At 58.4% G+C, this 225,866-nt stretch carries 219 protein-coding genes, 2 tRNA genes, 1 other RNA gene, 4 pseudogenes and 1 riboswitch (2 of these 227 running past the window's edge); of the genes and pseudogenes, 125 read left to right on the forward strand and 101 right to left on the reverse strand.

The genetic code is table 11. The annotated features are described in order from the left end of the window. On the reverse strand, window positions 1–231 hold the 5' portion of the coding sequence (locus AC53L6_RS13595) for a MerR family transcriptional regulator (RefSeq protein WP_299201836.1). Its footprint begins 171 nt before the window's first position; the window shows 231 of its 402 coding nt (coding positions 1–231); it begins with the start codon at window positions 229–231; the stop codon falls past the left edge of the window. Window positions 232–458: 227 nt separating this feature from the next. Here AC53L6_RS13595 and AC53L6_RS13600 point away from each other — a divergent pair, with 227 nt between their 5' ends. Further along, complete coding sequence (locus tag AC53L6_RS13600; protein ID WP_299599268.1) at window positions 459–905, forward strand: universal stress protein; 447 nt, start codon at window positions 459–461, stop codon at window positions 903–905. 48 nt (window positions 906–953) lie between these two features. On the opposite strand, the gene AC53L6_RS13605 is transcribed toward AC53L6_RS13600, so the two are convergent. After that, window positions 954–1,325: a MerR family transcriptional regulator gene (locus tag AC53L6_RS13605; protein WP_299201842.1), complete on the reverse strand. Its 372-nt coding sequence runs from the start codon at window positions 1,323–1,325 to the stop codon at window positions 954–956. A gap of 125 nt (window positions 1,326–1,450) precedes the next feature. Here AC53L6_RS13605 and AC53L6_RS13610 point away from each other — a divergent pair, with 125 nt between their 5' ends. The 3 genes from AC53L6_RS13610 to AC53L6_RS13620 are packed head-to-tail and all read left to right on the forward strand — an operon-like array spanning window position 1,451 to window position 3,708. Beyond that, window positions 1,451–1,879 carry a PaaI family thioesterase gene (locus AC53L6_RS13610; RefSeq protein WP_496908233.1) on the forward strand — a complete coding sequence of 143 codons (429 nt, stop codon included), beginning with the start codon at window positions 1,451–1,453 and terminating at the stop codon, window positions 1,877–1,879. Further along, window positions 1,876–2,376 (forward strand): PaaI family thioesterase, encoded by a 501-nt coding sequence (locus tag AC53L6_RS13615; protein WP_189369240.1) that lies wholly within the window; start codon window positions 1,876–1,878, stop codon window positions 2,374–2,376. Before AC53L6_RS13610 ends, AC53L6_RS13615 begins: the two co-directional genes overlap by 4 nt. Then, window positions 2,377–3,708, forward strand: a complete 1,332-nt coding sequence (locus AC53L6_RS13620) for an MATE family efflux transporter (protein ID WP_496908234.1) — start codon at window positions 2,377–2,379, stop codon at window positions 3,706–3,708. A 50-nt stretch (window positions 3,709–3,758) separates the two neighbouring features. On the opposite strand, the gene AC53L6_RS13625 is transcribed toward AC53L6_RS13620, so the two are convergent. From AC53L6_RS13625 to AC53L6_RS13635, 3 genes are read right to left on the reverse strand one after another with little or no spacing between them, the layout of a single operon-like run. Next, window positions 3,759–4,802 carry a quinone-dependent dihydroorotate dehydrogenase gene (locus tag AC53L6_RS13625; RefSeq protein WP_496908235.1) on the reverse strand — a complete coding sequence of 348 codons (1,044 nt, stop codon included), beginning with the start codon at window positions 4,800–4,802 and terminating at the stop codon, window positions 3,759–3,761. Beyond that, on the reverse strand, window positions 4,799–5,227 hold the full coding sequence (locus AC53L6_RS13630; RefSeq protein ID WP_496908236.1) for a DUF1330 domain-containing protein: 429 nt from the start codon (window positions 5,225–5,227) through the stop codon (window positions 4,799–4,801). The genes AC53L6_RS13625 and AC53L6_RS13630 overlap by 4 nt, the downstream gene beginning before the upstream one ends. Then, window positions 5,224–5,571 (reverse strand): DUF952 domain-containing protein, encoded by a 348-nt coding sequence (locus tag AC53L6_RS13635; protein WP_496908237.1) that lies wholly within the window; start codon window positions 5,569–5,571, stop codon window positions 5,224–5,226. Before AC53L6_RS13635 ends, AC53L6_RS13630 begins: the two co-directional genes overlap by 4 nt. 141 nt (window positions 5,572–5,712) lie before the next feature. Between AC53L6_RS13635 and AC53L6_RS13640 the strand changes: the two genes are divergently transcribed. Together AC53L6_RS13640 and AC53L6_RS13645 are read left to right on the forward strand one after the other, a co-directional pair. Beyond that, window positions 5,713–7,272 (forward strand): bifunctional metallophosphatase/5'-nucleotidase, encoded by a 1,560-nt coding sequence (locus tag AC53L6_RS13640; RefSeq protein WP_496908238.1) that lies wholly within the window; start codon window positions 5,713–5,715, stop codon window positions 7,270–7,272. Window positions 7,273–7,440: 168 nt separating this feature from the next. After that, on the forward strand, window positions 7,441–8,112 hold the full coding sequence (locus AC53L6_RS13645) for an SOS response-associated peptidase (RefSeq protein WP_496908239.1): 672 nt from the start codon (window positions 7,441–7,443) through the stop codon (window positions 8,110–8,112). Here AC53L6_RS13645 and AC53L6_RS13650 read toward each other — a convergent pair. Further along, the gene (locus AC53L6_RS13650; protein WP_299201867.1) at window positions 8,109–8,459 is read right to left on the reverse strand and encodes a cupredoxin domain-containing protein; all 351 of its coding nucleotides are present in this window, start codon (window positions 8,457–8,459) and stop codon (window positions 8,109–8,111) included. The genes AC53L6_RS13645 and AC53L6_RS13650 overlap by 4 nt on opposite strands. Window positions 8,460–8,686: 227 nt before the next feature. Between AC53L6_RS13650 and AC53L6_RS13655 the strand changes: the two genes are divergently transcribed. Continuing rightward, a complete protein-coding gene (locus AC53L6_RS13655) occupies window positions 8,687–9,910 on the forward strand; it encodes an acyl-CoA dehydrogenase (protein WP_496908240.1) in 1,224 nt (407 codons plus the stop codon). Window positions 9,911–9,995: 85 nt separating this feature from the next. Here AC53L6_RS13655 and AC53L6_RS13660 read toward each other — a convergent pair whose 3' ends face one another. After that, complete coding sequence (locus tag AC53L6_RS13660) at window positions 9,996–10,424, reverse strand: hypothetical protein (protein WP_496908241.1); 429 nt, start codon at window positions 10,422–10,424, stop codon at window positions 9,996–9,998. A gap of 156 nt (window positions 10,425–10,580) precedes the next feature. Then, window positions 10,581–10,955, reverse strand: a complete 375-nt coding sequence (locus tag AC53L6_RS13665) for a hypothetical protein (protein WP_496908242.1) — start codon at window positions 10,953–10,955, stop codon at window positions 10,581–10,583. A gap of 162 nt (window positions 10,956–11,117) precedes the next feature. On the opposite strand from AC53L6_RS13665, the gene AC53L6_RS13670 reads away from it, so the two are divergent. The 20 genes and pseudogenes from AC53L6_RS13670 to AC53L6_RS13765 all read left to right on the forward strand — a co-directional run bounded on the left by AC53L6_RS13670 (window position 11,118) and on the right by AC53L6_RS13765 (window position 27,627). Beyond that, window positions 11,118–12,164, forward strand: coding sequence for an ABC transporter ATP-binding protein (locus AC53L6_RS13670; RefSeq protein ID WP_496908243.1), 1,047 nt, complete (start codon window positions 11,118–11,120; stop codon window positions 12,162–12,164). A 94-nt stretch (window positions 12,165–12,258) separates the two neighbouring features. Next, entirely contained in the window at window positions 12,259–13,479 is a 1,221-nt protein-coding gene (locus tag AC53L6_RS13675) for an ABC transporter substrate-binding protein (RefSeq protein ID WP_496908244.1), read from the forward strand. A gap of 56 nt (window positions 13,480–13,535) precedes the next feature. Then, complete coding sequence (locus AC53L6_RS13680; protein ID WP_496908245.1) at window positions 13,536–13,700, forward strand: hypothetical protein; 165 nt, start codon at window positions 13,536–13,538, stop codon at window positions 13,698–13,700. Beyond that, window positions 13,697–14,725: a carbohydrate ABC transporter permease gene (locus AC53L6_RS13685; RefSeq protein ID WP_299599249.1), complete on the forward strand. Its 1,029-nt coding sequence runs from the start codon at window positions 13,697–13,699 to the stop codon at window positions 14,723–14,725. The genes AC53L6_RS13680 and AC53L6_RS13685 overlap by 4 nt, the downstream gene beginning before the upstream one ends. Further along, on the forward strand, window positions 14,722–15,879 hold the full coding sequence (locus AC53L6_RS13690; RefSeq protein WP_496908514.1) for a carbohydrate ABC transporter permease: 1,158 nt from the start codon (window positions 14,722–14,724) through the stop codon (window positions 15,877–15,879). Before AC53L6_RS13685 ends, AC53L6_RS13690 begins: the two co-directional genes overlap by 4 nt. Window positions 15,880–15,957: 78 nt before the next feature. Next, window positions 15,958–16,488: an ester cyclase gene (locus AC53L6_RS13695; protein ID WP_496908246.1), complete on the forward strand. Its 531-nt coding sequence runs from the start codon at window positions 15,958–15,960 to the stop codon at window positions 16,486–16,488. Window positions 16,489–16,497: 9 nt separating this feature from the next. Next, window positions 16,498–17,826 carry a histidinol dehydrogenase gene (gene hisD / locus AC53L6_RS13700; protein WP_496908247.1) on the forward strand — a complete coding sequence of 443 codons (1,329 nt, stop codon included), beginning with the start codon at window positions 16,498–16,500 and terminating at the stop codon, window positions 17,824–17,826. Between the two features lie 35 nt (window positions 17,827–17,861). After that, complete coding sequence (locus AC53L6_RS13705) at window positions 17,862–18,908, forward strand: nuclear transport factor 2 family protein (RefSeq protein WP_496908248.1); 1,047 nt, start codon at window positions 17,862–17,864, stop codon at window positions 18,906–18,908. Next, window positions 18,905–19,540 (forward strand): glutathione S-transferase family protein, encoded by a 636-nt coding sequence (locus AC53L6_RS13710; protein WP_496908249.1) that lies wholly within the window; start codon window positions 18,905–18,907, stop codon window positions 19,538–19,540. The genes AC53L6_RS13705 and AC53L6_RS13710 overlap by 4 nt, the downstream gene beginning before the upstream one ends. Continuing rightward, the gene (locus AC53L6_RS13715; protein ID WP_496908250.1) at window positions 19,537–20,298 is read left to right on the forward strand and encodes an SDR family NAD(P)-dependent oxidoreductase; all 762 of its coding nucleotides are present in this window, start codon (window positions 19,537–19,539) and stop codon (window positions 20,296–20,298) included. The genes AC53L6_RS13710 and AC53L6_RS13715 overlap by 4 nt, the downstream gene beginning before the upstream one ends. 44 nt (window positions 20,299–20,342) lie before the next feature. Next, the gene (locus tag AC53L6_RS13720; protein ID WP_472728715.1) at window positions 20,343–20,573 is read left to right on the forward strand and encodes a hypothetical protein; all 231 of its coding nucleotides are present in this window, start codon (window positions 20,343–20,345) and stop codon (window positions 20,571–20,573) included. Beyond that, complete coding sequence (locus tag AC53L6_RS13725; RefSeq protein ID WP_496908251.1) at window positions 20,573–21,592, forward strand: LacI family DNA-binding transcriptional regulator; 1,020 nt, start codon at window positions 20,573–20,575, stop codon at window positions 21,590–21,592. Before AC53L6_RS13720 ends, AC53L6_RS13725 begins: the two co-directional genes overlap by 1 nt. After that, window positions 21,589–22,557 (forward strand): ester cyclase, encoded by a 969-nt coding sequence (locus AC53L6_RS13730; protein ID WP_496908252.1) that lies wholly within the window; start codon window positions 21,589–21,591, stop codon window positions 22,555–22,557. The genes AC53L6_RS13725 and AC53L6_RS13730 overlap by 4 nt, the downstream gene beginning before the upstream one ends. A 3-nt stretch (window positions 22,558–22,560) precedes the next feature. Continuing rightward, on the forward strand, window positions 22,561–23,175 hold the full coding sequence (locus tag AC53L6_RS13735; RefSeq protein WP_496908253.1) for a pyridoxamine 5'-phosphate oxidase family protein: 615 nt from the start codon (window positions 22,561–22,563) through the stop codon (window positions 23,173–23,175). Then, on the forward strand, window positions 23,172–23,708 hold the full coding sequence (locus AC53L6_RS13740; RefSeq protein WP_496908254.1) for a DUF6653 family protein: 537 nt from the start codon (window positions 23,172–23,174) through the stop codon (window positions 23,706–23,708). The genes AC53L6_RS13735 and AC53L6_RS13740 overlap by 4 nt, the downstream gene beginning before the upstream one ends. After that, a complete protein-coding gene (locus tag AC53L6_RS13745; protein ID WP_496908255.1) occupies window positions 23,705–24,670 on the forward strand; it encodes a cupin domain-containing protein in 966 nt (321 codons plus the stop codon). The genes AC53L6_RS13740 and AC53L6_RS13745 overlap by 4 nt, the downstream gene beginning before the upstream one ends. Continuing rightward, window positions 24,667–25,269 (forward strand): class I SAM-dependent DNA methyltransferase, encoded by a 603-nt coding sequence (locus AC53L6_RS13750; RefSeq protein ID WP_299769829.1) that lies wholly within the window; start codon window positions 24,667–24,669, stop codon window positions 25,267–25,269. The genes AC53L6_RS13745 and AC53L6_RS13750 overlap by 4 nt, the downstream gene beginning before the upstream one ends. An 11-nt stretch (window positions 25,270–25,280) precedes the next feature. Then, entirely contained in the window at window positions 25,281–26,405 is a 1,125-nt protein-coding gene (locus AC53L6_RS13755; RefSeq protein ID WP_496908256.1) for a cobalamin-independent methionine synthase II family protein, read from the forward strand. Between the two features lie 3 nt (window positions 26,406–26,408). Continuing rightward, window positions 26,409–27,100: pseudogene (locus AC53L6_RS13760) on the forward strand (RraA family protein). After that, window positions 27,097–27,627, forward strand: a complete 531-nt coding sequence (locus AC53L6_RS13765) for a CIA30 family protein (RefSeq protein ID WP_496908257.1) — start codon at window positions 27,097–27,099, stop codon at window positions 27,625–27,627. Before AC53L6_RS13760 ends, AC53L6_RS13765 begins: the two are co-directional and overlap by 4 nt. Here AC53L6_RS13765 and AC53L6_RS13770 read toward each other — a convergent pair. The 9 genes from AC53L6_RS13770 to AC53L6_RS13810 all read right to left on the reverse strand — a co-directional run bounded on the left by AC53L6_RS13770 (window position 27,624) and on the right by AC53L6_RS13810 (window position 37,130). Next, entirely contained in the window at window positions 27,624–28,856 is a 1,233-nt protein-coding gene (locus tag AC53L6_RS13770; protein WP_496908258.1) for a mandelate racemase/muconate lactonizing enzyme family protein, read from the reverse strand. The genes AC53L6_RS13765 and AC53L6_RS13770 overlap by 4 nt on opposite strands. Window positions 28,857–28,960: 104 nt before the next feature. After that, entirely contained in the window at window positions 28,961–30,055 is a 1,095-nt protein-coding gene (locus AC53L6_RS13775) for a Zn-dependent alcohol dehydrogenase (protein WP_496908259.1), read from the reverse strand. Window positions 30,056–30,128: 73 nt separating this feature from the next. After that, the gene (locus AC53L6_RS13780; protein WP_299599202.1) at window positions 30,129–31,358 is read right to left on the reverse strand and encodes a TCR/Tet family MFS transporter; all 1,230 of its coding nucleotides are present in this window, start codon (window positions 31,356–31,358) and stop codon (window positions 30,129–30,131) included. Continuing rightward, window positions 31,355–32,677 (reverse strand): lyase family protein, encoded by a 1,323-nt coding sequence (locus AC53L6_RS13785; protein ID WP_496908260.1) that lies wholly within the window; start codon window positions 32,675–32,677, stop codon window positions 31,355–31,357. The genes AC53L6_RS13780 and AC53L6_RS13785 overlap by 4 nt, the downstream gene beginning before the upstream one ends. Window positions 32,678–32,680: 3 nt before the next feature. Continuing rightward, window positions 32,681–33,469, reverse strand: a complete 789-nt coding sequence (pcaD, locus tag AC53L6_RS13790) for a 3-oxoadipate enol-lactonase (protein ID WP_496908261.1) — start codon at window positions 33,467–33,469, stop codon at window positions 32,681–32,683. Between the two features lie 4 nt (window positions 33,470–33,473). Further along, window positions 33,474–34,664 (reverse strand): endonuclease/exonuclease/phosphatase family protein, encoded by a 1,191-nt coding sequence (locus AC53L6_RS13795; protein ID WP_299599192.1) that lies wholly within the window; start codon window positions 34,662–34,664, stop codon window positions 33,474–33,476. Next, window positions 34,661–35,650 carry a threonine ammonia-lyase gene (locus AC53L6_RS13800; RefSeq protein ID WP_496908262.1) on the reverse strand — a complete coding sequence of 330 codons (990 nt, stop codon included), beginning with the start codon at window positions 35,648–35,650 and terminating at the stop codon, window positions 34,661–34,663. The genes AC53L6_RS13795 and AC53L6_RS13800 overlap by 4 nt, the downstream gene beginning before the upstream one ends. Further along, a complete protein-coding gene (locus AC53L6_RS13805) occupies window positions 35,629–36,447 on the reverse strand; it encodes an alpha/beta fold hydrolase (protein WP_496908263.1) in 819 nt (272 codons plus the stop codon). The genes AC53L6_RS13800 and AC53L6_RS13805 overlap by 22 nt, the downstream gene beginning before the upstream one ends. Beyond that, the gene (locus AC53L6_RS13810) at window positions 36,444–37,130 is read right to left on the reverse strand and encodes a haloacid dehalogenase type II (RefSeq protein WP_496908264.1); all 687 of its coding nucleotides are present in this window, start codon (window positions 37,128–37,130) and stop codon (window positions 36,444–36,446) included. The genes AC53L6_RS13805 and AC53L6_RS13810 overlap by 4 nt, the downstream gene beginning before the upstream one ends. A 134-nt stretch (window positions 37,131–37,264) precedes the next feature. On the opposite strand from AC53L6_RS13810, the gene AC53L6_RS13815 reads away from it, so the two are divergent. Then, window positions 37,265–37,699 (forward strand): FKBP-type peptidyl-prolyl cis-trans isomerase, encoded by a 435-nt coding sequence (locus tag AC53L6_RS13815; RefSeq protein WP_496908265.1) that lies wholly within the window; start codon window positions 37,265–37,267, stop codon window positions 37,697–37,699. A 43-nt stretch (window positions 37,700–37,742) separates the two neighbouring features. Here the strand turns inward: AC53L6_RS13815 and AC53L6_RS13820 are convergent, their stop codons facing one another. Next, window positions 37,743–38,000: a hypothetical protein gene (locus tag AC53L6_RS13820; RefSeq protein ID WP_496908266.1), complete on the reverse strand. Its 258-nt coding sequence runs from the start codon at window positions 37,998–38,000 to the stop codon at window positions 37,743–37,745. A 286-nt stretch (window positions 38,001–38,286) separates the two neighbouring features. On the opposite strand from AC53L6_RS13820, the gene AC53L6_RS13825 reads away from it, so the two are divergent. Continuing rightward, a complete protein-coding gene (locus tag AC53L6_RS13825) occupies window positions 38,287–39,090 on the forward strand; it encodes a sulfotransferase family protein (protein ID WP_496908267.1) in 804 nt (267 codons plus the stop codon). Between the two features lie 10 nt (window positions 39,091–39,100). On the opposite strand, the gene AC53L6_RS13830 is transcribed toward AC53L6_RS13825, so the two are convergent. The 4 genes and pseudogenes from AC53L6_RS13830 to fabA form a co-directional block, all read right to left on the reverse strand. Then, the gene (locus tag AC53L6_RS13830) at window positions 39,101–39,892 is read right to left on the reverse strand and encodes an enoyl-ACP reductase FabI (RefSeq protein WP_496908268.1); all 792 of its coding nucleotides are present in this window, start codon (window positions 39,890–39,892) and stop codon (window positions 39,101–39,103) included. A 9-nt stretch (window positions 39,893–39,901) separates the two neighbouring features. After that, a complete protein-coding gene (gene fabB, locus AC53L6_RS13835) occupies window positions 39,902–41,131 on the reverse strand; it encodes a beta-ketoacyl-ACP synthase I (RefSeq protein ID WP_299743463.1) in 1,230 nt (409 codons plus the stop codon). A gap of 76 nt (window positions 41,132–41,207) precedes the next feature. Beyond that, window positions 41,208–41,713 (reverse strand): annotated as a pseudogene (locus tag AC53L6_RS13840) (GNAT family N-acetyltransferase). Between the two features lie 7 nt (window positions 41,714–41,720). Further along, window positions 41,721–42,230: a bifunctional 3-hydroxydecanoyl-ACP dehydratase/trans-2-decenoyl-ACP isomerase gene (fabA, locus tag AC53L6_RS13845; protein WP_299743457.1), complete on the reverse strand. Its 510-nt coding sequence runs from the start codon at window positions 42,228–42,230 to the stop codon at window positions 41,721–41,723. A 123-nt stretch (window positions 42,231–42,353) separates the two neighbouring features. On the opposite strand from fabA, the gene AC53L6_RS13850 reads away from it, so the two are divergent. Together AC53L6_RS13850 and irrA are read left to right on the forward strand one after the other, a co-directional pair. Further along, a complete protein-coding gene (locus AC53L6_RS13850; protein WP_496908269.1) occupies window positions 42,354–43,139 on the forward strand; it encodes a 2OG-Fe(II) oxygenase in 786 nt (261 codons plus the stop codon). Window positions 43,140–43,212: 73 nt separating this feature from the next. Then, a complete protein-coding gene (gene irrA / locus AC53L6_RS13855; RefSeq protein ID WP_496908270.1) occupies window positions 43,213–43,632 on the forward strand; it encodes an iron response transcriptional regulator IrrA in 420 nt (139 codons plus the stop codon). 71 nt (window positions 43,633–43,703) lie between these two features. On the opposite strand, the gene AC53L6_RS13860 is transcribed toward irrA, so the two are convergent. Beyond that, window positions 43,704–44,990, reverse strand: a complete 1,287-nt coding sequence (locus AC53L6_RS13860) for an MFS transporter (RefSeq protein WP_496908271.1) — start codon at window positions 44,988–44,990, stop codon at window positions 43,704–43,706. Window positions 44,991–45,230: 240 nt separating this feature from the next. Then, window positions 45,231–46,097 (reverse strand): hypothetical protein, encoded by an 867-nt coding sequence (locus AC53L6_RS13865; protein WP_299599153.1) that lies wholly within the window; start codon window positions 46,095–46,097, stop codon window positions 45,231–45,233. A 128-nt stretch (window positions 46,098–46,225) separates the two neighbouring features. Here AC53L6_RS13865 and miaB point away from each other — a divergent pair, with 128 nt between their 5' ends. The 9 genes from miaB to AC53L6_RS13910 all read left to right on the forward strand — a co-directional run bounded on the left by miaB (window position 46,226) and on the right by AC53L6_RS13910 (window position 54,768). After that, window positions 46,226–47,548, forward strand: a complete 1,323-nt coding sequence (gene miaB, locus AC53L6_RS13870) for a tRNA (N6-isopentenyl adenosine(37)-C2)-methylthiotransferase MiaB (RefSeq protein ID WP_496908272.1) — start codon at window positions 46,226–46,228, stop codon at window positions 47,546–47,548. A 276-nt stretch (window positions 47,549–47,824) separates the two neighbouring features. Continuing rightward, window positions 47,825–48,343 carry an OmpA family protein gene (locus AC53L6_RS13875; RefSeq protein ID WP_299599679.1) on the forward strand — a complete coding sequence of 173 codons (519 nt, stop codon included), beginning with the start codon at window positions 47,825–47,827 and terminating at the stop codon, window positions 48,341–48,343. Between the two features lie 10 nt (window positions 48,344–48,353). Then, a complete protein-coding gene (locus AC53L6_RS13880) occupies window positions 48,354–48,668 on the forward strand; it encodes a hypothetical protein (RefSeq protein WP_299201990.1) in 315 nt (104 codons plus the stop codon). Window positions 48,669–48,840: 172 nt separating this feature from the next. Further along, a complete protein-coding gene (locus AC53L6_RS13885) occupies window positions 48,841–49,806 on the forward strand; it encodes a PhoH family protein (protein ID WP_496908515.1) in 966 nt (321 codons plus the stop codon). A gap of 86 nt (window positions 49,807–49,892) precedes the next feature. Next, window positions 49,893–50,363, forward strand: coding sequence for an rRNA maturation RNase YbeY (gene ybeY, locus AC53L6_RS13890; protein WP_496908516.1), 471 nt, complete (start codon window positions 49,893–49,895; stop codon window positions 50,361–50,363). Window positions 50,364–50,408: 45 nt separating this feature from the next. Beyond that, entirely contained in the window at window positions 50,409–51,296 is an 888-nt protein-coding gene (locus AC53L6_RS13895) for a hemolysin family protein (protein WP_299769771.1), read from the forward strand. Then, on the forward strand, window positions 51,293–52,807 hold the full coding sequence (gene lnt / locus AC53L6_RS13900; protein WP_496908273.1) for an apolipoprotein N-acyltransferase: 1,515 nt from the start codon (window positions 51,293–51,295) through the stop codon (window positions 52,805–52,807). The genes AC53L6_RS13895 and lnt overlap by 4 nt, the downstream gene beginning before the upstream one ends. Before the next feature lie 9 nt (window positions 52,808–52,816). Then, window positions 52,817–52,866: riboswitch (SAM-SAH riboswitch) on the forward strand. Between the two features lie 3 nt (window positions 52,867–52,869). Next, complete coding sequence (gene metK, locus AC53L6_RS13905; protein ID WP_299743433.1) at window positions 52,870–54,051, forward strand: methionine adenosyltransferase; 1,182 nt, start codon at window positions 52,870–52,872, stop codon at window positions 54,049–54,051. A gap of 162 nt (window positions 54,052–54,213) precedes the next feature. Then, entirely contained in the window at window positions 54,214–54,768 is a 555-nt protein-coding gene (locus AC53L6_RS13910) for a polysaccharide deacetylase family protein (RefSeq protein WP_299202002.1), read from the forward strand. Between the two features lie 12 nt (window positions 54,769–54,780). Here the strand turns inward: AC53L6_RS13910 and AC53L6_RS13915 are convergent, their stop codons facing one another. The 3 genes from AC53L6_RS13915 to AC53L6_RS13925 all read right to left on the reverse strand — a co-directional run bounded on the left by AC53L6_RS13915 (window position 54,781) and on the right by AC53L6_RS13925 (window position 56,486). Continuing rightward, the gene (locus AC53L6_RS13915) at window positions 54,781–55,329 is read right to left on the reverse strand and encodes a hypothetical protein (RefSeq protein WP_496908274.1); all 549 of its coding nucleotides are present in this window, start codon (window positions 55,327–55,329) and stop codon (window positions 54,781–54,783) included. Window positions 55,330–55,410: 81 nt separating this feature from the next. Beyond that, window positions 55,411–55,731 carry a hypothetical protein gene (locus tag AC53L6_RS13920; protein ID WP_299202010.1) on the reverse strand — a complete coding sequence of 107 codons (321 nt, stop codon included), beginning with the start codon at window positions 55,729–55,731 and terminating at the stop codon, window positions 55,411–55,413. Window positions 55,732–55,853: 122 nt separating this feature from the next. Beyond that, window positions 55,854–56,486 (reverse strand): hypothetical protein, encoded by a 633-nt coding sequence (locus AC53L6_RS13925; protein WP_299202013.1) that lies wholly within the window; start codon window positions 56,484–56,486, stop codon window positions 55,854–55,856. Between the two features lie 502 nt (window positions 56,487–56,988). Between AC53L6_RS13925 and rpsA the strand changes: the two genes are divergently transcribed. The 5 genes from rpsA (at window position 56,989) to trpB (ending at window position 61,520) form a co-directional block, all read left to right on the forward strand. Continuing rightward, a complete protein-coding gene (gene rpsA / locus AC53L6_RS13930) occupies window positions 56,989–58,650 on the forward strand; it encodes a 30S ribosomal protein S1 (RefSeq protein ID WP_472729354.1) in 1,662 nt (553 codons plus the stop codon). A 273-nt stretch (window positions 58,651–58,923) separates the two neighbouring features. After that, window positions 58,924–59,208 carry an integration host factor subunit beta gene (ihfB, locus tag AC53L6_RS13935; RefSeq protein WP_076626727.1) on the forward strand — a complete coding sequence of 95 codons (285 nt, stop codon included), beginning with the start codon at window positions 58,924–58,926 and terminating at the stop codon, window positions 59,206–59,208. After that, window positions 59,208–59,558, forward strand: coding sequence for a LapA family protein (locus AC53L6_RS13940; protein ID WP_299202021.1), 351 nt, complete (start codon window positions 59,208–59,210; stop codon window positions 59,556–59,558). The genes ihfB and AC53L6_RS13940 overlap by 1 nt, the downstream gene beginning before the upstream one ends. 9 nt (window positions 59,559–59,567) lie before the next feature. After that, on the forward strand, window positions 59,568–60,215 hold the full coding sequence (locus AC53L6_RS13945) for a phosphoribosylanthranilate isomerase (RefSeq protein ID WP_496908275.1): 648 nt from the start codon (window positions 59,568–59,570) through the stop codon (window positions 60,213–60,215). Window positions 60,216–60,272: 57 nt separating this feature from the next. After that, complete coding sequence (gene trpB / locus AC53L6_RS13950) at window positions 60,273–61,520, forward strand: tryptophan synthase subunit beta (protein WP_496908276.1); 1,248 nt, start codon at window positions 60,273–60,275, stop codon at window positions 61,518–61,520. A gap of 48 nt (window positions 61,521–61,568) precedes the next feature. Here the strand turns inward: trpB and AC53L6_RS13955 are convergent, their stop codons facing one another. The 6 genes from AC53L6_RS13955 to AC53L6_RS13980 all read right to left on the reverse strand — a co-directional run bounded on the left by AC53L6_RS13955 (window position 61,569) and on the right by AC53L6_RS13980 (window position 67,612). Beyond that, window positions 61,569–63,095, reverse strand: coding sequence for a hypothetical protein (locus AC53L6_RS13955; RefSeq protein WP_496908277.1), 1,527 nt, complete (start codon window positions 63,093–63,095; stop codon window positions 61,569–61,571). Between the two features lie 187 nt (window positions 63,096–63,282). Beyond that, the gene (locus AC53L6_RS13960) at window positions 63,283–63,651 is read right to left on the reverse strand and encodes a DUF2237 family protein (protein ID WP_299202032.1); all 369 of its coding nucleotides are present in this window, start codon (window positions 63,649–63,651) and stop codon (window positions 63,283–63,285) included. Window positions 63,652–63,654: 3 nt separating this feature from the next. Next, entirely contained in the window at window positions 63,655–64,821 is a 1,167-nt protein-coding gene (locus AC53L6_RS13965; RefSeq protein ID WP_496908278.1) for a serine hydrolase domain-containing protein, read from the reverse strand. 63 nt (window positions 64,822–64,884) lie between these two features. Next, a complete protein-coding gene (locus tag AC53L6_RS13970) occupies window positions 64,885–65,919 on the reverse strand; it encodes a DUF2332 domain-containing protein (RefSeq protein ID WP_496908279.1) in 1,035 nt (344 codons plus the stop codon). Then, on the reverse strand, window positions 65,916–66,599 hold the full coding sequence (gene pth / locus AC53L6_RS13975) for an aminoacyl-tRNA hydrolase (protein ID WP_496908280.1): 684 nt from the start codon (window positions 66,597–66,599) through the stop codon (window positions 65,916–65,918). Before pth ends, AC53L6_RS13970 begins: the two co-directional genes overlap by 4 nt. Window positions 66,600–66,964: 365 nt before the next feature. Further along, the gene (locus AC53L6_RS13980) at window positions 66,965–67,612 is read right to left on the reverse strand and encodes a 50S ribosomal protein L25/general stress protein Ctc (RefSeq protein WP_299599109.1); all 648 of its coding nucleotides are present in this window, start codon (window positions 67,610–67,612) and stop codon (window positions 66,965–66,967) included. A 148-nt stretch (window positions 67,613–67,760) separates the two neighbouring features. Here AC53L6_RS13980 and AC53L6_RS13985 point away from each other — a divergent pair, with 148 nt between their 5' ends. Beyond that, entirely contained in the window at window positions 67,761–68,933 is a 1,173-nt protein-coding gene (locus tag AC53L6_RS13985) for an MFS transporter (RefSeq protein ID WP_496908281.1), read from the forward strand. Between the two features lie 63 nt (window positions 68,934–68,996). On the opposite strand, the gene AC53L6_RS13990 is transcribed toward AC53L6_RS13985, so the two are convergent. Beyond that, complete coding sequence (locus AC53L6_RS13990; RefSeq protein WP_496908282.1) at window positions 68,997–70,160, reverse strand: alpha-hydroxy acid oxidase; 1,164 nt, start codon at window positions 70,158–70,160, stop codon at window positions 68,997–68,999. A 158-nt stretch (window positions 70,161–70,318) separates the two neighbouring features. Between AC53L6_RS13990 and AC53L6_RS13995 the strand changes: the two genes are divergently transcribed. From AC53L6_RS13995 to AC53L6_RS14015, 5 genes are all read left to right on the forward strand, one after another. Beyond that, window positions 70,319–71,464 (forward strand): Acg family FMN-binding oxidoreductase, encoded by a 1,146-nt coding sequence (locus tag AC53L6_RS13995; RefSeq protein WP_496908283.1) that lies wholly within the window; start codon window positions 70,319–70,321, stop codon window positions 71,462–71,464. Next, entirely contained in the window at window positions 71,457–71,903 is a 447-nt protein-coding gene (locus AC53L6_RS14000) for a MarR family winged helix-turn-helix transcriptional regulator (RefSeq protein WP_299698805.1), read from the forward strand. Before AC53L6_RS13995 ends, AC53L6_RS14000 begins: the two co-directional genes overlap by 8 nt. Before the next feature lie 72 nt (window positions 71,904–71,975). Next, a complete protein-coding gene (trmB, locus tag AC53L6_RS14005) occupies window positions 71,976–72,674 on the forward strand; it encodes a tRNA (guanosine(46)-N7)-methyltransferase TrmB (protein ID WP_496908284.1) in 699 nt (232 codons plus the stop codon). A 146-nt stretch (window positions 72,675–72,820) separates the two neighbouring features. Then, window positions 72,821–74,167: a 3-phosphoshikimate 1-carboxyvinyltransferase gene (gene aroA / locus AC53L6_RS14010; protein ID WP_496908285.1), complete on the forward strand. Its 1,347-nt coding sequence runs from the start codon at window positions 72,821–72,823 to the stop codon at window positions 74,165–74,167. A 3-nt stretch (window positions 74,168–74,170) separates the two neighbouring features. After that, window positions 74,171–74,800, forward strand: coding sequence for a (d)CMP kinase (locus AC53L6_RS14015; RefSeq protein WP_496908286.1), 630 nt, complete (start codon window positions 74,171–74,173; stop codon window positions 74,798–74,800). On the opposite strand, the gene AC53L6_RS14020 is transcribed toward AC53L6_RS14015, so the two are convergent. The 3 genes from AC53L6_RS14020 to AC53L6_RS14030 all read right to left on the reverse strand — a co-directional run bounded on the left by AC53L6_RS14020 (window position 74,797) and on the right by AC53L6_RS14030 (window position 76,678). Further along, a complete protein-coding gene (locus AC53L6_RS14020) occupies window positions 74,797–75,165 on the reverse strand; it encodes a hypothetical protein (protein ID WP_299698809.1) in 369 nt (122 codons plus the stop codon). The two genes, AC53L6_RS14015 and AC53L6_RS14020, sit on opposite strands and share 4 nt — an antisense overlap. A 173-nt stretch (window positions 75,166–75,338) precedes the next feature. After that, the gene (gene trpA, locus AC53L6_RS14025) at window positions 75,339–76,133 is read right to left on the reverse strand and encodes a tryptophan synthase subunit alpha (RefSeq protein WP_299698810.1); all 795 of its coding nucleotides are present in this window, start codon (window positions 76,131–76,133) and stop codon (window positions 75,339–75,341) included. Window positions 76,134–76,192: 59 nt separating this feature from the next. Next, a complete protein-coding gene (locus AC53L6_RS14030) occupies window positions 76,193–76,678 on the reverse strand; it encodes an acyloxyacyl hydrolase (protein WP_299599085.1) in 486 nt (161 codons plus the stop codon). Between the two features lie 189 nt (window positions 76,679–76,867). Here AC53L6_RS14030 and ychF point away from each other — a divergent pair, with 189 nt between their 5' ends. Beyond that, window positions 76,868–77,962 carry a redox-regulated ATPase YchF gene (gene ychF / locus AC53L6_RS14035; protein ID WP_472728669.1) on the forward strand — a complete coding sequence of 365 codons (1,095 nt, stop codon included), beginning with the start codon at window positions 76,868–76,870 and terminating at the stop codon, window positions 77,960–77,962. A 45-nt stretch (window positions 77,963–78,007) separates the two neighbouring features. On the opposite strand, the gene AC53L6_RS14040 is transcribed toward ychF, so the two are convergent. Both AC53L6_RS14040 and AC53L6_RS14045 read right to left on the reverse strand, forming a co-directional pair. Next, window positions 78,008–78,457: a zinc-binding dehydrogenase gene (locus AC53L6_RS14040; protein ID WP_496908287.1), complete on the reverse strand. Its 450-nt coding sequence runs from the start codon at window positions 78,455–78,457 to the stop codon at window positions 78,008–78,010. Between the two features lie 32 nt (window positions 78,458–78,489). Further along, the gene (locus tag AC53L6_RS14045; RefSeq protein ID WP_496908288.1) at window positions 78,490–79,011 is read right to left on the reverse strand and encodes an MDR/zinc-dependent alcohol dehydrogenase-like family protein; all 522 of its coding nucleotides are present in this window, start codon (window positions 79,009–79,011) and stop codon (window positions 78,490–78,492) included. Window positions 79,012–79,798: 787 nt separating this feature from the next. Here AC53L6_RS14045 and AC53L6_RS14050 point away from each other — a divergent pair. From AC53L6_RS14050 to AC53L6_RS14090, 9 genes and pseudogenes are all read left to right on the forward strand, one after another. Further along, window positions 79,799–80,558 (forward strand): annotated as a pseudogene (locus AC53L6_RS14050) (IS5 family transposase). A 708-nt stretch (window positions 80,559–81,266) separates the two neighbouring features. Then, on the forward strand, window positions 81,267–81,902 hold the full coding sequence (locus tag AC53L6_RS14055) for a hypothetical protein (RefSeq protein ID WP_299769713.1): 636 nt from the start codon (window positions 81,267–81,269) through the stop codon (window positions 81,900–81,902). A 328-nt stretch (window positions 81,903–82,230) separates the two neighbouring features. Next, a complete protein-coding gene (locus tag AC53L6_RS14060) occupies window positions 82,231–85,788 on the forward strand; it encodes a hypothetical protein (protein WP_496908289.1) in 3,558 nt (1,185 codons plus the stop codon). Between the two features lie 60 nt (window positions 85,789–85,848). Further along, window positions 85,849–86,628 (forward strand): SapC family protein, encoded by a 780-nt coding sequence (locus AC53L6_RS14065; RefSeq protein WP_496908290.1) that lies wholly within the window; start codon window positions 85,849–85,851, stop codon window positions 86,626–86,628. A gap of 1 nt (window position 86,629) precedes the next feature. Next, on the forward strand, window positions 86,630–88,051 hold the full coding sequence (locus AC53L6_RS14070; RefSeq protein WP_496908291.1) for a TolC family protein: 1,422 nt from the start codon (window positions 86,630–86,632) through the stop codon (window positions 88,049–88,051). 18 nt (window positions 88,052–88,069) lie between these two features. Continuing rightward, entirely contained in the window at window positions 88,070–90,238 is a 2,169-nt protein-coding gene (locus AC53L6_RS14075; protein ID WP_496908292.1) for a type I secretion system permease/ATPase, read from the forward strand. Window positions 90,239–90,302: 64 nt separating this feature from the next. Next, on the forward strand, window positions 90,303–91,535 hold the full coding sequence (locus AC53L6_RS14080; RefSeq protein WP_496908293.1) for an HlyD family type I secretion periplasmic adaptor subunit: 1,233 nt from the start codon (window positions 90,303–90,305) through the stop codon (window positions 91,533–91,535). Window positions 91,536–91,769: 234 nt separating this feature from the next. Continuing rightward, complete coding sequence (locus tag AC53L6_RS14085; protein ID WP_496908294.1) at window positions 91,770–92,732, forward strand: hypothetical protein; 963 nt, start codon at window positions 91,770–91,772, stop codon at window positions 92,730–92,732. A 619-nt stretch (window positions 92,733–93,351) separates the two neighbouring features. Next, window positions 93,352–93,609, forward strand: coding sequence for a MarR family transcriptional regulator (locus tag AC53L6_RS14090; protein ID WP_299671192.1), 258 nt, complete (start codon window positions 93,352–93,354; stop codon window positions 93,607–93,609). A gap of 324 nt (window positions 93,610–93,933) precedes the next feature. On the opposite strand, the gene AC53L6_RS14095 is transcribed toward AC53L6_RS14090, so the two are convergent. Both AC53L6_RS14095 and AC53L6_RS14100 read right to left on the reverse strand, forming a co-directional pair. Beyond that, window positions 93,934–94,623, reverse strand: coding sequence for a cytochrome c (locus tag AC53L6_RS14095; protein WP_299698819.1), 690 nt, complete (start codon window positions 94,621–94,623; stop codon window positions 93,934–93,936). A 484-nt stretch (window positions 94,624–95,107) separates the two neighbouring features. Continuing rightward, window positions 95,108–95,563 carry a nucleoside deaminase gene (locus tag AC53L6_RS14100; protein ID WP_496908295.1) on the reverse strand — a complete coding sequence of 152 codons (456 nt, stop codon included), beginning with the start codon at window positions 95,561–95,563 and terminating at the stop codon, window positions 95,108–95,110. A 704-nt stretch (window positions 95,564–96,267) separates the two neighbouring features. On the opposite strand from AC53L6_RS14100, the gene AC53L6_RS14105 reads away from it, so the two are divergent. The 9 genes from AC53L6_RS14105 to AC53L6_RS14145 all read left to right on the forward strand — a co-directional run bounded on the left by AC53L6_RS14105 (window position 96,268) and on the right by AC53L6_RS14145 (window position 105,507). Next, entirely contained in the window at window positions 96,268–97,296 is a 1,029-nt protein-coding gene (locus AC53L6_RS14105) for a helix-turn-helix domain-containing protein (protein ID WP_496908296.1), read from the forward strand. A 358-nt stretch (window positions 97,297–97,654) separates the two neighbouring features. Beyond that, the gene (locus tag AC53L6_RS14110) at window positions 97,655–98,752 is read left to right on the forward strand and encodes a helix-turn-helix transcriptional regulator (protein WP_496908297.1); all 1,098 of its coding nucleotides are present in this window, start codon (window positions 97,655–97,657) and stop codon (window positions 98,750–98,752) included. A gap of 430 nt (window positions 98,753–99,182) precedes the next feature. Next, window positions 99,183–99,572: a DUF3768 domain-containing protein gene (locus tag AC53L6_RS14115; protein WP_496908298.1), complete on the forward strand. Its 390-nt coding sequence runs from the start codon at window positions 99,183–99,185 to the stop codon at window positions 99,570–99,572. A gap of 669 nt (window positions 99,573–100,241) precedes the next feature. Then, window positions 100,242–100,331: transfer RNA gene (locus tag AC53L6_RS14120), tRNA-Ser, on the forward strand. Between the two features lie 145 nt (window positions 100,332–100,476). Further along, a complete protein-coding gene (locus tag AC53L6_RS14125) occupies window positions 100,477–100,764 on the forward strand; it encodes an Arm DNA-binding domain-containing protein (protein ID WP_299599036.1) in 288 nt (95 codons plus the stop codon). 1,758 nt (window positions 100,765–102,522) lie between these two features. Next, window positions 102,523–103,479: a hypothetical protein gene (locus tag AC53L6_RS14130; RefSeq protein WP_496908299.1), complete on the forward strand. Its 957-nt coding sequence runs from the start codon at window positions 102,523–102,525 to the stop codon at window positions 103,477–103,479. After that, entirely contained in the window at window positions 103,473–103,928 is a 456-nt protein-coding gene (locus AC53L6_RS14135; RefSeq protein WP_299599030.1) for a toxin-activating lysine-acyltransferase, read from the forward strand. Before AC53L6_RS14130 ends, AC53L6_RS14135 begins: the two co-directional genes overlap by 7 nt. 107 nt (window positions 103,929–104,035) lie before the next feature. Then, window positions 104,036–105,046, forward strand: a complete 1,011-nt coding sequence (locus AC53L6_RS14140; RefSeq protein ID WP_496908300.1) for a cupin-like domain-containing protein — start codon at window positions 104,036–104,038, stop codon at window positions 105,044–105,046. Window positions 105,047–105,222: 176 nt separating this feature from the next. Then, window positions 105,223–105,507: a hypothetical protein gene (locus AC53L6_RS14145; protein WP_299202182.1), complete on the forward strand. Its 285-nt coding sequence runs from the start codon at window positions 105,223–105,225 to the stop codon at window positions 105,505–105,507. Window positions 105,508–105,544: 37 nt separating this feature from the next. Here AC53L6_RS14145 and AC53L6_RS14150 read toward each other — a convergent pair whose 3' ends face one another. From AC53L6_RS14150 to AC53L6_RS14195, 10 genes are all read right to left on the reverse strand, one after another. After that, window positions 105,545–106,444: a hypothetical protein gene (locus tag AC53L6_RS14150; RefSeq protein ID WP_496908301.1), complete on the reverse strand. Its 900-nt coding sequence runs from the start codon at window positions 106,442–106,444 to the stop codon at window positions 105,545–105,547. Then, on the reverse strand, window positions 106,431–106,664 hold the full coding sequence (locus tag AC53L6_RS14155) for a hypothetical protein (protein ID WP_299599021.1): 234 nt from the start codon (window positions 106,662–106,664) through the stop codon (window positions 106,431–106,433). Before AC53L6_RS14155 ends, AC53L6_RS14150 begins: the two co-directional genes overlap by 14 nt. A gap of 11 nt (window positions 106,665–106,675) precedes the next feature. Continuing rightward, on the reverse strand, window positions 106,676–108,001 hold the full coding sequence (locus AC53L6_RS14160; protein ID WP_496908302.1) for an HlyD family type I secretion periplasmic adaptor subunit: 1,326 nt from the start codon (window positions 107,999–108,001) through the stop codon (window positions 106,676–106,678). Further along, window positions 107,998–109,659, reverse strand: coding sequence for a peptidase domain-containing ABC transporter (locus tag AC53L6_RS14165; RefSeq protein WP_496908303.1), 1,662 nt, complete (start codon window positions 109,657–109,659; stop codon window positions 107,998–108,000). The genes AC53L6_RS14160 and AC53L6_RS14165 overlap by 4 nt, the downstream gene beginning before the upstream one ends. Window positions 109,660–110,480: 821 nt before the next feature. Beyond that, window positions 110,481–110,789, reverse strand: coding sequence for a hypothetical protein (locus AC53L6_RS14170; RefSeq protein WP_496908304.1), 309 nt, complete (start codon window positions 110,787–110,789; stop codon window positions 110,481–110,483). Between the two features lie 531 nt (window positions 110,790–111,320). Beyond that, a complete protein-coding gene (locus AC53L6_RS14175; protein WP_496908305.1) occupies window positions 111,321–112,193 on the reverse strand; it encodes an isocitrate lyase/PEP mutase family protein in 873 nt (290 codons plus the stop codon). A gap of 8 nt (window positions 112,194–112,201) precedes the next feature. Next, entirely contained in the window at window positions 112,202–113,476 is a 1,275-nt protein-coding gene (locus tag AC53L6_RS14180; protein ID WP_496908306.1) for a TRAP transporter large permease, read from the reverse strand. After that, window positions 113,473–113,970, reverse strand: a complete 498-nt coding sequence (locus tag AC53L6_RS14185; protein WP_496908307.1) for a TRAP transporter small permease — start codon at window positions 113,968–113,970, stop codon at window positions 113,473–113,475. Before AC53L6_RS14185 ends, AC53L6_RS14180 begins: the two co-directional genes overlap by 4 nt. Before the next feature lie 58 nt (window positions 113,971–114,028). Beyond that, window positions 114,029–115,021, reverse strand: a complete 993-nt coding sequence (locus AC53L6_RS14190; RefSeq protein ID WP_496908308.1) for a TRAP transporter substrate-binding protein — start codon at window positions 115,019–115,021, stop codon at window positions 114,029–114,031. A 458-nt stretch (window positions 115,022–115,479) separates the two neighbouring features. After that, complete coding sequence (locus AC53L6_RS14195) at window positions 115,480–116,334, reverse strand: NmrA family NAD(P)-binding protein (RefSeq protein ID WP_496908309.1); 855 nt, start codon at window positions 116,332–116,334, stop codon at window positions 115,480–115,482. Window positions 116,335–116,554: 220 nt separating this feature from the next. Here AC53L6_RS14195 and AC53L6_RS14200 point away from each other — a divergent pair. After that, window positions 116,555–116,761, forward strand: a pseudogene (locus tag AC53L6_RS14200) (IS5/IS1182 family transposase); the annotation flags it as partial. Window positions 116,762–116,819: 58 nt separating this feature from the next. Here the strand turns inward: AC53L6_RS14200 and AC53L6_RS14205 are convergent. From AC53L6_RS14205 to AC53L6_RS14235, 7 genes are read right to left on the reverse strand one after another with little or no spacing between them, the layout of a single operon-like run. Beyond that, window positions 116,820–117,965 carry an iron-containing alcohol dehydrogenase gene (locus tag AC53L6_RS14205; RefSeq protein ID WP_496908310.1) on the reverse strand — a complete coding sequence of 382 codons (1,146 nt, stop codon included), beginning with the start codon at window positions 117,963–117,965 and terminating at the stop codon, window positions 116,820–116,822. A 4-nt stretch (window positions 117,966–117,969) separates the two neighbouring features. Beyond that, on the reverse strand, window positions 117,970–119,337 hold the full coding sequence (locus AC53L6_RS14210; RefSeq protein ID WP_496908311.1) for an aldehyde dehydrogenase family protein: 1,368 nt from the start codon (window positions 119,335–119,337) through the stop codon (window positions 117,970–117,972). Window positions 119,338–119,340: 3 nt separating this feature from the next. Beyond that, window positions 119,341–120,705 carry a glutamine synthetase family protein gene (locus tag AC53L6_RS14215; RefSeq protein ID WP_496908517.1) on the reverse strand — a complete coding sequence of 455 codons (1,365 nt, stop codon included), beginning with the start codon at window positions 120,703–120,705 and terminating at the stop codon, window positions 119,341–119,343. A 57-nt stretch (window positions 120,706–120,762) separates the two neighbouring features. Beyond that, window positions 120,763–121,797 (reverse strand): TRAP transporter substrate-binding protein, encoded by a 1,035-nt coding sequence (locus AC53L6_RS14220; RefSeq protein WP_299598982.1) that lies wholly within the window; start codon window positions 121,795–121,797, stop codon window positions 120,763–120,765. 46 nt (window positions 121,798–121,843) lie between these two features. Further along, window positions 121,844–123,169, reverse strand: coding sequence for a TRAP transporter large permease (locus tag AC53L6_RS14225; protein WP_496908312.1), 1,326 nt, complete (start codon window positions 123,167–123,169; stop codon window positions 121,844–121,846). Then, window positions 123,169–123,738, reverse strand: a complete 570-nt coding sequence (locus AC53L6_RS14230) for a TRAP transporter small permease subunit (protein ID WP_496908313.1) — start codon at window positions 123,736–123,738, stop codon at window positions 123,169–123,171. Before AC53L6_RS14230 ends, AC53L6_RS14225 begins: the two co-directional genes overlap by 1 nt. After that, the gene (locus AC53L6_RS14235) at window positions 123,726–124,502 is read right to left on the reverse strand and encodes an N-formylglutamate amidohydrolase (protein WP_496908314.1); all 777 of its coding nucleotides are present in this window, start codon (window positions 124,500–124,502) and stop codon (window positions 123,726–123,728) included. Before AC53L6_RS14235 ends, AC53L6_RS14230 begins: the two co-directional genes overlap by 13 nt. 112 nt (window positions 124,503–124,614) lie before the next feature. On the opposite strand from AC53L6_RS14235, the gene AC53L6_RS14240 reads away from it, so the two are divergent. From AC53L6_RS14240 to AC53L6_RS14315, 16 genes are all read left to right on the forward strand, one after another. Beyond that, window positions 124,615–125,487, forward strand: coding sequence for a MurR/RpiR family transcriptional regulator (locus tag AC53L6_RS14240; protein WP_299698871.1), 873 nt, complete (start codon window positions 124,615–124,617; stop codon window positions 125,485–125,487). Window positions 125,488–125,891: 404 nt separating this feature from the next. Continuing rightward, on the forward strand, window positions 125,892–127,202 hold the full coding sequence (locus tag AC53L6_RS14245; RefSeq protein ID WP_496908518.1) for an ABC transporter substrate-binding protein: 1,311 nt from the start codon (window positions 125,892–125,894) through the stop codon (window positions 127,200–127,202). Window positions 127,203–127,305: 103 nt separating this feature from the next. Continuing rightward, the gene (locus tag AC53L6_RS14250; protein WP_299202234.1) at window positions 127,306–128,253 is read left to right on the forward strand and encodes a carbohydrate ABC transporter permease; all 948 of its coding nucleotides are present in this window, start codon (window positions 127,306–127,308) and stop codon (window positions 128,251–128,253) included. A gap of 115 nt (window positions 128,254–128,368) precedes the next feature. Further along, window positions 128,369–129,307, forward strand: a complete 939-nt coding sequence (locus AC53L6_RS14255; RefSeq protein ID WP_299202237.1) for a carbohydrate ABC transporter permease — start codon at window positions 128,369–128,371, stop codon at window positions 129,305–129,307. A 121-nt stretch (window positions 129,308–129,428) separates the two neighbouring features. Beyond that, the gene (locus tag AC53L6_RS14260) at window positions 129,429–129,623 is read left to right on the forward strand and encodes a hypothetical protein (protein ID WP_299202240.1); all 195 of its coding nucleotides are present in this window, start codon (window positions 129,429–129,431) and stop codon (window positions 129,621–129,623) included. A 1-nt stretch (window position 129,624) separates the two neighbouring features. Next, entirely contained in the window at window positions 129,625–129,993 is a 369-nt protein-coding gene (locus tag AC53L6_RS14265; RefSeq protein WP_496908315.1) for a bleomycin resistance protein, read from the forward strand. After that, a complete protein-coding gene (locus AC53L6_RS14270; protein WP_496908316.1) occupies window positions 129,986–131,083 on the forward strand; it encodes an ABC transporter ATP-binding protein in 1,098 nt (365 codons plus the stop codon). Before AC53L6_RS14265 ends, AC53L6_RS14270 begins: the two co-directional genes overlap by 8 nt. After that, a complete protein-coding gene (locus AC53L6_RS14275) occupies window positions 131,076–132,074 on the forward strand; it encodes an ABC transporter ATP-binding protein (protein WP_299202249.1) in 999 nt (332 codons plus the stop codon). The genes AC53L6_RS14270 and AC53L6_RS14275 overlap by 8 nt, the downstream gene beginning before the upstream one ends. Before the next feature lie 14 nt (window positions 132,075–132,088). Continuing rightward, window positions 132,089–133,711: a dihydroxyacetone kinase subunit DhaK gene (locus AC53L6_RS14280; protein WP_496908317.1), complete on the forward strand. Its 1,623-nt coding sequence runs from the start codon at window positions 132,089–132,091 to the stop codon at window positions 133,709–133,711. Between the two features lie 6 nt (window positions 133,712–133,717). Next, the gene (locus tag AC53L6_RS14285) at window positions 133,718–134,770 is read left to right on the forward strand and encodes a LacI family DNA-binding transcriptional regulator (RefSeq protein ID WP_496908318.1); all 1,053 of its coding nucleotides are present in this window, start codon (window positions 133,718–133,720) and stop codon (window positions 134,768–134,770) included. Window positions 134,771–134,793: 23 nt separating this feature from the next. Continuing rightward, window positions 134,794–135,849, forward strand: coding sequence for a sugar phosphate isomerase/epimerase family protein (locus AC53L6_RS14290; RefSeq protein ID WP_496908319.1), 1,056 nt, complete (start codon window positions 134,794–134,796; stop codon window positions 135,847–135,849). Then, a complete protein-coding gene (locus tag AC53L6_RS14295) occupies window positions 135,849–136,982 on the forward strand; it encodes a Gfo/Idh/MocA family protein (protein ID WP_496908320.1) in 1,134 nt (377 codons plus the stop codon). The genes AC53L6_RS14290 and AC53L6_RS14295 overlap by 1 nt, the downstream gene beginning before the upstream one ends. Window positions 136,983–137,045: 63 nt before the next feature. Next, window positions 137,046–137,119: transfer RNA gene (locus tag AC53L6_RS14300), tRNA-Gly, on the forward strand. 85 nt (window positions 137,120–137,204) lie between these two features. After that, window positions 137,205–139,016, forward strand: a complete 1,812-nt coding sequence (locus AC53L6_RS14305) for an ABC transporter transmembrane domain-containing protein (RefSeq protein ID WP_496908321.1) — start codon at window positions 137,205–137,207, stop codon at window positions 139,014–139,016. Window positions 139,017–139,176: 160 nt separating this feature from the next. Further along, on the forward strand, window positions 139,177–141,075 hold the full coding sequence (locus AC53L6_RS14310) for an acyl-CoA synthetase (RefSeq protein WP_496908322.1): 1,899 nt from the start codon (window positions 139,177–139,179) through the stop codon (window positions 141,073–141,075). Between the two features lie 322 nt (window positions 141,076–141,397). Further along, a complete protein-coding gene (locus tag AC53L6_RS14315) occupies window positions 141,398–141,865 on the forward strand; it encodes a hypothetical protein (protein ID WP_496908323.1) in 468 nt (155 codons plus the stop codon). Window positions 141,866–142,047: 182 nt separating this feature from the next. Here the strand turns inward: AC53L6_RS14315 and AC53L6_RS14320 are convergent, their stop codons facing one another. The 7 genes from AC53L6_RS14320 to AC53L6_RS14350 all read right to left on the reverse strand — a co-directional run bounded on the left by AC53L6_RS14320 (window position 142,048) and on the right by AC53L6_RS14350 (window position 151,814). Beyond that, window positions 142,048–142,884, reverse strand: a complete 837-nt coding sequence (locus AC53L6_RS14320) for an alkaline phosphatase family protein (RefSeq protein ID WP_496908324.1) — start codon at window positions 142,882–142,884, stop codon at window positions 142,048–142,050. A 158-nt stretch (window positions 142,885–143,042) separates the two neighbouring features. After that, window positions 143,043–144,677 carry an ABC transporter ATP-binding protein gene (locus AC53L6_RS14325; RefSeq protein WP_299202278.1) on the reverse strand — a complete coding sequence of 545 codons (1,635 nt, stop codon included), beginning with the start codon at window positions 144,675–144,677 and terminating at the stop codon, window positions 143,043–143,045. Between the two features lie 70 nt (window positions 144,678–144,747). Then, on the reverse strand, window positions 144,748–145,566 hold the full coding sequence (locus tag AC53L6_RS14330) for an ABC transporter permease (protein WP_496908325.1): 819 nt from the start codon (window positions 145,564–145,566) through the stop codon (window positions 144,748–144,750). A 93-nt stretch (window positions 145,567–145,659) separates the two neighbouring features. Beyond that, a complete protein-coding gene (locus tag AC53L6_RS14335; protein WP_299598925.1) occupies window positions 145,660–146,616 on the reverse strand; it encodes an ABC transporter permease in 957 nt (318 codons plus the stop codon). A gap of 105 nt (window positions 146,617–146,721) precedes the next feature. Continuing rightward, on the reverse strand, window positions 146,722–148,314 hold the full coding sequence (locus AC53L6_RS14340; RefSeq protein ID WP_496908326.1) for an ABC transporter substrate-binding protein: 1,593 nt from the start codon (window positions 148,312–148,314) through the stop codon (window positions 146,722–146,724). A 137-nt stretch (window positions 148,315–148,451) separates the two neighbouring features. Then, complete coding sequence (locus tag AC53L6_RS14345; protein ID WP_496908327.1) at window positions 148,452–150,404, reverse strand: CocE/NonD family hydrolase; 1,953 nt, start codon at window positions 150,402–150,404, stop codon at window positions 148,452–148,454. A gap of 309 nt (window positions 150,405–150,713) precedes the next feature. Beyond that, a complete protein-coding gene (locus tag AC53L6_RS14350) occupies window positions 150,714–151,814 on the reverse strand; it encodes a glycerate kinase type-2 family protein (RefSeq protein WP_496908328.1) in 1,101 nt (366 codons plus the stop codon). A gap of 221 nt (window positions 151,815–152,035) precedes the next feature. On the opposite strand from AC53L6_RS14350, the gene AC53L6_RS14355 reads away from it, so the two are divergent. The 5 genes from AC53L6_RS14355 to AC53L6_RS14375 all read left to right on the forward strand — a co-directional run bounded on the left by AC53L6_RS14355 (window position 152,036) and on the right by AC53L6_RS14375 (window position 160,672). Next, the gene (locus tag AC53L6_RS14355) at window positions 152,036–155,206 is read left to right on the forward strand and encodes an Ig-like domain-containing protein (protein ID WP_496908329.1); all 3,171 of its coding nucleotides are present in this window, start codon (window positions 152,036–152,038) and stop codon (window positions 155,204–155,206) included. Window positions 155,207–155,350: 144 nt separating this feature from the next. Then, a complete protein-coding gene (locus tag AC53L6_RS14360) occupies window positions 155,351–156,688 on the forward strand; it encodes a TolC family protein (protein WP_496908330.1) in 1,338 nt (445 codons plus the stop codon). Further along, window positions 156,685–158,919, forward strand: a complete 2,235-nt coding sequence (locus AC53L6_RS14365) for an ATP-binding cassette domain-containing protein (protein ID WP_496908331.1) — start codon at window positions 156,685–156,687, stop codon at window positions 158,917–158,919. The genes AC53L6_RS14360 and AC53L6_RS14365 overlap by 4 nt, the downstream gene beginning before the upstream one ends. After that, window positions 158,916–160,097 carry an HlyD family type I secretion periplasmic adaptor subunit gene (locus AC53L6_RS14370; protein ID WP_496908332.1) on the forward strand — a complete coding sequence of 394 codons (1,182 nt, stop codon included), beginning with the start codon at window positions 158,916–158,918 and terminating at the stop codon, window positions 160,095–160,097. Before AC53L6_RS14365 ends, AC53L6_RS14370 begins: the two co-directional genes overlap by 4 nt. A gap of 92 nt (window positions 160,098–160,189) precedes the next feature. Continuing rightward, window positions 160,190–160,672, forward strand: a complete 483-nt coding sequence (locus AC53L6_RS14375; RefSeq protein WP_496908333.1) for a P-loop NTPase family protein — start codon at window positions 160,190–160,192, stop codon at window positions 160,670–160,672. Window positions 160,673–160,843: 171 nt separating this feature from the next. On the opposite strand, the gene AC53L6_RS14380 is transcribed toward AC53L6_RS14375, so the two are convergent. After that, window positions 160,844–161,470, reverse strand: a complete 627-nt coding sequence (locus AC53L6_RS14380; RefSeq protein WP_496908334.1) for a LytTR family DNA-binding domain-containing protein — start codon at window positions 161,468–161,470, stop codon at window positions 160,844–160,846. A 298-nt stretch (window positions 161,471–161,768) separates the two neighbouring features. Then, on the reverse strand, window positions 161,769–162,173 hold the full coding sequence (locus AC53L6_RS14385; protein ID WP_299202314.1) for a YbaK/EbsC family protein: 405 nt from the start codon (window positions 162,171–162,173) through the stop codon (window positions 161,769–161,771). A 161-nt stretch (window positions 162,174–162,334) separates the two neighbouring features. Between AC53L6_RS14385 and AC53L6_RS14390 the strand changes: the two genes are divergently transcribed. From AC53L6_RS14390 to AC53L6_RS14410, 5 genes are all read left to right on the forward strand, one after another. After that, window positions 162,335–163,024, forward strand: a complete 690-nt coding sequence (locus AC53L6_RS14390; protein WP_299202317.1) for a GntR family transcriptional regulator — start codon at window positions 162,335–162,337, stop codon at window positions 163,022–163,024. Window positions 163,025–163,271: 247 nt separating this feature from the next. Further along, on the forward strand, window positions 163,272–164,291 hold the full coding sequence (locus AC53L6_RS14395) for a polysaccharide deacetylase family protein (protein ID WP_496908335.1): 1,020 nt from the start codon (window positions 163,272–163,274) through the stop codon (window positions 164,289–164,291). Between the two features lie 187 nt (window positions 164,292–164,478). Further along, window positions 164,479–165,006 (forward strand): DUF4440 domain-containing protein, encoded by a 528-nt coding sequence (locus AC53L6_RS14400; RefSeq protein ID WP_472728610.1) that lies wholly within the window; start codon window positions 164,479–164,481, stop codon window positions 165,004–165,006. A gap of 81 nt (window positions 165,007–165,087) precedes the next feature. Further along, complete coding sequence (blaOXA, locus tag AC53L6_RS14405) at window positions 165,088–165,903, forward strand: class D beta-lactamase (RefSeq protein WP_496908336.1); 816 nt, start codon at window positions 165,088–165,090, stop codon at window positions 165,901–165,903. Between the two features lie 75 nt (window positions 165,904–165,978). Next, complete coding sequence (locus AC53L6_RS14410; protein ID WP_496908337.1) at window positions 165,979–166,179, forward strand: hypothetical protein; 201 nt, start codon at window positions 165,979–165,981, stop codon at window positions 166,177–166,179. Between the two features lie 197 nt (window positions 166,180–166,376). On the opposite strand, the gene AC53L6_RS14415 is transcribed toward AC53L6_RS14410, so the two are convergent. Both AC53L6_RS14415 and AC53L6_RS14420 read right to left on the reverse strand, forming a co-directional pair. Next, window positions 166,377–166,922: a dihydrofolate reductase family protein gene (locus tag AC53L6_RS14415; protein WP_496908338.1), complete on the reverse strand. Its 546-nt coding sequence runs from the start codon at window positions 166,920–166,922 to the stop codon at window positions 166,377–166,379. An 85-nt stretch (window positions 166,923–167,007) separates the two neighbouring features. Next, entirely contained in the window at window positions 167,008–167,979 is a 972-nt protein-coding gene (locus tag AC53L6_RS14420; RefSeq protein WP_496908339.1) for a zinc-dependent alcohol dehydrogenase family protein, read from the reverse strand. Window positions 167,980–168,183: 204 nt separating this feature from the next. Here AC53L6_RS14420 and AC53L6_RS14425 point away from each other — a divergent pair, with 204 nt between their 5' ends. Continuing rightward, window positions 168,184–169,080, forward strand: a complete 897-nt coding sequence (locus AC53L6_RS14425; protein ID WP_496908340.1) for a LysR family transcriptional regulator — start codon at window positions 168,184–168,186, stop codon at window positions 169,078–169,080. A 106-nt stretch (window positions 169,081–169,186) separates the two neighbouring features. Here the strand turns inward: AC53L6_RS14425 and AC53L6_RS14430 are convergent, their stop codons facing one another. Continuing rightward, window positions 169,187–170,035, reverse strand: coding sequence for a LytTR family DNA-binding domain-containing protein (locus tag AC53L6_RS14430; protein WP_496908341.1), 849 nt, complete (start codon window positions 170,033–170,035; stop codon window positions 169,187–169,189). 246 nt (window positions 170,036–170,281) lie between these two features. Here AC53L6_RS14430 and AC53L6_RS14435 point away from each other — a divergent pair, with 246 nt between their 5' ends. Both AC53L6_RS14435 and AC53L6_RS14440 read left to right on the forward strand, forming a co-directional pair. After that, complete coding sequence (locus tag AC53L6_RS14435; protein WP_299743176.1) at window positions 170,282–171,073, forward strand: MipA/OmpV family protein; 792 nt, start codon at window positions 170,282–170,284, stop codon at window positions 171,071–171,073. Window positions 171,074–171,149: 76 nt separating this feature from the next. Further along, a complete protein-coding gene (locus tag AC53L6_RS14440; protein WP_496908342.1) occupies window positions 171,150–172,427 on the forward strand; it encodes a fumarylacetoacetate hydrolase family protein in 1,278 nt (425 codons plus the stop codon). A gap of 67 nt (window positions 172,428–172,494) precedes the next feature. On the opposite strand, the gene AC53L6_RS14445 is transcribed toward AC53L6_RS14440, so the two are convergent. Next, a complete protein-coding gene (locus AC53L6_RS14445; protein WP_299743172.1) occupies window positions 172,495–172,695 on the reverse strand; it encodes a hypothetical protein in 201 nt (66 codons plus the stop codon). Window positions 172,696–173,040: 345 nt separating this feature from the next. Here AC53L6_RS14445 and AC53L6_RS14450 point away from each other — a divergent pair, with 345 nt between their 5' ends. The 3 genes from AC53L6_RS14450 (at window position 173,041) to AC53L6_RS14460 (ending at window position 177,159) form a co-directional block, all read left to right on the forward strand. Continuing rightward, window positions 173,041–173,394: a hypothetical protein gene (locus AC53L6_RS14450; protein ID WP_496908343.1), complete on the forward strand. Its 354-nt coding sequence runs from the start codon at window positions 173,041–173,043 to the stop codon at window positions 173,392–173,394. Between the two features lie 162 nt (window positions 173,395–173,556). Then, window positions 173,557–174,945 carry a hypothetical protein gene (locus AC53L6_RS14455; RefSeq protein WP_496908344.1) on the forward strand — a complete coding sequence of 463 codons (1,389 nt, stop codon included), beginning with the start codon at window positions 173,557–173,559 and terminating at the stop codon, window positions 174,943–174,945. Between the two features lie 213 nt (window positions 174,946–175,158). Then, window positions 175,159–177,159, forward strand: coding sequence for a DEAD/DEAH box helicase (locus tag AC53L6_RS14460; RefSeq protein WP_496908345.1), 2,001 nt, complete (start codon window positions 175,159–175,161; stop codon window positions 177,157–177,159). A gap of 1,009 nt (window positions 177,160–178,168) precedes the next feature. Here the strand turns inward: AC53L6_RS14460 and dtd are convergent. The 11 genes from dtd to AC53L6_RS14515 form a co-directional block, all read right to left on the reverse strand. After that, window positions 178,169–178,615, reverse strand: coding sequence for a D-aminoacyl-tRNA deacylase (gene dtd, locus AC53L6_RS14465; protein ID WP_496908346.1), 447 nt, complete (start codon window positions 178,613–178,615; stop codon window positions 178,169–178,171). Next, window positions 178,612–179,283, reverse strand: coding sequence for a nitroreductase (locus AC53L6_RS14470; RefSeq protein ID WP_496908347.1), 672 nt, complete (start codon window positions 179,281–179,283; stop codon window positions 178,612–178,614). The genes dtd and AC53L6_RS14470 overlap by 4 nt, the downstream gene beginning before the upstream one ends. Next, window positions 179,280–180,401: a TFIIB-type zinc ribbon-containing protein gene (locus AC53L6_RS14475; RefSeq protein ID WP_496908348.1), complete on the reverse strand. Its 1,122-nt coding sequence runs from the start codon at window positions 180,399–180,401 to the stop codon at window positions 179,280–179,282. Before AC53L6_RS14475 ends, AC53L6_RS14470 begins: the two co-directional genes overlap by 4 nt. Further along, window positions 180,398–180,817, reverse strand: coding sequence for a hypothetical protein (locus AC53L6_RS14480; RefSeq protein ID WP_299598850.1), 420 nt, complete (start codon window positions 180,815–180,817; stop codon window positions 180,398–180,400). The genes AC53L6_RS14475 and AC53L6_RS14480 overlap by 4 nt, the downstream gene beginning before the upstream one ends. Before the next feature lie 160 nt (window positions 180,818–180,977). Then, entirely contained in the window at window positions 180,978–182,354 is a 1,377-nt protein-coding gene (locus tag AC53L6_RS14485) for an FGGY-family carbohydrate kinase (RefSeq protein WP_496908349.1), read from the reverse strand. Continuing rightward, a complete protein-coding gene (gene rhaM / locus AC53L6_RS14490) occupies window positions 182,351–182,665 on the reverse strand; it encodes an L-rhamnose mutarotase (RefSeq protein ID WP_496908350.1) in 315 nt (104 codons plus the stop codon). The genes AC53L6_RS14485 and rhaM overlap by 4 nt, the downstream gene beginning before the upstream one ends. Beyond that, window positions 182,666–183,649 carry an ABC transporter permease gene (locus tag AC53L6_RS14495; RefSeq protein ID WP_496908351.1) on the reverse strand — a complete coding sequence of 328 codons (984 nt, stop codon included), beginning with the start codon at window positions 183,647–183,649 and terminating at the stop codon, window positions 182,666–182,668. After that, window positions 183,646–184,629, reverse strand: coding sequence for an ABC transporter permease (locus tag AC53L6_RS14500; RefSeq protein ID WP_496908352.1), 984 nt, complete (start codon window positions 184,627–184,629; stop codon window positions 183,646–183,648). Before AC53L6_RS14500 ends, AC53L6_RS14495 begins: the two co-directional genes overlap by 4 nt. Further along, window positions 184,623–186,173, reverse strand: a complete 1,551-nt coding sequence (locus AC53L6_RS14505; RefSeq protein ID WP_496908353.1) for a sugar ABC transporter ATP-binding protein — start codon at window positions 186,171–186,173, stop codon at window positions 184,623–184,625. Before AC53L6_RS14505 ends, AC53L6_RS14500 begins: the two co-directional genes overlap by 7 nt. 70 nt (window positions 186,174–186,243) lie before the next feature. Next, entirely contained in the window at window positions 186,244–187,245 is a 1,002-nt protein-coding gene (gene rhaS, locus AC53L6_RS14510; protein ID WP_472728593.1) for a rhamnose ABC transporter substrate-binding protein, read from the reverse strand. Between the two features lie 36 nt (window positions 187,246–187,281). Continuing rightward, a complete protein-coding gene (locus AC53L6_RS14515) occupies window positions 187,282–188,079 on the reverse strand; it encodes a DeoR/GlpR family DNA-binding transcription regulator (RefSeq protein ID WP_496908354.1) in 798 nt (265 codons plus the stop codon). A 185-nt stretch (window positions 188,080–188,264) separates the two neighbouring features. Here AC53L6_RS14515 and AC53L6_RS14520 point away from each other — a divergent pair, with 185 nt between their 5' ends. Beyond that, window positions 188,265–190,367, forward strand: a complete 2,103-nt coding sequence (locus AC53L6_RS14520; protein WP_496908355.1) for a bifunctional rhamnulose-1-phosphate aldolase/short-chain dehydrogenase — start codon at window positions 188,265–188,267, stop codon at window positions 190,365–190,367. Between the two features lie 9 nt (window positions 190,368–190,376). After that, window positions 190,377–191,609: an L-rhamnose isomerase gene (locus AC53L6_RS14525; protein WP_496908356.1), complete on the forward strand. Its 1,233-nt coding sequence runs from the start codon at window positions 190,377–190,379 to the stop codon at window positions 191,607–191,609. A 9-nt stretch (window positions 191,610–191,618) separates the two neighbouring features. Here the strand turns inward: AC53L6_RS14525 and AC53L6_RS14530 are convergent, their stop codons facing one another. The 6 genes from AC53L6_RS14530 to AC53L6_RS14555 all read right to left on the reverse strand — a co-directional run bounded on the left by AC53L6_RS14530 (window position 191,619) and on the right by AC53L6_RS14555 (window position 197,577). After that, window positions 191,619–192,722, reverse strand: a complete 1,104-nt coding sequence (locus AC53L6_RS14530) for an SPFH domain-containing protein (protein WP_496908357.1) — start codon at window positions 192,720–192,722, stop codon at window positions 191,619–191,621. A 72-nt stretch (window positions 192,723–192,794) separates the two neighbouring features. Further along, a complete protein-coding gene (locus AC53L6_RS14535; protein WP_299598816.1) occupies window positions 192,795–193,439 on the reverse strand; it encodes a DUF4241 domain-containing protein in 645 nt (214 codons plus the stop codon). Beyond that, the gene (locus AC53L6_RS14540) at window positions 193,436–194,443 is read right to left on the reverse strand and encodes a DUF2927 domain-containing protein (RefSeq protein WP_496908358.1); all 1,008 of its coding nucleotides are present in this window, start codon (window positions 194,441–194,443) and stop codon (window positions 193,436–193,438) included. Before AC53L6_RS14540 ends, AC53L6_RS14535 begins: the two co-directional genes overlap by 4 nt. Continuing rightward, window positions 194,409–195,605, reverse strand: coding sequence for a toxic anion resistance protein (locus AC53L6_RS14545; protein ID WP_299698921.1), 1,197 nt, complete (start codon window positions 195,603–195,605; stop codon window positions 194,409–194,411). Before AC53L6_RS14545 ends, AC53L6_RS14540 begins: the two co-directional genes overlap by 35 nt. 17 nt (window positions 195,606–195,622) lie before the next feature. Then, entirely contained in the window at window positions 195,623–196,522 is a 900-nt protein-coding gene (locus AC53L6_RS14550) for a 5-bromo-4-chloroindolyl phosphate hydrolysis family protein (RefSeq protein WP_496908359.1), read from the reverse strand. A gap of 260 nt (window positions 196,523–196,782) precedes the next feature. Continuing rightward, window positions 196,783–197,577, reverse strand: a complete 795-nt coding sequence (locus tag AC53L6_RS14555) for a pseudouridine synthase (RefSeq protein ID WP_496908360.1) — start codon at window positions 197,575–197,577, stop codon at window positions 196,783–196,785. 55 nt (window positions 197,578–197,632) lie between these two features. Between AC53L6_RS14555 and AC53L6_RS14560 the strand changes: the two genes are divergently transcribed. Next, window positions 197,633–198,082: a nucleoside deaminase gene (locus tag AC53L6_RS14560; RefSeq protein ID WP_299598808.1), complete on the forward strand. Its 450-nt coding sequence runs from the start codon at window positions 197,633–197,635 to the stop codon at window positions 198,080–198,082. 12 nt (window positions 198,083–198,094) lie between these two features. Here the strand turns inward: AC53L6_RS14560 and AC53L6_RS14565 are convergent, their stop codons facing one another. Next, on the reverse strand, window positions 198,095–198,787 hold the full coding sequence (locus tag AC53L6_RS14565) for a metal-dependent hydrolase (RefSeq protein WP_496908361.1): 693 nt from the start codon (window positions 198,785–198,787) through the stop codon (window positions 198,095–198,097). Between the two features lie 341 nt (window positions 198,788–199,128). Here AC53L6_RS14565 and AC53L6_RS14570 point away from each other — a divergent pair, with 341 nt between their 5' ends. Next, complete coding sequence (locus AC53L6_RS14570) at window positions 199,129–199,800, forward strand: ceramidase domain-containing protein (RefSeq protein WP_496908362.1); 672 nt, start codon at window positions 199,129–199,131, stop codon at window positions 199,798–199,800. Here the strand turns inward: AC53L6_RS14570 and AC53L6_RS14575 are convergent. Next, entirely contained in the window at window positions 199,779–200,192 is a 414-nt protein-coding gene (locus AC53L6_RS14575; protein WP_496908363.1) for a VOC family protein, read from the reverse strand. The two genes, AC53L6_RS14570 and AC53L6_RS14575, sit on opposite strands and share 22 nt — an antisense overlap. Window positions 200,193–200,307: 115 nt before the next feature. On the opposite strand from AC53L6_RS14575, the gene gatC reads away from it, so the two are divergent. The 5 genes from gatC to rnpB all read left to right on the forward strand — a co-directional run bounded on the left by gatC (window position 200,308) and on the right by rnpB (window position 204,094). Beyond that, a complete protein-coding gene (gene gatC, locus AC53L6_RS14580) occupies window positions 200,308–200,595 on the forward strand; it encodes an Asp-tRNA(Asn)/Glu-tRNA(Gln) amidotransferase subunit GatC (protein WP_472728581.1) in 288 nt (95 codons plus the stop codon). After that, a complete protein-coding gene (gene gatA, locus AC53L6_RS14585) occupies window positions 200,595–202,079 on the forward strand; it encodes an Asp-tRNA(Asn)/Glu-tRNA(Gln) amidotransferase subunit GatA (protein WP_496908364.1) in 1,485 nt (494 codons plus the stop codon). Before gatC ends, gatA begins: the two co-directional genes overlap by 1 nt. A gap of 34 nt (window positions 202,080–202,113) precedes the next feature. Further along, the gene (locus tag AC53L6_RS14590; RefSeq protein WP_496908365.1) at window positions 202,114–202,944 is read left to right on the forward strand and encodes a hypothetical protein; all 831 of its coding nucleotides are present in this window, start codon (window positions 202,114–202,116) and stop codon (window positions 202,942–202,944) included. After that, window positions 202,905–203,606 carry an N-acetylmuramoyl-L-alanine amidase gene (locus AC53L6_RS14595; RefSeq protein WP_496908366.1) on the forward strand — a complete coding sequence of 234 codons (702 nt, stop codon included), beginning with the start codon at window positions 202,905–202,907 and terminating at the stop codon, window positions 203,604–203,606. Before AC53L6_RS14590 ends, AC53L6_RS14595 begins: the two co-directional genes overlap by 40 nt. 111 nt (window positions 203,607–203,717) lie before the next feature. Next, an RNA gene (gene rnpB / locus AC53L6_RS14600) (RNase P RNA component class A) lies at window positions 203,718–204,094 on the forward strand. Window positions 204,095–204,193: 99 nt separating this feature from the next. Here the strand turns inward: rnpB and AC53L6_RS14605 are convergent. The 3 genes from AC53L6_RS14605 to AC53L6_RS14615 all read right to left on the reverse strand — a co-directional run bounded on the left by AC53L6_RS14605 (window position 204,194) and on the right by AC53L6_RS14615 (window position 206,256). Next, window positions 204,194–204,682, reverse strand: a complete 489-nt coding sequence (locus tag AC53L6_RS14605; protein WP_299202440.1) for a YHS domain-containing (seleno)protein — start codon at window positions 204,680–204,682, stop codon at window positions 204,194–204,196. Between the two features lie 114 nt (window positions 204,683–204,796). Next, window positions 204,797–205,168, reverse strand: a complete 372-nt coding sequence (locus AC53L6_RS14610; RefSeq protein WP_496908367.1) for an SPW repeat domain-containing protein — start codon at window positions 205,166–205,168, stop codon at window positions 204,797–204,799. A gap of 125 nt (window positions 205,169–205,293) precedes the next feature. Next, on the reverse strand, window positions 205,294–206,256 hold the full coding sequence (locus AC53L6_RS14615; RefSeq protein WP_496908368.1) for an AraC family transcriptional regulator: 963 nt from the start codon (window positions 206,254–206,256) through the stop codon (window positions 205,294–205,296). Window positions 206,257–206,521: 265 nt separating this feature from the next. Between AC53L6_RS14615 and rpmG the strand changes: the two genes are divergently transcribed. Then, a complete protein-coding gene (rpmG, locus tag AC53L6_RS14620; RefSeq protein ID WP_039682682.1) occupies window positions 206,522–206,689 on the forward strand; it encodes a 50S ribosomal protein L33 in 168 nt (55 codons plus the stop codon). Window positions 206,690–206,790: 101 nt separating this feature from the next. Then, a complete protein-coding gene (locus tag AC53L6_RS14625) occupies window positions 206,791–207,237 on the forward strand; it encodes a GNAT family N-acetyltransferase (RefSeq protein ID WP_496908369.1) in 447 nt (148 codons plus the stop codon). 4 nt (window positions 207,238–207,241) lie between these two features. Here the strand turns inward: AC53L6_RS14625 and AC53L6_RS14630 are convergent, their stop codons facing one another. The 3 genes from AC53L6_RS14630 to AC53L6_RS14640 all read right to left on the reverse strand — a co-directional run bounded on the left by AC53L6_RS14630 (window position 207,242) and on the right by AC53L6_RS14640 (window position 208,961). Beyond that, window positions 207,242–207,703 (reverse strand): cupin domain-containing protein, encoded by a 462-nt coding sequence (locus tag AC53L6_RS14630; protein ID WP_496908370.1) that lies wholly within the window; start codon window positions 207,701–207,703, stop codon window positions 207,242–207,244. A gap of 69 nt (window positions 207,704–207,772) precedes the next feature. Further along, window positions 207,773–208,552 (reverse strand): Bax inhibitor-1/YccA family protein, encoded by a 780-nt coding sequence (locus AC53L6_RS14635; RefSeq protein ID WP_299598772.1) that lies wholly within the window; start codon window positions 208,550–208,552, stop codon window positions 207,773–207,775. 193 nt (window positions 208,553–208,745) lie between these two features. Next, window positions 208,746–208,961 carry a DUF1127 domain-containing protein gene (locus AC53L6_RS14640; protein WP_299202458.1) on the reverse strand — a complete coding sequence of 72 codons (216 nt, stop codon included), beginning with the start codon at window positions 208,959–208,961 and terminating at the stop codon, window positions 208,746–208,748. Between the two features lie 124 nt (window positions 208,962–209,085). Here AC53L6_RS14640 and AC53L6_RS14645 point away from each other — a divergent pair, with 124 nt between their 5' ends. The 5 genes from AC53L6_RS14645 to AC53L6_RS14665 all read left to right on the forward strand — a co-directional run bounded on the left by AC53L6_RS14645 (window position 209,086) and on the right by AC53L6_RS14665 (window position 213,383). Beyond that, on the forward strand, window positions 209,086–209,970 hold the full coding sequence (locus tag AC53L6_RS14645; RefSeq protein ID WP_299202461.1) for a LysR family transcriptional regulator: 885 nt from the start codon (window positions 209,086–209,088) through the stop codon (window positions 209,968–209,970). A 434-nt stretch (window positions 209,971–210,404) separates the two neighbouring features. Then, a complete protein-coding gene (locus tag AC53L6_RS14650) occupies window positions 210,405–210,776 on the forward strand; it encodes a helix-turn-helix domain-containing protein (RefSeq protein ID WP_299202464.1) in 372 nt (123 codons plus the stop codon). A gap of 56 nt (window positions 210,777–210,832) precedes the next feature. Beyond that, complete coding sequence (gene hisN, locus AC53L6_RS14655) at window positions 210,833–211,627, forward strand: histidinol-phosphatase (protein WP_496908371.1); 795 nt, start codon at window positions 210,833–210,835, stop codon at window positions 211,625–211,627. After that, window positions 211,624–212,964 carry an 8-oxoguanine deaminase gene (locus AC53L6_RS14660; protein ID WP_496908372.1) on the forward strand — a complete coding sequence of 447 codons (1,341 nt, stop codon included), beginning with the start codon at window positions 211,624–211,626 and terminating at the stop codon, window positions 212,962–212,964. Before hisN ends, AC53L6_RS14660 begins: the two co-directional genes overlap by 4 nt. Further along, window positions 212,961–213,383, forward strand: coding sequence for a CAP domain-containing protein (locus tag AC53L6_RS14665; protein WP_496908373.1), 423 nt, complete (start codon window positions 212,961–212,963; stop codon window positions 213,381–213,383). The genes AC53L6_RS14660 and AC53L6_RS14665 overlap by 4 nt, the downstream gene beginning before the upstream one ends. Here AC53L6_RS14665 and guaD read toward each other — a convergent pair. Next, window positions 213,380–214,666 carry a guanine deaminase gene (gene guaD, locus AC53L6_RS14670; protein ID WP_496908374.1) on the reverse strand — a complete coding sequence of 429 codons (1,287 nt, stop codon included), beginning with the start codon at window positions 214,664–214,666 and terminating at the stop codon, window positions 213,380–213,382. The two genes, AC53L6_RS14665 and guaD, sit on opposite strands and share 4 nt — an antisense overlap. Window positions 214,667–214,780: 114 nt before the next feature. On the opposite strand from guaD, the gene mgtE reads away from it, so the two are divergent. The 6 genes from mgtE (at window position 214,781) to AC53L6_RS14700 (ending at window position 221,003) form a co-directional block, all read left to right on the forward strand. Beyond that, window positions 214,781–216,175, forward strand: a complete 1,395-nt coding sequence (gene mgtE / locus AC53L6_RS14675; RefSeq protein WP_496908375.1) for a magnesium transporter — start codon at window positions 214,781–214,783, stop codon at window positions 216,173–216,175. A gap of 64 nt (window positions 216,176–216,239) precedes the next feature. Then, entirely contained in the window at window positions 216,240–216,818 is a 579-nt protein-coding gene (locus tag AC53L6_RS14680) for a 5-formyltetrahydrofolate cyclo-ligase (RefSeq protein ID WP_496908376.1), read from the forward strand. A gap of 93 nt (window positions 216,819–216,911) precedes the next feature. Beyond that, window positions 216,912–217,721, forward strand: coding sequence for a TIGR00282 family metallophosphoesterase (locus tag AC53L6_RS14685; protein WP_472728571.1), 810 nt, complete (start codon window positions 216,912–216,914; stop codon window positions 217,719–217,721). Then, window positions 217,718–218,644 carry a DMT family transporter gene (locus tag AC53L6_RS14690; RefSeq protein ID WP_299202488.1) on the forward strand — a complete coding sequence of 309 codons (927 nt, stop codon included), beginning with the start codon at window positions 217,718–217,720 and terminating at the stop codon, window positions 218,642–218,644. Before AC53L6_RS14685 ends, AC53L6_RS14690 begins: the two co-directional genes overlap by 4 nt. A gap of 26 nt (window positions 218,645–218,670) precedes the next feature. Then, window positions 218,671–220,449, forward strand: coding sequence for an SLC13 family permease (locus tag AC53L6_RS14695; protein WP_299743072.1), 1,779 nt, complete (start codon window positions 218,671–218,673; stop codon window positions 220,447–220,449). A 62-nt stretch (window positions 220,450–220,511) separates the two neighbouring features. Further along, a complete protein-coding gene (locus AC53L6_RS14700) occupies window positions 220,512–221,003 on the forward strand; it encodes a hypothetical protein (RefSeq protein WP_299202493.1) in 492 nt (163 codons plus the stop codon). On the opposite strand, the gene AC53L6_RS14705 is transcribed toward AC53L6_RS14700, so the two are convergent. The 4 genes from AC53L6_RS14705 to AC53L6_RS14720 form a co-directional block, all read right to left on the reverse strand. Beyond that, on the reverse strand, window positions 220,992–222,650 hold the full coding sequence (locus tag AC53L6_RS14705; RefSeq protein WP_496908377.1) for an FAD-binding dehydrogenase: 1,659 nt from the start codon (window positions 222,648–222,650) through the stop codon (window positions 220,992–220,994). The genes AC53L6_RS14700 and AC53L6_RS14705 overlap by 12 nt on opposite strands. Before the next feature lie 11 nt (window positions 222,651–222,661). Continuing rightward, a complete protein-coding gene (locus AC53L6_RS14710) occupies window positions 222,662–223,519 on the reverse strand; it encodes a bile acid:sodium symporter family protein (RefSeq protein WP_299598730.1) in 858 nt (285 codons plus the stop codon). Window positions 223,520–223,604: 85 nt separating this feature from the next. After that, complete coding sequence (locus tag AC53L6_RS14715) at window positions 223,605–225,377, reverse strand: SLC13 family permease (RefSeq protein WP_496908378.1); 1,773 nt, start codon at window positions 225,375–225,377, stop codon at window positions 223,605–223,607. Between the two features lie 294 nt (window positions 225,378–225,671). After that, on the reverse strand, window positions 225,672–225,866 hold the 3' end of the coding sequence (locus AC53L6_RS14720) for a glutathione S-transferase family protein (protein WP_496908379.1). It continues 762 nt past the right edge of the window; 195 of the gene's 957 nt are visible here — the last part of the coding sequence; its start codon lies beyond the right edge, outside the window — the gene reads right to left on this strand; it ends in the stop codon at window positions 225,672–225,674.

Here is a 225,866-nt window from a genome sequence, read left to right on the forward strand (position 1 = left end):
GTCACCCATGTCGTAGAGGTCCAGAAGCTGGCGGATTTCCTCAAGGCTGAAACCAAAGCGCTTGCCGCGCAGGATCAGCTTCAGACGGGCCCGGTCGCGTTTGGTGAACAGGCGCTTTTGGCCCTCGCGGATCGGGAACAGCAGTTCCTTGGCTTCGTAGAAGCGCAGGGTCCGCGGTGTGACGGCAAACGCGTCGCACATTTCGCGGATGGTCATGGTTTTCTCACTCATCGGATCACTCGCATATCCTGTTGCGCCCATCACATGGTGGAGACATGGATTCGATGCAACCGGCAGATGACGTTGACGTAAGCTGTACGTTGCGTCACGAAGGAGGTTGACGTGATTTTTTGCCACGTCAACTGGCGGCACGACGGATTTTTCCACGTTGATGCATATCAAGGTGGCGTACTCATCGCCTCGCTAGGCTGCGCATGCAGTCAAAGGGAGTGCATGACATGTTCAAGAGAATTGTAGTTGGGGTTGATGGATCAAGCACATCGGACAATGCGGTGCGCATTGCCTGCGATTTAGCCGGCAAGTATGACAGTGCGCTCTATCTGGTGCACACCCCACAGCCACAAACGGTTGCTTTTGCGCTGGGGGCCGTAGCGGGATACCACGCCGTCACCACGATGCCGAGCCTCGAAGAGGTGGAGGAAGCGGCAAGCAAGATTGTGGAGGGCGCCACCGCAATCGCGAACGAATGCGGCAACGAGATCGTCGAAGCACGTACGGATCAGGGCGATCCAGCCCAGAAAATCACGGCATGCGCACAGGATGTGGGTGCCGATCTGATCGTCACGGGACGGCGTGGTTTGGGCAGCATTGGGTCGCTGGTCCAGGGAAGCACCAGCCAGCAGGTCAATCATCTGGCGAAATGCGCGACCCTGTCCGTCATCTAGGGTGCTTTGAAATGATGACCGGGTGCGGCGATGTGCGCTGCGGTCGGTTTAACCCTTGAGTTCCCCGGCAACGCTGTCGCGCAGGCCCTGTAATTCGTCCCGCGCTTCGTCCAGTTGTTTACGCTGCTCGTCCAGTTCTTTGAGCTGCCCGTCGGCAAGTTCGATCCAGGCACGCATTTGGGCCTCGGTGCCTTCATGTTCGTAGATGAGTAGCCACTGCCGAATGTCTTCCAGTTGGAAGCCAAACTTGCGTCCGCGCAGGATTAGTTTCATGCGCGCGCTTTCCCGGGGGCCGTAAAAGCGCGATCTGCCTTCGCGGTCCGGTTGCAGCAATTCGATGTATTCGTAGTAGCGCAGCGTGCGCGGCGTCACATCAAATTCCGCGCACATCTCTTTAAAGCTCAAGCGGTCGTCTGCCATGACTTCCTTTGTCTCCATCCCTGGACTTCAAGCCTAAGGCGCGTGCGCGCGGCACGCAACAGGTGCCTTGCCCAATCTGCGCACAAGACCCATAACTTGCATCCACGACCGTGTGACGAGGCCATATGTCCGATCCAGACAAACTCAAGCTTGCCCGACAATTCATTGAAGCCATTCCACATTCCCGAGATTTGGGGATGAAGCTGACTGAGATGGAGAATGGTGTTGCGGTAATCACCATGCCCTATGATGACCGGTTGATCGGCGATCCTGAGACGGGCGTGATCAGCGGCGGCGCTGTATCCGCATTAATGGACACCTGTTGCGGGGCCGCGGTGATGAGTCACCCGGAAAACCTTGGCGGGACGGCCACGCTTGATCTGCGCATCGACTATATGCGGGCGGCCACGCCCGGCCAGGCCATCACCGCCCGCGCAACCTGTTACCATGTCACGCGATCGGTGGCTTTCGTGCGGGCCACCGCCTGTGATGATGACAGCGACAATCCTGTGGCCACGGCCGCAGGCGCTTTCACGGTGGAGGGCAAGCGATGAAGCGGCCCGAGCCCGTGCAGGTTGTCAAGCAGCGCCGCGATGCTGCGCTATCGGCGCTGGTCAGCGGTGTGCCCTATATTCAGTATCTTGGACTGACCTTTGATCGGCGCGGGGACGAGTTGACCGGCGTGCTGCCCTTTGATGAAAAGCTGATCGGCAACCCGCTGTTGCCCGCGCTGCATGGCGGGGTGACGGCTGCGTTCCTTGAAGCGACGGCGGTGATCACCTTGTCCTGGTCCTACTTATGGGAAGACATCGAAAGCGGTGCGCTGGACTTTGATCCGAGTACCGCACCCAAGTTGCCCCGTTTGCCCAAGACGGTCGATTTTTCGGTCGACTATCTGCGCTCAGGCTTGCCGCGTGACGCCTACGCCCGTGCGCGCATCAACCGGTCGGGGCGGCGCTATGCCTCGGTCCATGTGGAAGGCTGGCAGGACAATCGAGACCGGCTGTTTGCGCAGGCCACCGGGCATTTTGTCATGCCGCAACGGCGCTAGATGGAGGCGGCAGCCACCACCGAACCACCAGCGCCGCTGACCCACAAGCGGGTGCTCAGGATTGCGCTGCCCATTGTGTTGTCCAACGCCACCGTACCGATCCTGGGGGCTGTGGATGTCGGTGTCGTGGGGCAAATGGGAGAGGCCGCGCCTATTGGCGCCGTGGCTATGGGTGCCATTATCCTCAGCACCGTCTACTGGATTTTCGGGTTCCTGCGCATGGGCACCGTCAGCCTTGCCGGGCAAGCGGCAGGCGCAGGGGATGATGATGAGGTATCAGCCTGGTTGACCCGTGCCTTGCTGGTAGCTGCCATGGGCGGCGCGGGTCTGATCCTGCTGCAATTCCCGATCGTCTGGCTGGCTTTCCAGCTGTCGCCTGCCAGCGCCGAGGTCGAGAGCCTGGCCCGCGATTACCTGTTCATCCGCATCTGGACCGCCCCGGCGGCCATCGCTGTCTACGCGCTGACCGGCTGGCTGGTGGCGATGGAGCGGACGGGCGGCGTGTTCTGGGTGCAGTTGGTGATGAACGGGGTGAACATCATCCTGAACTTCGTCTTTGTGCTGGGCTTTGGCTGGGGGGTGAGCGGCGTGGCCATTGCCACCGTCGTCGCCGAGGTGCTTGGCGCGGGCTTGGGGCTGTGGTTCTGTCGGGCAGCGTTTGATCGCCCCGCGTGGCGTGACTGGCCGCGCGTGCTGCGGCGGGCGCAACTGATCAAGATGGCGCTTCTGAACACGGATATTCTGCTGCGCTCGCTGATGCTGATGATCATCTTTTCCAGCTTCGTGTTTCTGGGCGCGCGGTTCGGTGATGTGACGCTGGCCGCGAACGAGGTGTTGATCCAGTTCATGTACATCACCGCCTATGCCATGGACGGCTTTGCCTTTGCCGCTGAAACCCTGATCGCACGCGCCTACGGCCGTCGCGATCCTATGCGCGTGCGCCGGTCCGCGCTGATGACATCTATGTGGGGCATGGCGATTTGCTGCGTCACCGCAGGCGCGTTTCTGTTTGTCGGTCCGTGGCTCATTGACGTGATGGCCAAGGACGTTGAGGTGCAGGTGGTGGCGCGGGAGTACCTGTGGTGGATGGTTGCCGCCCCGTTGGTCGGCTGTGCCGCGTGGATGTTCGATGGCATATTCATTGGCGCCGGCCGGGGGAGGGACATGCGCAACATGATGGCGATCTCTTTTGTTCTGTATTGGTTGGCTGTGCTGATCCTGCTGCCGCTTATGGGCAATCACGGGCTGTGGGCTGCGATTCTTATTTCATTTGTCGCGCGGGGAGTGACGCTGGGATTGCGCTATCCGGCGTTGGAGCGGGCGGCCGGGTGAAGGACTGGGGCGCTGCCCCAGACCCCGTAGTATTTTCAGTCAGAAGAAGCTTAGAGCCAGTTCTTTGTTTCCGTGCCGACCGCTTCCGCCACGGATTGGAAGCTGTCTTGTTGCAGTTGGGCGTCCACCCCTTCCGCGATGCGAGCTGCGAGGCTGAGACCGCCATAAACGAGGCCTGTGTAGAGCTGCACCGCTGACGCACCGGCCTTGATCTTGGCGTAGGCTTGTTCGGCGGAGGCCACGCCACCGACCCCTATCAGAGGAACCTTGGTCAGGTTGTGCAGTTGGGCGAGGACGCGAGTGGATTTTTCGAACAGTGGAGCGCCGGACAGGCCACCCTTTTCCTGAGCATGCGCGCTGCGCAGGCCGGTGCGGTCCAGTGTGGTATTCGTTGCAATGATCGCGGCCACCCGGGCGTCCTCTGCCACTTTGGCGATGTCGGCGAGGTCTTGATCGGTCAGATCTGGTGCAATTTTCAGGAAAACGGGGATGTCACCGCGCACCTGCATGACGCCGTCAAGCAGTGCAGCCAATGCCATTGGTCCTTGCAGGTCCCGCAGTTTTTCCGTGTTGGGGCTGGAGACATTGACCGTGGCGAAGTCGATGTGCGATGCGCAGTGTTGCAGCACCTTGGCAAAGTCTTCGGCCCGGTTGGCGCTGTCCTTGTTGGCGCCAAGGTTCAGGCCCACGGGCACACCTTTGGGGCGTTTCGCCAGGCGGGCGGCAATCGCCTCCATCCCGTCATTGTTAAATCCGAAACGGTTGATGGCCGCTGCATCTTCGGTCAGCCGGAAAAGCCGCGGTTTGGGGTTGCCGGGTTGGGGCAGTGGGGTGGCGGCGCCGACCTCGATCCAGCCGAAACCGGCCCGGCTGAGGGGGGCGATGGCCGTGGCGTTCTTGTCGAAGCCCGCAGCAAGGCCCACGGGGTTGGGCAGATCCATACCGGCCAGCGATGTGCGCAGACGGTCGCTTGTGATCGGGCCTGGGAGCGGCGCAAGCGGTGTGTGCAGCGCCTTGAGGGCCAATCCGTGCGCCGTTTCCGGATCCAGCCGGCGCAGGGCTTGGGTTCCGATGCGTTCCAGTGCTTGTTTCATCCGAACGACGCGCCCTTGTCTGCTGGTTTGCACCGGATCAGGCGCGAGGTTTTGACGGCTGCCTGTCGGTGCACCACAGCGCGCCTGTATTCAGGATCTGTGACCATGGCGAGGAAGGCACCTGCAGTCGGGTAGCGGGCGATGAACACGGCGTCCCACGCCTCGTCTGCCGGACCGATCAACGTGGTTTCGAATCCCCCGCGCCATGCAATCCGGCCACCGACCTTGCCCAGAACCGGGGCCGAGTGCTTGCCATAAAGTGCATAGGCCTGCGCGCCCGTTAGCCCGTCGCGCGCCAATTCGTGGTCGCCGGGGTAGTTGGCGAGATCGTTGAAACGGACGAGGTTGAGCATCTCGATCGGTGTGTCGCGCGGCAGGTCCTTGAAGGCCTGAAACTGTTCTGCTGTGGGATCGATATGGGTCATGTGTCGAACCCTGCGCCCGGCGGGAACTGGTGAATTCCGTTTTCCAGTGGCAAGGGTTGGGCCCAGTGGACATCTGCCAGCCGCATCTCGCGATACAGGTGCGGGAACTCGGCCCCGCCGCGGGACACTTCCCATTTCAGGTCGTCACCCAGAGCGTCCGTATCGACCGCGATCAGGAACAGGTTGTCTTCGCCTGCGAAATGCTTGGCGGCGGTTTCGGCGGCCTGTGTGGCGGTCGAGAAATGGACATAGCCGTCCTGCACATCAATCGGCGCGCCGGGAGTGCTGCCGTTTTCGCGCAGATGCGCCCATTCGGGGGCGCGGAAAATCTTGTAAATCAGCATGGGTGCGTGATGCAGCTTGCTTACGCAGTGGTCAAGTGCGCGCTGTCATGGATTTGTTGCGCGCTTTCCCTAAGGAACCGCTTTGACTCGTGGTGCAGATTGTTGTCACGATATGGACATAACCAATGAGGGAGACACCAGATGACCCGATTTCTGATGGGCACTGCTGCGCTGGCGCTGAGCGCGGGCATGGCATCCGCCGAATATACGCTGCATATTTTGCACACCAATGACATGCACAGCCGCATTGAATCGATCAACCGTTTCGATTCGACCTGCAATGCCGAGGGCGAAGCCGAAGGCGAATGCTTTGGGGGTGTGGCGCGGGTCAAGACGGCCATCGACGCCAAGAAGGCATCGCTCGACAACCAGAACGTCGTCGTACTGGACGCAGGCGATCCGTTTCAGGGCTCGCTCTTCTACACCACCTACAAGGGCGCGGCCGAGGCCGAGTTCATGGAGCAGATGGGCTATGATGCCATGGCCGTGGGCAACCACGAGTTCGACGATGGCCCGCAGGGCCTAGCCGATTTCATCGAGAAGGTCAGCTTCCCCGTCATCTCCGGCAACCTTGATCTGTCTGCCGAAGAAACGCTGAGCGGCAAGGTCGAAAATCATGTGGTGCTCGAAGTCGGCGGCAAGAAGATCGGCGTGATCTCCGCGCTGGCCACTGACACGGTCGAGACATCCTCGCCCGGCCCCAACGTCGTTTTCCAGGACGAAATCGAGGCGCTGCAAGCAGACGTCGCCACCCTGCAAGGCGAAGGGGTCGACATTATCATCGCACTCAATCACGTGGGCCTGAACAAAGACCTCGCGATTGCCGAGGCGGTCGATGGCATCGACGTGGTGATCGGCGGTCACAGCCATACGCTGATGTCCAATGACGATGCAGAAACACCGGCCTATCCCACCATGGTGGACGATGCAGCAGTGGCGCAGGCCTATGCCTACACCAAGTACCTGGGTCATCTGACGGTGACTTTTGATGACGACGGCAACGTGACTGCAGCCTCGGGTGATCCGATGCTGCTGGACGCTTCCGTTGAGCCCAACACTGATTTCCTTGCACGGATCGCAGAGATGGGCGCGCCCATCGAAGAGATGAAAACGCGGGTCGTGGCCGAAGCCGCTGAAGCCATCGAAGGCGGTCGCGACACGTGCCGCGCGATGGAATGCCCCATGGGCTCGCTCATTGCAGATGCGATGCTGGATCGGGTGAAGGATCAGGGGATCGAGATTGCGATCCAGAACGGTGGAGGCATTCGCGCATCCATTGACGCGGGCGAAGTGACCATGGGTGAGGTGCTGACCGTGCTGCCGTTCCAGAACACGCTGTCGACCTTCCAGGTGTCTGGTGCTGCTATCGTGGCTGCTCTTGAGAACGGAGTAGGCCAGATTGAGGATGGCGCCGGACGTTTCCCGCAGGTTGCGGGAATGAGCTATGCCTTTGACGTGGCAAAGCCCGCTGGTGAGCGGGTTAGTGATGTCATGGTCGGCGACGCGCCCATCGACATGGACAAACTCTATGGCGTGGTCAGCAACAACTACGTGCGCAATGGCGGCGACGGATATGCGATGTTCGTGGATGCGGAAAATGCCTATGATTTCGGCCCGGATCTCGCAGACGTGACAGCTGAGTATCTGGCCGCGCAAGGGCCGTTCACGCCCTACACCGATGGTCGGATCACGGCCAAGTAATCTGAAAGGGCGCAGGACACCTGCGCCTTACAGGATCAAGAGTAAGGCGGAGTTGATGCTCCGCCTTATTTTTTTTGTACCCAATCGTAAGGCGCAGGTGTCCTCCGCCGCGCTGGCGGATCAAGATCCGCCTTACGGTTTTGGGATATACGAGATAGCGTCATCTGCATGTGTGGACGTTTTTCTATATCGCTGGCCCCTGAAGACATGTCCGAGATGTTTGCTGCGGTTGCTGCGAATGACATGCCCGACATACCCAACTTCAATGTCTGCCCGACCGACGCCGTACACACCGTTACCCACCAGCGTGGGCAGCGATGGCTGACCCCAATGCGGTGGGGGTTCATCCCGCATTGGTACAAGACACCCACCGAAGGTCCGCTGCTGATCAATGCGCGGGCCGAAACCATTGCCGAAAAACCCGCTTTCCGGGCCGCTTGTCGGGAACGGCGCGCCGTGATCCCGGCCTCTGGCTTCTATGAATGGACCCGGGAGGGTGATACGCGCTTGCCTTGGTACATCACCCGCAGCGATGGTGCGCCGCTCGTATTTGCAGCAGTTTGGCAGGAGTGGGCGCCAAAGGATCCCAACGGTGATCGAATTCGTACGGCAGCCATTGTGACTACTGCTGCCAACGCACCCATGTCGACCATCCACCACCGTATGCCCGTGGTTCTGGAGCCTGAGGATGTCGCACTTTGGTTAGGCGAAAAGGGCAAAGGGGCCGCCACGCTGATGCGTGCCACCCCTCATGATGCTCTGAAGTGGCATCGGGTTGATGCAGCGGTCAATTCGAACCGAGCGTCTGGTCCGGACCTCATCAACCCAATTGGCACTTAGTCGAGTGGTGCGTCTGCAAAACTCAGATTGCCCTCGACGAGGAAGGATCCATCCTCCTCTGAAATGGCATTGGCGTCGTAGAACGTGGTTTGTACGCCCTGTTCAACGACCATGGTCATGGATCCCTGATCCGCGATCGGACCAAGTGCCCAGCTCTCATGTTTCGAGATGATGTTGTGTTCCGAGCCGGTGAGGTTGGTGAATTTCACCGTGTCGCCCTCGTCAAGATACACAACCGACGGGAAATAAGCGTCCGGTAGGATCAGAACCTCGTGTTCAGCTGCAGAGACCGCGGTCGCAGCCGTCAGCGTGGCCAGAACGGCCCCAATTTGCATCGCGCGCTTCATGCCAGCACTCCTTTTGCTTCGGCCCCACCCGGAAGACAGAATCGTATCTGTTGTCTATGAGTGGAGAATGAGGCCGAATTGGGGCAGGCTTGCGTCCAGCCTGGGGCATGTCACCCGAATTGGTCTGGCCCCAAGTGCCAATGACGCATGGCGTTGCCAGTCTTGCCGCACTACATACCGATTGAAAGACATGCCGATCCGGCACACGCAGATGGATGGAGGACCCTATGAACGTCGAGACAAAGATCCTGAAGGCCAAGGATGCGCCGGACCTCGGGTCCTTTGACTGGTCCGATCCGCTGCGCCTGTCCGATCAGTTGAGCGAAGACGAACGCATGATCCAGGCCTCTGCCCACGCCTACGCCCAGGAAAAACTGGCGCCCCGTGTGGTCAGTGCTTTTGCCGATGAGACGACGGATGCGGGTATCTTCCGCGAGATGGGGGACATGGGTCTTTTGGGGGTGACACTGCCCGAAGAGTATGGCGGGCTTGGCGGCTCGTATGTCTCGTACGGTCTGGTCGCGCGCGAGGTCGAGCGGGTCGACAGCGGGTATCGGTCCATGATGTCGGTACAATCCTCGCTCGTCATCTATCCGATCTATGCGTACGGATCAGAAGAACAGCGCAAGAAATACCTGCCTAAACTGGCGTCGGGCGAGTGGATTGGGTGTTTTGGCCTGACGGAACCTGACGCAGGCAGTGACCCGGCCGGTATGAAGACCACGGCCAAGAAAACCGAAGGCGGCTATGTGTTGAACGGGTCCAAGATGTGGATTTCGAATGCGCCGATTGCCGATGTGTTTGTGGTTTGGGCCAAGTCCGAAGAACACGACGGCAAGATCCGTGGCTTTGTCCTTGAGAAAGGCATGGCGGGCCTGTCCGCCCCCAAAATCGAAAACAAGCTTTCCTTGCGCGCCTCAATCACCGGTGAGATCGTGATGGAGAATGTGGAGGTGGGTGAGGACGCGCTGCTTCCCGATGTTCAGGGGCTCAAAGGGCCGTTTGGTTGTTTGAACCGCGCGCGCTATGGCATCTCGTGGGGTGCAATGGGCGCGGCCGAGTTCTGCTGGCACGCCGCGCGTCAATATGGGCTGGATCGCAAACAGTTCGGTAAGCCGTTGGCGCAAACGCAACTGTTCCAGAAAAAGCTGGCTGATATGCAGACCGAGATCACGTTGGGTTTGCAGGCCTCGTTGCAGGTGGGGCGTTTGATGGATGCGGCGCAGGCTGCGCCCGAGATGATCTCGATCGTGAAACGCAACAACTGCGGCAAGGCGCTGGAAATTGCGCGCGCGGCCCGAGACATGCATGGCGGGAACGGGATTTCCGGGGAGTTCCAGGTGATGCGCCACATGGTGAACCTTGAGACAGTGAACACCTATGAGGGCACCCATGACGTCCACGCCCTGATCCTTGGGCGCGCGCAGACAGGTTTGCAGGCATTTTTCTGACGACGCCCGGAAGACGCTTCCAAACAGGACCAGGGTCCGGGTTGCTGCCCGGTCCTGTGCCTTGCTGTAATCTGATTTCGCTTGCCTAGAGTGTCCGCAGATAGAAGCCAAAGATTGCAACGCCCGCATAAAACGGGACAGCAATGCCGAAGACAATGAATATGAATACACCGGCAGCTTTCATCAGCCGCATATCCTTGGCGTTTGGCGGAACATTGTGGAAGTTCAGGATGTCCATAATTGTGCTGCCTGCATTCCAAAAGCACAGCCCAAGTCCGGTCAAAAACGTCAAAAGCCCAACGCCCCAAATCATGATGCCTTCGGACAAGCCAACCAAGCGGCCCAAATCGATTGCTGACAGGGGGGCTGCATCTTTGACGGCGGCGCGCATCATTTGCGCACCGATCGCCGCCAGAGAGCCGAAAATCGCGTAGTTCCGGAGATACGTCCCAATGTAGTTCACTGTGTACGGGTTGGGGGTTTTGCCGTTGGTCTGCATACGGACGGTTTCCATTTTTGACTGGGGTGGCGCTTGACGCCGGACAAGTTGAGGCCAGGGTGCACGCCCAACTGTGCATAAGAGCATGATGCGTGCATTGACCCCGTGGACGCAGCGTGTCGTGCTGCTGAGGTCAGGTGTTCTCATTACTGGCTGAAACGCGACCGAGCGTCACGATGGTCCGCTGTTGTGAGTGAAGTCACGCTGATCGCCGCGCATTTCGTAAGGATTGCGTGGAATCCAACAGCCCGTTTGCAGATAATCCCACGATATTCCGTCACTCATTGAAACCTTGTTCGATTCGCCGAATTGAGGCGTGAACTCGGCATGGTGAAGCTCCATAAATGTCGGTACGCGGTGGGTGTACAGCGCGTGATCTGAGGCCGATGGTGAAAGTTTCATCGCATCCCTCGTATCCGCTGCGGTGCAGCAGGGATCGGGCGTGAGTACCCTCCCGTGCCCCGGCAAAGCTGCTGTCAAAAACTCTGAAAAAGAAGACTTTTTGCTTTGCAAAGCATCTCCGTTGGGTGCGCTGCATTGCAGCATTTCCGCTTGCCTATAAGTCAAGCGGTTAGCTAATCGAAGTGCCCAATGGAACAGTCATATGTTTGGATCTCAGACGGTTTTGCACACGTGTGCAAAAAACTGTTGCCAAGTCCCCAGCCCGGTGTCTAGCCTAAAACAACAACCTTTTGCCCGGGGGGTCTTATGGCAGAAATCCAGCTGCGTAACATCAATAAGCGGTGGGGCACTTTCGTGGGGGTCGATAACTTTGACCTGACCATCGCAGATGAGGAATTTCTGGTTCTGCTCGGACCATCAGGCTGCGGCAAGACGACGACGATGCGGATGATTGCAGGGCTTGAAGATGCCACCGAAGGCGACATCATGATCGATGGCAAGCGTGTCAACGATCTGGACCCGAAGGATCGGGACGTGGCGATGGTGTTCCAATCCTATGGTCTTTATCCGCACCTCAACGTCTATGAAAACATCCGCTTCCCACTGAAGGTGCGCAAGGTCGATCCGGCCTCGCACGACGAAAAGGTGCGCCGCGCCTCTGCCATGGTTGAGCTGGACGAATTTCTGCACCGCAAGCCCGCCGAGTTGTCGGGCGGTCAGCGTCAGCGTGTGGCACTTGCCCGCGCCATCGTGCGCGAGCCCAACGTGTTCCTCATGGACGAACCGCTGTCGAACCTCGATGCCAAGCTGCGCGTGTCGACCCGTGCCCAGATCAAGAACCTGAGCCACGAACTGAAGGTCACAACCGTCTACGTGACCCACGACCAGATCGAGGCGATGACGCTGGCCGACCGTGTCGTCGTGATGAAGCAGGGCAAGGTCCAACAGGTTGGCACGCCGACCGAGATTTACGATCGGCCCGCAAACACCTTTGTGGCCAGCTTCATCGGGTCGCCCGCCATGAACCTGATGGACGGTACGATCAGTGGGGGCACGTTTACGGGTGACAATGTCACGATCAGCGGTCTGACCGCGCCCGATGGTCCGACCACACTTGGCTTTCGGGCCGAGGACGCGGCGCTGGCCGAAAGTGACGGTCAGATCACCGCGCCCATCTACACGATCGAATTGCTTGGCGATGCCACCATGCTGACCGTCCGCGCGGGCGGACAGCTTGTGTCGATCAAGGCGCACAAAGAGTTCCGAGCCGAGATTGGCAACGCGGTGTCCTTCTCGGTTCCTGCGGGCATCTGCCACGCATTTGATACTTCTTCCGGCGAACGTCTTGCCTGAGGAACTTGTTTGTCCGGGGGCACCCGGGCGGACCAATCCGGCCAGTGCAGCCTTGCAAGATGCACTGGCGTCAAACACAACAGGGAGTCTGTAAATGTATTTGAAGAAACTGGCACTGGCGGGCGCTGTCTCGCTTCTGGGCACCACGGCCTTCGCCGCGTGTTCCTATGAAAACGAGGTGCCGCTCAAGTCGCTGACCGCCGGGTTCGAAGCGTGGAAGGCCGTGACCGATGCCATGGCCGAGTGCGGCAACTTCCAGGCCGAGCTGGATCAGGAATTCCGCACCAAGCAGCCCGCCGCATTTGAAGCGAACCCGTCGCTGTATCAAATCGGCGGTGTGTCAAACGGCACGATCACGCCGCTCTTGAACGCGGGCACCATTCGGCCGCTGGACGATCTGGTGGCGAAGTATGGTCAGAACCTGTCCCCCAATCAGTTGATCCGCGTGGATGGCAAGATCATGGCCGTGGCGATGATGGTGAACACGCAGCACCTGATGTATCGCAGCGACATTCTGGCGGATCTGGGCATCGACACCCCTACCACGTGGGACGAAGTGTTCGCTGCCGCCGATAAGATCAAGGAAGCGGGCGTTGTCGATCACGCCATTGGCGCGACCATGAAGTCCGGCTGGAACCTCGCCCAGGAATTCGTGAACATGTATCCGGGCTTTGGCGGGGCGTTCTTTAACGACGACAACACAGCTGCGGTGGATTCGGACGCTGGGATGAAGGCGCTGGAAGCCATGAAGAAGACACTGGACTACACCGATCCAGAGGTTCTGGTCAGTGACTCCACTTACGTTCAGCAGCAGTTCCAGCAGGGCAAGATCGCCATGGCGAACCTGTGGGCATCGCGGGCCGGTGCGATGGATGACGAGAATGAAAGTCAGGTTGTCGGCAAAGTATCAATGGCTGCGGCACCCATGGCGATGGGCGGCGGCGCGCCTGCCACGACCCTGTGGTGGGACGGTATTGTGATCGCCGCCAACATCACGGACGAGGAGGCGGACGCGGCCTTCCGTCTGGCGATGGAAGGGCTGGACACCGAGATGGTGCAGGGCGCAAACGAGGCCGCCATCTGGCTTGTGAACGGATACCAGCCCGGTCCATTGGCCGAGGGTGCTATTGCTACGGCAACGGCCAATCCCGCGCCGCCGGCCTATCCGTCGACCACTCAAATGGGTCTGCTGCACACGGCACTGGGCAACGAGTTGCCCGCGTTCCTGACGGGTGACCGTGATGCGGCGGCGACGCTTGCCGCTGTGGAAGAAGCCTACACCACCTCGGCCAAAGAGGCTGGCGTGTTGCAGTAAGCAGTTTTGGCTGGCCGAGGTGCATCCTCGGCCAGCCACTTCTTTGATGGGAACAGATGGCCATTGAGTTCAACCATATCGATGTGAGCGGCGGCTCTGCTGGATGCGCGGGTATCGCGCGTCTTGCCGAACGACCGGATACAAACTCGAGTGCGGTGAACGTGGTGATCGAATGCCAGGGCGATGTTGCCTTGCGCATGGTGGAAAGGACAGCAGCATGAAGTTCAAAACCTTCTTCTGGTTCGTGGCACCATCGGTGTTCATGATGCTGCTTTTCATCGCGGCGCCTCTGGTTTCGGTCTTCATCCAGTCATTCCAGATCACCCAACCTGTCATGCAGCAGATTGAGGTTGAAACCTGTACCCCTGGCTTTTTGACCCAGACCTGCACGACGGAAATCAAGACGGTTCCCGTGATCGATGGGGAAACGGGCAGGACGCAGACGACAACGGCATGGGTGGGTTTGCAGAGCTACAAAAACGTCTTGCAGATGGACAAATTCTGGGCCGCCATCGGCTCCGGGAACTGGGGTGACATCCTTCAGATCGACTTCTGGAAGGCGCTGCGCTTCACGTTGATGTACACGCTGGTCACACTGCCGCTAGTGGTGGGGGTTGGTTTGATGATCGCGTTGGCGGTCAACAACGCGGCCAAGGTGCTGCGCGGGCCGGTGATCTTTGTGTCGCTTCTGCCGTTCATTATCACGCCGGTGATCGGCGCGCTGTCGATCTATTGGCTGTTTGTCGGGGATGGCATTCTGACAGCAATGCTCGAGCGTTGGCTGGACCGCGACATCGCCATGTTTGCCCAGGCATGGACCATTGAGTTGCTCATATATTTCTACAGGGTCTGGCACGTGGCCCCGTTTGCCTTCGTGATTTTCTATGCGGGCCTGCAGACAGTGAACATGGATACGCTGGAAAGTGCGATCATTGACGGGGCCAACAGGTTCGAGCGGCTGCGCTACGTGATCGTGCCGCACCTGATGCCGCTTATTATCTTCATCGCGCTGATCCACCTGATGGATTGCTACCGTGCGTTCGATGAAATCATCGGCTTCCGTAGCGAGGCCTACGTGACGTCGCTGCAATGGCTGACCTTCGATTTCCTCACACCTGACGATGCGGGCAACCGGGCGATCAGCCGTGCGGCAGCCAGCGCCATGCTCACGATGATCGGGATCGTGTTCCTGCTGATCCTGCCGCTGCGCCGCACATGGCGCGACCACAAGGGAGGGGCGCACTGATGGCCTCGAAAGCTACTGCACAGCCGCTTTCGCTCAAGATTGGGTCTGGTGCGTTCCTCGCTTTCTGGTGCGTGCTGGCTGCTTTCCCAATCGCGTGGATCGCCGTCATGAGCGTGAAGTCCCCGCGCGACGCCTTTGCTGCGAGTGCGTGGGATGTGATTACCGGACCGGTTACACGGGACAGCGGCAATGGGTTGAGTTTCATTGATATCGCGCTTGGCCTTACCTTCCTGTTCTTCGTGGTGCGCTGGGCCTTTACGCGCCTGCCCAAGATGGTCACGCAATTCTCGCCCCCCGGTTTCATCGTGCTTGGTTGGCTTGTCGGTTCGGCTGTCTACGGCATCCTGTTCGTTCTGATCTTCTTTGGTGTGTTGCCTGCCGTCTTCGGTGCGCTCAACAGCATTGCCGGGCCGCTGGGCACACCGATCTTGGGCCTTACGACCGAACACTATGTGGCGGTTTGGGCTGAAAACCAGTTCTACCGCAACTTCATGAACTCCATGATTGTGACGGCCGGTGTTGTCACAATCTCGCTGACCGTGGGCACCCTTGCAGGGTACGGGCTGGCACGATCGGGATCGAACCTTGCTTTCTGGCTGCTGATCCTCGCGCTTGTCTTCCGTGCGCTGCCCCACTCGGTGCTGGTGGCGGGTTACTTGCCCTGGTTTATCAACTCGGCTGAGATACTGAGACCGATTTTCGGAGATCTGAGCCCAACGCTGTATGGCCAGCCTTGGGCGGTCATCGCGGTGCTGGTGTCCATCAATCAGCCCTTCACCATCTGGATGCTTCGGTCGTTCTTCCAGAACATCCCGAGTGAGCTGGACGAAGCAGCGCGAGTGGACGGCTGCTCTCACTTCCAGGCGTTTCGTCGAGTGATTATGCCGGTCATGTGGCCAGGAGTTATCACCACGGGGCTGTTCAGCTTCCTGTTGGGCTATAACGATTTCCTGGTGACGGCGCTGCTGCTTGATGCGCAGAACCAAACCATGGTTCCGGCCATCGCGGGCTACTTCAACCGTGAGACGACCACGACCGACCAGGTCGAAGCGGTCGCCGCCGCCGTGTCCATCACAGCGCCCTTGTTCCTGCTGGTCATGGTGTTCCAGCGCCAGATCGTGTCGGGCCTGACTGCGGGCGCGGTGAAGGGGTGATGATTTCTTCTGACTGAAAATACGACGGGGTTCGGGGCAGAGCCCCGGTTCGGCCCTATCACAAAGGAAACAACACTGATGAAAGGTTCCCGACCGGAACAAGCGGTACTGACCCGCGATACAGACATGACCAAGACCGACGAAACGCGCGCGGTCATTGAGGGTATGGTAGATGGTCTGAACGACCACCGCATTGACGATATTGGCCAGTTCTTTGCCCAGTCCTTCCGCTGGATGGGCAATACTGGCTGCGGCGCCAAGACCGGCCTGCAAGAGTTCCAGGACAATTGGCAACGCCCCTTTCAAGCGGCCTTTGCCGATAAGGTCTGTGTGGATGAGGCGCGGCTGTACATGGGGGAGTGGGCTGCGGCCTTTGGCCGACAGGAAGCCACCCATGCCGGAGAATTCATGGGGATTGCGCCCACCGGCAAGCGGATCGAGATCCGGTACATGGATTTCTGGAAGGTCGAAGAGGGTCGCATTACCGACAACTACGTGATGGTCGATTTTCCCCACGTCCTCGCCCAACTGGGGTGGGATGTATTTGATGGTGAAGGCTGGGAAGCCTTCGATCGCGGCGACAAGATCCCGCCGCGCCCGGATGTATGAGGTGACGAGATGACAATCGAATATTTGAGACGCGGCAAGCCCGAGGCGGAGCGGGCTGAAGACGACGCCAAGACACGGGCCATCGTGGAGGCGACGCTGGCCGATATCGAGGCGCGCGGGGATGCGGCGGTGCGGGATCTGTCGGAGAAGTTTGACAGCTACAGCCCCGGCAGTTTTCGCCTGACGCAATCCGAGATCGACGCGCTGATGGCAGAACTGACCCCGCGCGAGATGGAGGACATCAAGTTCGCGCAGCAACAGGTCCGCGACTTTGCGCAAGCACAGCGGGATTCGATGCTGGATATCGAGGTCGAGACGATGCCGGGCGTGATCTTGGGCCACAAGAACATCCCTGTTCAATCAGTGGGCTGCTATGTGCCAGGGGGCAAGTTCCCCATGGTGGCGTCCGCTCATATGTCAGTGGCTACGGCGTCCGTCGCCGGTGTGCCGCGCATCATCGCTTGTACCCCACCGTGGCAGGGCAAACCAAACCCCGCCGTGATTGCCGCGATGCACTTGGGCGGAGCCCACGAAATCTATGTGATGGGCGGTATTCAGGCCGTTGGTGCCATGGCCATCGGGACCGAGACCCTTGACCCGGTGCATATGCTGGTTGGCCCGGGCAACGCCTTTGTCGCCGAGGCTAAGCGGCAGCTTTTTGGCCGGGTGGGTATCGACCTGTTCGCGGGTCCGACCGAGACGATGGTGATAGCCGACGAGACTGTGGATGCAGAGATGTGTGCCACGGACCTGCTGGGGCAGGCGGAACACGGTTACAACTCGCCTGCTGTTCTGCTCACCAATTCGCGCAAGTTGGCGGATGAAACGGCTGCTGAAATCGAGCGTATCCTCGGTATCTTGCCCACAGCCGATACGGCACGCAAAAGCTGGGAGGACTACGGTGAGATCATCCTGTGCGATACCTATGATGAGATGTTGGAAGTGGCCGACGACGCAGCATCCGAGCACGTGCAAGTGATGACAGATCGCGACGACTGGTTCCTCGAACACATGACCTGCTATGGCGCGCTGTTCCTTGGCCCTCGCACCAATGTGGCTAATGGCGACAAGGTGATTGGCACCAATCACACGTTGCCAACGAAAAAGGCTGGTCGTTACACCGGTGGTCTGTGGGTTGGAAAGTATCTCAAGACGCACAGCTACCAGAAGGTCACCACGGACGAGGCCGCGGCAGAGATCGGGGCTTACGGTTCACGGCTTTGCATGCTCGAAGGGTTCGTGGGACATGCCGAACAGTGCAATCTGCGGGTTCGTCGCTATGGCGGCATCAACGTACCGTACGGCGAGGGCGCACCGACACGTGATGCGGCAGAGTAGGCACAGGCCTAGCAACAATTCTGGACAGGGATAAGATGGATCCTCACTCGCGGCACAAGGCCCTGATCGCACCTCTCCGACAGGCTTTGTACGACTTTGACCTGGGCGCTGTGCGGGCGCAGTTGCATACCCTATGCGCGCCTGAAGCTGTGTTCCGCATCGCTTTTCCGTTCGAAAGTGTGACGGGTGTGGATGCGCATGTGGACCGGGCTTGTGGTGCGTTGGCCACGGCATGGCCTGACCTTGAGCGGCGGGACACCATCGTGATTGCCGGGCCAACACCGGACGGTGCGGATTGGGTCGGCTGCGGTGGTTACTACACCGGCACATTCGCGGCCCCGTGGCTCGATATCCCGCCGACGGGCCATATCGTCCACATGCGGTTTCACGAATTCTACCGTTTCGAGAATGACAAGATCGTCGAGATGCAGGCCCTTTGGGACATTCCAGAGGTGATGATGCAGGCGAACGCCTGGCCGATGGTGCCATCGTTGGGTCGTGAATGGCATGTGCCGGGGCCCGCCTCTTGCGACGGTCTTGTTCAAGGACCACGTGATGATGTGACCAGTGACGCATCCTGCCAGCACATCATCGACATGTTGGATCATCTCAAGAAACACCCAAGCCAGGGTGGGCCTGAAGTGATGGAGATGGAGCGGTTCTGGCACCCCAAGATGATGTGGTATGGGCCAAGCGGTATCGGGTCGGGGCGCGGCATCTCGGGGTTCCGCGACTGGCATCAGATTCCTTTCCTGAATGGCATGCCGGATCGCGGGAAATACGTTGACGAGATCGCCTACCACTTCTTCGGTGATGGGCCTTTTGCGGCGGTAACGGGCTGGCCGGACATGTATCAAACCATCACCCATGATGGATGGTTGGGCATCCCGCCCGTGAACAAGCGGATCGAAATGCGCAGTCTGGACTTCTGGCGCCTCGAAAAGGGATTGATCCGAGAGAACTGGGTCATGGTCGATCTGTTGCACATGTATGATCAGATCGGTGTCGATGTTCTGGCCCGGATGCGCGAATTCAACAAAGCGCGCGTGGGCTTCGATCCTGAAACAGGGCGGGCGACATGACCCTGATCGTTCATGGGCGCGCGACGTCATCCAATGTGCAGGCGGTGATGTGGGGTGCGGCTGAATTGGGCCTTGTCGTTGAGCGCAAGGACGTAGGGGGGCGGTTTGGTGGAACCGACACGCCTGCCTTTCGACGGATGAATCCGATGGGGCTGGTACCAGTGCTGGAAGATGGCGACACCGTGATGTTCGAGAGCGCCGCAATCCTGCGGTATCTTGTTTCCAAAGATGGTGCAACTGGCCTAAAGACCTCGCCGCGCGACGATATGTGGGCGGAATGGGCGAAGAACACGCTTTGTCGGTCGTTCACTGTTCCGCTGTTCTGGACGTTCTACCGGACGCCCGAGGCGAAGCGGGACATGGTGGCCGTTGAAGCGGCCCTGCGCCAATTCGAAACTTATCTTTCCATGGCGATGGCGGAACGACGTATGCGCGATTGGATTTCCGGGTCCGCTCACGGTCTTGCTGATATCTGGGCTGGCCATGTTCTCTATCGTTACTTCACGCTGGATCTTGACCGGCAGGTGCCTGCGGGCGCGCAAGACTACTACGACGCCTTGACCGCGCGGCCTGCGTATCGGACGCATGTGATGGTGGATTATTCTGAATTGAAAGGGAGGCTGTCGTTTTGACCGAACTGCCCCGTACCCCATCCTTTGATCTGTCCGGCAAGCGCGCGCTTGTGACAGGCGCGTCGTCCGGCATTGGCCTTGGCTGCGCTGTGGCACTGGCCGAGGCGGGCGCACACGTGGTCTGTGCTGCGCGCCGCGCGGCTGCTTTGGCCGATGTGGTGTCTGCCATGACCGATCAGGGTTGGAGTGCTGAAGCCATGCCACTTGATCAGTCTGATATCGATGCGGTCAACGCAGCTTTTGACGAACCATATGATATCGTTCTGAACTCTGCGGGGCTGGCGCGCCATGGCCCGTCCATGGAGACGAACCCGGATGACTTCGACGCAGTGGTTGGTATCAACTTCAAGGGGGCCTATTTTTTGTCCACGGCGGCTGCGCGGGCGCTCACAAAGGCAGGCAAGCCCGGATCGATCATCCACATCTCCTCCCAAATGGGCCATGTGGGGGGGATCGATCGTGCTGTGTACTGCGCTACGAAACATGGGGTCGAGGGGATGGTCAAAGCCATGTCCATCGAATGGGGCAAAGCGGGCATCCGCATCAACACTGTCTGCCCGACCTTCGTGCGCACAGCATTCACCGAGAAGTCGTTCCAAGACCCCGAGCGCTATGCGTGGATCATGGACAAGATCAAGCTGCCCCGCGTGGCAGAGGTCGAGGATATCATGGGGGCCGTGCTATTTCTGGCCTCGGATGCGTCGGCCATGGTCACCGGCACCTCGATGCTGATCGACGGCGGGTGGACGGCGGACTGATGCGGGACCCAATGAAGCAGCCCGCAAATGATCTTGAAAAGCGTATGCAAAAACGCGCTGAAGAGGCTTGGGCGACCATGTCATCCGACGTGGTATTTGCCCTTCGAAAGCGGCTATTTCAGATGAATCCGATCAATGCAATCAAGGAAGTTGGGACACATTACCGCGATGGCGCATGGTCAATCACGCCATTTCCCGGCGCGTCGGGATTTGGCGAGCTTGGCTTGAGCGGATGCAAGTACATTCATGACAAACTCTGTGAGCGGGGAGACTGATGCCAGACAAGGTGACAGCACTTGATGTCGCCGAACGGGCGGGCGTGTCCCGCTCGGCTGTTAGTCGTGTCTTCACCCCCGGTGCCTCAGTGTCCAAGCGCACTGCCGACAAGGTGCGGCAAGTGGCGGATGATCTGGGCTATCGGCCCAATGTGCTGGCCCGCAGCCTGATCACCGGGCGCAGCCGCATCATTGGTCTCGTCGTTGCCTATCTGGAAAACCATTTCTATCCCGAAGCCATCGAACGGCTCAGCCGCAAACTGCAGGAGCAGGGCTATCACGTTCTTGTTTTCCTCTCCTCCAACAGTGGGGAGGAGGCGGACGAGGTTATGGCTGAATTGCTCGACTATCAGGTGGACGGCATCATTGCCGCCAGCGTGGGCATGTCCAACGATCTCACGCAGCGGTGCGAGGCGGCAGGCATTCCCATCGTTCTGTTTAATCGGGCGCAGGATGATGATCGGCTATCTGCCGTGACCTCTGACAACTACCATGGTGGGCGCAAGCTGGCCGAGTTGTTGGTGGCGGGTGGGCACACGCGTATCGCCCATGTTGCGGGGTGGGAGGGCGCTTCGACCCAGCGCGACCGCGAGGCTGGGTTTGTCGCGGGGCTTCAAGCCGCCGGTCAGACGCTCTTTGCCCGTGGGGTGAGTGACTTCAATTTCGAACAGGCAAAGGATGTTGCACGCGAGATGTTTGCAGAGCCGGACCGTCCCGATGCTGTCTTTTGCGCCAATGATCACATGGCCTTTGCGGTCATGGATGTTTTGCGGTTCGAATTGGGGCTGAGCGTTCCGCGGGATGTTTCCGTCGTGGGCTATGACGACGTCACCCTTGCGGCGTGGCCGAGCTATGACCTGACCACCGTGCGCCAACCTGCCGGGCAGATGGCCGAAGCCACGGTCGATATTCTGATGGACCGGCTTGCCGATCCCGACACCAAACCCCGCCGCGTCGCGCTGGACGGACCGCTGGTCTTGCGCGGGTCGGCTTGTATACCCAAAGGATGGACCTCATGAAGGGTTTTTCGGACCGGTGGAAGGATTTCCCCGACTACATCATCGGCATCACCAAGGAGATCTGGGAAGATCGCGGCATTGCGACCCTGCATCACTACTACAGCCCTGACATCGTTGTGCGGTCGCCCGGGTCCGTTGTGATCGGCAATGAGAAGGTGATTGGGGCCACCATGGCGACCCTGGCCGAGTTTCCCGACCGGACGCTGCTGGGTGAGGACGTGATTTGGAGCGGAACGCCGGAGGAGGGCATGCTGTCCTCGCACCGCATCTTCTCGACCGCGACCCACATGGCGGATGGTGTCTATGGTAAAGCGTCGGGAAAGACCCTGCAGTATCGCATCATCGCCGATTGCCATGCCATCAACGACCAGATCAACGACGAATGGTTGATCCGCGACCAGACCGCTATTGTGAACCAGATAGGGTGGGAGGCCAAAGCCTATACCGCAGATCTGATCGAGCGCGAGGGCGGGATGGAGAATGCGGTGCGTCCGTTGACACCTGTGACGGACCGGTCCGGACCCTACAAGGGGCGGGGCAATGACAACGAGTGGGGTGCGAAATACGCCGACATCCTGACACGGATCATGGGTGCGGATATGGCGGCAATTCCCTCTGAGTATGATCGTGCCGTACAATCCGAGTATCCCGGCGGAGTGACAGGTCATGGCACCGGTCCGGTGGATCGGTTCTGGATGGGCCTGCGTGCGTCCTTTCCCGACGCCACATTCACCATCGACCATCAGATTGGGCGAGATGACGATATGATGCCGCCGCGCGCTGCCATCCGCTGGGCGTTGCATGGCAAGCATGACGGTTGGGGCTATTTCGGTACGCCCACAGGGGCTGAAGTCTATGTGCTGGGCATTTCTCATGCCGAGTTCGGGCCATGGGGTTTGCGCCGCGAATATGCGTTGTTTGATGAAACGGCGATCTGGAAACAGATCCTGCTGCAGACGGGGTGACCCATGGATCGCTACGATCATCTGATGTTCACTGATGCCGTGAAGGCGCTGCAAGAGGCAGATGGCTCGGCCGAAATGTATGCGCGCAGCTACGGCGCGCGCACGCATGGCCTGTCAGCGGATGAGGTTGCGTTCGTTGCCTCGCGCACCTCATTCTACATGGCGACGGTCTCTGAAACCGGATGGCCCTACATCCAGCATCGGGGTGGGCCTGCTGGGTTTCTGAAGGTGCTTGATGATCACACGCTCGCTTTTGCGGACTATCGCGGGAACAAACAGCATATCAGCGAGGGCAATCTGGCTGGCGACGATCGTGTTTCAATGTTCCTGATGGACTACCCTCGCAAGGCGCGGATGAAGCTGCAAGGGCGCGCGACGTTTGCACAAGCACAAGACAATCCCGACCTTGCGGAGCAACTGGCGGTGGACGGGCAGGGTCGTGTTGAGCGTCTGGTGACCATCCGGCTTGAAGCCTTTGACTGGAACTGCCCCCAGTTCATTACACCGCGTTTCGATGCGTCTGAAATTGCGCAACTGGTTGGACCGGAGATGGACAAGTTAACCGCGCGAATTGCTGAGTTGGAAGTCGAGAACGCGAAGCTGAAAGGGCAAGGATGACGGATCTGTACCGTGCCACCGAACGCCTGATGGGAATGCAGGACGCTGATTGGCGGCGTCACGCAAATCCGTTGAGCGTCTGGACACGGTTTTCATGCCTGCCGCTGATTGTTCTGGCCATCTATGCCCGCCAGTGGATCGGCTGGTGGTGCATACCGCTGATCTTGCTCGCGATGGCTTGGACATGGATCAATCCGCGCGCCTTTCCGCCACCTGTCGATTTCGGGTCGTGGGCGTCGCGGGGCACTTTGGGCGAACGCATCTTTCTGGCCCGTGACCAATACGAGGTTCCGGCCCATCACACGCGTATGGCCAATGTGCTGACAATGCTGTCCGCTTTGGGGGTGTTGCCACTCATTTACGGCCTGATCTTTTTGAACCCGTGGGCAACGGCGCTCGGTTTGGTCGCGACCATCTTGCCCAAGGTCTGGTTCGTTGACCGTATGGTCTGGGTTCACGCCGACATCACCAAAACCACACCGGGTGATCCGTTGCCCGATGCAACTCTCCCACATGAAAGGACCCCTACATGACCCCCGCCGAGATGGAGCCGCGCATCGTGCGCTATGGCGACCTGATGCCGTGCAAAACTGCGTTCATTGACGCGCACACGCCGGGTTCGGACCAAAAGGAAAACTTCACCATCATCGGCGGCGGCGTGTCGGAGAGCCCGGATCAGCATGTCCACATCTCAATCCCGCATGGGTTCAACATCGGGGCAGCAGGACAGCCGCCGAAATGCCGCAACTCCCTGCACAGCCACCGCACGGCCGAGGTATTTTTTGTCTTGTCGGGCCGTTGGCGGTTCTTCTGGGGACGCTGGGGAACCGCGGGCGAAGTGGTTTTGGAAGAGGGTGACATAATCAATATTCCCACGGGCATCTTCCGCGGGTTTGAAAACATCGGCACCGACTACGGGATGATAATGGCGATCCTTGGCGGGGATGATGCTGGTGGCGGTGTGATCTGGGCCCCGCAGGTGATTGAGGACGCTGCGGATCACGGACTGGTACTGGGTGAGAATGGCAGCCTCTACGACACAAAGAAGGGCGAGAGCCTGCCCGACGGGGTGAACCCCATGCCTTTGCTGACCGAGGAGGAACTTAAGGAATACCCCGAAATGTCCCCCATGCAGGTCGTAGGAATGGGCGTGCGTCGCTATTGGGACATGGTGTGTCTGGCCAAGGATGCGCCCTGCAAGGTGATTGGTGAGACGGGTATCATCCGCGACAAACCGGGGTTCGAAGTGGACCTGATTACCCGCAGCAGCGCAAGTGACGCCATGCACAGCCATGACAAACCCTCTGTTTTGATGCCGATGCGGGGACATTGGCGCATCACGTGGGAGGGTGGTGCCACCACGTTTGCTCCGGGCGACACGATGAGTGTGCCAGAGAACCTGCCGCACAGCGTGGTGCCATCGATGACGGGGGAAACATCGCTGTATCATATCGTCGGCACGAACGATCCCGCTGGCCCCACGTGGACAGGATGACAGCGGGTCCTGATGATATACGCGGCGTCTATGACCGGCAGGCCGCTGTCTACGATGCCCAACGATCCCGCGCGTTGTTCGAGGCGCGCTGGCTTGCGCGCTTTGCCGCCGGGCTGGCGTCGGGCGCGCGGGTACTCGATCTGGGCTGTGGCACTGGCGAGCCCATAGCACGCTGGTTCAAGGCCGAGGGGTTCCACGTTACAGGCGTCGACTTCTCTGAGCCGATGCTCGACATCGCACGCCGCCGCTGGCCCGACGGGGATTGGCGGCAGGCCGATATGCGCCTCCTTGATCTCGGCGAAACCTTTGACGGCATTATCGGGTGGAACAGTTTCTTCCACCTGACCGCAGATGCGCAGCGCGGTTGCATTGGACGGATCGCTGGCCACCTTGAACCGGGTGGCATTCTGATGCTCACCGTCGGCCCTGACGCGGGCGAGGCGCACGGCGCCGTTGGCGGTGAGCCCGTCTATCACGCGTCACTGTCTCCTGCTGAATATGCCACATGCCTTGAGGCAAATAGTTTGCGTTTGACCGGTTTTTTGGCCGAAGACCCCGAGACCAACCGCCATTCCGTTCTGATGGCCCGCAAGATTTGAAGGAGAGTACCATGCCTGTTACCACCACCCACGTGGGATCACTTCCCCGTACGCAGAAGGTTGTCGACTTCATCTTTGCCCGCGAGCGGGGGGAGGCGTTTGACCAGGCGGCATTCGATGCGGCCATGGCAGAAGCGGTGGATGACACCGTCGCCAAGCAGGTGGCTGCGGGCGTGGATATCGTCAGCGATGGCGAGACGTCCAAAATCAGCTATGCCACCTATGTCAAGGATCGCTACACTGGGTTTTCCGGGGACAGCCCGCGGAATGCACCCGCTGATCTCAAACAGTTTCCCAGTTTTCTCAAGCGCTTGGCGGATGATGGCGGTACGCCGAAATACGCCCGCCCTATGTGCACGGGTGAGGTGAAGAGCAAGGGACAGGGCGAGCTGGAAAAGGATATTTTCAACCTCAAGGCTGCGATGTCCAAACATGGGGTTGAGCGCGGGTTCATGAATGCAGCATCGCCCGGTGTGATCTCGCTTTTTCTACAGAATGATTTCTATCCAACCCGTGACGCTTATCTCGCCGCCCTCGCGGATGCGATGAAGACCGAATACGAAACCATCGTTGGGGCAGGTCTGGATCTGCAACTGGATTGTCCGGACCTCGCTCTGTCAAGGCACATGCTGTTCAACGAGCTGAGCGATGGGGAGTTCCTCAAGATCGCCGATGCGCATGTTGAGGCGCTGAACCATGCGCTAGCCGATGTTCCTGCCGAGAAGGTCCGGGTACATATCTGCTGGGGCAACTACGAGGGGCCGCACACCTGTGACATTGCCATGGACACAGTCTTCTCGACACTGATGGCGACCAAGGCGCGCTATATGCTTTTTGAGACGTCGAACCCCCGCCATGCACACGAATGGACCGTGTTCCGTGATCGCAAATCGGAAATTCCGGACGACAAGGTGCTGGTTCCGGGTGTCGTGGACACCACCACCAACTTTGTTGAGCACCCTGAAGTGGTGCGCCAGCGCATCGAACGGTTCACCGGCATTGTTGGGCTCGACCGGGTTATTGCAGGCAGCGATTGCGGTTTTGGCACGTTTGCGGGCTTCGGATCGGTTGATCCGGAAATTGCCTTTGCCAAACTGACCGCGCTGTCCGAAGGCGCAGCACTTGCGAACGGGTAAGTCATGGATGACGCGTTGCATGAGCTGCTGAAATCGGTCGACACACCTACTGTGTGCAATGCCATCGAGGTGGCGCAAGGCAAGCGTGGTTTCAACGCGTTCACGCGTGGCATAATGCTGGCCTCCGACCCTGACGGCGTCATGGTCGGCTACGCTCGCACCGCGCGCATTCGCGCGCTTACCCCGCCAACCGAAGCGTCCGATGTAATCCAGGCGCGGCGCATAGCATACTACAAGTACATGTCCGAAGGGACCGTCCCTCTGTTTGCGTCGTACAGGACCTCGACGTGCCAAACGCCATTGGCGCCTACTGGGGTGAGGTGAACACGAACATCCACAATTCCTTTGGCTTGTCCGGCACATTGACTGACGGTGTGATGCGGGACCTTGGCGATCTGGCGGATGGCTATCCGGTCGTGGCGGGGTCAGTGGGACCAAGCCACGGATTTGTTCACGTTGTCGACTACGATCAGCCGGTGCAAATCCATGGTCTCGACATCCGACCGGGTGATCTTGTGCATGCCGACAGGCATGGTGCGGTTGTCATACCCGAGGATGTGGCGCCCAAGCTGGCCGAGGCCATCGCCACGCTTGTGCGCTCCGAGACCATCGTTTTCGATGCGGTTAAAGGCAACCGCATCAGCTTTGAGGAGTTTGAAGCCGTCTGGACTGCATTTGAGGCTGCACGCACATGATCCGCTGGGCGGCACCCATTGTCCTGCTATGTTGGGCGATGATGACACAGGCACAAACCCTCGATCTGGACCCGCAATGGGAGTACGTGGCCGACACGGTTATGGGTGGTGTGTCGTCGGGACAGGCGACCCGAGAGGTCGTGCAAGGCCGGGACGCGACACGCCTGACCGGGATCGTCTCGCTGGACAACAATGGCGGCTTCGTTCAGATCGCCTTCGACCTTGCCGGGGACGCGGCGTTAGATACAAGTGCTTTTAAGGGCATCGCTCTGGATGTGCTTGGCAATGGCGAAACCTACGACTTGCGCTTGCGGACCGATGCACTTACGCGGCCGTGGCAATCGTTTCGAACCGAATTCACCGCCCCCGATACTTGGACAACGATCCGTCTCCCATTCACTGCTTTTACAGCGCACCGCACCGACGCCAGTTTTGACCCGGTGCGCCTCCGCCGTATCGGAATCCTCGCCATAGGGCGCGAGATGCAGGCAAACATCGCCGTGTCAGGCGTGCGTCTTTATCGCTAATCGCGCGGCGCGGGCGCACCCCCCTCGAAATTATTGCCTGTTTCATAGTCACAAGGCGCATCCTGCATCTGAAGGTGCAACCCATCGCCAGTATACGGGTGCGCGCGGGCCAGATCCTCGTCAACGTCGATGCCCAGACCGGGGGTTTCAGGGGGGGTGATGACCCCCCCCTCGATGCGGATGGTCCCCTTGATCAATTGGTCATGGAACGGCGTTTCGATTGTCTCGCACATCAGCAGGTTCGGGATTGACGCCGCCAGATGGATATTCGCGGCCCATTCCACTGGCCCAGCATAAAGATGCGGTGCCATTTGTGCGTTGTAGACCTCGGCCATGGCTGCGACTTTCTTCATTTCCCAGATCCCACCGGCGCGGCCCAGGGCCGGTTGCAGGATGGTGGCGGCACCGCTGCGCAGAACAGGTGCAAACTCCGCCTTTGTGGTCAGTCGCTCGCCCGTGGCAACCGGGATACGCACGGCGCGGGCGACCTTGGCCATCTCTTTAACGGCATCCGGCGGGATCGGCTCCTCGAACCACAGCGGGCTGAAAGGCTCGAGCGCCTGTCCAAGCCGAATGGCCCCGGCGGTGGTGAACTGGCCGTGAGTCCCAAACAACAGATCGGCCCGGTCGCCCACGGCCTCGCGAATAGCTTTGCAGAACGCCACGGATTGCGAGATATCCCGCATCCCCGGCATATGCCCACCGCGCATGGTATACGGGCCAGCGGGGTCAAACTTCACCGCTGTGTAGCCACGATCCACGCAAGCCTGCGCCGACTCTGCCGCCATTTCAGGTGACGTCCAAAATGCATCCAACCCATGATGGGGTAGGGGATACAGGTAGGTGTATGCACGGATGCGATCATTCATCCGACCACCCAACAGCGCCCACACAGGCCGCCCGCGCGATTTTCCCAAGATATCCCAGCATGCGATCTCAAGGCCCGAGAATGCCCCAATTACGGTCAGGTCAGGGCGCTGGGTAAAGCCCGAGGAATAGGCGCGGCGAAACATCAGTTCGATGTTCTCGGGGCTTTCCCCGCGCATATGCCTGTCAAATACATCCTCAATGACAGCCCGCATCGCCTCTGGCCCAACGGACGAGGCATAGCATTCACCCCAGCCGACGATCCCGTCATCTGTTGTGACCTTCACGAGGATCCAGTACCTGCCGCCCCAACCGGGGGCTGGGGGCGCCGTAACGATGATATCGAGGTCCTTGAGCTTCATTCTACGGTCCCTCTGCTTTGTTCCAAAAAATCCCGGAGGTGAATGGCATCTTTGTTATGAATGGGCAAAGACCTGGGTGGCCAAAGCCCGAGGGGGCTGGCCCCTTATGACCTGTCAAAAAGGATCACGTTGCGCCGCGCCGTTCCGGACTTGGTATCTGCAATCGCTTCATTGATCTGATCCAGCGACCACCGGCCGGATATCAGGCTGTCGAGCTGTAGTCGGCCCTGTTTATACAGATCCACCATCCAGGGGATGTCGCGTTGGATGACGACATCGCCCATCTTGGACCCAACCATGCCTTGTCCGATCGCGGCCAGAATGACGGGCTCGTACGTGGCGGTGTCGCCCGAGTGCGGCATACCCACCATGACAACCTTGCCACCACGGCCCAGATACTTGGGTGCCTGCTCATAGGCGGGGATAGCGCCCACGGTGACGATCACCGCCTCGGCCCCCTTGCCACCAAGGGCCTTGTAGCTGGCGCGCCATGGCGATTTGCCCGTTGCCAAAATGCCGTGGGTCGCACCAAACGCCCTGGCGTCGTCCAGCTTTTCTTCGGTCATGTCGACCGCGACGATGCGGCGGGCCCCCGCGATGCGGGCACCCTGAATGGCATTCAGACCGACGCCGCCCGCACCAATGACAACCACATCCTGCCCCGCGCGCAGGCCGGCGGCGTTCACAACGGCACCGACACCGGTGATGACCCCGCACGCGATCAGGCTCGCCGCCTCTTTCGATATGTCGGCGGAAATTTTCACGAGCTGCTTCTGATCCACGACGACCTTCTCGGCGAATGCGCCGCAGGCCATTGCCTGATGCAGCTTGCCATCATCGGTGGTGCGAATTGGCCCCTTGTCGCCATCATACGGTGTTTCACACACCGTTGGTTTGCCGCTTGCACAAGACGGACACGTTCCACAAGCTCGGATCAGCGTGACAATCACACTGTCCCCCTCTGACAGGCCCGTCACACCGGGACCAACCGCGCTGACCACACCGGCCGCCTCGTGTCCATAAACGGCAGGCAGACTGCCGCCCCACGCGCCATCGGCATAGGAAATGTCGGAATGGCAGATTGCGACCGCGTCGAGCGTAACCTCGACCTCGCCCATCTCGGGGGCACGTATCAGGATATCTTCGACTACAAGCGGGGCGCCAAACGCGTGGCACACAGCGGCTTTGATTTTTTGCATGTCGTCCCTTTGTCTCCCTTTCCGGAGACGGTGACGCAGCGGCGTTTCGCAGGCAAGTCGGAAAACGACCGATCTAGGGCGCAGTTGAACCACTGACGTTGTGTGAGGCGGTTGTTCCCGCTTTCCGAACAAAAACCATCAGCGCCACCGCCATCAAAACAGCAGCCAATAGGAACGGCGCGCCCGGCAGGTACACGCCCGTCTCCGGCGTTGTGAAAGTATAGAAGACTGAAGTCATCAGCAGTGGTGATACTATCATTGCGAGAGCCGCAATCGAGACAAGCGCGCCTTGCAATTCACCCTGCTCATCGTCGCCCACGGCCTGCGACATGATGCTTTGCAAGGCTGGCGTAATGACTGCAGGCAGGGCGGCCAACGGGGTCAGGATCAGCAGCCATGTCCCGGAGCTGACAAACCCGATAAGCAGGAACACGGCGACATCTGCAATGTGGCCGTAGACGACCGCGCCGCGCTCACCGAAAACGCGCAGCATGGGGCGGATCAATCCGCCCTGCACCACGGCCATCGAGATGCCAAACAGGCTGAGTGATAGGCCGACCATACCAGGCGACCAGTCGAAACGTTCTGCCGTGTAGTAGGCCCAGATCGCCGGATAGACGATGAACGCGATCTGGTAGATGAAGAACACCAGCAAGAGTGGTCCAAGACCGGGTAGTTTACCCAAGTGTTTGAACAGCCCAAAAGGATTTGCGCGCGACCAGGCGAACGGGCGCCGAATACGGTCATCAACGGTTTCTTTCAGAACGATATAGCCGAACACCGCATTTGCAGCGGCGAGGCCCGCCGCCGCGTAGAATGGTGCACGGGTACCATATTCAGCCAGAAATCCACCCATTGCGGGGCCCAGCACAAAGCCAATGCCAAAGGCGGCTCCGATCAATCCGAAATTGGCAGCCTTCTGTTCGGGTTTCGAGATGTCGGCCATATAGGCGTTAGCCGTGGATTGGGTGGCAGCGGTGATGCCTCCGACAATCCGACCTAAAAACAACAACCAAATGGTGCCCGCGACGGCCATGACCAAATAATCGAGCGCCAGCACAACCAGTGACACAAGTAGAATTGGGCGGCGTCCGTAACGGTCAGACAACGCGCCCAGAAGTGGACCAAAGAGGAACTGCATGGCGGCAAAGATGGTCGACAGCACTCCGCCCCACAGGGCTGCGGTGCCCAGCCCCATCCCCTGCACCTCTTGGATGAGGTCCGGCATGACCGGCACGATCAGGCCGATGCCCATCGCGTCGATCATGACCGTCAGCAGGATAAAAATGACGGGCAGTTTCACAGGGTTTTCATCCGATTGGCAAAGGCGCGTGCGTCTGCGGGGGCCGTGCCCAGTTGGGTGGATGGGTCAAAAATGCTGTCGGGTAAATCGGGATATGCGATGCGTGCGACGCTCTCCAATGACTGCTTTGATGCGACGGCGTCGGCAATCAAAGCCTTGGTTGCTGCCTGCGCGTCAGGCCGGGCCATCTGCTGTGCCAAGGTAAAACTCAGCGCTTCGGCATGAACACCGCCAAGGCCGTCAAACTTGGATGCCATGGCTGCTGTATTGGGGTTCCAGTTTTTTACAAGCGCGTGCGCGACGTTAATTGACGCTGCCCAGCACAATGCAATCTGCGGCATCACCATCCATTCTGTGAACCAAGCCGCGCCGTCACGCTGGTGCTGGTGTGCTGCGGCTGCCTGCAACGATGCCCGCAAACCCGTCATCTGATGGCCGAGAGCCACCAGCGTTGATGGCCCAACCGGGTTTTGCTTCTGTGGCATGGTCGAGGATGATCCCGCCGCATCCAGTGCAATCTCCTGAGACTCCGTGGCTGCAAGCGCGACAGCAGTCTGCCCCATGGAGGAAAGGGTTGCCACGATCCGTGCCATCCAATCCGCAATACGCAAGACCGGCCCACGGTCAGTATGCCAACTGCGGCCGGGATCGTGCAGCTTCAGCGTATCGGCCAGCTCTGCCCGTGTCTCATTCGACTTTGGACCCAATGCGGATGCAGTCCCTGCTGCTCCGCTGAGCGACACCCACAAAGAGCCATCCCGCAAGGCCGGCAGTTCCTGCATGGCATCGGTCAAGGGTTGCCCCCATTGCGCCAGCACCGCGCCCCAGCTGGTGGGCGTCGCATGCTGCCCATAGGTTCGGGCGACCATCGGTGTCTCGGCATGCATCTCCGCCTGAAGCGCCATCCCTCTAAGCAGGTCGCCAAATGCATCTTGCTGCGTGCTCAGCGTCTGGCGCAGGCGCAACATCAACGCAGTGTCGATAATATCCTGACTGGTCGCCCCCCAATGAGCGTATTGGGCATGTTCCGGCGCTTCCATGGCCTTGCGGAATTCGGCCACGAGGGCAGGGACGCTGACCCCGTTCTGTCCCGTCGCGTCAGCAAGGCCCGCAGGATCAATTTGGACCTCCAAAGACGAGCGATGGATAAAGGCCGCACTCAACTCCGGGATGACGCCCTGTGCACCCTGAACTTTGGCCAATGCGCCCTCTACCAGCAGCATTGCCCGCACTTCGGCGCTGTCGGACCACAACCGCCCAACCTCACCCGTTGGGAACAATTTCCCATACAGGGCTGACGAAAAGACCGATGCCGCCATGTATCAGATGTGCCCCGTCGCACGCATGAAGTCTGTCAGCACGCGGGCGAATTCTTCGGGTCGCTCGACGCACGGCAAATGGCCTGCCTTGCGGAACAGGTGGAACTGACTGCCGGGGATCAGATCGACGGTTTCGCGCACCAGGTCGGGCGGGGTCGAGCCGTCTTCTGACCCGGCTATGCCCAATGTGGGCAAGCGCAGCGTGGCCGTCGTCGCATAGAAATCCGTGCCCGAGATCGCAGCCGAGCATCCTGCGTACCCTGCATCCTCCTGCCGGACCAGCATGTTGCGCCACAGCTCCAGGTCCGTGTCCCGATGAAATTCCTTTGAAAACCAGCGATCCATGACCGCATCGGCGAGCGCCTCGATCCCGCCGGTCATCACATCCTGAATGCGGTCCGCCCACATCTCTTTGGTGCCGATCTTGGCCCCGGTGTTCGACAGAACCATGGCGCGCATCAGGTCCAGCCGTTTCACGGCCAGCCCTTGGGCAATCATGCCCCCGATAGAGAGGCCCACGAACATTACGTCCTTGAAGCCATGCAAATCCATCAACCGTTCGCAGTCACCGACAAGCTGACCCATGGCGTAGGGCGCAGGCGGGCAGGTCGACAGGCCATGTCCCCGCTTGTCGAACCGCAGGACGCGCAGGCCATCGGGCAACAAAGGCAAAATGGGGTCCCACAACCGCATGTCTGTTCCCAGCGAGTTCACGAAAACAATCGGCGCGCCATCGTCCGGTCCGTCGATGCGGTAATGCAGGCGTACGTCGCCCAAATCCGCCATGTGCATGGTATTAATCCTTCAACCGCATATGCGCGATGATCTGCCCGTGATCCGAGGCCAGCTTGTTGTACGGCGCCTCGGCATGGCTGCCATCGGTCAGATGATCGTTCAACACGCTGAAATAGTCCATCTGCCCGATGCTTCCCTTTGCGTCAGGTAGAAAATGGCGGGACATGTAGATCTGGTCGATGCTCTCGTATACGCCGCCAAACGCTGCCGTATACACCATGTCGCGGGACGACTTGCGGATGAACTGTTTTTCCGCCGAATGCAGGCGCACCGTCTCAATATCCTCGCGTATTTGCGCGTCTTCTTCCTCTGAATACCGGTCGCGCGGGGTTTCGGCATCGTGCCGCAGCATCCATGCGTAGTTCTTGAAAGGATGCTCGCCGCTGATGATTTCCGAACTGACGGCATGCTCACCATCGTTGAAATCGCCCATGGCCATCACCGGGTGTCCGGCCCGTAATTCTTCGACAATGGCACGGCGCAGCACCCACGCCTCTGCCATCCGGCGCAGGGATGCGCGCAGCCCCCCCAAGGCGCGACCCACCGGATCATAACTGGTCAAATCCACTTCGGGGGGAAAGTCGGAACCTTCGGGCGGAACAAACTCACCCAGTTTCGACTTCAGATGGCAGTTGAAAACGGTGATGATATGATTGCCGACAGGGATGCGCACCTTAAGGATCGGGCGGCTCAGCCGGGTCAGGCGAAAGCTGCCGCCGCCATCCGGTCCCATCGGGCCAAAGTCGATGTCCAAGGGTTCAGGCAGATCCTGAATGATCTCTGGTTGACCTTCAAAACCGAACCGCGACAGGATCGCGACACCTGGACGGCGCTGCCCCGGTCCGCCGTCGTTCACATTCGGGGCCACAGCCAGCGCTGCGTTGGTATAAGGGCGATAGGCCAGCTTGCGAAAGATTGCCTTGCGCCGATAGCGTTTGTTGGGGCCGGGGATATGCTGGGCATTGTCGGCCATGCCTTCAATGTCCGCGGCATCAATTACCTCACGCAGCGCGCGCTCCTCAAAAATCTCTTGAAATCCCACGATGTCGGCATCCATCGTCTGCACCTGCTCGGACAACCAATCGACTTTCCAAGCGTATTCTTCGGGCGTGTATTGCTGAAACTGGTAGTATTCCTGATCCGGTCCGATCAGGTTCTTGACGTTGAAACTGGCGATGGTGAATTCGGTCATGCAAGCGTGTCCAATGCGCGTTTGAAAATGTCAGGGTCCACGTTCCCGCCAGAGATTGTGACGATCACGTCGTCCCCGTCTATCTGGTCCTGCCGACACAAGGCGGCAGCAAGGGCCACGGCCCCGCCGGGTTCAGCGACGACTTTCAACCGCAAAAAAGCCTGCGCGACAGCGTGCAAAGCCTCGTCCTCGCCGACGACAAGGCCGGGGCCGCACAAACGCTTCATGATCGGAAAAGTCAGGTCGCCGGGCTGTGGGGTGATGATGGCGTCACATATGTTGCCCGATACCGCGTTGTTCCGCTCGATCCCGCCTGAGCGCAGCGAACGAGCCACATCGTCGAACCCTTCAGGTTCCGCTGGGCGCACACGCAAGCCCGGCGCCTCAGCCTCAAGCGCAAGGGCAATGCCGCTGGTTAAACCACCACCGCCACAGCAGACAATCACGTCAGCAGTCGTCACCCCGACAGCCGCCGCCTGTTCCGCGATCTCTAGCCCGGTCGTGCCCTGGCCCGCAATTACCTGCGGTTCATCGAAAGGTTTGATCAGGGTCAGGCCGCGCTCCTGGGCTAGTTGTGAACCGATCGTGTCGCGATCGCCTGACCCACGCTCATATAACACCACCTCAGCGCCAAGCGCCTTGGTATTCGCGATCTTAAGAGCAGGCGCATCGCTAGGCATGACGAAGACAGACGGCACGCCATGCATCTGCGCCGCAAGCGCCACGCCTTGCGCATGATTGCCACTGGAAAAGGCGATGACACCTGCGGCCCGCGTGGCCTCGTCCAAGGCTGACAGGGCCGACCACGCCCCACGGAACTTGAAGCTGCCGGTATGTTGCAGGCACTCTGGCTTGATCCAGACACGGCGGTCCGCGATCTCGTCAATAAATGGGGAACTCAGGAGAGGGGTCTTGCGCGCGTGCCCTTCCAGCCGCGCTGCCGCCGCGCGGATCATTTCAATATTCAAAGCAGCTTCTCCATCCATGTCCGTATTGCCGCCAAGGCTTCGGGCTCATCCAGAAACGGGACATGACCGCGCCCCGGGACCTCGGCAAGGATTATGTCGGGGCGACGATCCTGCATTTTCTGCGCTGTCTGCGCGCTCAACAAGTCAGATCCTGCACCGCGGATCAGGGCCAGCGGCTTGCCCGCCAATGCATCAAAGAAGGGCCACAGGTCCGGCATCTCGCCACCTGCCTCGACCGCATCACGCAGACGCGGATCGTAGGTGATGTCGAGGCCGTCTTTCGTTTCGACAAAATGCGTGTTTGCTTCCTGCACCCAACGCTCTGCCGATACGCCTTCGAAGCCCTTCAGGACATGGGGCAAAGCTGTCGCCGCCTCGGTCAAAGTGCGGGCGGCCGGGCGGCGCCCCAGATACGCCATGATGCCGGACAGCCCCAATGGGTCGAATTCCGGTCCAACGTCGTTCAAGGCAGCACCCAGCAGGCGATCCGGCGCACTTGCCGCTAATCCCATGGCATTCAATCCGCCGCGTGAGGTGCCAAGGATGGAGACCCCTGACAACGACAGATGATCCATCAATTCCATCACATCTCGCACCTCGACCGGCAAGGTATAGTTCTGCCACTTGTCATCCCACTGCGATTGCCCGCGCCCGCGATAGTCCATCTTGATCAGGCGGCAGGGCGGAAGATGTGGTGCGATGTACTGGAAATCTTGCGTGGTGCGGGTCAAGCCGGGCAGGCACAGCAGCGGCAGCCCTTCGCCATGATCCTCGAAATACAGTGACAGGCCATCCGACGTTTGAAACGTGCTCATGCGCGGGCCAGCTGCGGGATGCCAGTCAGGTCATTCAACATGTGCTGCGGCGCCCACGGTAAACGGTCCACAGGCTCACCTGCGCGGTTCACCCAAACCGTGGTGAACCCATAGCCGGACGCTCCGGCAGCATCCCATCCGTTCGACGATACAAAAAGCACTTCGTTCGCAGCACATCCAAAACGTTGGCCGACAAGGTCATATACTCGACTGTCGGGTTTGAAGATGCCGACGCTTTCCACAGACAGGCAATCATCCAGCACATCGCCAATCCCAGCCGATTGAACAGCCCCGTTCAGCATATCCGGCGATCCGTTGGACAAGATAGCCGTGTTCATCATGGCATCCTTTAACGCATGCAGCATCGCTGGCACTTCAGGATAGGCTTGCAATTCCCAGTACAGCGCCAGCAAACGCTCGCGTAGGGCTGCGTCGCCTGCAAGTCCGTTGCGCTCCAGCGCCCAATCAAGCCCGTCATGCGTGACCTGCCAGAAATCGGTATGCGCATCAGTGATGGCGCGGAGCCATGTGTATTGCAATTGCTTCTGCCGCCAGTGCTCGGCCACCGCAGGCCATGTGTCGGCCAGCTGCGGAAAGGCTGGCTCCGCTGCGGCAATGCGTGCGGCTGCCGCCACATCAAAAAGCGTGCCGTAGGCGTCAAAAATACAAGTCGTGATAGGCATTGGTGGCACTCCTTTGGGCGCAGACTGGCACGGAGGCACGCGAACGAAAAGGGGCGAGGTGGGGTTTACCCTACTGCCATGGGCAGGCAGTGTGTGCCATCTGTAAAATGGACAGACATGTTGGGAGATGGATCATGACCGCGATCAAGGACGGCGACACCGTGCGCATCCACTACACCGGGACTTTGCTGGATGGCACCGTCTTTGACAGCTCGGATGGTCGCGACCCGCTTGAGTTCGTTGTCGGGTCAGGTCAGATCATCCCGGGGCTTGATGTGGCCCTGCCGGGTATGACCGAAGGCGACAAGAAAAAGGTCAACATCCCTTGTGACCAAGCTTATGGTCCGATCAACCCGGCGCTGCGACAGGGCGTGCCGCGTGATGCAATCCCCGATGAAATCCCACTTGAGATCGGCCTCCAACTGCAGATGCAGACGCCCCAAGGCCAACCGATGCCTGTGACAGTGGTCGAAGTGGGTGAAGAGGAGGTTACGCTGGACGCCAACCACCCGCTGGCTGGTAAGGACCTGACCTTTGATTTCGAAGTGGTGTCTATAGGCGCTGGCTAACGTGCGTTGCCCCTTTCGCGCAACGACGCCCCCCACCATCCTGTTAACCGCCCGGGTTTAGACCGCGCAAGGTGTTTGCAATGGCGTCCGCCTGCTGTTGCGTGTCGTCGCTGGCCGTTTTGGTTTGTGGCAATGTGCCCGCGCGGCGCACCGGCACCACGTCCCGTGGCATTTGACGTACGTTTACGGGTTCTGGCGATTCAAAATTTGCGGGTTGCGACCGCTTTGGGACATCGTGGGCCATCGCCACAACCTCTTCTACGATGCCGGGATTTAACCGCAACGCCAAGAGAAGTCCCATTCCAGTCAGCGAAAACAACAATCGCCCCAACCATTTGGATCGCCGGGTGCGTGCTGCCCTGCGGTTCAATATGCGCGCTTGACGCGCGGGGTCGTGACGATCTTTTGCCATGGTGAACAACCTCGCAATTCAAATGGGCGATTTTGCGGCAAATTGTGGGGTAAATCGGTTAAATGAGACCTAATAGGTCCCAGACAGCCTATGTGAATCCTCGGGTAGACCCCATTCAATCTACTCGCCGCGCCCGGTCATTTGCACTAAGCACTGCAATGGCAGAGGAGGCGCCATGCGTGATCACTTGCAGATAGAGCAGGAAATCGAAAGCTGCCGAACTCAGTTGCCGGGACGGACTTTGCCAGCCTTTCTGACGATTGGCGCGATGAAATGCGGCACATCTACTCTGCACGCACATCTCGCTTCGCACCCAGACGTTTTTGCACCACAACGAAAAGAAGTGCACTTCTTCAATCAGAACTTCCTCAAGGGCCTCTCCTGGTACGCAGATCAATTCAGCGATGCCGGTGACAGGATGTGCTTCGAAACAACACCTGCCTACCTGTTCGAGCCTGACACGCAGCACCGCGTAAAGGCCGCGCTGCCAGATGCGAAATTCATTGTCATCCTGCGTGACCCGGTGGAAAGGTGTGTGTCACACTACCATCACATGCTGCGTACAGGACGGGAGAAAGAGAGCTTCGATGTCGCGTTATCATTAGAAATGGAACGCACGCGCGATGCCTACGAGGGGGTCAAATATCGGGAACTGGTGCACAGTCCGCAACTGAATTGGTTCAGCTATGTGCGGCGGGGTTACTACATCGATCAATTGGAAGCATGGGTCCAAGCCTTTCCGGTGGATCGATTTCTGGTGTTGGATTTCCTTGACCTGTGTGAAAACCCGCAATCAGTGGTCGATACCGTGACAAACTTTCTTGGGGTGCCGGGCCTGCTGATTGACCCTGTGCTTAGGGAAAACGCGCATCCAAGGGGCACGTTGCCATCGGCGCAGAAAGGGCGCCTTCGTGAGCTTTATGCCCAGTCCGACGCGCGGCTTCAACAGTTTCTGGGCCGCAAACTATCGTGGATGTAGTTCCAACCGCTCACAGGTGATCCGGCTGTGGCATACCCAGCACATGGAAGCCGCCATCGACACGAATGATTTCGCCCGTTGTGCAGGCCCCGGCGTCTGAACACAAATACACTGCGGTGCCGCCCACGGCCTCAAGCGTGGCGTTCGAACGCATCGGAGCGTTCTGATCCGTGTGTTTGTAGGTCTTACGCGCTCCGGCAATGGCCGAACCTGCCAAGGTCTTCATCGGACCGGGCGAAATGGCGTTCACACGGATGCCCTCGGGGCCCAGATCGTTGGCCAGGTACCGTGTCGCGGATTCAAGCGCGGCCTTGGCCACACCCATCACGTTATAGTTAGGCACGACCCGGTTCGATCCTTGGTAGGTCAAGGTCAGCAACGTGCCGCCATTCTCAATCATCATTGGATGTGCACGGCGCGCAACCTCGATGAAGGAATAGGCCGAGATGTCCATCGAATGCTTAAAATTCGCACGGCTTGTATTCAGGAACCGGCCAGTCAGCTCGGATTTGTCAGAGTAGGCAACCGCATGGACCAGGAAATCGATTGTTGGCCAGCGGGCTCCCAATGCTTCAAATGCAGCATCTAGGGACGTGTCGTTTGTGACATCGACGTCGACCATGAAATCCGACCCGACACTCTCGGCCAATGGGGCAAGCCTTTTACCAAATGCCTCGCCTTGATAGCTGAATGCCAGCTCTGCCCCAGCCTCATGCATCGCCTTGGCAATGCCCCAAGCAATGGACCGGTCGTTTGCGACGCCCATCACAAGGCCGCGTTTTCCGTCAAGCAATCCTGTCATAGTGAATTCTTACCCGTGAAACTTTGAAAGGATCATCGATCCGTTGGTACCGCCGAAGCCAAACGAGTTGGTCATCACCGAATCAAGACCCGCATCCGCGCGCATCTCGGTCGCGATCTCGGACGCGTTCAGCCCGGGATCCAGTGTTTCGACATTGATGGACGGCGTGATGAAATCGTTGTCGAGCATCAACAAGCTGAATATGGCCTCGAGCGCGCCCGCAGCACCCTGCGCGTGGCCGGTCATCGACTTGGTTGAGCTGACGGGCGGCGTGGTGCCCTCGCCAAAGACGCGGCGTACGGCTTCGATCTCACCCACATCACCGACAGGGGTCGAGGTGCCGTGGGCGTTGATGTAGCTGACGGACCGGTCTTGCGGCAGTGTCTCCAACGCAGCGCGCATCGCCCGCTCACCACCTTCGCCCGAGGGGGCCACCATGTCATGGCCGTCAGACGTTGCAGCATACCCTGTCACCTCGGCATAGATTTTCGCACCACGTGCGCGGGCGTGCTCCAGCTCTTCCAGCACAACCATGCCACCACCGCCGGAAATGACGAACCCGTCGCGATCCGCGTCAAAAGCACGGCTCGCCCGTGCAGGGGTGTCGTTGTATTTGGATGACATCGCGCCCATCGCGTCGAACAGACAGGACAGTGTCCAGTCCAGTTCTTCAGCGCCACCGGCAAACATCACGTCCTGCTTTCCCAACATGATTTGTTCGGCCGCATTGCCGATGCAGTGCAGCGAAGTCGAGCATGCGCTGGTGATGGAATAGTTGATCCCCTTGATCCTGAAGCCGGTCGCAAGGTTCGCGCTGATGGTTGAGGACATGCATTTGGGCACGGCAAAGGGGCCGATGCGTTTGGTGGCACCTGTCTTCAGTACGGTTTGATGTGCCGTCAACATGGCCGAGGTGGATGGCCCACCCGAACCTGCCACCAACCCGGTGCGCGGGTTTACAACATCGCTTTCTTGCAAACCGGCATCCGCAATGGCCTGAGTCATCGCGATATGGGCATATGCCGCGCCAGGGCCCATGAACCGCAGGGCGCGCTTGTCTACATGTTCCTTGACTTCCAGCTTGAGCGTACCAGCGATCTGGCTGCGAAAGCCATGTTCCGCCATCTCTGGGCTGGCTTCGATTCCCGAACGGCCCGCCTTGAGCGACGCCAGCACCTCATCGGTGTTGTTTCCGATGGATGAGACAATTCCAAGTCCCGTCACCACGACGCGTCGCATGTGCGCACTCCTTCGTTCTAGTCAGGGGGTATGTAGGACGGGGGGGCAGGTGGGTGCAACCGCCTTGCTTCGCAAGTCAATTGCCGCCCGTGTTCGGATAGTGTGAAAAAACGACTTGATTGGCACCAAATCTGTGCAGTCGCGTGACTTCTTGAAAGCCAAGGCGTCGCAAAAGACGCCGGGCTGGTGCGTTGCGTTCCTGAGTTTCTGCCATGATAGGTCGTAGGCGCTCATCGTCTGCCCAGCGGTTCAGCACGCGTTGACAAGCTTCATATGCTAGCCCTTGCCCCAGTAGCGGGGATCGAACTGGAAGGACAATTCTGGCGCCGCCCCGTCATGATGCGGGGTGACAAAGACCGATCCAACAGCGATGTTTCTGCCGAATTTGGCAAGCCAGACATGTCCGTCACGCCGCAATTCGAGATATTTTCTAACAATGCCGACAAGCTGGTCTGCTGGGACAACACCGCCAAGATAGGCGCGAACACGCGGGTTCTGAACCAATCGCTTCACAAACCCACTGTCATCAAGGGTCAGGGGATCAAGTGCCAGCCGTTCCGTCATCAGTCGGGATGCTGGCATGGCGCGATCAACTTTCGCTCAACGCAACCCTCATGTCTTTGACCTCGTAGATGACGTCGCCGTCGGCTTCCACAATGCCATCCGCGACGCCCATGGTCAGCCGACGGGTCTGTATGGCCTTGGTAAAGTCGATCTTGTAGGTCAGCATCTTGCGGTCAGGGCGCACCATCCCTCTGAGCCTCACTTCGCCCACACCCAACGCATAACCGCGGCCTGTCCAGCCGCGCCAACCCAGATTGAAGCCGGTCAGCTGCCACAAACCATCAAGGCCAAGGCACCCGGGCATGATCGGGTTGCCGGGAAAATGGCAGTCAAAGAACCACAGGTCAGGCGCAATATCGAACTCCGCCACGATATGGCCCTTGCCATGTGCGCCACCATCGGCGGATACATCCGTGATCCGGTCCATCATCAACATGGGCGGCTCTGGCAGTTGCGCATTGCCGGGGCCGAACAGCTCTCCGCGTGCGCATTTCAACAATTCGTCCTTGTCGAAGCTGGTGGGATAGTCTGCCATTCGGGCCTCTTGTTTGTCTCAGGTCTGGTCCCGTTATTGGGTCCAGTTCGTCTAGCACCGGCTGGGCAAAGGGCGCAAGAGCGGCGACTTGTCTGGTCTTGGAATGTGGGGCAGAGTCAAACGATGAAAGACATTATCGATCTCGACCGCTACCCGCTGCATCGCCCGCATTCGCCGGAATGGGACGCACTGGTGGCCCATGCCAAGGATGGTCTTGTGCGCGAGGGCCTGTTCAATCTGCCCGGTTTCATGCAGCCCGCAGCACTCGCTTCGGTCCTCGACCACGTGCACCCGCGAATGCAGGTAGAGAGCTTTCATCACAGCCGCTTGCACAACATCTACTTCCAGGATGCGGTTGACGGGCTTGCCGACGACGATCCGGCGCTGACCAAGGTTGAGACGGCCAACCACACGCTCTGTCACGACCAGATGCGGGGCACAGCGTTGGACGAAATCTACCAATGGCCAGCCTTTGCGGTCTTTCTGGCGGCCGTGATGGACAAGTCGCAACTCTACACGATGGACGATGCGCTGGCAGGACTGAACGTGCTGGAATACCGCTCAGGCGAGGCACTGAACTGGCATTTTGATCGCTCGATCTTCACCACGACACTGCTGTTGCAAGAGGCCACGAAAGGCGGGCTTTTTGAATATGCCAAGGACTTGCGCAGCGATGACGACCCCAATCACGCGGGCATCGCCGCACTTTTGGCTGGGCGGATCACACCGACCCAACTGACCCAGGATGCTGGCACGCTGAACGTGTTTTTGGGTGTCAACACGGCGCATCGCGTCTCTACTGTTGGTTCTGGGACATCCCGAATTGTTGCGGTGCTGTCGCATTATGACACACCGGGCAGATCCTTTTCAAAGCAAGAGCAGATGGGGTTTTTCGGGCGTGTGGCATAATGCCATAAACCCTTTTGCGATTGAATTGCAGAACGATGGCCCTTTATATGTAAGGCAAGGGTAAGAGGACCAGATGACCGAAACACAGCACAAGGTAGGAAGCGGATGGCTTGCAGGGGCCGGGCTACGCCCGACACGGCAACGCGTAACGCTTGCGGCGCTGTTGATCGGCGATGGTCAACACCGCCACGTCACGGCGGAAAGCCTGTTTGAGGCGGCCAAGGACCAAGGCGAGGCTGTATCGCTTGCCACCGTTTACAACACCCTGCGTGCGTTCTGTGATGCTGGACTGATGCAAGAGGTGACGGTTGACGGCTCGAAAAGCTACTTCGACACAAACACGCATGATCACCCCCATTTCTTCTGGGAAGACGATGCGAAACTGACCGATGCACCATCTGATCAGTTGGTGATCGCACAGCTGCCCGATGCGCCTGAAGGGGCCGAGATTGCTTCGGTGGATGTTGTGATCCGCTTGCGCCGCAAGGATTGATTTCCCTACAGCGCCCAAGGGCGCCACAGGCTCCAACGCTGGAAAACGCAATCCTGTCACGTCATTTGCTTTTATAGGCGGTGCTTCAGTCTTGTGGCCAAAAGCCCTGTCAGAAGCACGGCACCAAGAGTAAATAGCGCTCCGACCATCCAGCCAATCGGGGTCGAATATCCTTCGGCAATTGCGCCGACAAGGATCAGACCAAAGGTTGCCCCCAATTGTTGCACCAGCGAACGTAATGACAGCATGGTAGACCGTTGATGGTTCTCCACACTGGAATGCAGAATGCTGCTGGCAGGTGTTTCCCCAACCCCGAGGATCACGAAGTAAATGATCAGGACAATGACAAAGCCCACTACACCACCCTGCAGAGCCAACGCAATCTGCAACACAGCAAGGCATCCCACAGCAGCCGTAAGTGTCATCGCGTTCTGACGTCTGAATACTCGGTTGATATGCGGCGACAGCGATGCACCAATGGCGATCGAGAAAAAACAGGCTGCGGTCAACAGGCCAATCACGGTGTTGGCGTAACCCTCTTCCAGCATTGGTTTTACATGGGTAGGCCAAAGCACTTCGACCGGGTTCGTCGCCATAAGCAAAAGCGCCAAGGCCGCCAGAAGCAGTGAAAGGGTGGGGTGCCTCAAGGCGAGCAGACCGGCGTCCCGGACAACAACCGGAACGTTTGCAAATCCTTGAACAAGCGCCCTTGGATGCAGCGGTCGTGGTTCTTCCGTGATGGCAACAATCGTGTAGATCAGTACCGCCGTCATCATTACAAAACTTGCCGCGTAAGCGACGTCATAGGCGCTGAAGCCAAGCGGCGTCGCTACCTCGCCAAAGGCGTCTGGCAGCCACCCCCCTGCAATCGCGCCAAACGCCAATCCCATCCCGTTGGCCCATTGCGCCTTTGCAAGCGCTGGCTGCACGTCCACGTTTTGTGCCTTGGTCCGGAAGTTTTCGACAAACCAGGCATCCAATGTGCCCGAGCGCAGCGCACGTCCGAAACCGATGAAAGCAAAGGACAGTGCGAGAACGTAGAAGTTGCTTGATGACAGGAACAGCGCAAGGGAAATCAGGCTTGCGCCCACAGCCGCGAGAAAGACTGGCTTGCGTCCAACGCCGTCTGCCAACCCTCCAAACGGCAACTCCATGGTCAACGTTGTGACTGAATAGGCGCCAAACAGCAGCGAAATCTGGAACAGATCCATTCCTCGGTCGATCAATGCCAAGGCGACCACGGATACGGTGAGACCCATTGCGAACCGGTCCAGGAATTGGTGAACCTGAAACACACGAATATGCCGCTGCGCGGCGGGTGTAAGCTTGCGGAATGAAAACTCGATACCGGAATCCATTTGTGCACCTTCGGCTGCATGGGTCCCGGGCACAAGAGCACTCGGGCCGCCTACGCGAAGCTGCGCATAGTAAGGTTTTGGTTTTTTGGTTGTAGTGACAGCACTGCTCACCCTGCGCCGGAGCAACGCCAAAAGCATTAGCCCCCTTCAAAGCAAATCCGAAGAGCGCTAGCCGCACTGGCTGCCTGGTCGCGGTGCTTAACTAAATCGAAGGGTCGATCGCGCGTAACGTTCCAGCCGTTAGAACCATTGCCCCGGTTCCATTAATCCAAGGTCCAGCAACTGCCGCGAATGCCATTCGAACGGGGCAGAGTTGTGCCATTTGAATGTCTCGATGTCATAGGTGCTTCCAGGGTTCAGTTTCAACGCCTTTGCAGTTCGGAACGAACAGATCGCTGCGGTCAGGTTGTGGTGCCATTCGCAGGCATAGGTGTTGTATTCCTCGTCGTTGAACGTGTGATCGTTCCGCAGTTTTAGGCCGGGTTTGGCTTTAAAAAGGGAAATACGATCGATCTTGCGCCGTACTTCGGGTACGTGTTCTTCAAATCTCCAACGCAAACCACCGTAGAAGTTCAGTTGCCGTTCCTTCGGATGCCCTTTTTCATCGGGACGGGCGAGCGCGTAATACCCGGATCGATCCAGATGTGCACGATCTAGTGACACCGCGTTGGGGCAAGACCAAAGGTCATCTGCATACAGATCCACCACATAGGTCAACATCGCATCGCGGCGTTCTTCGGTATGAAAGGTCAGCATTTCCCCGACGGACCTGGTTTCGCAAAACGGGTGGAACAGGAATTCTGCATTATAGCAGTAGTACATCCATGTCCCCGCGGGCACCGCAACAATCACGCCGTTCACGGCCGTCTCAAGCGCATCCGGCGCCGAGGTGTCAAAATCTATCCGTATCAGCGTCTCTGATAGGTCCCGGGCAAGTTTGAACCGTTTCGGCATGAACGCGATGACCTGCTTGAAACCGGCTTGCTGATGGTGGCGCAGGGTCGTGTCCACCTCAATGTCGTCCTCAACCACAACAACCGCTATCGGTCCCTTTTGTGGAACGGCGTCCTTGTCACGAATGAAGTTGCTTAGACTGTCGAATTGCATTGTATGCCCCGGTTGGCTTCTTTTTGGCGCGGTTGAGGTCAAATTTCGGTTAATCCGCGCCGCATTGCAAGATGTCTGACAGGCTGGTAAAGCCCGCATTCCATCCGCATGATCCGGGATCGAAGCCCATGACGACGCCGAAAAAGCTCTTTATCAAGACCTATGGTTGCCAGATGAATGTCTATGACAGCGAACGGATGGCCGAGGCGCTGGGCAGGCAGGGTTACGTCGAGACGCAGACACCCGATGACGCAGACATGATCCTGCTGAACACCTGCCACATCCGCGAGAAGGCAGCGGAAAAGGTCTATTCCGAGCTTGGTCGGTTCAAGGGCTTGAAGGCTGAGAAACCGGACCTCAAGATCGGTGTGGCAGGCTGTGTCGCCCAGGCCGAAGGCCAGGAAATCATGCGCCGCCAACCGCTTGTTGACCTCGTTGTCGGCCCTCAAAGCTATCACCGTCTGCCCGAGATGGAAGCAAAGACCCAAGCCGGGGAAAAAGCGCTTGATACGGATTTCCCTGAAGAGGACAAGTTCGAGAAGCTCAAGAGCCGCCCAAAGGCTCCACGAGGCCCGACCGCGTTCCTGACCGTGCAGGAAGGGTGTGACAAGTTTTGCGCCTTCTGCGTGGTGCCGTATACGCGCGGAGCCGAGGTGAGCCGTCCAGTGGATCGCATCCTGACCGAGGCGCGCAATCTCGTGGAACGCGGTGTACGCGAGATCACGTTGCTGGGTCAGAACGTGAACGCTTACCATGGGGTTGGTCCAGATGGGTCCGACTATACGCTGGCCAAGCTGATCTGGGACCTGGACAGGGTGGACGGGCTTGAGCGTATCCGCTTTACGACCAGCCACCCCAACGACATGACGGATGACCTGATCGAAGCGCATGGCACCTGCGCGAAGCTGATGCCCTACCTACACCTGCCTGTGCAATCGGGCAGCGACCGCATCCTGAAGCGCATGAACCGCAGCCACACCGCCGACAGCTATCTGCGGCTGATCGAACGCATCCGTGCAGCGCGGCCTGACATCTTGATGTCTGGTGATTTCATTGTTGGCTTCCCCGAAGAAACTGAGGCTGATTTTCAAGCGACGCTCGATCTGGTGGAAGCGGTGAACTATGGCTACGCTTATAGCTTCAAATACTCGACCCGCCCCGGCACACCCGCCGCAGAACGATCGCAGGTGGAGCCAGCAGAGGCGGACGACCGGTTGCAAAGGCTGCAAGCCCTGATCACGCGCCAACAGCGATCCATACAGGAGGGTATGGTGGGTCGGACTGTGAATGTGCTGTTTGAAAAGCCTGGTCGCCTGCCGGGACAAATGGGCGGCAAAAGCGATTATCTACATGCTGTCCATGTCGCAAATGCCAACGTGAAAGCGGGCGACATTGCACCCGTGAGAATCGTTGAAGCCGGAGTGAACTCTCTTGCGGGGGTGATCGACTGATCCGGGTTACTGCTAAAAATTTGTGCACAAATTGCTCGGTTCAATTGTAAGCCGGCCCAATTATGGCACAATATGTGGTGAAAAGCGGGTTCACAGATTGTTAATAATTGCCTACGCTTTTGCTCAGAGTAGCGAGGGTCAGCTTGTTTCAAGCATGTTGGGGATCTTTGCGGGGGATCAACATAAAGGGACAGGACTGTGGCGAAAATCTTTTCGAAAACAGTTGATAAGCTTATAACCACAGTGGCTGCCACCGCTGTGGCGCTGACATCACTGATGGCCGCCGATGTGTCTGCACAGGCTTTTGGTCAAACACGGTCGCAGGAAGGGCGTGACAAAGGCCAATACATTCCGGGTATCTGGGTCGATCCCGATGGGTGCGAACACTGGGTCATGGATGACGGAGCGGAAGGCTATATGACGCCCCACGTCACCCGTAAGGGCATACCGGTCTGCCGCCGTGGCAATCTATGTGGCGTCATGAACACCGATCAGTTCTTCAAGACCGACAGCTTCCGCATCCACAAAGCGGGGCGCGAGCGCCTTGCTCAATTCTTCCAGGGTTCCACTGCACAAGCGTTTATCATCACAGGTCACACAGACAGTCGGGCCAGTGATGCGTACAACCTGCGTCTGTCACTCAACCGTGCGAATGCGGTTGCGGCCGTTGCACAGCAGTCGGGCGCGCGCATTGCGGATGTGCGTGGTTACGGTGAACGTCTGCCAGCGCAGCCCAACAACACTGCAAAAGGCATGGCTGCAAACCGCCGCGTCGAAATCATTTGCATTCAATAGGGGACGCATCATGACAAAACTGAAACTCGTCACGCTTTCCATTGTCTGTCTGTCTATTGCAGCTTGCTCCGATGGTTTGGGAGACGGCCTGTCACCAGACAAGACAATCGACCGCGGGACAGATCGAAAGAGCCTAAGCCAACTTCAGGCGGGCATCTGGGTGGACCCGAATGGCTGTGACCACTGGATCATCGATGATGGGATCGAGGGATACCTGTCGGCACGGCTTGATAAATATGGGAAGCCTGTTTGTTCCGGGGTTGCGCCGCCAACTCAAACTGTTGGCGATTTCAAAGGCGGATCGAAAATCAACGACCCCAATTGACCGACAGTGACACACATTTCTAGGCCGGAGCGAACCTAGCGCTCCGGCCTTTTTTGTTTCAAATGTGTGAAAAGGGCCAACATCCCGTTGCGCACCCAAGCTGAACTTGCAACGCTGGGTGAAACACAGACTCAAGGAGTGACATTTGACCCTAGACCAACCGTCCCAGGAAATGGTCCTGGAATTTCCCGAGAACCGTTTGCTGATTGACCTGTGCGGTCCTTATGACAGCCATTTGACGGCCATCGAGTCCGCCCTTGAGGTGCAGATCGTGAGACGGGGAAACGTGTTGGCTGTGCTGGGCGAAGAGGGCGCACAGAAGCGGGCTGCTGATGTTTTGAATGCGCTTTATCTGAGGCTGGAGACAGGCAAGGATGTCGAACCTGCCGATGTGGATCGTGAGTTGCGCATGGGCCAATCCGAAGAAGGCACAGGCACCCGGCAAGGCGATCAATTGGAAATGCCCGTTGGCACCCGCATCGAAATCAAGACGCGAAAGAAACTGGTCGAACCGCGCACCGATGCGCAAAAGGCCTATGTTCAGGCACTGTTCGAGAATGAAATGGCGTTTGGCATTGGTCCTGCCGGCACTGGCAAGACGTATCTGGCTGTCGCGGTCGGCGTGTCGATGTTCATATCGGGCCACGTGGACCGGATCATTTTGTGCCGCCCCGCAGTGGAGGCGGGCGAGAGGCTGGGGTTTCTGCCGGGCACGCAGGAAGAAAAAGTCGACCCCTACATGCAGCCCCTTTATGATGCGCTGAACGACTTTCTGCCCGGCAAGCAGCTTGCCAAGCTGAAAGAGGAAAAGACAATCGAGATTGCGCCGCTTGCCTTTATGCGCGGGCGGACCCTGTCCCGCGCTTTCGTGGTGCTGGACGAGGCACAGAACGCCACGACTATGCAGATGAAGATGTTTCTAACCCGCCTGGGCGAAGGGTCGCGCATGGTTATCACCGGCGACCGCACTCAGATCGACTTGCCGCGCGGCGTTTCCTCCGGCTTGGCCGATGCTGAACGGTTGCTCAGAACCATTCCGAACATCAGCTTCAACTACTTCACGTCAAAGGATGTCGTGCGCCACCCGCTTGTGGCCGCGATCATTGAAGCGTACGAGGCCGATGCAGAAGCGTCTTGATACGCTTTTGTCTTGCTTAACAAACTCCGGGTGGACCGGGGGCTGGCCCCAGGTGCTGACAGTTGCCATACCGTATCGACATCCTGATGGAAGATAGCCGCTGGCGGGATGTCGGTCTTGAGGCGTTAGCTGACACTGCGATTATAGAAACCTTGTCAGCGCTGGGCTTGGCGCGGGCTGAGCTATCGGTGCTGGCCTGCGATGATGCGCGCATTTCCGTTTTGAACGATGATTTTCGTGGCAAGGCGACGCCGACCAATGTTCTGAGCTGGCCGGAAGAGGACTTGTCGCCTGAAGTGGATGGGGCGGTACCTGTACCACCTCAACCCGATCCGAGCGGTTCAATCAGCCTTGGCGATATCGCCATCGCCTATGACACATGCGCGCGGGAGGCCGCCGAGCAAAGCAAGCCCTTGGCCGCTCATGTGACCCATTTACTTGTTCACGGAGTGTTACATTTGCTTGGTTATGACCATATCCGTGACCATGATGCCACGCGGATGGAAGCACTTGAGGTCGAAATACTTGGCAAACTGGGGGTGCCTGACCCATATTAGGTCGCATTCAGGGCCACGTGGCCCAAACGAACTGGATAGGAGCCAATGGGCGACATCGACGGATCGTCTGACGCGGCGCAACGCGCGCAGTCAGATACTGACAAGACTGAACCTTCCCAAGGTGGTGGATTTCTGGCGCGCGTGATTGGCGCGCTCAGCCCATCGGACAACACCCCCAATATGTCCGAGGTCCCAAGCCCCCGGCCACAGTCTCATGGCATGATCAACCTGCGCCGCTTGCGGGTCGAGGATGTTGCCGTGCCCAAGGCTGACATCACCGCTGTGCCGGATACCGTCTCGCTGGACGAACTGGTGCAGGTGTTCAAAGAAAGCGGTTACACCCGGTTGCCGGTGTTCGAGGGGACGCTGGACACGCCCGTCGGTTTTGCCCACCTGAAAGACGTGGCGCTGCAACACGGCTTCAATGGCGGTGCAGCCAACTATGATCTGCGTGCAAGGTTGCGCCCGCTGCTGTTTGTTCCGCCGTCGATGACAATTGGTGTTCTGCTGACAAAGATGCAGACCGAACGGCGACACATGGCGCTTGTCATTGATGAATATGGCGGTGTTGACGGATTGGTCACGATCGAGGACCTGATCGAGCAGGTAGTTGGCGAAATCGAGGACGAACATGACGTCGATGAAGGCGCTTTGTTCACGCGCGAAAAGTCCGGATGCTACCTTGCGCTTGCCAAGACACCACTGAAGGAATTCGAGTCCGAGATTGGGATATCCCTGACGACGCATGACGATGTGGATGAAGAAGATATCGATACGCTTGGCGGCTTGGTCTTCATGTTGGCGGGGCGCGTGCCTGCGCGTGGAGAGGTGGTGTTGCACCCTGACGGTCCGCAGTTTGAGGTGATTGATGCCGATCCGCGTCGCATTAAACGGATGCGTGTGCGCCTGAAGGGCCCGGAGCCTGCCGAATGAACCGATCCCGCGTCCATGTATCGGCATGGCCGATCTGGGCGCAGGTTCTGCTGGCCCTAGCGGCGGGCGGTTTCGGGGCATTGTCCCACGCGCCTCTTGGTTTCGCCCCTGCGATAACCGTTCCGGTTATGGCCATGTTTCTGCTGCTGCAGGTGGCGCGCAGCACGCGCCATTCAGCCCTTTTGGGCCTTGCTGTCGGTGTCGGTTACTTTGCTGCGACGCTCAACTGGATTACTGAACCATTTCAAGTCGACGCAGCCAATACGGGTTGGATGGCGCCTTTTGCCCTTGTTCTGTTATCGATCCTGCTTGGGATTTTCTGGTCTGCGGCACTTGCGCTCGCGAAGTGGTGCCGGGGGCCGCTTTGGATTCTGGTGTTCAGTTGGGCCGCGGCGGAAATCTTGCGGGCTTATCTATTGACGGGATTCCCTTGGGCTACGCCACCGCAGGCTCTTGTGGGAAGCCTCGCCGGACAAGCTCTCGCATTTGGTGGGCCCCATGGGATGATGCTTGCGTTGCTCGCGTCGATGGCATTGATATTCGCGGTTCAGCGTGTCTGGTTGCAAGCGGTTCTGTTGATGACCGTTTTGGTGCCTGTCCTTTTGGCACCCGCGGGAGACCGGGCGCCACTGACAGAGCATACGGTGCGTTTGGTTCAACCTAATGCGCCACAGGACGAAAAGTGGGATCCCAAACGCATTCCTGTCTTCATCAACCGTCAGATCGACTACACCGCTGCTGGGTCGGTTCCTGATCTAATTGTCTGGCCCGAGACGGCCCTTCCTTACCTTGTTGAAAATGCACAACCTGCCTTTGATGTTATCGCCGATGCTGCGCGGGGCGCACCGGTTGTTCTGGGTATTCAACGCCGCAGCGAGGACGCATATTTCAACAGCCTTGTGATGCTGGATGCAGCGGCGCAGGTCACGCAGACGTACGACAAGCACCATCTAGTACCCTTTGGAGAATACATGCCTTTGCCAGGGCTGTTTCGAGGCTTGGGTATTCGTGCACTGGCTGAAAGGGCGGACAGTGGCTACGGGCGTGGGCCGGGACCTCAGATAATGGATATGGGTCCTCTCGGATCGGCCTTGCCGCTTATCTGTTATGAGGCCGTTTTTGCACATGATGTCGGTGGAACGTCTGAACGCCCGACGTTTCTTATGCAACTGACCAATGATGCTTGGTTTGGAATGCGGTCGGGGCCACAGCAGCATCTTGCACAAGCACAGATGCGGGCTATCGAGCAGGGGCTGCCGCTGATCCGAGCGGCCAATACCGGCATCTCTGCAGTGATCGATCCGAAGGGGCGCATCACCGCTTCACTTGCTCTCAACGAGGCGGGCTATCTTGATGCCAAACTACCGGCGCCAGCTGCCCCAACACTGTACAGTATGACGGGTGATTGGCCTTGGATTCTGTTGGTCTTGTTCAGTCTGATTGTATCAGTGTTGCATCGCGCCCGAACGCGTCGCACGCCCCCCATTGACGCGCCAGCACTTCGGGCGTAAATCCGTCCGACCCCGTCACAACGGCTTCCTGACGTGACGCGGATTAACCCAATGGAGCGCTTATGTCCCGTCAGAATTACATTTTTACCTCGGAGTCCGTTTCCGAGGGCCACCCAGATAAGGTTTGCGATCGAATTTCAGATGCAGTGCTGGATGCATTTCTTGCAGAAGAACCCGAAGCCCGTGTCGCGTGCGAGACATTTGCCACAACCAATCGGGTGGTCATTGGCGGTGAGGTTGGCCTGAGCGATCAGGATAAACTTCATGACTACATGGGCAAGATTGATGAAATTGCCCGCGCCTGCATCAAGGACATTGGCTACGAGCAGGACAAGTTTCATCACGCCACTTGTGAGGTTACCAACCTGCTGCATGAACAATCTGCACATATCGCACAAGGTGTAGACGCTGCTGCGGACAAGGACGAAGGTGCAGGCGATCAGGGGATCATGTTCGGTTATGCCACGAATGAAACACCTGATCTGATGCCTGCACCGATCCAGTATGCGCATGCGATCCTGCGCAGATTGGCCGAGGTCCGCAAAAACGGTACGGAGCCCGTGTTGGGGCCAGATGCCAAGTCGCAGCTGTCGGTGATCTACCGCGATGGCAAGCCCGTTGGGATCGGCTCGTTGGTCCTGTCGACACAACACTTGGACGAAACTCTGAGCAGTGAAGATATCCGTGCCACCGTAGCTCCTTACATCGAAGAGGTGCTGCCTGATGGCTGGTTGACGGATGCAACCGAATGGCACGTGAATCCGACTGGTAAGTTTGTCATTGGTGGTCCGGATGGTGATGCCGGTTTGACTGGTCGCAAAATCATTGTGGATACATATGGCGGGGCCGCTCCGCATGGCGGTGGCGCATTCTCGGGCAAGGACCCGACCAAGGTGGACCGCTCGGCCGCATATGCCGCCCGTTATCTGGCTAAAAACGTGGTTGCTGCGGGACTGGCCGACAAATGCACCATTCAGCTGAGTTACGCCATCGGTGTGTCGAAACCGCTGTCGATCTATTGTGACACGTTCGGTACGGGCGAGGTTGCAGATGCCGCAATCGAAGCTGCCGTGGCACAGGCCATGGATCTGACCCCGCGTGGTATTCGCGAACATCTGTCTCTGAACAAGCCTATCTACGAGCGCACCGCAGCGTATGGCCACTTTGGCCGCGCGCCAGATGCTGATGGTGGTTTTAGCTGGGAGCGAACCGACTTGACCGACGCTCTGAAGGCGGCTGTCTAAGACATAGCAGGCGCGGCTTTCAGCTGCGTCTGTTTCAATCTATCACCAAACGGTGGTTGGTATTTGAGCCCGACCTGACCTAGCTTTTACCTGTTCGCAGATAGAAGGCATTGGCTTATGGGACTTTTTCGCACGACTTGCATGGCGGCCATACTAGGTGGAATGGCTATCTTTGGTGCGGTGCACGCGCAAACAACGCCGCAGACCGGATCCGAGGCCGAAGTGCTTCCGGATTCCGATGCACTTCCCAGCGCACCAGTGGAACCGCCAATGACGATGCTGCGCATGGCAGAGATCATTCGCGCCATTGATCCGGAAGCGCAGCCTGCCGGCAACGCCATTCAGTTCACCATCGACGATATACCAGTCATTGTGATTGCAGATCCGGCCGCAGACCGGATGCGCGCCATGGTGCCTATTCGGTCTGCTGACGGACTGAGCGCGGAAGACTTGATGCGTCTGATGCAGGCCAATTTCGACAGTGCGCTTGATGCGCGCTATGCCGTAGCGCAAGGGCGGCTTTGGGGGGTGTTCATCCATCCGCTTAGCCCCCTGGAGAAAGATCAGCTGTTATCGGCATTTGTTCAAACGATCAATGTGGCGCGAACATATGGTCAAACCTATTCCGGAGGCGCCACCGTGTTCGGAGGTGGCGATAGCAACGGAATTTATCAAGAGCTTCTGAAAGAGCTTCAGGAACTTGGTGAAGAGATTTGAAATTTACGTCTTCTAGTGCCGCGCTTTTCGCATGTAGCGGAAGACGCACATGAGCAACGCAAGGATGGCCAACAGCCCAAGCATGTCGCCGATCATGTATTTGAGCATGCTTACGATAAAGTCATCCTGCGGAATGTTCCGGTGCCTAATGACGTGCACCAGGACCGAGATGATAACGGACGAGGCGGCCCCGCCCACAATCATCGTGCGCCATGCCTGCCCGGCTGTTACGTTTCGGCGATCGTTACGAATGGTCCAGTCGAGCATGGCGAATATGGCGGGTGCTGTTCCATAGCTGGCAGCCCATGCCGCGTAAGTGGTGAGTGCGTCAAAAGGCATGTTCACCCAGTACATGTTGCCAATTGCAATGCCGGGCGTCATGTAGATGATTGAGCGCCATCCTTCAAAAAAGGCTGATATGACTTTTATTCCGAAGGGCAGGTAGAACAGCGTTGCCAGAGTGGGCAGCATCGTCATGAAAAGCTTCTGCCCGGGCATGATCAGTTCCCAAGTCACGACATACGCGATCACAAGAGCGCCGCTGTGCAAAGCGGTTTTCACAACGAAATCGTTCGTAAGGCGAATGGGTTGATTTACGGGGTTTGACAAGCACTTTGCTTTGCTGTTTGGGCGGCCAGCCCTCTAAAACTGGCCTGACGCGCGATCAGAGAGCCGATAAAGACCCATTGGAAACCCCTCGCACCGCTCGATCAATCCCCGTTTGATCAACTGTTTGAGAGTTCTGTGAAAAGTTGGCTGCGAAATCTCTTTCACGATCGGGTTGGCTCGAACCACATCCGTCGAACACATCTCGTCGCCAGCTTTATTCTCTTTGATACATGCACAGAACGCTAAGACGATGTCACGCTCATTGCGCGACAACTCATGCATTCCGAAATCCTTCTCCATCTCTTCGAGCAGTGAGCGCAGTTGTGCGATCTGCCCTAGTATTTTTGTATCCACTTTACACCTTTAACGCCACACCATCGCATCCAGACGTTGTAATCAACGCATAGTCATTTCGACAACAACAAATCGGCAGGAAACCGCGTCTCCTGCCGCTATTCAGTAAGTTTTCCAGTTCTCTATGCCCCATCATCGTAGCACGTTCGGAAAAACGCGTTTGTCACTGCAAAATGCAGGGCAACCGACGTCTCATATTTCGAAGCTGGCAGGCGCAGACTTGCATCCGCGATGTAGGAGTGATGCGGGTGCAAATCCGTTTCAACGAAGGAACGTGACATGATCAGAATTGCCAGTGTGCTGTTGGCATGCCGAAGCTTGGCGAGATCGGCGATTGTACCATCGAGGTCCGGGATCATATCCAGATCAACAGCGAGCAGGGTTTCGGATCCGTCACAGCGCGCAGCCAATTGTAGTGCTGATCGAAACTGGTTCAGGATCGTGAGGGACTGCATGCTGTCAGACAACTCAGTCAGCATAGACGTTGCGTTGGAGCCGCTTGGACAAATCAGAAAAACGTCCCGTGCCCACAGATCGTCACCCGTATGCGGGGCGAATGCATCATTTGGTCCGCTGGCGGTATTGTTCTCGGGCTGATCATTTCGCTGGGTAATAAGCGGGAAAGGCACCACGTTACTTCGAGGGCGTACATCCAGTCTTGCAGTAGTCGACCCGTTCTTGGAAACGGCATCGTAGCTGTAATTGCTTGAAAAGTCGTTATTATCCGGTTCAAATCCCGATTCGTAATAGTCCATCTTCTTCCCCAGGATAGTCCAAGTGAGAATTGTTGTTCGGGAGGGGCCGTGAATTTTCCCCTGTTTTTTTGGGGTTAGAGTTGCGTGCTACCCCCAGTGGTAGTCATTATGACTTTGGTCTCGGGTTGTCAATTCGGTCTTGTGTCTTAAGCGCATGCTAATTTCGGTCGCCCCGTGACTTACCGACCCCGCGACTTACCGACAAACCCGCGACTTACCGACAAAGTTGCATCGTGGCGGAGGTTACGGTGCTGAGCGTTCGAGTGGTTTGACCGCGATGCGTCTTGTCACTTTGACCGAGCTGATCTATACCGCGCTCGTTGACGCGGCGTGACGAGTCACGAGGAAATGCAGGGCCCCGGTTCATCGGTGGCCCTTAACTCGTTTGTCCCAACGCGACGTGTTGGCCAATAGCTCAACTTGACAAGACCGGCGGAGACAACCGCGCGGCCCGTAAAACTGAACATAGTTAGGAAAACGACGCCACATGGCTGATAAATTGATGGAGGAATTCGAAGCCCTCCTGCAAGAAAGCTTCGAAATGGACACGCCCGAAGAGGGTTCTGTTGTCAAAGGCAAGGTTCTCGCCATCGAGGCAGGCCAAGCCATCATCGACGTAGGCTACAAGATGGAAGGCCGCGTCGAGCTCAAAGAATTCGCGAATCCCGGTGAAGCGCCCGAAATCGCTGTCGGCGACGAGGTCGAAGTGTACCTGCGCGCCGCCGAGAATGCCCGCGGCGAAGCTGTCATCTCGCGCGAGATGGCCCGCCGCGAAGAAGCCTGGGATCGCCTGGAAAAAGCATATGCCGACGACGCCCGCGTCGAAGGGGCTATCTTTGGCCGCGTCAAGGGTGGCTTCACTGTCGACCTCGGCGGTGCCGTGGCCTTCTTGCCAGGCTCTCAGGTTGACGTCCGCCCCGTGCGTGACGCAGGCCCGCTAATGGGACTGAAGCAGCCGTTCCAGATCCTGAAAATGGACCGTCGTCGTGGCAACATCGTTGTGTCGCGTCGCGCGATCCTCGAAGAATCGCGTGCCGAGCAGCGTGCTGAAGTCATCGGCAACTTGACCGAAGGTCAGAACGTCGATGGTGTGGTCAAGAACATCACTGAATACGGTGCGTTCGTTGATCTGGGCGGTGTTGACGGTCTGCTGCACGTCACAGACATGGCATGGCGCCGGGTGAACCACCCGTCCGAGATCCTCACGATCGGTGAGACGATCAAGGTGCAGGTCATCAAGATCAACAAGGAAACCCACCGTATTTCCTTGGGCATGAAGCAACTGCAAGAAGATCCATGGGATCTGGTCGCCGCCAAATACCCGCTGGAATCGACACACACTGGCCGCGTGACCAACATCACCGACTACGGTGCGTTCGTCGAGCTGGAGCCCGGTGTCGAGGGCCTCGTTCACGTGTCCGAAATGTCCTGGACCAAGAAGAACGTGCACCCCGGCAAGATCGTTTCGACCTCGCAAGAAGTCGAAGTCATGGTTCTGGAAATCGACGGTTCCAAGCGCCGCGTGTCCCTGGGCCTGAAACAGACCATGCGCAACCCATGGGAAGTGTTTGCAGAAACGCACCCCGAGGGCACCGAGGTCGAAGGCGAAGTCAAGAACATCACCGAATTCGGTCTGTTCGTTGGCCTCGAAGGCGACATCGACGGCATGGTTCACCTAAGCGACCTGTCATGGGACCAGCGTGGCGAGGAAGCCATTCAGGATTACCGCAAGGGCGACATGGTCCACGCGGTTGTGTCCGAGGTGGATGTCGAGAAAGAGCGCATCTCGCTTTCGATCAAAGCGGTCGGCGGCGACAAGTTTGCCGAAGCCGTGGGCGGCGTGAAGCGCGGCTCGATCGTGACCGTGGAAGTGACAGCTATCGAAGATGGCGGTGTCGAAGTGGAATACGAAGGCATGAAATCCTTCATCCGCCGCTCCGACCTGTCGCGTGACCGCGCCGAACAGCGCCCCGAGCGGTTCTCGGTCGGTGACAAGGTTGATGTCCGCATCACCAACATCGACAGCAAGACGCGCCGTCTGGGCGTCTCGATCAAGGCACGTGAAATTGCCGAAGAGAAAGAAGCCGTGGAACAGTATGGTTCGTCCGACAGCGGCGCATCGCTGGGTGACATCCTTGGCGCAGCCCTGAAGGGCGACGAATAAGACTTTGTCCAACTGACAAGTTCGCGAGGGGCCCTGCGGGGCCCCTTTTGCTGTCCGGAACATGGTATCGAATCACGTATCGGTTTGGCTGTGCACAATGCTGCATCGCTGGACATGGCAGCGGATCAATGCTGATTTTCGTGCCATGGTCCTGTTCAGACATCAAAAAAACTGACTTCGCCCAAAATGGGGCTATTCCCGAAAGGCCCGTTTGTTCCTATAGTTACCGGACGCATAAAGACAAAAAACCGAGTCCCTCGGGAGGAATTAAAGATGATCCGGTCAGAGTTGATCCAGAAGATCGCAGATGAAAATCCACACCTGTATCAGAGAGACGTGGAGCGGATCGTGAACACCATATTTGACGAAGTGACAAACGCGATGTCGCGCGGGGATCGCGTCGAGTTGCGCGGCTTTGGTGCTTTTTCCGTCAAGAAGCGGGATGCGCGTACTGGTCGGAACCCCCGCACCGGCGAAACCGTGGAAGTCGAAGAAAAGCACGTACCCTTCTTCAAGACGGGCAAGTTACTGCGTGATCGTCTGAACGGGAAAGCTTGATGCGCTACATTCGCTATGCCTGCATTGCCATTTTTGCCGTGGCTTTGATTGCCGTTGCGCTGGCCAATCGCGGTATGGTGACGCTCAAGTTACTTCCGACTGAGATTGCGGGTCTCTTTGCAGTCGCTCCAACTGTTGAACTGCCGTTGTTTGTCGTGATCTTTGGCGGGATAGTTGCGGGCTTGTTGGTTGGTTTCGTGTGGGAGTGGATGCGCGAACACACCGTCCGCGCTGAGAATTCCCGCAACGCACGCGAAGTGCGGCGGCTGGACCGTGAGGTCAAGCGCCTTAAATCCGAGAAGCACGAAGGCAAGGACGAGGTGCTGGCGCTTTTGGACGAAGCCAGCTAAGCACTCAATATGCCCGGCGTGTCTGTCAAAATTTGCGGCCTGAGCCGCCCTGAGCACGTGTCTACAGCGGTGGACGCGGGGGCCAAGTACATTGGCCTTGTCTTCTTCCCGAAGTCTCCCCGCAACGTAACACTGGAAACGGCTCGAACGCTTGCACTGGCTGTCCCGCCAGGCGTTGCGAAGGTTGCACTTGTTGTCGATCCTGATGACACGTTCCTGGACGAGTTGACCGCGACTGTGCCGCTGGACATGCTGCAATTGCATGGCCATGAAACGCCCGAACGTGTGTCAGAGATTAAGAAACGCTACGGTCTGCCTGTCATGAAGGCAGTAGGGGTGGCGGATGCTTCGGATATTGAGGCTCTGGACTTATATGGCCGGGTGGCGGACCAGATACTGGTCGACACCAAAGCCCCCGAGGGAGCTGATCGACCCGGTGGGAATGGGCAGACATTTGACTGGAGCCTGATTGCCGGTCGGCGCTGGCCCGTGCCGTGGATGTTGGCCGGTGGATTGACCCAGGAAAACGTTGCGCAAGCAGTGGCTGCGACGGGTGCGCGGCAGATTGATCTAAGCTCTGCCGTGGAAACGGCGCCCGGTCAGAAGGATGCGGGCCTGATCCGCGACTTTATGGCGGTCGCAAAGGCCGTCAGCTGACCCTTTACCCGGCCCACTAACCCCGCTAGGTCAAAAGCTCTGCAAGTGAGGTGCGCGATGGCCAACGATCTTTTCAACTCCTTCATGACCGGCCCGGATGAAAACGGGCGCTTTGGCGATTTTGGCGGACGGTTCGTGTCTGAGACGCTGATGCCGCTGATCCTGTCCTTGGAAGAGGAATATGAAAAGGCCAAGACTGACGATAGTTTCTGGGCTGAGATGGACCATTTGTGGAAGCACTATGTGGGTCGTCCCAGCCCTCTGTATTTTTCCGAACGCCTGACCGAACATCTAGGCGGTGCCAAGATCTATATGAAACGGGACGAGCTGAACCACACCGGCGCGCACAAAATCAACAACGTGCTGGGCCAGATCATCCTGGCCCGCCGTATGGGCAAGACCCGGATCATCGCCGAAACCGGGGCAGGGCAGCACGGTGTTGCCACGGCCACCGTCTGTGCGAAGTTCGGTCTGAAATGCGTTGTTTACATGGGCGCGCACGACGTTGAACGTCAGGCCCCCAACGTGTTTCGCATGAAGTTGCTGGGCGCGGAAGTGATCCCGGTGACGTCGGGCCGCGGCACGCTCAAGGACGCGATGAATGACGCCCTGCGCGACTGGGTGACCAACGTACGTGATACGTTCTACTGCATCGGCACCGTGGCAGGTCCGCATCCGTATCCGGCCATGGTCCGTGATTTCCAAAGCATCATCGGCAAGGAAGTGCGTGAACAGATGGTTGAGGCCGAGGGGCGCTTCCCTGACACGCTCATCGCAGCCATCGGCGGCGGATCAAACGCAATGGGTCTGTTCTTCCCGTTCCTCGATGAGAAAGAGGTTGGGATCATCGGCGTCGAAGCGGGCGGCAAGGGCGTGAATGCCAAGATGGAGCATTGTGCGTCGCTGACCGGCGGACGCCCCGGCGTCTTGCATGGCAACCGTACCTATCTGCTGCAAGACGACGATGGACAGATCCTCGAAGGCTTCTCGATCTCGGCTGGCCTTGACTATCCCGGTATCGGGCCCGAACACGCTTGGCTACATGACATCGGGCGGGCAGAGTACGTGTCGATCACCGATGTTGAGGCGCTGGAAGCGTTCCAGCTGTGCTGCACGACCGAAGGGATCATTCCTGCACTTGAACCCAGCCATGCCTTGGCGCACGTGATGAAGATCGCGCCTAAGCTACCATCCGATCACATCATCTGCATGAACATGTGTGGGCGCGGGGACAAGGATATCTTCACCGTCGCGCGTCATTTGGGTTTTGACATGTCCGGACCCGAAGGGCGCAACGTCGAGTGAATCCACGCAGGGGTTTGAGGGGCACGGAGCCCCTCAAACCATGATGGTTTAGGCCAAAACAAAGTCGTTTTCGTCCAGGTCGAACCAGAACCGGTTGCTTGCATCATCCACAATCAGCGTTTCGGACCCGAAACGCATTGTCACGTTGTCCCACCCGGTTTGCCGTATGTCGAGTTGACTGAATGAGGTCGCACCCCAATCTGACACATCGATCAGGTCTTGTCCCTGTTCGAACGACTCGATGCGGTCTGTGTCCCCGTCGTAACTGAGTACAAATACGTCCGCGCCCGAGCCACCATTCAACGTATCTTGACCGTCTCCATCTGTAAGAACGTCATTTCCGCGTCCGCCTTCCAGTTTGTCGTTTCCGGTGCCGCCCTGCAAACGGTCGTTGCCACGCCCGCCTTTAAGCCAGTCATCGCCAGCGAACCCTTCCAGCGCATCGTCGCCTTCCTGTCCGCGCAAACGGTCGTCAAAAAGTGAGCCGAGAACATAGGCGTCGCCGCCGTGGTGACCGGTCGAGGTGAAGAACAGGTTGATGTCCTCGACCCAAGTGGTGTCACGGCGTTGGTCCGACAGATCTGCGATCACGATCACGCTGTCACGGTCAAGCTCGTCATAGAACTCGGACCGCAGAATGGTATTGAACGCATTGAGATAGGCGTGATCGAGATGAGCTGTCCACGCCAGAAGGTTAACAGGCGACGCCCCTGCCGAGAAAACCGGCGTATCATAGAGGTCGTTGAACAATACGACGTTGTTCGTGCTGAACGCGTAGTCGTTGGAATTGCCCAAAAGCTGCGGGATGCCGTCGACAATGGCTCCGCCAATCGGGTCGTTTTCGAAGTCGAACGTGAAAACCTCGGCCCCGTTTGATAGGATGGCTGCGCCATTTTCAACCACGTAGTGTGCGGCGGCGCCGATGTAGTTGGCATCGACAAAGAAGCCGTCGAGAAAGCTGTCGCTGGTCTCGGCCAAGTTCACGGCCGCTCCGCCACCAAGCGAATGACCTGTCACCAGGATATCATTCGCATCCAGTCCATTGGTCTGCGCAAGATCATGGATCGCCGTTAGCACGTCTGAGAACGCTTCTTGCGTGTAATTTGGATTAGCGCTTAGAAACTCGAGATAGTCGACTACGTCGCCCGCAGTGTCGCCGATGAGACTGTCAATCGGGCCCGATGTGCCGCGAATGACAAATCCGATTTCCGCCAGATTCCCTGCGGCATCGTATTTTCCGAGCACATCGGCCTGAGCATTCTTGAATTGAGGAGTCACGCCCGAAAAGGTGTGGAACGCATCGGTGCGGCTGTTTGGCAAACTCAAATCTGCCGCCGTCAATACTGTCCATCCAGCGGTTGTCACATTCGAAACGGCAAGGTCATTGCGGGCGCCACTGTCGGCGCCGAACAACACCTCAATGCCGGTGCCAGCGACACTGAACGGATTATACCCATCTTCGATATACCGTTCACGCTCCCCCGCGAACAGACCGTGATACGAGTAGTCGATCAGTGCCATTGCGTCTTGCACAAGTGTGCGGCCATCCTGACCGCGATAGTCAAATAGTCCCATGTTTTCCTCCCTGGGCACGCTACCAATGCGTGTAGTTGCAGCGTGCGAGAGGCAGGTTTTTTACGTCAATCGAAGGGGCAGGCGGACCAAACGTCAACTTGGCGATGACGTTGCGTTCCTTTGGTAAGGTTGCCCGGACTTCCGGAAAGATATTGATTTTATGCAGAAAAGGTAGCGGTCATGCTATTCAGGCTGCGTGTTGCTGCAGAACATCCAATGGCACGATGTCGAGCGCGCGTTGGTGTGTCGCTGCGAGCGACACTTTTGGTGCGCAGCCTTCGTCGTGGGCCTGTAGAAAGCGGGAGGCACACAAGCACCAGCTGTCGCCGGGCTTTAGCCCTGCAAAACGGAATTCAGGGCGCGGTGTGCTCAGGTCATTGCCAACATATTTTGAATACGCGAGGAATTCGGCCGTCATCACCGCACATACTGTGTGACTGCCTTGGTCTGCGGCGCAGGTATTGCAATGCCCATCCCGGAAGAAGCCGGTGACAGGGTCCATGCCGCAGGCTTGCAGTGCAGTGCCCAGCACGTTGACGCTTTCATCCGGTTCCATCTCTCACTCCGTTGCGATCACGATCTCGCGGAACATGTCGATGTTGGCACCATTCACGCCCGCTTCGCGAAATTGGCGATCAGCCGCAGTCGTGACGATTACGACACCCGCCTGCTGATCGATATAGAGGTATTGCCCGTAGATACCACGCCCCATGAACTGACCCTCGGTTGCGCCAGCTGGAATCCACCATTGATACCCGTAACCGATGCGACCCGGTTCTGTCGGCGCGCTGGCGTGGGTCGAGGCAGCTATCCAGTCTGCGGGCACGATCTGTTGGCCTTGCCACATGCCGTTCTGCAGGATCATCTGCCCAAAACGGGCGTAGTCCCGCGTGGTGATATTCAGACCGCCAAGCACAAAGGCGACACCGACGCCGTCTGTCAGGTAGAGGGGGGAGTGTTCAAGCCCGAGCGGCTCAATCAGCTTTTCCGCCATCAGATCGGGGATATCGCGCCCCGTGGCGCCGCGCGCAACCATTCCAACAATATGGGTGTCGATTGACGTGTATTGCCACGTCTCGCCCGGCTGGACGAAGGTTTCGGTCAACCCGGCTGCGAAGTCATCCATCTTGCCGCCTAAGGCGAGAACACGGCCCATCCGGTTGATATCGCTGTCATAATCCAGGTAGTCCTCGTCAAATGTGACGCCGCTCGTCATTTGCAGGACATTACGGATCGTGGCGCCATCATAGGCTCCACCTTTGAGCATGGGCGCGTAGTCTGTGACCGGGGCATCCAGTGATGTAATGGCACCTTCATCAACCAGAATGCCGAACAGGGCTGAGAGATAGCTTTTTGCGACGGACCAGCTGATCCGCCGGTCATCGGGTTTCGTGCCTTGGTAGTACGCCTCGTGCACGATTTGACCGTCTTTAAGCACCAGCGTCGAGGTGACTGTCCTGTCGGTGACCCAGGTTTCGTAGGTGGTGGGCATATCCATGGCTATGCCCAAGGGCAACGGGCTGACTGGTCCCGAGCCGTTGGAGATTTCTCTGTGGAGAAATGCCCCATCCATGTTGGAGAAATTCGACACGATCCGATCTTCGTTGAATAACGAGTTGACTGCGAGCAATCGCATGATCTCCTCTCGCTTCCAAAAACCAACCAACGCAACTGCAATAATCAACGCAATGATTGCACGGACTATCCATTTTAAAACAATTCGCATCTTTATCCTCCACCCCGCGCATTTATTCACAGGGCCGCATCGTCAGGCAATTGTGCCCCGGCGTCAGCCTGTCCAGTTGATCCAGCGACCGTGAAAGTCGGCACGACCGAGGTTCAAGGTGACGTCACCGGGCCAGAGCCGCAAGGTCAGAGCCGCGCCAATCGCGCCAGTGGTGTCACCATCGGTCTCCATTTGCATCCAGGCAAGGGGTGTTTCCGGCGTTGCATTTGCGCCCGCCGCTTCGATCAATGCTATGCCTTGATCCTGTTTTTCTTTGGGAAAATACTGCCAGGCAACCGTGTGTTGGATCATGTGCATATGCCCTTCGGGCGCGGAAGCGAGGCGGGTTTCGAGCCAGTCAATGGCGTCCCCCTTGTCCACCTGTGCTGACAGGACCGACATGGCGCCGCGTGTCAGTTCCACCCGGTGTGGCTGGTCTGCCCAGAGGTAGGACAGCAGACGCAACGTGTCATTTTCATCATTGAGATTCAACGGATTGAGGTCCACGCCTGACCTATCGACGATGTGTGGGTGACTGGTTGGTGGTGTGGGGCCTGACCACTCTGGTTCCAGTGTCAGCACAGCATCTCGCGGGCCGAAGCGGTCACCGTTTGCTTGGAGCGCGAAATGATCCCACATCAGGTTCAAGCCACCGCTTGCGCCCAGCTCGGACAGAACGATTGGTCGATCAAAATAGGACGTCGCTACGCGGGCCATGGCAATCAGCGCAGCGCTGCGCCGGACTTCATTTGTCTGGGGTGCGTTCAGTGTCCAGTCGAGGAAGAAATCCTCGCTTGTTTTCAGGGCATTAACGACGGCTGTCTCAAGGGTTGCATCATCTGCTATATTCGGAGGATAGACGGCCACGAGGGCGGGGTCCTTGGCCTGCAGCACGAGTGCGTGCAGACCGCCTCCGATCCGTAGAGGCAGGGAATGGCCGGCCGGGCCAATATCCCCCTGATATTCCTCCATTTTCTGACCCAATGCGCTGGTTGCGTCCCATCGATTTGCGAGGATTTTCAACACACGTCCCATGAGGGGGGAGCCCATACGGGTGCAGGTTTCGGATTGATCGAGGAAGGCTTGGGTCAACGTCATGAAAAACGGTCCATCAGTTTCTGAAGAGCGGATCGTGTGTCTGCCTCCTTGGTTTGAATATCTTCCGAAGTCTTTGGTTTTTCAGGCTTTTCCCTGCCTGACCCCGACCGTGGTGGGGCGGTGCGCAGGGCAACGGCATTCATGAACTTTGGCCCATCCCCGGTCGCCAGATGCGGCGCGCCGTCTGAACATCCGCGGATCACGTCATCAAGCCATGCCTCATCAGCCTTGGGAAAGTCACGCAGCACATAGCCGGGCACGGCATCCTTATGGCCCGGGTGGCCGACCCCCAGACGGACGCGAGCATAATCGGCACCGATATGTGCATGCAGGGATCGCAGCCCGTTGTGACCGGCGTGACCACCGCCCACTTTCCAGCGTACCTTGCCGGGGGCAAGATCGATTTCGTCATGTAAAACAATGACATCCTCTGCATCTAACTTGTAGAACCGCATCGCGGCCCCCACACTGTGACCCGACTTGTTCATGTAGGTTTCGGGCTTCAGAAGGACCGCGCGGTCGGACCCGAATCGGCCTTCGGACACGACGCCCTGATGCTTGGATTTCCACGCCGGGAAGCCATGATCCGTGGCAATCCGGTCCAGAACCATGAACCCGATATTGTGTCGGTTCCGGGCATATTTCGCGCCTGGGTTTCCCAGTCCGACGATGAGTTTCATTGTGGTCCTCGCTTGATGTTGCAGCGCAGCATAGGGAAGGGGGCATGGGTGGTCCAGCCAAGTCTAAACGCACCGTGCGATGGGGGTTTACGCGGTGTGGCGGATGAAACTGCACAGTTTCAGGCTGAAACCGCGATATTCGGCCGGTCTGAAATCCCCGGGTTTCGGCCGGTTTTCCGCAAACTGCACAGTTTCACCACCAAACTGCGCACATTGCCCGTCCCATGGCCGTTAACGCATTGGTATGCATTAACCTTTGCGCCGAGGGGGGTACGTTTTGTTAAGGATCGGTGGCCTGACCTCAAAACAAAAGGGCCGCCCCGATCAGGAGCGGCCCTCGTACTATTGGTCCGTGGCAGGACGCTTTATTCTTCACCACCCTCTTCGGTGGTGGCCTCTTCGGCTTCGTCCTCAGCACCTTCTTCGTTCTCGGAAGACCGCAGGCCGGACGGCGCGGTGATCGTCGCGATCACAAAGTCACGGTCGATGGTCGGCTTGGCGCCTGCGGGCAGTGTCACCGACGAGATGGTGATGCTGTCGCCGACTTCGGCTTCGCTGACGTCGATGCTGATGCTTTCAGGGATATCGCCGGCTGTCACGACCAGTTCCACCTCGGGGCGGACCAGCGACAGCACGCCGCCTTTTTTCAGGCCGGGCGAGACGTCTTCACCTTCCACATCAACACCGATGAACAGGTTGATCTTGGTGGTGCGGCGCAGGCGCATGAAGTCCACGTGCGTCGGCAGGTCCTTGACCACGTCCCGCTGCACGTCGCGGCAGATGACGCGCACGTCGTCGTGGCCGTCGACCTTCATGTTGAACAGGGTCGACTTGAAGCGACCGGCTTTCAACATTTTCAGCAGCTTGTTGAAGGGCAGATTGATTGGCAGCGGATCGTTGTCACCACCAAAAACAATCCCTGGAACCATGCCGTCGCGGCGGGCCTGACGAGCGGCGCCCTTGCCTGTCCCCGTACGTTCCAGGGCTTCGAGATCAGGAATCTCTCCAGCCATAGTATTTCTCCAAAGTTAGGGCAGGGTGCCTCCAAGGCTGTCACCCCGCGTGAAGGCTGCGTCTTAGACCGGTTCCCGCCGCTTGAAAAGATGCAAAATGCGCAGTCTGGGGCTGGACCATGGCAGCGGCCCGTGTCACCGCTTGGTCATGCGGATATTGAGCGATCTCTTTGCGTCTCGGCGCGCTTTGGCGGGCTTTGTTGTCGTTGGCTTTGGCTGGGCCGCGTTTTCGGCGCAGATGCCTGTGATCAAGGCGCAGGTGGGCGTGGGCGACGGGGCCTGGGGCACGCTGATCCTGATCGGGTCGACCGGTGCACTGATGGCGATGTGGCTGGCGCCGTTGTTCTATCGTCTGTTCGGGCGGTGGGCGATGATCGTGGGGGCGGCCTGCATGGTGGCGGGGTTCGTGTTGGCCGGTGCTGCGCATACGCCCATTGTCATTGGCATCGCGCTTTTCTTTGCGGCCGGGGGCTCCGGCATTGCGGATGTGTTGGCCAATGCCGAGGTCAGTGAGGCCGAGGCGGATACGGGCCGCAGTCTGATGAATCTGAACCACGGCTTGTTCTCGGTTGCCTATGCGGTGGCCGCGATCGGGGTTGGGATTGCGCGTGAGGGCGGGTTTGGTCCCGTCGCGGTTTTTGCTGCGATGGGCTTGGCCGTCGCCGTCCTGTTCCCGTGGATGGTGCTGCCCGTGCGCGCGCAGGCCGAGGAAGACGCACAGGACGCGACGGGCATGCCCCGTGCCCTTGTGTGGGTCGGTGGACTTGTGGTTCTGGCAGCCTTCCTGGGCGAAGCGGCATCCGAAGGCTGGTCCGCGCTGCATGTCGAACGCACGCTGGGCGGTGGCCCGGCAGAGGGCGCGATGGGCCCTGCCTTGCTGGCGATTGGCATGGCTGTTGGCCGCCTTGGCGGGCATGTGTTCGGGGCCGGTTGGCCGCCACTGCGCGTCATGATGCTGGCGTCCTGCATCGCAGGCTTCGGGCTTGCACTGGCGGGCATGGCTCCGGGTTTGAGCACGGCCTACCTTGGCTTCCTGCTGGGGGGCTTGGGGGTTTCGGTTGTCGGCCCACTGGCGCTTGGCCTTGTGGGGCAGGCCGTGCGTCCAAAATATCGTCTGGCGGCGATCAGCCAGGCAGCGGCACTGGGATATGCGGCGTTCTTCCTGGGCCCGGTCATCATGGGCTTCGTGGCCGAAGGGTTTGGCTTGCGCGTATCCTTCTATGTCATCGCGGGCATCATGTTTGCGGTCGCGGCCATCCTGTTGCCTGCATGGAACCGGATGCTGACGACGCGCACCACGTCCATGTCTTCTTCTGGCTGAAAATACCTCGGGGTCTGGGGCAGAGCCCCAGCCGGTCGCCGCTGCGCGCTGCGGCGAAACCCCTTACTGCCAGCGCCCTTCGAAATCTTCGGGCACCAGCAGGTTGTGCCGCCCGAGATTGGCCACGTTCGTCTCGCCACACAGGGCCATTGTCGTGTCCAGCTCGCGATGAATCACGTTCAGTGCTTCCGTCACGCCAGCCTGTCCCATGGCGCCCAGCCCATAGACAAAGGCGCGGCCGATATAGGTGCCTTTTGCACCCATCGCCAACGCCTTGAGCACGTCCTGACCGGAGCGGATCCCGCTGTCGAGATGCACTTCGATCTGATCGCCCACGGCGTCGAGGATCGGGGGCAGGGCGCGGATAGAGGACAGCGCACCATCAAGCTGCCGCCCGCCGTGGTTTGACACGATGATGGCATCGGCACCGACCTTGAGCGCCATTTTCGCGTCATCCGCATCCAGAATGCCCTTGAGGATCACCTTGCCGCCCCATTGCTCTTTCAGCTTGGCGACCTTGTCCCAATCGAGGGTCGGGTCGAACTGCTCTGCCGTCCACGCGCCCAGGGATGAGGCATCGCTGATCCCGTCCACGTGGCCCACGATGTTGCCGAACTCGCGCCGTTTGGCCGACAGCATCTCGATGCCCCAGGCCCATTTGGTGGCGAGGTTCGCGAGTGTCCTGGCCGTCAGCTTGGGCGGGGCGGAGAGGCCGTTTTTCAGATCCTTGTGCCGCTGTCCAAGGATCTGCAGATCGAGCGTGATGACGAGGGCCGAACAGTTTGCATCCTTGGCCCGCTGGATCAGGCGGCTGACATAGTCCTGATCCTTCATCGTATAAAGCTGGAACCAGAAGGGGGCGTTGGTGAAGCCTGCCACATCCTCGATCGAGTTGATGGACATCGTCGACAGGGTGAAGGGAACGCCGAATTTTTCCGCCGCCCGCGCCGCCTTCATCTCTCCGTCGGCGTGCTGCATGCCGGTGAGGCCTACGGGGGCGAGGGCCACGGGCATCGCGACGTCCTGCCCGATCATCTGGGAAGCGGTGCTGCGCCCGGACATGTCGACCGCCACGCGCTGGCGCAGGCGGATGTCATCAAAGTCGGAGGAATTGTCGCGGAATGTTTGCTCGGTCCAGCTGCCAGATTCGCAATAGTCATAGAACATCCGGGGCACGCGGCGTTCGTAGAGGCGCTTGAGATCTTCGATATTGGTGATGACTGGCATGGCGAACCTTCGGTATTGGTTAGGTTTGCTTACCAATTTGGTGAATTCCAGACAAGAGATGATGTGGCCTTCGGGTTATAGTACGAAATGGCACTTGTTTTGTGCGATATCGCATTATATCAGCTATGTAGTTCGAAATCGCACTAATGGAGACTCTGATGTCCTTATCCCGTCGCAAAACGCTTGCCCTGATTGGGGGTGGATCGATCCTCGCCGCCTCTGGTGCCGGGGCGTTTGCTGTGACCCGCACGCCGCAGACCGCCCTGAAACCGTGGTCGCTTGCAGGCACCTATGCCGAGCCCCGGATGCGGGCGTTGTCCTATGCCATCCTCGCCCCGAACCCGCACAACCGGCAGCCGTGGCAGGTTGATCTGCGCACCGAAGGCGAGGTGACGCTGCGTGTCGATACGGATCGCCTGTTGCCCCATACCGACCCGTTCAGCCGTCAGATTGTGGTGGGCCTGGGCTGTTTCCTGGAGCTGATGCTGCTGGCCGCGGCGCAGGATGGGATTGGGGTGGATCTGGATGTGTTTCCGGATGGAGAGGACACGACCGCGCTGGACAATCGCCGGGTGGCCGTGGCGCGGCTCACGCCTGGCGCGGCAGAGCCGTCGCCTTTGTTTGCGCATGTGATGGACCGGCGATCGTTGAAAGAGCCATATGACACGGAGCGGCCCGTGGCGCAGGCGGTGTTGCAGAGCATCATGGCGCCCGTCATCCGGGGGTCGGGCGTTGAGACCAGCAATGATCCGGACCGCGTTGCGGCCCTGCGCCTGCTGACCGCCCGCGCCTTTGACATCGAGTTCGAGACGCCGCGCACTTACAAGGAAAGCGTGGACCTGTTCCGGATCGGGTATCGCGAGGTGAATGCGAACCCCGATGGCATCGACTTTTCCGGGCCGCAATTCGAGGCCCTGCGTCTGGCTGGTCTGTTCAGTCGCGAGGCGGCGATGGACCGGGACGGTTTATCCTACAGGCAGGGGCTTGAGATGGTGAAGGCCACGGCGATGACTGGCATGGCCTATGTCTGGCTGACGACGGCGGGCAACAGCCGCGCCGATCAGATCACGGCCGGGCGCGATTGGCTGCGCCTGAACCTTGCCACCACAGCCGCCGGGTTGGGCATGCAGCCGATGAGCCAGGCGTTGCAGGAATTCCCGGAGATGGCTGCCCTTTACGACGAAGCGCATGGGATGCTGGCGCAGGGGGGCGAAACCGTGCAAATGTTGGGGCGATTGGGCTATGGCGCGGCTGTGCCGCACAGCCCGCGTTGGGATTTGGAAAGCAAGATCGTGCATGCATGACACTGACCCGTCGGTCTTTTTCGAAGTGTTCAACGAGATCGGCATCATTGAACAGTTGAGCCGCGCCATTTTGGAGGCGCGGCTTCCGCATGGGCTGATTGCCCCGCATTTTTCCGTGTTGAACCACCTGACCCGTGTGTCGGATGGGCGCACGCCGATGGAGATGGCGCGCGCCTTTCAAGTGCCCAAGACATCTATGACCCACACTTTGAAGGGGCTGGAGGCGCATGGGTTGGTGGAAACGCGGCCCAATCCCGAGGATGGGCGATCAAAGCGCGTTTGGCTGACGCAGGCGGGCCGCGATCTGCGGGCCGAGGTGATTGCTGCCCTCGGGCCTGACTTTGCGAAGCTCGCCCAAGAGTTTGACGTGGCGCGGTTGGTCGAGATCCGACCGGTCCTGAGCGATCTGCGTGCATATTTGGACGCCGCACGCGATTGATGCCGGGGTGGCGCAGGACACCTGCGCCTTACGCCATTGCCCCGGCGCGGGTGGCGCGATACATGCGCGCCCATGACAGAACGCCCGCACCGCAACTTCTATGGACGTCTTAAGGGCAAGGCCCTGAAGGACAGTCAGAAACGTTATCTGGATGAGGACCTTGCCGCCTTGTCCCCGGGGCCCGTGTCCTGGGAGGACAATCCGGCGCGTGATCCGCTTGATCTGGATGCGCTGTTTGGGGGGAAGCCCGTCTGGCTTGAGGTTGGCTTTGGCGGTGGCGAACATCTTGTGCATCAGGCCGCTCAGAACCCGGATGTGGGCATCATTGGCGCGGAGCCGTACATCAACGGTGTCGCGATGCTGCTGGGCAAGATCCGGCGGGCCGGGGTGGACAATCTGGCGGTGCATCCCGGAGATGCGCGGGACTTGATGGATGTGCTGCCCGAGGCGTCGATTGACCGGGCCTTTCTGCTTTATCCCGATCCGTGGCCCAAGGCGCGCCATCACCGCCGCCGTTTCGTGACGCCGGAGCATCTGGACCCCTTGGCCCGCCTGTTGAAGCCCGGGGCGGTCTTTCGTGTGGCGACCGATATCCCGGACTATGTGCGCCAGACGTTGGAAGAGGTGCCCAAGGCCGGTTTTGAATGGCTGGCCGAGCGTCCTGCCGATTGGCGGGCACCGTGGGACGACTGGATCAGCACGCGCTATGAGCAGAAGGCGCTGCGTGAGGGGCGGGTGCCGCATTATCTGACCTTTCGGCGGGTTTTTTAGGGAGATATTGGGGGCTCTGCCCCCTGCGCGTTCCGCGCTCCCCCGAGGTATTTTCAGCCAGAAGAAGAGACAGGCGCGTGCGCGGTCTGGACGGGCTTGTGCGGGCGGGGTAGGTCTGCGCAGAAAGAATTGATGCGAGCGCAAACATGTCCAGCCACGGTGATCCGATCCCCATGACCTCTTCTGCCTGTGGACCCCTGTCGGGGACTGCTGATGTGCCGGGCGACAAGTCCATTTCGCACCGGTCCCTGATCCTGGGGGCCATGGCCGTGGGGGAGACCACGATCACCGGGTTGCTGGAAGGGCAGGATGTGCTGGACACGGGCCGGGCCATGCAGGCCTTTGGCGCCGAGGTGATCAACCATGGCGGCGGGTCGTGGTCTGTGCATGGTGTTGGTGTGGGGGGCTTTGCCGAGCCTGATCAGGTCATTGATTGCGGCAATTCCGGCACCGGGGTGCGCCTGATCATGGGGGCGATGGCGACATCCCCCATTTGCGTGACGTTTACCGGCGATGCCAGCTTGAACGGTCGCCCGATGGCGCGTGTGACCGATCCGCTTGCGCTGTTTGGCTGTGAGGCTGTTGGCCGGTCGGGGGGGCGTTTGCCCATGACCTTGGTGGGGGCCGCGGACCCGGTGCCTGTGGAGTACACCGTGCCAGTGCCGTCGGCGCAGGTGAAGTCCGCCGTGCTGCTGGCGGGGTTGAATGCGCCCGGGCAGACGGTGGTGATCGAGGCCGAGGCCACCCGCGATCATACCGAGCGGATGCTGGCGGGGTTCGGGGCCGAGATTTCGACCGAGGTGACAGATGCCGGCCGTGTCATCACCTTGAAAGGGCAGCCGGAGCTGAAGCCGCTGCATATTGATGTGCCGCGTGATCCGTCCTCGGCCGCGTTTCCGGTCTGTGCGGCGCTGATTGTGCCCGGATCGGATGTTTTGGTGCCGAATATTGGCTTGAACCCGACCCGGGCCGGGCTGTTCACCACGCTGCGCGAGATGGGTGCGGATCTGGTCTATGAGAATGAGCGGGAAGAGGGCGGGGAGCCTGTCGCCGATCTGCGCGTGCGGTTTTCGCCTGATCTGGTGGGCATTGAGGTGCCTGCGGAGCGTGCGGCCAGCATGATTGATGAATATCCTGTGCTGTCGGTTGTGGCATCCTTTGCCAAAGGTCAAACGCACATGCCCGGGGTGAAGGAACTGCGCGTCAAGGAAAGTGACCGGATCGACGCGATGGCGACCGGTTTGCGTGCCGCAGGTGTGACTGTTGAGGATGGGCCGGATTGGTGGACGGTGACAGGGCTGGGTCATGGTAATGTGCCCGGTGGGGCCACCTGTGCCAGCCATCTGGATCACCGCATCGCCATGTCGTTCCTTGTCATGGGGATGGCCACGCAGAAGCCGATGTCGGTGGATGATGGTGGGCCGATTGCCACGTCCTTTCCGATTTTCGAGCCGCTGATGGGTGGGCTTGGCGCGCAGTTGCGTCGCGATTGATCCATGAGTTCCGCGCCTTTCACCGTTGCGATCGATGGGCCTGCGGCGGCAGGTAAGGGGACAATCAGCCGCGCGATTGCCGCGCATTTCGGATTTGCGCATCTGGACACCGGGTTGTTGTACCGGGCGGTTGGGGCGTTGGCGCTGGACGGGGCGGACCCGATTGAGGCGGCGCGGGCATTGTTGCCTGAGGCGCTTGAGGATGGTCGGTTGCGTACGGCTGAGGTGGCGCAGGCGGCCAGCCGTGTTGCTGTCATACCAGAGGTGCGCGCCGCCCTACTGGACTTTCAACGGGATTTTGCCCGCCGTCCCGGTGGTGCGGTTCTGGATGGGCGGGACATCTGTACGGTGATTTACCCGGATGCAGAAGCGCAGCTGTTCGTCACCGCGAGCGCCGAGGTGCGGGCGGAGCGCCGATGGAAGGAATTGTCCGGAAAGGGCGATGACCGCACCCTGGAGCAGGTGCTGGAAGATGTGCGTATTCGGGATGCGCGGGACAGCGAGCGAGATGCGGCCCCGATGAAGCCTGCAGTGGGTGCGCGCGTCATTGATACCTCTGATATGTCGATTGAAGAGGCAGTCGCAGCGGCCATATCACATGTTGAGATGTGCCGAGGGGCAACCGCCACCTAGCCGGCCTGTAATGCGCAGTTCAATTCTGCCGAATCGACGATGACATAGGACGTGCAGGTGATCCGCCACTCTCCATCCGCGCCCCGTTTCAGGAGCGAGAATGCAGGATAAGGTTGCTGCACCAGAATATCCCGACTGAGCAGCCGGGTTTCATGTGTCGCTGCAACTTCGTTATCGCTTCGGAAGCTTGCTGACACGCAATGGCGGGCCATTATGGTCACCTGCTGTTTGACCAGGTGAGCGTGTACCGCGTCGAATGTGGTCTTCAGATCTGCACGGGTGTGTATCTGGCGCTGCCCTTCAAGCGTTTCCAGATCGTAGGGAAAAGAGAAGCACTGGGCAAAGCTTTCAAAATCTCCCGACATCAATGCAGTCCCGGTGCGCGCAAGCAGATGCTCTGAAACTTCAGATGGGGATCGTAAGTCGTTCGACATCGTTAACCACTGTTCAGGTACTCGTACAACTGTGTCACATTTGTAAAAAAACTCAATGATTTCAGAAATTTCCCGCGAGGCGGGAAGTCCGTCTCTTGAGTGGGTCAGGCGGCGTGTGCACCATCCGCCAGCGTTTTGACAAAGGCCAGCACCGCGTCGACGCTGTCACCGGCTGCGATCCGGCCGACGATGGCCGATCCCACAACTGCGCCATCTGCCACCGACGCGATGGCCTTGGACTTTTCGGGTGTGTTGATGCCAAAACCGACAATCACGGGCAGGTCGGTGGCGGATTTGATCCGTGCCACTTCGGGACCTACATCGCCTGCCTCGGCTTCGGCGGCACCTGTGATGCCGGTGATTGATACGTAGTAGACAAAGCCGGATGTGTTTTGCAGCACGCGTGGCAGGCGCTTGTCATCGGTTGTGGGCGTGGCCAGCCGGATAAAGTTCAGGCCCGCGTCTTGCGCCGGGATGCACAATTCGCTGTCTTCTTCGGGCGGGAGGTCAACGACGATCAGGCCGTCGATTCCTGCGTCCTTTGCCTTTGTCAGAAAGGCGTCGACGCCACAGGAGTAGATCGGATTGTAGTAGCCCATGAGAACGATGGGCGTCGTGTCATCTGTTTCCCGAAAGCTGCGCGCCAGGTCGAGTGTGCGGTCAAGCGTCATACCGGCTTCGAGCGCGCGCTGCCCGGCAAGCTGAATGGTTGGTCCATCCGCCATCGGGTCCGTGAAAGGCAGGCCAAGCTCAATGATGTCCACGCCCGCTGCCGGCAATCCCCGGACGACCTCGAGGGATGTATCGTAGTCGGGGTCACCCGCCATGATGTACGACACAAAAGCCTTGCGTCCTTCGGCTGCCAGGGCCGCGAATTTGGCGTCGATCCGGGTTGTCATCTCAGTCTCCTGTCCGTCCTGTCTCACCTGCCAAAGCGATGCAGGAAAGGCAAGCACTGTCAGAATTTGAAATGATATCGGATGGAATATGCATTCATGCCCGGATTGACATCTGCCAGGTCGGCATTTGATTTGTGTGAAATTACCGCAGAGATCGCGTGCCCGTTTTCGAACTGGTATCCGACCCCGAGAAGAGATCGGATTTGAAACGTGGACCCAAGGAAATTCTGAAACGTGCCTTCTTCGTAGAGGCCGGGCATGATGCTGTTATCGATGAACCAGCCACTGTTCCACTGCCAGCGTGACCAGACACCACCGCCTATGAACGCATCACCTTCGCCAGTGAGGCTAAGGCTTGCGCCCCAAGCGACGGACAGAATGCGCTTTTGCACAAATGGTGTGTGGCGATACTCAAGATCAAAGGCCGCACCGTCCCGTCCGCCTTCGCCAAAGTCTGATGTCCCAAGCGCAAAGGTCAATTCCTGTGCAGATGCGGCAGTGATGCTGAGCAGCAGTGAAATGATGGCAACATAAATACGGTTCATGTTGTTCTTCCTAATTCCAAATTTCCGCCGCAGCTAATATCTATCGGCGGCCCGAACCACCATGGCCAATGCGGCTGCATCAATTCAATTTCTTTCAAGAAAACGCGATCACTTTGTCTGAACCTGTCACCGCCTTGCACCTGTTCACTGTCCTGCTAGAAGCAGCGCAACGGCTGAAAGGACGATGAAATGGGTTTCAAGATGGGAATTGTGGGTTTGCCGAACGTGGGCAAGTCGACACTTTTTAATGCGTTGACCAAGACGGCGGCCGCGCAGGCGGCAAATTTTCCTTTCTGCACGATCGAGCCAAATGTAGGCGAAGTTGCCGTTCCTGACGCCCGCTTGGACAAGCTGGCGGCAATCGCGGCATCCAAGCAGATCATACCGACCCGGATGACTTTTGTAGACATCGCTGGCCTGGTCAAAGGCGCATCGAAGGGCGAGGGGCTGGGCAACCAGTTTCTGGCCAACATCCGCGAGGTTGATGCGATCGCGCACGTATTGCGCTGTTTCGAGGATGGAGATGTCACCCATGTTGAGGGGCGTGTCGATCCAGTTGCCGATGCCGAGACCATCGAGACGGAGTTGATGCTTGCCGATATCGAGAGCCTGGAAAAGCGGTTGCAAAACATCGTGCGCAAAGTGCGCGGTGGCGACAAGGAAGCAGTCCAACAGGAGCGTTTGATGAAAACAGCGCTTGGTGCCCTGGAAGATGGTCAACCGGCCCGCGTGGTCGAGGTGGATGACGAAGACGCCAAGGCGTGGGCCATGCTGCAACTGCTCACCAGCAAGCCTGTTCTATATGTCTGCAACGTCGGAGAGGCAGAAGCGGCCGAGGGCAATGCCCATTCTGCCAAAGTGGCTGATATGGCGGCGGCGCAGGGTAACAGCCATGTCGTGATTTCGGCCCAGATCGAGGAAGAAATCAGCCAGCTTGAGGATGACGAAGCACAGATGTTCCTTGAGGAAATGGGACTGTCCGAAGCGGGGCTCGATCGGTTGATCCGCGCAGGCTACGACCTGCTACATCTCGAAACATACTTTACTGTCGGCCCCAAAGAAGCACGAGCCTGGACGATCAAGGCTGGGACGTCTGCGCCCAAGGCGGCTGGTGTCATTCACGGCGATTTCGAGAAAGGTTTCATTCGTGCAGAAACCATTGCCTATGACGATTTTGTCACCTTAGGAGGAGAGCAGGCGGCCAAGGACGCTGGGAAGATGCGCGCCGAAGGCAAGGGATATCAGGTGAAAGACGGGGATGTCCTGCATTTCCTGCATTCGTGAAAGGCCGAGCAGCGCGGTGATCTGCAGCACACCCGGCCAAGCGTTTTATACCATGCGCACAAGCACCTTACCGGTGTTACCGCCGGTATAGAGCAGATTGACGGCGTCCACCGCGTTCTCCAGCCCATCCACCACATGAAGCGGCAGTCTCAGCTCACCCGCCTTTACCCATGCGCCCAGATCGGCCTGCACTTTCGGCATGAGATCCATGTAATCGAGGATCACGAAGCCGCGGATGCTCAACCGTCGCATGATAATGTTGCGGAACATGTAGGGACCGGGCACCGGGTCCTTTTCCGTGTAACTTGAGATCAGTCCGCAAATCACGACACGCCCGAAGTCGCGCATATGCGTGAGCGAAGCGTCAAGAATGTCACCGCCGACATTCTCGAAGCACAGGTCGATGCCGTCTGAACAAGCCTCGCCAAGGGCCTCCGTCACATCCTGGGTTTTGTAGTTGATCGCCGCGTCGATCCCGAAGTCTTCTGTGAGCATCCGGCATTTATCATCGGAACCGGCAATGCCAATCACCCGACCCCCTTCCTCTTTGCCATTTGGCAGACCATCAACCCCACGGCTCCTGCCGCTCCACTGACAACAACTGTCTCGTTGTCTTGCAACTCACCGATGTGGTGCAGGCCGACATGTGCCGTGGGACCCGCGATGCTCGTGACGGCGAAGGCCTGCCCCAGATTTTCTTGCGCTGGGAAAGGCGTAAAACTTGTCTCATCGCCAACCACCTGGTTTGACCACGAGCCCATGCCAGAAGCAAAACTTCCAACTGGAAATTTGGCGTTTCTGCTTTCTATGACCTTTCCGACGACGAAGCCGCGCATCGGATCGCCGATGCGTACGGGATCCATGTAGATATCCCAGTCCGACACCCACACACGGTTCGTGGCGTCGAGGGACAGGTAGTGGGTCTTCACTCTGAACTGACCTTCCAACAGGTCAGTCAAAGTATGTTCCCGTAGGGTGAGGGTTTCTGTCGTAAATACATCGTTGGGGCGCTCGTTAAAAAACCAAGAGATCGCTGTATGTTTAGACATAATCTTTTCCCGGGTTGAAGTGTTGCACCAGATGGTGCAATTTCAATCCAAGGTTGAATTTCTTGCTTGTGCAAGGATTCTATGTTTCGCGGCCTGAAGCGCCAATCAAACTGCATCAAATTGCATCAGCGCTGCTCCGTGTTGGACGCTCTGCTTTCTGCTTGCTCTGGCTGGAGTGGGAGGATAGGCGGGTCAGCGGAGACGTGGCCGAGTGGTCGAAGGCGCTCCCCTGCTAGGGGGCTTAGATACTCACTAATTTCCATTAACTTTCAACTGCGTGGTCGTGGGTTTGGTAATGTCTAGTGCCAGATTTGTGTCACTTGTCTGGTCTATTAATCAGTGGATCTAGCTGAGGACTGAACAAATCGAGAAACGTTTCAGCTGTAATGACCGGCTGAGGTTCGAACGTTGGGGCATTCTCGTGCCAGTACCCTTCGATTTTCGCCATTCGCCGTTCTTCCCGCAGCAGATCTTGATTGATGTATGAAAAAAGATGCCGACTTCTGTCAGAAGTAAAGTCCCGGGAATCTGCCCGAGTTCGACGGTCGCAACCCTACCACCTACCGCTGGAATTAATTGCGCCGGTACATTCTTTAACGGCTGTCGAGCCATTAGTCTGACTAGATTTGCTGCATAGTTTGATGCGGCCTGTAGTCGGTTTTCCACTCGCCCACCAATTGGCTGTCTAACTACTTGCTTAACGACCACGCCTACAAGATCTAGGGTCAGGACCCGTTGATTTCCACGAGGTGGCGTGAGTCACGGTTCGAAAAAAAGAGCGGTGACCATGTCTGATCTTTTTTGGCTGACGGATGCGCAAGTGGCGCGTCTTGAGCCCTTCTTTCCCAAGTCCCACGGCAAGCCTCGCGTTGATGATCGGCCTGTCTTGAGTGGTATTGATCTTCATCAATCGCAATGGCTTACGGTGGCGCGATGCCCCTGCGGCATACGGGCCGTATAAGACGCTGTACAATCTTTGGAAGCGGTGAAGCGATAAGGGCATCTTTGCCCGGATAATGGTAGGTTTGGCCGCAGATCACGGCGAAGGGAAGACTGTGATGATCGACCCAACCTACCTGAAGGCGCACCGCGCAGCGACCAGTATGGGCGTCAAAGAGGGGGGCGTGGGCGTCTGATTGGGCGCCACCAAGGGCGGCATGAACACCAAGCTGCATGTGGTCTGCGATAGCAAAGGCCGTCCGCTGAACCTGTTTGTAACCGCCGGACAGGTTAGCGATTACATCCGTGCCCGCGATTTGGTGAGCAGCCTGCCAAAGGTGGAATGGCTGCTTGGCGATCGCGGTTATGACGTTGATTGGTTCAGAGAAGCTTTGAAAGATAAGGAGATACGCGCCTGCATCCCTGGTCGAAAGCAGCGCAAGAAAGGGGTGAAATACGACAAGCGCCGCTACAAACGCCGCAACCGGATTGAGATCATGTTCGGCAGGCTCAAGGATTGGCGGCGCGTGACGACCCGATATGACAGATGCCCGAAGGTCTTCCTATCCGCGATCGCTCTCGCCGCACTCGTCATTTACTGGCTATGAGTCCTGACCCTAGTGATCCTCCTCCAATGACGTGGTCCGTAGGTACGTTTGCAAAAATGGAGGATCAAGGCAGCATCACATTTTCCGGATGCTGGATCTGTGCGTTTACAACCGGGCCGGGGCAGCACGCTGTGTGGTCGTGTCGCGCAAGATAACCGACCATAAAAAATGGGGTTTGGCCCGAATAATCGCAATTGGCGCATCGCTTGATGACCTGCGCCCAACAGGTCCATCTATCACAGCTGGTTTCTGGTTTCTGGTTTCTGGTTTCTGGTTTCTGGTTGCTGCGTTGTTCGGTGACGGCCCTGCATTGCATAACGAGTGACCCTCTTTGGTTTCAACGGCGTGTAATGCGCGGTGTCTTAAAGTGGTCGAATCGACTGTTTTGTACAAGTGTAGTCAGATTGTTTGATGAATGATGTAACGATGTGCCCGGTGCCCTTCATGCGGTCCGCGAACTTACGTAGGGTTGGTTGAGCCGGAACCTTTTCAGCGTCGAAACAAGTCCGCGTACTAGTTAATTAACTCTGTAGAATGAGAATTATGGCGTTGCTTGCAGGGCTTGAAACACCATCAAGTCGTGGATACTGGCGAAAACTGCGAGTGGAGAGTCTTCACTTTCTCCGCCATGTGCATAGCCTTGCAGTGCCAACAACTCTCCGTTAAAAAATATCATTATGAATTTTTTAGACTAGTTGGGGAAAAATTATGGGTAACGGAATGGGCTGGACCCGAATGGGCTGGACCAATTGTGCTGACCACTATCGACGGACGTGCGAATTCACCGTCCTTCATGGAGTCGCTGTTTTCTTAACCTGGTTTGTTGTCGTTCCACTGCAATCAGCACTCTTGGGAGGTTGGCTAGGTGAGAAACTGTTCCTGGTTCCTGCGCTCCTTTTCTTGCCGACGGTGATAAAGGCGCTGGCTGCTTGGATGTACGGGTGGTGGGCCGTGCTATACATCATGCCGACAGCACTGTTGCAGTACGCCATCGTCGGGCAGCCATTCGATCAGATGCAGTTCATGAAACTGGCAGCTTACTTGATTTCGGCACCTGTTGTGCGGAGTTGCCTGGCGCGTATTGGTCTCGATCCTTCGAAGTGTCGCTCATTGCATACGTGGCGCTTTCTGATTGTGATTGTGGTGCTGTCATCAGTGATGCTGGCGGCTGTGTTTCTGATTCTGTATGCGCAAAACCTTTCGCTGCAGGAGGCCGGACTTTTTCTCGCGTTGTTTGTTCTGGGAGACATTGCAGGATCTGCATTTGTTCTGGTCGCTCTGGTGTTTGCGGTCAGGTTCAAAGAGCGCCGTCTGCGTACTGCTGGCGTGCGCCGGGAAATCTAAGCGGGCTTTCGTCCGCTACAACACTGTTCGGTTGGTGCCAGTCCGCCCTTCTGGACAGACGTTGGCGGATCATTGGTTGTCGTTTGCAAGCGACGGAGCCGTTCAGCGTAACGCGTGAAAGCTGCACAATCGAGCACAAGGCTTGTCTGACGACTACACCAAAGGTCAAAAAAGTCGACATGAGTGGTTTGTGGGGTGATCGCTGAGTGCCACTTAACACAATGCTATGCAAATGAGTTAAAAATTATCAAACTGATAAAAAAGTTGACGAATTTATCTTCTTAAAATATCAAAATGATAATTTTAAGTAGATGAGACAGGGGCCCTCATGAACAAGCCGCATCGTGGAAAATCATTGAACATCCCAACCGAGCAGCGCTCGATCATGGCATGTGCCGCTACCTTGGGCGAGCATCAGTTGGGAGCGATTGTCGTTTCGACCGACATAGATACGCTTGGAGTAGCGTCGACCTGCGCGAATGCGCGCGAAGTGGAAATACCAACCCAAAAAACCGCGCGAGTCCGGTTCTTGAAGAAATGGGCAAGAGAACAACGTCGGCGCGCCCGCAACGGTGGCATCTGGAGCTTGCTGATCCTGCCCGTATTTGCCAGCGCGGCGATGGCGCAAAGTGAGGCTGGCGATGGCATTGTATCGACAGCCGTTCAACCGGACGGCACATTACTCGTCACGTTTGAAGATGGATCCACTGTGGTCGTTCCAGAGGAATCTTACACAGTGTCTGCGGACGGTCAGTATGTCATCGATGCCAGTGTTCTGCCCGGTGCCGAAGCTGCAGTGGGCGGAGCAGCGGCAGCCGGACCCGGCGCCTTGGCCGGCGTGGTAGGCGCAGTTGGTGTCGCAGGGGGCCTGGGCGGAGGTGGTGGTGCCGCGGCTGCGGCAGCGACCACGACGGGCGTCGTTCTTGATGGTTACATCTCGGGCGCAACCGTGTTCAGAGATGCAAACGGCAATGGCGTCTTCGATGATGGTGAGACGTCGACAACCACCGATCAACAGGGCAACTTCTCTCTCGGTGGCGATACGAGCATTCCAATTGTCGCGGTGGGCGGGACAGACGTTTCGACTGGGTTGATCTTTGAAGGAACACTGAAAGCGCCTGCGGGTTCAACGGTGGTTTCTCCGGTGACCACGCTTGTTCAAGAGATCATCGAGGCAGATGATACCGGTGAGACTTCGATTGAAAGCGCGATCGCAACCGTCAATGCCGCGCTCGGCCTGCCCGAAGATACAGATCTTCTGAACGCAGACCCAGTAGCCGATGAAAACCAAGAGTTATTTGCCGCCGGTGCCAAGGTCGCAAACATCGTCTCAGTAGGCGTTGCGAACGGCGCGGACGAAGCATCTGTTGTCGAAGCTCTTGCCCAGGCAATTGTCGACGCGGAGGACGACGAAGAGCCGCTCAATGATGAAGCAATCATTGAAGATGTTATGACGGATGCGCTGGATGGCGAGCCAGGCAACAGCGACCTGGCGGCCGTTGCTGGAACGCTCGCAAACGCCAACAATGCAATCGACGACAGTGACATTGATGAAATTGCGGATGTGCAACAGGTGGTGGTTGGCCAGATTGCCGACGAGGTCGAAGACGGAACGGTATCTGAAGCGATCACGCAGGAAGACATCGAACAGGCAGCAGATGAGGCGATTGATGTCGTTGACGGTGCCGTGACGTTTGACACCGATGTTATTGGCTCCGACACAGATCTTTCCGTTTTCGGTGTGGAGATCAATTTCACGCTGGACAGCTATGAGGTGACTTCGGGTGTCGAGTTTGCTCTGACCATGGCTCAGGCGGATGGCCTGGTCATAACCGGCGAAGGTACGGTCAAGTTGGTGGGGGCCTTTGACGCGAGCGTCGATCTGTCAGGAATTGCCACGCAGATTGACGCGACCGAAGTCTCGCAGTTCGAACTGACGGTGAACGCTGCGCAGGCCAACGCCCTGGCTATCGATGTCGCAGAAGACGCATCTATTATTGTCGATGTGGACTATGCTGATCTCAGCCTTGATAACCAGTCTCTTGTGCCCGAAATCGACCTCTCGGGGATTTCGGTGAACGGCTCCAACGGACCAGTTGGCCTGTTCAACGTGCTTGATGCGGGCAGTATCGAAGACACGTTCAAGCTGCTGTGGAGCTATGGAGACAACGCATATTACGATGTGCTGCCGGGCGGTACGCCTGAAATCAATGCGGCAAACATCGAGCTTGGCAATCTGTATGCGCAGTACCTCATGGACGGCGGCGCGCCGATCCTGGATGTCGTCCAAACCAAGGTATCAGGCGAACCGAACTACGCTGAACGCCAGCAATCGCTGCACGACAATCTTCTCGGCAACATCAAGGACTCGGTGGTTGAGAGCCGGATCAACTCGGACGCTCTCGAAGAAGACAACCGTGACGCGGCCGGTCTGCAGTTTGGTGACCGCCCCATCTACAGCGGCACCCTGACCGATACCGACGACCTCCTTGCGACGCAGGTTTGGGATGTTGCCAACGGCATCCCACGCAGCGATTTCACCGTGGCCGATGGCGAAATCTATGTCCTGAACGGCGATACAGTCGTGGACGCAGATGATGGTGTTCTGGGAATCCAGCCCTTTACAGACTTTTCCGAAGCGATTGCTGCCGCAGGGGATGGTGCCTATGTCGTCGTTGGTAGCGGAACCTACACCGAGAACCAAAGCGTCGTAATCGACGGCTCGATCACCATCTTTGCCGAGGATGGCGCGGTTCTGGAAGGTGGCTTGCGTGCTGAAACCGGCGCATCCGAAAGTGTTGTCAGTGTCACCGGACTGGACATCGATGTGGCTGGCACGAACTACGGTATCTACCTCAATGGCACTGATCTTACGCTCAATGTCACGAACGTGGATATTGATGGTGGGGGCAGTTCAACGTCGCGCGGTATCATCAACCAGTCTGGAGCTGACCCAATCATTAACGTCAGCGGTGGCTCACTGACCAATTTGCAATCGGGGTCCTATCTGAACCCAGGCGCAACACTGAACATCGATGGTGCGTACATTGCCGGGAACACAGCGGGTATTGGCACGGATGACCCGGCGGCACTGAACATTACAAACTCGACGTTTGACGGCAATGAAGAAGCCATTGGGATCAGCGGTGATCACGACAACTCTAACGTCACGCTCAGCAACAACGACTATGTGACCGGAACAGATCAGGTGCTGGTATACTTCGCGCGGGAAGACCCCGTCGCAATCCCAGGCGAGCTTCAGGATGCGACAATTGTCCAAACCGTCGAAACCGATACCAAAGAGGATCTAGCAGTTGTTGTTGGAACGGATGGGGCCGATGTCATCGTCGACAACCCATCTGAAACCGTAATCGATCTGTCGGCCGGTGGTTCGGACTTCGTTCTTTTGACTTTGGATGGGGCGAGCGACGGTTACAATCAAATCTTGAATTTCACAGCGGGCTCAGCCGAAGGAAGCGACATACTGGCATTCCGGTACGAAGACGGAATCGAAAGCGGTCCGCGCGGTCAGGGCGTGGAAACCCTTGCAGAAGGCGCTGCCCTTGAGGCCGATACCGGTTTCGTCATATTCACGACCGAGTTGGCAATCACATCATCCTACGAAGAGATCGCAAGTTCGGGTCTTCAAGCCGATGAATTGTCCGAACTACTGACGGCTGCAGACGCTTTGGAGGGCGGCGACGACGGTTTGGTTGTTATGGCGGTTTCGAACGGTAACGATACGCTCGTGTTCGGCGTCGATCTTGACGAAAGCGCACCCGATGCCGATCGGGTCGTGGATTTGGCCTACCTGGAAAACGTCGCAACCCAAGACCTGACAGCTGATAACCTTTTCGACTTCAGTTCAGTAGCGGCCAACACCTAATCGAACTGCGGCAAGGGCCAAGCACATGTGTGCTTGGCCCGGTTTGAAGGACGCATATTGATGCCATTTGAAAAGTTAATGCCCGTTGATGCTCATCTGCAAGGCATGTGTTGGCAAAGGTTTACGGATTACAGTTTTTCAAAAGATGATCTGGGCAAAGCGATTGTCGCGGCGGAAGCAGGATTGGTTGCGAGTTTTGCTCCATTTCTTTTCCGGCGCACCGGCGATGAATACATGCCGTATGCACTGTTCTCGCTGTCAGGGACGGGCAATGCCTTTGTCTCACCGGATGGCGTTTGGAAAGGTACCTATGTTCCGGCCCGAATGCGCAGCGATCCCTTCTATCTGATGGGGCGCGGCTATGCGGCGATAATATCGGTCCGAAACGACGCCATTTTGAAGCACTCCAATGGCGCGTCCGAAAATCTGCCGTTTCTGACCGAAACCGGAAACCTGACGCCCCCGATCAGACAGGTTTTTCGTTTCTTGAAGCAGCTTGAGGAAGAAACAGAAAAGACGCAGCGGCTGGTGATGAAGGTCGCACGAATGGGGCTTCTGAAACCCTACGAACATCAAACTCTTACACGAGATGACCGCAACCAGCTTTTCATTGTGGACTTCAAAAAGGTACATAAAAACAAAGAAATACAGGAGTTAATTTCGAAAGATGTATCGTTGCATGGGTTGCTTCAAGCGCACGCCATTTCGCTGGCGCAGGTGAACCGATTACACGCTGCCGAAGCCAACCGCGCGGCCACGGGCCGTGGACATATCACCGCTCCGAAAGATGTCAGCGGGTTTCTCTCTGCGCTTGGCGATGCGCTGGAGTTGGAGAGCTGAAATGATGACGATCTCCAGACTGATGTTGCCTTTGATCGTTTTACTTGCCGCGTGCCAGTCGACTTACGATCAAGGTTTGGCCGCAGCGGACCAAATCGTAGCGGCTATTGGTGTCGAACCTGCGTCCGGGGTGTCCAGGCCGGCGGCGGATGTTCCGATGAGTGTGTCGTTTCAAAACAGCGCGTTCCGCCAGACGATCCGTGATGCGGTACTGAGCTTTCCCTCACTTTCCGGCCAGCAGGCCGGAATACAGTCAGCCGTCGCGCAGATGGATGCGGTCGTTGGAAATTTGCGTCCACAACTGATTTCAGAGCTTGATGCAGGGCAAACTTTGGTTGGCGGCGATGACGAAGCTGTCGCAGGTGTATCTCTGACTGCGCGGCAGCTTGTCTTTGACGGGGCGACAACAAAAAGACAGATCGCTCAGGCGCGTATCAATCAGCTTCGGCAAAGTTTTGCGTTGGATGGCCTGCTGTCCAGCCTTTCACAGCAAATGGTGTTAGCGTGGTTGAACCTGTGGCAACAGACACAGCTAGAGCGCTTGGCGAAAGAGGACGTCAGTGCCCATCAAGAGTTCCTTGATCGCACCCAGGCGCGTGCGTCCGGTGGTGTTGTTGCTCCAAGCGACGTGCTGCCAGCCCGCAGCCGTTTGGCCGACGCCAACGTCAGGTTGGCCCGGACGCAGGCTGCAGTCGGGCAAGCCGTGGCGAACTTCACGGTGTTGATTGGGCCCGCGCCAGCGACAATTGCCTTCCCGCCGACGTTGCCCCACTTAAGTGCTGATGCCGCGCGAAAAAAAGTTCCGCAAAGCAGCCAGCTCACGATGGTTCGATTGCAGTTGTCGCGCGCAATCAGTCAACGGGACGTGGTTGTGTCGCAACGCTACCCAGAGGTTTTTGTGGATTTGACGGGTTCCCGGGACGGCATCTTGGGAGGGGGGCCAGACCATGATGTTTCTATCGGGTTTTCGGTCGAGCATGATTTTTCGACAGGCGGGCAGCAGAGTGCGCGAGAACGTGAAGCGCAGAGTGGCATTTCTTCGGCACGGGCTGTCGTCGAAGAAGCGGAACTTCAACTTGGTCAATCGCTTGAAACCGCGCTGGCAAACCGCGAAGCGGCACGGGTAGAAGTTGATGCTTCAGCTACCGCCGCCCGTTCAAACAGGGAAAACCTCGACGTTGTTCGAGAGCAATTCGCAATCGGTCGTCGCAGCATAGTTGAAATCCTCGATGCACAGCGAGATCTTAGCCAGGCCTTGTCCAACGAAGTGACCGCGCGGGCTCGGCAGGTGGAAATCGAACTTGAGATACTGACACTCACCGGCGATTTGGCCCCTGTGTTTGGGATCGACTACGATCCGTATTCGGCAGTTCTGAACGGAAATGATCTGACCGTCGGGCCACCACTGTCCATTGATCAATAAGCTAGCGAAGTCAAAATCATGCCAGTGTCAGAGCCGCAATCCAAGAAGAAAGCCACAACGCTTCTGGACGCAGATTCGCTGGTGAACTGCCTTGTGGCAGCGGCTCGGGAGTTTGGCCAATCCTTGTCGCCAGCGTCAGTTCACGCGTATCGTGCCGGTTTGAATCCCGAATTTACGTTGGAAGACATAGTCGATTTGGCAGAACGATTGGGGTTTGTCGCAGGCCTTGGCGAGTTGGCGCCAGAACGCTTGGACAAGGATCTGTTCCCGGCAGTCCTGTTCGGCCAGTCCGGCCGAGCGGTTCTGGTAACAGACCTTCGCAAGGATGACTTTGTCGTATTGGACCCGACAATTTCGGATAGAGAAGCGGGCCTTGTCACACGTGAGCGTCTTGCATCCGCTTATGGGAACAACGTCCTGTTTCTTAGGCGACGCAATGGCGTCAACAACATCGAAAGCGTTAGCGACCGAGCGTTTCATTGGTTTTGGTCAACCATTTTTGATAACAAATGGGCTTATACTCAAGTGCTAATGGCAGCGGCTATCTCAAACGTGCTTGGGTTAGCCACGTCCATCTTCATTATGGTCGTCTACGACCGAGTTTTGCCAAATGAGGCGTTTGACTCGCTCATAGCGCTCACGGTCGGTATCGGTGTTGCGTTACTCTTTGACTTCTCCATAAAGTCTCTGCGCGCGGGCTTTATCGATCGTGCGGGGCAAAAGGCGGATCTCGTGATCGGTCGCCTGATCTTCGAGCAACTTTTGGACATGCAGATGCGCGCCAAGCGTGGATCGACCGGGGCGATAGCCAATGCGATGCGTGAATTCGAAACGCTGCGCGAATTCACGACATCCGCCACACTTGTTGGCGTCATAGACTTACCCTTCATCGCCCTGTTCATTTTCGTCATCAGTCTGGTCGGTGGACCGCTTGCGCTGGTTCCGGCGATTGCTGTGCCGCTTGTCTTGGTCATCGGGGTTGCCGTGCAACCCGTCATGAGCCGAATGGCGGATCGGAGCCATTCGGAGAACCAAACAAAACAATCGGTTTTGGTTGAAACTGTGTCCGGTTTGGAGACAATCAAAACGGTAGGTGCGGCGGCAGTTATGCGACAGCGATGGGATCGAGCACTGACCCATCAGTCTGGTTACTCTTCCAAATCCCGTGCTGTGTCCCAGTTTGCGTTGAACGCAACGGCGTTCGCTCAGCAAGCAGCGCAAGTCTTGATCGTGTTTTATGGCGTCTTTCTTATCACCGCCGGTGAAGTGAGCATGGGTGCGCTCATAGCGTGCGTAATCCTGACAGGTCGCACGCTTGCACCGCTCGCCCAGCTCGCTCAAATCATGTCGCGTTTCAGTCAAGCCAAGGCATCCTTCCGCTCCATAAATGAGCTGATGCAGCAACCCACCGAAAACCATCCCGCGCGGAACTGGCTTTCTCGTCCGCGTCTTGCAGGCAAGATCGAGTTTCGCGACGTCTTGTTTCGCTATCCGGAGGAAAAAATACCCAGCCTGAACAAGTTGTCGTTTCAGATCGAAGCCGGTGAGAAGATTGCCATCATGGGTAAGGTGGGGTCCGGCAAGAGCACAATTGGACGACTGATCACCGGTCTTTATTCAGCGGATGAAGGTCAGGTTCTGATTGATGACACGGATGTTACACATATCGCGCCGCACGACCTCCGAAACGGTATTGGATCACTCTTGCAAGACATCTGGCTGTTCAGTGGTACAGTCAGGGAAAACATCGCCGTCGGGGCCATTCGTGCCAGCGATGACGCGATACTCGAAGCAGCAAGACAAGCTGGAGTGAGCGACTTTGTATCGCGTCATCCGCTTGGTTTCGACCTGCGGATTTCCGAACGTGGGGATAAGCTTTCTGGCGGGCAGCGTCAGTCCATCGCATTGGCGCGCGCGCTTGTGGGACGCAAGCCAATCCTGTTCTTGGATGAGCCGACAAGCGCCATGGACGTTCAGTCTGAGGCCACTTTTATCTCTCGCCTTGCCGATACTGCAGCAGATTGCACGCTGGTCCTGGTGACACACCGAACCGCCATGTTGGAAGCGGTCGACCGCGTGCTTGTTCTTGAAAACGGGCATATAGTCTTTGATGGCCCGAAGGAAGCTTTGTTGCGCCAGAAAATGCGCTTGAGGAATGGACCTGTTGTGTTGTCAAATGCGGGGTGACGACACGTTCATAACCCTTATGAAACAGAGGCGGTACAATCGCAGTTTTCGCGGTTCCGTACTTTTGTTTTCCATCCTGCTTTTCTTCGTCTTCGCCTTTTTCTGGGCGGCAAGAACGGAAATCGACGATGTCACGCGAACAGACGGTCGGGTAGTTCCAAGCAGCACTCTCCAGGTTGTTCAGGCACCGGACGGCGGCGCGGTGAACGCTGTTCTGGTGCGCGAGGGCGATTTGGTCGAAACCAATGTTCTGCTCATGAAGATGGACCAAACTCAGTTTGCGGGACACTTGGATCAAGAGCGTCAACAGGCCTTTGCACTCAGAGCGCGCCTTGTTCGATTGCGGAGTGAAGTTGAACGACGCGACCTGGTTTTCCCCGAAGAGCTTGAGCGATACGCACCAGAATTGATTGCCTCGGAACGCGCCCTCTACAATGCCAGACAGATTGAACTCGCCGCAGAGATCGACGTGCTCGGTGTCCAGCGGTTACTGCAACTGGAGGCCTTGGAGGAAGCGGAAAATCTTCTTTTTTCAGCGCGGAACACAATGCGTTTGGTCAATCAGCAACTTCGCACCATTGAGCCATTGGTTGAAAGCGGTCTTGAGCCACAAACATCGCTTTTGCAGCTTCAGATTCAAATGAGTGAGTGGGAGGGGCGGCTCGCTCAAGCTTCGTCACAAGTGGTGCAAGAAAGGGCGCGGATCGAGGAGATTGATCAGAGGATCGCTGCCATGGACGTGCGGTACCAGTCGGAAGCCTTGGAAGACCTGAACCGCACAACGAGCGAACTGGCTGGTCTCAATCCGATGTTTGCCATCCTCGAACAGAGATTGCGTGAAACCGAGATCCGGTCGCCTATACCGGGAATAATCAACCAGGTGTTCGTTTCCCCGCACGGTGGCATCGTGGCCGCAGGCGCAGAACTTCTCGAAATTGTCCCGATCGAAGACAGTCTGTTGGTTCAGGCATACGTGCAGCCATCTGATATCGCCTTCTTGCACGTCGGGCAGCGCGTGAACGTAAAGATCACGGCTTACGATTTCTCGAGATACGGAGCACTTGAGGGGCAAGTGGATAGGATTAGCGCAGGGCCTTCAATACATCCTGAACGCGACGAGAGTGTATTCGTCGTGGATGTATCGACGAAAAACCAATTGAAAGACGCAGCCGATCAACCGCTGCCGATTGTTCCTGGCATGGTGGCAGAAGTCGAGTTGGTTTCGGGTCAGAAGTCAGTCCTGGACTATATCTTTCAGCCTGTCGTGCGCGTCAAAGATCGAGCTTTTCGCGACTAGGCGCCATCCGTTGTCATGACAAACGCGACGCCGCTGTCCAGAATTGTTTCAATCGTGCGTGACTGGCGCCACATCTGCGGTTGTTAGGCTCTGGTTCGTCGACTGCACAAACGGGTGTGGATTTTAAAATAATCATATTGACTTTTTTTGAAGGATTGTCAGAGTAATGCAATACGCTGTCGTCCAGTCGATAAATCGTCTTGACGGCGAAAACCGGATTTAGGACGTGACGCGATGGTCGAGCATGATGAACCCCCAGCAGACGGAGCATTTGTCGCGATCTGTTTCATTGGTGTCGTTGTCGGGTTCACGGCGATGGTCTTGTGGCTGTTTATCGGCGTATTCGTCTATTCCAAGCCCTTTTGGATTGCCTTTCCTCTGTACATGGCGTTTGGGACAGTCGGCGCGTTGGCCACGTCTCTGCTGATCGCATACAGAGCGGGAGCGGTTGACGACTCTTCAGTTGCCTCTCGTCAGAACCTTTCCGGTGACAGACGCGCGTCGACGGACCGCGGAAGTTTGTGCATGGTCGGCGGCAACGGTCATGATGGACCCCGACGGCGCGCCATTGCTTCAAAAAAAATTCATTATGATGAAAAATTGGCCAAACGCCTTGGTGCCAACCTTTGTGATGCTTCAATCGGTGACAGGTCCGACAACGACGCCGAAGAGACATTTGCCAAACCTTCGCCAGGCGTGTCTTTGTCCGACAAGTTGTTTGATCCCAAGCGGCACGCGAGCCAAAGATCATTGTGGATGGCTGACACAGCCGTTGCCTACTTCGGTGGGCCAGGCCTTGAAAACTTTCCGGACATCTCAAGCTGGGCAAATCAAAACCGCGAAGCTCTTGTTACGCTGTCACCGGGAGAGGCAAACTGGAATGTCATCCAAAGTTTGCTTGATGAGACAAGCTTGTGCTTCGTGGACTCTGACGCGATGGGCGATCTCGAAGATACAGTGGATCTTTGCCTAAGGCTGAGGAACTGCGCTCCTGCGGTACATCTTATTCTAATTTCGAGCGAGGTGCGGGGCCACGATCTAACGGCGGAACGAGCGGCTATCTGTGATGCAACGCTGAAATCACCACTCACGGAGCGTGCCATTGATGCCGGAGTATCTGCTGCAAGCAACAACTTCGTTGAAAAGTTCGTGGCTCCATTCAGCCCTCTTCGCAAAAAAGGCAACGGTCCAGCCTAGCCCCTCTTTGACTGGCCGAATGCAAATCCAATGCGAAGGGGTGAGTTCCTGCCGTCCGCTGAATCTACCCCCAAGATAGCACTTAGCGGACGGCAGGGCTTAACTCTCCCGCGTGCGAAACCTTGTCTATCCTCGAACAGTATCAAATAGCTTCGCCGCCGGCGTCAAGACGCCGATACGCGTTGATGTAGCTGTTTCCTTGCCGTAGACAGAAGTTGGGCTTACAGGACAAATGAATTTGACGCGAGGTCAGCATTTGATCAGATTGACTTTTTTCAGTCAGAAATGTAGCGATTGACACACTGACCGCCATGCTTTTTGAGAGTAAATGCATCAAAAATTGAGACACCGGCGGTGGTAAGGAATATTATTAGGACGACAAGGGGACAGAACTTGCGATGGCCAGCCGCCAAGACCGACTTGTAAGACTTAGCTGTCCAAAGAATAAGCAGGTTGTTGCAGCCTGATGCGTAGGTTGCTGACAATCAAATTACCCAGACTACTTTTCTACTATGCGATCAGAATAGTGTGTTGAGGTTCGGGGCAAGGTCTAAGACATTTTATGAACGATAGCAGTAAAATAACAACGGTTGCGCGTCTCCGTGAACTGCTTGCCACTATGGAACAGGACCTTGGCCTTGAGACACTCAGCGCCAATGAGTTGGATGTTCTGTATGTGGTCAGGCTGCTTTGTGATGAGAAAACATCGTCCGTGGCCGAAGCTGCCGACATACGTGCACACGCGATCACACGGCACATGAGCCAACCAACTCTCAGTCGGACAGTGAGAGCGCTTATCGAAAAAGGGTATCTTGAAACGGCACCTAACTACAAAGCGAAGCGCTACAGATTGGGTCCGAGCGCCGCTGAGATCTAAGTAGATTAGTCAAAGGAATGACGGTCTTGTGTTTTTGGTTGCTGTCCGAGGTTCGTGAGTTTGAGTGGCCTGGGGCGGCGTGTGCCAAGGCGTAAATTGTCTTAAGGCTCTCCAGTATTGGCTGAACGTGAAGGCAAGACCGAGCGCACTTCTGCGCTGTGTCCAACCCGGCTCAAACCCATCGCAGACGTGAGCATGTCGTGTTGTCGAACGGGCTATCGCGCGGCGCAGATCATCCTCAGCCAACTGCTTCAGTCTTGCATGCAAGGCGGAGGGGGCCGCTCCCTTTTCACGCCCGGGGCCATTTCAGCTTGGGGCGATCACCTAGTCGGGGTCGGGAAGTGGTGGCAATTGCCTCAGGTATAGGATGATTGCATCCAGGTCATCCGGGGAGATTCGTGCGAAGTATTTGTAACCCATCGGTGGCAGCATCCTGCTACCGTCGGGACGCTGGCCCAAGGTTATCATGACTTTGAGCTCATCATCTGTGTAGTTGGACACGCCGTCATTGTGGGGAGTGAGGTTGGGCGCGCGGGATGTTCCCCAAGGCCCATGAAACTCATGTCCACCTGCCCCAAGGTGAGTGTCCAGCATAGGGCCCTCGGCTCCAAGTGTTGTGTGACAGTCAACACAATGGGCAACGGGGCCGGCGAGGTACTCTCCGTACTCGACTGTGACGCCCTCTGGGATGGAAGGAACGCTGACGATGGCTGGGCCATAGTTCTGCGGGAGCGGGATGTTGTAAACGGAAGGCGGTGTTTCGATGTTACTCGCTGGAACCGTCCGTAGAAACATCACAATGGACATCAGATCATCGTCCGAAAGCCCGCGATAGATAGCGACCGGCATTGGTGGCCCGATGACGCTGCCGTCAGGTCGAATGCCTTCGCGAATTGCGCGCGCCAGCTCTTCATCTGTCCAATTTGCAATCCGGCTGCCGGGTGTGATGTTTCCTGCCCACGCTTCGAACGCATCAGATTTTACTACAAGGAAGCCAGCAAGTTCTTTTGACATGTCCGGCCCGTCGGTCCCTTGTGGCGTATGGCAATTTCCACAGGCCGCAGGACCTCGTACCAGGTATTCACCGCGCTCCAAACTGGGTCCGGCGCCCGCAGCGAGCGGCAATAGAGCAAGAAAAACGATAAAGAAATATCTATACATGTGGTTCCCTATTCGCGGTTTGCGCAAAAGCGAATGGATGTGATGGAGCCGCAGCTCTGGCACTCTGCACAATTGCGCCGGGTATCTGCCGAACTCTGTCCCGAACAGGATCAAAGGTCTCGCCAATAGTGTGAGCACTCTCATGCTATTGCAATAAAAAAATTCAAAATGAATTTTTATTCATCCCGTCCCTCTGCACTCAAGGTTGATCTCGTGCCGGAGGCTTCTGATCAGTCTTCGACGGAGTTTGGGTGCGCGGACTTGGCCCGCGAGCAGAGGATGCATCGAGGAGCATTGTTGATCGAAACGCCGCAATAGGTCTCGCCCCACAGCCTGCCTACTCCTCGTGAACGGCAATATCTTCGTTCCAAAGCGCGGGTTTTTCGAAGATGAAGCGTTCCATCAGCGCGATGCAATCCGGATCGTCTGCAATAACGACCTCAACACCTTTCGAGCGAAGAAAGCTCTCATTGCCACCGAAGTTCTTGTTCTCGCCAATGACTACTCGAGGGATCCCGAACTGGATGATCGTACCGGAGCACATCATGCATGGGCTAAGCGACGTATACAGGGTCATGTGCCGATAGGTTTTCTGCCGCCCTGCTTTCCGCAGTGCATCCATCTCTCCGTGCGCGATCGGGTCCCCTTTCTGGACGCGCTGATTGCGCCCACGGCTTACGAGATGGTTCCCGTGCGCAAGGACAGATCCAATAGGGCAGCCTCCTTCCTTGAAACCACACAGTGCCTCCTCATAGGCAATCCGTAACAATCGCCGATCAGTTTCGTTTAGCATAGGTGTTAACTCCTTTCTCAGACAAAAGGCTCCATCAGAGCCTCTCTCTTGCAATTGCCGTTGCCAGCCTCGGGATCATCGTGCTTGGGCGTATGGCATCGCTGAAACGGTTCGATTTTATCAATAGGGTTTGATGCGCGTGCGCCACCTCTCTTACCGGTTCTCTTCATCGGTAGGTTGGCTCCTTGTTTCTCAGCCGCTTGGATTGACAACGACCATCGTATCGGTGGCAACAGGTATCCGCTCTCGTACTTGTCCGCAGGCGCGAAGCCGGAATGCCCTGTCAGATGCCAATCAATTTCAGCTAGACCGCGCCGTACAAAGGACGATTATCGGCCTTGTCCGTAATTGGTCAAAATGAGAAATTAAACTGGAAGCTTTTCGATGTCGAGGCAAGTTTGACCTCCAATTGAGCGTCCTGGACTCCAACACCCATCCAGCGTGCCCAAGGGGACTGAGTAGGCGCTTGAGCGCAATTTCCGCTCTCGCCCTGGGCTGCTTCGCTTCACTTGTCTTGTTTTCCCCCGCCTGGTCTCAGTCATAAGCAGGGATTGTTCAGGCAAGATCGGAAGAGATAACTATCTGAATCAGATGGTAATTTTCTAGTGTGACGCCCGAGACGTGGGCGCTGATAACTTGTCACTCGGATGAATGCCGGCAAACCGTAGTTGGCATTGCGTCACGAGCGGAGTATTTTTGCCCCTATGACGATGCTGCCCCATACGGAATTCGACACTGCCACGTTTGCGGTGGAGGACCGTTTGGATGCTGTGGTCGACTTCTGGCGAAACTATCTATCGTTCAAGTTCGATCCTGGTCGGAATGACTTTTTTCTGAATACGAATGTTTGGTGGATAAGCGACTGCACTCTGGTTCATTCCCTTGCCGCACCGATGACATGTCTGCGACCGCCTCCACCCGATGAAGAAGCCTTGATTTCTATTTCTTTCCTTAGGTGTGGCACACAGGACTATTTCGCTGGCGACGCTTTGCGACGTCAGACTCCAGATGCCGTGCACGTCAGCAGTCATCGCGATCAGATGCTCCGACGCTGCCATACCGACAGTGAAATCATCATTCTCTACGTACCCAACAGCAGGCTTGGCCTGTTCCCCGGTGAGCTGCTGCCGAGCCGCATTTTCCCAATAGCGACACCTGTTGGGGCAGTGCTGCTCTCGATGTTGCTTAGGTTAAGGGAGACCTTGGATGAATGCATGCTCGAGGATGGCGGCATGTTGGCGGACGGAATCTGCGCTTTTCTCGAACCTGTGTTGCGTGACGTTGCTGATCTTAATGCCGCAGCTGCATCCGAAATGCGGCGCGCAGCGATCCAGCGTTACATCGAGATGAACATCAATAACCCGTCGTTGGACCCTAGCCTGCTTTGCGAACGGTTTGGAGTGTCGCGCGCGTCGCTATATCGCTTATTCGACGAAGCGGATGGTGTGAAGGCATACATTGCAAGACGCAGGACGCAACTTGCCATGGCCGAACTGTGCCGATCACCTGCTCGACGTGGTAACGTTCGAAGTGTTGCCGAGAAATTCGGTTTTCATGACAGACGGCAATTCAATCGGGCGTTTCGCAAGTTCACGGGCACAACTCCGATCAGTGTCATCGGGAGCTCGATCTCTGGCGCGCCAGATTTCCACAGTGCAACGAATTTGCCCGTGAGACGCGGGCGGCGCAGGCCGTTAATTCTTTCTAGCGCTTCGCAGAGCGTTCCCAGATAAAGGGGTGAGTGGACGGGGTAGACTTCCCCATGACCAGCCGGCCTCTCTGGTTGACGGTCCTGTGAGAACTTCAGCTTAAGCTGATTGGTCGGGTCCGAGGTGTCATTTGAGTCTGGTTAGGTCGACCTGACATTGATGCAGACAAAATGGACAGATTGGACTATCATTCGACAACCGACCGAGCTGCAACTGCGCGCTGGGAATTTTGCCATAGTGTCGAAACCCCCTGGGCAAAACGGTGGCTGAGTATGGCCCCTGAGCAAGAATGGGGACCGCGAAAGTGTCGTTGGGATGACCGTGCGGGCTAAAGCAAATCCGGTGATGCGAAGCCATCAAATACTCTGCGGATCGTACCACAATGTCGAATTCAATCCTCGGTGTCCCCCAAAATGCTGCGCCCGACGCGCAACGTGAGATCCGACAACAATGTCGGCCGGTCAAGTTCACGGCAACAACGGCTAGCGTGGATGCCAAGGACCGATTGGATTACTGGAACTGGATTCAACAACCCGCCTTTTCGCTGTGGCCGACTGACGGACGAGCGGACGGCCTCAATGCGTCGCTTGACTGGTGGCATACGGGCGAAGTTGCCTTTTCTGATATTCGGTTCAGAACTGATGGCAAGCGCCCTTGCGTATTCGAACTTGGACGGCTCAATCGCGAGGTCTTGGCGGTCCGCGCATTTCGGCACTCGAACCAAATTGGGCTTCTTGGCAACGAAGAAGTCGCCTTCAGAGCCGGCGAAGTGCACATTTACCCATTTGGCCGAGAAGGTCGCTTCATTACGAGCCATGTGGACCATGTGACGGCCTACATTCCGTTCGCCATGGTCGGCTACGACTTGTCCAAATCATCAGAGCACATTGTATTTAAATCGAATTCGGCTGTCGCACGCATTCTCAATGCTACTTTGTGCTCGACGTTTGACATCATCGACGACGCCACCGCTAGTGAAGCACGTGCGTTGGGCCAGTCCTTTACAGGACTCGTGCGCAGCATTATCGACAAGTGTCACGGAGGGCTTAGCAGGCGCGAAGTCTTCGAGCGCGCGAGGGGGGCTGCACTGCGGTCCTTCATTCACGACCACCTGTGTGACCGCGACTTGACTATCGACTTGATATGCAGCGCCTTTGGTGCGTCGCGGGCCACGGTCTATCGCGAATTCGAGCCGGTCGGCGGCATCGCCCGCTATGTCAAACGCCAAAGGCTCCAGAGGGCGATGTTGGATCTCGCTATGACGGCGGGCGCCCGCGGTGTGATTTCCGAGGTCGCGCGGAAGTATGGTTTTCAGGAAACCAGCAGCTTCACACGGGCGTTTCGGGATCAGTTCGGCGCGGCGCCAAGCGATTATGTTGGCCAAGTGGATGGTTCAAGGGCACTTCAAAAGGAATTCAACAAGGGCTGGTTGTCGCCGTCGGCGACGCAAATTGACAGTTGGTTTGTTTCAAATCGCTAGATCCTTTCCACGACAGGACAGTGTGAAGTGCCACGTTTTGGTCTGATGCGCCCAAATCCTGACCAGAGGTAATGTGATAGCCTGCCTGGGGATCGGCCGGGTACTACTGGCATTCCTGTTGGAAAGAACCACTACGCGAGATCGAGCCGCGGCTCGAGACGACAATGATTGGCACCGCCGGCGGCCGACATCTGGGCGTCTACAAAGGCCTGCATCATGTCCTCTTCGCAGACAAAGCACCTATAAGGGAAATTTTGGATGAGCAAGATTTTTAGATAGCTAGCGAGACCGTGTGTCCTCAAAACTGAGACGCCGCGCTAACGACACCAAAAGCACGGTGCCTTATGAAAGAGCGCTCAAACCTTAGGGAGTTATAACACCCTAAACCCAAGCGAGTCAGAACCGTAGGGCGACCATGTATGGAGGAGCAATGAGAGCAACTGCGAGGACGGATACACGCCAGCTTGAATACATCAATTGCCCGGTCGAACGACAGCTGATCGCGGACCAGAATGATTTGTTCCGAAGGGCTTGGCCGCTCGCACCAATGCTGGGCCGTTTCAAGATGGCAAGTGACATCGCCGCTCGATCAGGCGAATTTCAATTGGCCTGCCTTGAGGCCGTCCGACACTACGACAATTTCACTCTGGACACTGATCTACAGGGCACACATCGTACCGGCGCGTTCAAGGTAGAAGGCGAAACAGTCTGCTTTGAGATATCGCTCTTGGACGAGACATACAAAAACCGCTCTGCAGCCCCCGCTGATCTGGGCAAGACAAGGCGAGTCCTCACGATCTATTCTCCACAGGATCTGTAGCTACATTGCGCAGCCAGGGCTTTACGGATCAAACCGATCCCCCGGTACCACTCGACGCATCTGGGAAGTGAAGCTCCATTTCGGCAGCTACCTTTCTTCGAGCGACTCAGCGTAAGAGACGCGGCCGCGACACACTAGATGAGCCGGGTCTTTGCCAACCAATCGCATCAATTGCTCGGCACAGTACCGGCGCTTGTTCTAACTTACGATAGGTACCGGGCCCGAACCAATGCAGTAAGGGTTGCCATCAACGATCATTGTGCCGCTGCCCAAAGGAGGGTGCCAATACGACCAATTGCCACCTGGTCGGAAGGTCACTGGATTGTATCTTGACGGCTCGCAATTGTAGCAATTCGACACTTTGCCATCTCGCCCACCAAGGGCAGGTTGAGTGGATGCCGATGATACCTTTGTTCGTGTATTGTTTCATATCGCATACATAGCTGCACAGCACTCGTACGAACGGCTCCGGCCGTCATAGCCGTTCTCCGTCGCTGGGTTTGCGAGTGCAAAAAAACAGAACGTATCTGGAACTGTGCTGTGTCAGATTTGTGCCAAAACGTGACGCAAACGCCCAGAATTTCAACGAAAACAGCAAGTTAGCATTTTGTAATTCTGGCGTGAAAAAAGTGGTTGTTATTCAGTATCTTGAAACGTATTCAGGTCAGCGGAGACGTGGCCGAGTGGTCGAAGGCGCTCCCCTGCTAAGGGAGTAGGCCCGGAAGGGTCTCGAGGGTTCGAATCCCTTCGTCTCCGCCATCCACCATTTTTATTCAATCGCGTTCGATGCTGTTTATCCCCTTATGAGGCTGTTTTTGTTGGTTTATCCGCATTCGTTGTTGCTATTGGTTTTCTTCGATTAGACTCGTTTCTATTCACTACGTGGTAGAAACCGTGGTATTTTGTGGCTGCTCTGAACGGAAAGCTGACGAAGAATCTGGTGAGGACCCTCGGTCCTGGTCGCCACGGCGACGGGAGCGGGCTGTACCTTGTGGTCGATCCGTCCGGTGCTCGACGCTGGATCGTAAGGGTCACTGTCAAAGGTCAGCGCAACCGCGAAGGCAAGCCGCTGTGCACCGACTTTGGCCTCGGCGGAGCAGACGTTGTGACTCTAAATGAAGCACGAGACCGGGCCTTGGAGTATCGGCGGCTCGCAAAGCAGGGCATCAATCCGCGCTACAATAGCCGATAAGGCTGGCCTTGATGCAGAAGACCTTACCCGCCAGTTGATAACCCTACGCGTTGGAGTGAACAGATCTTCGGAAGATGGTCCTTTTCCCAGTGTCCTGCTCCAGGCGTGCACTGACGATATTCTGGCCTTGGTGGAAGCCGGACCCGTCTTTGTCAGAGACAAAATGCGCGGTGACTTTGTGATCGTCTCTTATGAGCGGTATATGGAATTTGGCTCGTCAAGCTGACGTTTGCATTCCTTTGGGTGCAAATGCTCAGGACCAGGTGCACCCGCAGCCTCTGGAAAGGGGCTCTGCCCCTTCGCCGCTGACGCGTCTCATCCCCGGGATTTTTGGGGCAAGATGAATGCAAGGTTCTGGCAGACCACTAAGAGGATACGGATGATGCGAGAGACTGGCAGCGGAAAGTTGGACGGAAGGCCGTGGTTTGCCGAAATCCAAGAAAGACACCTTCGCCAATTGCAAGCCGACGGCGCATACTTGATCCAACGACGCGCGGATGGAGAGTGGGTCCGAGTGGCGCCGGACTGAAGCGAAGCGAAACTTGACTATCGCGACGAAAAATGAAAATTGGAGCGGATCATGTTTCTTAAGGGTTCGTTTCGATCCAATGGGGCGGAAAGCGGACTTTCGCTGCATTGCATAGACAGTCTTCGGACGATTTCCAACACAGACGTTCGACTAGACCCCACTTTCAATAAATCATCTATTTACGTTGCATCTTGGCTTGCTTGGATGGTATTCCTCCTCGTTGTCAAACGATTTGTCCTTTCTTGATCCAGAATTGGCGTCCACAGTCGTTCTTCTAATGGATCGACGAGTTTATCGTAGGCCGTAGCCAAAAGTCTTCTGAGCTTCGCCATCGCAGCCTCTGGTTGGGGATGAGCAAAAGACTTTTGACTTCTCTGCAGCCATCAGGCCACTACAACACACGCCCATTCCTTTATGTCACCATTCTCAATTACCGTAAGTTTATCCGTTCGCATAATTGAGCGGTCTGGCAGTTTCGAGGCGCGGTCTGTAAGAAAGTCGAACCGCAGCAGGTGCAGCCATTGCAGGAGTTTCGAAGTGGTGCATCTCGTCTCAATTCACCATGTTCAGAAACGGTTGCGCATCTCCTCCATCGAGTGTTGCAGCAGGGGCAATCTCGTCCAGTTATTGACTGTCTTGGGACACCCAGAGCCGGGCCATATCGAAAGTATGATCCGTTGATCGACACTGCGTTCGGCTGGCTTTGGGATTGAATGCGTAGATCCAGGACGCTTGCCAATCCTGTCTTTATTCCCTGTGAGTCCAAGAGTACTGCGAGTCGCCTTTACTGATAATGCAGCGTCATTTGTCGGCAATTTGGACGGTCTGGGGGACTCTTTTCGAGCCGAAAAACCGAAATCTTTTGTGCGAGCTGCGTGAATTGCTTTGCAGCGTTACTAAACTGGCAAGAACCAGCCTGCGCTAAGCGAATTGACACTCAGCTGTGTCTCCTACAGTTGACACCTCGTGCGGTGCCTTTGCTAGGATTGCCTGTGTAGAAGGAAAGGTGTTGAGTTGGACCGCGTTCTTATGCCGACAATACAGCTTTGAAAGTCGCGGCTGAAGTTAAAGCAAGCGATTTTAGCACTTGGTTGGGTGCACATGCTCTTCCAGTCCAGTGCATCTCTAACATACTGACGCGTATCGTTAATTTAAAGGCGCGCGTGCCTACTACCCCTGTTTCGGTAGGTCTATCGGAATACGAAGCGTGGTCGTTCGCAGCGAACGCCATGGCTCATCAGTTTCCCGATCATGCCGAGTTCATTCTAGACGTTGCGCGCAAGACGCAGGTCGAATTCGTTACGGAAGATGATGGAGTCCAGCGACCCTTTACTCTACATCGGGGTGCTGGTGATATGCCGTTCGTTTCTATCCGGTATTCAGGTTACGGTGCCGATCTGCTTGCCGTAGCACATGAATTCGGACATGCGGTACAACTTGCCGCCAATCCAGGCCAATTCATTCCACCAATTCACCGAGAGATTGCTGCATTCTTAAGCGAGCGGGCTTTGCTGGTCTATGCAGACATGCCGGGCAGTGCGATTGCGGGCATCTTACAAACGGCCCATCGAGACGATGATGCGATTTACCTTGGTAATGACGCGGTGGAACTTGCAGTAGCGCAGCAGGATCCAAATGCGGTCTACAATTATCGTTGGAATTATCCGGTGGCGCGCATGCTGGCCGCCCGAGCGTTCAGGCATCAGCAGCCAAAAGAGCTTTGGTCCACCTTTTTGGGTCAAACTGCCTTGCTAGAATTGACCGATCTCGTCGGTGGAGGGAACATGTTGAATACAAATGAGAACTACCTGCCCGAAGTTCCCAAACCAGACAAAGAGCATCCTGCCATAAACGGCTATCGTTCGCTGGGAATGATGGCGCAGCTGGACATTGATTACTGGCAGGGTCAATCAGAGATGCCGATTGGTGACTACCATGCATCATTGCTTCGGCACGTGCAGGATAGGTCTGCGTTCATCGCGTTTTCGGAAGAAATGATACCTATCGGATATGCCACGTGGAGCCGGTGCCCAGACGACGATGAAGCGATCCAGATCACACGGCAAGCGGCGCCGTTTGGCGATCATTTGGCCCTTCAGAAGCACCTGAAATCTCACTTGGAGAAGCATAGGACAGTCACGTCGCGCCATGCTCGCAGCGCGCGAGAGGTGCAGACGGCATGGTGAACCTCGATTACTATTTATCGACCGGCTATGCGCTCGATTTGCTCGCAAGGTCGCCCTACCACAAGCAACAGCAGCTGGGGCACTATTTCCGCACGGAAATTCTTCCTCCGCTTTGGGAAAACCAGGTCAAGTTTTACGTAACCAAGAATTATATCCCGACCGCGATGGTGACGTGGGCGTGGCTCAACGAAGATGTCGAACGCGATGTGCATGGCTCGGGCCGAACGCTGAAGCACGAGGAGTGGAACTGTGGTCGGAGACTGTTCTTCAATGACTGGATCACACCTTACGGCAATGTGCGCGAAGTGTTGCATGACGTGCTGCGCAACCTCTTTCCAGATGAAAAGTCCGCCACGAGCATTAGACGAAATATGGACGGCTCTGTACGGCGCATCTGTCGCTGGACCGGTATTAATGCACGCTGCGTGAAAGAGGACCTCGCGTTATGAACGTGGCTTACCCCAAGTCTGGTTACACAACGCCTGACCAGACACTTGATGGATTCATCCAACTGGTACAAGCTGGGTTCGAAAATCCGGAAGGGCGCCGCGGCACAGTGCGCGTTGTTGTCGATGGGTATCCCCACTTGGGGTTTCGTGCGCGCTTTTTCGATGATTTGCGCGTCGATCGACCACAAGAATACTACGAAGCGGATACTGAAATAAGGTTCTCACTCTCAACCCTTGAGTTGATTTTTAGAGAGTTCGAAGTCGTGGACTGGCGCAGCCCTGAAGTCATAGGCAGCACTGAACTCAAAGGCGATCAAAGCCTCGCATTTCTTCTGGCGTTTTCCTGCTTGCGACCAAGCGACTGGACCCGGGAACGTTTTGCCAAGGTCGCGCGAAAGCACAAGCAAAAGGGCTACCGGGGCGGAGTTGTGATCCAGCGCCTCGAAACTCCAAGCCAATATCAACTCCTGGAAGCTATGGAAGAGAGCCTGCCCATCATTATCACCGGGCTTGAACCCACGCCGCCTTGCGATGATTGGTCGCTTGACCGTCTCGAACAAGAATATGGGGAAGCAGTTGTCTTCATGAGATCTGCCTCCGACCACGTCACTATGAAGCGCTTTGTTGCAGAACTGCGTAATTCTGGCGAGGGTCAGGTCAAGGGTGGATCATCGCTGGAATTCAAGAGCTATACCGAAGGGTCACGTCTTCCCGATGAGATGGCGGGCAATTTCGGCACGATGTACTTTGAAACCGAAGACTTCGTGCCGCCGCAGCTTTGGTTTGGTGCCGTTGCGACTGACGTTCCGGCAACGCCGCTACACCGCGATCCATTGACCGGCTTTCTGTTTCAAGTGATCGGGCGTAAACGCCTTGATCTATACTCCGCCGATCAAGCCGAGTTGTTGTACCCGTACAAGTCCTACAACACGTATCAAAAGTGCTGGTTTCAACCCGACAAGCCCGACTTTGACAAGTACCCCGAAGCAAAAGCAGCCACATGCACATCTGTGGAACTGCACCCCGGAGAGTTGCTTATCCAGCCTGCAGGATGGTTTCATCAGGTCTACGCTCTGGATAGTCCAACGATGTCAGTAAGTTACTTCTGGCGCTACTAAACAAGGGAAAGCGCCTAAGTCAGATTGCGATTGGAAGCCGGCCGGCTTTTTGATCGTGAAACGGGTGACGGTTGCCGACCAGACCAACACCCAAGTGAGCCGCCGGGCGACATGCCTGGCAAACAGCAACAGGTGGAACCTAAAAGGTCGCTGCCTGCATTCTAAAGGAACAGGTTATGTTTACTAAAGATGATGTTTGCACAAATGAACTCTTCGCTCCGATCAGTTTTGGCGGTGGTGGTGGCGGAGGTGGCGGCGGAGGCGGAGGCAACCGCTTTGGCTCATACCGCGGAGCAGGTGGCGCGATCAGAGGCGTGCTCAATGATATTGCTGAAAACCATCCGACCTATAGTGTTCCGGAGGTTGATGCACTGGCTGAACACCCCGAGGCGAATGCTGTGGGACACCCAAATGGCGACGCCTATTCAGGCCACGCTGGCGGCGATTGGGACGGTCGCTGAACGCTCATTGTGCCACCCAGTCATTGTCTGGGTGGCGCTACTGCGATGATTGGGTGGTGTAAAACCGGTCTACTGACATATCAAACGCCTGTTCAAAACAGATTTCCCACTCTTCAGAAGGCCCCACGCATCGATAGAAATCAAAGATGGCGTCTTCATCAGTTCGATCCAGAAGATATTTTGCCGCAATAAAGCCTTTCTGATAGTGTAGCCGGCCATATTCCGCACGTCTGTCGAAGCGTTCCATTTCTGCAAGTGTAAAGCTGTTTGGCGGAATTTGATTGCGGGAAAGCTCGACCACGCGGTCTAGCCGATCCTTGCCGAAGCTGGATATCTGGCTGAACAGAACTGCAACGCCTTCAAAAAGCCAAGCAGGTCCAACAACCTCCGTCAACGATTGTCCGGGGGCGCGGAGTCCGCCGTCTGTCAAATCATTTTGCACGATATGCACCATCTCGTGCGTGATGTCAGAACAGATTTCGTTGTATTGAATTCGCTTTGACCAGTACGCTTCATCGCCGACACATAGGCTGATTGTTTCGCCGGTGACAAACAGGGTGCCACTCGCGGGGTCACCACAAAATGTGTCATCAACATAGGTGTCTTCAGTCAAAGTAATTTGGCCAGCATAGTGATCTTCGATCAATGCATCTAACGTGCGCTTGTCACGGGCCACGAAAAATGGAATTCGGGCCTGGGATGTACGAAACTTGAGCAGACCTGTTTCTTCCGCGCACTGATCGAGAGTTTCGTTCAGGAGAGGGCTGGCAAACGCTTCCAACTCTTGAACAACCTTGACACTGAAGTGCTGCGTCTCGTGATCAACAACGCCATCGGCCAGCAGTGGAAGCGGGGCGCAGAAAATTGCAACCGCGAGGCTGCGTATGTTTGTGTAGCGACCTGCCGTCAGAATTGGTCGAACACTACCTCTCAGCACTGTCTACACCGCGATTTTTGTTTTGTTCAGAAGTGGTAGAGTCGCGGTTTTCAAGATGGTCGGGCTTTGTTGTCCCGCCAGTGGCGCGCCAGATCTTGTGCTGTTGTGAGTCAAGGGGTGTGCGCAGCTTGATCAATTTCTTTAGGTTCCAGATCAACACCGCCAAAAAAGCAAGAATTGCGTAACCGAAGAGCCCCAGAGACTGAAAAAACTCGATCATTTGTCGGCATCTTACCTTTCACCAAGGGCAGATTGCGCCGCCTCAACTATAGGGGCAAAGAAGTAGCTTATCAACCGGCGGCTATCTGTCGTCACATCCACGGTCGCGGTCATGCCGGGCCTTATCGTGAAGGCATCACTGCCGTTTTCCAAAGTGTTTCGGGCGGGTTTGATGCGCACGGCGTAAGTCCACTCGCCTTCTGTGCTTTCGGTGGAGTCTGCAGCGACATTTGAAACCTCACCTTTGACAAAGCCGAAGCGGGCCGAAGGATAAGCATCCAATTTGATATTGGCCTGTTGGCCTACCTCCAGAAATCCAATGTCGACGTTGGTAAAAGCCGCTTCGATTTCGACGACTTGATCTTCGGGAACAACACGCAAGATATCGTCGCCGGACTGGATCACTGCTCCGATGGTGTGAATATCAAGTTGGTCCACCACCCCCGTTTTCGGCGCGCGCAACTTGGCCGCTTCTATACGCCGATTGGCTGTCGTCAGCTGTTCGCTGAGCGTCGTAAGCTGCGCTTCGATTTCGGAACGTCGATTTAGAAGGGAGCTGCGTTGAGAGGCAACAATGCTCTGGCGCTCAGCGAGAATGGCGCTTTCGTCAGTCTGTTTTTTGGCCAACTCCCGTAGGTAGACGTCGCGCTCTTTCTCTAATGCGGTGAAGGCTTCTTGAATGTCCAGAAAGCTTGCGCGGCTTGCAATTTCCCTGTCCAGCAGCCCCTGGGCGATCTCAAGTCGCTCGCTTTGGATCTTCATGGCCGCCTCCACCCGGTCAATGTTGGCGTGGGTGACCGCAACCGATTTCCTATTGGCTTCAGTCCGTGCAGTTATTTGGTTCATCAGCGCCTGTAGGCTGTCGATCTCGGCCGCCAGTAACCTGCGTTGTTCTTTGTAAAAAGGACGGGTGTTAAACTCCGGCAAGGTGAAATTGCTCATCACTGTTTCGCTGGCGTCGGCGTGATCAATGACGCCTGCGTCGATACTGGACACCAAATGAGAGATGCGCGCACGTTCGATCAAAAGTCGATCCATGTCCGCCGTCACCGTATTCACCTCAGCCGCGGCGTCGGTTGCATCAAACTCGATCAGCACCTGATCTCGCTGCACTCTCGCGCCGTTGGCTGTATGGATCGCCACGATCTTTCCGTCGAATTCTGGCTGGAGGACTTGAACACGGCTTAGCGGGACGACTTTGCCCTGGCCTCTTGCGACGACTTCAACTTTGAATATGAACGCCATGGCAATGACCGCGGTAAATACCGCCATCGTGAACAATATTGTGCCATGCAGGGTCGGCGATTTGATGCTCATCGGCTCGGCAACGCGTTTCATGCGAGGGCCTCGAAATCAACGATTTGGTCTGGATCTTCGAAAATCTCAGGTCGATGCGTAATGACAATCAACGTGGTTGTCGGCTTCAGGCGTGCCAGCTCTTTGGCCACTTTTCGCTGTGCTGCATCGTCCAGTGCATTTGTCGGTTCGTCCAGGACCAGAACCTTGGGTTTCTTGATGAGAGAGCGTGCAATTGCGATCCTTTGGCGTTGGCCACCTGAGAGGGCGGACCCACGCTCCCCGACTTGTGTCTCCAACCCCAATGGAAGGCGCGCCACAAGAGTGTCGGCCGCCGCAATGCGCAGGGCCGTTTGAAGATCCTCTTCACTGACATCCTGTTCACTGATCAATAGGTTTTCCCTGAGCGTGCCAGAGAACAGGTAGGGCTCTTGTGGGATATAAGCGATCTTGGATCTCACATCGTGTGGTTCGAACTTGGTTATGTCCTCCCCGCCCAGCCGAACGACACCTTCGGCAGGGACATCGATCCCTGCTGCCAGCCGTCCGAAGGTGGACTTACCTATGCCCGACGGCCCGACCACAAGCGTAAGAGTGTTTGGTTGGGCCACAAATGAGAAATGGCGCAGAACGAGTGTACCCTTCGTGTAACCGAAAGAGACCTCTTCAAAGGTGAGGCGCGGCTCGATTACGGATAGAAGTCGGGGTTGTGCATCGAAAGGCTCCATCGGTGAGCTTACGATGTCACCCAGGCGTTGCCTCGATACCTTGATGTTTTGCCAACCTTCCCAAAGCTGCGAAAAGTTGGCAATTGGATCGGTCACCTTCCCGGCCAGAAGGTGAAACGCAATGAGCTGTCCTAGTGTCAGTTCTCCGGCAAAAACGAGGTTCGCGCCGACATAAATGATCGCGATGGTGACGCTGCGTTCAACAATAAATGTCAACTTGTCGCTTACTATGTTGAGCAGGCTTACCCGGTAGCGCGCGTTTAGACTGTCATAGAGCGTTTGATCGAGACGCTCTAACATCTTGTCTTCAGCACTGAGAGCCTTCACGGCGGCTATCCCAGAGATGTTTTCGACCATCTGTGTCTGATGGCGCGCGCCAGCATCGAACTGGACTCTGAGGCGCTGTCGCAAAAAGGGGCCCAAAACAAAGTAAACAAGTGCCTGAAGCGGCAGAGCGATCAGCACAATCATCGTCAAGGGGACAGACAATGCCAGCAGAACACTGATGTAGATGACGACAAAAAGGAGGTCGAGAAAGACACCAGTTGTTGTGCCAACTAGAAAGTTGCGGATCGTCTCCGTCTCTCTCACCCGGGCGATAGTCTCTCCGACGGACCATTTTCGGAAGTGGCTGAGCGGCAATTTGAAAAGGTGATCGAAAATGCGGGCTCCAAAGTCTCGCGTCACCTTGTTGGCTGTCAGCACCCCCAAGAGGTTGGAAAGGATTTCAAACCCCATCTGAAACAAGCTCACCGCCGCAAAGATTGCCACGACTACAACAAGCGATGCCTCTCGCTGAAACGGCAGGATACGATCAATGATAACTTGAAAAATAAACGGTTCGACTAGGCCAATCAGGCGAAGGCAGATCGCAAGAAAGACCAGTTCGACATAAAGAGGAGTGTACTTCCAGAGAGATCGAGTGAACCATGAGAGAGGGATTTCTCGTGCATTGGAGTCTTCAGTGTTCACTCGTCGATCTCCACAAGCTTACGTCGCAACGCAGCGTCAACAGTGTTTGCTTTCAGGCTGAACTGACTGGTCAAGTGCTTTCTAAAGCTTTGCAACGTTGGCCGGTTGTATCATGTTATAATTTCGTGTGGCTTGTTTTTGCTTCAAGCTTACCAAGTATGCTTCGCAGAGCGTTTGTCGATCAAGCGCTGAGTAAGGGCGCTTGAAAATGTGAAGGTTTCCAGTGGATGGCAGCGTGCGGTAGTTCATAGGATTGCCCCGTCAGTCTTCGTCCGTGCCCCTTTTGTCTAAGCAATTAAACGACTGAGCGAGGATCAAACGTTCATTCGGCTATAGACGCGCATGCTAGCGCGGAATGGTTCTGACCTGTTCCACACCCAAGGTTTCCTATTTCATAACGAGAGTCTGCGGGTCTGGTTTTCGTGATCTGTTTTGGGGTCGTTTTTGCCATCCTGTATTGCGCGCCTATTTCGAGAACGAAGAGTTGGGTAAGGCTGCGCTGACACGGTTTGATGAGTGGATAGGGCGGGCTGTAGACAAGCAGCTCTACCTTAGGAGGATGTTACTCATCTCAAATACCCGTAGCTTTAGTTGGAGTGCGTCTCCTCGAGGGTTGATCCGTATTAACTGGAAAGTGTCGTTTGAAGGATTGGCGCGCCAAGACGGTTTCGGAAGTCGCATGGGTATAAGCCGTGGACGACCACACCCGAACAAGACAGTGCGGGCGTTCTTAGACAGTCACGCAGACGCGTCCCATCTCTTTTTCGCAAAGCACATCATGCCGGACATTGCCTCGTCTGACATTGATGTCGAACACGAAATCACCAGTCTACCTCGCCGTCTTGGACAAGAGGATGAGGAGGTCGAGCATGAAATTCTCTAGGTCCAGACCGATCCTCCACTTCCACAACAGAGAGGCGCAGATTGGTTTGTTGGATCGTATTTTCGTTCGCAATGAAGGCAAAGAACCCGGTTTTAATCGGAGGATGTTTGACGAAGATTTCTCTTAGATTTTCCACTACTCCAACCGGCGAAGCGGCGCTCTCTTCGATGTGGCCACCAGCAATCGAGACTTGACTGAACGACTGCTCGAATCCGTAGACACTCGATACAGTCCACATGGGGTCCAAGAGACCGTTAGAGAATGGACAGAAGAAATTGCAAACAAGCTAATCTGGTCAGGTAAGGCGTACTATCATCTTTGGGATGACCCACACACCGCCGGCATCAGGATCAGTTCATTCGGGCCAAGCGGCGTATCGACATTGCTGGGCGTGACATTTCAATGGATGCCACGCCATTCGGAAAGGCAGTGGGACCGGGATGATGAGGAAAAACCGCCAGAATTGCGATTACTTGATGGACACAAAGCCCTTCGCTTCAAGATGCCAAAAGAGCTGAGACAGATTCTGCGCGCACAGAACAAGGCTTTGGCGACCATTGACAGACGTCAATACGGATTCTCGCCGAAGCAAACATTTAGTCAAACATGTTGGAAACCGGTTTGTCCGCATTGCGCGCGTTCACCTGGTTCGAAATTTCGCAGTCGTGGCAAGTGTCCGGAATGCGGGCTGCAGACGCGGCGTTCTTACGACATGCTTAAGGTCGGCTAAGGTCCGTTCGCGAAAGCATGAAACCGTGCTGGGCGTGGACTCCAAAAGCTAACGTTGTGAAGACCGGTAGCGTTCGGAAGTGGCATAGTAATCATCAAACCCGATCCGTGCGCGCAGGTCGGCAAAGTCCATCTGGGCCGGGCGCTCGTCATCACGCATGGCACGCAGGGTCGTGACCATTGCTTGCATTGCCGCCGCCATGAGCGACAGGGGATAGGCCGCAATGCTGTATCCGATGTCGTGCAAGATAGCGTTTGGCAGATCAGGAGTCTCGCCGCCCTCAACTATGTTGGCCATCTTTGGACCCGGTAAAGAGGTACAAACCTCGCGCATTTCCTGTTCGGACCGGGGGGCTTCTACAAACAGGATATCTGCGCCAAGCTCAGCGAATGTGGCAGCGCGCTCAATCGCTTCCCCAAGACCGTGTTCATGCCGCGCATCCGTCCGAGCAAGGATCAGGATATCACTGCCTTGAGCGCGCAGCGCGTCGCGTTCGTCCACCGCTGCGCGCACACGGTCGAAAGCCTCATCACGGGACACCACCGCCTTGCCCGGTGTGTGTCCGCATCGTTTGGGTGCCAGTTGATCCTCGATCATGATCGCGGCGGCTCCGGCCTTGGCAAAGCCCGCCACGGTGCGGCGCACGTTCATGGCGTTGCCGTACCCGGTATCCCCGTCACCGATGAGCGGAATGGTGGTTGCATCCGTGATGTTGCGCACCTGATCGAGCACCTCGGCGTAGCTCATGAGGCCCAGGTCGGGGGCACCAATGCGGCTGGCCGACGCGGCAAAGCCTGACATGAACGTCAGCGCATAACCTTCTTGCGCGATCAACTTGGCGGACAGCGCGTCAAAACAGCAGGGCATGATATGGCACGTATCCTGTGCGAGCAGGTGGCGCAGGGTTTCGGTTGGGGTCATCGGGTTGGTTACCATTTGAAGGGGATGTAGAGGGCGAGGTCCGGTAGGACATACAGCAACACGACGGTGAAAAGCATCAAAGCCAGAAATGGCCAGACGCCCCGTGCTACATTCGAAAGGCTGGTTCGGGCCACCGATTGAATGACATAGAGGTTCAAACCCACGGGTGGTGTAATAAGCGCGCATTCCACCATGATGACCATATAGATTCCAAACCAGATCGGATCGAAGCCCATCCCGAGGGCCGCAGGCAACAGAACTGGTGTCATGATGAGGATCATTGATAGCGCCTCGAACACCAGTCCCATCAGCAGAAGCACTATGGACACCACAAGGATGAACATGATCGGCCCGTCGATGGTTTGCGTCAGGAAGGCTGAGATATCCTGGGGTATGCGGTAAAGCGCGATGGCTTTGCCAAAGACCTTGGCGCCCGCCACGATCAGCAGGATTGCCGCCGTGGTAATGGCGGACTCGCGCACGGCTTCCCACAACGTCGCCCAGGTCAGCGTGCGCAGCCAGAAGGCCACGATACACAAGGCCGCCGCCGATCCGACCGCCGCAGCCTCTGTCGGGGTGAAAGCGCCGGAGTAAAGCCCGATGATCACCAATGCGGCCAAGGATACTGAGGGCAAAGCACGTTTTGAGGCTTCTAACCGCTCGGACATGCTGGCCTTGGGGGCATTTTCAAAGTTGCCCGACAGCTTCGCGTGCAGCATCGCAAACACGATGAAAAGCACAACCAACACAAGCCCCGGCCCGATGCCCGCAAGGAAAAGCGCAAGGACGGATTGTTCGGTGACGAAACCGTAAACGATCATCGGGATCGAGGGCGGGATCAGAATGCCCAGCGTGCCGCCTGCGGCCAGCAACCCGTAGACGAAGCGCTTTTCATAGCCACGGTTGATCATTTCCGGGATCGCCACCGTACCGATGGTGGCAGCCGTGGCCACTGAAGACCCGGAAATCGCGGCAAACAGACCACAGCTGATGATGGTCGCCACAGCGAGGCCGCCGGGCCAGTGTCCGACCCAGGCTTGAACGGCGGCAAAGAGATCGCGCCCGACGCCACCTTTCAACAGCAGGTTTGACATCAGCAGAAACAGGGGCACCGCAAGCAGGATGAACCCGTCCAGTGTGGACAGAATGGATTGCGGTGCCATCAGTGGGGAAAAGCCGCCCAACAGCAACATGCCCAGCCCCATGCCACCCAGTGCAAAGGCCACCGGCACACCCAGAAGCAGCAAAGCAAACAGGCAGGCGAGGATCAGAAGGATGGTCATTCGTGCGTCGCTCCGAGATGCGCGGTATCGGAGCCGCGCAACTTGATCAGTTCCACGACGCCCTGCAGCGCCAGAAGCCCGAACCCGATTGGAACAGATGCCTCTGCAATCCACACAGGCAGGTTCAAAAGCGAGCCGGTTGTGCGACCGCGAACGAAACTCTCAAGAAAGATGTCGAAGCCCCAGAAGGCGACAATCGCCGAAAAGACGACGACGATCACCAGCGCAACAGACGCGCAAACCTTTTGCGCCATGGGCGGCAGGAGGGTCGTGATCGCATTCACGGTGATGTGCCGCCGCAAGGTCAGCAAATGTGCCATGGCCAGCAAGCAGCCCCAGATCAGGCATAGCTGGCTCAACTCCGCGGCCCAGATCGTCGGGCGGATGAAGAAATAACGTGCGATGACCTCATAGGTCAGCATGATTCCGGTGGCCGCAAGCATGATCGCCCCGAGGGCACAGGCCCCCTGTGACAGCGACGTTATGACTTTCATGTCGCGGACAAACAGGCGGCCCAAAGGTCGCCTGTAACACTGTGCTGTGTCATCTGGATCAGGATCCCGAATTCACACCAAGCGCGTCCAGCACCTGCTGCCCCGCCTCACCCGTGGCGGCCAGATAGCCGTCGATCACCGGCTGGGAAACTGCCTGCCATGCGGTAAGTTCCTCGTCGGTAAGCTCCACGATATTCATGCCGTTCTCTTCTGCAGCCGCGTAGGCATCCGCCTCGATCTGGCTCATACGGTCGCGTACATCGCTTTGCGCCACGTTGGCGGCGTCGCGGATATGACCTTGCGTTTCTGCATCAAGACTGGCCCACCAGTCATTGTTGACCACAACCACGAATTCGATGTTGGCGTGGTTGGTCTTGGTGATGGTGTCCATCACCTCCCAAAGTTTGCGGGATTTCACGCCCGAGACCCCGGTCATACCGACATCAACTGTACCACGCTGATAAGCAAGGTATTGCTCGGAGCCGGAAATCAGTGTTGGTGCTCCGCCTGCAGCCGTCACAAAATCACCCAGTGTTTTGCCAAATACACGGGCCTTTTTGCCCTGCATGTCGGCAGGCGTGCGGATCGGTTCATCCTGCGACAGCAAGATCGCCCCGCCATATGCTTGCCAATAAAGGACAGAGCCCCCGGTCTTGGCGATTTCCGTTTCCAGGATGTTCCGCACAGGTGAGCCTTCGGTGACCGCGGCGCGCACCTTTTCCTCTGTGTTGAACAAAAATGGCATGTAGAACACATCGACCACCGGCGCATCGCCCACGTAGCGGGTCAGCGATGCGACACCGGCCTCGATCGCGCCAGAGCCAACAGCAGCAGGCACTTCCTTGTCCTTGTAAAGCGTGGCGCTGTCATAGATTTCTACGTCGATCGCACCGCCTGTGCGTTCCTCCACCTCCTTTTCGAAAAGGATGAGGTTTTCACCGAGGTGGCTGGTGAGTGGAAGTTGTAACGAAACCCGCATCTTCTCTTGTGCGATGGCGGCAGTGCCCAGCAAAGACAGGCTGGCGGCAGCGATTATGGCTTTGTGAAACATTGTATCCTCCCAGAAACAGTACCGATCAGGATTCCCGAGTGGCTTGAAATTGGCAACCGGATATTCGTTTGGGTGCACCGGTGCCGGTTCATGGACAGACCCCGATTATTAAAAACACCGTGCGCAAATGACTTGATTTCGGGGCGGCCCATCTCGGCAGCGCGACTCCGTCCGACGTCATGCCCCCGTATTCGCCCGCATGACAGCCCTAAGGGCGGGTGGTGAAGCATGGTCAAGATGGATGTCCGTTCCTTAGTCAGGCCCGATGCCATGATATCGACCACTTGCATCTTGAGCAGGGCGCAGAGCGTGAATAGCGGTCGGTAAAATATTGCTATGACTGACCCGCTGGTCCATCACACCAATGCGATGTTGATGTGCTAAGATGCTGCTGTGCCTCCGCAGTCCAGTTTCAGCACATCACACCCATTGGTCAAGTCGCAACGAATGGCGGCTCTTTAGCCCAATATCGAAGCTATATGGTTCTGAAGCGTGGTCTTACCGCGCACCGGCTCATCTGCCGTATTCGTCTTTCCATCGATCACCCGGCGGGTCATGCAGGCATAAGAAGCCGCCGCCTCTTCCGAAAACCCGAAGCTGCGGAATGTCTCTTCCAGAGCCTCGCGCGGAATTTCCTGAACCTGAACATCACGGCCTATTACTTTTGCAAACGCGGCGGCGACATCGTTCGCCGTGTATCGCTCCGGTCCTTCGATATGCGTGATGCCCACGTCTTCGGTTCCCGACAAGAGGCGCCGCGCGGCGGCCTTTCCCAGATCGCGAGGCGCAACCATGGGGATGGAAAGATTGGCTGGGAAAAAACTGAGCAACGCGCCGGACTCTCTCACGGGCTCGACCATCCCGGCCCAGTTGCTCATGTAGTATCCACCCCTGTTGATTGCGGCTGGGATCGGCTGCTCCCGCAACGCTTTCTCAAACGCGTGAAGGACGGTGAGATCGCCGCAGCGCTCGCCTTCAAAAGCACCGTAAGTTGATTGCGCCACGACTTTTTCAAGCTCTGAGCCCTCGAGTGCCGAAATGATGGCGGCCATGTTCTCGCGTTCTTCTTCATCGGTATCGCCTGAAGGCTCGGCTGGCGGGTTGAGCAGAAACGCACGCGTGCCGGTTCGAAAAACGTCTCGCAAAGCATCGACACTGCGAATGTTAACCTCGGCAATCTGCGCGCCGGCCTCCTTCAATGCGGCGCCATGATCCCTATCGCGCGAGACAATCGTGACTTTTTGACCTGCGTCCAACAAAGCGCGTGCCGTCGCCGAGCCGACCCTTCCGGTTCCACCGAGAATGATATGCATACTGACCTCCTGCCTTGGTTTCGGTCAGAGCCTATCCTTGCATCGCGTCAGGACCTGTCAGGAACATGCCTCAGACGGTCGAGTGGTGCTCGATGCGGCAAAAGGGGAAGAGAGCGCAAATGGGCAAATACTGCGAGTGGCAAAGAGAATTACCATTTGAAATGGGCGTGATGGTTTTGGTCGTATGCATCTGATCCGCGTGCGTCGGAAGCTGTGGGGCGACAAGGGCATACGTCTCTGCATCCCGGGGAAACGGCGCAAAAAGACGGTGATATACTACAAACCCAGTTACAAATGACGCTCTCGCGTCGAGATCATGTTTGGAAAACTCAACGAGTGGCTGCGCTGGGCAACCCGTTATGACCGCTGTCCAAAGGTCTTCGTTTCCACAAATCTTCTTGCTGCACTCGTCATCTTTTGGCCATGAGCCCTGAGCTTCGCGTCCGGCCGTCAGACGGGGATTTCAACAACGCTTTTCGTATTGCCTATATACAAGCCAACAATAGCCGTCGTGTGTTGTCAGCTGTCATCTCGACCGGATTTCCACCGGTGCTGGGGTCGCTCAGCGCCGCGGTGACGACTCGATCAATATCAATGCTGTTGATCCCCATTTCGGTGAGCGTTTTGGGAGTTCCAAGCGATGCGTTGAATTCATCGACAAAGGCGCAGAAGCCGTCGAAGCCGCCTTTAATGTTCAGGTAGTTCGCGGCCTGTCCGATGACGCCAGAGATTGCGGGCTTGTTGAATTGCAACACGGCGGGCATGCACACGGCATTGGTGGTGCCGTGATGCGTGTGGTACATGGCGCCGATCGGGTGCGAGAGTGCATGAATGGCCCCCAATCCCTTCTGGAACGCCGTCGCCCCCATCGCTGCCGCAGACATCATGTGGGCACGCGCCTCAAGATCAGTGCCATCTGCATAGGCGCGGGGCAGGTAGTCTTTGACCAGACGCATACCTTCCAGCGCCATACCCTGTGACATCGGATGGTAGTGAGGCGAGCAGAACGCCTCGACACAATGGGCAAAGGCATCCAGACCGGTGCCCGCCGTGATGAACTTTGGCATTCCAACCGTCAGTTCAGGGTCGCAAATCACCACGGTCGGGAGGAATTTCGGGTGGAAGATGATCTTCTTCTCTTCGGTTTCGGAATTGGTGATGACGGAAGCACGACCAACCTCTGACCCGGTGCCTGCCGTGGTGGGAACCGCCACGATCGGGGCAATCGCATCTGCATCGGCACGGGTCCACCAATCACCGATATCCTCAAAATCCCATAGTGGTCTGGTTTGGCCTGCCAGGAAGGCGACGAGCTTGCCCAGATCAAGGCCAGAGCCACCGCCAAAGGCAACCACGCCGTCGTGCCCGCCATCCTTGAAGGCCTGAACGCCGGCAGCGGCATTCTTTTCGTTCGGGTTTGGATCAACATCTGCAAAGATGGCGCGCCCAAGGCCCGCAGCCTCGAGCAAATCAAGCGTTCTGGTCGTGATCTCCATATCCGCCAGACCGCGATCCGTGATGAGCAGCGGTTTCTTGATGTTCGCAGCGCAACAGGCATCTGCGATCTCGGCTATGCGCCCCGCGCCGAAACGTATTGCAGTGGGATAGGACCAGTTTGCAGTCAGAGCCATGGCGTCAGACCTTTTTCAGGTGGAAGGATTTTGGACGTGTGAGGTTGTGGTAACCGATGATCGACAAGCCTCCTCCGCGTCCGGTGTCTTTGCAGCCGGTCCAGCACAGCCCGGGGTCAAGGTAGTCGGCCCGGTTCATGAAGACAGTTCCGGTTTCAATCTGGTCTGCGATGGCTTCGGCGCGCGCGGTGTCGCGGGTCCAGATGGATGCAGTCAGACCGAAATTGCTGTCATTCATCAGTTTGATCGCCTCGGCATCGTCCCTGACCGGCATGATGCCGACTACCGGGCCAAAGCTTTCGTCGCGCATGACGCGCATGTCGTGGGTCACATTGGTCAGGATTTGCGGGGTCAGGTAGGCGCCCCCGTCATCCTCGGCAAAGGGGTTGATATGGGCCGTTGCGCCATCGGCAATCGCTTCGGCCGTCTGCGCGCGCACTTCATCGGCAAAGCGCTTGTGCGCCATGGGACCCAGCGTGGTCTCGGGATCAAGCGGGTTGCCCAGCTTGTATCCACGTACAATCGCCACGGCCTTTTCGACAAAGGCGTCAAAATGCTGTTCGGCGACATAGATGCGTTCAATGCCGCAACAGCATTGGCCTGAGTTGAACATGGCGCCGTCAATGAGCGTGTCTGTGGCGGCATCCAGATCCGCATCGTCACAGACATAGCCGGGGTCCTTACCACCCAATTCCAGACCGATGCCCGTGAATGTGCCCGCTGCGGCCCGTTCGATCGCTTGCCCTCCGCTGACGGAGCCCGTGAAGTTCACGAAGCCGAAAGATCGTGCCGCGATGAGGTCAGATGTCGTTTGATGGTCGAGAAAGACGTTCTGGAACACGTCCTCGGGAATGCCTGCAGCGTGGAAGGCCTGTGCCATGCGTTCGCCGACCAAGGGCGTCTGGCTGGCATGTTTCAAAATCACCGTGTTGCCGGCGATCAATGCTGGGGCCACCGTGTTGATCGCGGTCATGTAAGGATAGTTCCAGGGGGCAACAACCAGAACCACCCCATGCGGTACCCGCTTGATGACACGGCGGAAGCTGTCGCTGTCCTCAACCTCGATATCTGCGAGGGCGTCCTTCGCGATGTTGGCCATGTAGCTGGCGCGCTCGTCAAAGCCGCCAAACTCGCCGCCGTAGCGGATTGGGCGGCCCATCTGGTGGGCCAGCTCGGGCACGATCTGATCGTTCATCTTGCCCACATTCGCGACCCCGGCTTGCACAAGGGCAATGCGGTCTTCCAATGGGCGCGCTGCCCAGTCGGCCTGCGCCACCTTGGCACGGGTTATGGCGGCGCGTGCCGCGTCAGCGGAGAGGGTGGGGCGCTCGGCATAGACCGCGTCATCAATCGGCGAAATGCAACGGATCATGTGTCAGGCCCTTTCAAAGCCACGGGCGATTTCCCAATCGGTCACCACGCGGTCGTATTCTTCCTGTTCCCACTCGGCACAGCGCGTGTAGTGGGCAACAACGTCCTCGCCAAACGCCTCCTTGAGAAAGGCCGAGTTGCGTAGCGTTTCAGTCGCAGCGCGTAATGTCTGCGGAATGTCCTGTGCGTCAGCCGCGTCGTACACGTCGCCAGTGGTTGGCGGTGCGAGCGTCATCTGATCTTCGATGCCCTTGATGCCCGCTGCAAGCATGGCGGCTTGGGCCAGATACGGGTTCAGATCGCTGCCGCCGATGCGGCATTCCACGCGGACACCCTTGGTGCCGTCCCCGCACAGGCGGAACCCGGCGGTGCGGTTGTCAACGGACCATACCGTCTTGGTTGGTGCGAAAGTGCCCTTCGCAAAGCGTTTGTAGCTATTGATGTACGGGGCCAAAAAGAAGGTGTAGTCCGGCGCGTAGGCAATCAGACCGGCCATGTAGTGATCCATAACCTTGGATTTTCCCAAAGCGGCGTCGGGGTCGTAGAATGCCGGGGCGCCGTCCTTCCAAAGGGACTGGTGAACGTGGGAAGAGCTGCCCACCTTGGTGTGGTCCCATTTGGGCAGGAAGGTCGCGGCATGACCCTTTTGCCACGCGATTTCCTTGATCGCGTTCTTGGCAATCGTGTGGTGATCGGCGCAGTCCAGCGCGTCCGCATAGCGAATGTTCAGCTCTTCCTGACCGGCCTCGGCCTCTCCCTTGGAATTCTCGATGGGCAATCCTGCGGCGAACAAATGGTTGCGGATGGGGCGCATGACGCCCTCTTCCTTGGTGGTTTGAAGGATGTGGTAATCTTCGTTGTAGCCGCTGATCGGGGTCAGTTCGCGAAAGCCGCCCTTGCGGAGGTCATCGAAACTCTGTTCGAACAGGAAAAACTCCAGCTCGGTCGCCATCATCGCGTCATAGCCAAGGGCTTTCAGCCGCTCGATCTGACGTTTCAAAACTTGGCGCGGAGCGTGCGGCACCGGGGCGTGGGTGTGGTGATCAAGGATGTCGCACAGGACCATGGCCGTGCCGTCCAACCACGGCACAAGGCGGATGGTGCCAAGGTCGGGCGCCATGATGTAATCGCCGTACCCACCTTCCCAGCTCGATGCGGCGTAGCCGTCTGGGGTGGCCATTTCGAGGTCCGTGGCAAGAAGGTAGTTGCAGCAATGGGTTTCCCTGAATGACGTTTCCACGAAGTTCACCGCGTGGAACCGCTTGCCCATCAGGCGGCCCTGCATGTCCGGAAAACAAGTCAGAACGGTGTCGATGGACCCGTCTTTGACCTTCGACTTGAGGTCATCAAAACTCAGCAATCCCGGCATTTGCGTCTCTTTCATCTTGGTGAAGGGGGCGGTGCGACCCGCCCCCATGCAGTTTGCTTAACCGTAGCGGTAAGGCCGTCCGGCTTTGACCATGTCGGCGTTGTACTTCTTGAAGATGTCGACCACCTTGCGCTTCGTTTCGCTTTCGGCGGCGATCTCCTCCCAGAAGTCCTGCGCTGCATTCTCGACCTGCGCCCATTCTTCGTCCGGGATCGTGGTTAGCTCCATTTTGGTGCCGTTCACGCGCAGATCGGCTTCACCCCCCCAGTACCAGTGCTGGCGGTAGTAGTGGGACTGTTCACAGCACACTTGGAACAGTTTCTGCAGGTCTTCCGGCAGTTCATTCCAGCGGTCCATATTGGCAAAGAAGTGGCCGATCCACGCCCCCGAGATGTTGTTCGTCAGAAAGTAGTTGGTCACATCCGCCCAGCCCACCGTGTAGTCTTCGGTGATGCCTGACCATGCGATGCCGTCCAGTTCGCCGGTTTGCACGGCAACCTCGATATCCTCCCAAGGCAGGTTGACCGGCACGACGCCAAACTGGCTGAGGAAGCGCCCGGCTGTGGGGAAGGTAAAGATCCGCTTGCCTTTCAGATCCTCAAGGCTGCGGATCGGATCCTTGGTGGCGAAGTGGCAGGGATCCCAGGCGCCTGCGCTGACGTGTTTGACACCGACGGCAGCGTATTCCTCTGCCCAGATGTCGTTCAGCCCATAGCGGTTGAACAGCACCGGTACGTCAAGCGAATAGCGCGAGCCAAAGGGGAAATATCCGCCGAACACGGTGACTTCGGTGGGCGAGGCCATCGAGTCATCGTCCGACTGCACCGCATCAATGGTGCCCCGTTGCATGGCTTGGAACAGCTCGCCCGTGGGCACCAGCTGGTCGGCATAGAACAACTCGATCTGCATGCGGTCGCCCGCGATGTCGTTGAACATCTTGATCGCCGGGTCGATGACCTCGGCGGCCAGTGCCGCGCCTGCATAGGTCTGCATCCGCCACTTGATTGTACTTTGCGCCAGCGCCGGGGCGGCCAGTGTCGCAGCCGGTGCTGCAATGGCAGCCCCCTGAATAAACTTACGTCTTGTTGTCATAGTTTTACTCCTAGTTGGTTGATGCCGGTTGGCCCGGCTTATGAATTCATTTTCCGTAAACGTAATTGGGAAGCCATGTGGCGAGGTCCGGGAAGCTCATCACCAGAGTAAGGGCGAGGACCATCACAAGCACAAACGGCGTAATAGAAGCATAGATATCGCGCAGGGAAATCTCGGGCGGGGCCATCGCGCGCATCAGGAACAGGTTATAGCCAAATGGCGGTGTCATGTAAGCGATCTGGGTCGTGATTGTGTAGAGGATGCCGTACCAGATCAGATCAAAACCAAGAGCGCCGACCAACGGCACGTAAAGCGGCGCAACAATCACCAGCATCGCCGTATCATCCAGAAATGTACCCATCAGGATGAAGCTGAGCTGCATCAGGATAAGGATCATCCAGGGGTTCAGGTTCAGCCGCTCGGTGAACAGGCTTTCGATGGCCTTTACCGCGCCAAGACCGTCAAAGACCGCGCCAAACGCCAGTGCGGCAAGGATGATCCACATGAACATGCAGGTGATGCCCAACGTGTTGCGGACCGAATTTTCAAAGACTTCTCGCGTCATGCGCCCTTTTAAGACTGCCGCTGCAAAGGCGGCCAGAGCGCCGATGGCCGAGCTTTCGACCAGCGATGTCCATCCGTTAACAAAGGGCACCATCATCACGGCAAAGATAAACAACGGCAGCAGCCCGGCGCGCAGCAGCCTCAGTTTCTCGGCGCGGGGCATGTCACGCTCTGCATCATTCAGAACCGGGCCAAGTGCCGGGTTCATCCGGCAACGGATCGCAATGTATGCGATGAACATCGCGGCCATCATCAACCCCGGTACGATGCCCGCCAGCCAGAGCTGTCCGACCGGTTGCCGCGCAATCATTGCGTAGAGAACCAGCACCACCGAAGGCGGCACAAGAATGCCGAGGGATGACCCGGCCTGGATCACGCCGGTGACCATCCGCTTGTCGTACCCGCGTTTCAGAAGCTCGGGCAGGGCGATGGTTGCACCGATGGCCATGCCTGCAACACTCAAGCCGTTCATGGCCGAGATCAGAACCATCAACCCGATGGTGCCAATGGCCAGCCCGCCGCGCAGACCGCCCATCCAGACATGGAACATGCGATAGAGGTCGTCCGCGATCTTGGACTCGCTCAGCACATACCCCATGAAGATGAACATCGGCAGCGTCAGAAGCGGGTACCACTTCATCAGCTTCATGGCCGCTGCAAAGCCGATGTCATACCCGCCGCGATCGCCCCACAAAAGCAGCGCCGCCACAACTGCGATGAACCCGATGGCCCCAAAGACGCGCTGCCCCGTCAGCAACATGAGCATCATGGAGGAGAACATGAGCGTGGCGATCATCTCGTAGGGCATCAGATTTCGGCCCCTTTGAGACGCAGGATGTCTTTGAAGAATTCTGACAGGCACTGCAGGATCATCAGCAGAAAGCCGACAATCATAACGGCCTTAATGGGCCACATGTAGGGACGCCAGGCCGAGGAGGATTGTTCAAGCCGCCCAACCTCCTCGGTGCCGATTAAAACGCCAAGCAGGTAGGAGAACGGCGCATCTTTCCAGTATCCCAACGAATAGGCGGTGGAGCTGACAGCACCATAGAGTAGGACGCAAAGATAGAAGATCAGCAGCAGGACGGTGATCGCGTCGAACCAGGCTTTGCGTCGGACCGACCAGCTTCCGTACAGCAAGTCCATCCTGACATTCGAGCCGAGTTGCAGCGAGTACGGCCCGCCCAGGATATAGTAGCCGACCATGACGAACTGTGCCATTTCCAGCGTCCACAGCGACGGTAGGAAAAACGTCTTGCTGATGGATGAACACAGCAAAATACCCATCAGGGCAAAGATGCCGTACATGGCCACGCGGCCAATGCGATAATTCACCGCGTCCACGCCCTTGATGTAACCGCGCATCAAGCCTTGCATGACGTTTGCTCCAAACTGACACCAAGCGTGGCAAAGGCGTCGACCGCCCAGCTGCTAAGTGTTTTTGCCATGCCAAGCTGCGCGGCTTCACCTGAGATCAGATCGTTGCGGATCTCGATCATGACATTCAAATAACCGTGCGGCACTGCGTGTGTCTTGAGCGTATGGGTGACACCATGCTCGGGGCCATACGGCGCGTTTCGCTGAACCTGCAAGCCTGTGTGGTTCGGCGCTGTTGTCAGGAAGGCGTCCGCCAGCCGCGCGTCTGCATCGTGCAGGATTCCAACTTCAACATCGCGGGCGGAGCCGTTGTAGACCGGTGTGAAACTATGGATCGTGATGATGATGGGGGACGTGCGCGCCTGTATCTGTTCTGCCAACGCGTGGTGGAACGGATAGTAATAGGATTGCGCGCGCTGGGCGCGATCCTGCGTCGTTAGACCTTCATTGCCGGGAATGGCAAAAGCCTCGCTCCTTGCTGGCATGGCATCGGTGGCTTCTGGCGGGCGGTTGCAGTCATAAACCAGTCTAGAGACCTTCGCCTCGACCAGTGCAGCCTGTAGATACTGCGACATGCCCAATGCAACGCCTCGCGCACCGGGATCCCAAGCGACATGGCTGCGCCTTGCGGGTTCGGGCAGGCCCAGATCATCAAACTCGCTCGGGATGAAGTGGCTGGCATGTTCACACACCAAAACCATCGACGAGGCCGCATCGCCCCGCGTAATCTGAACCACATTTTCGGTCTGGTTGCTGTGTGCCATTCGGTCCCCTGCGAACAAACTGGTTGCCAAAAGGCGCATCTGTCAACACAGTTGTGAAAAATTTATCACAAGCAGAGATGCCCTGATAAATTATTGAACAATAGGAGGGCACATGGGTGAGGCGACCCAAACAATCTCGGATCTGATCCAGAGCAAGCTTGATGACCTGACCCGTGCCGAACGGCAGCTGGCGCTGTCCGTATTGCAAAACTATCCGGCATCGGGCCTTGGTACCCTGACAGCGCTGGCACAGAACGCGGGCGTGTCTGTTCCAACCGTTGCGCGCATGGTTCAAAAGCTTGGATACAAAGGGTATCCCGAGTTTCAGGCGGGGCTACGCGAAGAGCTGAAGGCAAAGGTCAAAACCCCGATCGCAAAGCACGAGACGTGGGCAGAGGCCGCACCTTCGGAGCATATTCTCAACCGATTTACCGACGCCGTGATCGAGAATATCCGCCTGACCCTGAGCCAGATTGATCCAGACGCGTTTGATCAAGCGTGCCGCTTAATTGGCGACGAGAGCCGGCATCTTTACATTGTCGGGGGGCGCATCACACACACGCTGGCCGAATACCTGTTCATGCATATGCAGGTCATTCGCCCGAATCTGACACATGTACAAACAACGTCGAACACCTGGCCGCACTATTTGCTCAACGTGCAAGAGGGAGATGTCTTTGTTGTTTTCGATGTGCGTCGCTACGAGAACAACACGCTCAAGCTTGCTGAAATGGCGGACAAACGCGGTGCGAAGATTGTCCTCCTGACAGATCAATGGCGCTCGCCGGTGCATCAACTGGCGCACATATGTTTGAGCAACAGGATTGTTGTTCCGTCGGCATGGGATTCGGCCACGACCATCATGTTGCTGGTGGAAACCATGATCTCGGCCATACAGTCGCTGAATTGGGAAGCCACAAAAGAACGCGTTGAAAACCTGGAAGACATGTTCGATCAGACCAAGCTGTTTCGAAAGTTTACCTGAGTAGCCTTGATCGAAGCTACGTATCCGTTTTTCGAATTGGCCCAATTAATAATATCAACGGGCTTTCTTGCTCTACCAACACGAGGAAGGCGCTCCAAAGTTGGATAGAACCTCGTGATACGGACTGGTCAAACATCCCCCCGTTCCTGATTGTACAAGTATGCACTTCGAGTACCGCGGCGACTCGCCCATCTGCGCATTCTGAAAGTAAGCCGTGGACGTATGAGGGAGTAAGCACCAGTTCTGATGGCATATTTATTTTAAAATCAAATACTTAATATCGTCAACGACTTCAAATGATGAACGCACCTCAAAAATTCATTGACATGATGTACGTTCCTCAAATAGCGTTTCCGCAGGGTCAACGCTCAACGATGGCCCATAGGGAGGATCATATGAAAAAAATGACTTCAGCCGCCGTGGGTGCGGCCCTAATGACGTCTGTCAGCGTGCCAACCATGGCCATGGCAGAGGATTTGACACTGTGCTGGGCCGCCTGGGATCCAGCCAACGCATTGGTAGAACTGAGCAAGGAATTCGAGGCCCAATCCGGCCACAGCATGAATTTCGAATTCATCCCGTGGCCCAATTTTGCCGACCGGATGTTGAATGAGTTAAACTCCGGCGGCAAACTCTGTGACCTGCTGATCGGCGACAGTCAGTGGATCGGCGGCGGGGCTGAGAACGGCCACTACGTCAAGCTGAACGACTTCTTCGATGCCGAAAGCATCAGCATGGACGACTTCGCGCCTGCGACCGTGTACGCCTATTCCACATGGCCCAAGGGCACGCCGAACTACTACGCGCTGCCTGCCATGGGGGACGCCAACGGCTGGTTCTATCGCAAGGACTGGTTCTCTGACCCTGAAATCCAGGCCGCCTTCAAAGAAGCGACAGGTCGCGATCTGGGTGAGCCGCAAAGCCAAAAGGAAATGCTGGAAATCGCCCAGTTCTTCCAGGGCCGCGAGATTGATGGCAAGACCGTATACGGTGCCTCCATCTTCACCGAACGCGGTTCCGAAGGGATCACCATGGGTGTGACCTCGGCGCTCTATCCATGGGGTTTCAAATATGAAAACACCCCCGGCGCCTACGACATGGAAGGGGCGGTCAACTCTCCCGAAGCAGTTGAAGCGCTTGAATTCTATAAAGAGTTCTATGAAACAGCGACGCCGCCCGGCTACACCAACTCCTACATGGGTGAATCGCTCGACGCGTTCAAATCCGGTCAGGTCGCCATGGCGATGAACTGGTTCGCGTTCTTCCCCGGCCTCTACGCTGACCCGAACACCGGCGGGGACAAGATCGACTTCTTCGTGAACCCACCGCAGAACCAAGCCGGTTCGACATTGGGCGGGCAGGGTATCTCGGTCGTGGCCTACTCGGACAAGCAGGACGCAGCGCTTGAGTACATCAAGTGGTTCGCCAACCCGGATGTGCAGGCCAAATGGTGGGAGCTGGGCGGCTACTCGGCCCACAACTCGGTCCTGAACGATCCGGGCTTCAAGGACAGTGCACCGTTTGCCGGTGACTTCCTCGAAGCGATGGGCGCGGTACAGGATTTCTGGCAAGAGCCAGCTTATGCTGAACTGCTGCTGGCCATGCAGAAGCGCATCCACGACTACGTGGTCGCCGATCAGGGCACTGCTCAAGAAGCCCTCGACAAGCTGATCGAGGATTGGACCGAAGTGTTCGAAGACGAAGGCAAACTCTAAGCCATCCCCGGGTGGGCGATGCAGCCCACCCTCTCTCTTCCCGTAGTCTTTGACACTTCCATGGGTGGGCCCACGGGCCCACCCCACAGGACAGGTTTGCCAGATGACAGACACCATCGCCAATCGCGCCGCAAATGCCACACCGCAAAAGGTGGCGCGCAAGATCAAAGGCCTGAGCGACCGCGCCATCGCGTGGATATTTGTCGCCCCCACGATCTTCCTGCTGCTGGCAATCAACATCTTTCCGCTGATCTGGACGATCCAGCTCAGCTTTACCAACTACAAAGCCAACCGACTGAACCGCGAACCCGAATTTATCGGTCTGCGCAATTACGAGCGGATCCTGACGGACAGCGACATCTGGCTGAACATGCAGGCCACCGCGCATTTCCTGTTCTGGACCATCGCGCTGCAGGTGCTGATCGGGTTCACACTGGCGTGGTTGATCAACAAGAAATTCAAGGGCAATGACCTCTGGACCACGATCATTGTGTTGCCCATGATGCTGTCGCCTGCGGTGGTCGGGAACTTCTGGAAGTTCCTCTACCAACCGCAAATCGGGCTCTTCAACTACATCATCGCCTTCTTCACCGGCAAGGAACCGTCAAGCTTCGAAATGCTTGGCTCGGTCCAACTGGCCCCATGGTCCATCGTCATCGTTGACACGTGGATGTGGACGCCCTTCGTGATGCTGATCTGCCTCGCCGGGCTCCGCTCCATACCCGACTACATCTACGAAGCGGCCGAGGTCGATCGCGCCTCAAAACTCCGCCAGTTCTTCACCATCACAATCCCCATGGTACTGCCTTTCTTGATGCTCGCCGTCCTGTTCCGCGGAATCGAGAACTTCAAGATGTTCGATCTGGTGGTGCAACTCACTGGCGGCGGACCGGGTTCGACAACCGAACTCACCTCAATCAACCTAAAACGCGAGGCGTTCGAGAAATGGCGCACCGGATACGCGTCGGCCTACGCCATCATCCTCTTCGTCACGGTGTTCGGCCTTGCCAGCATCTACGTCAAAGCCCTCAACAAAGTGAAGGAACGCTGAGAATGCCCCGATCCATCCTTCATCTTGCAAGAAAAACTTTCGGGGGGCGGCGTGCATGCGCCGGGGGGCAGACAGCCCCCCTCCCAACCCCGACACCCATCGCGGACCTCACATCATGAGCGCCTATTCCGTCACCGAACCCAGCACGCGGTCCAAATGGTTCGCCGGATCGCTGGTCATCCTCTACGCGCTGATCACGATGATCCCGCTGGCATGGATCATGCTCACCGGGTTCAAATCGCCCAGCGATGCCATCAGCTACCCCCCCAAGGTCGTGTTCGAGCCCACGCTTGAAGGCTACGTGAACCTCTTCACCACACGCACGCGGCAAACCCAGGATTTCCTCGAAACCAACCCGCCGCAAAACTGGGCAGACGAGATCGTGCGTGAATACGACATGGTCATCGTCGGCCCTTCGAAATTTGGCGAGCGGTTCCTGAATTCGGTCATCATCGGCTTCGGCTCGACCTTCCTGAGTATCTTCCTCGGCACTCTCGCGGCCTACGCTTTCTCAAGGTTCAAGATCCCGTTAGCCGACGACCTCCTGTTCTTCATCCTCAGTACCAGGATGATGCCGCCCATCGCCGTCGCGATCCCGATCTTCCTGATGTACCGCAACCTCGGCCTCAGCGACACGCATCTGGGCATGATCCTGCTCTACACGGCCGTGAACATCTCGCTGGCTGTCTGGCTGCTCAAAGGGTTCATCGATGAAATCCCCCGCGAGTACGAAGAGGCGGCGCTAATCGACGGCTACACAAGGTTCCAAGCGTTCTACAAAGTGGTGCTGCCCCAAGCGGCCACGGGCATCGCCTCCACGGCTATCTTCTGCCTGATCTTTGCCTGGAACGAATACGCCTTCGCGGTGCTGCTGACATCTGCCACGGCCCAGACAGCCCCGCCCTTCATTCCAACCATCATCGGCGTCGGCGGCCTCGACTGGCCCGCGGTCGCAGCGGGGGCCACGATCTTCCTGCTGCCCGTGATGATCTTCACCATCCTGCTGCGCAAACACCTTCTGCGCGGGATCACATTCGGAGCGGTGCGCAAATGACCCGTCTATGTCGGACCACAACATCTTGGTGCACCGGGGGGGTGCCGGTGGGGTGCACGGGGGGTGTACGGATGCTGTACGGATGTCACCCCCCCGTTTTCAGCCAATCGGAGGGCACATCATGAGAGGGTTCTTCACAGGCCTCATGCGCCTGCGCCGCGGCCCGTGGGAGGCGCTGGCGACCATCATCATCGCCCTGGGCGTCTTCATGCTGATGCAGCCCTTCGTGCTCTGGGCCTTCACCTATTCCTTCATCACGACGCTGGTGGGCACGGTTATGTTCATCGTCGTCAGCCACTTTCCGGAGGGTGAATGACATGTGGGAACAAGCCTGCCCGATCCTGCCCTCGCGTGACTTCGACGCGACCCAGGCCTTCTACGCTCAACTCGATTTTGACACCTGGTACAAGGACAACGACTACCTTCTGATGAACCGCGACAAGGTCGAACTTCACTTCTTCTCACACCCCAAACACACCCCCGAAACCTGCAACCACGGGGTCTATATCCGTCCCAAATCGGTCGATGCGTTGTCTGATCAAATCGCAAAGCTGGACCTGCCGCGCGCAGGTGCCTTCCCGAAATTTCTGCCCGCCGAAAACAAGCCGTGGGGTATGCGCGAAGCCACGCTATGGGACCCCGACGGCACCCTCTTGCGGATTGGCGAGGAGACTACAGATGGCTGAAATTGTTATCAAAAACGTTCGCAAGGAATTCGGCGATTTCGTCGCGGTTCGGGAAAGCTCCTTCACCATCGAGGACGGCGAATTCTTCATGCTGCTGGGTCCCTCGGGCTGCGGCAAGACCACAACGCTCCGTATGATCGCAGGTCTCGAACTGCCCACCAGCGGCGAAATTTTCCTCGACGGGGAAGAGATAGGCCAGCGCCCTCCCTCCGAACGCGACATCGCCTTCGTTTTCCAAATGTTCGCGCTCTATCCGCACATGAACGTCTACAAGAATCTCAGCTACCCGCTGGTCAGCCAGGGCATGCCGCGCGCGCAGGTGCGGGCGAAGGTTGACGAGGTCGCGACAATCCTCGGGATCAAGGACATTCTCAAGAAACCCGTGGGCGGGTTGTCGGGCGGCGACCGCCAACGCGTAGCACTGGGCCGCGCCATCGTACGCGAGCCCAAAGCCTTCATGATGGACGAACCACTGGGTGCACTTGACGCTGAATTCCGCGAACACATGGCCGAAGAACTGCGCGCCCTGCACGACCGCATGGGCGCCACCACCGTCTATGTCACCCATGACCAGCTAGAGGCCATGCAGATGGGCGACAAGATTGTGGTGATGAACAACGCCGTGGTCGAACAGTTTGGCAAACCACAAGACATCTACGACATGCCCGCCACGATGTTTGTCGCTGACTTTATCGGGTCGCCCTCCATGAACTTCCTGAATTTCAACGGAAAAGTAGGTAACGGACAGGCGCAGATACAGCTGAACAATCAGCCCATGGCTGTCCCTCAACTGCGCGAGGGTGCGGAAGGCGATCTGATTTTTGGCGTCCGCCCCGAGCATATCCACCTATCATCAGACGGCGATTACCGCAGCAAAGTGCTGGCCACCGAATACCTTGGCACCACTCAAATCGTGACACTCGACACGCCCAATGGTGAGATCAAAGCACGTATCGCGTCCGACCAACCCGCAAGCGTCGGCGAAACGGTCGGCCTTGGCTTCAATGGCCGAACAGTGACGTTGTTCGACAAGGCATCCGGCCGCGCGCTGCGGTCGGAACTCAATGAAGGAGTGCTCGCCCATGGCTGAGGTGCAACTGAGCGGCGTCTCCAAATCTTTTAAGTCGACAAAGGCCGTGATTGACATGGACCTGACCATTCCCGATGGCGCGTTTGTCGTGCTGCTTGGGCCAACAGGGGCGGGTAAGACCACGACCCTGCGCCTGATCGCGGGGCTGGAAAAGCCGGACACGGGGGACATTCACATTGGCGGCGCCTCCGTAACGGATCTGACGCCGGCGCAACGCGACGTGGCGATGGTTTTCCAGCAATACTCGCTCTATCCGCACATGTCCGTGCGGGACAATTTGGCCTTTCCGTTGCGCTCGCCCATTCTGAAAACACCCGAGGACGAGATTGCGCGCAAGGTGCAAGAGGTGGCCGACGTGCTGCACATCCCGCACAAGCTCGACAATAAGGCAACCGAACTGTCGGGGGGCGAAATGCAGCGTGTGTCCATCGGGCGCGCGCTTGTGCGCGATCCGCAGGTTTACCTGATGGATGAGCCGCTTAGCTCGCTCGATGCCAAGCTGCGCGCGGACCTGCGGATCGAGTTGAAACGCATCCATGCAGAACTGGCAGCGACGCTCCTTTACGTGACCCATGACCAGATCGAGGCGATGACCATGGCCACCCATGTGGGCGTGCTGGACGAGGGCCGTTTGGTGCAGTTCGGCACCCCGCGCGACATCTACGAAAACCCGCGCACGGCCTATGTAGCCGCGCGTCTAGGCCAGCCCCGCATCAACCTCCTTCCTGTTGGTTTGTTGGGAGAGGACGCGCCTGCGGGCGCGCATCAAGTTGGATTGCGACCTGAAAACATCCGGCATGGATCGGGCCGTGATGCTCAGGTTGTGCGCGTGGAACACCTGGGGGACCAGACACGGTTGCACCTGAAAGTTGCGGACCATGATGTCATCACTTTGACGGATCCACATACGTCGTTGAACGCGGGCGAAACGATCCAGATTGCACCGGAAAACCCCGTCTTCTTTGACGCCGCAGGCGCGCGGATCACCTGAGAAAGGACAAGCACATGACACAATTCGTCAATGCGAAAGAGGATTTGGTCAAGGAAGCCATTGACGGGCTGCTGGCCTGCTCGGGCGGGGCTTTGACAAGGCTCGACGGGTATCCGCATATCAAGGTGGTTTACCGGTCTGACTGGAGCCGTGATCGGGTGGCGTTGATCTCTGGCGGCGGCTCGGGCCATGAACCGGCACATGCGGGCTTTGTGGGTCCCGGCATGTTGACCGCCGCGGTCTGTGGAGAGGTGTTTGCCTCACCTTCGGTCGAGGCTGTGCTGGCTGGTATTCTTGCCGTGACTGGAGAGGCGGGTTGCCTGCTGATCGTCAAGAATTACACCGGAGACCGGTTGAATTTCGGCCTCGCGGCAGAGCGCGCCCGCGCGCTGGGGCGCAAGGTCGAGATGGTGGTGGTCGATGATGACATTGCGCTGCCCGATCTACCGCAACCGCGTGGAGTTGCGGGCACGCTCTTTGTCCACAAGATTGCGGGTGCCATGGCCGAAGCGGGCAAACAGCTTGAGGATGTGGCGGCTGCTGCGCGTCGGATCATAAAGAATGTGGCGTCCATCGGCACCAGCCTCGACACCTGCACGGTTCCGGGGTCGCCCAAGGAAAACCGCATTCCCACCGGCAAGGCAGAGCTGGGCCTTGGGATTCATGGTGAACCGGGTGTGGAACAGGTCGACTTTTCGGGCGCGGCAGAGGCGATGGATCTGGTCCTGACCAAACTGCGCGACCATGCGCCCGATGGTCCATGTGTTGCATTGGTCAATAATCTTGGATCGACCACACCCCTCGAGATGTCCGTGCTGTGCCATAGGCTGGCACAAGCGGACATTGCCAGCCATGTCATTGGCCCGGCCTTGATGATGACATCGCTTGATATGCACGGGTTCTCCGTATCGGTTTTGCCCACAACGCAAGAGGATTTGGACGCGCTGGCTGAACCCGTCCCGATGGCGGCATGGCCGGGAATGCAGGCACTGGTGGATGTGCCCGTGACCGCTTTGCCGGATGGGTTGACCCCCATCGAACCCATCCCCTCTGCCAACGTGCAGACCCGGAATACGATTGATCAAGTCGCTGACGTCCTTATCGCGGCGGAAAGCACCTTGAACGAGTTAGATGCCAAGTCCGGTGATGGAGACACGGGCAGCACCCTCGCGACAGCGGCGCGCGCGCTCAAAGACCGGCTGGATGCAATGCCTCTGGCGGATCTCACCCAGCTTTTCCCCGCGCTAGGGAATGAGTTGAGCCAGACGATGGGCGGATCATCTGGTGTCATCCTTGCCATATACTTCAATGCGGCAGGGGATGCTTGTGCTGGCGGCGCACCAGTGCAGAAGGCGTTGGCCGAAGGCCTGAAGCGCGTGAGTGACGTGGGCGGGGCGCAGGTGGGTGATCGCACGATGATCGACGCGCTTGCTCCGGCGCTGGAGGCACTTTCAGTCGGGATAGATGCGTCGGCGACCGCGGCGCGCAAAGGGGCCGACAACACGGCACATATTCACCGTGCAAAAGCGGGGCGTGCGGCGTATGTGCCCTCGGAGAATTTGAAGGGGCACAATGACCCAGGGGCCGAGGCAGTAGCGATGGTCTTTGAAGGGTTGGCCAAAGCCATGAAAGGGTAGGCGCGGTTGAACAAGCAGGACGCCAAGACCGGTATCAAACCAACCGTCAATGACATCGCGCGCGTGGCGGGCGTGTCGCTTGCGACGGTTGATCGAGTGTTGAATGCACGGCCTGGCGTTCGATCCGTGACTATCGAAAAGGTCAACAAGGCCATTGCCGAGTTGGGTTACGTTCGTGACACGGCTGCTGCAAATCTGGCGCGCGGCCGGGTCTATAACCTGCTGTTTATCCTGCCGGATACGGCCAATGAATTTGTGGTGGCACTGGATCATCATGTGACCGAACAGGCCATCAAGCTACGCCACCAGAGGACAACGCTGGACACAGTGCGGGTCCCCCCCTTCGACCCGCAAGCCATTGTTCAGACACTGGACGATGTGGATGCAAACCGGACGGACGGGGTGGCGGTGTTCGGGCCAGAAACGCCATCGGTTCGCGATGCGGTCAGGCGCGCCCGCGCCCGCGGGATCGTTGTCGTCGCCCTGGTCGCGGATTTGCCCAGTTCCGAGCGTGACCACTTTATCGGCGTTGACAACGTGGCCGCTGGCAGAACCGCGGCACACCTGATGGGGCGCTTTGCCAGACAAAGCGGGCGTGTGCTGGTCATCACGGGATCACGGCTAGCCCGCGATCATCTTGAGCGGCGCAAGGGCTTTGATGCCGTCATGTCCGAACAGTTCCCGGAGTTGGATGTTGTTGCTTCGATCGAGGGACGGGATGATCCAGAGCTGATCCGCAAGATGCTGCCAGACGTCTTTGCGTCCTACCCTGACCTTTGCGGGATATATTCCTCAGCTGCTGGCAATCCCGGCCTGATCCAGTACCTGAGCGATAATCCGCACCCCGGTCTGACCGTCATTGCGCACGAACTTACACCCACTTCGCGCATCGCTTTGAACAATGACGTGTTCGATGCCATCATATCGCAGGATACCGGTCACCTTGTGCGATCTGCCATACGGCTGATGAAAGCCACGGCAGACCGTCAGCCCATTGATCACACGCAAGAACGCATTCGCATCGATATCTATCTGAAGGAAAACATGCCGACCCCCTGATCGGCATGATGGGAGGAGACACCATGAAAACTATCAAAGGTCCGGCGCTGTTTCTGGCGCAGTTTGCAGGCGATGACGCGCCGTTTAATTCTTGGGATGCCATCACCAAGTGGGCCGCCGATTGCGGCTACAAAGGCGTGCAGGTTCCCAGTTGGGATGGGCGCTTGATCGACTTGGCTACCGCGGCCGAGAGCAAGGATTATTGCGACACGTTCAAGGGGCAGGCCGCCGAAAACGGGGTTGAGGTGACCGAGCTGTCCACCCATCTTCAGGGGCAGCTGGTTGCAGTTCACCCGGCTTATGACGAAGCGTTTGACGGGTTTGCTGCTGAATCTGTGCGGGGCAATCCCAAGGCACGGCAGGCATGGGCCGTGGATCAGGTGAAACAGGCGATCTCGGCCTCGGCCAATATGGGCATCGGTGCACATGCCACGTTCTCTGGCGCGCTGGCATGGCCTTATATCTATCCATGGCCTCAGCGCCCGGCAGGTCTGGTCGAGACCGCCTTTGACGAGCTTGCAGCCCGTTGGCGTCCGATCCTTGATCATGCCGAGGAAAACGGGGTCGATATCTGCTATGAAATCCACCCCGGAGAAGACCTGCACGACGGGGTGACCTTCGAGATGTTCCTTGAGCGTGTGGACAATCACGCACGTTGCAACATGCTCTACGACCCGAGCCACTATGTCCTGCAGTGCCTTGATTACCTTGATAATATCGACATCTACAAAGATCGTATCCGGATGTTCCACGTCAAGGATGCCGAGTTCAATCCGACGGGACGGCAGGGCGTGTATTCCGGATATCAAAGCTGGGTCGACCGCGCGGGTCGATTCCGGTCGCTCGGTGACGGGCAGGTCGACTTCGCAGCAGTGTTTTCCAAGATGGCAGCCAATGACTTTGATGGTTGGGCCGTGGTGGAATGGGAATGCTGTCTGAAGCATCCTGAAGACGGGGCGCGCGAGGGTGCCCAGTTCGTGTCTGATCATATTATCCGCGTAACCGAACGTGCTTTTGACGACTTTGCCGATGGGGGCACAGACGAGGCGGCCAACCGCAAGATGCTGGGGATCGACTGATGGCAGACTGTATCAAGCTGGGCATGGTTGGTGGCGGCAACGACGCCTTTATTGGTGGGGTACACCGTATTGCCAGTCGGATTGACGACCGGTTCGAACTTGTGGCCGGTGCGCTGAGTTCGACGCCGGAAAAATCTCAGGCCAGCGGTGCGGCTCTTGGTCTGCCGCGCATCTATGACGACTACAAACAGATGGCGCAGCGTGAGGCGCGGCGGAAGGACGGAATTGACGCCGTCAGTATCGTGACACCGAACCACGTGCACTATGCAGCGGCGCGTGAGTTTTTGAAGCGCGGTATTCACGTGATCTGTGACAAGCCGCTCACATCGACTTTGGCGGATGCCAAGAAACTGGTGAAGGCCGCCGAAGACAGCGACGCGCTGTTCATCCTGACCCATAACTACACGGGCTATCCCATGGTGCGTCAGGCGCGCGAGATGGTGGCGAATGGGGACATTGGGACCATCCGTGTGGTGCAGGTCGAGTATCCGCAGGACTGGCTGACCGTCGAGCAGGATTTCAAGCAAGCCGAATGGCGCACCGATCCGGCACGGTCCGGTGCTGGCGGGTCTACGGGTGACATCGGCACCCACGCATTCAACCTTGCTTGCTTTGTCACAGGTTTGGAGGTCGACAGTCTGGCTGCAGATCTGGAAGCTTTCGTGCCCGGTCGGCAGGTCGACGACAACGGTCATGTCATGTTGCGGTTCGATGGCGGAGCCAAGGGGATGCTGTGGTGCAGCCAAGTGGCGCCGGGCAATGAAAACGCACTGCGCATTCGGGTCTATGGCGACAAGGGTGGCCTCGAATGGGCGCAGGAAGATCCGAACTACCTGTGGCACACGCCGTTTGGAGAGCCCAAGCGCCTTATCACACGCAATGGGGCTGGGGCAGGGGATGCCGCCGGGCGCGTCTCACGCATCCCGCCCGGGCATCCAGAAGGCTATCTGGAAGGGTTCGCCAATATCTATACCGAGGCTGCTACTGCCATCGCCGCTGTCAAGGCGGGCGAGGCGGTGCCGGAGGATGTGATGTATCCGACGATACATGATGGGCTGAAAGGCGTGCAGTTCGTATCGGCCTGCGTCAAATCCTCGGCCCGCAATGCGGCATGGGTGAAACTGGACCACTGACAAAACGGGTACAGGGGCGGCTTGACCCGCCCCGGCCCTTGGCATATCTCAACACCCGGAGCTGCGGGCGTTGTGTAGTGGTAAGACCTTAGCCTTCCAAGCTAATGACGCGGGTTCGATTCCCGCCGCCCGCTCCAACCCCCTCCCATGCGCTGCCCTGTCCACTTGACCTGACCGCTCGGGTGCGGGCATGTGCGCACTGCATATGTTGCCGGAGACCGCATGGCCGACCATACGACCACACCAGTGCCCCCCAAGACAGGCACGCCAGAGCGCGAAAAGTCCAAACAGCTTAGCGCTTTACGTGCGCTTTGGCCTTTTGTTCAGCCCTATTGGAAGCTAATGTTGGCCGCCATTGCGGCGCTGGTGTCCACGGCGATTGTATCATTGGCCCTGCCTTTGGCCGTGCGTCGCGTGGTGGACAATTTCAACACTGAACAGTCCGAGATTCTCGACCTTTACTTCCTCGCAGCCATCGGAATCGCCGGCCTTTTGGCCGTGGGCACAGCCGTGCGCTATATGCTGGTGACGCGCCTGGGAGAGCGCGTGGTGGCAGACATCCGCAAAGCGGTGTTCAACCGCGTCATCGGCATGTCGCCCAGTTTCTACGAAAATATCATGACGGGTGAGGTGTTGAGCCGGATCACCACCGACACTACCTTGATATTGAGCGTAATCGGATCGTCGGTTTCAATTGCCCTGCGCAATCTTCTGATCTTTATCGGTGGGCTTGTCTTGATGTTACTGACCTCGGCCAAGTTGACCGGGCTTGTGTTGTTGATCGTGCCTGCCGTCATCGTTCCGATCCTTGTGTTAGGGCGCCGTTTGCGGGTGCTGAGCCGTGAGAACCAGGACTGGATCGCCGCGTCCTCGGGTCGGGCGTCCGAGCAGTTGAGCGCGGTACAGACCGTGCAGGCATTCACCCACGAAGCGGCAAGCCGGGACATGTTTTCAGATGTGACCGAGCAAAGCTTTGGATCTGCCCGCAGGCGGATTGCGACGCGCGCCTTGATGACGGCAATTGTCATTTTCCTGGTCTTTGTCGGGATCGTTGGCGTGCTCTGGATCGGGGCCAATGATGTGCGCTCTGACACGATGACCATGGGCGCGCTGATCCAGTTCGTCATCTATGCGGTCATGGTTGCGGGTGGCGTTGCCGCCTTGTCCGAGATCATAGGCGAGTTGCAGCGTGCCGCCGGTGCGACCGAGCGCTTGGTGGAACTGCTGCAGACCACAGATGCAGTGCAGGATGTCGAGCAACCCTTGCAACTGTCTCAGCCCGTGTCTGGGCACATCACCTTCGATGACGTACGCTTTGCCTACCCGGCACGTCCGGCGATCAACGCGCTGGATGGCGTGTCATTGGATATTCGACCCGGCGAAACCGTTGCTTTTGTTGGTCCTTCAGGTGCCGGGAAAACCACCATCATCCAGATGCTCCTGCGCTTCTATGATCCGCAGGAAGGACGCATTTTGCTGGACGGAACTGATGTGGCGCAGATGGAGCGGGAAGCGTTCCGTCAACACATCGCCCTTGTGCCGCAAGACCCGATCATCTTTGCAGCATCTGCCGCTGAAAACATCGCCTTCGGACGTCCCGGCGCAATGCAAGCCGAGATTGTCGCGGCAGCACAGGCCGCTGCGGCGCACGATTTCATCTCGGCCTTGCCGCAGGGATATGACAGCCCGTTGGGCGAGCGTGGTGTCATGCTTTCAGGCGGTCAGAAGCAGCGCATTGCCATTGCGCGGGCCATTTTGCGGGATGCCCCGGTCTTGCTGCTGGACGAGGCGACAAGCGCATTGGACGCCGAAAGCGAACGCGCGGTTCAAGAGGCGGTGGATACGCTGGCGCAGGGACGGACCACACTGATCGTGGCGCACCGTCTCGCAACGGTCAAAAAAGCAGACCGCATCGTCGTTCTGGATCAAGGTCGTGTTGTGGCGCAGGGTCCTCATCATCAATTGGTGTCCGAAGATGGTCTCTATGCCCGGTTGGCACGTCTGCAATTCACAGACGGCGTCGCCGCAGAATAGCGCGGGCGCTTTGTGACCCTAGGTTACTGTATCTGACGCGGCGTCCCGGCAGGTCCCAGCTCCTTGCAATGCTTGAACATTGCGGCAATCCACCGCATCTTGTTGCGGAGGAATTATTGCGCCGTAACAAAAAATACATGGCGCTACAGGGAGGATGACCATGCCATTTGCCGGGATCGCGGACCGCGACGCCATTCAGAACGAGATGCCCTGGGAAGAGCGTGATGTCGCCAAAACCCTGTTCGGTATGTTGAGCAGAACGGCCGAGAAATACCCCAGTCACAACGCCATCAGCTACCAGATCTTTTCGGACCCCAAGTCCAAAGCCGAGACGCTGACGTGGACACAGCTTCAGGGCCGCACGGCGCAATGCGCCAACATGTTCCGCAAGCATGGCATCGGCCCGACCGACGTTGTTGCCTACATCCTGCCCAACGCAACCGAGACGGTTATCACGCTTCTGGGTGGTGCGACTGCGGGCATTGTGAACCCGATCAACCCGCTTCTGGACGCCGAACAGATCGGTGCCATCCTTCGCGAAACAGACGCCAAGGCCGTGGTTACCTTGCGCGCGTTTCCAAAGACAGACGTGGCAGAGAAGACTACCGAAGCGGTGAAGCTAGCGCCCAACGTCAAGACCGTGTTCGAGGTGGATCTGCTGGGCCATGTGTCCGGCCTCAAATCCTTCATCATCCCACTGATCCGTCCCAAGATGGAAAAGGCGTCAGGCGTTACATACCTGAATTTCAACGCAGAATGCGCCAAGCATCCGACAACGCTGCAGTTCGAGGATGTGCAGGAAGATCGCGTCGCGTGCTACTTCCACACCGGCGGCACAACCGGCATGCCGAAGGTCGCGCAGCATAAGTACTCCGGCATGGTCTACAACGGATGGGTTGGTGCGACCGTTCTGCTGTCAGCTGAGGATAACATACTGGCACCATTGCCACTTTTCCACGTTATGGCCGCACACGTGTTGCTGTTGGGCGCTGTTGCGTCCGGTGCGCATTGCATCTTCCCCACACCGCAAGGCTACCGGGGTGAAGGCGTCTTTGACAATATCTGGAAGCTGACCGAACGGTGGAAAATCACCTTTATCGCGTCGGTGCCCACGGCCATTGCGGCCATGATGCAGCGTCCGATTGATGCGGATATTGGCACCGTGAAATCGACATTCTCGGGTTCGGCCCCGCTGCCTCAAGAGCTGTTCAAACGCTATGAGAGCGCTGCAGGCGTGGAGATCGTTGAGGGCTACGGCATGACCGAGGCAACCTGCCTTGTGTCCGGCAACCCCATCGACGGCGAAAAGAAAATCGGCTCTGTTGGCATCCCGTTCCCCTATACGGACGTCAAGATCTACAAAGGCACGCCGGATGGTCCGATCGAGGCCGGTGTGGACGAGATCGGCGAGATTTGTGTGAGCAATCCGGGCGTCTGGGCGGGCAACACCTATACCGAGGCCGACAAGAACAAAGACTTGTATTACAACGAGAAATACCTGCGGACGGGCGATCTGGGCCGCTTTGACGAAGACGGGTATTTGTGGATCACGGGCCGCGCCAAGGACCTGATCATTCGTGGTGGTCACAACATCGATCCGGCCGAGATCGAAGAGGCGCTGCTGGGTCATGAGGCCGTCGCCTTTGCCGGTGCGATTGGTCAGCCTGACCAGCATTCGGGTGAGCTGCCGTGCGCTTATGTAGAGCTGGTCGACGGTGCGACGGTGACACCGGATGAGCTGATGGCGTTCTGCAAGGAACATGTGCACGAGCGGGCAGCACAGCCCAAACACATGACCATCATGGACGAGCTGCCAAAGACCGCTGTCGGAAAAATCTTCAAACCCGATCTGCGCAAAGAAGCGATCACACGTGTCTACAACGCGGCGCTGACCGAGGCGGGGCTGAAGGCGCAGGTTGTGGCCGTGACGGATGACAAGAAGCGTGGTTTGGTCGCGCAGGTCGCTGCCAATGGCGAGGGCGAGACGGCGATCCAGACCGTTTTGGGTGACTTTGTCCGTCCGTGGGACATGGCGTCCGAGGCGATGGCAGCCCAGTAAATCCTAACGCACCGTGCGGTGCGGTTTGACAACGTGAAAGGCGCGGAACTGCGAAGTTTGCCGCGCCTTTTGCGATCTTTGGACCCCTGTATTTGCATTGATTTTGGGATGTTCGAGGCATTCCGCGCATTTTTGCCGGGAAACTGCGCATTTTGCCCCCGAACGCCTGTTAATCTGCGCTTTACCAACGCCGTACAGTTAACCTTTGGTGACCCGCGTTAACGATGCGTTCATGGGTCGCTCAGACCTGACGGAGACGTGACCGCATGTCTGTTTGTTCTGTCCTATCGTTCTGCCAAGAGATGTCGGAAAAGGGGACAAGATGCCGAAGTCGAAAAAACGTGTGAAGGCGGCACCATCGAAGTCGGAGAAAAGTGGGTTGTCACGCCGGTCGGTGATGGGCGGTGGCGCGGCTGCCTCGGCCGTGGTTCTGGGTTTTGGGTTTTGGGGGGTGAGTTCGTTCCGGAGCTATGCGGCTGAGCATGATCTGACCCGCGTGGGCAAAGGCGACCTGGCGATCGTGCAGGTCCATGACCCGCAATGTCCCACTTGCACGGCTTTGCAAAAACAAACACGCAAGGCGCTGCGTGATTTTGACGATTGCGGATTGGTGTATCTGGTTGCCGATATCAAGACGCCCGAGGGCGCTGCCTTTGCCCGGCGGTTCAATTCACCGCATGTGACGCTGTTGCTGTTTGACGGGCAGGGTGAATTGCAGCGCAGGGTGCAGGGGATGCAGCAAGCCTCGGCTTTGGTCGAGGTGTTTGCAGATTACAAGGCGACGGCCTGAGCTGAGGACCTAGGCACGGAATCAAGCCGAAGGCGCCGTGCCAGTGGCGGCCCGTCCCGGCGGGCTGCCGCTACGTTTCCGTCGGCGCGCTGTGGACCTGTCATAGGCAAATGACCACGATAAAGTGCGCTGAAAGAGCGATAGAGCGGCACCCCACGGGCCACCACTTGCACGGCTTGGATTCAACTCAGGAAAGTTTTGCCCTTCATCGTGTCGGGGATGTTGGCACCGAGGCGATTCAGGATCGTGGGGGCCAGTTGCAACTGGTCGATCGCGGTGCCTGTGTCGGGGCCCTTAGCCTCTCCGAAATAGTAGAGCGCTGTTTCCTGCTGCAATGCGCCACGCCCGCCATGGTGCCCGCGGTCATCCTGCCCGTGATCGGCGGTCACGATCACCTCGTATCCCATGTCGCGCCAGCGCGGGATGAAGGGGGCCAGCATCTCGTCCATGACAAAACAGGCCTGATCCATTTCCTGACAATCGTGGAAGAACCGGTGCCCCATACTGTCGAGCGTACATGTGTGCAGCATGCCGTAGGTCAGGTCGAACCGGGTGCAGAGGTTGGTGAGTGTGCCGAAGAGGTCCACGTCGGACGGTGTCATCTGGTTGTTGGCGCCGTAGCCTGTCATTGTGTGAAAGCGACCGTGGTTGATCGTGTCGCTGGCTGGTTCGTCATATTCGATATCACGGATGACATCGAAGGGCGCGCGGTTGAAAAATTCCGACCAGAAGGAATGGGCGACGGCCCCCGTGGTGCCGCCTGCCTTGCGGACCTGCCCGAACACGTCCGGGTGGGTCAGGCGGGACACGTTGCCGTTGCCGGTGCAGCCATGTTCGGCTGGCGTGACCCCGGTGTGGATCGACGCATAGCAGGAGGCGGAGATTGACGGGATGACGCTGCGGTGTGTCCACGTCTGCGCGTCGCCGCTGTCCACCCAGCCTTCGAGATTGCCGAAGAGGCGGCGGAAGTTTCTGAGCGGTACGCCGTCAAGAATGATGAGCAGGAGTTTCTTGGTCATGGCCGGTCCCTTCGTGTCGGGGCACTGTAGGCATGGGGATATGTCTGCACCAAGACGTTGTTGCGCAGGTCAGGTTGCAGAATTGAAAGATGGGCCGGATCGGACGCGCTTTGCCAATGGCAAAGACGCCCCGCCCACCATCCCTTTTGGGGTGTCCTTCAGTTGCCTGCACTTTCCATCTTGCGGTTGGCGATCACGTCTTCGAGCCAGCCCAGTTTCATTTCCGGCACAGAGCTGAGCAGCAGATCGGTGTAATCGTCGAACGGGGGCGTGAGCACCTCGGACTTGGTGCCGTAGCGCTGGACCTTGCCCTGATACATCACGGCGATGCTGTCCGAGATGGCGCGCACCGTGGCCAGATCGTGGGTGATGAAGAGGTAGGCGACATCCTCGATCCTTTGCAGGTCGAGCAGCAGTTTGAGAATGCCGTCGGCCACCAACGGGTCGAGTGCCGATGTCACCTCGTCACAGATGATCAGCTTGGGTTTCGCCGCGAGGGCGCGGGCGATGCAGACCCGTTGTTTCTGTCCGCCGGAAAGTTCTGCCGGGTAGCGATCCTGGAAGCCCTTGCCCAGTTCGATCTCGTCCAGCAGTTCCTGTATGCGTTTCTGTTTCTCGGCGCCCTTGAGGCCGAAATAGAATTCGAGCGGACGCCCGATGATCGTGCCAACAGTCTGGCGCGGGTTCATGGCGGTATCCGCCATCTGGTAGATCATCTGCAACTCGCGCAGGTCTTCGATGCTGCGCGAGGGGAGGTCGGGGCTGAGCGTGCGGCCGGCAAAGGTGATCTTGCCTGCCGTGGGGGGCAGGAGGCCGGTGATCACGCGGGCGAGGGTGGATTTGCCGGAGCCGGATTCGCCCACCACCGCCAGCGTTTGTCCCGGGCTGATGTCGACGCTGACATCGTGCAGGACGTCGAAATTGGTGCCTTTGTAGCGGGCGGTGATGTTTTCCACCCGCAGGACCGGTTCGGTGGGTTGCTTTTCCTCGTGTTCGATAGAGCGGACGGAGACGAGCGCCTTTGTGTACTCTTCCTGGGGTGTATTGATGATCTGGTCTGTTGTTCCGTATTCGACCTTTTCACCGTGTCGCAGCACCATGATGTGGTCGCTGACTTGCGCTACGACCGCGAGGTCATGTGTGATGTAGAGGGCGGCCACTCCGGTGTCGCGGATCGCGTCCTTGATCGCCTTCAGCACGTCGATCTGGGTGGTGACGTCGAGGGCCGTTGTGGGTTCGTCGAACACGACGAGGTCGGGTTCGGGGCAGAGCGCGAGCGCCGTCATGCAGCGTTGCAGTTGCCCGCCCGAGACCTGGTGCGGGTAGCGGTTGCCGATGGTGTCGGGGTCGGGCAGGCCCAGCTTGGTGAAGAGTTCAACGGCGCGGGCCTGTGCCTTGGCTTTTGTGAACTTGCCCTGACCCACGGCCGCCTCGATCACCTGTTCCATGATCTGCTTGGCCGGGTTGAACGAGGCGGCGGCCGACTGGCTGACATATGTCACCTCGGCCCCGCGCAGCTTGCGGATGTCCTTGAGCGGTGCTTGCAGCACGTCGCGCCCGTTCACTTCGACGGAGCCTGCGGTGAGTTTTACGCCGCCGCGGCCATAGGCCATGGAGGCGAGGCCGATGGTGGATTTGCCTGCGCCTGACTCTCCGATCAGGCCGAGCACCTTGCCCGGTTCGACATCGAAGTCGACGCCGTGCACGATTTCGATGTCGTGGGGTTTTTCGCCGGGCGGATAGACGGTGGCGCCGATCTTGAGGCCGCGGACTTTGAGCAGTGGTGTTGTCATGTTGGCATATCTCCGGGGCTCTGCCCCGGACCCCGAGGTATTTTGGGCCAGAAGAAAGGAAGGGTTTGGGTCATCCGCGGCCCCCTTTGAGTGAGGTGGTGCGGTTCAGGATCCAGTCGGCAATGAGGTTCACGCTGATGGCAAGCGTGGCGATGGCCACCGCCGGGTAGAGCGCGGCGCCGATGCCGAAATTGATCCCTTCCTTGTTTTCTTTCACGATGCCGCCCCAGTCCGCGAGCGGAGGCTGCACGCCGATGCCCAGGAAGGACAGGGTGGAGATGAAGAGCACCATGAAGATGAAGCGCAGGCCCATTTCGGCCACCAGCGGCGACAGGGCGTTGGGTAAGATCTCGCGGAAGATGATCCAGCCGAGTTTTTCGCCCCTGAGCCGGGCAGCTTCCACGTAGTCCATGACGCTGATGTCTACGGCCACCGCGCGGGCGAGGCGGTAGACTCGTGTGGAGTCCAGAAGGCCCATGATGACGATCAGGGTGAGCACCGTGGCCTCGATACTCGACAGGATGACCAGCGCGAGGATCAGGGACGGGATCGACATGAAGAGGTCGACGAGGCGGGACATGACCTGATCGACCCATCCGCCCGAAACAGCAGCGAGGAAGCCCAGGACCGAGCCGGTCGTGAAGCTGAGGATCGTGGCGGCGGTGGCGATGAAGATCGTCGTTTGGCCGCCGAATATCATGCGCGTGAGCAGGTCGCGTCCGATCTGGTCGGTACCAAGCCAGTGGGCGGCGGAGGAGGGCTCCCACACGTCACCCACGGTTTCGGCCATGCCGTAGGGGACGATGAGCGGCGCGAAGAGGGCTGCGAGGAAGTAGGTGCCGGTGATCAGAAGGCCGATGGCGGCGGAGAGGGGGATGTTTTTTAGCATGTTATGTTCCCAGAATAGCGACCGGGTGCCTCCCCGCGCCTTTGCATTGCAAAGACGCTTGGTCGCACGAAATGAGTTTTCTCGGTGAAAAACTCATTTTGGGTGCCTCAAACGCGGGTTGGCGAGAATACTCACCACGTCAGCGACAATGTTCAGGATGATGTAGACGGCGGCGAATATGACGCCGCAGGCCAGCACGACCGGTACGTCCCGTTTGACCACCGCGTCCACAAGGTATTGGCCCATGCCGGGATAGGCAAAGACCACTTCGACCACGACGACACCCACCACGAGGTAGGCGAGATTGATCATCACCACGTTGACGATGGGGGCGATGGCGTTGGGGAAAGCGTGGCGGTAGATGACCTTGAACGTGGTCAGGCCCTTCAGTTCAGCCGTTTCGATATAGGCAGATTGCATCACGTTCAGGATGGCTGCGCGTGTCATGCGCATCATGTGCGCCAGAACCACCATCGTGAGCACCGCGACGGGCAGAGAGATGGCGTGCAACTGATCCAGCAGCGGCATGCCCGGTGATACCGAGGCGAATGAGGGCGCCCAGAAGAGTTTCACCGCGAAGAAGAACACGAGGATGTAGGCGATCATGAATTCGGGCAGCGAGATCGAGGCGAGCGTGATGCCCGAGATCAGCTTGTCCGGCCAGCGGTTCTGGAAGCGTACGGCGATCAGGCCCAGCAGGATGGCCAGCGGGACTGAGATGATGGCTGCCCAGAAGGCAAGGAAGAGGGTGGAGGACATGCGGCGCGCGATCTGTTCACCGATGGGCAGTTTGTTGGTCAGCGCCACACCCATATCCCCGGTGACGATGCCGCCCAGCCATTCGACGTAACGGGTGACGGCGGGGCGGTTCAGCCCCATTTCCTCGCGCAGGTTGGCGAGGCTTTCGGGCGTGGCGGATTGGCCCAGAATGGCCTGTGCCGCGTCGCCGGGCAGGATCTCGGTCAGGCCGAAGATCAGGGCAGAGGCCGCGAACAGCAACAACACACCAAGGGCGAGGCGCTCTGCGACAAGTTTTAGAATGGGGTGCATATGGTCGGGTCCTGATGGGACCGATGCCGCCCGGCTAAGGGCGTGCGTAGGGCCGTGAATTGAAAAACCGCGCCCGGTTGTGTGCGGGCGCGGTGTGATGTGGGCTTAGGCTTTCCAGGTGTACTTGCCGGTTTTCCAGTACATCTGCGGGCCGTTCGGGTTCGGTTCCCATCCCTGGACTGATGCGGAGACCGCATCCACAAAGTCGTTGAACATGGGCACCATCACGCCGCCCTCTTCGTTCATCATGCGACCCATCTTGGAATAGATCTCTTTCCGCTTGCCTTCGTCGATCTCGGCGCGGGCTTCCAGGAGCATGGCGTCGAATTCAGGGCGCTTCCAGCGTGTGTCGTTCCAGTCTGCCGTGGACAGGTAGGCCGTGGTGTACATCTGGTCCTGCACGGGGCGACCACCCCAGTAGGAGCAGCAGAATGGTTGCACGTTCCAGACCTCGGACCAGTAGCCGTCATTGGGCTCGCGCTTGATTTCCAGCGGGATGCCTGCCGCCTGGCAGGACTGCTGGAAGAGGGCTGCGGCATCGACCGCGCCGGGAAAGGCGCCATCGGCGGTGCGCAGGATGATGGGCGACCCATCGTGGCCGGACTTCTTGTAGTGCTCTGCCGCTTTTTCCAGATCAAAGCTGCGCTGCGGGATCGTTTCGTCAAAGAAGGGATAAGCCGCATTGATCGGCATGTCGTTTCCGACGGATCCATAGCCTTGCAGGATCTTTTCGACCATTTCCTCGCGGTTGAGCGCGTGTTTCAGGGCCAGCCGCAGTTCGTTTTCGTCGAACGGCGCGGTGTCCACGTGCATGATGAAGACGTAGTGGCCGCGTCCTTGGGTCGACAGTACGTTGACGGTCGGGGCACGGTCCAGCAGCTTGGCGATCTTGGGTTCCACGCGGTTGATGGCGTCGACCTGACCCGATTGCAGGGCTGCCGTGCGCGCGGTGGCATCGTTCAGCACGATGATTTCAACTGCATCGTAGTGGGCCACTTGCGTCTGGTCGCCGCCCCAGTAGTCCGCTTTGCGGGCGAAGGTCATGCGCACGCCGGGCTCATCCGTTTCCAGCGTGTAGGGGCCTGTGCCGATGGCTGCTGCCGGGTCGTCAAAGCCGCCGCCGGGTTGGATGATCAGGTGATAGTCCGCCATGAGGTAGGGCAGGTCGGCGTTGCCGACGCCCAGCGTCACTTCGAACACGTCGCCGTCGGTGCGCATGCTTTCGATGCCCTGCACGATGCCAAGTGCGCCCGATTTCGATTCCTCGTTCGAGTGTCGTTCCATTGTCTTGAGCACGTCGTCGGCGGTGACCGCCGCGCCGTTCGAGAAGGCGACGCCGCTGCGGATCTTGAACCGCCAGACTGTGGCGTCGTCCGAACCTTCCCAGCTTTCGGCGACCAGCCCCTTGAGGCTGCCGTCGGCGACCAGTTCGACCAGGGGTTCACCCCACAGGAAACCGCCAGCAAGCGGGACATCGGAGGCCCACGTGGCCGGGTCCTGGCTGTTGGTGGATTCACCACCCTGAATACCCATCTTGAATGTGCCGCCCGCGACCGGTGCGGCCTTGGCTTCGGTGGCGAGCATCGAGGATGCAACGGCCGCCGTAACGCCAAGGGCTGCGGCGCGCGCCATGAATTCACGTCGCGTCATCTTGCCTGCCGCCACCTTGGCTGACAGGTGTTCCAGTTCATTTGACATCGATTTCTCCCGGTTGGTCCCCTGCGCCTTGGCGGCGCGTTTCTTGTTTACGCCGTTAGCGTACCTATTTGATGACACCCCGCAAGGGGTAATCCGGGAATGTTTTCAGCATTGTGAGTGTCGGCGGCATGCGGCGCCTATAGGTTCCGCCGCGGAACCTTGTCGGTTATCTCGCGTTGGTAAACACGTATATCGTTCTCGAACGCGTCCAGTTTTGCGTTGAGGTGGAAGTGGGTGGCGTCGGACCACATTGCACACCGCGCCTCGGTGCGCAGGCGAATATCATCGCGTTCGATTTCGTCCGTCCAGTGGCAATTACCCCTTGCAGACAAGGGATCATCGGGATGGATGTCCCACCGTTCGCGGGCGATAGAGCCGTGGATCAGGCCGTGGTCCAGATCGCGAACCTTGCCGAAGTCGTCTTCGATGATCAGGGAGGTGACGCCTGTGACCATGTCGGTTTCCTGACGGCGGGTGTGAGCTTCGAGGCGAAGTTCTTCGGTTTGCCAAGGTGCTGCAGCGTCCGGTGGTTCGAAGTGGCAGGTGTCAGCGTCAGTCAATGCGTCAATCGACAGTGAACCCGCGTGCAGCGTGACGGTGGCCGCTTCGGGCGCAGGCCAAATCAGGGGCCAATAGGCCGTGGACACAGAAACGCGCATGCGGTGGCCTGCCGGTACAGAATACGCAATGTGATCCAGATGAAGGTAAACCGCTTCCCGCTGTCCGGGCGCCAATGCTCTGCCCAGGTGGTCCGCGAGGTTGAGAAGGCCATAAGTGATGCGCGTAGAGGCGCCGTCGGGATGTATGTGGTTCAGCCGCACGGCGATATGTGCGACGGGCTTGTCAGCACTCAGGTTCAGGCGAATGACCGGGGCACCTGTAATTACGAGTTCTGCACCCAGCGGCGCGCTGTCAAAGCTTGCGCTCAGCGCGTCGTCGCGCCTCTGATCTCCGGGCAATTCCGGGCCCAGCCAGATGGCGCAGTATTCCCCAGCGTCAGCGCCGGTGTCTTGGGGCGATGCGATCTCGCGCTGGATTGTGCCTTGCTCCGGGCCGAGGCCGGTGTCGGTCATGTACCAATGCTGTGTTTCAGTTTGCGGATCTGCAAGCCATCGTCCACGCCGGTTGGTATACCAAGTGGCCGGTCGAATGCCGTCCATGAGGTAAGTGCGCAGGTCCGGGTCATCTTCGACCCCGGTGTCCGCGTCTTTCAGCCAGCGATCCCACCACCGCAGCGCCTCTTGCAGAAAGCCGATGCGCGGTTCGGGGACGGCGAAATGTGGGTACTTGTGCACCCATGGACCGATGATGCCCTTCGCGCCGGGCAGGTTCTGCACGATCTGCGGCACGGCGTTCTTGTAAGCGTCGCCCCAACCGCCAACGGCCAGCACCTTGGCCTTGATCGTGTCGTAGCTCTCGCAGACCGAACCGTGTTTCCAATAGTCGTCCCGTGTCTGGTGACGTAGCCATGTGCTGGGCAGGAAGGGTTCGTTTTCGAGCCGCTCCAGCCACATCTCGCGCCAGTCGGGCCGCAGGGCCGGGTCGGGGGCGCGGGACGAATAGCTCCACATCGTGGCGCCCCAGCCGAGGTTTTCGTTGAGCAGACAGCCGCCCTTGTAATGGATGTCATCTGCAAAACGGTCGACAGTAGAACACAGCGTGATGATGGCCTTCAGCGGCTCCGGCGCCATCGCTGCGACCTGAAGGCTGTTGAAGCCGCCCCAACTGATCCCCATCATGCCAACATTGCCATTGCACCACGGCTGGGCCGCCGCCCACCTGATCACCTCGACCGCGTCGTCAAGCTCCTGTTGCGTATATTCATCTTCCATCACCCCGTGGCTGTCGCCATTGCCTCGCATATCGACGCGCAGACAGGCATAGCCGCGCTGGGCGAAGTAGGGATGTGTGAGCGCGTCGCGGGCGCAGGTCCCGTCGCGTTTGCGGTAGGGCAGGTATTCGAGGATCACCGGGACCGGATCGTCACCTGCGTCAACCGGGCGCCACATCCGGGCGGACAGGCGGGTCCCATCGGCGAGGGTGATGCCCAGATCAGGCTGCTCTTCGATCTCGCGGAGTGCGTTTTTCATGGACGCACGGTGAGCCGCGCCATGCGAGACTGTCAAGCGGCAGAGGGGGCCAGCCCCCTCGCGCTCACGCGCGCACCCCCGAGGTATTTTGGGCCAGAAGAAAGAGATTGTTAACCTGAACAGGTCATGTAGCGCATACGGTACAGGCGGAGGCGCCGATGGCCGTGCCAGGAGAAGGGGTTACCTTTCTTCATGAGGGGAGGGCCGGGCGCCTTCCCCTTTCTTCTTCTGGCCCAAAATACCTCGGGGGAGGCCATAGGCCGGGGGCAGCGCCCCCTGAAAATATGTCGTCGCGCAGCGGCCTTTGGATCACGCCTTGTATGCGATGAGCAGGTCCATGACATTCGTGCCCGTAGGGCCAGTGATGACAAGGCCGCCGCGGTCTTTCAGCCAGGGATAGGCGTCGGCGCGCGCAAGTGCGTCTGCGCCGCTGTCTGCCCATGTGGTGCCGTCGATCAGGGCACCTGCCGCGTCGGTGGGGCCGTCGGTGCCATCTGTGCCCGCCACGAGGATGCGCAACCCTTGGGTCCCGGCGATCTCTCGGGCAAGCGCGAGACCCAGTGCCATGTTGCGCCCGCCTTGTCCCGGATTGTCAGGCAGTTGAACGACGGGCTCACCACCGAAAATATGCAGGCCGGGTGCGGCATCTCGCAACATCTGGCCGAGGCGCGGCGCGAGGTCCGTGACATCGGCATAGAGTGTTTCGCTGTTTGTCAGCACGGTCACCGGGCTGGCCTTTGCCACCGCCTCCCGCGCGATGGCGTTGCTGGCGATGATGTGCGGTGCGAAGGTAAAGCCCGGATCGGATGGCGCGTCCCCGATGCCGGAGCCGATGGTGCCCAGGCTGTCGCCCTCTACATCCGACAGCGCCAGCGTTGTGACATGTGCCCCTTTGAAGCGGGCCAGCAGTTTGCCGCCCTTGATCTGTGACCGGGACGTGCGGTGCGCGTTCATGTCTCCGATCGGCGCGCCGGAGGCCAGAAGTGCCTGCGTTTCGGCCTTGAGTGCGTCCAGTGTCATGTCGCCTGTCGGAACCTCTGCCAATGAGGACGCCCCGCCTGAAACAAGCATGAGGAGATGACTGCCGGGTTTGCAGGACTGAACCGCATCGATCAGGGCCTGTCCCGCCGTTACGGAGGCCGCATCCGGCACCGGATGGGCGGCCTCGATCACTTGCGCCCCGGTCGGTGTTGTTTCGGCGTGGCCGTATTTTGTGACGATCAGGCAAGGCGTATCAGGCCAGGTTCGTGCCGCGGCGGTCGCCATGGCGGCGGCGGCCTTGCCGACAGCTATGATCCTATCAGGTGCCTGCACGTCTCCGGCGGCAATTGTTCGGCTGACGGCGGCATCCCCCCCGACGGCATTCACACCCGTATACCAGAGGTTGAGAAGATCAGGTGACTTGGGCATGGGGTGACCTCGTTGCGGCAGTAAGTGAGTCCGAATCAACACAATATGTACCTGGAAACGCTGGAAATTGTGATCGGTTGAAAAAAAGACTCTAGCCCTAGAATCATGATTCGCTTATCACTGCCTGCAGAACAAGTGGTCAGCACGGCAAACAATGTCGGCGGCGCGTTACCTGAAGGGACTGCACCAAAGCGGTCTGGGGCGAGAGTGGTGGTACTGAGATGAAGGCGATTGATTTCGTCGTCCGCGATGGCGCGGGCGCATTGCAGCGTGGAGTCGTGCCCATTGATGGCGCTACAACGGTTTCACTGGCAAGCGGGCAGGAGATTTCGTTCAACCTGCGGCAAGTAGATCTGGCAGGTCAGCAGCGCAGCGGCGACGATCTGATCATCACCCTTGTTGATGGGCGCCAGATCACTCTGGAAAACTATTTCAATGATGCTGGCGATGCGAACCGGCTGTTCATCTCTGCCGATGGCTACCTGAACGAGGTTGCGTTTGTCGAGACCGCTGACGGTGAACTGTTTGCCCAGTTCGGGCCAACTGAACAGTGGGGCAAGTGGAGCCCGTCGGACGACCTGATCTATCTGGGCCGCACGGAGGTGGCTCAGGCCGCTGTCGCTGACGAAGAAAGTGTGTCGATGTTGGGCGCGACCCTTCTTGGCGGTGGTCTTTTGGGGGGTGGCGCTGCGGCGGCTGCCGCTGTGATTGGCGGTGCTGCCGTCATCGGTGGTGGTGGAGGCGGCGGCGGTGTTGGTACGCCAGCTGACACCCCGGCGGACCCGACTGTAGACAATGTGGGCACATCTACGAATGTGGGTGGCGACGACACATCAACCCACCGCTTTACCGTGTCCGGCACTGGTGAACCCGGTGACACCGTTCAGGTGACGGCTGGTGGGCAGGTTCAAACTGTTACCATCGCCGATGACGGCACATGGTCGGTCGAGTTTGCTGATGGCACGTTCCCGGCGGATGGAACGGTGGAGACATCGGCGCTCTTTACCCATGCGGGTGGCGGGACGACCACAATTGCCGGCCCGGTTTTTGTCATCGATACAACCCCGCCCGAGGTGGCCGTGACCGAAGGGGTCGACTCGGTCGGTCATATCGTAAACGGCACGGAGCTGTCGGGTGGTGTGACACTTGAAGGCACCGGCGAAGCGGGTGCAACCGTCGCCATCACCGTTGCGAGTGTCACGCGCACGGTGACCGTGCCCCAGGACGGCACGTGGGAGGCCACGTGGCAACCCGGCACGATTGCTGACGGGGAATATTCAACCGATGTTGCCATCGTGGCGACGGATGCCTTTGGCAACAGCACGACCGTCAGCGATACGCTGGTCGTTGACACTGTTGCTTCGGTAACGATGGAGACTGCGACGGTCGAGACGGACGGTGTTGTCAACGCGGCAGAAGCCTCGGATGGCGTGACGCTGACCGGCACGGCGCAGCCCGGATCGACGGTCGAAGTGACCTTTGGCAGCGTGACGCGCAGCGCAACGGTGGATGCTGCGGGCAACTGGTCGGCTGTGTTCGTTGCCTCTGAAATCCCTGCGGGTGAGACTGAGGTTGCCGTGACGGCTGTGGCAACGGATGCCGCTGGGAACAGTGCAACGGCAACCGGGTCGGTCACTGTCGATACGTTGGTCAATGCGCTGGGCTACACCTCCACCGCGGGCGGAGACGGGACAATCAACGCGGCTGAGGCGGCGTCGGGCCTGGTGGTCACGGGCATCGTCGAGCCGGGATCGACTGTTGTCGTAGCTCTGGGCGGTGTCACTGCGAATGCCGTGGTTGCTGCGGATGGCACATGGACCGCAAGTTTTGCGCCGGGGCAGGTGCTGGCCGGGACCTACACGACAGACATGGTGGCAACAGCCACCGACGCTGCGGGCAACACCAGCAGTGTGACCCAATCGGTGAATGTCGACACGCAGGCAAGTGTTCTGACGCTCGACGGTCCGGTTGAAGGGGATGACATCATAAACGGCGCAGAGGCGCGCGACGGGGTGGTCCTGTCGGGCACCGCTGATCCCGGTGCGCTGGTCAACGTGACGTTGCACGGTGTCACGCATCAGGCGGTCGCAGGCACCAACGGTGTCTGGCAGGCGTTCTTCAACGCGACCGAAGTGCAACAAGGCACCTACGATGCGCAGATCACGGCAACCACAACCGATGCAGCCGGAAACACGGCCACGGTGACGGATACGGTGCACGTGGATACACGTGTCGACAACCTGTCTGTCGCGGCGGATGTGATTGAAGGCGACAACGTGATTTCCGGGGCTGAACGGGCCGATGGGGTTGTTGTCAACGGAACGACAGAGCCCGGATCGACTGTGACAGTCACCTTGGGCAGCCAGACGGTGCAGGCCATCGTGGATGCCAACGGCAACTGGCACGCGCCCTTCGCGGCCTCGCAAATTCCCGAGGGCGAATACACGACAAGCGTATCTGTCACCGCGACCGACCTTGCGGGCAACGTGGCCACGGTGTCGGACACCGTGCGGGTCGACACGCTGGTCAACCAGCTTGATATCCAGGACAACGTGACCGCTGACGATGTGGTCAGCGGGGCCGAGGCGCGCGAGGGCATCAACCTTGGCGGACAGGTCGAGCCCGGCTCGACCGTCATGGTCGATTTCAATGGCACTGTTCTGGCGGCAACCGTCGATGCGGCCGGAAACTGGTCGCTGGATATTCCGCCATCGGCCATTCCCAGCGGAGAATATGACGCGGCGATCACTGTCATGGCGACGGACGCTGTAGGCAACACAGAAACCCTGAGCGACACGGTCCGCATCGACACAGAAGCGCCCGATGGTCCTGTCATCGCCAGCTTTACCCGTGATGCGGATGGTATCCGCGGTATCTCGACCGAGCAAAGCGATGGGGATCTGGCCGTGGCGCAGGTCAACGCGGACGGGTCGATCACGGATGTGGCGGCAACACAGATCGATATTGATGTGCTCGGCGAAACGAACTTCCAGTTCCAGACCGATGTACCAGATGGTTCGCACCTTGTGGTGAGCAGCGCGGATGCGGCGGGCAACACCGTTGGCACCTACGTGGTGCTGGACGATGAAAGTGCCAATTCCACCGTCGATCTGGGCAACCCGGATTTGGGCAACTACCAGATCGAAGCGGTTGAGCTGCAATTCGCGGAAGAGGCCAACCTGACGATCACCGAAGCGCAGCTGCTTAGGCTGTCGGACAGCACCAACACGCTGACCATTCATGGCGGCAGCGACGACACGGTGACCATCGCCGGCGCCACGCGCACGGGATCGACCACCGTGGATGGTCAGGCCTACGACATCTACAGCCTTGGGGCCGAAGGCACGATTATTCTGGACGACGATATCGCAGTCAACACGGGCGTCGTCTAGGACACTGACAAAACGAAATTTTCACTGGGCAAGAGCAACTACAAAAAACAATCGAGCACACTCCAGAATGATATGAGGCGCGGACCGGGGTCCGTAACCGCGCCCACACAACCCAACGATAATAACCCGAAACGGGACAGGACTATGGGGCAAGGTGGTATCAAGTTTGCGGCGTTTTTCGCCGCCGTCTCGCTGACTGCGGGGTGTACAGAGGATATGGGCGACGTGCCCTTTGTTTCCCGATTGAACACGGGCGTGGTTGACACTGCGGCGCCCGTATCCCAGGCCGCGTTGCGGGCGACACCCACGAAACATGATGAAACACTGAATACCGAAAGCCCTGTCATTCAGGGCTTGCTGGCGCGCCAGTCCGTGCTGCCTGTGGGCAGTGCCTATGAAACAGTTGCCACTTCAGTCTTGGCCGCCAATGCGCGGGCGGCTGAAACAGAGCTGCGGGCTGCGCGCCTGCGTGCGTCGGCGGCATCGAAGAACTGGTTGCCGACCATTGGACCGCGCGTATCGCTGAACTCCTTGGGTGACGTGATCACGCAGATCGTTGTGGATCAGGTGATTTTCGACAATGGTCGCAAGAAGGGTGAACGCGCCTTTGCCAAAGCCGATGTCGAAGTGGCGGCCGTGGCGCTGGCCGAAAACACCAACGCCCGGGTGGCCACGGGGCTTGGTCTGTATCTGGACGCCGTTGAAGCGCGCGAGAGTGCAGCCGTCCACCGCGCGACCCTGCGCGAGATGGAGCATTTCGAATACATCATGTCTGAGCGCGTCCGGGGCGGCGTGTCCGACATGTCGGACCTGAACGTGATCCGCCAGAAATTGGCTGAGATCCGGGCCGCTATCGCTGCCAGCGATGAAGCGGCGGACACGGCCATTGCAGAGTTGAACGCGATGTCGATCCAGCCGCTTGATGATGTGCGCGGGCTGGAGGCGTTGACCGTCAGCGGCACAGCCTCTCAACCCCTGTCCGTCACCCGCGCCGAAGCTGAGAAAGAGCGCAGCATCGCGCAAGCCCAGATTGATCGCGCCAGCCAATTGCCGGGCATCAACGCGCAGGCCACCGTTGGCGAAAACAGCGGGGCGGGGATCACGGCGGGGGGCATGTCGCTTGGCCTTGGCACCGGCGCGCGCCTGCGGGCGATCGAGGCCGCCAAGGAAGCTGCTCGCCGACAGGTCGCGCAGGCGAATGAGGATGCCAACCGCACATTGCGACGGCTTGAGGGAGAGGTCGCTGCGACCGCCCGTCAAGCGGGTGAGGCGCGCGGGTTGACCGCGCAGGCCAAGGCGAACCTGGACCTGTTCCAGGAACAATATCAGGCCGGGCAGCGGCAGGTCATGGACGTGGTGGGCGTCTATGAAACCTTTGCCGCGCGTCAGGTGTCAGAAGTGCTGCTGAAATACGAAGCCATCCGGCTGCAGGTCGAACTGGCCCGCGTGCAGGGTGTGCTTGCGGACGGAGAGCAGATTTGACCGACAAGCGGCCCTTTACCCTGACCATCACCAATGGAAATCGCGCGCAGATCAAGGCAGCCCCGGTCAAGGAGGCACCGCGCGCGGACAACACCAACCGGATGGCCGACCGACTGACTGCGCGGGCGGATATGGCGGTTGCCTATGCGGGGTTGCTTGGCGTGTCCTCGGCCCGGTCCGACATGGTGGAGACGATGTCGCTGCAATCGCGGGAGGGGGCCAGCGACAAGGTCGAGGCCAGCGCCATTGCAACCTGTTTGCAGGCGGCTGGATTGCGTGCTCGGGTCCAATCGGTCAAGACGCCTGTGCCTGATCACTGGCCTGCGCTGGCATACATGACCAGTGGTCAGGTTGTGCTTGTCGTTGGGCAGGATCGGGATGACCTGATCATTTTCGACAAGACCTGCCCGGACAACCGGGCGCACGTCCCCCTGGCCGAATTCACGCCGTTTTTCGCGGGTTTGCTGGTTAGAGCTGAGGCACCGCTGGAACGTGTGGCTGAGGTGCACAAGACCTTTAAGGTGACAAACCATTGGTTTTGGGGTCAGTTCCCGCGCTTTCGCAAAGCACTGGCCGAGATTGCGTTGGGGTCCTTTGTCGCCAACCTGCTGGCTGTCGCCGTGGCGCTGTTTTCGTTGCAGGTCTATGACCGTGTGATCCCGCATCAGTCCGAGGCGACGTTGTGGGTTCTGGCGGCGGGCGCATGTCTGGCCCTGCTGCTTGAGGCGTTCATCAAGATTGCGCGGGCGCGCCTGATGGACGGGGCCGGGCGGCAGATCGAGCTGTCAGTACTGACGCTGTTGATGCAGCGGGTCATGGGCATGCGGTCGGATGTGCGGGGGCAGTCACCCTCGATGACCTTTTCGGCCATGCGCGAGTTCGGGTCGGTGCGCGAATTCTTTACTGCGTCGACCATCGGCACCATTGCCGACATTCCATTCATCTTTGTGTTCCTGCTGCTTGTGGCGTCCATCGCGGGTCCCGTTGTGTGGGTGTTGATCCTTGGCGGTATCTTGATGGTTGTACCGGGGTTCTTTCTGCAAAAGCGGATGCTGCGGTTGACGCAAGAGACGCAAGGGGCCTCCGCCAAGTCATCGCGCCTGCTGCACGAGGCAATCTTTGAGCGGGATACGGTCAAGACGCAGCGCGCCGAGGATCGCGTGATGCGCCTGTGGCAAGAGCTGACGACCCTAAGCGCCATGAAGTCGTCCGAGCAGCGGCGGCTGGCGTCCGTTCTGACGTTCTGGTCACAGGGCATGCAGCAGATGACCTATGTGGCTGCGGTGATTGCGGGCACCTATCTGGTTTTCGCAGGGCAGTTTACCGTCGGGTCGATCATCGCCGTGGGTATTTTGACCTCGCGTACGCTGGCGCCGCTGACCCAATTGGCGGGGACCATGGCCCGCTGGGGCAATGTGAAGGCGGCGCTGGATGGGTTGGATGCTATTGCCGAGGCGCCGCAGGATGTGGATGAAAGCCGGACCTATCTGCGCCGAGACAGCCTGAAAGGCCATTTCGAACTGCGCGAGGTGCAGTTTCAGTACGAAGACGATGGCGCGCCGACGCTGGATATTCCAGGCGTGCAGGTCATGCCGGGCCAGCGTGTGGCCGTTCTGGGATCGAACGGGGCGGGCAAGTCATCGCTTTTGAAGATCTTGTCGGGCGTCTATGCGCCCACCAAGGGCCGGGTGCTGATCGACGGCACGGACATGGCCCAGATCGAGCCGCGCGACCTGCGTCGGTTGATCGGCTATCTGGGGCAGGATGTGCGCCTGTTCTCGGGCACGTTGCGCGACAACCTGAATCTGACTTTGCTGGAGCGCGACGATGATCGCCTCTATGCCGCACTGGATTTTGCGGGGCTAGGGCAGTTTGTGAAGGCGCACCACAAGGGGTTGGATCTGGAAATCCTTGATGGCGGGCAGGGCCTGAGCATTGGGCAGCGGCAGTCCATTGGTTGGGCGCGCCTGTGGTTGCAGGACCCGGCCATCTGCCTGCTGGACGAACCCACGGCTGCGCTGGATCAGATGCTTGAGAGCACTCTGGTCAGTCGGTTGGAGACATGGATGAACGGTCGCACGGCCATCATCGCCACGCACCGTGTGCCGATCCTGTCGCTGACGAACCGCACCCTGATCCTGCAGAACGGGCGTATGACCCTGGATGGACCGCGCGATGACGTTTTGAACCATATCGGCAAGACCGTTCCGTTGAAGGGCAAGATCGCATGAGCATCGCGGGCACCAATCTGAGCGGTCAGCTTGAGGCTGACATGAAAGGCCCGTCGCTGGTGGTGTGGCTGAGCGCGGGCGCCGTTCTGGTGTTTGTACTATGGGCGGCCTTTGCTTGGGTGGATGAGATCGTGCGCGGCTCGGGAGAGATGATTTCATCCTCGCGCCCGCAGATCATTCAGAACCTCGAAGGGGGCATCCTGGCTGAACTGGCTGTGGCCGAGGGCGATGTTGTCGAGCGCGGCGATGTGTTGGCGCGGTTGCAGGGGACACAGTTTCAATCTCAGGCCGACGATCTACAGGATCAGATCACGGCGCTGGCCGTGCGGCAGTTGCGCCTTGAGGCCGAATTGGCTGGGCAGTTCGACTTTGCCGTTCCGGGCGGGCTGGAGCGGCAGATGCCGGGGCTTGTTGCGTCGGAACGCTCGCTTCTGAATGCCCGGCAGACCGATTTCCTGAGCCGCCGCGAGGGCGCGCAGCGAGTGTTGGATCAGGCCGCGAAGGAACGTGCGCTGCTGGAGGACCTGCTGGAGCGCAAGATCGTGGCCCTGATCGAAGTGACCCGCGCCCGCAAGGCCCATGCGGATGCTCGGATCAAACTGGATGAGATCATCACTCAGACTGAACTGGAACGCGCGCAGACTTATTCGGATACGTTGAAAGAGCTGGGTACATTGCGCCAAACCTACAAGTCGGCTCAGGATCAATTGAACAGGACTGTGTTGGTCAGCCCGATGCGGGGCATTGTGAACAATTTGAGCGTGACGACCATTGGTGGTGTCGTGCGTCCGGGCGAGGAAATTTTGCAGATCATTCCACTGGATGAAGAACTGTTTGTTGAGGCGCGGGTGTCGCCCAAGGATATTGCAGGGGTGCGTCCGGGGCAGGAGGCCAGCGTGAAGCTGAGCGCCTATGATTACACGATCTATGGTGCGCTCAAGGGTGAGGTGAAGCTGATCTCGGCCGACACGTTCAAAGACGAGCGCAAGCCGGATGGTGATCCGCATTACAAGGTGACAGTGCGTGTGGACATGTCTGCGCTGACGGAGCGGCAGAAATCTGTGTCCATCCGTCCGGGCATGCAGGCCGAGGTCGAGTTGCACACGGGGTCGAAGACGATTCTGCAATACCTGATGAAGCCGCTTTACAAATCGCGCGAGGCGTTCCGGGAACCGTAGGGTCGGGTGGGCTTCGAGCCCAAGGTGGCGAATGCTGCGCGACGCATGAAGGTTTGCTGTCACCTAGGCTTTCTCGTATTGTATGACCGATCATGTCTGTTTCCAGAGTGATGATCATTGGTGGGCCAGGTTCAGGCAAAACCTGGTTAGCTAAGCGAATAAGCAGCCAACTGGATCTGCCTGTCTACTCTGTTGATGACGCAGTCTGGGATTGCGACGGCAATTTGAGACCGGAAACGACAATAGATGCACTGGTCCGCGCACAGATCTCTAAAGAGCGGTGGATCATTGAGGGTGGCAACACACGTACATATGAAGAACGGGCGTTGAGATCACACCTCATCATAAGGCTGAACCCTCCAGTCTGGCGTCGTTTCATAAGAGTTTTGCGCCGAGATGGTCCGAAGTTTTCCCTGCTTTTTTGGACATTTGGATACGACAAAGTCTTTGGGGATAAGGATCAGGCGATCCTACGATCTGCAAAAGACATCGCAAACTGTGTTGAACTTAGGTCCAGCAATGACAGCAAAGCTTTTCTTAGCAAGCTTGCTGCCGAACAATCGACATTGGCGTAGCTGCAGCGAAAGCTAACTTCGTCCCGCTTTTGTACAAGCTGCGGCGCGAACTGGTCGATGAATGCGATTTGCGGGCCGCATCCAATCAACGCAGATCGGCCCTCAACACGCCCAGAACGTCTTGCAATCCAGGCCCGAGCAAACATGCGAGGTTGTTGTCTAGCGATCATATCAGATCCAACCGTTTTCACGCAGCACGGACAAACGAGACCTGGCAATTGGAACTTGTTCGCCATCTGACAGAACTATTACCTTGTCGCGTCCTCTCGTCTTGATGTGCACAACTGCCTCTGGCGAAACCCACCATGACCGATGAACCTGCAGGCCGGACGTGTGCGCCAGGAGAGCAACGGCGTCTTTCATCCGCCCTCTGACAAGACAGCACCCCTCTTCCAATCTGAACTCCAGATAATGATCGTAAGCCCTGACAGCCATCACCCCCGATTTTGGCCAGTCCGACGTGGCTGATGCACCCAAATTCTTGTCTATGCTGATATGAGCCTCGACTTGCCGTTCATTGCCAAGTCTTTCGGCGTTGTCACGCCTCTGATCGAACAAGATCCAGATCAAGACCGTCACACCAGCCAATGGCAGCACCGCTGGAGAAAGAAAAACGATGAATTCCAGCATGGGATCAGGGTCTTTTGGCAGCAGACCGATAACCTTCATGCCATGAATTTCAAATCCGGCAACAACGTTTGTCGCCAGCATCGAACCGAGTGCAGCCAGTGTCTGGGAAATCCATCCATCCGACATGGCCCATAAAATGAGAGCTCTGAACAGGATCGCCTGTGCCACGACAAGCACCTTGATTGTCGTCCATAGGATCAGGCGATGATCGAGGCCAAGCTCACCGGTGTCATAGGCACCTGCCGCCGAGAACAAAAGCGCAAGCGACAACGCCATCACACTGCACAGCACTACACAGTTTCGCGCAGCTGCACGCGAGCGAGGGATCTCCCGAAGGTCCGGATGATCGGCATAGTGCACGTCGCCGACTGGTTGCTCTGACAAGTGAGTATGTCGGCCCAAATCGTCCATCCTTTCGAGCGGGAACAGCGTGTAATATGTTCCGCGCGTTGGCGCGGCTTATGCGTTAACGCGTGTTGTTGGTAAAAAGCCTGACACCCGGCAGGCGCGCGAGGCTCTTTGGATCGACACGAAAGACAGCGTTTGGTGCTCCGGCCGCCGCCCATACTTCGTTGTACTTTAGGAGCGCACTGTCCATCCAAGTGTCCAACGCACACAGATGCCCAATCGGTGCAACTCCGCCAATGGCAAACCCGGTCTCGGACCGCACTCGCTTTGGATCTGCCCGCTTGAGCGGTTCGCCGAAGTCTGCGGTGGATCGGTTCAGATCGAGATCATGGCAACCACTGACAAGGACCAACTTGAGTGCTGAGCTTTGTGTCCCCTCGAAGACCAGCGACTTTACGATCTGTCCGACTTCGCAGTCACAAGCCAGAGCTGCATCCGCAGCACTTCGTGTTGTCTCTGCCATTCGTCGCACAGTCAGATCGAGACCGAGGGAGTGGGCGGCATCGTGAACGCGTTTGATACTTTTTGACATAAGAATCCTATTTTAATTTTTGTATACAAAAATATTTATTGAAGACATTTTATCCCTCGTGCAAGGCTGCGAAATGACTTAGTGAGCGGATCATGGCCAAAACAAGCACACGCAATGGAGCGCGCACGCTCCAGATCGCAGAGGAACTCAGGCAAAGCATTGTCCGTGGCGAGTTGGCGCCCGGTACGGTCCTTAGACAGGAAGACCTGGCCAAGAGATTTGAAACAAGCAGAACGCCGATCCGGGACAGCCTGCGTCTGCTGGAACGGCAGGGCCTTGTCTCTGTACCCACGAACAAGGGCGCGGAGGTCACCCTACTGAACGCAGATGATTTTGCGGAGATTTCGGAGATGCGGGCGCTCGCCGAACCTTTGGCACTGCGGCACGCCATTCCCAACCTTACGAACCGGCACCTTGAGGTGGCAGAGAGAATTCAAGCCAAAGCGGAGACGGCCTCGGTCGAGACATTTTCGGACCTGAACAAGGCATTTCACGCCAGTCTTGTTGCGCCATGCAACCGGCCCCGGCTGCTGGCGCATCTTGCCGGCCTTAGTGATCTCAACGAGCGTTACTTGTCGTATGCCGTGACGACATTGGATTACGTGGCGCGGTCCCATGACGAGCATCGCGAGCTCCTGCAGGCATGTTTTGCGCGCAATGCAGATCAAGCCTGTTCGCTGTTGGAACAGCACATCAACGACGCGAAAAACTCGCTACTGGCTCGGATGCAAGACGCGCGGGCGGTCATCCATGACGGGGGCGATGACATCTGCCCATCCTGATTCTCGAAGGGCGCGTCGCAACAGTTTGTCCGGAAGATGGGGTGGTCGCCAACGGCCCGGCGACAAACTGCCCATCCCGTGCCGGGCATGTCACGACAATTACAGACATTTCACGCCTTTGATGTTCTCTCTGCGCGTCCTCTAGCGATAGCTTGCGTCATTATACCTCGCGTCTCCGGCCGCCAGTCGTCCATGTGCGAAAAACATGGACGCCTGCGTCCCGAGACACATCGCCCAAAATGGAGCCGTGTCATTGTTGATCGCATTTCGAAGATATTTCGCCAGCCCGTCGTTTGGTATCCGCCCGATCGCCGCCGCGCTGGTCGTATTCAGCACCACACCGCAGCCGCTCTTGTCACAAGATGCAGCTGAGACGCCTCTACCTCAACGCGAGATTGCGCTGAGCTTTGATGATGCACCACGGGGCGACGGCCAGTTGCTGGACGGGCGTACAAGAACCGTCATGCTCATCCAGGCGCTGGAGAGAGCGGGTGTCGAAGGAGCGGGGTTTTTCGTTCTGACGGGGCAAATTGCTGAGACCGACGGCGGATCAGAACGTATCACAGCCTATCAAGCGGCGGGTCATGTGCTAGCCAATCACACGCACACACATCCGTCCCTCAACAGGACGGAGGCCGACGCATTCCTGGCGGATGTCGACCTGGCCGCGGAGGTGCTGTCGGAGTTCGGTGGTTCTATTGACCTGTTCCGCTTTCCCTATCTGCGCGAAGGTGACACGACGGAAAAACACGCTGCGGTGCGCGACGGGCTTGCGGACAGGGGGCTACGGAATGCCTATGTGACCGTTGATAACTATGACTGGTATCTGCAGGCCTTAGTCGACGAGGCGGTCAGCGCAGGGCACCCGCTGGATCACGCGGCTCTGGGACAGCTCTACGTGGATGTCCTTGTTGATGCCGTCGAGTTCTACGATGCTGTCGCAAAGCGCGCTCTGGGTCGATCGCCACGGCACATTCTTCTCCTACATGAAAACGATCTGGCAGCGCTTTTTGTCGATGACCTCGTGATCCGCCTAAGGGAATTGGGTTGGACCATCATTTCCGTGGACGACGCTTACGAGGACGACATTGCAAATCAGCAGCCCGACACGCTGTTCCACAACCAGGGGCGGGTGGCTGCTTTGGCCCATGCGGCCGGGGTTCAGCCCAAAGAACTGATTAATGTCACCGAAGACGAAAGCTATTTGCGGGCGCTGTTTGAAGATCACGGACTTCTACCCAAGCCAGACAGCCCCGGGAGCGATTAGGTCACCGCACCAAAGAACGCGTACCGCCCCGCCCGCGGTGACCGTTCGCGACATGAGATGACATCTGGCGCCCCTCGGGCTTTCGCAACTCGCATTGGGCGGGTTAGTCGCCAGCATCGATAGATTTTGCCTCACGGATCAGTGCCTTTGCGCGCACCCTCACAGGGGCAAGAGGAGCCTGCTTAACATGAAACCCATCGCCCTCGCTGCAGCTATTGCCTGCGCCATCCCGTTTGTCGGTCAAGATACATCGCTTGCACAGGATCGGCGTGAGGTCCCGCCGTTTCGGACATATGGTGCGGTGTCGGATCAGGCCCATGCGGACAGTATCGTCCAGTTCCTTGCGGCGTTCAGGACCGCTTGGGCCGGTCAGGATATCGATGCGCTCACCAGGCTGCATGCCTCCGATACTGAGTGGATCAACGCTTATGCGCGCATTTTTCAGGGACGCGCGCCTCTCATGAATTTCCTGCGCGACAGTCTCTTCCCAACCTTCGGGTCAGAGGTTTCCCAAACCGAGATGCAGGCGCTGAAACCCATTTCCATCCGCTATCTCGGCGAATACGCAGCGGTCTTGCATCTCTATGCCGATAGCAGGCGCGGCGCATCGCGCAATCCGGGCGAAGATCTGCGTCGCACGCATATTCACCTCGTACTCAACCTCGACAGGCAGGGTTGGCAGATCGTTCATACCGCCATCATGGATGCACGATGACATCAGGATAGCCGTCGTCCTCGCAAGATACCGTCACAGCGACCCAACGAATTAACTATGTCAGAAAAAGGAGAGATTGATATGCGATTACAGGTATTGGCCATGGTCATTCTGGTCTGCCAGGCTGCCAGCGCTGCTGCGTTAGAGGTGATAGAAGAACGCGACGATTGGGCAGCCTTCTTTTCGGATGCAGGTGTCACCGGAACCATTGCCGTCATTGACGAGCGGGAGGAAGGAGCTGTCTTTGTTCACAATGCAGACCGCGCGAAGCAGCAATTCTTACCGGCGTCGACCTTTAAGATCGCCCATACGCTCTTTGCTCTGGATGCCGGTGTCATCGAGGATGAGTTTCAGACTTTTCCCTGGGATGGCATAGAGCGGTGGTATGACGCGTGGAATGCCGATCAAGATCTGAGGTCTGCGATGCGGCATTCCGCCCTGTGGCTATATCAGGAATTTGCCAGAGACATCGGAGCAGAACAGGAGCGCAACTACCTACAGCGCGCGGCGTATGGCAATGCAACCATCGGCAGCAAGGTGGATGAATTCTGGATCGATGACACGCTGCGTATCTCGGCCTTGGAGCAGGTGGCATTCCTGCGCAGTCTTTACCACAACGAACTGCCGTTTTCGGTGGCTGATCAGCGTCTTGTTAAGGCTCTGATGATCAATGAGGCTGGTTTGAACTGGGTCCTGCGCGCCAAAACAGGTTGGGGTGTACGATCGAGTGGGAACCTCGGCTGGTGGGTCGGTTGGGTTGAAACGCCCAGAGGGGCGGTGTTCTTCGCGCTCAACATTGAAATGCCCCAGGGGGGCGACGACGCTTTCAAGCGCAAGGGCATCACACGGGCGATTTTGCAGGATCTTGATGCACTTGATCAGGAAAAAACAAATTGATGCGGGCATGGCTCTTATCATCAGGCCCGGCGTTCGGCTCAAGTAAACTGCTCAGGCCAGCTAAGGAAATGCACGATGGACAGTTCCGGCCCAAGGAAAGAGATATCCTACTACACACGCCTCGGAGTTGCCTTCGGGGCGTGTTTCGGCATCCTCGGCGGCGCTGCTTTCGGCGACGCCAGCACGTGGATCGCGCTCGGCCTCGGGTTGGGGGTGGTCATCGGCAATCGTTTCGGAGTTTGGAAGCAAAGGCGGTCAACGGACGAGGGAGAATAACCATCTCGCGATGTGAACCGCATTCACTGCGGTCGACGTTGCTGTTTCGTCAAACCGCACGCCACGCATTTAAGATTGACCAAGGTCGAACGTCCTGTTTTGTCCGCGGCACGATCATTGCAGGCTTCGATTGAACTGTAACAATCAGCTCTTTGATCTCGACCGTGTAGCCGATTGAAGCGCTCAAGCGCTATCCGTCATGTTCCGCGCTCTTGTATGCTGTAGGTCAGATCCACCAAACCGGACTGAAATTGCTTTGAACCCTCGAGAGTCAAATCGATATCGTGCAGGAGGTCGCCGAAAATTCGGATCCCTTCGCCAATCAAGATTGGGACGATCGTAATCTTCATGTCGCAAATGAGCCCCGCCTTGAGAAAGGATTGGATCACGGCGCCGCCATCGACGTAGGCACGTTTGACATTCCGCGCGGACAAGGTGCTCATAAGTGCTTGGGGCGCAAGGCTACTGATCTCGACCTTTTCTACTAGTGGCGTGGGAATATCCTGCTGATCAAGTGTTTTGCTGAGCACGATGACCCGTTTTTCGTATGGCCACTGCTCAAAATCCAGAACGGTTCTGAACGAACCGCTGCCCATGACAATGACGTCGACACTTCTCTGAAACTCTGCAAAGCCGTGATCTTCTCCGTCAGTTTTCTGCTTCATCAACCAGTCGAGTGAATGGTCTTTGCGAGCCACAAAGCCGTCTAGGGTCATCGCCATCATTATGTGTCCGGTCGTCATGAGATCATGCTCCTTGATCATGTGATTGGGTCTCGACTATTTTCGTGAGCTTTGCTTCCTCAGGCTTCCCGGTTCGGCTCAAACTTCAGTTGGGTGTTTTGCAATGGTTTCTTTTTTTGGCCGTGTTTGAACCAGCAACGTCAATGACAACCTTGCCGATATGCTGTTGAGCGTCGAGCCGCGAAAATGCGGCTCGCGCGTCCTCGAAATCAAATCGTTGCTCGTCCAGAACGGGGTGTAAGCCATTGCTGTCGAAAAAGGCCATTATGTCTCTGAGCATGCGCGCGCTTCCAACATAAATGCCGTTCAACGTGACGGATTTGAAGATGATGCTTGTCGGATCTACCGCACCTTCGACGCCGGCAAGAACCCCGACTGCCGAGATACGCCCCCCGAAGGCAACTGCGTTTAGGGACCGTTGAAACGTCGGAGCGCCACCGACTTCGACAACGACATCCACACCCACCCCTCCCGTTAGTTCGAGCACTGCACGGTCCCAGTCTTTGACCTGTCTGTAGTTGATGACGTGATCCGCTCCGGTTTCTTTCAGAAAGGTTTCCTTCATCTTGCTGCCGGTCAACGATACAACGGTGGCACCCATGGCTTTCGCGATTTGCAACGCAAACATCGAAACGCCACCGGTGCCCATGGTCAATACAGTATCGCCCTGCTGCAATGCTGCATTTTCAACCAACGCATTCCAGGCGGTTGCCCCCGCGCATGGGAACGATGCTGCCTCGGCGAAGTTGAGAGTTGACGGGATTCTGACAACAGCATGCGCGGGCAGCCTGACAAATTCACTCAGCATGCCGGGGCGTTGGTGCCCAAGCGATCTCTCATCGCCATTTGGGTCTCCATCGCGCCAATCTGGAAAGAACGCTGCTACAACCCGTTCACCAATCTCCAGTCCGATTGCGCCAGAGCCTTTTGCAACGATACGCCCGGCGCCATCGGACAGCGGCACATGCTCGGCACCGCCGTTGTCGAGCGGCAGCACACCGCGCGCTAAGACAAGATCTTTGTAGTTCAAAGCTGCGGCTTCGATCTTAATGATCACATCAGTTTCGTTTTTGGGAGCTGGGAAGTCCCCATGCCGCATCTTCAGGTTTTTGATGCTGCCGACCGGCTCAAGTGCGTATTACCGCATGGCAAGGTTCCCTTCTCACTTTGCTGCTGCAGAAAAGTAGATCGGCGAACGTTGACAAAGAAGACGCGGGTTGTTCACTCAAAGGTGTCGATTTGGTTGACAAAGGGGCTGGAAATGGCGCTGAAAACGAAAGTGTATCTTGCGCGTACCCTGATTGCTGCTGTCGAAGGTGGTAGCATCGCCAACGGGGCACGAGCGCTGAACATCACGCGAAGTGGGGCCAGCAAGAATATCGCCGCTCTGGAAAGCGCCTTGGGTGTAAAGCTCTTGAATAGAAACGCGCGCAACATGTCGTTGACCGAAGCGGGCGAGACGTATGTGCAGGGCGTCAAGTCCGCACTTGACCAGATCGAAAGCGCCGAAAGCGCGGTCTCGCAGTATCGCGCGGAACCGTCTGGCGTGTTGTCTATCGAGTCGACGATCCTGTTCGGGCGGCTTTATCTGGCCGAAATGGTGCGCAAGTACCTGCGCGCATATCCCAAGATGAGCGTTGATCTGCGTTTGAATGACAGCGCGCCGGACGTCACAACAGGCGAGGTTGATCTGTATTTTCGCACCGGACGGATCAAGCATCTGGACATGATCGCGATAAAACTGATGGATATATATTTTCGAACCGTGGCGTCACCTGAATACATCGAGATGTTTGGAGTACCTGCCACGATCGCATCATTGGCAGATCACAACTGCCTCAACTTCCGGTTTCCATCTGATCACTCGATCTTTCAGTGGCGACACATGATGGAAAGCGAAGCCGTTTTTCAGAACTTCAACGGGAATTTCATCTCGACGGACGTTGCAGAAATTCACGGCGCCGCCCTGGCCGGAGAAGGTATCGCTCAACTTCCCAATCAACTCGTGGATGAGGACATTCATTCGGGCAGACTTGTTGAGCTGTTCCCAGACGCGGCATTTGCCTCCAACGCCCTCCATATGTGCATTCCTTACAACCGCAAATCCGATCTGAAAGTGACAAGTTTCAGGGCGTTTGTAGCAGATCACAAGTTTTGAAAGGGTGTTTGTCGGATGTCCGCCGCAAACGCCTTGTTGTTTGATACCGGGCGCCGGAGTGATCCTTGATCCACGGTCACTCATCCTTTGTAAAGAGTGGTTCCCTCTATAGCATCTTCTTTAGATTTCCGTAGCGGCGCCTACTGACCGGGATTTCGGTGCCATCGTCGAGGGTGCAGACATAAGCGCTGCCAGAGCGACGAACTTTTCTGATGTGCTTGAACCTGACCCAATGCGACCGATGGCATTGTATCCCTCGGAAGGTACTGAGTGCGTTCACGCAATCAGCAAAGGCCAGTTTCAGTGTCGCAGTTCCTTGGGTGGTTGTGATGGTGACATAGTGATCCTGGGCTTCGGCCTGCATGATGTCATCACCCAGTTGGTGGGGAACAGAGGGCAAGACGCTGCGCAATGTGGGCTCGGGAAGATGTCGGGATCTCATGACTTTCCGGTATCGCTCAGCAATGTCCGCTGCGCGATAGGCAAATATTGCGACCAGGGCGGAGAGTCCCAGAGACGGCGGAGCCAAAGCCACGAGTTCCGACAGGTAGAGGCGACCAGCACCAGCTGCCGTGATACCAGTAAAGCGCACACCTTCAAGCAGAGCTTCGGCAGCCAAGGAAAACGGCACGAGTAGAAATGGCAAAATGCAAACAGCAAGGATCAGTGGCCATGGCATCTTTGCACCCAACAGAACGCCGAGCGCCGTCGTACCTGCAAGCAAGCAAGCAGCCACAAAAAGATGGGTGAACCAATGCACCGCCGACAGCCAAAGCGGAAATTGCGCGGTTACAAGAGGATCAAGGCTTGTAATCACAAGCCCACCAATGGCTGAAAACGCCACGCAGTATTTGGTGAGCTGCCGCCACGAGGTGTCTTGCGAGCCGAAAAGCGTCAGCAACACTGCTGAAAGCTGGCGTACGTCCCTATCAATTTGGTTGTCGCTGTTTTGCATCGCACTTGGTTCTCATCTGGCGGTTCAATTCGCCCAACGTACGGAGTCGCCACGCAAGCTAGAATGGCAAATTCGCGAACGGTAACAAAACGACCGTTCGTGAATGGCTGCCGACCGCTGACGCATTTTTCGGCCGACTTCGAGAACTTGTTGTTCTCAAGCCCCTCCATCTTTCGCTGTTTGAGCGCGCGCCAATTGTTTGGACGTATCGCAAGACAAATCAAACACTAAGAAGAGGATGCTCCCATGTCGGGACCTTACAAAATTTCGCTGCCGTTTTACAGCGCGCTGGTGTTGGCAGCACTGTACGGGCAGCAGGTTTTTGCAGATGAAACTGGACGTGACCTGTCAGGTGTGATCGGTATCGGGTTAAGCTCGGCACCGGAGTTTTCTGGATCGGACGAAGACGAGACGAGCATCATTCCGATCATTGATCTGACCTGGCGTGACCGCTACTTTCTGAACGAACGTGGGCTTGGGTTCTATGCGCTCAGGAATTCGGGGCCACAGAATTTGTCGCTTGGCTTTTCCGTTGGCTACGATTTCAACGAACGATTGGCAGAGGACGACGCTCGCTTGACAGGTCTGCGGGATGTGGAAGCTGGCGCCTTCATATCGGCGCACATGGAATTCCAAGTGGGTGTTGCTGCTGTTGAACTGGAAATCAACCATGGGATCAGCAGCGACGGACATGAAGGAACCCGCGCCATCGTTGGAGCAGAGTTTGGCCGGACAGTTGGGGAGCGATTGCAGCTCTCGGCCAAACCGTTTCTGGTTTGGTCCGATGCATCCTATGCCAGCGCATTTTATGGTGTCAGCGGGCAAGAGGCTGCGGCATCCTCATTTACCGCCTATGATGCCGGGTCTGGTTTCGAGCGCGTCGGGATTGAACTGCAAGCCTCCTATAGCCTGACATCCCGAACCGGGCTTTTTGTCAGTGTGGAGCACTCTCAACTGCTGGGCGACGCAAAGGACAGCCCGATTTCCTTCGACAACGCTCAGACAGGGATCTCTACCGGCGTTTTCTTTCGCTTTTGATCACTGGTTGGTGCGGCGGGTCAAACGGTCGCCGCATCCGACGCCAATTATTCCATGACATACATCGAGGTTCGACATGAGACCTGTTCTGTACATCCCTGTTTTGGCAGCTCTAATCCCGATCGCGCTTGTCTTCGGCATCCAGGACGACCCTGAGCGCACCAACCCTATCTCGGCGGAAGCAGAGATGTTGAGGCCCGCCATTTTGCCCGTGACCCAAGGTTTTACACTTGCGCTTACACAAGACGAGGCAGGGAGGCCCGCTCCGCTTTTGGTCACGAACCTGTCCGGAGCGGAGATTTCCGCGATTGATCTGACCGAGCACGGTGCAGAAAACACCAAAGATCTATTTGGTGCGATGCGGGACGTTGGAGAGCGGCAGCTCGCAATCCTGTTTCGTCAGGCGCAAGAACCCGGTAACGCCGATCTGACGCAATCCTATGGGTTCGATGGGCTTTTGTCTGTTGCCGGTTCCGAGAACCGGCATGTGGCCTCAGGCACCAATTTTGTAGAGCACGCGGAGGAAACCCAAAGCCAATCCGTCTTTAACTTTCCAAAGTTCGGCCAACCGACCCCGCCAGTCACGGAAGTGGGACACGCCCCCGGAGTGCTGCTCGATTACGAGGTTGAGCTGTGCATGCTATTCGACCGCAGCATTGCCACCATTGATGACTTTGACGAGGCGGAAAAGGGTCTGTTTCTTTGCGGTGATTTTACCGATCGCGCGGTGTTGTCCCGGATGATCGACGTCGACAACTTCGATTCAGGTTCGGGGTTCAGTGATGCCAAAAGCGGGCCTGATTTCTTTCCCACCGGCGGCTTTCTGGTGGTGCCCAATGATTGGAAAAGCTTTGTCGACAACGAACGGATCGTCACCTTTCGCAACGGTCAACTACGTCAGGATGCACGCGGAGGCGAAATGATCCTCGACTTTCGTCAACTGACCGAACGGGTGCTGGCAGATGCGACGTCGACCCGGTTCGTCTATCAGGGACGCGCTCATACTCTAATAGAGGATCGCAGGATAAGCCTGGGCCAGGTTTTGATGTCAGGTACACCCGAAGGAGTTATTTTCATGCCTCCGAGCTGGCGGCAAATGACCCGGGGGATCATTCGATACCTGTGGTCCGGTGCGTTTCTGAACGGAACTTCAGGATACGAAGGTGTGGTCAATTCCTTTATTCGCGATGAGTTGGAATCCAAGAGGTTTCTCCAACCTGACGAGCAGATCACCTATGTGTCCGCCTCTATGGGCACTGTAAGTGTTACAGTCGTTGGGGATGATGGCGACGCCACAGGATTGCAAACCGCGTCCTCACTACCAGTTGAGATCGAGTGGAACGACCCCAGCTGACTATCGTAGCGTGCCGGTCAAACGAGCAGTTTCATTTGAGGTGCAAGCAGTGGCGAAAGTCTTGATCCTAACTTTCGAAACCAAAGGTAATGGCCAACCCTACGTCGCCATCGGAAGCAGTTTGGAGACCAGAGGACACGATGCGACGCTGCCAGCCGGCGTAGGGTTTTGTGATCTGCTTGGCGCGCATGAGTTTGTCTCGAAACCTTTGTCCATCCGTGTTCGCGATTTGATGGATACGCTTGAAGTGCAGTCCGCGCTTGTCCATTGGCTTTGCAGGCTCAAAGCCATGTGCAGCATGAAGGGAGTGTTGAACAGGCAACTCAGTAAGATGTGGTAGGTCACACAAGAGGTTCAATCAGATCTGGTCATTTACCTCTCGGTGTGCCGCAACTTGCTTAGGCGACCGGTGCCACTGCAGTCCCGAGCTTTCTGCGGCTGACCTTTGTTGTAACGCGGGATTCCCAGCCATTCTGGTTCCAACATTTCCGCTTGGTTCAACGGGAAACAAGTTGGTTGTTCTCGCAATTGCAACGCTAGCGCGGGTCAGTCTGACCTTTTTCTTGTATGGCTGTTTGGCACTGCCAGCTTCATTTGCTTACTATGGTAGCGAATGGCATCCCCGCTAAGAACAACGCAGCAGTGCCAATTTCAGAATTCGTTGCCTGCCGATACAAAGCACTTGGATTTTCTGAGTTTGCAGCAGATTTCGACGATCATCTCTACTCAGCAACACAGTCTTGGCCAGAAGCGCAGAGGCTTCAAGTATCGCGCCGGTTTTGACCAACGCGTGCCACCCACTTTGCTACAGATGCGCCTTTTTTGCGCCAGCAACACGTTGTTTTTCTGCAGAATGGGCGGAAAGCAGTCATTCGCTTCGGCGGCAATGACGCAAGCAACCGCTGACCAATGTGTATCCTTATCACACTGGCCCATTGATTGGTTGGCACGCCAGCTTCAGATTTAAGGGAACTTCCAGCAGCGGCATACATTCCCGCAACTGGCAATATCCATTGCTCCACTTTTAAACGTACAATTCAACTTCAGATTGACGTGCTGTCCGCCAGTGTGATCCACGTATCCAAGATGTCTTTAACAGGCTTCTTTGTTAACAAGTTCCGAGGATATTATGTCGAGTATCACAATCACCCTTACAGATAACTCTGGCCTGACCGCGCCAACCGGCACTGTTTATGTCGCTGGCTGGATCAATGGCGGCAGCGCAGATTTCAAGGTTCTGGGCAGCGATGGTACATTCGCTCCGCCCACGTCTGGTACCAAAACTCTATCTTTTTACGAGGTGTCCAGCATCCCTTCCGTTGTATTGACTGACAGCACCAACGGCAATGATCGGCTGTTGTTCACAGCCTGCCCAAACGCTCCGGCCGCGCTGGACCTCATCGCCAACAGCAGTGGTGTCTATGACGACGTCATGATGTACACGCAGTACCCCTATCTTCCGGCACCCGGCGTCGCCCCCGGGGGTCCGTATGACGTGTTCGAATTCGGAATGAACGCAGCCTTTGACCTTTCGTCTGTAAATGGCTTTGGGTTGAACTTGCGCTTCTCCGTACCTGCGAATGGCAACAACCCGGCACAAAGCTATGGCGCACAAAGCGGTGTAACTCGCAAACAGATAGGAGAGGCATTCACCGCATTTCTCGCCAATCAATCCGGCATTCCGGGGGCTTCTGCGTTTTCCGATCTGCTGTATGATGGCGCGATGCCAAACAGCACATACACACCGCCCATGGTGGACAGCCAATTCTTTGCCATTGCCGATCCCAACGATTTTCTGGCAGCGAGCACCGGGAACTATGTGAATTCCACCACAAGCGGCTTGCAAACTTATTGGACCCCCACGCTTCAGGCCTTCTTTGCCGCAGGGAACACACTGGCCATCAGTGTCCCGGTCGCCGGCGATCCCGGCAATATCTACTCTGGCTCCTGCATCACCCACACCAACCCGCACACAAACACAGAGATGTTGGCCTACAAACTGACCAATTCCAAAGGTGACAAGACATACTATTTCTACAACCCGCTGGGCGCCGACCCTATCAATTCCCCCAATGACCTTCAGGGCGCACAGTACGTGTTCCAACAGGCCTTCACCGACACGTTGACGCCCGGCATCATCGGCGAAAGCGAAGCGATGCTGGTTCAGGATACGATTTGGGAAGCCATCTGTCGCGGCGTCGTTATGAATGGCACATATGCCGACGCCTTCCTCACAGAAGACGCGCAGTTCAGCACCACGGCCTGGAACAATCCTACCACGTGGTATGGCGATTCTGCCCCCAGTCACCTCTACGCAAAATTCCTTCATTGCAGTGACGTGAACGGTGACGATCATCGGACGAAGGGCACAGAACCCATCATGCTGGGCGGTGCAGCCTATGGCTTTTCCATGGATGAAACCCCGATGGGTACATATTCCGGTCCACAGGTGCCATCAAAGACCACATACAATATCAGCTCTGGCACGGTCGCGTTGACCGTCGGGGCATGGACCTAGCTGTCCCGAAATCCAGATGACTTGTCTCCGGCCCGACAAAATGGGCCGGAGACGTACGACATCGGCACGTGGCGTCAATCCATCGCAATCGGGTCCGCGCGTCTATACAATGGAACGGACACCCGATAAGGGGCGGTCTTTAACCTTGGCTGATGCACCGCCTGCAATACCGCAGCACTCACATCGCCGGGCCGAGACAAAGAAAACGCCGCCGTGAAACAAACCATCGCCGACGCGCTGGCCCGCAAGGGTTACGACACGCTTACCCCGGTCCAGCAGGCCGTCACAGAACCCGAATTGGCTGGTCGCGACCTTTTGGTTTCGGCGCAAACCGGTTCGGGAAAAACCATCGGGTTTGGCCTTGCCATTGCGCCTGAACTGCTGGGGCCAGAGGACACATTCGGGCCATCTGGCGCGCCGGTGGCCTTGGTGATTGCCCCGACGCGGGAACTTGCACTGCAGGTGAAACGGGAGCTTGGTTGGCTCTACGCAGACGCAGGCGCCTTCCTGACATCCTGTGTTGGCGGCATGGACATGCGTGACGAAAGACGCGCATTGGCGCGGGGTGCACATATCGTTGTGGCGACACCGGGGCGGTTGCGCGATCATATCATGCGTGGCTCCATTGATTTGTCTGCCATCCGCGCCGTGGTTCTGGACGAAGCGGACGAGATGTTGGACCTCGGGTTTCGCGAGGATCTGGAATTCATTCTGGATGAGACACCGGCAGAGCGCCAAACCCTTCTGTTTTCGGCCACGGTGCCGCGCGCGATTGCCAACCTCGCAACACGCTATCAACGGGACGCGGAACGGATCAGCACCGTTGGTGAACGGACCCAACACGCCGACATTGAATACCGCGCAATGATGGTGGCCCCGCGTGACGGCGAAAACGCGATCATAAACGTCCTGCGCTATTATGAGGCACCAAATGCGATCGTGTTTTGCAACACGAGGGCTATGGTGGCGCGTCTGACGGCACGTCTGTCCAACCGCGGATTTTCAGTTGTCGCCCTGTCCGGAGAGTTGAGCCAGGGCGAACGCTCGAACGCCTTGCAAGCCATGCGCGACGGACGCGCCCGAGTATGCGTCGCCACCGATGTCGCCGCGCGCGGGATCGACCTGCCAAACCTTGATCTGGTGGTCCACGCAGAGCTGCCCAAGACTCACGAAACCCTTCTGCACCGTTCTGGCCGGACAGGACGTGCGGGGCGCAAGGGGGTCAGTGCACTGGTCGTGGTGCCTTCCTCGCGGAAGAAAGCAGAGCGTATTTTGAAGCTTGCCAAGCTGACCGCGGATTGGGGCACCGCCCCGTCTGCCGAAGAGGTCACTGAGCGCGACATGGCACGCATGTTTGCCGCTGATGACTGGCACGCAGAGATTGCGGACAGCGAACGTACATCAGTCGATCAACTGGTCGAAAAGTTCACACCCGAACAGATCGCGGCGGCTTACTTGCGCCAGTACAAAACACGCCACTCCGCCCCCGAAGAGCTGGGAGATGTGAAAGCTGATGCGCCGAAACCGCGCGCTGCCTTTGGCCCCAGTGTCTGGTTCTCGGTCTCTGAAGGGCGCAATCAAAACGCATCGCCGCGGCATTTGCTGCCCATGCTGTGCAAGGCGGGCGATATTACCAAGGACGATATCGGCGCAATCCGCATTGCCGATGATGTGTCCTATGTCGAAATTCGGGATAGCAGTGTTGCGGGCTTCCTGGCGGCCATCGGCCCCGACATGAAAATCGAAAGTTCCAAGGACGTTGTACGCCTGGATGGCGCACCCGACCTGCCCACCTTTGAACGGCCAAAATCCAACCGCTCGTTCAAGAACAAACCACGATCTGCCGAGAACGACGCTGCGCCGGTGGATTGGAATGACGCGCCAACGCCGCGCCGTCGGAAACCCAAGCCCGAAGATCGCAAGCCTGCAAAACCGGCGAACCAGCAAACCAAGGCCGACGGTTCAAACAGCTCGGCTCACGGACCGGCACGGCGACGTGGACCCACAGCGGCAACCGACAATGCAGCAACTGACCCTGGCAAGAAAACCCGTGGCGACAAACGCAAAGATAGCGGTACCAAATCACGGGGCGATGCACCAAAAGGCCCTCCTCCTCCGAAGGGCAAGCCCAGCAGCAAGAAGAACCGGGCACGCGCCACAGCGGCGAAAGCATCAAAAGGAGGGAATGCTGTTCCGAAACGGCGGGCAAAGTAAGCAAGGCGTGGGCACTGTTAAGCGGTTGCTAAGACATCCTTTGCCGGCATTTGGGTTGCGATACGCTCTGTATCGGCCATCGAAATTACAAATGTGGGCCTTCTCTTCTCGATCGATAGCAAGGACACGCATCAGGTAACGTCACACCAAGCTCAGCACCGAGATACCGGACCATGCTGTCCATTCTTGTATGACCAAATCACTGGCTCGGAGCTTGCTGTCGATTGCCACTTTGAACAGCGCCAGATCGCGATGATTGTCGGCTAGCTCAAGCCGAATCCGAATTGTCCACGTGTGCTTCGGATTCAGCGGTCGTGTCTGGCCGATGATCCCTGTTCAAAGCTGGGCCGAGCGCATGAATGGCAGATAAGTTTGATGTTTCCACGACTAATCCTGCAATCCGCCATGGGCTCCCGCAACCAAACCCCGGTGTTGCTGGTCAATCGTATCGCAGGATGCCGCAGAGGCATTGCGTTTCGACGCAGATACCTTCGACATGGTTGTGAGTTATCTCAGCCTTCTGGACATCTAGGGCATCGAAACCGCGCTCGACGAGGTTGTCCGTGTCTTACGCCGTAGTGGGCAGTTTCAGATTGCAAACCTGACAGGTTTTCGCAACTGCCGGCGACATCAAGGGTGGTGGTTGGCGCATCTTGCCTGACGGTGGCCGTGAATTCGTCGTGCAGCGCTATTTAGAGCCTCACTCTGTAGTCGTTGAATGGAAAGGTATCGCCGTCACTAACTGGCATCGGCCGCTGTCCTTCTACATGACCCAGCTATTGGAGCGAGGCATGACGCTCAGATACTTCGATGAGCCAGCAGTTCTGCAACCGGCGGACCCAAAGGAAGACGCCTACAACAACGCTCCCTGCCAACTGATCATGGAATGGCAGAACCCCCATTAGAACTAGGAGATATTGCCTTGCCGCAATTGCGAATTCTGCCGGAGCAGACCTTCGAGTGAACGCGGTGAAATAGCGCTCTGTCCCGCACCGCGGACGATTTCAAGCTAACCAGCCTTAGTGTCCAGCCAAATTGTCACGGGCCCGTCATTTGTTAAACCCACGGACATATCTGCGCCGAACCGCCCCGTTTCCGTTTCGACCCCAAGGTCACGCAGCGCGTGGGCAAATTGCAGGTAGAGCGTTTCCGCCTCATCCGGTTTCGCCGCGCCCGAGAATCCGGGGCGGTTGCCGCGTGACGTGTCGGCGGCCAGCGTGAACTGGCTGACCACAAGGGCACTGCCCCCTGATTGGAGGATCGACAGGTTCATCTTGCCTGCCTCGTCCTTGAACAGGCGTAGTTTGGACACTTTGGCCGCAAGCGCCTTGGCCGTGTCACAGGTGTCGCCCGGCATCGCGCAGACAAGGATCAGGAGACCTGGGCCGCACCTGCCAACCGTTTCGCCGTCCACGGTGACGGAGGCTTCGGACACACGTTGCAGAAGCGCCCTCATTCCTTCCACTCCATGACATCTGCCACGTCGGCACGGTCTGTGCGGAAGCTGTTGGCCGGGTGGTTCGGATCGGCATAGCCGAAGGAGATGGCGCACAGGATCTGGCGATCTTCGGGAATGTCGAAATGGCTGCGGACAAAGGGAGCCTGGGCCGCAATCGCCGCTTGCGGGATCGTGGCAACGCCCAAGGTCTGCGCGGCAAGACAGAAGGTTGTGACAAAGCCGCCCGTGTCCATAGCGCCATAGGGGCCAAGCACCTTGGGGCTGGTCACGATGGCGACATGCGGCGCGCCGAACAGGCGGTAGTTTTCCATCATCTGCGTGGCAGAGGCCGCGCGGTCCCCTTTTTCGATGCCCACCGCATCATAAAGCTGGAAGCCGCAGGCGCGGCGGCGGTCGCCATAGATGTCCGGGTATCCTTCGGGCCAGGGCATGTCGGGGGCCGGGGCGGTTGTGCTGGCCGCGGCATAGAGCGCGTCGCGGAACCGGTCGGTTTCGGCGCCTGACGTGACGATCAGCTGCCAGGGTTGCGCGTTACACCAGCTTGGCACCTTTTGCGCGGCAGAGATGATCCGGGCAACTGTCTCTTGTGGGACAGGGTCCGCCAGAAAGGCGCGGCACGAAAAGCGGTCCGACAGAATGTCGTTCAGGGTGTCGTATTGGGTCATTGTTGAAGGGCCACCACTGCGCCGATGGCTGCGGCCACGATAAGGCCGACGATCACCGCGACGGCGATCTTGCCCGCGGACCATGGCCGTTCACCCTGAACGCGACCCGTGCGCCCGTTGACGACGAAGCGGTAGGTTTCGCCGCGGTACTTGTACGCGGCGAGCCAGACGGGCAGCAGGATATGCTTAAAGGTCACGGCTCCCAGTTTCGTGTCGATGGAATGGATGCGTTGGCGGTCGCCCCCAATGTCAAACTTCACATCCCGGGCGATCACCCGGTCCATCCGCGTGAGTGCCTCTTCAAACCCTTCTTCCAACTCAATGGCGTAGCCTTCCGCGCGGAACCCGGCCAGGAATTCGGGCGCATAGGGTTCAAGCGCGCTCAGGTCCCATGGCTCAAGCGCGTCGGTGAACCGTTTGGGCAGCGATTTGGACGCCAGCACAAGCACGTCGTCGAAGAAGCGGGCAACCTTGCCCCGTGTGCGCCGCCAGCGCACCTTGGTCACGCGCACCTGTTGGCGCTTGCCGTCCCGCATCACGGTTTTGGTCTCGTGATAGACGGTGCCGCGTTCGCCTGTATAGGCGCTGCGCGTGTCTGCGTCGAAGGTCCAGTAGGGCACGTAGATGCCCTGCATCGCGCGGCCCTTGCGGGCATAGTCCTGTAGCCCGTTCGGGGCAAACCACAGCCCACCCAGCCAGTCTGTCATCGCCTTGCGCGCCTGCGCTTCGGTCATGGCGAAGGGCAGAACGCCGCGCGGTTTGATATGCCGATGTGCGCCGGTGTCCGTCACCACCGGCGTGGCGCAGAATGGGCATTCGGTGGCGTGAATGTCGGCGTTGAATTCGACCTGGGCCGCGCAGTTGGGGCATTTCGAGACGCGCGTTTCCTCAATCTCTGCCGCGGGCAGGTCAGCGTTGAGGGCGGCACGGTAGTCCAGTTCGGCAATGGGTGCGATTGTTCGGGGCGCGTCGCTTTCCATGTCTGCAGTATTGCCGCAATGGTCGCAGACCAGTTGCCCCGCGCCGGGATCAAAGCGGAAGTCCGCGCCACAATTGTCGCAGGGAAAGCGGTGGTCGGCGAGTCCAGCGGGGCCGCCTAGGTCGTGAAGATCGGTCATAGAAGTTTGTGCATGGATGTTGGTGTCATCCGGCGCAAGGCCCCATCGCCAAGCGCCGTGTGTCGCCAAAGGTGAAAGATGGCGTGCAGGGCAGAGGCCGACATGAGGTAGAAATAGAGGTTGGGCAGGGATGGACCTGACCATGTGCCGCCCAGTTGCGACCACGCGGTGAGCGCAGCCACGACGCCAAGGGCGGCGTACATGGCGCGGCTGAGCCATGGATGTGCGCGGCGCAGGGCCCCTTCGAGTTTTGGACCGGGACCGTTCATCACCCCCTGCGCCACGGCCAGCAGGCACATGGCCAAGCCGGACAGGGCAAAGGCCCACGCCACGACGGGGATTGGCCCGCCCGCCACCAGCAGGATCAGCAGCACCAAGGTGAGCCAGTGAAGCGCAATCGTGGCCTTTCGGCGCATGTCTGTTCCTTCAAGTGGAACGGTGCGTGGGTGGTACCATCAACCGTTCAGTGTTTCGCCGCCAGCGTAATGCTGCCGGATCAGGAACGCTACATGCAAGCGGCGTTCTGTCAGTGAAAGTTGATGTGGGACCTTTGCGAATGGGGACTGTGTTACCGGCTTAGTGCCCGCCGACAAGGTCTGACCATCTGCGCGCGTAGGCGGCGTGGTCTTTGGCGGCGGATATGGTTGGTTCTTCCTGCAACGCTTCGGTCGGGCTGTCCGTCATGCGGGCCAGCAAGGCGGCGCCCTCGCTGGTGCCGGTGATGCTGGTCATGGCGTGCACGGCTGTCCCGGTCGCTGAGGCCAGCATTTTCAGGTAGCTGGTATTTCTTGCGAACGGTCCTTCGACGAACACCGGCCCTTGGTGTCCGGTCAGTGTCAGGCAGTGGGAGGTGATCAGTGCCAGGTAGAAGCTGACACAGGCGCTGCGCAGGCCTGTTCCGGGCGCAGGCTCTGTGCCGACCCAGCGGGCCGACATGCCCTGGAACGGGCCGGTGTCGGAGACGATGGCAGGCAGCAGCATGGGGCCTTCGTTGAGTGCGGTCGCTATGTCTGTGTCATCCGTCTCAATGCTGTTGCCTTGCATCAGGATGTCGTGTTCGCGCCCCCCCATGAACCGGGCCGACGGCACAGGGTCACCAAGGGCGTTCACGTTGACCAGCGTGTCCTTGGTGGGGTCGAGTGTGACCGTGTCCCCGCCGATGGTCATGCAGATCACCCATGTACCGGTTGACACAACGTTGAACGGTGGGGTGCGTGCCACCAGATGTGCAAGAAGCGAGGCGTTGGAATCGTGGATGCCGCAATAGACTGGGGTGTCTTGCGGCAGGTCGGTCTGTTGTGCGATGGAAGGCAGAATGGGCCCAAGCACCGCGTTTGGTTTGCGGGTGGAGGCGAGCTGCCGTTCGATCCCAAGCCTTGCGACCAGGGATGATGGCTGCCCCTTGAACGGGTTCCAAAGGTCGGTGTGGCACCCAAGTGACGTGACATCCGTTGCGGCAATGCCTGTCAGCCGATAGCCCCAATACTGTGGATAGGTCACGATGTGGCGTGTCCGTGCCTTCAGTCCGGGATCTGTATCGAACTGCCAGAACAGTTGCGCGCCGATGTTCAGACCACCGCTGAGCCTTGGGGTGCCGGTTTCTGCGAAGGGGGGACGAATTGCATTATACGCCTCGTTCAGGGCGTCCGGGCCGGTATGTTCGTAGTCGAGGATCGGCGCGGCGAGCTGGCCGTCCTGTCCGATCAGGGCGATCGATGCGCCGTGGGTCGTTATCGAAATCGCGTCAACGCGGTGCGTCGCGTGAAACCGGGCAAGCGCGTCCAGCAGGAAACCCCAGTGCCCGTCCACATCGAAATGCGGCCAGGGCGGTCCGGGGATCACCGTGTTTGGGCGGGTGACCACGGCCAGTTCTGTCAATGTGTCCAGATCGACAAGGGCCAGCTTAGCGTTGGTCTTGCCGATGTCGATGACGGCGACGTGGGTGCGGGTCATGGCATATGAAACATGGGCGTCAGGGGCACTGCGACCGGGGCGTTGTCGGGATGGGTGTCCATGATATCGGCCATGTGCGCCCACCATCGTTGCATGATGTCATGGGCGGGCAGGGTGTCCATCCCGTGATCATCCCTGCGCCAGAGCACGCCGAAAAGGCAGTTCGTTTCTTCATCCAGATGGATCGAATAATCCGAGATACCTGCCTGTTTCAGCAGGGCGACCAGTTCTGGCCAGATATCATCATGTCGCTTGATGTATTCATCCCGGCAACCGGGGTTCAGGCGCATTCTGAAGGCGTATTTCTCCATTCACCCTCTCCATTTCTGCCAGAGCCGTGGCAGCGCGATGACCGAGATCAGGAGCGCGCCGATCACGATGGACATCACGATACCCGGCACGTTCAGCAGACCCAGACCAAAGGTCACCAACCCCATGACAAAGGCCGCGATCACGACCCCGAGGATGGAGCCTGAACCGCCAAGAATACTAACGCCGCCCAGCACGACCATGGTGACAATCTCAAGCTCCCACCCGAAGGCGATAGAGGGGCGGGTCGAGCCAAGCCGGGAGGTCAGGCAGATTGCGGCGATGCCGGCCATCAGACCGGTCAGTAGGAACAGAATGAACTTCACGCGGGCCACCCGAATACCGGAAAACAGCGCGCCTGTCGGGTTGTTGCCGATGGCATAGACAGCACGCCCGAAATTCGTCTTGTGCAGCAGGATGGCGTGGATCAGGGCGAGGATGGCGAACAGCACAAATTCAAAAGAGATCACCCAGAACACGTAGCCCTGCCCGAAAAAGGCAAAATCGGGTGGATAGCCGCGATAGGCCTGATCGCCCAACATGATATAGCTGATGCCGCGAAACAGGCTCATCGTGCCGATGGTCACAACGATGGAGGGCAGGCCCATCACCGTCACTAGGAAACCGTTGAAGGCCCCGCAGATCAGCCCGACCCCCAGCCCGATCAGCACAAGACCCGGCGTATCCACCCCGAACTGCACGGCCGCTCCCATGGCGGTCGAGGCGAGCGCGATGATGGATGCAACGCTCAGATCAATCTCGCCCGAGATGATCAGCAGTGCCATGGCAAAGGCGATCATCGCCTTTTCGGTGAAGTTGAAGGTCGCGTCGCTGAGGTTCCAGGCGTTGAGGAAATAGGGGGAGGCAAAGCTGTTGGCGATGAACACCGCGACGGCCACAAGGATCAGCAGGCTTTCCCAGCTTTTCAGGTGCCGTTCGAGCGGCGATTGCAGCCGGTCCGGTATGAAACGTGTTCTGTCGGTCATGTGGCATGCTCGGCGCGTTTCAGTATGATGCGCCCCTTTTCCCGGTTGGCCTGCGCATTGAGCGCCACCGCGATGATGATCGCGCCACCCGAGATGGCGAGTTGCCAGAAGGGCGAGATATCAACGACGGGCAGCGCGTTCTTGATGACCCCGAGGAACAGTGCCCCCAGCATGGCCCCCATCACGGTGCCGATCCCGCCCATGATCGCAACGCCACCGATCACGCAGGCGGCGACAACGTCCAGTTCAAATCCGCCTGCAAGATCGACATAGGCCACCGCGTAGCGGGACACCCAGAGATAGCCGGTCAGCCCCGCAAGCGCGCCTGAGATAGTGAAGGCCCAGAACTGCGTCCGCCCAACATCGATACCTGCATAGGTTGCGGCATGGGGATTGCCGCCCGCAGCATAGAATGCCCGGCCCAGCGTGGTGCGTGCCATGACGATCGAAAACAGAAGGACTGCTAGGATTGCGATCCAGCTCATGGTCGGCAAGCCGAGGAATGCAGCGCGCGTGAACGCTTTGAACCCTTCGCCAATCTCGTGACTGTTCACCCATTTGCCGTCGGAAATCACGAAGATCAGACCGCGGAAGATTGTCATCGTGCCCAGTGTCACGACGATGGGTGGGATGGCGAGTTTCCAGACAAGGACGCCGTTCACCATGCCCAGCACCGCCCCCAGCGAAATGGCGATGGCGATGATGATCGGAACGGGTAGGCCGGGCAAGGCGACGTTGAGCATAGCGACTACCATGCCCGTCAGGGCCAGGTTGGCGGCTACGCTCAGGTCGATGCATTTCGTCAGGATGACAATCATTTGACCGATGGCCAGAAGGATCAGCGGCGACGTGTCATTGAACACGTTGCCGAGGTTCTGCGGCGTCACAAAGGCGGGGAACCGGGTGGAGATGACCGCGAGCAACAGAATGATCGCCGCAGCCAACAGCGCTTCGCGCGAGGTGAGCAGACGTTTCAGCATGTGGGCGCCTCTTTGATCCCGGCCGCGTGGCGCACCAGCGTTTCGGGGGTCATGTCATTGGCGCGAAGTTCGGCGGCCATCCGCCCCTCGCGCATGACGATCACGCGGTCCGACATGCCGAGGACTTCGGGGATTTCGGAGCTGACCATGATGACGGCAAGCCCCTGCGCCGCCAGTTCAGCCATGAACGCGTGCACAGCCGCCTTGGACCCGATGTCGATCCCCTTGGTCGGTTCGTCCAGAATGATGACCTTGGGCTGCGTGGCGAGCCATTTGGCGATCACGACCTTTTGCTGGTTGCCGCCGGACAGGTTGCCCACAGGCGTGTCGAGGGAGGCCGCGCGTAGGTCGAGCCGTTCTGTGTATTCTCGAGCGAGTTTGAACTCTTCGGCAAGGCGCAGAAACCCGGAGCGGGATGTGCGGCCCAGAGAGGGCAGGGTGACGTTCTGAAAAATGGGCAACGCGCCGACCGCCCCCTGCCTGCCGCGATCCTCGGGGACGTAGACGATGCCGTTGGCGACCGCATCAGCGGGTGAGCGGATGTCGACGGTCGCGCCGTCGATTGTTGTAGTTCCGCCAGAGCGGCGGGTGATCCCGAACAGCGCCTGCATGAACTCGGATCGGCCTGCGCCCACGAGACCATAAAACCCAAGGATTTCACCACGATGCAGGGTGAACGTTATGTCCGCAAACTCGGTGGGGTGCGCGTATCCTTTGACCGCGAGAACCTCGTCTCCGATATTCGGTGTCCGGGTCGGGAAGATCTGGCTGACATCCCGGCCCACCATCATCTTGACCAGTTCGGCTTCGGTGACAGCGCTGATCATGCCGTCTCCAACCAGCTCACCGTCGCGGAAGACCGTGTAGCGATCTGCGATGCGGAAAATCTCATCGAATTTGTGGCTGATGAAGAGGATCGCCTTGCCCTGCGCCCTGAGCGTTTCGACAAGCGCGTAGAGTTCTTCGATCTCGTTCTGGCTAAGGGCGGCGGTGGGTTCGTCCATGATCACCACACGGGAGTCGGTGGACAGGGCGCGTGCGATGGCTACAAGGTGCTTGTTGGCGATGCCCAGATCCTTGAGCTTGTGCGTCGGATCAATTGCAGCGCCGATGCCGCGCAGGATATCCGCCGCCTGATCCATCATGGCGGCGGTGTCGATCAGGCCGAACCGGCCGCGCGGCGCATGGCCGAGAAAGATGTTTTCGGCCACCGACAATTCGTCAAACAGGACAGTTTCCTGGTGGATGGCGGTGACGCCTGCCGCCCCGGCGGCCTGCGGTGTTGGAAAGGCGATGGCCGCGCCATCCAGCGTGATGCTGCCCCCATCGGGCTGATAGATGCCAGTCAGGATCTTGACCACCGTGGATTTGCCCGCGCCGTTTTCGCCAACGAGGGCCGTCACTTGCCCCGGATAGAGGCGCAACGATACGTCGGACAGGGCTTTGACACCGGGAAACAGCTTGGTCACGCCCTCCAGTGCGATGACCGGAATGGCGTTGCCCTTCGATGGACCGGAAAGATCGGTTTCTGATTGCATCAGCATCGGGTCTGGGGTCCGCCGGAAAATGCCCCGGCGCGATGCGTGCTGCACCGTGCCGGGGCCAGGGGGAGTATCAGAAGATCGACTTGAACTGGTCGATATTCGAGGCGTCATAGACAAACGGGTCCGCCATGGCGGCCGCGTTTGTATCGTCCAGCGTGACCGATCCCATGCGCCCCATCGGAATCTCGGACCCCGGTTCGGCGGTTGCCGCTTCGGTGGCAAGCGCGTGGGCGATCATCGTGGCCGAGTAGCCCAGGTCAATCGGGTTCCAGATCGCGAACGATTTGGACGCGCCTGACTCGATGGCGCCCGCCATCTCCGAGGGCAGGCCGAGGCCCGTCACGTTGATCTCACCCGCCTTGCCAGCATCGGCGACGGCTTGTGCGGCGGCGACGATCCCGACGCTTGTGGGTGCGATGATGGCATCCAGATCGGGGTGGGACTGCATCAGGCCCTGCGCCTCGCGATAGGATTTGTCGGCCAGGTCGTCGCCGTAGACCGTGCTCACCACGTTGATGCCGGGATAGTTGCCCATCACCTTGTTCATCTCTTCGATCCAGATGTTCTGGTTCGTTGCGGTGGCTGAGGCGGACAGCACGGCCACTTCGCCACCGTCAGGCAGGTGATCGGCGGCCAGCTTGATGATCATGTTGCCGATCAGCGCGTTCGATGACGGGTTGAGATGCATTTGTCGCCCGTCCTCGGCCACACCGGAGTCCCACGAGATCACGGTGATCCCGCGCTGCATGGCGCGTTTGAGGGCTGGCACCAGCGCATCGGGGTCATTGGCTGAGATCGCGATGGCATCGACACCTTGCGCGATCAGGGAATTGATCACCTCGATCTGGCCTTCGGCGGTTGTGTCGGTGGGGCCGGTATAGATGATCTCGACATTGCCAAGTTCGGTTGCGGCCTCTTCTGCGCCTTCGGCAGCGGCTTCGAAGAACCCAATGCCAAGCGCTTTGACCACCAAAGCAATACGCATGTTGTCTTGCGCCATGGCACTTGTGCCCAGCAGGCTTGCGCCCAGGCTCAGGCCCGCAACCAGCGACGTAAATGTCCTACGTTTCATTTCAATCCTCCCAAATTGTCTTTTGCACGAGGCCGGTTAAGAGACCTCCTCCTGACCGTTGCCCGGTTGGGCGACGACCAACGTCACGTCCGCAGCGTCCAGCATGGCTGCCGCCTTGTCCGAGATGCCTTCATCTGTAATGACCGTGGTGATGCGATTGAGCGGACAGAGCACGAGGCTTGACCGCCGTTCAAATTTTGAGCTGTCGGCAAGCACGACCAACTCGTCCGCTTGCCCAATCAGTTTCTGTTCTGCCTGGATCAGCAGCGGGTCGGCTTCCATCAGGCCAAGCGGACCAAGCCCCTGCGCCCCCATGAACATCCGCTTGGCATAGAAATTGCGCGTCACATCATTGTCGAAGGGGGACAGGATGATGTTTTGCTCGCGGTAGATCGTTCCGCCGGACAGCATGATCGTGTTCTTCGAATGCTTTAGCAGATGTTCGGCAATCGGAAACGAGTTGGTGAACACCTGACAGCGGCGCGTCGCCAGCGGGTGCACCATTTGAAAGGTTGTCGTGCCGCCGTTGATGATGATGGAATCGCCGTCTTCGCAGAGGTCCACGGCCGCCCGGGCAATGGCCTGCTTTTCAGAGGTCCGCATGGTTTCGTTGACGGCAAAGGTGCGTCCGGCCAGCCCGACGAACTGCGGCGGATTGATTGCCTCGGCGCCGCCGCGCACGCGCCGCAGCTTTTGTTGCATGTGGAGCGTCGCGATGTCCCGGCGGATGGTCGCCTCGGACGCGCCTGTCAGGTTGCAGAGTTCAACAACGGTCGCAACCGGCCGGTCCTGTACCGCGGACAGAATGATCCTATGCCGTTCTTTTTCGTGCATGATGCCTCCCGTTGACAAAGCCTGTGCAGATTCGAAGATTCTGTCAATCACAAACAATCAATAGCAGTCATTAATGTGCATTTTGAGATTGATAATGATTGAAAATGATTGACATAGTGCCGCAATCTGATCACACACGCTATGGGTGGTGAGCTGCCCGCTGGCCGCCGGACCGGGAGGATGTCGTGCTGAAAACCTTCGAAGATCAGCTGCTTGAAAACCGTTGGGACAACAATGCGGCGGCGGGGCTGAGCGAATCCGAGTTGCTGCTGTATCGGTCGAATATCCTTGGCGCAGACAAGCGCGTGACGAATTACGGCGGCGGAAACACCTCGGCGAAGGTCATGGAAACGGACCCGCTGACCGGGCAGGAAGTTGAGGTTCTTTGGGTCAAGGGATCGGGCGGTGACATCGGGTCGATGACGCGCGACGGTTTTGCGACCCTGTATATGGACAAGCTGCACGCCTTGAAGTCGTTATATCGCGGGGTCGATTTCGAGGACGAGATGGTTGGCTACTTGCCCCATTGCACGTTTCGACTGAACCCGCGTGCCGCGTCGATCGACACGCCGCTGCACGCCTATGTGCCCCGCGCGCATGTCGATCATGTGCATGCGGACGCGATCATCGCGATTGCGGGATCGGAGAATTCGAAGGCGTTGACACGGGACATTTTTGGCCATCGGATTGGTTGGCTGCCGTGGAAGCGGCCGGGATATGAGCTTGGGTTGTGGCTTGAGGCGTTTTGCAAGGACAACCCGGAGGCTGATGGCGTTGTGCTTGAGAGCCACGGGCTTTTTACCTGGGGCGATACGGCGCGGGCCTGCTACGACACGACCATTGATATCATCAATGTCGCGACGGCCTGGTTGAGCAAAAAGACGGATGACGTGCCGGCGTTCGGTGGCGCACGCCATAACAGTTTGACTGCGCTGGAACGCCGTGCTGTTGCTGCGCAGCTGATGCCCGCGATCCGTGGTTTCGTCAGCGGCAACCAGCATATGGTGGGGCATTTCGACGACAGTGATGCCGTGTTGGACTTCGTCAACGCACATGACACGCCATCACTTGCGGCGCTTGGCACATCCTGTCCTGACCACTTTCTGCGCACCAAGATCCGCCCACTGGTGATCGATTTCGATCCGGCAAAGGGGAATGTGGACGAGGTGTTGGCGGGTCTGCCTGCACAAATCGCAGCCTACCGCGATGACTATTCTGCCTATTACGACCGGTGCAAACGTCCCGACAGTCCGGCCATGCGCGATCCCAATGCGGTTGTCTACCTGGTCCCCGGGGTTGGCATGATCACCTTTGCCAACAACAAGGCCACGGCCCGCATTTCGGGTGAGTTTTATATCAACGCGATCAACGTGATGCGGGGCGCGTCGGCGGTCAGCACTTATCAGGGTCTGCCTGAGCAGGAAGCGTTCGACATCGAATACTGGCTTTTGGAAGAGGCCAAACTGCAGCGTATGCCGAAGCCGAAATCGCTGGCGGGACGTGTGGCACTGGTCACCGGCGGTGCGGGCGGTATTGGGGCAGCCACGGTCGAGCGGTATCTGCGCGCGGGCGCGTGCGTGATGCTGGCCGATATCAATGCCGAGGGGGTGGAGGCGGTCAAGGACCGGCTTGTGCAATCCCACGGTGCGGATGTGGTGCGCGCGACGATCATGGATGTCACGGACGAGGCGGCCGTGATCCGCGCCATGGCGGACGCTGCCGTGGAATTCGGTGGTATCGACATTCTGGTATCAAACGCAGGCATAGCGTCATCCGCACCGGTGGAAGAGACCACGCTCGCACTGTGGAACCGGAACATGGATATTCTGAGTACCGGTTACTTTCTGGTCAGCCGGGAAGCGTTCAAGCTGATGCGTGTGCAGGACATGGGCGGCTCAATCGTCTTTGTCGCGTCCAAAAATGGCTTGGCCGCGTCGCCCAACGCCTCGGCCTATTGCACGGCCAAGGCAGCGGAAATCCATCTGGCGCGCTGTCTTGCGCTGGAAGGGGCAGAGGCCGGTATCCGGGTCAATGTCGTCAATCCCGATGCCGTATTGCGCGGCTCGAAAATCTGGGAAGGCGAGTGGCTGGAGCAGCGGGCGGATACCTATGGTACCGACAAGGAGGGGCTTGAGAAGATGTACCGGCAACGCTCCATGCTCAAACTCTCGGTTCTGCCCGAGGACATTGCCGAGGCGTGCTATTTCTTTGCCAGCGATACGTCGTCGAAATCCACGGGTAACATCCTGAACGTGGATGCGGGCAACGTGCAGGCGTTCACGCGGTAGGAGGGGCAGATGGGGTACGACAGCGCAAGGGACGCCTTTGCCGAGTGGGGTGTTGATACCGAAGCGGCGATCCGCCAGCTCACGACCATCCCGATTTCCATGCACTGCTGGCAGGGGGATGATGTGGTTGGGTTCGAATCCAAGACAGGCACATCCGGTGGCGGCATTCAGGCCACGGGCAATCACCCCGGTCGCGCGCGTACGCCCGACGAGTTACGGGCCGATCTGGAATTTGCCTATGCGATGATCCCCGGCAAGCACCGTCTGAACCTGCATGCCATGTATATGGACACGGATGAGGCGCCGGACCGAGATCAGATTGAATACCGTCATTTCGCGCCCTGGGTTGATTGGGCAAAGGATCAGGGGATCGGGCTGGACTTCAACCCGACCTTCTTTGCGCATGAGAAGGCGGACGATAACCTGACCCTCTCGCACCCCGATCAGGGTATCCGCGATTTCTGGATCGAACATGGGCGCCGCACGCGAGAGATCGCAGCGCAGATTGGCGCGACTCTTGGGACACCGTGCATCAACAACATCTGGGTGCCTGACGGGTACAAGGATGTTCCGGTTGATCGCATGGCTGCGCGGGCACGGCTCGAGACGTCGCTGGATGAGATGTTGGCGCAGCCGCTGTCAGGTATGCGCGACGCGGTGGAATCAAAGCTGTTCGGGATCGGGGTCGAGGCTTGTACCGTGGGTAGTCACGAATTCTATCTGGGCTATGCGATACGCAAGGGCACGCTCTTGTGCCTTGATATGGGGCACTTTCATCCGACCGAGAACATAGCGGACAAGCTGAGTGCGGTGGCACTGTCGCTGGATAAAATCCTGCTGCATGTGTCGCGCCCGATGCGGTGGGATAGTGACCATGTGATCCTGCTGAACGACGATATCCTGACCATGGCGCATGAATTGGTCAGCGCCGACCTGCTGGGTCGGACGCGTATCGGGCTGGATTTCTTTGATGCCACGATCAGCCGTACGGCGGCCTGGGTCATCGGAACACGCAACATGCAGAAGGCGCTGTTGCGTGCGCTGCTGACGCCCTTCGATCGGTTGCGGCAGGCCGAAACCGCGCTCGACTTCACGACGCGGCTGACCATGACCGAAGAGTTCAAAGATCTGCCATTTGGCGATATCTGGTCCGAGTTCTGCCGTCGCAGCGACCGTCCCAATGGACTGGGTCTGATCCGCGAACTTGATGCCTATCAAGCTCGCGTTGCCGACCGCGGCTAGGATCGTTTCTTACGCGCCGGGCGGAGGGGGCGGGGGCAGAATGGTGAAGAGCTGGGCAAGCTCGGTCACGTCCTCGGCTTTCATCCAGCCGTCCTGACCCGCCGTCCAGACATACGTCTCACGGCTCAGCTCGCCGGCGGCTGCCATGCGTCCCAATTGCGCCTTTGAAAACGGCCCCTTGGTTTCGCCGTTTTCGGCCACGTGCCAGACATGTTCGACCGGCGGAGGGGGTGGTGCGGCTACCGCAGGTTGACGTGCGCCCCACGGACCGCTGGATGCCATTTGGCCCATCTGCATGCCCATGGCCGCCCCAAGGCCCGCTTGCATCGCACCGCTTGCATCGCCACCTTCACGGCCCAACGCCTCGGCGGCCTGGAACTGCATGTATTCGTTCAGATTTCCGATCACCCCCATGGAGGACCGTTTGTCCATCACCTCTTCGACCGCCGGGGGGAGCGAGATGTTTTCGATGTAAAGTTCGGGCAGGGTCAGGCCGTATTCAGCGATCTGTGCGCTGATTTCCTTGGCGACCAGTTGCCCCAGCTCGCGGGTGTTGGCGGCCATGTCGAGCACCGGAATGCCCGATTTGGCAAGGCTGCGCGACATTTCCTGCACGATGATGTTGCGGATCTGGAAGCTGATCTCGTCCATGGTGAACTCACCATCGGTGCCGACGATCTCGACCAGGAAGCGGGCGGGGTCAGCCACCTTGACCGAGTAGGTCCCGAAGGCGCGCAAACGCACGGGGCCAAATTCAGGATCACGGCAGATGATCGGGTTCTTGGTGCCCCATTTCAGATCGTTGAACCGGGTTGTGTTGACGAAATACACCTCGGATTTGAACGGGCTTTTGAAACCGTGATCCCAGTGCTGCAGCGTCGTCATGATGGGCATGTTGTTGGTCTCAAGCATGTAGAGACCGGGGGTGAACACATCGGCCAGTTGCCCCTCGTGGACAAAGACCGCCGATTGCCCTTCGCGCACGGTCAGCTTTGCGCCGTACTTGATCTCGTGGCCCTCACGCTCGAACCGCCAGACCATGGTGTCGCGGCTGTCGTCCACCCAGTGGATGACGTCGATGAATTCGCCGGAGAGGAAGTCGAAAATGCCCATTGGATTACTCCTGCCTGTGTTGCCCACAAGGATACGTGGCCTTGAGGGGGTGATTGGTGAAACGAGGCCAGCTCATTCGCTGCCCTCTGTTGGGGCGCAAGGGGTGGGCAGCAACCAGTTGCCATCCGCATCCTTGCCCATGAAATCTGCGTAAATCGCAACCATCGCACCATCCGATCCGCGCAAGCTGGCCACTGGATAACCGCCGTCACCCCACCCGGTCTGAAAGGCCGGAAAAACATGGCCACCGGGCAATTTCAGGAATTTGGCAAAGCTGTGAGTGCCGTCGATTTGCGGCTCCATGAAGCCGCCATAGAGGTCACCTGTTTCTGTTGCGATCCTGTCGAGTGCTTCGGCGGCCTTGCGATCCAGAAAGGCACCTGTACCTGTGTCCACTGGCATGGTTGCCAGATCCTTGCCGCAGCTGGGATCCGCATCCGAAAAAATCAGGGCGGCCTTGGACACTCGTCCGGTTTCGTCATCATAAAAGACGTGAAAATCCGCAGGCCCGTCGGGCACATCGATGTATGGCCAGGAATAGCTTGGTTCGTAAGTCAGGCTGTCCACTCCGATGATCGGACCATCCGGATCGTAGCTTCCGATCCGTGCTTCTTTCAGGGGCTGTTGCGTATGTGTCGTGATCCAGTCCACAGCGCCCGGGCCCGCTTGGGTGGCAAAGGGTAGAAGGATGAAAAGGGCAGCGGTTCGGATTGTCACAGCCCAGGCTCCGTTACCTCACGGGCGAGGGTGCGCACGATCGGGCGCGCCTCGGTCAGGCCGATGCCGGGGCGCAGGCGGTCGTCGTAGAGCATCCCCAACAGGTGCACATCGTGGTCGGTGAGCAGCGCAAATTCGTCGTCGTCGTTGAAGATCGAGGGGCGTGCGTCCGGACTGTCATTGGCGAGGCCCAGCCCTTGGGCCAGTTCTTCGTGAATGCAGGACAGGCGCAGCAGATCGGGATTCTCGGACCGGATCACTGCGACCGCGGCCGTATAGGTCGACCGTTCCGGCCCGCTGGCATAAGCCGCCACAGCGCAATAGGCGTCGGTCGGCAGGTCACGCACTGGGCCAAGGTTGATCCGGTTCACACCCGACAGGTCTGTTGCCCGTGCGTTCAGCGTGTCTGTTCGATCATCTTCCGAGACGAAGAACACGAGGAAGTTGGGGTTGTTGGAGACCGACACCGGGTGGCCCGTCGCCCGGGACAGCCGGCGTGCATAGGCGATCACGTCATTGGTGTCGCGCGTGCGTTGGCTGGGTGGCACTGATGCGCCAAACTCGATCCCGATGCGCACGGGCTCAAACCAGCGGCGCAGGGCGCTGGACGATCCAGGGCGTATGCCGGGACCGGCGTATTCGTTGAAGAACACGATCTCTTCGAAGTTGCGGGCCAGCATGTCAGAGGTAAAGGGCGTGTCGGGCCCGCCGCCATCCTGTCGTAGCAATCCAGCCGTCAACTGGCTGGATTGCACCTGTGCGAGGTAGGCGCGCAAAGCGGCACTTTCCTGCGACGTGGCCTGCACGTCAGGTACCGGCGGGGGCACCAGACCGGCTGGCCGCACCTTGGGCGTCAGCACGGGTTCCACCGGCATGAACACATCGCAGGCCGCAAGCATGCCCAAGGCGACAAGGCCGCCCCATGCTTTGATCCTGCTTTTGGTCTGTGCCCCTGCCATCGTGGCGAAATCAGCCCGGAACGGCGGTGCCAGCGTTGTCGCCAACCCCGTCTTTGCGGGCCTTGGCCGAGGCCAGCGTGTCGCGCAGTTCGGTTTCCATCTTCTTCAGCTCTTCCTCGGCTGCGGCGCGCTTGGCCTTGCCTTCGTCTGCGATCTGCAGCGACTCTTCGATGGTGCCGATCAGGTCCGCGTTGGCCTGCTTGACGGCTTCGATGTCAAAGACGCCGCGCTCCATCTCTTTGCGGATCATCTTGTTGCTTTCGCGCAGGTTGGCCGCGTTGGCGGTCAGCAATTCGTTGGTCAGGTCGTTGGCGTCGCGCACGGCAGCCGCCGCTTCGGCGCTGCGCTGGATCGTGACGGCCTGTGCCAGCTGCGTTTCCCACAGAGGCACGGTGTTGACGAGGGTCGAGTTGATCTTGGTCACCAGCGATTTGTCGTTTTCCTGCACCAAGCGGATGGAGGGCAGGGATTGCATTGTCACCTGACGGGTCAGTTTCAGATCATGCACCCGGCGCTCCAGATCGTCGCGGGCGGCGCGCAGGTCGCGCAGTTCCTGTGCGACCATGACCTGATCATCCTCGGCTGCGGCCTGCACATCGGCCTCTTTCGCGGGGATGATCGTGTCGTCCAGTTCCTTGATCTTCTCTTCGCCGGCCGCGATGTAAAGCGCCAGCTCGTCATAGAATTGCAGCGTCTTTTCATAGAGCAGGTCGAGGGACTTGATGTCCTTCAGGAGCGTATGTTCATGCGCCAGCAGGTCATCGGTGATGCGGTCGATCTGGTCCTGCACGGTTTCGAACTTGGCGGTGAATTTGGCGAAAGGTGCCGCGCGACCGATCAGCTTTTCCCAGAAGCTGCGTTCGCGGCGCACGTCCAATTCGGATACGGAAAAGCCGCGGATGGTGGTGACGATGTTGCGCAAGCTGTCGCCTGCCGGACCGACATCCTTGTTGCGGACGTCCTGCAACATGGCTTGGCTGATTTCCTGCAACTCGGCCTGGGCTGCGGACCCGAAGGACACGATGGATTGCGTGTCCTCCATGTCGATTTCGTCCATACGGGCGCGGATTTCTGCACCCACGGGCGCGTCGGCCTGTTCCAGCGCTACGATGGCGGTGGCCTCGGCCGGTTCAGGCAGCACTACGGCTGTCACTTCTTCAACCTGCGCCAGTGCGGCTTCGGCTTTTTGACGGACTGTTTCGGACATGTATGCCCCCTTTGGTTTTATATGTCATCGGCGGGCGACACGCGCACGCCTTCGCGCTGCAATCGGTCGCGCAGCACGTCGATTTCGATCGTGAGGTCGGTGCGATCCTCGGTGAGCAGCTTGCGCGTGCGCGCTGCGAAATTTTCCTCGAGATCGTCCAGCAGGGCCGCATAGTCGACGCGGGCCTGCGTGTCGCGGCTGCGGCCGTAGATATCGGCAAACTTGACCGTCGCGTCGCGTGCGCCGATCAGGTAGACGCCCAGATACTTGCGGGCGGCGGTCAGGTCGCGGGGGTCTTCCTCGACCGTCTGGATGAGGTCGCGAACGGTGGTCTGGAACTGGTCAAGGCGCAGTTCCATCTTGCGGTCCTGTGCACGTTTCATCGCATCGCGCATGTCGGTCAACAGCTCCTCGGCGCCATCGACGACACGCGCCACGCGGTCTTGCTGGAAGGTATCGACACCTTCCATACCCTTTGATTTCAAGGGATCTATGCCGAAAGCCGCCAGATGCAGCCCAAGGGCTGCGAGGCCATAGAGCACAGGTGCGACAATCCCTGGCTCCGACCGGTAGGCGGCCAGCGCGATTCCGAGGCCCACGAGGAGGGCGGCAAGGATTTTGCGGGGCAGGGCAGGGCGGCGCGCCACCTTGCGGGCGACATACGCCGCTTCGGCCCTGAGACCCTCGCGCAGCATGAACGCGCCACCCGTCAGGATGGCGGCGGATACGAGGGCTGTGACAAGCCCTGTGGCCCCGTCATTCAGCGCCAGAAACACCATTGGTACGGCGGGCAGGAACATCAGGTTTGCGCGCGCACCGACGGGGTCAACGCGCGCCTTGTCAAAGGCGGGACGGTCTTTGGATGTGGGCGTGTCTTTGGGATCGGGGCTGAATTTGCCGCCATAGCGCTGCGCCATATCGTCAAAGCCCCCCAAGCAAGCCGGTTGTCACGCCGAACATCAGCGCGATCAGAACCGCGAATGCGATCTTTTGAAAAGCGGTTGGCTCCATCCCGTAAGTCCCTGTTGGCTATGAGACATATAGCCGGTTTGCGGATGCAGCACTAGGGGCGCGCGCATGTCCATCATTGCAATAGGGGTGTGACGCGCAAATGACAGGCGCAAGGGGAATTATTTGAGTCTCGCGTCACAAATGGGGAGCGGCAAATGGTGGACGTCTACCGCGGCTTGCGTGTCCGGCGCGGTTTGCCGCGTGGTTTGGCCGGTTGCGCGGCCGGTTCCGGTTCCATGCCCAATTGGTCGCGCATCACCCGGCGGCGCACTTCTTCGACAGTCCCTTGTTTCAGTTCGCCCAACTGGAACGGGCCATAGCTGACCCTGATCAGGCGGTTCACGGCAAGGCCAATGCTGTCCATGGCACGGCGAATCTCGCGATTCTTGCCTTCGCGCAGGCCCACGGTCAGCCATGCATTGGCGCCTTGTTGCCGGTCGAGCGTCACGTGCATGGGCTGAAAGCGTTCGCCGTCAACCGTGATGCCCTTGCGCAGTGGTTCAAGCTGCGGGTCGGTGGGACGGCCATTCACCCGCACGCGGTAGCGGCGCATCCAACCGGTTGAGGGCAGTTCCAGCTTGCGCTTGATCCCGCCGTCATTGGTCAGCAGCAAGAGGCCTTCGGAATTGAGGTCGAGCCGACCGACACTCATCACCCGGGGCATGTCCTCGGGCAGGGCGTCAAAGATGGTCTTGCGGCCCTGTTCGTCTTTCGTGGTGGTCACGAGGCCCGCAGGTTTGTGGTAGAGCCACAGCCGCTCCGGCTCGGGCGCGCTCAGCGGCTTGCCGTCCACGGTGATCTTGTCGGAAGGCGTGACATTCAGGGCCGGGCTATCGATGCGGTTGCCGTTTACGCTGACGCGTCCGGCAGTGATGATCTCTTCCGCGCCACGGCGGCTGGCAATGCCCGCGCGGGCCAGAACCTTGGCGATGCGATCGCCTTTGGGGGTGTCTTGGGTCATGGGCAGGCCATAGCGGTGGGTTGCGCGCGGGGCAAGCGGCGTGGCAGGGGAAGGCATGGAGTTTCGGTCATTCATGGATCAGGCGCTGGAGGAAGCGCGCGCGGCAGGTGCGCGGGGCGAGGTGCCTGTGGGTGCAGTCGTGGTGTCCCCGCGGGGACAGGTCTTGGCGCGGGCTGGGAACCGGACGCGTGAAATGTCGGACCCAACTGCGCATGCTGAGATACTGGCCATCCGCGCGGCCTGCGCTGAAGCAGGGTCAGAGCGTCTGGTTGGCTATGACCTGTATGTCACGCTTGAGCCCTGTGCGATGTGTGCGGCGGCCATTGCTGCGGCGCGGATCGGGCGTGTGTATTATGCGGCTTCTGATCCCAAGTCGGGTGGGGTCGCCCATGGTGCGCGGGTGTTCTCACATCCGCAGGCGCACCATGCACCCGAGGTCTATGACGGCATCGGAGCGCCGGAGGCCGAAGCCTTGCTGAAGGACTTCTTTGCAATGCGCCGCTAGGTGTTTTCCGGCTCAGAGTGTGATGGGCTGCATCACCTCGGGTTCGATTACCTTCACACCCGGCAGGCCGTTGCGCAGTACCTCTGCGGATTGTTCAAGGAGTGGGAACGTCTTGTAGTGACAGGGAATTACAGTGTCGAAGTGGAAGTATTTGCGCGCGGCATAGGCGGCCCCGGCCATGTCCATGGTGAAGTATCCGCCCGCAGACAGGATGCCGATATCGGGTTTGTGGTAGTCCCCGATCCAGCTCATGTCGGCGTGGATGTCGGTGTCACCCGACACGTAGATGGTCTTGCCTTCACCGCGCAGGATGAACCCGCATTCCTGGCCCGCATACCGCATGGTGTCGTCCATGCCGATGGAGGAGGAGTGCGATGCCGGAACGAGGGTTGCCGTGACATCTCCGATACTGATTGTTCCGCCACGGCCAAAGGCGTGCCCTTCGATCGCACCCTGGGCAAAGAGCAGCTTGCCCAACTCGTAGACCGCTGACACCGGCGCGCCCGTCTTCTGACTGATCCCGACGATATCTGCCGTATGATCGAAATGGCCATGTGTCACGAGGATATGGGTTGCGCCGTCGATGGCAGCCTCATGTTGGTCTTCGGTCAGCATGGGGTTACCGTTGAACCATGGGTCGATCAGCAGGATCTGATCCCCAATCTCGATCCGGAAGCTGCCGTGGCCGAGCCAGATGATGTTCATAACGTGTCCTCCCTTTGGGGCGAGTTTAGCGCCGAATTGAGAGTGCGGGAGCCTCCGGCGGGGATTTTTTTGAAACAGGGAAGATGGGGCCGATTCGTTCGGGATTTACCCGGTATTCATGGAGGTTAAGGGCGTATGGCAGGGTGTCACCCTGCGTGCAGCATCCGTACACCCCCTGTGCACCCCCAACGTGCGGTAGGGGTAGGGTTAACGCAACGCACGGTGCCTTGAATGGCCACGCCGTTTGAAGAACGCGGGCATTGATTATGAGACATAACCAATTGCCGTGCTCTCCTGCTTTGTCTCTTGACCTGCTGGCGGGGCATCGTAGGTGACGGGTCATGGAACTGTTGCGTGAGATCGACGGGTATTGCGAGCGGTTGGGTCCGGGGTATTGGGCTGAACCAGTGAATGCCGTGACCAACGCCGCCTTTGTCATTGCGGCGCTTTGGATGTGGCGGCGCAGTGCGGCTTTGCCGATGGCCCGGGCGTTGTCGGTTGTTCTGGGCCTGATCGGGATCGGCAGTTACCTGTTTCACACCCATGCGCAGGTCTGGGCGGCGATTGCAGATGTGGCGCCGATCGGTGTGTTCATTCTGGTCTATCTGTTTGCCGTGAACCGGGATGTCTGGGGGATGCGGCCTTGGGTGGCCGGAGCGGCCACGGCGGCGTTCATCCCCTATGCCGCGCTGACCGTGCCGGTGTTCCAAGGGTTGCCTGTGCTGGGCGTGTCGGCGGGATACATCCCTGTTCCGGTGCTGATCCTGATCTACGCCGTATTGTTGTGGCGGCGTGCTCCGGTCTTGGCGCGGGGCTTTGTCATCGGGGCTGTGATCCTGTTTCTGTCCCTGACCGCACGGTCTGTGGATGGAATGCTATGCGCACAGATCCCGATGGGCACTCATTTCCTGTGGCACATCCTGAACGGGATCATGCTGGGCTGGATGATCGAAGTGTATCGCCGCTACGTGTCGTCCATAGCTGGACGCAATCAAGTCGTGTCGGACACCTGATGCACTTCGATGACGTTGCCGTCGGGGTCATAGAAAAAGATCTGGTCCCAGCCTTCCACGGCTTGATTGCCCCAATCGGCATAGGGAATGCCCTGCGTCTTCAGATGTGCCTTGAAGGCGGCCAGATCGTCGGTACGGAAGGCGATGTGCCCGTGGCTGACCGGGTTCACCATCTGTCCTGACCGGAACCCCGCCAGCGGGTCCTTTTGCGCAAGATGAGTCTGGATGGCCCCGTCGGTGACAAAGGCAACGTCGCCTGCATATCCCTTTTTCTTTTCCAGCGTGGGCAGGCCGTCGGTTTCCCGGTCCAGCCCGAGGGTGTCGCGATAGAACGCGTCCATCCGCGCCACATCGTCTGTCACAAGGTTCACATGGTGTAGTTTGAGCTTCATGGGGTCTCCTTCCTGTTCAAATCTGAGGTGATTGGTCCGGTGGGGCAAGGGCCAAGGCTTGAAGGTGGTCCATCCCTTCGCTATTGCCCGAACTGACGAGAACACGAGGGGTTTCATGTCCATCGATCAAAGCACCGCCGCCCGTGTGGCGAAACTGGCCCGGATCAAGGTCGAGGAAGACCAGCTTCCGGCGCTGGCGTCCGAATTCAACACCATCCTTGGCTTTATCGAGCAGCTGAGCGAGGTCGATGTGGAGGGCGTGGAGCCCATGACATCCGTGACCCCGCAGCGCCTGAAGCGCCGTGTGGATGAAGTGACGGATGGCGGGCAGCAGAACAAGGTGCTGGCCAACGCGCCTGATGCCCGCGAAGGGTTCTTTGCCGTGCCGAAGGTGGTTGAATAATGGCTGAGTTGAACAAGCTGGGGCTGGCCGAAGCCCGTGACGCGCTGCGCAACGGCGATGTAACGTCTGTCGAGTTGACCGAGGCATGCCTGACCGAGATCGACGGCGCGGGTGCGCTGAACGCCTTTGTCCACAATACGCCCGAGATTGCGCGTGATCAGGCCAAGGCAGCGGACGTGCGGATCAAGGCGGGCGATGCGCCGGATATGTGCGGGTTGCCCATTGGCATCAAGGACTTGTTCTGCACCAAAGGTGTGCCGAGCCAGGCCGGGTCGCGCATTCTGGAAGGGTTCCTGCCTGAGTACGAAAGCACTGTAAGCGGCAACCTGTTGGATGCGGGTGCGGTGATGCTGGGCAAGCTGAACATGGACGAGTTTGCCATGGGGTCGTCCAATGAAACGAGCGTGTATGGCAACGCGGTGAACCCTTGGCGTCGTGGAAATGACGATGCGGCCTTGACCCCCGGTGGGTCGTCGGGTGGGTCGGCCAGCGCCGTGGCAGCCGACCTGTGCCTTGCTGCAACCGGTACGGACACGGGCGGATCCATCCGCCAGCCTGCTGCCTTTACTGGCATCACGGGCATCAAACCGACCTATGGGCGGTGTTCACGCTGGGGGGTGGTGGCCTTTGCCTCGTCCCTCGATCAGGCGGGGCCGATGACCAAGTCGGTGCGTGATGCAGCCATCATGCTGGAGACCATGTGCAGCCATGACCCAAAGGATTCGACCAGCGCAGATCTGCCGGTGCCGAATTTCGAAGCGATGCTGACCGGCGACATCAAGGGCAAGAAGATTGGCATACCGGCGGAATACCGCATGGACGGGATGCCGGAAGAGATCGAGACGCTGTGGACGCAGGGTCGCGAGATGCTGGCCGATGCGGGGGCGGAGATTATTGATATCTCGCTGCCCCACACCAAATATGCGCTGCCTGCCTACTATGTGATTGCACCGGCCGAGGCGTCCTCGAACCTCGCCCGTTATGACGGGGTGCGCTATGGGCATCGTGCCAAGCTGGACCAGGGCGATGGCATCACCGAGATGTATGAGAAGACCCGTGCGGAAGGGTTTGGTGACGAGGTGAAACGCCGTGTGATGATAGGCACTTACGTGCTGTCGGCAGGTTTCTATGACGCCTACTACAACCGCGCGCGCAAGGTGCGGACGCTGATCAAGAAGGATTTCGAGGATGTGTTCGCCCAAGGGATCGACGCGATCCTGACCCCTGCGACGCCGTCGGCGGCCTTTGGTTTGGGCGAGGCGTCGGATGATCCTGTGCAGATGTATCTGAACGATGTTTTCACTGTCACCGTCAACATGGCGGGCCTGCCGGGCATCGCTGTCCCCGCAGGGACAGATGCCCAAGGGCTGCCCCTGGGCCTGCAGCTGATTGGCCGCCCATGGGAAGAGGGTGATTTGCTGAACACCGCTTATGCGCTGGAGGCCCGGGCCGGGTTTGTGGCAAAACCGCAGAAATGGTGGTAGTCCACTTCGACTGTAGCAAAGAAGTGTAGAGCAGATGATACTATTTCGCAGTTTCCTGATCCTCGGCGCCGCAGTCGCTGTATCGGCCTGTCAGCCTGTTGTCCCCGACAGCGGGGGCGGCGTTGTTAACCCGGGCCGCGGCGTTGGTTTCGACAATCCCAACACCTTGGCGGCGCGCGAGGCACGTGATGCGCAATTGGCGTCGGCAGCGGTGCCCGCGGCCCCGGCAGTGGGCGCTCAATCGCTGCCGCCAGCATCTGGTACGCCGTCTGCGGCGGCTACACGCCCTGCGCCTGCAACAGCCACCGCGCAAGGGCGCACAACGCCACGTGCGGTGTCAAACCCGGCAAGCCTGGATGCGGAATTGGCGCAGATCGCGGCCCAGAATGATGCGGCAGCGGCACGTGGCAACTCTGGACAGGCGGTACTCAATGCCAGCCCGTCGAATGCGGCACCCGTGATCCTGAACAATCCCGGAATCTCGGACGAGAACAGTTTTGATGCCGTGGCATCGCGCGAAAGTATCGAAAGCGATGCTGCGCGTCTGGAGGCGAACCGCCAGCAGTACCAGGTGGTGCAACCGACCGCGTTGCCGTCACGTGCGAGCAGCGCGCAGCCCAACGTGGTGCAATATGCGTTGCAGACCCGGCACCCCAAAGGCACCCGTTTGCATCGCCGGTTCAGCGTCGGCTCGGCCGCGAAGTTCCAGCGCAATTGTGCGGAATACAGCTCTGCCGACGAGGCGCAGATTGACTTTCTGGCCCGTGGTGGACCCGAGCGTGACCGTCGCGGCATTGATCCCGATGGGGATGGCTACGCCTGCGGTTGGGACCCGGCGCCGTTCCGCCGGGCGGCTGGCAACTGATCCGCCACTGGCAGTCTTCGCCGAATTGCGGCCCGCGGCGTGACGGTCTGACGCCGCGCTTTGTCGTGTTGCACTATACGGCGATGGAAACGGCGGAGACTGCAATTGAACGCCTGTGCGACCCCGAAGCTGAGGTGTCGGCGCATTACGTGATCTGCAGGTCTGGGCGCGTCACTCAGCTGGTGCCGGAAGGGTTGCGCGCGTGGCATGCGGGGGAAGGGGAGTGGCAGGGCCTCTCTGACATGAACTCGCGCTCTATTGGCATTGAGCTGGACAATGACGGGCGGGGGCCATTTGCCGAACCGCTGATGCAAAGCCTTGAGGTGCTGTTGCGCATGATCTTGCAAGGTTGGGATATCCCATGCGCCAATGTCATTGGTCATTCGGATATGGCGCCGGGCCGCAAGTTCGACCCCGGCCCGTGGTTCGATTGGGCGCGTCTTGAGAGACAGGGGCTTGCCGCACGGCGGGGATATGATCGTGGCCCTGGCGATCCAGACCTTGAGAGTTTTGCAAAGCTGGCCAGATTGGCCGGTTACACCGCTGATACCGATCCCGAAACACTGCTGGCGGCTGTGCGCTTGCGCTTCAGGCCCTTCAAGGCTGGCCCAATCGAGCCGGAAGACTTCACTCCGATCGGACACAGGGCTATGTGGACTTGAGCTCCATGTTTCTTCTGACTGAAAATACCACCGCCGGAGGCTCCCACACCGACAACATGGGCCAAGGACCCCATTGACGCGCCCCCGCTCCCGCACGTAAGGGCAACCGGCGCGGAGGGGCGGATGGCCGCGGCAGAGATGTCGAGGAAAGTCCGGACTCCCAGAGGCAACGGTGCCGGGTAACACCCGGGCGGGGCAACCCGACGGACAGCGCCACAGAAAACAAACCGCTGCGGCATGCCGCAGCAAGGGTGAAACGGTGGGGTAAGAGCCCACCGCCGGGCTGGCAACAGACCGGGCACGGCAAGCCCCACCGGGAGCAATGCCAAATAGGGACCGCGCGCTGGGCAACCAGCGGGGCCGCTTCTGCCCCAGCAGGTCCGGGTTGGCAGCTAGAGGGATGTTGGCAACAGCATCCCAAGATGAATGGTCATCTCGGGCAGGGCAACCTGCCTAGACAGAATCCGGCTTACAGCCCCTCCGCGCACGGTCATCTGCCACGAAGAAAGGGCAAGCGCCTGCGCACTTGCCCTCGGTATTCAATCCAATCCGAACACGACCGGGCCCGACTGGAATTGAACGCTCTGTCAGAGTTCTTCGACCGGCGTGCTGCGGATGTCCGTCCACTGCGTTGCCGCCTTGGAGATCGTTCCGGCGCGGTCCTTGTTGAATGCTTCGAAGATGTCGGCGTTCAGGAAAACGTAGAGCTTGTTGTCGATCACGGCGGCATAGTCGGGATCGCCGTCGAACTTTTTGCCCACGGACACGCCGAAGGTGCAGAAGCCCCCGTTTTGCGGCAGGTACTCTGCCGGTGCGGCCTTGAATGTCTTCAGGTTGGCTTCGGATGCAAAGCGGTAGGCAACGCCGTCATGGACGACCGTGTGTGCGGCAACACCTTCGACCGGATCACCCGATGCGATGAAGGCTACGGGATCAACACCGTGCAGGCCAAGGGGAGCACCGGCAGCCGTGATACCGGTCGAGACATTGTATTCATCTGCGGCCATGGCTTGCGAGGTGAAGGACAGCGCTGCGGCGCCTGCGATGATGGTGGCAAGTGTGAGAGTACGAAACATGGGTTTTCCTTTCGTTTCGAGGGGTGTTGGGCATAGCCCGGTTGGTTTGGCGCAGCAGCTGCCATGCCAAAGAGGAGGTTTCTGAGAGGGAGAGAAGGTTTTTGGGGTGAGGCCTTAGAGCAGGCCTGGCTCGGCGGTATCAGCATTGTGCAGAGACACCACCACAGCCACGGTTGCGCCCAGGACCCAGTAGTAAGCGGCGTCGAGACCGGAGAACCCGAAGAGGAACGGTGCGACGAGGAATGCGCCACCAACAACACCGTCGACAGCGAGGTGCAGTTTGTAGGGCAGGACCCGGATCAGGCCGAGATGATGATCGGTCAGTACCGTCAGAACAAAGGCCGCAACACCGGTAACAACCGAGAGCCAGAAGGCCATGGGGTGCGATTGCCCCAGACCCAAGAGGCCGGGCATCGCCATCAGGCCAACGGCGACGGGGTAGTCGAGATAGGCGTGGATTTCCTTGCTGACAAAGCGCAGTGACATAAGTTTTCCTTTCGAAATCGATGCGGCGATCTGTGCCGCTGTGATGAAAGAAAAATGTGCGTTTCTGCCCCTGAATTCCATTTTTGAACGTTCAGCTTTCTTGACCGATCGTTCGGATTTCTGGACTAGCTGGCGATCTGGCGCGCTTTTTCGATGTGTTCGTTCCGAAATGCGGCTGGGCTTTGTCCAACTTCGCGTTTGAAGACACGTGCGAATGCGGAATCCGAAGCGTACCCGACATCCCGCGCAATCTCGGCGACGGGTTTGTTTTGGGTGATCAGGTCTTGCTGCGCGATCTGCATCCGCCAGTCCGTCAGGTATTGCAGCGGCGTCACGCCCATCTTTTGCGCGAAGTGCACCGCGAACCCGGTGCGCGACTGTCCGGCAGCGCGGGCGAGGCTTTCGACGCTCCACCCTTCGGCGGGTTGTTTGTGAAACGCCATGAGTGCCCGCGAGATATGCGGATCGGCAAAACCGGCGAGGCCCGTTTGCGTGGCCGCATCTGTTTCGATGAAGGTACGCAGGGCTTGGGCAAAGATCACTTCGGAGATTTTCTGGGCGATTAGGTCGCTGCCCAGCTTGTCCTGCCCGGTTTCGTCGGCGATCAGCCGCAGCGAAGTTTCCATCCAGCGTCCGGCGCTTTCCCCGTAATTGGGGATCAGGATGTAGTCCGGCAATTGGTTCAGCAACATATGCGTTGCATGATCCGCCAATGAAAAGTGGCCGCAGATGAGTTGTGTGTCCCTGTCATCCTCGACGCCGCCATAGACCAGGACACCTTCACCACTGTAGCCCGAGCTTTCCAGCACCGTTTCCAGTGGCAGAACGGTATCCTTGTCATGCCGCCCGCTGAAAAGATCGTGGGCGGCCCCGTGCGGGATAATGATCAGGTCGCCTTGGGCCAGCGAGACGGTCGTGCCAGACGGTTTGATGCGCACTCGACAGTCCCCGCGGTGGGCGAAGTGAAAGCGCGCGACTTTCTCGTGCGTGGGCACGGCCACACCCCAGGGTGGGGTGAAGGACGTCCGAAAGTACAAGGTGCCCTTGAGCGTGAGTCGGGTCAGGATATCGCTGAGTGGGTCAAGCATGGTCCCGAGATGGGCATGCAGCAGCCCGCCTGTCCAGCAGTTGGAACGATCGGCACATTAAAGTGAATGCGCGGGCGGGTTTTCGGAGTGGAATCAACCGGGATATTGCCGGTGAGATGGGGGGATACGGAAAAATCGGACTTCGCCCTACGTTCCCGGCCTGCGCGGGGTTGACTCGGGGGGGCACGCGGGTAAAAGCCCACCTCTAGACGAATTTCCCGCCAGCGGGCCGACTTGGCTTATTTGGCGATGCAGGAGACACCAGATGGCCAAGCCAACCACGATCAAGATCCGCCTGAACTCGACCGCAGGCACCGGCCACTTCTATGTGACCAAGAAAAACGCGCGCACCATGACCGAGAAAATGGTCGTACGGAAGTACGATCCCGTGGCGCGCAAGCACGTGGAATACAAGGAAGGCAAGATCAAGTAAGATCGCCCATTCTTCGTGATTTCCAAGGCCGCGCCGCAAGGACGCGGCCTTTTTCTTTTCTGGAGGCTCACTTGATTATCCGACCCACGACCAGGGCAGACATGGCTGCTGTCGATGCGCTGTTGGCGCGGACCTATCCAAAGCTGCTCAAGGCGGACTATCCGCCCTCTGTGCTTGTGACAGCCTTGCCCATCATCAGCCGCGCGCGGCCAGAGCTATTGGTGTGCGGCACGTATTACGTGGTCGAGGAGAACGGAGCGGTCCTTGGGGCCGGTGGATGGACGCGCGACAAACGTGATCGGCGCCTGGGCCATATCCGCCACGTTGTGACCGATGATCGGGCGCTGCGCCGTGGGGTGGGGCGGCGGCTGATGTCACGTTGCTTTGATGTGGCCCGCACCGCCGGGGTCAAACGGATGGAATGCTGGGCCACGCGGACGGCGGTGCCGTTCTATGCAGCCGTTGGGTTCGTGGAAGCTGGGCCCATCGACGTGCAGTTGCAGAGCGGGATCGTGTTTCCGTCTGTGCGAATGCTGCGCGATTTGTAACCGCCTAGCCTGGTTTGGTGCTTGGCTTGCCATCGAGCGTTTCGTAGCGGCGGCTGTTACTTGTCCGGTCATTGATCAGGACACGGTCCAGCGTGGGATATGTGACACGGTCCTGTGGCGCGCGCGTGCCAATCACGACATAGCGCGCGTCGGCGCGACTGTCGTTGCGCAGGTTGTGGCCCACGGGCGTGCCTGCGGCCCATGTCGCGGCGTCCCCTTCCGTGAGCGTGGTTTCGGTGTCGTCCTCGATCAACGTGACGGTGCCTGATAACATGAGGATCATCTCGTCCTCGGTCGCGTGCCAATGGTTGTAGGACGAGGACGAGCCCGGTGGCAGCGTTTCGATGAACGCCCCGAACTGTGTAAGGCCGCCCGTATCGCTGATCAACTCGGCGGTGTAAGGGCCCAGCGGATCGTCGGTTTTGCCACGGTCCGTGCGGGCTGTGCCGCGCTTGATCACTGTCATGTATCCCCCCTTTGAAATAAAAAAGGCCGGTCGCTTGGACCGGCCTTTTCGTCTGTCTGTCTATGCAGGTTATTCCTGCTGCCCCATGAACATGAGCAGGAACTGGAACATGTTCAAGAACGAGATATAGAGGCTGAGCGCGCCATCAATGGCGGCTTTGTCCAGCCAATCCTGATCACCATGTGCGGCATGTGCCACATAGGTGTTCTTGATGTCCTGGGTATAGAACGCTGTCAGACCGGCAAAGATCAGAACGCCGATGGCTGAGATTGCCATCATCATCACGCCCGATTGCAGGAACAGGTTGATGATCATCGCCACGATCAGGCCGATCACACCCATCATCAGGAAGGTGCCCATGCCGCTCAGGTCTTTCTTGGTGGTGTAGCCATAGAGGCTCAGACCGGCAAAAGCGATCGCGGTGACCAGGAAGGTCTGGGTGATCGAGAACGGCGTGAAGACCAGGAAGATCGAGCTCATCGACACGCCCATGACGGCGGCGAAGATAAAGAAGCCAAGCTGCACGGCGGCTGCAGAGCCACGACGCATCAGCGCGCCCCAGCCGAACAGCAGGAAGGCGAGTGGTGCAAACATGACGACCCAGCGCAGCGGCGTGGTGTACAGCACCGTGCCGAGGCCCGTCAGGTACTGGCCTTCTCGCAGGGCAACGGTTGCACCTGTCGGGTCGGATGTGACAGCGAGGCCAGCAATGGCCCATGCCGCCAATGCGGTGATGAGCATGCCGACCGACATGGTCCCATACACTTTGTTCATATGCGCGCGCAGGCCCGCATCGATCTGGGCGGCGCGTGTACCGGCCGCGGACCGGATCGTATTCAACTCAGCCATGACTGACCTCCAAATTGATACCAATTCCGGCGGCTGATCCGCCGGTCGCGGATTTACGCCCGCGTTGTGCTAAATATCGGGTCAGTTTCCCTTTCATTCAAGGGTTTTTAAGGGCTTTCCTGCCGGTTGGATGCGACATTCCGACCAATTTTGTCATAAATGCCGCACACCGCGCATGGACTGCGCCGGGTTATCAGTCACGCCATGTGGCAGGAACGTCCCAGATCGGCTTTGCGCTTTCGCGTGTAGCGCGCTCTGAATTGATGCCGATATCGTCCAGGCGTTGTGCATCCAGGCGGGCAAGGGCGCGGCGGGATTTCCAAACATCAAGGATCATGCTTAGCGTCGGAAGGCGACGTGCCGCAGGCTTCATATTGGTGTGACGGGTGGTGATGTCGGTAAATGCCATCGGGCTGTCCTTTCTAATTCCGTGATGAATGACCGGGGTCAAATCAAGTGTCTTGATGTATATGGGGGAATATGGCACATTCTTAAAGCGAATGTTTTTGATATAAAGTATCAAGGAGTGTGATGTGAGAAACTTGGACATCACGACGCTTCGGTCGTTTGTTGCCGTTGCCGAAAGCGGCGGTGTAACCCGTGCTGCGGGGTTTTTGCATCTGACCCAATCGGCGGTTTCGATGCAATTGAAGCGGTTGGAGGAATTGTTGGGCCTTGACCTGTTCGACCGATCCGGTCGGACGATCGCGTTGACCGCCTCGGGCGAGCAGTTGCTGGTCTTTGCCCGCCGCATGGTGGCGTTGAACGACGAGGTGATCACCCGTCTGACCGATCAGGCCTATGAAGGTGAGATCACACTGGGTGTGCCGCACGACATCGTCTACCCGGCCATTCCCCGCGTGTTGAAGCAGTTCCATGCGGCTTTCCCGCGTGTGAAGGTGCAATTGGACAGCTCTTACACACGACGTTTGAAAGCCGAGTTCGCCAAGGGTGCCTGTGACATCATCCTGACGACGGAAACGGGTATGGATGCCGGAGGGGAACAGCTGTGCACAAAGCCATTGTGCTGGGTCGGGGCCCCGGGGGGGTCCGCGTGGCGGCAACGGCCGTTGAAATTGGCGTTTGGGCGGCAATGCACGTTCCGCCCGCGGGTTGTTGAAGGATTGGACGCCGCAGATATCCCCTGGGACGTGGTTGTCGAAACTGAAAGTGACCGCACGATCGAGGCCACGGTCAGCGCGGATCTTGCCGTGCATACCATGATCGAAGGGACTGAGCCGCCGCATCTGGATCGGATCGAACACGGGGGGGCGTTGCCTGACCTGCCGATGCACAGCATCAATCTGTATGGTGCAGGTGGGGCTGTGAACGAGGTGCATGACGCGCTTGTCGGTTTCCTGCGTCGCGCTTTTGCGGCACCAGATGCCACGACCCTGCGCGCGGTCGCGAACCGCTGACATCGGGGCGTATCGGGGGGCGATTGGGCGGAATTCGGCCCATCGAAGCGCATGTCTGTCGTTCCTGCTGACCTAGATAAAATTGTGGTTACTTTAGCAATCATCACGCGTTACCGCGCTGGCGGATCGACGGAAACTGCAAGTATTTTGGTTTAGTGTTTTGAAAAGTAAAGAGAATTTGATTTTCATTTTGACGTTGGCACCGTTTGGCATCCCTCGATGCGCATGCACTCCTTGGTCAGCATTTCACTTATGGCGACACGCCTTATGGCTGAAAGCTGCGCACGAAATTCCCGTCAAGCGGGTATCTTTCATTGAAAATTGCGTGCGTGATACGTAGTATACTGCCACTGAACACGGCGCGAGAGAACAACATGCGCCATTCTGATGGGCGCAAAGCGCGCCCATAGCGACATCACAGGGTTGGGAACATTATGGCACATTTGGTTGACGTACATGTCGGCAAGCGTATCCGGCAGCGCAGGTGGCTGATCGGGATGACCCAGCAAAAGCTGGCTGACATGGTTGGCATCAAATTTCAGCAGATTCAGAAGTACGAGACCGGTGCAAACCGCGTCAGCGCGTCCCGTCTGTGGGATATCGGAGAAGCGATGGGCGTTCCTGCTGCCTTTTTCTTCGAAGGTCTGAAGGAAGATGTCAGCCAGGCTGCGGCGACCGGGGCTGTTCCCGCCGATATGCTCAGCGACAAAGAGGCAATGGAGTTGGTCCGTACATACTACGCGATCCCCGAAGCACAGCGCCGCCGCCTGTTCGAGCTTGCACGGGTTCTGAGCGACGTCGCCTGACCTTTTCGATGTAGTCCGGGCTTGCGTCACGGGTGCCACTCTGGCACCCGATTGGCATGAGCATTCTGATTTCTGATTTAACTGAAGTGGCCCATGCCATGGCTGATGCGGCCGGCGAGGCCATTCTGCCGCACTTTCGGGCACGCGACCTTGATGACGAAAACAAAGCGTCTGATGGGTATGATCCGGTGACCATTGCGGATCGCGCTGCAGAGCAGGCGATGCGCGCGGTGTTGGCGGACAGACGTCCGGACGATGCTATTCTAGGTGAAGAGTTTGGTGCGCATTCCGGTTCTAGTGGTCTGACATGGGTGTTAGACCCGATTGATGGCACCCGCGGGTTCGTATCGGGGACGCCGACTTGGGGGGTTCTGATTGCTGTTGGTGACGCGACCGGCCCTTTTCTTGGCATGATCGACCAGCCCTACATTCAAGAACGATTCTGGGGGGCTGACGGGCGTGCGCAGATGCGCGGCCCGCTGGGGGAACACGCGCTTGCGACGCGGGCGTCACGTCCGTTGACCGATGCGGTTCTGTTCACAACGTTCCCCGAGGTTGGTACCGAAGCGGAACGTGCCGGGTTCGAGGCCGTGGCGCGGGGCATCAAGCTGGTGCGCTACGGGATGGACTGTTACGCGTATGCGCTTCTGGCGGCGGGTCAGATCGATCTGGTGATCGAGGCCGGATTGAACAGCTATGATATTCAGGCGCCCATCGGTCTTATTGAGGCGGCCGGGGGGATTGTCACGGATTGGTCCGGTCAGCCTGTGCATGAGGGTGGCCGCGTGGTTGCTGCAGCGAATGCCAATATTCATCGCGCGGCGCTGGACATTCTGGCGGGACACCTGTGACAGCAACCCTGATCAGGTGCGCGGCATATGTCGTGACCATGGACGATGATCGTCGCATTCTGCGCGATGCCGATGTGTTGTTGCAGGACGGGCAGGTGGCCGAGATCGGGCATGGACTTCAGGCAGCGGCCGAGATCGTTGACGGGGCGGGCTGTGTTGTCGCCCCTGGCCTGGTCAATACGCATCATCACCTCTATCAGACCCTGACCCGTGCGGTGCCGCAGGCGCAGGACGCGCTTTTATTCGGCTGGTTGCAGGCCCTTTATCCCATATGGGCGCGCTTCACGCCTGACCAAATGTTCACGTCAGCGCAGATCGGGTTGGCCGAATTGGCCCTGTCCGGCTGCACATTGTCGTCTGACCATCTGTACCTCTATCCAAACGGCGTTCGGCTCGAAGACACCATCGTGGCTGCGCAAGAGGTCGGGTTGCGGTTCCATCCGACACGCGGCGCCATGAGTATTGGCGAGAGTGCGGGTGGGTTGCCGCCGGATAGATTGGTCGAGGATGAAGTAGCCATTCTGGACGATATGGTGCGGGTGATCGACAGCTTTCACGACCCCGCGCCCGGGTCCATGTGCCGGGTGGGTGTGGCGCCATGTTCGCCTTTCTCTGTCAGCCGCGAGCTGATGCGCGATGCGGCGCTTTTGGCGCGCGACAAGGGCGTGATGATGCACACCCATCTGGCCGAGAATGACGAGGATATCGCCTATTCCTTGGCACAGTTCGGATGCAGGCCCGGGCAATATGCCGAGGATTTGGGTTGGGTTGGCCCGGACGTGTGGCATGCGCATTGCGTGAAGCTGGATGCCGAAGAAATCGACCTGTTTGCCCGGACGGGTACGGGTGTTGCGCATTGCCCGTGTTCGAACTGCCGCCTTGGGTCCGGTCTTGCGCCGGTACGGGCGATGCGGGATGCGGGCGTGCCCGTGGGTCTGGGTGTTGATGGATCGGCCAGCAACGATGCGGGCAATCTGGTGGCCGAGGCGCGGCAGGCGATGTTGTTGCAACGGGTGGCAAAGGGTGCGGATGCGATGAGCGCGCAGGAAGCGCTGGAGATTGCGACGCGGGGCGGGGCCGACATTCTGGGACGGCCTGAGTGCGGGCGGCTGCAGGTTGGGTGTCGCGCGGATGTCGCCATCTGGGATGTCAGCGGGATCGAAACAGCGGGCAGTTGGGACCCGGCGGCTTTGCTGCTGGCCGGGCCAACGACGGTGCGTGATCTGTTTGTTGAAGGGAGACAGGTTGTGCGGGATGGTCAGATGACGACGATTGATCTGTCACAGGTCATCGCGCGGCAGAATGAGATGGCCCGAAACCTGAGCGCCACCTTATGAAACATGTTTTGCTGTTCATTGCCCTGATCCTAATGGCTGCCGCCGCAGCTGCCGATCCGACAGCGCTGGCCGCCATCAACGCCGAGCGTGACGCCCAAAACCGCGCGCCACTTATCTATGACAGCAGGCTTGAGGCCGCAGCCCGTGCACATGCACAAGACATGGCGACCGCTGGTTTCTTTGCGCATACAGGTTCGGATGGATCAGACATTGGTCAGCGGTTGGATCGTGTCGGCTATCGCTATTGCTTTGGCGCGGAGAACATTGCTGCGGGTCAACGCAGTTTGGCCGAGGTGATGACGTCATGGATGGGGTCACGCGGGCACCGGCGCAACATCCTGCATCACAAAGCGCAGGCAGTCGGCCTGGCCCGCGGACCGGGCAACCTGTGGGTTATGGTGCTGGCAGCGCCCTGCTAGCTGCGGCGCGTGCCGCCCACCCAGACATCCGCGATGGCGCGGTCATCGCCCATCATGAGCGTCGGGAACACTGCGTCCCAAATGCTCTCGGCCCGTGTATGACGCTGCGCAATGGCTGGGGTCGAGGCAAGATCGAGAATACACAGGTCACCTGCCAGTCCGGGGGAGATGCTGCCAATCTCGTCCGTGCGGTGCAGCACGCGGGCCGATCCTGCTGTCGCCAGCCAAAGAAGCTGTGCAGCATGCACGGCGGTGCCGCGCAACTGTGCGATCTCATATGCAGCGGCCATGGACCGCAGCATTGAGAAGGATGAACCACCGCCTGTGTCCGTCGCGAGGCCCGTGCGCACGCCGCCAGAGGCAAGGCCCATGAGATCGAACAGGCCTGAGCCGATAAAGGTGTTGGACGTCGGGCAATGGACGAGGCCTGCCCCCACCTCGCGCAGTCGGTCGGTCTCACGCGTCTCAAGATGGATCGCGTGACCGTAGAGGCCACGTTCGCCCAAAAGCCCGTGCTGTTCATAGGTGTCGAGGTAGTCGCGCGCCTGCGGGTAGAGGCCACGCACCCACTCGATCTCGTCGACCTGTTCGCTCAGATGGGTTTGCATCAACGCGTCGGGGTGTTCGGCCCATAAGGCGCCGAGGGCGGCCAGTTGATCCTCGGTCGAAGTGGGGGAGAAGCGCGGTGTGATCGCATAGCGGGCGCGGCCCTGACCATGCCATTTCCGCAGCAATGCCTTGCTGTCGTCATAGGCCGTCTGCGCCGTATCCCGCAGCCCGTCCGGGGCATTGCGGTCCATGCAGGTCTTGCCCGCGACCACGGCTATGTTGCGCGCGGCGGCAGCGGTGAACAGGGCATCGACGCTTTCAGGGTGGATCGTGCAGAAGCTTGCGACTGATGTGGTGCCGTGATCAAGCAGCAGGTCCAGATAGCGATCCGCAGTTTCATTGGCATAGGTGGCATCGCCAAACCGCATCTCTTCGGGGAACGTATAGGTGTTCAGCCAATCAATCAGGCGCTTGCCCCATGATGCGATGATGGCGGTCTGGGGATAGTGCGCATGAGCATCGATGAAACCGGGGCAGATCAGGTGACCGGGATAGTCATGGCGTGTTGCCTGCGCGCCTTGCGTCAGTGCCGCGCTGCCGACGGCAGCAATCTTGCCACCCTCAATCAGTAAGGCACTGTCTTCGAGAACGTGGACGGCTTCGACCCATGGTTGAACAAAGGGATCGCCGTCGAAGGTCAGCACATGGCCGGTCAAAAGATATGCATCTGTCATGGCTGTCTTATGCCGGGGGCTTGCTGAGGGCGCAAAGCGAAATCCGGGCCATTGTCAGTACAATGGCCGCGCCCTATGGTCGCCCACGACGCGACGGAAAGGGAGACGCACGCCATGTCAGATCAGACCGACGTGATCGATCCCGCAGCAGACGACAATGCATATGTCCTTGAACGCAAGGATGTTTCCGCGATCCTCTATGCCGTTGATATCGAGGACCGCGACCAGCTGATCAAGCTGATGGAACCGCTGCACGCGGCGGACATCGCCGACCTTCTGGAACAGATCAACGCCTTTGATCGCTCACGCCTGATCCGTCTGTATGACCGCGAGTTCGATGGTGACATCCTTTCCGAGCTTGACGAGTCGATCCGGGAAGAGGTGATCGCCGTCCTGAAGCCCACTGTTCTGGCTGACGCTGTGCGCGATCTGGACAGTGATGACGTGGTCGACCTGATCGAAGATCTGGACGACGCGCAGCAGGAACAGATCCTGGATGTGCTGGAAGACACGGATCGGGCGCTGGTTGAGCAGTCGCTGGCCTTTCCCGAGTATTCCGCCGGTCGCCTCATGCAGCGCGAGGTTGTCATGGCGCCCGAGCATTGGACGGTCGGCGAGGCCATTGATCGGTTGCGCAGTGCGAACGAAGAGGAATTGCCCAAGCAGTTCTATCACATCGTGCTGATTGACCCGCGCCTGCATCCGGTGGGCAATGTGACCCTCGGCAAGTTGATGCGGTCACGCCGGGAGGTGCCACTGGCCGATCTGGTGGAAGAGACCTTTCAGGTGATCCCGGCCAGTCAGGATGAAAGCGACGTGGCTTATGCTTTCAACCAGTATCACCTGATCTCGGCCCCGGTTGTCGATGACGAGGGGCGGTTGGTTGGTTTGATCACGATCGACGATGCGATGGCCGTGCTGGACGAAGAGCACGAGGAAGATATTCTGCGTCTGGCAGGGGTGGGCGAAGAGTCCGCTTTGTCTGACCGTGTGCGCGAGACTACGAAACGGCGTATCCCGTGGTTGGCTGTGAACCTTGTCACGTCGATCCTTGCGTCGATGGTCATTGCCCAGTTCGAGATGGCGATTGCCCAGATCGTGGCGCTGGCCGTGTTGATGCCCATAGTGGCGTCCATGGGTGGGAATGCGGGGACGCAATCCTTGACGGTTGCGGTGCGGGCCATTGCCACCAAGGATTTGACCGGTGCGAACGTGTGGCGTGTGATACGGCGCGAGGTGCTGGTGGGGTTGATCAACGGCGCTGTTTTTGCCGTTGTGATGGGGATTGTCGGGGTGATCTGGTTCGGCTCACCTGCGCTGGGCTATGTGATTGCAGCGGCCATGGTGGTGAACATGGTGGTGGCGGGTCTGGCCGGGACGGGCATTCCGATTGTCCTGGACCGCGTGGGTATCGATCCGGCGTTGGCATCGGGTGCGTTTGTAACCACGGTGACGGATGTGGTTGGGTTCTTTGCCTTCCTTGGGCTTGCTGCCTTGGTGTTGTTGTGACGGGGGCGGACGCTGTTTGCCTGCGGCAAAGACGCCCCGCCCGCCGTCCCGATGGAGGCCCTTCATGTCGTTGACCGAGGACAAGGCCGCGATCCGGAAACAGGCGTTTGCTGCGCGCAAGGCGGCCTTTGACCTCGATGCCGGGGGGGCGTCGGGTCTCTTGTCATCCGTGTTGGCGGGGTATCGCGGAGTGCCTTTGTCCGGTTACATGCCGATCCGATCCGAGATTGACCCACTGCCCGTGATGGCGGAGGCGGCTGCGCATGGCCCTGTGGCTGTGCCGGTCATTCGGGGCGCGGGACTGCCGTTGGTGTTTTCGAAGTGGACGCCGGGGTGTGCCATGACGGAGGGGCCGTTCGGGGCACAGATCCCTGCGGTCGAAGACCTGTTCGAGCCTGAGATTGTCATTGTGCCTTTGGTGGCCTTTACCCGCGCGGGCGGGCGGTTGGGATATGGGGGCGGGTTCTATGATCGCACACTTGAAGGCTTGCGTGCGACGCGGGCAACCCTGGCCATCGGTTTCGCCTATGGTACGCAGGAAATGATAAACCTGCCATTGGAGCCTACGGACCAAACGCTCGACATGATCGTAACGGAGACGGAAGTGATTGAGGTGGGGAGGGGGCCAGCCCCCCGGCGCTGATGCGCCGCCCCCCGGGATTTTGGGGAAACAGGGAATGGGACAGGTCGTGCCTTTGGACTTGCCGTTCTGCCATATGGAGGCATATGGGGCCGTATGAATTTGCTTTTCTTGGGTGACGTCATGGGCCGGGCTGGCCGACAGGCGATCACCGACCATCTGCCGCGCTTGCGCACCGATTGGAACCTCGATTTTGTCGTGGTGAACGGAGAGAACGCGACCTCTGGCATGGGACTGTCCGGTGCGCATGCCAAGCTGCTGCTTGAGGCCGGGGCGGATTGCGTGACCCTGGGCGATCACGCCTTTGACCAAAAGGACATGTTGCGGTTTATCGAGGAAGAGTCGCGCATCATCCGGCCCCTCAACTTTTCCAAGGCGGCACCGGGCAAGGGCGCGCGCCTGTTCACGGCGCGGAACGGAAAGAAGGTTCTGGTGGCGCAGGCCTTGGGGCAGGTTTTTATGAAGCGCCCATTTGATGATCCGTTTTCAGCGCTCGAGACCGTCTTCCGCACTCATCCGCTGGGCGGGCAGGCGGACGCGATCATCATAGATTTCCATTGCGAGGCAACGTCTGAGAAGATGGCGATGGGCCATTGGTGCGACGGGCGCGCGAGCCTGATGGTTGGTACCCATACGCATGTGCCCACCGCTGACGCCATGATCCTGTCCAAAGGCTGCGCCTATCTGACCGATGCGGGCATGTGTGGCGATTACAATTCGGTCATAGGCATGCAACGCGACGAGCCGCTGCGCCGTTTCATCACCGGCATGCCCAAGGAACGGTTTCAGCCCGCCCTTGGCTCCGCGACCCTGTCGGGTGTGTATGTCGAAACCGGGAATGATGGCCGGGCCACGCGTATCGAAATGGTGCGCGAGGGTGGTCTGCTGCAAACCAGCCGTCCATGACACGCGAGGCCGCGCTGGGCTTTACCGCCGTCCTGATCCTGTTAGGGGCAGGGTGGGGCCTGACCATGCCGCTGACCAAGATCGCGGTGAGCACCGGCTACCAGCATTTTGGCCTCTTGTTCTGGCAATTGGCGATTGGGGTCGTGGTCATGACGGTGCTGGGGCTACTTCGCGGTGTGCGGCTGCCGCGGGGTCGCGCGCATCTTCGCGTCTATCTTGTCATTGCCTTGATTGGGTCTGTGTTGCCGAACTCGGCCAGCTACCAGGCTGCGGTGCACCTGCCATCGGGCATCATGTCGATCCTGCTGTCGATGATTCCGATCTGGGCTTTTCCCATCGCGCTGACCCTTGGGCTGGACCGGTTTGAGTGGCGGCGATTTGCCGGGTTGCTGATCGGTTTGACCGCTGTGCTTGTGATCGTGGTGCCCAACGCCGCGATGACGGGTGCGATCCCTGTCATTTGGGTGGGAGTAGGGCTGATCGCAGGTCTGTTTTATGCGTTCGAGGGCAACTATGTCGCGCGCTGGGGCACTGCGGGCCTCGACGCCATACAGGTTTTGTGGGGCGCGTCTATTGTGGGTGCCATCATCGCCTTGCCGCTGGCCCTGTTCAGCGGGCAGTGGATTGATCCGCGCCCACCCTTTGCAGCCCCGGATATCGCGCTTGCCATCAGTGCAACGACGCATGTGCTGGTCTATGCCGGATATGTCTGGCTGGTGGGGCGCGCAGGACCCGTCTTTGCGGTTCAGGTCAGCTTTCTAGTGACGCTTTTCGGCGTGTTCTGGGCGCGCTTGATCCTTGGCGAAGCCTATGCCCCGACAGTGTGGGGCGCGCTCGCTTTGATGATGGTGGGTATGTTTCTGGTCCAACCACGTCGCGCACGGGTTGCAGAGGCTGGTCCCTTGGGGGACAGTGCGCGCTGACATGCGCAAGAACAGGGGCCGTGCCTATGGGGCTGATCGAGCTTTCGCAAACAGGCAATGCCATTCTGACACTGGTGGTCGTCGGCGTGATGTTCGTGCTGTTTCTGCGCGAAGTCTTTCCGACCGAGGTGGTTGCCATTGGCGGGGCGTCCCTGATGCTGGCCACCGGCGCGCTCCCCTACGATGACGCCCTTGCAGTGCTGTCGAACCCGGCACCTTGGACCATTGCGTCCATGTTCATCATCATGGGTGCGCTTGTGCGCACGGGTGCGCTTGATGCTTTTACAGGGCTGGCAGATCGGAAGGCCCGCACAAACCCGGCGATTGCCGTCGTCCTGTTGATGACCTTTGTGGTCTTCAGTTCGGCCATCGTGTCGAACACGCCGGTGGTTGTGGTCATGATTCCGGTCATCATCCAACTGGCCAAGACAATGGGGCTGAACCCGTCCAAGATGCTGATTCCGCTCAGCTATGCGGCGATACTCGGGGGCACGCTTACCCTGATCGGCACCTCGACCAACTTGCTGGTGGACGGGGTGGCCCGGACCCAGGGAATGGAGCCCTTTACGATTTTCGAAGTGACCCCGCTGGGCATTATTCTGGTGATCTGGGGCATGATCTATCTTCGGTTCTTTGGTCCCATGCTGCTGCCGGATCGGGACAGTATGGCGGGGTTATTGAGTGACCGCAGCAGAATGAAGTTCTTTACCGAGGCGGTGATCCCGCCGGACTCCAACCTTGTGGGGCGCGAGGTCACGGGCGTTCAGCTGTTCAAGCGCGATGGCGTGCGTCTGGTCGATGTGATCCGCGGGGACGAATCCTTGCGTCGCAACCTGCAAGGGGTGGAGTTGCGGGTTGGGGATCGCGTGGTTCTGCGCACGCAAATGACCGAGCTTCTGAGCCTGCAACGCAACAAGGAACTCAAGCGCATTGATCAGGTTGGTGCGGTCGAAACAACAACGGTCGAGGTGCTTATCACCCCTGGCTGCAGAATGGTGGGTCGGTCGTTGGGGACATTGCGTTTGCGCCGCCGCTACGGGGTCTATCCCTTGGCCGTGCATCGCCGGAACCAGAACATCGGGCGGCAGCTGGATGAATTGGTGGTCAAAGTGGGCGACACGCTGTTGCTGGAAGGGGCTCCCGAAGACATTCAGCGTCTGGCGGCAGACATGGACATGGTGGATGTCTCCAAACCCTCGCAGCGCGAGTTTCGGCGGAGCCATGCGCCCATCGCGCTTCTGGCCTTGCTGGGTATCGTCGTGCTTGCCGCGTTTGGCGTAGCACCAATCCTGATGTTGTCGGTTCTGGCGGTTGCTGTCGTCCTGATCACCCGTTGCATTGACGCGGACGAGGCGTTTTCCTTTGTCGATGGCCGCTTGCTGGCGCTGATCTTTGCCATGCTGGCAATAGGGGCGGCGCTCGAGGCGACGGGGGCGGTTTCTTTGATTGTCGATGCCATTGCGCCCGGCCTGATGGTTCTGCCGCCCTTCCTGATTGTATGGGCCGTGTACCTTTTGACCTCGGTTCTGACCGAGCTTGTCAGCAACAATGCCGTTGCCGTTGTCGTCACGCCGATTGCGATTGGGCTCGCTTCGGCCCTCGGGATTGATCCACGTCCATTGGTTGTGGCTGTGATGGTGGCCGCGTCCGCGTCGTTCGCAACGCCCATTGGCTATCAGACCAACATGTTGGTCTATGGCCCCGGTGGTTATAAATTTACGGATTTCATGCGCGTTGGTATCCCACTGAACCTGAGCGTTGGGTTACTTGCGTCTGCCGTTATCCCCGTTATTTGGCCGCTGTGACGGCAAGGGACTGTTAACAACGTCAGTGCTATGCCGAGGGACAGTCAACCTAAGCACAGTCCATGCCCGACCTTCGCCGCCCTGCGCATCTCATCACCCCCGCTTACGAGGATAACGGGCTGTTCCGCTCGCCGGTGCGGCGGATCACCGTTGGGCTTGTGCCACAGATTCACCGCAACAACCGGCAGGATCTGGTCGTGCGTGGTTTTGTGCGCGATGGGGCTGCCATTCAGGTGCTATTTGCCGGGCGGAGGGCCAAACAGGCCAAGGGGCTTGAGGCGCGGCTGCGGTCGATGTTGTTTCAGACGCGGTCGAAAACCCCTGGTTGGCGTGAAGAGGGGATCGATACGATCCAGCTGCCCATGCGGGTAGAAGGGGTTTGGCGGTCGCGCTTTTCACGCGATGCATGGGGGTGCGAGACGCGGTATTTTCAACTTGTCGCGGCCCGCTGGGCCATGTTCGATGATGCTGGCGTTGCGCATCTCTTTGGCGAAGCGCCGGTGCATTTGCACCCCGCACACAGAGCAAGGGTTGGTGGGCCGTCAGGCGATTGACTGCGACCTACCGGCGTTGCGACCCGAGAATATGCAGCCGCCAAGGAACGTGCCCTCAAGCGCGTTGTAGCCGTGATAGCCGCCACCGCCAAAGCCCGCCACTTCACCCGCGGCGAACAGGCCGGGCACGGGCTGCCCATTGGCCCCGATCATCTGGCTGTCGAGCGTGGTGTGCAGCCCACCCAGCGTCTTGCGCGTCAGAACGTGCAGTTTGACGGCAATCAGGGGACCATTGGCGGGATCAAGGAACTTGTGGGGTTTGGCCGTCCGCAGCAAGCGATCACCGCGGTAGTTCCGCGCGGCGTGGATGGCCATCATCTGGGCGTCCTTGGAAAACGGGTTGTCGATCTGCGCATCCCGCGCTTCGATCTGGCCGCGCAGTTTCGCCTCGTCAATCAGGTTGCCGCCTGCCACCTGGTTCATACCACGCACGAGGGTCGCAAGGTCATTGGCGACAACGAAATCCTCGCCACGTTCCTTGAACGCCTCAACCTGAGCTGTCGCGTTCTTGCCGGACAGCATGCGTTGCTTGATCACCTCGGACCATTTCTTGGACGTCAAGTCCGGGTTCTGTTCAGAGCCCGACAGCGCAAATTCCTTCTTGATGATCTTCTGGGTCAGCACGAACCAGCTGTAATCATAGCCCGTTGCCAGAATGTCCCGCAGGGTGGACATGCTGTCGAAGCCGGGCAGGGCGGGGGGCGCAAAACGGTTGCCTTCTGCATCGAACCACATCGACGACGGCCCTGGCAGAATGCGGATGCCGTGGCTGGGCCAGATCGGATCCCAGTTCTTGACCCCTTCGGTGTAGTGCCACATGCGATCGCCGTTGATCACATGCCCGCCTGCGGCCTCGGAAATGCCGATCATGCGGCCGTCCACGTGGGCGGGGACTCCGGCTACCATGTCTTCGGGCGCGGGACCCAGACGGTCGGTGGGCCACACTTTCCGCACCATGTCGAAATTGCCGCCAATCCCACCCGAAGTGACAATGACAGAGGGTGCGCGCAGTGCAAACTCGCCCACCGCATTGCGGTTGGTCTTCTGCCCACGCTCCGCACCGTCTTCGGCCAGAACTGTGCCGCTGACCCCCTTGGCCGTGCCGTTTTCCATGTCGATCCGGTCGACCTGGTGTCGGAAGTTGAATTGGATCAGGCCCGATTTCTCATGCTCTTCGCAACGACGCACGAAGTGTTCGATGATGCCGGGGCCGGTGCCCCACGTGATGTGAAAGCGGGGGACCGAGTTGCCATGTCCGTCGGCATAGCCGCCGCCCCGTTCGGCCCAGCCCACAATGGGAAACCAGCGCAGGCCCATGGAATGCAGCCAGGGTCGCATCTCTCCGGCCGCAAAGTCGATATAGGCTTCGGCCCATTTGCGGGGCATTTCGTCTTCGTCCCGGTCGAACTGCGCGCTGCCTATCCAGTCGTTCAGGGCCAGTTCGCGGCTGTCGCGGATGCCCATGCGCCGTTGTTCGGGCGTGTCGACCATGAAAAGACCACCGAGGGACCAGAACGCCTGACCACCCAGAAAGCTGCGTGGCTCCTGATCGACGATGATCACCCGCTTGCCGCGGTCGCCAAGCTCGGCAGCGGCGGCCAGACCGGCAAGGCCTGATCCCACGACAATGGCGTCTGCCTGATCCATCACTCTCTCCCTTAGCGGCTGCGGAACCACGCCACGAACGGCGCGGCGACGATGTACATTGTGATGCCATACACGGCTGAGGGCAAAGCCATGGCGCTGAACCCTTCAGACTGGCCAGAGATCAGGGCGGCCAGAGTGATGCCCAGCGTGGCGTTCTGGATACCTGTTTCAATCGAGATGGTCTTGGACTGGCCCCACGGCAAGGCGCCTGCGCGCGCCAGGACAAGACCCAAGGCCAACAGGAGGGCGTTCAGGATGATCAGGGCCGGGCCCAACGTGCCGAGGTTATCGACGAACAGCTGCCAGTTGCCTGCGAGGGCAGCGAGGACGATGACAACAAACAAGACGGTTGCGATCCGGGTCAGCAGCGGTTCTATGCGAGTGGCAAAACTGGTGGCAAAATGGCGGATGAGAACCCCAATCAGAACCGGCAGGGTCGTGATCAGGAACATGGCAATGGCCAGCGACGTGACGGACACGTCGGGCGCATCGTCACCCATGAAGTGCACGACGGACCATGCTGCCAGCACAGGTACGGTTATGATGCTGAGCAGGCTGATCACGGCGGTCAGAGATACCGATAGGGCGACATCCCCCTTGGCCAGACGCGAGATCATGTTTGATGTCACCCCGCCGGGGCAGAAACTCAGCAGCATGAATCCCACGGCAATTTCGGGGGGCAGGCCAAAGGCACGGACGGTGATATAGGTCACCACGGGCAACAAAATGACTTGCGCCACCGCACCGATTGTAAAGGCTTTTGGGGTGCGCAACACACGTCCAAAGTCGCCAAAGGTCAGGCCGATGCCGAGGCTCAGCATGATGATGGCGAGCGACAGTGGCAGCACCACGTTAATCAATATGTCCATAGTCTTTCTCCCTGCGGGACACGTTAGACGCGTGCGTCCGCAGCGTGCAACGTTGACCCTTGGTCAGCCGCTGTCAGGCGTGTGTTCAAAGCGGCCAAAACACGAGGATGGCCGGGATAGATACAGCCACCACGATCACTTCGAGCGGCAGGCCGATACGCCAGTAATCGCCGAACTGGTAACCACCGGGGCCAAGGATCAGCGTGTTGTTCTTGTGTCCGATTGGGGTCAGGAAAGCCGACGAGGCTGCGACCGCGACTGCCATCAGGAAGGGGTCGGGGGACACACCGAGGGTTTGCGCCATCTGAATGCCCACGGGGGCAGCCACGATGGTGGTTGCTGTGTTGTTGAGCACATCTGACAGGCTCATTGTCACGATCATCAGCACGGTCAGAACGGCCCAGGCGGGCAGGCCTTCAGTCAGATTGACCAGCCAACCTGCGATCAGTTCCGTTCCGCCCGAACTTTCAAGGGCCGCCCCCAATGGGATCATGGACCCCAGCAGTACGACGACGGGCCATTCGATATGGGTATAGAGTTCTGACAGGGGCACGATGCGCGACAGCACATAGGCGACGACAACAAGCCCAAGGGCGATGGGCAGGTAGAGCAGGCCGACGCTGGCGGCGGCCACCGCTCCGACAAAAAGCCCGATGGCGAGCCAAACCTTGTCATCTGCCGTGACCGACAAGCCCCGCTCTGCGAGCGGCAGGCAGCCCAGCCAGTTGGTGACATCATTTCCGGTGTCGCGCGGGACCAGCAGCAGGAGGATATCGCCAGTTCGGATTTCGGTCTGGCGGATCTGCCGGGTTACACGCACACCTGCCCGCGACAAGCCGAGCAGCACGGTATTGTGTCGCCAGGCGAGGCCCACGGATTGTGCGGTGCGGCCCACCAGACGGCTGCTGTCGGTCACGACAACTTCAATAATTTCAACACCTTCACCTGCGGCATTCAACTTCTCTTCCCGATCCGCATCTGCCACGGCAAGGCCGATGGCGGCGCGAAATTCATCCAGCGCGTCTGGCGTGGCCTCGATCACCAGTACGTCGCCTGCGCGCAGTTCGGAGTTGCGGGCGCGACCGTAGCGGCGCTTGCCGTCGCGCAAGAGGCCAACAAGGGCCACGTCGGCCTTGTCCGCATCCGTTTCTAATTCAGCCAACCGCTTGCCGATATGCTTGCTGTCCTCTGGCACAACCAGTTCGGCGATGTAGTTTCCGATATCCTCGAGTTCGGCGGTAGCATCGGCCCGAGCGGGGATCAGGCGCCATCCGATCAGGGCCACAAAGGCAAGCCCAGCGATGGCAGCAACGCCGCCCACCGGGGCGAAATCGAACATGCGGAATGGTTCGCCAAGACTGTCTTCGCGGATGGAGGCGATGATGATGTTGGGTGGTGTGCCGATCAATGTGACCATGCCGCCGAGGATCGTGGCGAAGCTTAAAGGCATGAGGCTAAGGCCGGGAGAACGCCCGGCTTTTCGTGCGGTCTGGATGTCCACGGGCATGAGCAGGGCGAGCGCTGCGACGTTGTTCATGAAGGCCGAGAGCACGCCGCCGATGGCACCCATGAGGGTGATATGCGCGCCGAGTGAGCGGCTGGCATCGACAAGCGTGCGGGTGATCAGGAAGACCGCGCCGGACCGGACCAAACCAGCTGAGACAACGAGGACCAGAGCGACCACGAGTGTGGCCGGGTGGCCGAAGCCCGAGAAGGCATCATCGCTGGGGACCACCCCCAGCACGACGCCCAACATGAGGGCCGCAAAGGCGACGATGTCATAGCGGAAGCGGCCCCAGAGCAGCAGGCCGAAGACGGCGCCGAACAGGGAGAAGAGGATAATCTGGTCTGTGGTCATGCGGGGCACGTTAGGGGCGCGGGGGCGGGGGTGCCAGTTGTTTCTGAGGGGCGCGATTCAGTGCGCGCATTTACTTTGTTTTCATGGAGATTGACGTCATAGACCGGGTGTCACCCCCCGTGCAGCATCCGTACACCCCCTGTACACCCCCATCGGGCGGTGGGGCACGGGTTAACGCAACGTTCGGTGATCCAAAGGATGCTGCGCGACGCGATTCACTGAATGAGGGGCTCTGCCCCTCAAACTTCCCGAAGTTTATCTGGCAAGATGAAGCAGTTTGATTATGACGTATTGCTATGTGGGGCGGCCAAGGGTGATTTTGCGTGTCGCTGGTTCTGACCAGTCGACCTTTGGCCCCGCGGGGACAATGCCGAGCGGGTTTCGCAGTTCGGACTGAGAGAAGTAGCCCGCCTTGTAGATGTCCGGTTTGACCGTCTCGGCCACGCCGGGCAGGGCGTAGAGGGCGCGGGCATAGTCCCAGAGCGCGGG

This window comes from Tateyamaria sp. LSS28, assembly GCF_059611725.1.

Excerpts from the sequence above, each read along its gene's own strand:
- AC53L6_RS14560 (WP_299598808.1), top strand. The coding sequence starts at position 197,633 with ATGGAGTTTCGGTCATTCATGGATCAGGCGCTGGAGGAAGCGCGCGCG.
- hisN (WP_496908371.1), top strand. The coding sequence starts at position 210,833 with ATGAGCATTCTGATTTCTGATTTAACTGAAGTGGCCCATGCCATGGCT.
- blaOXA (WP_496908336.1), top strand. The coding sequence starts at position 165,088 with ATGCGATTACAGGTATTGGCCATGGTCATTCTGGTCTGCCAGGCTGCC.
- AC53L6_RS13775 (WP_496908259.1), bottom strand. The coding sequence starts at position 30,055 with ATGCAAAAAATCAAAGCCGCTGTGTGCCACGCGTTTGGCGCCCCGCTT.
- AC53L6_RS13965 (WP_496908278.1), bottom strand. The coding sequence starts at position 64,821 with ATGCGAATTGTTTTAAAATGGATAGTCCGTGCAATCATTGCGTTGATT.
- AC53L6_RS13740 (WP_496908254.1), top strand. The coding sequence starts at position 23,172 with ATGACGGATCTGTACCGTGCCACCGAACGCCTGATGGGAATGCAGGAC.
- AC53L6_RS13815 (WP_496908265.1), top strand. The coding sequence starts at position 37,265 with ATGACCGCGATCAAGGACGGCGACACCGTGCGCATCCACTACACCGGG.
- AC53L6_RS14245 (WP_496908518.1), top strand. The coding sequence starts at position 125,892 with ATGACTTCAGCCGCCGTGGGTGCGGCCCTAATGACGTCTGTCAGCGTG.
- AC53L6_RS14625 (WP_496908369.1), top strand. The coding sequence starts at position 206,791 with ATGGCTGCTGTCGATGCGCTGTTGGCGCGGACCTATCCAAAGCTGCTC.
- AC53L6_RS13880 (WP_299201990.1), top strand. The coding sequence starts at position 48,354 with ATGACAAAACTGAAACTCGTCACGCTTTCCATTGTCTGTCTGTCTATT.
- AC53L6_RS14105 (WP_496908296.1), top strand. The coding sequence starts at position 96,268 with ATGACGATGCTGCCCCATACGGAATTCGACACTGCCACGTTTGCGGTG.
- AC53L6_RS13795 (WP_299599192.1), bottom strand. The coding sequence starts at position 34,664 with ATGACCGAATTCACCATCGCCAGTTTCAACGTCAAGAACCTGATCGGA.
- AC53L6_RS14605 (WP_299202440.1), bottom strand. The coding sequence starts at position 204,682 with ATGTTTCGTACTCTCACACTTGCCACCATCATCGCAGGCGCCGCAGCG.
- lnt (WP_496908273.1), top strand. The coding sequence starts at position 51,293 with ATGAACCGATCCCGCGTCCATGTATCGGCATGGCCGATCTGGGCGCAG.
- ybeY (WP_496908516.1), top strand. The coding sequence starts at position 49,893 with ATGGAAGATAGCCGCTGGCGGGATGTCGGTCTTGAGGCGTTAGCTGAC.
- AC53L6_RS14495 (WP_496908351.1), bottom strand. The coding sequence starts at position 183,649 with ATGACCGACAGAACACGTTTCATACCGGACCGGCTGCAATCGCCGCTC.
- rhaM (WP_496908350.1), bottom strand. The coding sequence starts at position 182,665 with ATGGAGAAATACGCCTTCAGAATGCGCCTGAACCCCGGTTGCCGGGAT.
- dtd (WP_496908346.1), bottom strand. The coding sequence starts at position 178,615 with ATGAGGGCGCTTCTGCAACGTGTGTCCGAAGCCTCCGTCACCGTGGAC.
- AC53L6_RS14070 (WP_496908291.1), top strand. The coding sequence starts at position 86,630 with ATGATGACGATCTCCAGACTGATGTTGCCTTTGATCGTTTTACTTGCC.
- AC53L6_RS14700 (WP_299202493.1), top strand. The coding sequence starts at position 220,512 with ATGCCCGACCTTCGCCGCCCTGCGCATCTCATCACCCCCGCTTACGAG.
- AC53L6_RS14340 (WP_496908326.1), bottom strand. The coding sequence starts at position 148,314 with ATGTCAAATGAACTGGAACACCTGTCAGCCAAGGTGGCGGCAGGCAAG.
- AC53L6_RS13860 (WP_496908271.1), bottom strand. The coding sequence starts at position 44,990 with ATGGATTCCGGTATCGAGTTTTCATTCCGCAAGCTTACACCCGCCGCG.
- AC53L6_RS14455 (WP_496908344.1), top strand. The coding sequence starts at position 173,557 with ATGTCGAGTATCACAATCACCCTTACAGATAACTCTGGCCTGACCGCG.
- AC53L6_RS14055 (WP_299769713.1), top strand. The coding sequence starts at position 81,267 with ATGGGTAACGGAATGGGCTGGACCCGAATGGGCTGGACCAATTGTGCT.
- AC53L6_RS13825 (WP_496908267.1), top strand. The coding sequence starts at position 38,287 with ATGCGTGATCACTTGCAGATAGAGCAGGAAATCGAAAGCTGCCGAACT.
- AC53L6_RS14305 (WP_496908321.1), top strand. The coding sequence starts at position 137,205 with ATGGCCGACCATACGACCACACCAGTGCCCCCCAAGACAGGCACGCCA.
- AC53L6_RS14590 (WP_496908365.1), top strand. The coding sequence starts at position 202,114 with ATGATACTATTTCGCAGTTTCCTGATCCTCGGCGCCGCAGTCGCTGTA.
- AC53L6_RS14310 (WP_496908322.1), top strand. The coding sequence starts at position 139,177 with ATGCCATTTGCCGGGATCGCGGACCGCGACGCCATTCAGAACGAGATG.
- gatC (WP_472728581.1), top strand. The coding sequence starts at position 200,308 with ATGTCCATCGATCAAAGCACCGCCGCCCGTGTGGCGAAACTGGCCCGG.
- AC53L6_RS14115 (WP_496908298.1), top strand. The coding sequence starts at position 99,183 with ATGAGAGCAACTGCGAGGACGGATACACGCCAGCTTGAATACATCAAT.
- AC53L6_RS14695 (WP_299743072.1), top strand. The coding sequence starts at position 218,671 with ATGGGGCTGATCGAGCTTTCGCAAACAGGCAATGCCATTCTGACACTG.
- AC53L6_RS14715 (WP_496908378.1), bottom strand. The coding sequence starts at position 225,377 with ATGACCACAGACCAGATTATCCTCTTCTCCCTGTTCGGCGCCGTCTTC.
- AC53L6_RS14100 (WP_496908295.1), bottom strand. The coding sequence starts at position 95,563 with ATGCTAAACGAAACTGATCGGCGATTGTTACGGATTGCCTATGAGGAG.
- AC53L6_RS13770 (WP_496908258.1), bottom strand. The coding sequence starts at position 28,856 with ATGAAGCTCAAGGACCTCGATATCATCGTTACGGCGCCCCCAGCCCCC.
- AC53L6_RS13980 (WP_299599109.1), bottom strand. The coding sequence starts at position 67,612 with ATGGCTGGAGAGATTCCTGATCTCGAAGCCCTGGAACGTACGGGGACA.
- AC53L6_RS14250 (WP_299202234.1), top strand. The coding sequence starts at position 127,306 with ATGACAGACACCATCGCCAATCGCGCCGCAAATGCCACACCGCAAAAG.
- AC53L6_RS14190 (WP_496908308.1), bottom strand. The coding sequence starts at position 115,021 with ATGTTTCACAAAGCCATAATCGCTGCCGCCAGCCTGTCTTTGCTGGGC.
- AC53L6_RS13875 (WP_299599679.1), top strand. The coding sequence starts at position 47,825 with ATGGCCGCCGATGTGTCTGCACAGGCTTTTGGTCAAACACGGTCGCAG.
- AC53L6_RS14130 (WP_496908299.1), top strand. The coding sequence starts at position 102,523 with ATGGCTCATCAGTTTCCCGATCATGCCGAGTTCATTCTAGACGTTGCG.
- AC53L6_RS14240 (WP_299698871.1), top strand. The coding sequence starts at position 124,615 with ATGGGTGAGGCGACCCAAACAATCTCGGATCTGATCCAGAGCAAGCTT.
- AC53L6_RS14290 (WP_496908319.1), top strand. The coding sequence starts at position 134,794 with ATGAAAACTATCAAAGGTCCGGCGCTGTTTCTGGCGCAGTTTGCAGGC.
- AC53L6_RS13745 (WP_496908255.1), top strand. The coding sequence starts at position 23,705 with ATGACCCCCGCCGAGATGGAGCCGCGCATCGTGCGCTATGGCGACCTG.
- AC53L6_RS14665 (WP_496908373.1), top strand. The coding sequence starts at position 212,961 with ATGAAACATGTTTTGCTGTTCATTGCCCTGATCCTAATGGCTGCCGCC.
- metK (WP_299743433.1), top strand. The coding sequence starts at position 52,870 with ATGTCCCGTCAGAATTACATTTTTACCTCGGAGTCCGTTTCCGAGGGC.
- AC53L6_RS13925 (WP_299202013.1), bottom strand. The coding sequence starts at position 56,486 with ATGGACTATTACGAATCGGGATTTGAACCGGATAATAACGACTTTTCA.
- AC53L6_RS13620 (WP_496908234.1), top strand. The coding sequence starts at position 2,377 with ATGGAGGCGGCAGCCACCACCGAACCACCAGCGCCGCTGACCCACAAG.
- AC53L6_RS14435 (WP_299743176.1), top strand. The coding sequence starts at position 170,282 with ATGTCGGGACCTTACAAAATTTCGCTGCCGTTTTACAGCGCGCTGGTG.
- AC53L6_RS14220 (WP_299598982.1), bottom strand. The coding sequence starts at position 121,797 with ATGACAACAAGACGTAAGTTTATTCAGGGGGCTGCCATTGCAGCACCG.
- AC53L6_RS13850 (WP_496908269.1), top strand. The coding sequence starts at position 42,354 with ATGAAAGACATTATCGATCTCGACCGCTACCCGCTGCATCGCCCGCAT.
- AC53L6_RS14030 (WP_299599085.1), bottom strand. The coding sequence starts at position 76,678 with ATGAACCGTATTTATGTTGCCATCATTTCACTGCTGCTCAGCATCACT.
- pcaD (WP_496908261.1), bottom strand. The coding sequence starts at position 33,469 with ATGCACATGGCGGATTTGGGCGACGTACGCCTGCATTACCGCATCGAC.
- AC53L6_RS14640 (WP_299202458.1), bottom strand. The coding sequence starts at position 208,961 with ATGGCATTTACCGACATCACCACCCGTCACACCAATATGAAGCCTGCG.
- AC53L6_RS14430 (WP_496908341.1), bottom strand. The coding sequence starts at position 170,035 with ATGCAAAACAGCGACAACCAAATTGATAGGGACGTACGCCAGCTTTCA.
- AC53L6_RS14260 (WP_299202240.1), top strand. The coding sequence starts at position 129,429 with ATGAGAGGGTTCTTCACAGGCCTCATGCGCCTGCGCCGCGGCCCGTGG.
- AC53L6_RS14045 (WP_496908288.1), bottom strand. The coding sequence starts at position 79,011 with ATGTCTAAACATACAGCGATCTCTTGGTTTTTTAACGAGCGCCCCAAC.
- AC53L6_RS13635 (WP_496908237.1), bottom strand. The coding sequence starts at position 5,571 with ATGCTGATTTACAAGATTTTCCGCGCCCCCGAATGGGCGCATCTGCGC.
- AC53L6_RS14315 (WP_496908323.1), top strand. The coding sequence starts at position 141,398 with ATGCCGAAGTCGAAAAAACGTGTGAAGGCGGCACCATCGAAGTCGGAG.
- AC53L6_RS14375 (WP_496908333.1), top strand. The coding sequence starts at position 160,190 with ATGTCTGTTTCCAGAGTGATGATCATTGGTGGGCCAGGTTCAGGCAAA.
- AC53L6_RS14265 (WP_496908315.1), top strand. The coding sequence starts at position 129,625 with ATGTGGGAACAAGCCTGCCCGATCCTGCCCTCGCGTGACTTCGACGCG.
- AC53L6_RS13995 (WP_496908283.1), top strand. The coding sequence starts at position 70,319 with ATGTCCTTATCCCGTCGCAAAACGCTTGCCCTGATTGGGGGTGGATCG.
- AC53L6_RS13895 (WP_299769771.1), top strand. The coding sequence starts at position 50,409 with ATGGGCGACATCGACGGATCGTCTGACGCGGCGCAACGCGCGCAGTCA.
- AC53L6_RS14155 (WP_299599021.1), bottom strand. The coding sequence starts at position 106,664 with ATGATCGAGTTTTTTCAGTCTCTGGGGCTCTTCGGTTACGCAATTCTT.
- AC53L6_RS14680 (WP_496908376.1), top strand. The coding sequence starts at position 216,240 with ATGTCGTTGACCGAGGACAAGGCCGCGATCCGGAAACAGGCGTTTGCT.
- AC53L6_RS14685 (WP_472728571.1), top strand. The coding sequence starts at position 216,912 with ATGAATTTGCTTTTCTTGGGTGACGTCATGGGCCGGGCTGGCCGACAG.
- AC53L6_RS13605 (WP_299201842.1), bottom strand. The coding sequence starts at position 1,325 with ATGGCAGACGACCGCTTGAGCTTTAAAGAGATGTGCGCGGAATTTGAT.
- AC53L6_RS13830 (WP_496908268.1), bottom strand. The coding sequence starts at position 39,892 with ATGACAGGATTGCTTGACGGAAAACGCGGCCTTGTGATGGGCGTCGCA.
- AC53L6_RS14360 (WP_496908330.1), top strand. The coding sequence starts at position 155,351 with ATGGGGCAAGGTGGTATCAAGTTTGCGGCGTTTTTCGCCGCCGTCTCG.
- AC53L6_RS14565 (WP_496908361.1), bottom strand. The coding sequence starts at position 198,787 with ATGAACATCATCTGGCTCGGCCACGGCAGCTTCCGGATCGAGATTGGG.
- AC53L6_RS13655 (WP_496908240.1), top strand. The coding sequence starts at position 8,687 with ATGAACGTCGAGACAAAGATCCTGAAGGCCAAGGATGCGCCGGACCTC.
- rpmG (WP_039682682.1), top strand. The coding sequence starts at position 206,522 with ATGGCCAAGCCAACCACGATCAAGATCCGCCTGAACTCGACCGCAGGC.
- AC53L6_RS13705 (WP_496908248.1), top strand. The coding sequence starts at position 17,862 with ATGGATCCTCACTCGCGGCACAAGGCCCTGATCGCACCTCTCCGACAG.
- AC53L6_RS14205 (WP_496908310.1), bottom strand. The coding sequence starts at position 117,965 with ATGGCTCTGACTGCAAACTGGTCCTATCCCACTGCAATACGTTTCGGC.
- AC53L6_RS14225 (WP_496908312.1), bottom strand. The coding sequence starts at position 123,169 with ATGCCCTACGAGATGATCGCCACGCTCATGTTCTCCTCCATGATGCTC.
- AC53L6_RS14545 (WP_299698921.1), bottom strand. The coding sequence starts at position 195,605 with ATGTCCGAAACAGTCCGTCAAAAAGCCGAAGCCGCACTGGCGCAGGTT.
- rpsA (WP_472729354.1), top strand. The coding sequence starts at position 56,989 with ATGGAGGAATTCGAAGCCCTCCTGCAAGAAAGCTTCGAAATGGACACG.
- AC53L6_RS13820 (WP_496908266.1), bottom strand. The coding sequence starts at position 38,000 with ATGGGACTTCTCTTGGCGTTGCGGTTAAATCCCGGCATCGTAGAAGAG.
- mgtE (WP_496908375.1), top strand. The coding sequence starts at position 214,781 with ATGTCAGATCAGACCGACGTGATCGATCCCGCAGCAGACGACAATGCA.
- AC53L6_RS14575 (WP_496908363.1), bottom strand. The coding sequence starts at position 200,192 with ATGAAGCTCAAACTACACCATGTGAACCTTGTGACAGACGATGTGGCG.
- AC53L6_RS14355 (WP_496908329.1), top strand. The coding sequence starts at position 152,036 with ATGAAGGCGATTGATTTCGTCGTCCGCGATGGCGCGGGCGCATTGCAG.
- AC53L6_RS14350 (WP_496908328.1), bottom strand. The coding sequence starts at position 151,814 with ATGCCCAAGTCACCTGATCTTCTCAACCTCTGGTATACGGGTGTGAAT.
- AC53L6_RS14690 (WP_299202488.1), top strand. The coding sequence starts at position 217,718 with ATGACACGCGAGGCCGCGCTGGGCTTTACCGCCGTCCTGATCCTGTTA.
- AC53L6_RS14630 (WP_496908370.1), bottom strand. The coding sequence starts at position 207,703 with ATGACAGTGATCAAGCGCGGCACAGCCCGCACGGACCGTGGCAAAACC.
- AC53L6_RS13735 (WP_496908253.1), top strand. The coding sequence starts at position 22,561 with ATGGATCGCTACGATCATCTGATGTTCACTGATGCCGTGAAGGCGCTG.
- AC53L6_RS14160 (WP_496908302.1), bottom strand. The coding sequence starts at position 108,001 with ATGAAACGCGTTGCCGAGCCGATGAGCATCAAATCGCCGACCCTGCAT.
- AC53L6_RS14330 (WP_496908325.1), bottom strand. The coding sequence starts at position 145,566 with ATGCTAAAAAACATCCCCCTCTCCGCCGCCATCGGCCTTCTGATCACC.
- AC53L6_RS14425 (WP_496908340.1), top strand. The coding sequence starts at position 168,184 with ATGGCGCTGAAAACGAAAGTGTATCTTGCGCGTACCCTGATTGCTGCT.
- AC53L6_RS14705 (WP_496908377.1), bottom strand. The coding sequence starts at position 222,650 with ATGGATCAGGCAGACGCCATTGTCGTGGGATCAGGCCTTGCCGGTCTG.
- ychF (WP_472728669.1), top strand. The coding sequence starts at position 76,868 with ATGGGTTTCAAGATGGGAATTGTGGGTTTGCCGAACGTGGGCAAGTCG.
- AC53L6_RS13810 (WP_496908264.1), bottom strand. The coding sequence starts at position 37,130 with ATGCCTATCACGACTTGTATTTTTGACGCCTACGGCACGCTTTTTGAT.
- AC53L6_RS13660 (WP_496908241.1), bottom strand. The coding sequence starts at position 10,424 with ATGGAAACCGTCCGTATGCAGACCAACGGCAAAACCCCCAACCCGTAC.
- AC53L6_RS14110 (WP_496908297.1), top strand. The coding sequence starts at position 97,655 with ATGTCGAATTCAATCCTCGGTGTCCCCCAAAATGCTGCGCCCGACGCG.
- AC53L6_RS14650 (WP_299202464.1), top strand. The coding sequence starts at position 210,405 with ATGGCACATTTGGTTGACGTACATGTCGGCAAGCGTATCCGGCAGCGC.
- AC53L6_RS13725 (WP_496908251.1), top strand. The coding sequence starts at position 20,573 with ATGCCAGACAAGGTGACAGCACTTGATGTCGCCGAACGGGCGGGCGTG.
- AC53L6_RS14400 (WP_472728610.1), top strand. The coding sequence starts at position 164,479 with ATGAAACCCATCGCCCTCGCTGCAGCTATTGCCTGCGCCATCCCGTTT.
- AC53L6_RS14320 (WP_496908324.1), bottom strand. The coding sequence starts at position 142,884 with ATGACCAAGAAACTCCTGCTCATCATTCTTGACGGCGTACCGCTCAGA.
- AC53L6_RS14325 (WP_299202278.1), bottom strand. The coding sequence starts at position 144,677 with ATGACAACACCACTGCTCAAAGTCCGCGGCCTCAAGATCGGCGCCACC.
- AC53L6_RS14610 (WP_496908367.1), bottom strand. The coding sequence starts at position 205,168 with ATGTCACTGCGCTTTGTCAGCAAGGAAATCCACGCCTATCTCGACTAC.
- AC53L6_RS13685 (WP_299599249.1), top strand. The coding sequence starts at position 13,697 with ATGAAGTTCAAAACCTTCTTCTGGTTCGTGGCACCATCGGTGTTCATG.
- AC53L6_RS14445 (WP_299743172.1), bottom strand. The coding sequence starts at position 172,695 with ATGGACAAGCGCGGACTGCACTTCAAGCGTATCCATCAAATCGCGAAC.
- AC53L6_RS14235 (WP_496908314.1), bottom strand. The coding sequence starts at position 124,502 with ATGGCACACAGCAACCAGACCGAAAATGTGGTTCAGATTACGCGGGGC.
- AC53L6_RS13990 (WP_496908282.1), bottom strand. The coding sequence starts at position 70,160 with ATGCCAGTCATCACCAATATCGAAGATCTCAAGCGCCTCTACGAACGC.
- AC53L6_RS13800 (WP_496908262.1), bottom strand. The coding sequence starts at position 35,650 with ATGGATGGAGAAGCTGCTTTGAATATTGAAATGATCCGCGCGGCGGCA.
- AC53L6_RS14255 (WP_299202237.1), top strand. The coding sequence starts at position 128,369 with ATGAGCGCCTATTCCGTCACCGAACCCAGCACGCGGTCCAAATGGTTC.
- AC53L6_RS14500 (WP_496908352.1), bottom strand. The coding sequence starts at position 184,629 with ATGCTGAAACGTCTGCTCACCTCGCGCGAAGCGCTGTTGGCTGCGGCG.
- AC53L6_RS14470 (WP_496908347.1), bottom strand. The coding sequence starts at position 179,283 with ATGACCCAATACGACACCCTGAACGACATTCTGTCGGACCGCTTTTCG.
- AC53L6_RS13730 (WP_496908252.1), top strand. The coding sequence starts at position 21,589 with ATGAAGGGTTTTTCGGACCGGTGGAAGGATTTCCCCGACTACATCATC.
- AC53L6_RS14145 (WP_299202182.1), top strand. The coding sequence starts at position 105,223 with ATGTTTACTAAAGATGATGTTTGCACAAATGAACTCTTCGCTCCGATC.
- AC53L6_RS14075 (WP_496908292.1), top strand. The coding sequence starts at position 88,070 with ATGCCAGTGTCAGAGCCGCAATCCAAGAAGAAAGCCACAACGCTTCTG.
- AC53L6_RS13885 (WP_496908515.1), top strand. The coding sequence starts at position 48,841 with ATGGTCCTGGAATTTCCCGAGAACCGTTTGCTGATTGACCTGTGCGGT.
- AC53L6_RS14215 (WP_496908517.1), bottom strand. The coding sequence starts at position 120,705 with ATGCCGGGATTGCTGAGTTTTGATGACCTCAAGTCGAAGGTCAAAGAC.
- AC53L6_RS13665 (WP_496908242.1), bottom strand. The coding sequence starts at position 10,955 with ATGCTGCAATGCAGCGCACCCAACGGAGATGCTTTGCAAAGCAAAAAG.
- AC53L6_RS14410 (WP_496908337.1), top strand. The coding sequence starts at position 165,979 with ATGGACAGTTCCGGCCCAAGGAAAGAGATATCCTACTACACACGCCTC.
- miaB (WP_496908272.1), top strand. The coding sequence starts at position 46,226 with ATGACGACGCCGAAAAAGCTCTTTATCAAGACCTATGGTTGCCAGATG.
- AC53L6_RS13910 (WP_299202002.1), top strand. The coding sequence starts at position 54,214 with ATGGCTATCTTTGGTGCGGTGCACGCGCAAACAACGCCGCAGACCGGA.
- AC53L6_RS13615 (WP_189369240.1), top strand. The coding sequence starts at position 1,876 with ATGAAGCGGCCCGAGCCCGTGCAGGTTGTCAAGCAGCGCCGCGATGCT.
- AC53L6_RS14555 (WP_496908360.1), bottom strand. The coding sequence starts at position 197,577 with ATGACCCAAGACACCCCCAAAGGCGATCGCATCGCCAAGGTTCTGGCC.
- AC53L6_RS14635 (WP_299598772.1), bottom strand. The coding sequence starts at position 208,552 with ATGGCTGAGTTGAATACGATCCGGTCCGCGGCCGGTACACGCGCCGCC.
- rhaS (WP_472728593.1), bottom strand. The coding sequence starts at position 187,245 with ATGAAACGTAGGACATTTACGTCGCTGGTTGCGGGCCTGAGCCTGGGC.
- AC53L6_RS14210 (WP_496908311.1), bottom strand. The coding sequence starts at position 119,337 with ATGATCCGTTGCATTTCGCCGATTGATGACGCGGTCTATGCCGAGCGC.
- guaD (WP_496908374.1), bottom strand. The coding sequence starts at position 214,666 with ATGACAGATGCATATCTTTTGACCGGCCATGTGCTGACCTTCGACGGC.
- AC53L6_RS13755 (WP_496908256.1), top strand. The coding sequence starts at position 25,281 with ATGCCTGTTACCACCACCCACGTGGGATCACTTCCCCGTACGCAGAAG.
- AC53L6_RS14195 (WP_496908309.1), bottom strand. The coding sequence starts at position 116,334 with ATGCATATCATTCTCGGTGGAACCGGAAGGGTCGGCTCGGCGACGGCA.
- AC53L6_RS14530 (WP_496908357.1), bottom strand. The coding sequence starts at position 192,722 with ATGGGCATTTTCGACTTCCTCTCCGGCGAATTCATCGACGTCATCCAC.
- trpB (WP_496908276.1), top strand. The coding sequence starts at position 60,273 with ATGGCCAACGATCTTTTCAACTCCTTCATGACCGGCCCGGATGAAAAC.
- AC53L6_RS14615 (WP_496908368.1), bottom strand. The coding sequence starts at position 206,256 with ATGCTTGACCCACTCAGCGATATCCTGACCCGACTCACGCTCAAGGGC.
- AC53L6_RS14060 (WP_496908289.1), top strand. The coding sequence starts at position 82,231 with ATGAACAAGCCGCATCGTGGAAAATCATTGAACATCCCAACCGAGCAG.
- AC53L6_RS14095 (WP_299698819.1), bottom strand. The coding sequence starts at position 94,623 with ATGTCAAAAGAACTTGCTGGCTTCCTTGTAGTAAAATCTGATGCGTTC.
- AC53L6_RS14015 (WP_496908286.1), top strand. The coding sequence starts at position 74,171 with ATGAGTTCCGCGCCTTTCACCGTTGCGATCGATGGGCCTGCGGCGGCA.
- AC53L6_RS14480 (WP_299598850.1), bottom strand. The coding sequence starts at position 180,817 with ATGCGCCGAAAGGCCACGATTGCGCTTCACTGGCTCACCTTGGTGCTG.
- AC53L6_RS13765 (WP_496908257.1), top strand. The coding sequence starts at position 27,097 with ATGATCCGCTGGGCGGCACCCATTGTCCTGCTATGTTGGGCGATGATG.
- AC53L6_RS14570 (WP_496908362.1), top strand. The coding sequence starts at position 199,129 with ATGGAACTGTTGCGTGAGATCGACGGGTATTGCGAGCGGTTGGGTCCG.
- AC53L6_RS13865 (WP_299599153.1), bottom strand. The coding sequence starts at position 46,097 with ATGCAATTCGACAGTCTAAGCAACTTCATTCGTGACAAGGACGCCGTT.
- trpA (WP_299698810.1), bottom strand. The coding sequence starts at position 76,133 with ATGACAACCCGGATCGACGCCAAATTCGCGGCCCTGGCAGCCGAAGGA.
- trmB (WP_496908284.1), top strand. The coding sequence starts at position 71,976 with ATGACAGAACGCCCGCACCGCAACTTCTATGGACGTCTTAAGGGCAAG.
- AC53L6_RS14000 (WP_299698805.1), top strand. The coding sequence starts at position 71,457 with ATGCATGACACTGACCCGTCGGTCTTTTTCGAAGTGTTCAACGAGATC.
- AC53L6_RS14485 (WP_496908349.1), bottom strand. The coding sequence starts at position 182,354 with ATGACCCGCACCCACGTCGCCGTCATCGACATCGGCAAGACCAACGCT.
- AC53L6_RS14335 (WP_299598925.1), bottom strand. The coding sequence starts at position 146,616 with ATGCACCCCATTCTAAAACTTGTCGCAGAGCGCCTCGCCCTTGGTGTG.
- AC53L6_RS14295 (WP_496908320.1), top strand. The coding sequence starts at position 135,849 with ATGGCAGACTGTATCAAGCTGGGCATGGTTGGTGGCGGCAACGACGCC.
- AC53L6_RS14385 (WP_299202314.1), bottom strand. The coding sequence starts at position 162,173 with ATGGCAGAGACAACACGAAGTGCTGCGGATGCAGCTCTGGCTTGTGAC.
- fabB (WP_299743463.1), bottom strand. The coding sequence starts at position 41,131 with ATGCGACGCGTCGTGGTGACGGGACTTGGAATTGTCTCATCCATCGGA.
- AC53L6_RS14370 (WP_496908332.1), top strand. The coding sequence starts at position 158,916 with ATGAGCATCGCGGGCACCAATCTGAGCGGTCAGCTTGAGGCTGACATG.
- AC53L6_RS14135 (WP_299599030.1), top strand. The coding sequence starts at position 103,473 with ATGGTGAACCTCGATTACTATTTATCGACCGGCTATGCGCTCGATTTG.
- AC53L6_RS13610 (WP_496908233.1), top strand. The coding sequence starts at position 1,451 with ATGTCCGATCCAGACAAACTCAAGCTTGCCCGACAATTCATTGAAGCC.
- AC53L6_RS14180 (WP_496908306.1), bottom strand. The coding sequence starts at position 113,476 with ATGACCATCCTTCTGATCCTCGCCTGCCTGTTTGCTTTGCTGCTTCTG.
- AC53L6_RS13955 (WP_496908277.1), bottom strand. The coding sequence starts at position 63,095 with ATGGGACTATTTGACTATCGCGGTCAGGATGGCCGCACACTTGTGCAA.
- AC53L6_RS13970 (WP_496908279.1), bottom strand. The coding sequence starts at position 65,919 with ATGACGTTGACCCAAGCCTTCCTCGATCAATCCGAAACCTGCACCCGT.
- AC53L6_RS14065 (WP_496908290.1), top strand. The coding sequence starts at position 85,849 with ATGCCATTTGAAAAGTTAATGCCCGTTGATGCTCATCTGCAAGGCATG.
- AC53L6_RS14345 (WP_496908327.1), bottom strand. The coding sequence starts at position 150,404 with ATGAAAAACGCACTCCGCGAGATCGAAGAGCAGCCTGATCTGGGCATC.
- AC53L6_RS14185 (WP_496908307.1), bottom strand. The coding sequence starts at position 113,970 with ATGAAAGTCATAACGTCGCTGTCACAGGGGGCCTGTGCCCTCGGGGCG.
- AC53L6_RS13670 (WP_496908243.1), top strand. The coding sequence starts at position 11,118 with ATGGCAGAAATCCAGCTGCGTAACATCAATAAGCGGTGGGGCACTTTC.
- hisD (WP_496908247.1), top strand. The coding sequence starts at position 16,498 with ATGACAATCGAATATTTGAGACGCGGCAAGCCCGAGGCGGAGCGGGCT.
- AC53L6_RS13680 (WP_496908245.1), top strand. The coding sequence starts at position 13,536 with ATGGCCATTGAGTTCAACCATATCGATGTGAGCGGCGGCTCTGCTGGA.
- AC53L6_RS13940 (WP_299202021.1), top strand. The coding sequence starts at position 59,208 with ATGCGCTACATTCGCTATGCCTGCATTGCCATTTTTGCCGTGGCTTTG.
- fabA (WP_299743457.1), bottom strand. The coding sequence starts at position 42,230 with ATGGCAGACTATCCCACCAGCTTCGACAAGGACGAATTGTTGAAATGC.
- AC53L6_RS14440 (WP_496908342.1), top strand. The coding sequence starts at position 171,150 with ATGAGACCTGTTCTGTACATCCCTGTTTTGGCAGCTCTAATCCCGATC.
- AC53L6_RS14450 (WP_496908343.1), top strand. The coding sequence starts at position 173,041 with ATGGCATCCCCGCTAAGAACAACGCAGCAGTGCCAATTTCAGAATTCG.
- AC53L6_RS13630 (WP_496908236.1), bottom strand. The coding sequence starts at position 5,227 with ATGACCCATATCGATCCCACAGCAGAACAGTTTCAGGCCTTCAAGGAC.
- aroA (WP_496908285.1), top strand. The coding sequence starts at position 72,821 with ATGTCCAGCCACGGTGATCCGATCCCCATGACCTCTTCTGCCTGTGGA.
- AC53L6_RS14175 (WP_496908305.1), bottom strand. The coding sequence starts at position 112,193 with ATGACCCCAACCGAAACCCTGCGCCACCTGCTCGCACAGGATACGTGC.
- AC53L6_RS14270 (WP_496908316.1), top strand. The coding sequence starts at position 129,986 with ATGGCTGAAATTGTTATCAAAAACGTTCGCAAGGAATTCGGCGATTTC.
- AC53L6_RS14515 (WP_496908354.1), bottom strand. The coding sequence starts at position 188,079 with ATGCACGAAAAAGAACGGCATAGGATCATTCTGTCCGCGGTACAGGAC.
- AC53L6_RS13710 (WP_496908249.1), top strand. The coding sequence starts at position 18,905 with ATGACCCTGATCGTTCATGGGCGCGCGACGTCATCCAATGTGCAGGCG.
- AC53L6_RS13960 (WP_299202032.1), bottom strand. The coding sequence starts at position 63,651 with ATGGAACCGGATGAAAGCGTCAACGTGCTGGGCACTGCACTGCAAGCC.
- irrA (WP_496908270.1), top strand. The coding sequence starts at position 43,213 with ATGACCGAAACACAGCACAAGGTAGGAAGCGGATGGCTTGCAGGGGCC.
- AC53L6_RS14475 (WP_496908348.1), bottom strand. The coding sequence starts at position 180,401 with ATGACCGATCTTCACGACCTAGGCGGCCCCGCTGGACTCGCCGACCAC.
- AC53L6_RS13805 (WP_496908263.1), bottom strand. The coding sequence starts at position 36,447 with ATGAGCACGTTTCAAACGTCGGATGGCCTGTCACTGTATTTCGAGGAT.
- AC53L6_RS13720 (WP_472728715.1), top strand. The coding sequence starts at position 20,343 with ATGCAAAAACGCGCTGAAGAGGCTTGGGCGACCATGTCATCCGACGTG.
- AC53L6_RS14275 (WP_299202249.1), top strand. The coding sequence starts at position 131,076 with ATGGCTGAGGTGCAACTGAGCGGCGTCTCCAAATCTTTTAAGTCGACA.
- AC53L6_RS14550 (WP_496908359.1), bottom strand. The coding sequence starts at position 196,522 with ATGGCGCAGCGCTATGGCGGCAAATTCAGCCCCGATCCCAAAGACACG.
- AC53L6_RS14020 (WP_299698809.1), bottom strand. The coding sequence starts at position 75,165 with ATGTCGGGAGATTTTGAAAGCTTTGCCCAGTGCTTCTCTTTTCCCTAC.
- AC53L6_RS13945 (WP_496908275.1), top strand. The coding sequence starts at position 59,568 with ATGCCCGGCGTGTCTGTCAAAATTTGCGGCCTGAGCCGCCCTGAGCAC.
- AC53L6_RS13675 (WP_496908244.1), top strand. The coding sequence starts at position 12,259 with ATGTATTTGAAGAAACTGGCACTGGCGGGCGCTGTCTCGCTTCTGGGC.
- AC53L6_RS13695 (WP_496908246.1), top strand. The coding sequence starts at position 15,958 with ATGAAAGGTTCCCGACCGGAACAAGCGGTACTGACCCGCGATACAGAC.
- AC53L6_RS14280 (WP_496908317.1), top strand. The coding sequence starts at position 132,089 with ATGACACAATTCGTCAATGCGAAAGAGGATTTGGTCAAGGAAGCCATT.
- AC53L6_RS13785 (WP_496908260.1), bottom strand. The coding sequence starts at position 32,677 with ATGGCGGCATCGGTCTTTTCGTCAGCCCTGTATGGGAAATTGTTCCCA.
- AC53L6_RS13750 (WP_299769829.1), top strand. The coding sequence starts at position 24,667 with ATGACAGCGGGTCCTGATGATATACGCGGCGTCTATGACCGGCAGGCC.
- AC53L6_RS13600 (WP_299599268.1), top strand. The coding sequence starts at position 459 with ATGTTCAAGAGAATTGTAGTTGGGGTTGATGGATCAAGCACATCGGAC.
- AC53L6_RS14230 (WP_496908313.1), bottom strand. The coding sequence starts at position 123,738 with ATGCAAGGCTTGATGCGCGGTTACATCAAGGGCGTGGACGCGGTGAAT.
- AC53L6_RS14710 (WP_299598730.1), bottom strand. The coding sequence starts at position 223,519 with ATGGACATATTGATTAACGTGGTGCTGCCACTGTCGCTCGCCATCATC.
- AC53L6_RS13640 (WP_496908238.1), top strand. The coding sequence starts at position 5,713 with ATGACCCGATTTCTGATGGGCACTGCTGCGCTGGCGCTGAGCGCGGGC.
- AC53L6_RS13645 (WP_496908239.1), top strand. The coding sequence starts at position 7,441 with ATGTGTGGACGTTTTTCTATATCGCTGGCCCCTGAAGACATGTCCGAG.
- AC53L6_RS14040 (WP_496908287.1), bottom strand. The coding sequence starts at position 78,457 with ATGCTCACAGAAGACTTCGGGATCGACGCGGCGATCAACTACAAAACC.
- AC53L6_RS13985 (WP_496908281.1), top strand. The coding sequence starts at position 67,761 with ATGCGGATATTGAGCGATCTCTTTGCGTCTCGGCGCGCTTTGGCGGGC.
- ihfB (WP_076626727.1), top strand. The coding sequence starts at position 58,924 with ATGATCCGGTCAGAGTTGATCCAGAAGATCGCAGATGAAAATCCACAC.
- AC53L6_RS13650 (WP_299201867.1), bottom strand. The coding sequence starts at position 8,459 with ATGAAGCGCGCGATGCAAATTGGGGCCGTTCTGGCCACGCTGACGGCT.
- AC53L6_RS13625 (WP_496908235.1), bottom strand. The coding sequence starts at position 4,802 with ATGAAACAAGCACTGGAACGCATCGGAACCCAAGCCCTGCGCCGGCTG.
- AC53L6_RS14505 (WP_496908353.1), bottom strand. The coding sequence starts at position 186,173 with ATGCTGATGCAATCAGAAACCGATCTTTCCGGTCCATCGAAGGGCAAC.
- pth (WP_496908280.1), bottom strand. The coding sequence starts at position 66,599 with ATGAAACTCATCGTCGGACTGGGAAACCCAGGCGCGAAATATGCCCGG.
- AC53L6_RS14085 (WP_496908294.1), top strand. The coding sequence starts at position 91,770 with ATGGTCGAGCATGATGAACCCCCAGCAGACGGAGCATTTGTCGCGATC.
- AC53L6_RS14390 (WP_299202317.1), top strand. The coding sequence starts at position 162,335 with ATGGCCAAAACAAGCACACGCAATGGAGCGCGCACGCTCCAGATCGCA.
- AC53L6_RS14415 (WP_496908338.1), bottom strand. The coding sequence starts at position 166,922 with ATGACGACCGGACACATAATGATGGCGATGACCCTAGACGGCTTTGTG.
- gatA (WP_496908364.1), top strand. The coding sequence starts at position 200,595 with ATGGCTGAGTTGAACAAGCTGGGGCTGGCCGAAGCCCGTGACGCGCTG.
- AC53L6_RS14090 (WP_299671192.1), top strand. The coding sequence starts at position 93,352 with ATGGAACAGGACCTTGGCCTTGAGACACTCAGCGCCAATGAGTTGGAT.
- AC53L6_RS14525 (WP_496908356.1), top strand. The coding sequence starts at position 190,377 with ATGGGGTACGACAGCGCAAGGGACGCCTTTGCCGAGTGGGGTGTTGAT.